At 40.9% G+C, this 228,915-nt stretch carries 212 protein-coding genes and 3 tRNA genes; 194 read left to right on the top strand and 21 right to left on the bottom strand.

Annotated elements, in window-relative coordinates; translation table 11 throughout:
- Positions 1–21: 21 nt before the first annotated feature.
- The 12 genes from G628_RS0111930 to G628_RS0111875 all read left to right on the top strand — a co-directional run bounded on the left by G628_RS0111930 (position 22) and on the right by G628_RS0111875 (position 7,069).
- Positions 22–93, top strand: a tRNA-Glu gene (locus G628_RS0111930).
- Between the two features lie 27 nt (positions 94–120).
- A tRNA-Cys gene (locus G628_RS0111925) sits at positions 121–191 on the top strand.
- Positions 192–269: 78 nt separating this feature from the next.
- Positions 270–1,178 carry a S1 RNA-binding domain-containing protein gene (locus G628_RS0111920; RefSeq protein WP_026668265.1) on the top strand — a complete coding sequence of 303 codons (909 nt, stop codon included), beginning with the start codon at positions 270–272 and terminating at the stop codon, positions 1,176–1,178.
- 28 nt (positions 1,179–1,206) lie between these two features.
- On the top strand, positions 1,207–1,923 hold the full coding sequence (locus tag G628_RS0111915; protein ID WP_026656497.1) for an NAD-dependent protein deacylase: 717 nt from the start codon (positions 1,207–1,209) through the stop codon (positions 1,921–1,923).
- Positions 1,923–2,096, top strand: a complete 174-nt coding sequence (locus G628_RS18585) for a DUF951 domain-containing protein (protein WP_074461860.1) — start codon at positions 1,923–1,925, stop codon at positions 2,094–2,096. The genes G628_RS0111915 and G628_RS18585 overlap by 1 nt, the downstream gene beginning before the upstream one ends.
- Positions 2,097–2,203: 107 nt before the next feature.
- Positions 2,204–2,491, top strand: coding sequence for a 30S ribosomal protein S6 (gene rpsF, locus G628_RS0111905; protein ID WP_026514351.1), 288 nt, complete (start codon positions 2,204–2,206; stop codon positions 2,489–2,491).
- 18 nt (positions 2,492–2,509) lie between these two features.
- A complete protein-coding gene (locus tag G628_RS0111900; protein ID WP_026656499.1) occupies positions 2,510–2,965 on the top strand; it encodes a single-stranded DNA-binding protein in 456 nt (151 codons plus the stop codon).
- Positions 2,966–2,984: 19 nt separating this feature from the next.
- Positions 2,985–3,248: a 30S ribosomal protein S18 gene (gene rpsR / locus G628_RS0111895; RefSeq protein ID WP_026489979.1), complete on the top strand. Its 264-nt coding sequence runs from the start codon at positions 2,985–2,987 to the stop codon at positions 3,246–3,248.
- Positions 3,249–3,414: 166 nt separating this feature from the next.
- Positions 3,415–4,302 carry an ABC transporter ATP-binding protein gene (locus G628_RS17345; RefSeq protein ID WP_196803760.1) on the top strand — a complete coding sequence of 296 codons (888 nt, stop codon included), beginning with the start codon at positions 3,415–3,417 and terminating at the stop codon, positions 4,300–4,302.
- A complete protein-coding gene (locus tag G628_RS0111885) occupies positions 4,268–5,065 on the top strand; it encodes an ABC transporter permease (protein ID WP_026668266.1) in 798 nt (265 codons plus the stop codon). The genes G628_RS17345 and G628_RS0111885 overlap by 35 nt, the downstream gene beginning before the upstream one ends.
- Positions 5,046–5,795, top strand: coding sequence for a LytR/AlgR family response regulator transcription factor (locus G628_RS0111880; RefSeq protein WP_026668267.1), 750 nt, complete (start codon positions 5,046–5,048; stop codon positions 5,793–5,795). The genes G628_RS0111885 and G628_RS0111880 overlap by 20 nt, the downstream gene beginning before the upstream one ends.
- Positions 5,792–7,069, top strand: a complete 1,278-nt coding sequence (locus G628_RS0111875) for a sensor histidine kinase (protein WP_026656502.1) — start codon at positions 5,792–5,794, stop codon at positions 7,067–7,069. Before G628_RS0111880 ends, G628_RS0111875 begins: the two co-directional genes overlap by 4 nt.
- A gap of 40 nt (positions 7,070–7,109) precedes the next feature.
- Here G628_RS0111875 and G628_RS0111870 read toward each other — a convergent pair whose 3' ends face one another.
- Positions 7,110–7,754, bottom strand: coding sequence for a DUF4867 family protein (locus tag G628_RS0111870; protein ID WP_026656510.1), 645 nt, complete (start codon positions 7,752–7,754; stop codon positions 7,110–7,112).
- 183 nt (positions 7,755–7,937) lie between these two features.
- On the opposite strand from G628_RS0111870, the gene G628_RS0111865 reads away from it, so the two are divergent.
- The 12 genes from G628_RS0111865 (at position 7,938) to dnaB (ending at position 20,638) form a co-directional block, all read left to right on the top strand.
- A complete protein-coding gene (locus G628_RS0111865; protein WP_027209231.1) occupies positions 7,938–8,579 on the top strand; it encodes an HAD-IA family hydrolase in 642 nt (213 codons plus the stop codon).
- Between the two features lie 68 nt (positions 8,580–8,647).
- Entirely contained in the window at positions 8,648–8,821 is a 174-nt protein-coding gene (locus tag G628_RS0111860; protein ID WP_027209230.1) for a hypothetical protein, read from the top strand.
- Between the two features lie 184 nt (positions 8,822–9,005).
- Positions 9,006–9,188 carry a hypothetical protein gene (locus G628_RS0111855; protein ID WP_242827226.1) on the top strand — a complete coding sequence of 61 codons (183 nt, stop codon included), beginning with the start codon at positions 9,006–9,008 and terminating at the stop codon, positions 9,186–9,188.
- A 3-nt stretch (positions 9,189–9,191) separates the two neighbouring features.
- Entirely contained in the window at positions 9,192–9,677 is a 486-nt protein-coding gene (locus G628_RS0111850) for a hypothetical protein (protein WP_027209229.1), read from the top strand.
- 239 nt (positions 9,678–9,916) lie between these two features.
- Positions 9,917–11,341, top strand: a complete 1,425-nt coding sequence (locus G628_RS0111845; protein ID WP_027209228.1) for an MBOAT family O-acyltransferase — start codon at positions 9,917–9,919, stop codon at positions 11,339–11,341.
- A 35-nt stretch (positions 11,342–11,376) separates the two neighbouring features.
- Positions 11,377–12,384: a hypothetical protein gene (locus G628_RS0111840; RefSeq protein WP_027209227.1), complete on the top strand. Its 1,008-nt coding sequence runs from the start codon at positions 11,377–11,379 to the stop codon at positions 12,382–12,384.
- Positions 12,385–12,400: 16 nt separating this feature from the next.
- The gene (locus tag G628_RS0111835) at positions 12,401–13,627 is read left to right on the top strand and encodes a M48 family metallopeptidase (protein WP_027209226.1); all 1,227 of its coding nucleotides are present in this window, start codon (positions 12,401–12,403) and stop codon (positions 13,625–13,627) included.
- A gap of 61 nt (positions 13,628–13,688) precedes the next feature.
- A complete protein-coding gene (locus tag G628_RS0111830) occupies positions 13,689–13,874 on the top strand; it encodes a hypothetical protein (protein ID WP_155833805.1) in 186 nt (61 codons plus the stop codon).
- A gap of 420 nt (positions 13,875–14,294) precedes the next feature.
- A complete protein-coding gene (locus G628_RS0111825; protein WP_027209225.1) occupies positions 14,295–16,661 on the top strand; it encodes a phosphoketolase in 2,367 nt (788 codons plus the stop codon).
- Positions 16,662–16,786: 125 nt separating this feature from the next.
- On the top strand, positions 16,787–18,844 hold the full coding sequence (locus G628_RS0111820) for a DHH family phosphoesterase (protein WP_026656521.1): 2,058 nt from the start codon (positions 16,787–16,789) through the stop codon (positions 18,842–18,844).
- Positions 18,845–19,291 (top strand): 50S ribosomal protein L9, encoded by a 447-nt coding sequence (gene rplI, locus G628_RS0111815; RefSeq protein WP_026656522.1) that lies wholly within the window; start codon positions 18,845–18,847, stop codon positions 19,289–19,291.
- 3 nt (positions 19,292–19,294) lie between these two features.
- The gene (gene dnaB / locus G628_RS0111810; protein ID WP_026656524.1) at positions 19,295–20,638 is read left to right on the top strand and encodes a replicative DNA helicase; all 1,344 of its coding nucleotides are present in this window, start codon (positions 19,295–19,297) and stop codon (positions 20,636–20,638) included.
- Between the two features lie 114 nt (positions 20,639–20,752).
- On the opposite strand, the gene G628_RS0111805 is transcribed toward dnaB, so the two are convergent.
- Positions 20,753–20,923: a DUF362 domain-containing protein gene (locus G628_RS0111805; RefSeq protein WP_026656525.1), complete on the bottom strand. Its 171-nt coding sequence runs from the start codon at positions 20,921–20,923 to the stop codon at positions 20,753–20,755.
- Between the two features lie 423 nt (positions 20,924–21,346).
- On the opposite strand from G628_RS0111805, the gene nifJ reads away from it, so the two are divergent.
- Positions 21,347–24,877 (top strand): pyruvate:ferredoxin (flavodoxin) oxidoreductase, encoded by a 3,531-nt coding sequence (gene nifJ / locus G628_RS0111800; RefSeq protein WP_027209224.1) that lies wholly within the window; start codon positions 21,347–21,349, stop codon positions 24,875–24,877.
- 78 nt (positions 24,878–24,955) lie between these two features.
- On the opposite strand, the gene G628_RS0111795 is transcribed toward nifJ, so the two are convergent.
- On the bottom strand, positions 24,956–25,753 hold the full coding sequence (locus G628_RS0111795; RefSeq protein WP_026656527.1) for an adaptor protein MecA: 798 nt from the start codon (positions 25,751–25,753) through the stop codon (positions 24,956–24,958).
- Between the two features lie 675 nt (positions 25,754–26,428).
- Here G628_RS0111795 and G628_RS0111790 point away from each other — a divergent pair.
- The 6 genes from G628_RS0111790 to G628_RS0111765 all read left to right on the top strand — a co-directional run bounded on the left by G628_RS0111790 (position 26,429) and on the right by G628_RS0111765 (position 32,187).
- A complete protein-coding gene (locus tag G628_RS0111790; protein WP_051199181.1) occupies positions 26,429–28,246 on the top strand; it encodes a glycosyl hydrolase family 18 protein in 1,818 nt (605 codons plus the stop codon).
- Between the two features lies 1 nt (position 28,247).
- Positions 28,248–29,306 (top strand): L-threonylcarbamoyladenylate synthase, encoded by a 1,059-nt coding sequence (locus tag G628_RS0111785; RefSeq protein WP_026656528.1) that lies wholly within the window; start codon positions 28,248–28,250, stop codon positions 29,304–29,306.
- Positions 29,307–29,393: 87 nt separating this feature from the next.
- Positions 29,394–29,822 carry a ribose 5-phosphate isomerase B gene (rpiB, locus tag G628_RS19005; RefSeq protein ID WP_026656529.1) on the top strand — a complete coding sequence of 143 codons (429 nt, stop codon included), beginning with the start codon at positions 29,394–29,396 and terminating at the stop codon, positions 29,820–29,822.
- Between the two features lie 33 nt (positions 29,823–29,855).
- Entirely contained in the window at positions 29,856–30,485 is a 630-nt protein-coding gene (gene upp, locus G628_RS19000; protein ID WP_026656531.1) for a uracil phosphoribosyltransferase, read from the top strand.
- A gap of 9 nt (positions 30,486–30,494) precedes the next feature.
- Positions 30,495–30,977, top strand: a complete 483-nt coding sequence (locus G628_RS0111770; RefSeq protein ID WP_026656532.1) for a deoxycytidylate deaminase — start codon at positions 30,495–30,497, stop codon at positions 30,975–30,977.
- 13 nt (positions 30,978–30,990) lie between these two features.
- Positions 30,991–32,187, top strand: coding sequence for a cell wall hydrolase (locus G628_RS0111765; protein WP_242827225.1), 1,197 nt, complete (start codon positions 30,991–30,993; stop codon positions 32,185–32,187).
- Here the strand turns inward: G628_RS0111765 and G628_RS17340 are convergent.
- Positions 32,181–32,687, bottom strand: coding sequence for a DUF402 domain-containing protein (locus tag G628_RS17340; protein WP_242827224.1), 507 nt, complete (start codon positions 32,685–32,687; stop codon positions 32,181–32,183). The two genes, G628_RS0111765 and G628_RS17340, sit on opposite strands and share 7 nt — an antisense overlap.
- A gap of 52 nt (positions 32,688–32,739) precedes the next feature.
- On the opposite strand from G628_RS17340, the gene G628_RS0111755 reads away from it, so the two are divergent.
- Positions 32,740–35,463: a hypothetical protein gene (locus G628_RS0111755; protein ID WP_027209222.1), complete on the top strand. Its 2,724-nt coding sequence runs from the start codon at positions 32,740–32,742 to the stop codon at positions 35,461–35,463.
- Between the two features lie 68 nt (positions 35,464–35,531).
- A complete protein-coding gene (locus G628_RS0111750; RefSeq protein WP_034500873.1) occupies positions 35,532–36,266 on the top strand; it encodes a DNA/RNA non-specific endonuclease in 735 nt (244 codons plus the stop codon).
- Positions 36,267–36,375: 109 nt separating this feature from the next.
- Here G628_RS0111750 and G628_RS0111745 read toward each other — a convergent pair whose 3' ends face one another.
- Entirely contained in the window at positions 36,376–37,005 is a 630-nt protein-coding gene (locus G628_RS0111745) for a lactate utilization protein (protein ID WP_027209220.1), read from the bottom strand.
- Positions 37,006–37,148: 143 nt separating this feature from the next.
- On the opposite strand from G628_RS0111745, the gene G628_RS0111740 reads away from it, so the two are divergent.
- On the top strand, positions 37,149–37,802 hold the full coding sequence (locus G628_RS0111740; RefSeq protein ID WP_026656539.1) for an HAD family hydrolase: 654 nt from the start codon (positions 37,149–37,151) through the stop codon (positions 37,800–37,802).
- 36 nt (positions 37,803–37,838) lie between these two features.
- Here the strand turns inward: G628_RS0111740 and G628_RS0111735 are convergent, their stop codons facing one another.
- The 4 genes from G628_RS0111735 to murC form a co-directional block, all read right to left on the bottom strand.
- A complete protein-coding gene (locus G628_RS0111735; protein ID WP_026656540.1) occupies positions 37,839–39,053 on the bottom strand; it encodes a ribose-phosphate pyrophosphokinase in 1,215 nt (404 codons plus the stop codon).
- Positions 39,053–40,036: an ATP-binding protein gene (locus tag G628_RS0111730; RefSeq protein ID WP_026656541.1), complete on the bottom strand. Its 984-nt coding sequence runs from the start codon at positions 40,034–40,036 to the stop codon at positions 39,053–39,055. Before G628_RS0111730 ends, G628_RS0111735 begins: the two co-directional genes overlap by 1 nt.
- Before the next feature lie 159 nt (positions 40,037–40,195).
- Complete coding sequence (locus G628_RS0111725) at positions 40,196–41,299, bottom strand: DnaD domain protein (protein WP_242827223.1); 1,104 nt, start codon at positions 41,297–41,299, stop codon at positions 40,196–40,198.
- Between the two features lie 275 nt (positions 41,300–41,574).
- A complete protein-coding gene (gene murC / locus G628_RS0111720) occupies positions 41,575–42,969 on the bottom strand; it encodes a UDP-N-acetylmuramate--L-alanine ligase (RefSeq protein WP_027209219.1) in 1,395 nt (464 codons plus the stop codon).
- 248 nt (positions 42,970–43,217) lie between these two features.
- Between murC and G628_RS0111715 the strand changes: the two genes are divergently transcribed.
- The 3 genes from G628_RS0111715 to spoVG are packed head-to-tail and all read left to right on the top strand — an operon-like array spanning position 43,218 to position 45,940.
- Positions 43,218–44,486 (top strand): glucose-1-phosphate adenylyltransferase, encoded by a 1,269-nt coding sequence (locus G628_RS0111715; protein ID WP_026656544.1) that lies wholly within the window; start codon positions 43,218–43,220, stop codon positions 44,484–44,486.
- Position 44,487: 1 nt separating this feature from the next.
- Positions 44,488–45,606, top strand: coding sequence for a glucose-1-phosphate adenylyltransferase subunit GlgD (glgD, locus tag G628_RS0111710; protein WP_026656545.1), 1,119 nt, complete (start codon positions 44,488–44,490; stop codon positions 45,604–45,606).
- A 55-nt stretch (positions 45,607–45,661) separates the two neighbouring features.
- A complete protein-coding gene (gene spoVG, locus G628_RS0111705) occupies positions 45,662–45,940 on the top strand; it encodes a septation regulator SpoVG (RefSeq protein ID WP_026514385.1) in 279 nt (92 codons plus the stop codon).
- 78 nt (positions 45,941–46,018) lie between these two features.
- Here spoVG and G628_RS0111700 read toward each other — a convergent pair whose 3' ends face one another.
- Positions 46,019–46,240 carry a hypothetical protein gene (locus G628_RS0111700; protein ID WP_207637989.1) on the bottom strand — a complete coding sequence of 74 codons (222 nt, stop codon included), beginning with the start codon at positions 46,238–46,240 and terminating at the stop codon, positions 46,019–46,021.
- Between the two features lie 260 nt (positions 46,241–46,500).
- Between G628_RS0111700 and G628_RS18250 the strand changes: the two genes are divergently transcribed.
- The 7 genes from G628_RS18250 (at position 46,501) to G628_RS18995 (ending at position 55,133) form a co-directional block, all read left to right on the top strand.
- Positions 46,501–47,613 (top strand): Ig-like domain-containing protein, encoded by a 1,113-nt coding sequence (locus G628_RS18250; RefSeq protein ID WP_051199179.1) that lies wholly within the window; start codon positions 46,501–46,503, stop codon positions 47,611–47,613.
- Between the two features lie 194 nt (positions 47,614–47,807).
- On the top strand, positions 47,808–48,377 hold the full coding sequence (pth, locus tag G628_RS0111690; protein ID WP_027209217.1) for an aminoacyl-tRNA hydrolase: 570 nt from the start codon (positions 47,808–47,810) through the stop codon (positions 48,375–48,377).
- The gene (gene mfd, locus G628_RS0111685) at positions 48,378–51,932 is read left to right on the top strand and encodes a transcription-repair coupling factor (RefSeq protein ID WP_027209216.1); all 3,555 of its coding nucleotides are present in this window, start codon (positions 48,378–48,380) and stop codon (positions 51,930–51,932) included. It begins immediately after the preceding gene.
- Between the two features lie 110 nt (positions 51,933–52,042).
- Complete coding sequence (locus G628_RS0111680) at positions 52,043–52,495, top strand: hypothetical protein (RefSeq protein WP_027209215.1); 453 nt, start codon at positions 52,043–52,045, stop codon at positions 52,493–52,495.
- Positions 52,496–52,616: 121 nt separating this feature from the next.
- A complete protein-coding gene (locus tag G628_RS0111675) occupies positions 52,617–53,807 on the top strand; it encodes a pyridoxal phosphate-dependent aminotransferase (RefSeq protein WP_026656557.1) in 1,191 nt (396 codons plus the stop codon).
- Positions 53,808–53,832: 25 nt separating this feature from the next.
- Positions 53,833–54,486, top strand: coding sequence for a phosphatase PAP2 family protein (locus G628_RS17330; protein ID WP_051199178.1), 654 nt, complete (start codon positions 53,833–53,835; stop codon positions 54,484–54,486).
- Positions 54,487–54,614: 128 nt separating this feature from the next.
- Positions 54,615–55,133, top strand: coding sequence for a DUF6465 family protein (locus G628_RS18995; protein ID WP_051199177.1), 519 nt, complete (start codon positions 54,615–54,617; stop codon positions 55,131–55,133).
- A 190-nt stretch (positions 55,134–55,323) separates the two neighbouring features.
- Here the strand turns inward: G628_RS18995 and G628_RS0111660 are convergent, their stop codons facing one another.
- Positions 55,324–56,121: a hypothetical protein gene (locus G628_RS0111660; RefSeq protein WP_027209214.1), complete on the bottom strand. Its 798-nt coding sequence runs from the start codon at positions 56,119–56,121 to the stop codon at positions 55,324–55,326.
- Between the two features lie 1,121 nt (positions 56,122–57,242).
- On the opposite strand from G628_RS0111660, the gene G628_RS0111655 reads away from it, so the two are divergent.
- The 13 genes from G628_RS0111655 (at position 57,243) to thiI (ending at position 70,477) form a co-directional block, all read left to right on the top strand.
- Positions 57,243–57,845: a hypothetical protein gene (locus G628_RS0111655; protein WP_027209213.1), complete on the top strand. Its 603-nt coding sequence runs from the start codon at positions 57,243–57,245 to the stop codon at positions 57,843–57,845.
- A gap of 24 nt (positions 57,846–57,869) precedes the next feature.
- The gene (locus tag G628_RS0111650; protein ID WP_026668292.1) at positions 57,870–58,100 is read left to right on the top strand and encodes a helix-turn-helix domain-containing protein; all 231 of its coding nucleotides are present in this window, start codon (positions 57,870–57,872) and stop codon (positions 58,098–58,100) included.
- 32 nt (positions 58,101–58,132) lie between these two features.
- Positions 58,133–59,026, top strand: coding sequence for an ABC transporter ATP-binding protein (locus G628_RS0111645; protein ID WP_242827222.1), 894 nt, complete (start codon positions 58,133–58,135; stop codon positions 59,024–59,026).
- Positions 59,011–59,736 (top strand): ABC transporter permease, encoded by a 726-nt coding sequence (locus G628_RS0111640; RefSeq protein ID WP_027209211.1) that lies wholly within the window; start codon positions 59,011–59,013, stop codon positions 59,734–59,736. Before G628_RS0111645 ends, G628_RS0111640 begins: the two co-directional genes overlap by 16 nt.
- An 8-nt stretch (positions 59,737–59,744) precedes the next feature.
- Positions 59,745–60,455, top strand: a complete 711-nt coding sequence (locus G628_RS0111635; RefSeq protein ID WP_027209210.1) for an ABC transporter permease — start codon at positions 59,745–59,747, stop codon at positions 60,453–60,455.
- A gap of 596 nt (positions 60,456–61,051) precedes the next feature.
- Positions 61,052–62,086 carry a heat-inducible transcriptional repressor HrcA gene (hrcA, locus tag G628_RS0111625; RefSeq protein WP_026656564.1) on the top strand — a complete coding sequence of 345 codons (1,035 nt, stop codon included), beginning with the start codon at positions 61,052–61,054 and terminating at the stop codon, positions 62,084–62,086.
- Positions 62,087–62,105: 19 nt separating this feature from the next.
- Positions 62,106–62,789: a nucleotide exchange factor GrpE gene (grpE, locus tag G628_RS0111620; protein ID WP_242827221.1), complete on the top strand. Its 684-nt coding sequence runs from the start codon at positions 62,106–62,108 to the stop codon at positions 62,787–62,789.
- Positions 62,790–62,870: 81 nt separating this feature from the next.
- Positions 62,871–64,751: a molecular chaperone DnaK gene (gene dnaK, locus G628_RS0111615; protein WP_027209208.1), complete on the top strand. Its 1,881-nt coding sequence runs from the start codon at positions 62,871–62,873 to the stop codon at positions 64,749–64,751.
- Between the two features lie 101 nt (positions 64,752–64,852).
- Entirely contained in the window at positions 64,853–66,034 is a 1,182-nt protein-coding gene (gene dnaJ, locus G628_RS0111610; RefSeq protein WP_026656566.1) for a molecular chaperone DnaJ, read from the top strand.
- Between the two features lie 266 nt (positions 66,035–66,300).
- Complete coding sequence (gene prmA / locus G628_RS0111605) at positions 66,301–67,338, top strand: 50S ribosomal protein L11 methyltransferase (RefSeq protein WP_027209207.1); 1,038 nt, start codon at positions 66,301–66,303, stop codon at positions 67,336–67,338.
- Positions 67,338–68,090, top strand: a complete 753-nt coding sequence (locus G628_RS0111600; protein WP_027209206.1) for an RsmE family RNA methyltransferase — start codon at positions 67,338–67,340, stop codon at positions 68,088–68,090. Before prmA ends, G628_RS0111600 begins: the two co-directional genes overlap by 1 nt.
- A gap of 3 nt (positions 68,091–68,093) precedes the next feature.
- Positions 68,094–69,251 (top strand): cysteine desulfurase family protein, encoded by a 1,158-nt coding sequence (locus G628_RS0111595; protein ID WP_026668301.1) that lies wholly within the window; start codon positions 68,094–68,096, stop codon positions 69,249–69,251.
- A 23-nt stretch (positions 69,252–69,274) separates the two neighbouring features.
- Complete coding sequence (gene thiI / locus G628_RS0111590; protein ID WP_026656570.1) at positions 69,275–70,477, top strand: tRNA uracil 4-sulfurtransferase ThiI; 1,203 nt, start codon at positions 69,275–69,277, stop codon at positions 70,475–70,477.
- A gap of 186 nt (positions 70,478–70,663) precedes the next feature.
- Here the strand turns inward: thiI and G628_RS0111585 are convergent, their stop codons facing one another.
- Positions 70,664–70,894 carry an HPr family phosphocarrier protein gene (locus G628_RS0111585; RefSeq protein WP_026656571.1) on the bottom strand — a complete coding sequence of 77 codons (231 nt, stop codon included), beginning with the start codon at positions 70,892–70,894 and terminating at the stop codon, positions 70,664–70,666.
- A gap of 54 nt (positions 70,895–70,948) precedes the next feature.
- Between G628_RS0111585 and mtaB the strand changes: the two genes are divergently transcribed.
- The 13 genes from mtaB (at position 70,949) to G628_RS0111520 (ending at position 82,806) form a co-directional block, all read left to right on the top strand.
- Positions 70,949–72,301, top strand: coding sequence for a tRNA (N(6)-L-threonylcarbamoyladenosine(37)-C(2))-methylthiotransferase MtaB (mtaB, locus tag G628_RS0111580; protein WP_027209205.1), 1,353 nt, complete (start codon positions 70,949–70,951; stop codon positions 72,299–72,301).
- Positions 72,302–72,408: 107 nt separating this feature from the next.
- Positions 72,409–72,684, top strand: a complete 276-nt coding sequence (locus tag G628_RS0111575; protein WP_026668302.1) for an IreB family regulatory phosphoprotein — start codon at positions 72,409–72,411, stop codon at positions 72,682–72,684.
- Positions 72,685–72,700: 16 nt separating this feature from the next.
- Positions 72,701–73,123, top strand: a complete 423-nt coding sequence (ruvX, locus tag G628_RS0111570) for a Holliday junction resolvase RuvX (protein ID WP_026656575.1) — start codon at positions 72,701–72,703, stop codon at positions 73,121–73,123.
- Between the two features lie 12 nt (positions 73,124–73,135).
- Positions 73,136–73,399, top strand: a complete 264-nt coding sequence (locus G628_RS0111565; RefSeq protein ID WP_026514412.1) for a DUF1292 domain-containing protein — start codon at positions 73,136–73,138, stop codon at positions 73,397–73,399.
- Between the two features lie 58 nt (positions 73,400–73,457).
- Positions 73,458–75,137, top strand: coding sequence for a ribonuclease J (locus tag G628_RS0111560; RefSeq protein ID WP_026656576.1), 1,680 nt, complete (start codon positions 73,458–73,460; stop codon positions 75,135–75,137).
- Positions 75,138–75,180: 43 nt separating this feature from the next.
- Positions 75,181–75,720, top strand: coding sequence for an endolytic transglycosylase MltG (locus G628_RS18240; RefSeq protein ID WP_051199176.1), 540 nt, complete (start codon positions 75,181–75,183; stop codon positions 75,718–75,720).
- Positions 75,713–76,354, top strand: a complete 642-nt coding sequence (locus tag G628_RS0111550) for an O-methyltransferase (protein WP_026656577.1) — start codon at positions 75,713–75,715, stop codon at positions 76,352–76,354. Before G628_RS18240 ends, G628_RS0111550 begins: the two co-directional genes overlap by 8 nt.
- Before the next feature lie 16 nt (positions 76,355–76,370).
- Positions 76,371–77,612 (top strand): peptidase U32 family protein, encoded by a 1,242-nt coding sequence (locus G628_RS0111545; RefSeq protein WP_026656578.1) that lies wholly within the window; start codon positions 76,371–76,373, stop codon positions 77,610–77,612.
- A 79-nt stretch (positions 77,613–77,691) separates the two neighbouring features.
- Complete coding sequence (locus G628_RS0111540) at positions 77,692–79,803, top strand: glutamine synthetase III (protein ID WP_026668304.1); 2,112 nt, start codon at positions 77,692–77,694, stop codon at positions 79,801–79,803.
- A gap of 140 nt (positions 79,804–79,943) precedes the next feature.
- Positions 79,944–80,016 (top strand) — tRNA-Gln (locus tag G628_RS0111535).
- A 163-nt stretch (positions 80,017–80,179) separates the two neighbouring features.
- Positions 80,180–80,908, top strand: a complete 729-nt coding sequence (locus tag G628_RS0111530) for an acyl-[acyl-carrier-protein] thioesterase (RefSeq protein ID WP_026656582.1) — start codon at positions 80,180–80,182, stop codon at positions 80,906–80,908.
- Between the two features lie 74 nt (positions 80,909–80,982).
- Complete coding sequence (locus G628_RS0111525) at positions 80,983–81,816, top strand: S1 RNA-binding domain-containing protein (protein ID WP_026656583.1); 834 nt, start codon at positions 80,983–80,985, stop codon at positions 81,814–81,816.
- Between the two features lie 9 nt (positions 81,817–81,825).
- Entirely contained in the window at positions 81,826–82,806 is a 981-nt protein-coding gene (locus G628_RS0111520; RefSeq protein ID WP_185750463.1) for a CPBP family intramembrane glutamic endopeptidase, read from the top strand.
- Positions 82,807–82,927: 121 nt separating this feature from the next.
- Here the strand turns inward: G628_RS0111520 and G628_RS0111515 are convergent, their stop codons facing one another.
- Positions 82,928–83,116, bottom strand: a complete 189-nt coding sequence (locus G628_RS0111515) for a YjfB family protein (RefSeq protein ID WP_026656585.1) — start codon at positions 83,114–83,116, stop codon at positions 82,928–82,930.
- 248 nt (positions 83,117–83,364) lie between these two features.
- Between G628_RS0111515 and G628_RS0111510 the strand changes: the two genes are divergently transcribed.
- The 28 genes from G628_RS0111510 to G628_RS0111375 all read left to right on the top strand — a co-directional run bounded on the left by G628_RS0111510 (position 83,365) and on the right by G628_RS0111375 (position 113,462).
- Positions 83,365–84,447 carry a PucR family transcriptional regulator gene (locus tag G628_RS0111510; RefSeq protein WP_026656586.1) on the top strand — a complete coding sequence of 361 codons (1,083 nt, stop codon included), beginning with the start codon at positions 83,365–83,367 and terminating at the stop codon, positions 84,445–84,447.
- Between the two features lie 60 nt (positions 84,448–84,507).
- Positions 84,508–85,248, top strand: a complete 741-nt coding sequence (ftsE, locus tag G628_RS0111505) for a cell division ATP-binding protein FtsE (RefSeq protein ID WP_051199175.1) — start codon at positions 84,508–84,510, stop codon at positions 85,246–85,248.
- The gene (gene ftsX / locus G628_RS0111500) at positions 85,238–86,134 is read left to right on the top strand and encodes a permease-like cell division protein FtsX (protein ID WP_026656589.1); all 897 of its coding nucleotides are present in this window, start codon (positions 85,238–85,240) and stop codon (positions 86,132–86,134) included. The genes ftsE and ftsX overlap by 11 nt, the downstream gene beginning before the upstream one ends.
- Positions 86,135–86,220: 86 nt before the next feature.
- Positions 86,221–87,387 carry a murein hydrolase activator EnvC family protein gene (locus G628_RS0111495; protein WP_051199174.1) on the top strand — a complete coding sequence of 389 codons (1,167 nt, stop codon included), beginning with the start codon at positions 86,221–86,223 and terminating at the stop codon, positions 87,385–87,387.
- A gap of 23 nt (positions 87,388–87,410) precedes the next feature.
- Positions 87,411–88,688 (top strand): S41 family peptidase, encoded by a 1,278-nt coding sequence (locus tag G628_RS0111490; RefSeq protein ID WP_026656590.1) that lies wholly within the window; start codon positions 87,411–87,413, stop codon positions 88,686–88,688.
- Between the two features lie 103 nt (positions 88,689–88,791).
- A complete protein-coding gene (locus G628_RS0111485; protein WP_027209204.1) occupies positions 88,792–89,580 on the top strand; it encodes a PP2C family protein-serine/threonine phosphatase in 789 nt (262 codons plus the stop codon).
- Positions 89,577–90,554 (top strand): serine/threonine protein kinase, encoded by a 978-nt coding sequence (locus G628_RS17310; protein WP_034500871.1) that lies wholly within the window; start codon positions 89,577–89,579, stop codon positions 90,552–90,554. Before G628_RS0111485 ends, G628_RS17310 begins: the two co-directional genes overlap by 4 nt.
- The gene (locus G628_RS0111475) at positions 90,551–90,787 is read left to right on the top strand and encodes a hypothetical protein (protein ID WP_026656593.1); all 237 of its coding nucleotides are present in this window, start codon (positions 90,551–90,553) and stop codon (positions 90,785–90,787) included. Before G628_RS17310 ends, G628_RS0111475 begins: the two co-directional genes overlap by 4 nt.
- 77 nt (positions 90,788–90,864) lie before the next feature.
- A complete protein-coding gene (locus tag G628_RS0111470) occupies positions 90,865–91,797 on the top strand; it encodes a glycosyltransferase family 2 protein (protein ID WP_027209203.1) in 933 nt (310 codons plus the stop codon).
- A 3-nt stretch (positions 91,798–91,800) separates the two neighbouring features.
- On the top strand, positions 91,801–92,937 hold the full coding sequence (locus G628_RS0111465) for an ATP-grasp domain-containing protein (protein WP_027209202.1): 1,137 nt from the start codon (positions 91,801–91,803) through the stop codon (positions 92,935–92,937).
- 128 nt (positions 92,938–93,065) lie between these two features.
- Entirely contained in the window at positions 93,066–95,057 is a 1,992-nt protein-coding gene (gene uvrB / locus G628_RS0111460) for an excinuclease ABC subunit UvrB (RefSeq protein WP_026656596.1), read from the top strand.
- A 46-nt stretch (positions 95,058–95,103) separates the two neighbouring features.
- Positions 95,104–97,980: an excinuclease ABC subunit UvrA gene (gene uvrA / locus G628_RS0111455; protein ID WP_051199183.1), complete on the top strand. Its 2,877-nt coding sequence runs from the start codon at positions 95,104–95,106 to the stop codon at positions 97,978–97,980.
- Positions 97,981–98,242: 262 nt separating this feature from the next.
- Positions 98,243–99,235, top strand: coding sequence for a rod shape-determining protein (locus tag G628_RS0111450; RefSeq protein ID WP_026656599.1), 993 nt, complete (start codon positions 98,243–98,245; stop codon positions 99,233–99,235).
- A 68-nt stretch (positions 99,236–99,303) separates the two neighbouring features.
- Entirely contained in the window at positions 99,304–100,134 is an 831-nt protein-coding gene (locus G628_RS0111445) for a flagellar hook-basal body protein (protein WP_026656600.1), read from the top strand.
- An 88-nt stretch (positions 100,135–100,222) separates the two neighbouring features.
- Positions 100,223–101,053 (top strand): flagellar hook-basal body protein, encoded by an 831-nt coding sequence (locus G628_RS0111440; protein WP_027209200.1) that lies wholly within the window; start codon positions 100,223–100,225, stop codon positions 101,051–101,053.
- Positions 101,054–101,069: 16 nt separating this feature from the next.
- Positions 101,070–101,480 carry a hypothetical protein gene (locus G628_RS17305; protein WP_051199173.1) on the top strand — a complete coding sequence of 137 codons (411 nt, stop codon included), beginning with the start codon at positions 101,070–101,072 and terminating at the stop codon, positions 101,478–101,480.
- 46 nt (positions 101,481–101,526) lie between these two features.
- On the top strand, positions 101,527–103,788 hold the full coding sequence (locus G628_RS0111430; protein WP_027209199.1) for an ATP-dependent RecD-like DNA helicase: 2,262 nt from the start codon (positions 101,527–101,529) through the stop codon (positions 103,786–103,788).
- Complete coding sequence (locus tag G628_RS0111425; RefSeq protein WP_051199172.1) at positions 103,772–104,539, top strand: ComF family protein; 768 nt, start codon at positions 103,772–103,774, stop codon at positions 104,537–104,539. The genes G628_RS0111430 and G628_RS0111425 overlap by 17 nt, the downstream gene beginning before the upstream one ends.
- A 19-nt stretch (positions 104,540–104,558) precedes the next feature.
- Complete coding sequence (locus G628_RS0111420) at positions 104,559–104,966, top strand: flagellar protein (RefSeq protein WP_026668320.1); 408 nt, start codon at positions 104,559–104,561, stop codon at positions 104,964–104,966.
- A 9-nt stretch (positions 104,967–104,975) separates the two neighbouring features.
- Entirely contained in the window at positions 104,976–105,371 is a 396-nt protein-coding gene (locus tag G628_RS0111415; RefSeq protein WP_026656605.1) for a hypothetical protein, read from the top strand.
- Between the two features lies 1 nt (position 105,372).
- Positions 105,373–106,314, top strand: a complete 942-nt coding sequence (locus tag G628_RS17300; RefSeq protein WP_034462151.1) for a hypothetical protein — start codon at positions 105,373–105,375, stop codon at positions 106,312–106,314.
- Between the two features lie 16 nt (positions 106,315–106,330).
- Positions 106,331–107,191: a diadenylate cyclase CdaA gene (cdaA, locus tag G628_RS0111405; protein WP_027209197.1), complete on the top strand. Its 861-nt coding sequence runs from the start codon at positions 106,331–106,333 to the stop codon at positions 107,189–107,191.
- A complete protein-coding gene (locus tag G628_RS0111400; RefSeq protein ID WP_026668322.1) occupies positions 107,188–108,513 on the top strand; it encodes a YbbR-like domain-containing protein in 1,326 nt (441 codons plus the stop codon). Before cdaA ends, G628_RS0111400 begins: the two co-directional genes overlap by 4 nt.
- A gap of 14 nt (positions 108,514–108,527) precedes the next feature.
- The gene (glmM, locus tag G628_RS0111395; protein WP_026656609.1) at positions 108,528–109,877 is read left to right on the top strand and encodes a phosphoglucosamine mutase; all 1,350 of its coding nucleotides are present in this window, start codon (positions 108,528–108,530) and stop codon (positions 109,875–109,877) included.
- On the top strand, positions 109,878–110,141 hold the full coding sequence (locus G628_RS0111390; RefSeq protein ID WP_026656610.1) for an HPr family phosphocarrier protein: 264 nt from the start codon (positions 109,878–109,880) through the stop codon (positions 110,139–110,141).
- Positions 110,142–110,268: 127 nt separating this feature from the next.
- Positions 110,269–111,144, top strand: coding sequence for a dTDP-4-dehydrorhamnose reductase (rfbD, locus tag G628_RS0111385; RefSeq protein ID WP_027209196.1), 876 nt, complete (start codon positions 110,269–110,271; stop codon positions 111,142–111,144).
- Positions 111,145–111,176: 32 nt separating this feature from the next.
- A complete protein-coding gene (locus G628_RS0111380) occupies positions 111,177–111,629 on the top strand; it encodes a divergent PAP2 family protein (protein ID WP_026656612.1) in 453 nt (150 codons plus the stop codon).
- A 30-nt stretch (positions 111,630–111,659) separates the two neighbouring features.
- Entirely contained in the window at positions 111,660–113,462 is a 1,803-nt protein-coding gene (locus G628_RS0111375) for an LIC_10190 family membrane protein (protein ID WP_027209195.1), read from the top strand.
- A 121-nt stretch (positions 113,463–113,583) separates the two neighbouring features.
- Here the strand turns inward: G628_RS0111375 and G628_RS0111370 are convergent, their stop codons facing one another.
- Both G628_RS0111370 and gmd read right to left on the bottom strand, forming a co-directional pair.
- Positions 113,584–114,525, bottom strand: coding sequence for a GDP-L-fucose synthase (locus G628_RS0111370; protein WP_334291141.1), 942 nt, complete (start codon positions 114,523–114,525; stop codon positions 113,584–113,586).
- A 24-nt stretch (positions 114,526–114,549) separates the two neighbouring features.
- Complete coding sequence (gmd, locus tag G628_RS17295; protein ID WP_051199171.1) at positions 114,550–115,641, bottom strand: GDP-mannose 4,6-dehydratase; 1,092 nt, start codon at positions 115,639–115,641, stop codon at positions 114,550–114,552.
- A gap of 181 nt (positions 115,642–115,822) precedes the next feature.
- Here gmd and G628_RS0111360 point away from each other — a divergent pair, with 181 nt between their 5' ends.
- The 12 genes from G628_RS0111360 to G628_RS0111305 all read left to right on the top strand — a co-directional run bounded on the left by G628_RS0111360 (position 115,823) and on the right by G628_RS0111305 (position 129,478).
- Positions 115,823–116,755, top strand: a complete 933-nt coding sequence (locus G628_RS0111360; protein WP_026656616.1) for a glycosyltransferase family 2 protein — start codon at positions 115,823–115,825, stop codon at positions 116,753–116,755.
- Positions 116,755–117,501 (top strand): glycosyltransferase family 2 protein, encoded by a 747-nt coding sequence (locus tag G628_RS0111355; protein WP_027209194.1) that lies wholly within the window; start codon positions 116,755–116,757, stop codon positions 117,499–117,501. The genes G628_RS0111360 and G628_RS0111355 overlap by 1 nt, the downstream gene beginning before the upstream one ends.
- Positions 117,502–117,516: 15 nt before the next feature.
- Positions 117,517–118,923: a sugar transferase gene (locus tag G628_RS0111350; protein WP_027209193.1), complete on the top strand. Its 1,407-nt coding sequence runs from the start codon at positions 117,517–117,519 to the stop codon at positions 118,921–118,923.
- 61 nt (positions 118,924–118,984) lie between these two features.
- On the top strand, positions 118,985–120,166 hold the full coding sequence (locus tag G628_RS0111345) for a hypothetical protein (RefSeq protein ID WP_027209192.1): 1,182 nt from the start codon (positions 118,985–118,987) through the stop codon (positions 120,164–120,166).
- 60 nt (positions 120,167–120,226) lie between these two features.
- On the top strand, positions 120,227–121,039 hold the full coding sequence (locus G628_RS0111340) for a glycosyltransferase family A protein (RefSeq protein ID WP_027209191.1): 813 nt from the start codon (positions 120,227–120,229) through the stop codon (positions 121,037–121,039).
- The gene (locus G628_RS0111335) at positions 121,036–122,214 is read left to right on the top strand and encodes an EpsG family protein (RefSeq protein ID WP_027209190.1); all 1,179 of its coding nucleotides are present in this window, start codon (positions 121,036–121,038) and stop codon (positions 122,212–122,214) included. The genes G628_RS0111340 and G628_RS0111335 overlap by 4 nt, the downstream gene beginning before the upstream one ends.
- Positions 122,215–122,228: 14 nt before the next feature.
- Positions 122,229–123,137 (top strand): glycosyltransferase, encoded by a 909-nt coding sequence (locus G628_RS0111330; RefSeq protein WP_027209189.1) that lies wholly within the window; start codon positions 122,229–122,231, stop codon positions 123,135–123,137.
- 2 nt (positions 123,138–123,139) lie between these two features.
- Positions 123,140–124,429, top strand: coding sequence for a glycosyltransferase family 4 protein (locus tag G628_RS0111325; RefSeq protein WP_027209188.1), 1,290 nt, complete (start codon positions 123,140–123,142; stop codon positions 124,427–124,429).
- Between the two features lie 11 nt (positions 124,430–124,440).
- Entirely contained in the window at positions 124,441–125,631 is a 1,191-nt protein-coding gene (locus tag G628_RS17290; protein WP_051199170.1) for a glycosyltransferase family 4 protein, read from the top strand.
- 7 nt (positions 125,632–125,638) lie between these two features.
- Positions 125,639–126,862, top strand: a complete 1,224-nt coding sequence (locus G628_RS0111315) for a hypothetical protein (protein ID WP_026656625.1) — start codon at positions 125,639–125,641, stop codon at positions 126,860–126,862.
- Positions 126,855–127,862 carry a glycosyltransferase family 2 protein gene (locus tag G628_RS0111310; RefSeq protein WP_027209187.1) on the top strand — a complete coding sequence of 336 codons (1,008 nt, stop codon included), beginning with the start codon at positions 126,855–126,857 and terminating at the stop codon, positions 127,860–127,862. Before G628_RS0111315 ends, G628_RS0111310 begins: the two co-directional genes overlap by 8 nt.
- Positions 127,863–127,867: 5 nt before the next feature.
- Positions 127,868–129,478 (top strand): hypothetical protein, encoded by a 1,611-nt coding sequence (locus tag G628_RS0111305; RefSeq protein ID WP_027209186.1) that lies wholly within the window; start codon positions 127,868–127,870, stop codon positions 129,476–129,478.
- Between the two features lie 101 nt (positions 129,479–129,579).
- Here the strand turns inward: G628_RS0111305 and G628_RS17285 are convergent, their stop codons facing one another.
- Both G628_RS17285 and G628_RS0111295 read right to left on the bottom strand, forming a co-directional pair.
- The gene (locus G628_RS17285; protein ID WP_034500867.1) at positions 129,580–131,118 is read right to left on the bottom strand and encodes a hypothetical protein; all 1,539 of its coding nucleotides are present in this window, start codon (positions 131,116–131,118) and stop codon (positions 129,580–129,582) included.
- A 267-nt stretch (positions 131,119–131,385) separates the two neighbouring features.
- The gene (locus tag G628_RS0111295) at positions 131,386–132,768 is read right to left on the bottom strand and encodes an MATE family efflux transporter (RefSeq protein WP_027209185.1); all 1,383 of its coding nucleotides are present in this window, start codon (positions 132,766–132,768) and stop codon (positions 131,386–131,388) included.
- A gap of 212 nt (positions 132,769–132,980) precedes the next feature.
- Between G628_RS0111295 and G628_RS0111290 the strand changes: the two genes are divergently transcribed.
- The 38 genes from G628_RS0111290 to G628_RS0111100 all read left to right on the top strand — a co-directional run bounded on the left by G628_RS0111290 (position 132,981) and on the right by G628_RS0111100 (position 180,915).
- Complete coding sequence (locus tag G628_RS0111290; protein ID WP_027209184.1) at positions 132,981–134,189, top strand: ATP-grasp domain-containing protein; 1,209 nt, start codon at positions 132,981–132,983, stop codon at positions 134,187–134,189.
- Entirely contained in the window at positions 134,186–136,108 is a 1,923-nt protein-coding gene (gene pseF / locus G628_RS19320; RefSeq protein ID WP_081670702.1) for a pseudaminic acid cytidylyltransferase, read from the top strand. The genes G628_RS0111290 and pseF overlap by 4 nt, the downstream gene beginning before the upstream one ends.
- Before the next feature lie 19 nt (positions 136,109–136,127).
- Positions 136,128–137,195, top strand: a complete 1,068-nt coding sequence (gene pseI / locus G628_RS0111275) for a pseudaminic acid synthase (protein ID WP_242827219.1) — start codon at positions 136,128–136,130, stop codon at positions 137,193–137,195.
- 38 nt (positions 137,196–137,233) lie between these two features.
- Positions 137,234–138,319 carry a UDP-2,4-diacetamido-2,4,6-trideoxy-beta-L-altropyranose hydrolase gene (gene pseG, locus G628_RS0111270; protein WP_027209182.1) on the top strand — a complete coding sequence of 362 codons (1,086 nt, stop codon included), beginning with the start codon at positions 137,234–137,236 and terminating at the stop codon, positions 138,317–138,319.
- A complete protein-coding gene (locus G628_RS0111265) occupies positions 138,316–139,374 on the top strand; it encodes a glycosyltransferase family 2 protein (RefSeq protein WP_027209181.1) in 1,059 nt (352 codons plus the stop codon). Before pseG ends, G628_RS0111265 begins: the two co-directional genes overlap by 4 nt.
- A 39-nt stretch (positions 139,375–139,413) precedes the next feature.
- Positions 139,414–140,490: a lipooligosaccharide sialyltransferase gene (locus G628_RS0111260; RefSeq protein WP_027209180.1), complete on the top strand. Its 1,077-nt coding sequence runs from the start codon at positions 139,414–139,416 to the stop codon at positions 140,488–140,490.
- Between the two features lie 73 nt (positions 140,491–140,563).
- A complete protein-coding gene (locus G628_RS0111255) occupies positions 140,564–142,330 on the top strand; it encodes an ABC transporter ATP-binding protein (RefSeq protein ID WP_026656639.1) in 1,767 nt (588 codons plus the stop codon).
- Positions 142,331–142,399: 69 nt separating this feature from the next.
- Entirely contained in the window at positions 142,400–143,578 is a 1,179-nt protein-coding gene (locus G628_RS0111250) for an acyltransferase (protein WP_026668043.1), read from the top strand.
- A complete protein-coding gene (locus G628_RS0111245) occupies positions 143,572–145,350 on the top strand; it encodes a hypothetical protein (protein WP_027209179.1) in 1,779 nt (592 codons plus the stop codon). The genes G628_RS0111250 and G628_RS0111245 overlap by 7 nt, the downstream gene beginning before the upstream one ends.
- A 1-nt stretch (position 145,351) precedes the next feature.
- A complete protein-coding gene (locus G628_RS0111240) occupies positions 145,352–145,849 on the top strand; it encodes a GtrA family protein (protein WP_051199169.1) in 498 nt (165 codons plus the stop codon).
- A 32-nt stretch (positions 145,850–145,881) separates the two neighbouring features.
- Positions 145,882–147,018: a dTDP-4-amino-4,6-dideoxygalactose transaminase gene (gene rffA / locus G628_RS0111235; RefSeq protein ID WP_026656644.1), complete on the top strand. Its 1,137-nt coding sequence runs from the start codon at positions 145,882–145,884 to the stop codon at positions 147,016–147,018.
- A gap of 18 nt (positions 147,019–147,036) precedes the next feature.
- On the top strand, positions 147,037–148,821 hold the full coding sequence (locus G628_RS0111230; protein WP_027209178.1) for a hypothetical protein: 1,785 nt from the start codon (positions 147,037–147,039) through the stop codon (positions 148,819–148,821).
- A 2-nt stretch (positions 148,822–148,823) separates the two neighbouring features.
- Positions 148,824–149,360 carry a GNAT family N-acetyltransferase gene (locus tag G628_RS17270; protein ID WP_051199168.1) on the top strand — a complete coding sequence of 179 codons (537 nt, stop codon included), beginning with the start codon at positions 148,824–148,826 and terminating at the stop codon, positions 149,358–149,360.
- A gap of 40 nt (positions 149,361–149,400) precedes the next feature.
- Complete coding sequence (locus G628_RS0111220; protein WP_026656646.1) at positions 149,401–150,351, top strand: glycosyltransferase; 951 nt, start codon at positions 149,401–149,403, stop codon at positions 150,349–150,351.
- Positions 150,338–152,002, top strand: coding sequence for a DUF6020 family protein (locus G628_RS0111215; RefSeq protein ID WP_027209177.1), 1,665 nt, complete (start codon positions 150,338–150,340; stop codon positions 152,000–152,002). Before G628_RS0111220 ends, G628_RS0111215 begins: the two co-directional genes overlap by 14 nt.
- Positions 152,003–152,081: 79 nt before the next feature.
- Positions 152,082–154,736 carry an O-antigen ligase family protein gene (locus G628_RS0111210; protein ID WP_027209176.1) on the top strand — a complete coding sequence of 885 codons (2,655 nt, stop codon included), beginning with the start codon at positions 152,082–152,084 and terminating at the stop codon, positions 154,734–154,736.
- A gap of 23 nt (positions 154,737–154,759) precedes the next feature.
- The gene (locus G628_RS0111205) at positions 154,760–156,706 is read left to right on the top strand and encodes a polysaccharide biosynthesis protein (RefSeq protein WP_027209175.1); all 1,947 of its coding nucleotides are present in this window, start codon (positions 154,760–154,762) and stop codon (positions 156,704–156,706) included.
- Complete coding sequence (locus G628_RS0111200) at positions 156,703–157,980, top strand: DegT/DnrJ/EryC1/StrS family aminotransferase (RefSeq protein WP_034462155.1); 1,278 nt, start codon at positions 156,703–156,705, stop codon at positions 157,978–157,980. Before G628_RS0111205 ends, G628_RS0111200 begins: the two co-directional genes overlap by 4 nt.
- Before the next feature lie 35 nt (positions 157,981–158,015).
- A complete protein-coding gene (locus G628_RS0111195) occupies positions 158,016–158,636 on the top strand; it encodes a sugar transferase (protein ID WP_278246551.1) in 621 nt (206 codons plus the stop codon).
- 1 nt (position 158,637) lies between these two features.
- Complete coding sequence (locus G628_RS0111190) at positions 158,638–159,633, top strand: ATP-grasp domain-containing protein (RefSeq protein ID WP_027209173.1); 996 nt, start codon at positions 158,638–158,640, stop codon at positions 159,631–159,633.
- A gap of 2 nt (positions 159,634–159,635) precedes the next feature.
- A complete protein-coding gene (locus G628_RS0111185) occupies positions 159,636–160,733 on the top strand; it encodes a glycosyltransferase family 4 protein (RefSeq protein WP_034500864.1) in 1,098 nt (365 codons plus the stop codon).
- Between the two features lie 126 nt (positions 160,734–160,859).
- Positions 160,860–162,176, top strand: a complete 1,317-nt coding sequence (locus G628_RS0111180) for a nucleotide sugar dehydrogenase (protein WP_027209171.1) — start codon at positions 160,860–160,862, stop codon at positions 162,174–162,176.
- A gap of 98 nt (positions 162,177–162,274) precedes the next feature.
- Complete coding sequence (locus G628_RS0111175; RefSeq protein ID WP_027209170.1) at positions 162,275–163,249, top strand: SDR family oxidoreductase; 975 nt, start codon at positions 162,275–162,277, stop codon at positions 163,247–163,249.
- Positions 163,246–163,995 carry a DUF2334 domain-containing protein gene (locus G628_RS0111170; RefSeq protein WP_027209169.1) on the top strand — a complete coding sequence of 250 codons (750 nt, stop codon included), beginning with the start codon at positions 163,246–163,248 and terminating at the stop codon, positions 163,993–163,995. Before G628_RS0111175 ends, G628_RS0111170 begins: the two co-directional genes overlap by 4 nt.
- Before the next feature lie 6 nt (positions 163,996–164,001).
- Positions 164,002–165,324, top strand: coding sequence for a glycosyltransferase (locus tag G628_RS0111165; protein ID WP_027209168.1), 1,323 nt, complete (start codon positions 164,002–164,004; stop codon positions 165,322–165,324).
- Positions 165,324–166,523, top strand: coding sequence for a glycosyltransferase (locus G628_RS0111160; RefSeq protein ID WP_027209167.1), 1,200 nt, complete (start codon positions 165,324–165,326; stop codon positions 166,521–166,523). Before G628_RS0111165 ends, G628_RS0111160 begins: the two co-directional genes overlap by 1 nt.
- Positions 166,523–167,458, top strand: coding sequence for a methionyl-tRNA formyltransferase (locus G628_RS0111155; RefSeq protein ID WP_026656660.1), 936 nt, complete (start codon positions 166,523–166,525; stop codon positions 167,456–167,458). The genes G628_RS0111160 and G628_RS0111155 overlap by 1 nt, the downstream gene beginning before the upstream one ends.
- A gap of 2 nt (positions 167,459–167,460) precedes the next feature.
- Positions 167,461–168,561 (top strand): glycosyltransferase, encoded by a 1,101-nt coding sequence (locus G628_RS0111150; RefSeq protein ID WP_026656661.1) that lies wholly within the window; start codon positions 167,461–167,463, stop codon positions 168,559–168,561.
- A 16-nt stretch (positions 168,562–168,577) separates the two neighbouring features.
- Positions 168,578–169,339 carry a hypothetical protein gene (locus G628_RS0111145; protein ID WP_027209166.1) on the top strand — a complete coding sequence of 254 codons (762 nt, stop codon included), beginning with the start codon at positions 168,578–168,580 and terminating at the stop codon, positions 169,337–169,339.
- Between the two features lie 9 nt (positions 169,340–169,348).
- Positions 169,349–171,292 carry an asparagine synthase (glutamine-hydrolyzing) gene (gene asnB / locus G628_RS0111140; protein ID WP_027209165.1) on the top strand — a complete coding sequence of 648 codons (1,944 nt, stop codon included), beginning with the start codon at positions 169,349–169,351 and terminating at the stop codon, positions 171,290–171,292.
- Positions 171,293–171,316: 24 nt separating this feature from the next.
- Positions 171,317–171,562: an acyl carrier protein gene (locus G628_RS0111135; RefSeq protein ID WP_026656664.1), complete on the top strand. Its 246-nt coding sequence runs from the start codon at positions 171,317–171,319 to the stop codon at positions 171,560–171,562.
- A 4-nt stretch (positions 171,563–171,566) separates the two neighbouring features.
- Complete coding sequence (locus G628_RS0111130; RefSeq protein ID WP_026656665.1) at positions 171,567–171,956, top strand: VOC family protein; 390 nt, start codon at positions 171,567–171,569, stop codon at positions 171,954–171,956.
- Positions 171,943–173,154, top strand: a complete 1,212-nt coding sequence (locus G628_RS0111125) for a glycosyltransferase (protein WP_027209164.1) — start codon at positions 171,943–171,945, stop codon at positions 173,152–173,154. The genes G628_RS0111130 and G628_RS0111125 overlap by 14 nt, the downstream gene beginning before the upstream one ends.
- Positions 173,155–173,171: 17 nt before the next feature.
- Entirely contained in the window at positions 173,172–174,977 is a 1,806-nt protein-coding gene (locus tag G628_RS0111120) for an HAD-IIIC family phosphatase (RefSeq protein ID WP_330365480.1), read from the top strand.
- Positions 174,965–176,854, top strand: a complete 1,890-nt coding sequence (gene asnB / locus G628_RS0111115; protein ID WP_027209162.1) for an asparagine synthase (glutamine-hydrolyzing) — start codon at positions 174,965–174,967, stop codon at positions 176,852–176,854. Before G628_RS0111120 ends, asnB (G628_RS0111115) begins: the two co-directional genes overlap by 13 nt.
- Before the next feature lie 111 nt (positions 176,855–176,965).
- The gene (locus tag G628_RS0111110) at positions 176,966–178,477 is read left to right on the top strand and encodes an MBOAT family O-acyltransferase (RefSeq protein ID WP_242827218.1); all 1,512 of its coding nucleotides are present in this window, start codon (positions 176,966–176,968) and stop codon (positions 178,475–178,477) included.
- A 78-nt stretch (positions 178,478–178,555) separates the two neighbouring features.
- Positions 178,556–179,770, top strand: a complete 1,215-nt coding sequence (locus G628_RS0111105) for a hypothetical protein (protein ID WP_027209160.1) — start codon at positions 178,556–178,558, stop codon at positions 179,768–179,770.
- Positions 179,767–180,915: a hypothetical protein gene (locus G628_RS0111100; protein WP_027209159.1), complete on the top strand. Its 1,149-nt coding sequence runs from the start codon at positions 179,767–179,769 to the stop codon at positions 180,913–180,915. The genes G628_RS0111105 and G628_RS0111100 overlap by 4 nt, the downstream gene beginning before the upstream one ends.
- Positions 180,916–180,933: 18 nt before the next feature.
- Here G628_RS0111100 and G628_RS18235 read toward each other — a convergent pair whose 3' ends face one another.
- On the bottom strand, positions 180,934–181,752 hold the full coding sequence (locus G628_RS18235; protein ID WP_027209158.1) for a hypothetical protein: 819 nt from the start codon (positions 181,750–181,752) through the stop codon (positions 180,934–180,936).
- 229 nt (positions 181,753–181,981) lie between these two features.
- Between G628_RS18235 and G628_RS0111090 the strand changes: the two genes are divergently transcribed.
- From G628_RS0111090 to G628_RS0110995, 20 genes are all read left to right on the top strand, one after another.
- Positions 181,982–183,328, top strand: a complete 1,347-nt coding sequence (locus G628_RS0111090; RefSeq protein ID WP_155833804.1) for a hypothetical protein — start codon at positions 181,982–181,984, stop codon at positions 183,326–183,328.
- A 326-nt stretch (positions 183,329–183,654) separates the two neighbouring features.
- A complete protein-coding gene (locus tag G628_RS0111085; protein ID WP_027209156.1) occupies positions 183,655–184,464 on the top strand; it encodes a hypothetical protein in 810 nt (269 codons plus the stop codon).
- Positions 184,451–185,239 carry a hypothetical protein gene (locus G628_RS18230; protein ID WP_051199166.1) on the top strand — a complete coding sequence of 263 codons (789 nt, stop codon included), beginning with the start codon at positions 184,451–184,453 and terminating at the stop codon, positions 185,237–185,239. Before G628_RS0111085 ends, G628_RS18230 begins: the two co-directional genes overlap by 14 nt.
- A 113-nt stretch (positions 185,240–185,352) precedes the next feature.
- Complete coding sequence (locus G628_RS0111075; protein WP_026656680.1) at positions 185,353–186,225, top strand: alpha-1,2-fucosyltransferase; 873 nt, start codon at positions 185,353–185,355, stop codon at positions 186,223–186,225.
- Between the two features lie 84 nt (positions 186,226–186,309).
- Positions 186,310–188,118, top strand: coding sequence for an ABC transporter ATP-binding protein (locus G628_RS0111070; RefSeq protein ID WP_027209155.1), 1,809 nt, complete (start codon positions 186,310–186,312; stop codon positions 188,116–188,118).
- 92 nt (positions 188,119–188,210) lie between these two features.
- Complete coding sequence (locus G628_RS0111065) at positions 188,211–189,254, top strand: alpha-1,2-fucosyltransferase (RefSeq protein WP_027209154.1); 1,044 nt, start codon at positions 188,211–188,213, stop codon at positions 189,252–189,254.
- Between the two features lie 93 nt (positions 189,255–189,347).
- Entirely contained in the window at positions 189,348–190,109 is a 762-nt protein-coding gene (locus tag G628_RS0111060; protein ID WP_242827217.1) for a DUF5672 family protein, read from the top strand.
- Complete coding sequence (locus G628_RS18225; RefSeq protein WP_027209153.1) at positions 190,106–191,146, top strand: glycosyltransferase family 2 protein; 1,041 nt, start codon at positions 190,106–190,108, stop codon at positions 191,144–191,146. Before G628_RS0111060 ends, G628_RS18225 begins: the two co-directional genes overlap by 4 nt.
- 3 nt (positions 191,147–191,149) lie before the next feature.
- Positions 191,150–192,103, top strand: coding sequence for a glycosyl transferase GT17 family protein (locus G628_RS0111050; protein ID WP_026656684.1), 954 nt, complete (start codon positions 191,150–191,152; stop codon positions 192,101–192,103).
- A gap of 5 nt (positions 192,104–192,108) precedes the next feature.
- Positions 192,109–193,293, top strand: a complete 1,185-nt coding sequence (locus G628_RS0111045; protein WP_026656685.1) for a hypothetical protein — start codon at positions 192,109–192,111, stop codon at positions 193,291–193,293.
- A complete protein-coding gene (locus G628_RS0111040) occupies positions 193,278–194,780 on the top strand; it encodes a DUF3329 domain-containing protein (RefSeq protein ID WP_026668088.1) in 1,503 nt (500 codons plus the stop codon). Before G628_RS0111045 ends, G628_RS0111040 begins: the two co-directional genes overlap by 16 nt.
- Positions 194,781–194,814: 34 nt before the next feature.
- Positions 194,815–195,807, top strand: a complete 993-nt coding sequence (locus G628_RS18220) for a glycosyltransferase (protein WP_027209152.1) — start codon at positions 194,815–194,817, stop codon at positions 195,805–195,807.
- A gap of 6 nt (positions 195,808–195,813) precedes the next feature.
- Entirely contained in the window at positions 195,814–197,022 is a 1,209-nt protein-coding gene (locus tag G628_RS17250) for a polysaccharide pyruvyl transferase family protein (RefSeq protein ID WP_051199165.1), read from the top strand.
- A complete protein-coding gene (locus G628_RS0111025) occupies positions 197,019–197,948 on the top strand; it encodes an alpha-1,2-fucosyltransferase (protein WP_026668086.1) in 930 nt (309 codons plus the stop codon). Before G628_RS17250 ends, G628_RS0111025 begins: the two co-directional genes overlap by 4 nt.
- On the top strand, positions 197,948–199,504 hold the full coding sequence (locus G628_RS0111020) for a lipopolysaccharide biosynthesis protein (RefSeq protein WP_027209151.1): 1,557 nt from the start codon (positions 197,948–197,950) through the stop codon (positions 199,502–199,504). The genes G628_RS0111025 and G628_RS0111020 overlap by 1 nt, the downstream gene beginning before the upstream one ends.
- A gap of 2 nt (positions 199,505–199,506) precedes the next feature.
- Positions 199,507–200,604, top strand: coding sequence for a glycoside hydrolase family 88 protein (locus tag G628_RS0111015; protein WP_027209150.1), 1,098 nt, complete (start codon positions 199,507–199,509; stop codon positions 200,602–200,604).
- 158 nt (positions 200,605–200,762) lie between these two features.
- Complete coding sequence (locus G628_RS0111010; protein ID WP_027209149.1) at positions 200,763–201,020, top strand: hypothetical protein; 258 nt, start codon at positions 200,763–200,765, stop codon at positions 201,018–201,020.
- Positions 201,021–201,229: 209 nt separating this feature from the next.
- Positions 201,230–201,382, top strand: coding sequence for a hypothetical protein (locus tag G628_RS18990; RefSeq protein ID WP_196803756.1), 153 nt, complete (start codon positions 201,230–201,232; stop codon positions 201,380–201,382).
- Between the two features lie 89 nt (positions 201,383–201,471).
- Positions 201,472–202,029 (top strand): rubrerythrin, encoded by a 558-nt coding sequence (gene rbr, locus G628_RS0111000; RefSeq protein ID WP_026668081.1) that lies wholly within the window; start codon positions 201,472–201,474, stop codon positions 202,027–202,029.
- A 276-nt stretch (positions 202,030–202,305) separates the two neighbouring features.
- A complete protein-coding gene (locus G628_RS0110995) occupies positions 202,306–202,758 on the top strand; it encodes an Hsp20/alpha crystallin family protein (RefSeq protein WP_242827216.1) in 453 nt (150 codons plus the stop codon).
- Between the two features lie 80 nt (positions 202,759–202,838).
- Here the strand turns inward: G628_RS0110995 and G628_RS0110990 are convergent, their stop codons facing one another.
- Both G628_RS0110990 and G628_RS0110985 read right to left on the bottom strand, forming a co-directional pair.
- Positions 202,839–203,315 (bottom strand): hypothetical protein, encoded by a 477-nt coding sequence (locus G628_RS0110990; RefSeq protein ID WP_027209147.1) that lies wholly within the window; start codon positions 203,313–203,315, stop codon positions 202,839–202,841.
- Entirely contained in the window at positions 203,312–203,524 is a 213-nt protein-coding gene (locus G628_RS0110985) for a helix-turn-helix transcriptional regulator (RefSeq protein WP_026656699.1), read from the bottom strand. Before G628_RS0110985 ends, G628_RS0110990 begins: the two co-directional genes overlap by 4 nt.
- Before the next feature lie 238 nt (positions 203,525–203,762).
- Between G628_RS0110985 and G628_RS17245 the strand changes: the two genes are divergently transcribed.
- The 3 genes from G628_RS17245 to G628_RS0110970 all read left to right on the top strand — a co-directional run bounded on the left by G628_RS17245 (position 203,763) and on the right by G628_RS0110970 (position 205,508).
- The gene (locus G628_RS17245; protein ID WP_034462158.1) at positions 203,763–203,963 is read left to right on the top strand and encodes a hypothetical protein; all 201 of its coding nucleotides are present in this window, start codon (positions 203,763–203,765) and stop codon (positions 203,961–203,963) included.
- Positions 203,947–204,804, top strand: coding sequence for a mechanosensitive ion channel family protein (locus tag G628_RS0110975; protein ID WP_081670699.1), 858 nt, complete (start codon positions 203,947–203,949; stop codon positions 204,802–204,804). The genes G628_RS17245 and G628_RS0110975 overlap by 17 nt, the downstream gene beginning before the upstream one ends.
- A gap of 68 nt (positions 204,805–204,872) precedes the next feature.
- Positions 204,873–205,508 carry a thymidine kinase gene (locus tag G628_RS0110970; RefSeq protein ID WP_034500861.1) on the top strand — a complete coding sequence of 212 codons (636 nt, stop codon included), beginning with the start codon at positions 204,873–204,875 and terminating at the stop codon, positions 205,506–205,508.
- A gap of 90 nt (positions 205,509–205,598) precedes the next feature.
- Here G628_RS0110970 and G628_RS18215 read toward each other — a convergent pair whose 3' ends face one another.
- Positions 205,599–206,678 (bottom strand): hypothetical protein, encoded by a 1,080-nt coding sequence (locus G628_RS18215; RefSeq protein WP_051199164.1) that lies wholly within the window; start codon positions 206,676–206,678, stop codon positions 205,599–205,601.
- Positions 206,679–207,067: 389 nt separating this feature from the next.
- Between G628_RS18215 and glnA the strand changes: the two genes are divergently transcribed.
- The 23 genes from glnA to G628_RS17215 form a co-directional block, all read left to right on the top strand.
- Positions 207,068–208,402 carry a type I glutamate--ammonia ligase gene (gene glnA / locus G628_RS0110960; protein ID WP_027209145.1) on the top strand — a complete coding sequence of 445 codons (1,335 nt, stop codon included), beginning with the start codon at positions 207,068–207,070 and terminating at the stop codon, positions 208,400–208,402.
- Between the two features lie 54 nt (positions 208,403–208,456).
- On the top strand, positions 208,457–209,011 hold the full coding sequence (locus G628_RS0110955; RefSeq protein WP_026656703.1) for an ANTAR domain-containing response regulator: 555 nt from the start codon (positions 208,457–208,459) through the stop codon (positions 209,009–209,011).
- A 225-nt stretch (positions 209,012–209,236) separates the two neighbouring features.
- The gene (gene flgM / locus G628_RS0110950; RefSeq protein WP_027209144.1) at positions 209,237–209,524 is read left to right on the top strand and encodes a flagellar biosynthesis anti-sigma factor FlgM; all 288 of its coding nucleotides are present in this window, start codon (positions 209,237–209,239) and stop codon (positions 209,522–209,524) included.
- A 32-nt stretch (positions 209,525–209,556) separates the two neighbouring features.
- On the top strand, positions 209,557–210,075 hold the full coding sequence (locus G628_RS0110945; protein WP_242827215.1) for a flagellar protein FlgN: 519 nt from the start codon (positions 209,557–209,559) through the stop codon (positions 210,073–210,075).
- A 133-nt stretch (positions 210,076–210,208) separates the two neighbouring features.
- Positions 210,209–211,867: a flagellar hook-associated protein FlgK gene (gene flgK, locus G628_RS0110940; protein WP_026667933.1), complete on the top strand. Its 1,659-nt coding sequence runs from the start codon at positions 210,209–210,211 to the stop codon at positions 211,865–211,867.
- A gap of 51 nt (positions 211,868–211,918) precedes the next feature.
- Positions 211,919–213,772 (top strand): flagellar hook-associated protein FlgK, encoded by a 1,854-nt coding sequence (locus G628_RS18210; protein WP_027209142.1) that lies wholly within the window; start codon positions 211,919–211,921, stop codon positions 213,770–213,772.
- 172 nt (positions 213,773–213,944) lie between these two features.
- Positions 213,945–216,056 carry a flagellin gene (locus tag G628_RS18205; RefSeq protein WP_051199163.1) on the top strand — a complete coding sequence of 704 codons (2,112 nt, stop codon included), beginning with the start codon at positions 213,945–213,947 and terminating at the stop codon, positions 216,054–216,056.
- Positions 216,057–216,170: 114 nt separating this feature from the next.
- A complete protein-coding gene (gene fliW, locus G628_RS0110925; protein ID WP_026656709.1) occupies positions 216,171–216,629 on the top strand; it encodes a flagellar assembly protein FliW in 459 nt (152 codons plus the stop codon).
- 24 nt (positions 216,630–216,653) lie between these two features.
- Positions 216,654–216,869, top strand: a complete 216-nt coding sequence (gene csrA / locus G628_RS0110920; protein ID WP_026656710.1) for a carbon storage regulator CsrA — start codon at positions 216,654–216,656, stop codon at positions 216,867–216,869.
- Positions 216,870–216,962: 93 nt separating this feature from the next.
- A complete protein-coding gene (locus G628_RS0110915; RefSeq protein WP_027209141.1) occupies positions 216,963–218,147 on the top strand; it encodes a CgeB family protein in 1,185 nt (394 codons plus the stop codon).
- A 189-nt stretch (positions 218,148–218,336) separates the two neighbouring features.
- Positions 218,337–218,810, top strand: coding sequence for a flagellar protein FlaG (locus tag G628_RS0110910; protein ID WP_026667935.1), 474 nt, complete (start codon positions 218,337–218,339; stop codon positions 218,808–218,810).
- A 79-nt stretch (positions 218,811–218,889) separates the two neighbouring features.
- A complete protein-coding gene (gene fliD, locus G628_RS0110905; protein WP_027209140.1) occupies positions 218,890–220,428 on the top strand; it encodes a flagellar filament capping protein FliD in 1,539 nt (512 codons plus the stop codon).
- Between the two features lie 71 nt (positions 220,429–220,499).
- The gene (gene fliS, locus G628_RS0110900) at positions 220,500–220,892 is read left to right on the top strand and encodes a flagellar export chaperone FliS (protein WP_034462578.1); all 393 of its coding nucleotides are present in this window, start codon (positions 220,500–220,502) and stop codon (positions 220,890–220,892) included.
- 3 nt (positions 220,893–220,895) lie between these two features.
- Positions 220,896–221,375: a flagellar export chaperone FlgN gene (gene flgN / locus G628_RS17225; protein ID WP_051199162.1), complete on the top strand. Its 480-nt coding sequence runs from the start codon at positions 220,896–220,898 to the stop codon at positions 221,373–221,375.
- Between the two features lie 277 nt (positions 221,376–221,652).
- A complete protein-coding gene (locus tag G628_RS0110890) occupies positions 221,653–222,483 on the top strand; it encodes a flagellin (RefSeq protein ID WP_026656716.1) in 831 nt (276 codons plus the stop codon).
- Positions 222,484–222,648: 165 nt separating this feature from the next.
- Entirely contained in the window at positions 222,649–223,272 is a 624-nt protein-coding gene (locus tag G628_RS0110885) for a flavin reductase family protein (protein WP_027209139.1), read from the top strand.
- Positions 223,273–223,521: 249 nt separating this feature from the next.
- The gene (locus G628_RS0110880; protein ID WP_027209138.1) at positions 223,522–225,384 is read left to right on the top strand and encodes an AAA family ATPase; all 1,863 of its coding nucleotides are present in this window, start codon (positions 223,522–223,524) and stop codon (positions 225,382–225,384) included.
- A gap of 71 nt (positions 225,385–225,455) precedes the next feature.
- Positions 225,456–225,716 (top strand): HNH endonuclease, encoded by a 261-nt coding sequence (locus tag G628_RS17220; protein ID WP_051199161.1) that lies wholly within the window; start codon positions 225,456–225,458, stop codon positions 225,714–225,716.
- 779 nt (positions 225,717–226,495) lie between these two features.
- On the top strand, positions 226,496–226,759 hold the full coding sequence (locus G628_RS0110865) for a type II toxin-antitoxin system RelB/DinJ family antitoxin (RefSeq protein ID WP_026656720.1): 264 nt from the start codon (positions 226,496–226,498) through the stop codon (positions 226,757–226,759).
- Positions 226,759–227,022: a Txe/YoeB family addiction module toxin gene (locus G628_RS0110860; protein WP_026656721.1), complete on the top strand. Its 264-nt coding sequence runs from the start codon at positions 226,759–226,761 to the stop codon at positions 227,020–227,022. Before G628_RS0110865 ends, G628_RS0110860 begins: the two co-directional genes overlap by 1 nt.
- Before the next feature lie 363 nt (positions 227,023–227,385).
- A complete protein-coding gene (locus G628_RS0110850) occupies positions 227,386–228,255 on the top strand; it encodes an Rpn family recombination-promoting nuclease/putative transposase (protein ID WP_026656722.1) in 870 nt (289 codons plus the stop codon).
- A gap of 40 nt (positions 228,256–228,295) precedes the next feature.
- The gene (locus G628_RS0110845; protein ID WP_242827214.1) at positions 228,296–228,607 is read left to right on the top strand and encodes a helix-turn-helix domain-containing protein; all 312 of its coding nucleotides are present in this window, start codon (positions 228,296–228,298) and stop codon (positions 228,605–228,607) included.
- A gap of 90 nt (positions 228,608–228,697) precedes the next feature.
- The coding region (locus G628_RS17215; protein ID WP_196803755.1) for an HNH endonuclease at positions 228,698–228,915 on the top strand (218 nt) is incomplete at its 3' end.

The raw sequence follows: 228,915 nt of genomic DNA, 5'->3' as shown, positions 1-228,915 counted from the left end.
TGTAACTACGGTCTGTAATATGGCTCCGTGGTCAAGCGGTCAAGACATCGCCCTTTCACGGCGGTAACACGAGTTCGATTCTCGTCGGAGTCACTAAGATTCATTATCAATTACATATTTGGTGACATAGCCAAGCGGTAAGGCATAGGTCTGCAACACCTTGAGCGGCGGTTCAAATCCGCCTGTCACCTCTAAAAACTGTGAGTATTAAATATTCACAGTTTTTTTGTGCTATAATCTTTTTATCTGATTTATTTGGAGGTTAGTTTATGGCAGAAGAAACGATGAAAGATTTTAGCAAGGAGATTGAGAGCTCCTTCAGAAAGATAAAGGAAGGAGATATAATTGACGGAACTGTTATCGGTGTAAATGATACAGAAGTAATTTTGGATATAAAATATTATACTCAGGGAATAATAAGGCTTGAGGAGCTTAGTGATGATCCCAAGTTTTCTATACATAGAGATATAAATGTCGGAGATGAAGTATCTGCTACTGTTATTTCAACAGACGACGGAGAAGGAAATATTCTTTTGTCCAAGAGAAGAGCAAATGAAGTTCTTGCATGGGATAAGCTTAATGCATTACTTGAATCCGGGGAGTATGTTGATGTTAAGATATCTGAAGCTGTTAAAGGCGGAGCAGTGGCTTTCCTTGAAGGAATAAGAGGATTTATTCCGGCATCTAAGCTTGATCTTTCTTTTGTGGAAGAAGACAAACTTGCTGATTATGTTGGAAAGACTGCTAAGGTTAGAGTAATTACTTCTGATGAAGAGAATGGAAAACTTGTTCTTTCAGCTAAAGATTATCTCAAAGAACAGGCTGATCTTAAGAGAAAAGAAATGGTCTCTAACGTAGAAGTTGGCCTTGTTACTGAGGGAACAGTTGAGAGTTTGCAGAATTACGGTGCATTTGTTGATTTGGGTAACGGTCTTAGCGGACTTGTTCATATTTCTCAGATTTGTAACAACAGAATTGCACATCCTTCAGCTGTTCTTAAAGTCGGACAGAAGGTAAAAGTCAAAGTTATTTCAATTAAAGACGGAAAGCTTAGTCTTAGTATGAAAGCGCTTGAAGATATAGCTGCGACTGAGATTACAGAAGAAAAGATTGAATATCCAAGTGACGGAGATGCAACAACATCTTTGGCTGCGCTTCTTAAGAAAGCAGGTTTTTGATCATACATAAATAATGAAGGGGGATAATATGGACGAAGCTGTAAAAGAGTTAAAAGAAATAGTTGACGGTTCGAATAATATTGTCTTTTTTGGTGGTGCGGGAGTATCGACAGAGAGCGGTGTTCCTGATTTCAGGAGCGAAGACGGTCTTTATCATCAGCAGTACAAGTACCCTCCGGAGCAGATTTTAAGTCATACATTTTATATGAGAATGCCTGAAGAGTTCTTTAGATTCTATAAGGATAAACTTCTCATTACTGGGGTTAAGCCCAATAAAGCGCATCTTAAGCTTGCCGAACTTGAAAAGCAAGGTAAACTCCGTGCTGTTATTACACAGAATATTGACGGCCTGCACCAGGCTGCCGGCAGTAAAGAAGTTCTTGAACTTCACGGAAGCGTACATAGAAATTATTGCGAAAAATGCGGTAAGTTCTATGATTTTGACTACATGGCCAATGCGGAAGGAGTTCCCGTATGCAGTTGTGGCGGCAGGATAAAGCCTGATGTGGTCTTGTATGAAGAAGGCCTTGATATGGGGATAATGCAGAAAGCTGTTGAGTATATCAGTAATGCTGATGTCCTTATAATTGGTGGAACTTCACTGGCTGTTTATCCGGCGGCAGGACTTATTGACTATTACAGGGGAAATAAGCTTGTTCTTATCAACAAGTCGGCTACACCGAGGGACAGACAGGCTGATCTGGTAGTACAGGGTGCAATAGGGGAGATTTTGGATCAGATTTAATGGATATTCAGGTTGGAAATATAATAAAACTTAAGAAACAACATCCTTGCGGTAGTTTTGAATGGGAAGTTTTGCGTGTAGGTGCGGACTTTCGAATCAAATGCCTTGGTTGCGGTCATCAGGTAATGATATCCAGGAAAACACTGGAAAAGAGCATTAAAGGGATACGATAAAATGCTTGCATTTGGAACATATATATGATAGCATATTATTCTGTGATAAATTCCTTGCTGCTTGACTGATACAAGTAGCCAGAGACCAAAAGGAGGTAACAAATAGCATGAACAAATACGAATTAGCCGTTGTTGTTAGTGCAAAGATCGAAGACGATGCCAGAACAGCAGTCATCGAGAAGGTTAAGAAGACTATCGAGAAGCATGGTGGTCAGATTACCAATATTGATGAGTGGGGAAAGAAGAAGCTTGCTTATGAAATCGAGAAGATGACAGAAGGCTTCTACTATTTCATCCAGTTCGATGGCGAAGCAACAACTCCTGCAGAGATTGAAGCTCGCATGCGTATTATGGACGGTGTCATCAGATATTTATGCGTTAAGAACGAGGCTTAAATAGAAGAGGACGAAAATATGAACAAAGTTATACTAATGGGACGTTTAACAAGAGACCCCGACGTAAGATATTCACAGGGCAATGAGCCTATGGCTGTAGCAAGATATACACTTGCTGTGGATAGAAGATTTGCAAGAAGAGATCAACAGGATGCTCAGACAGCTGATTTCATCGGTATCGTAGCTTTTGGAAGAGCCGGCGAGTTTGCTGAGAAATATCTTAAGAAGGGCACTAAGGTTATCGTAACAGGACGTATCCAGACAGGTAGTTATACCAATAAGGATGGCGTTAAGGTATACACAACTGATGTAGTTGCAGAGGATCAGGAATTCGCTGAATCCAAGAATGCAGCATCCTCCAACGGAGGATCATTTGGAGGCGTTGCTCCCCAAGGAGAGCCCGCACCTTCTGCAGCCGGCGACGGCTTCATGAATATTCCCGACGGAATTGACGAGGAGCTGCCGTTCAATTAATTGAAGGAGGAATATTATAATGGCTTTCACAAAGTCTGATAAATCCGATGCTCCTATGAGGAGAAAGGGCGGAATGCACAGAAGAAAGAAAGTTTGTGTATTTTGCGGAAAAGATAACGTAATTGATTATAAGGATACAGCTAAGCTTAAGAAGTTCGTTTCTGAGAGCGGCAAGATTCTTCCCAGAAGAATCACTGGAAACTGCGCTAAGCACCAGAGAGAGCTTACTTCAGCAATCAAGAGAGCAAGACACCTGGCTCTTATGCCATACGTAGCTGAGTAATCAGTATATAAGTAAATTATTGAAGACACTTTTTAGAAGAGATTCTAAGAAGTGTCTTTTTTTGCCATTTATTACTCGGTTCTATACCAAAAATTACAATACAGAATAAAAGCTGATTTCTAATGATAGTATTCTCATATAAATTTTCAGAGGTGAGAATATGTCTTTGTTAGAGATCAGAAATTTAAAGAAAGATTATGGCGGATTCAAAGCGCTCAAAGGTGTAAGTTTTAAAGTTAATGCAGGGGAGATAGTTGCTCTTTTAGGAAAAAACGGAGCAGGGAAAACTACTCTTTTAAACAGTATTGCAGGGAATGTTTTTCCTACAGGGGGAGATATAGTTTATAAAGGCGATACGCTACTTAAAGACAATTCAAGGCTTAATGAATTCGGAATACTGATTGAGCCTACTTTTATTCCCTATATGAATGCATATGAGAATTTGGATATATTAATCAAAACATTGGGGGGAAAAGTTCCGAAAGCAAAAATAGATAATCTGTTGAATGCGGTTGGATTAGAAAAGAAATCAAAAGAAAAGACAAAAGCATTTTCTTTTGGAATGAAACAAAGGTTGGGGCTGGCGCAAGCTCTTTTAAACAATCCGGAGTTTCTTATACTGGATGAACCGTTTGTGGGATTGGATCCAATAGGGAAAAATATATTTAAAAGAATCCTTCTGGAAAAAGCGCACGATGAAAAAGTGGGAATATTGTTTTCAAGTCACGACTTGGAAGATGTTGAGGAAATATGTGATCGGGTGGTCTTAATAGATAACGGTGAAAAGAAATTTGATGGCGTGATGGAATACAGCAAAAAATATGTTGTTCAATGTGACCGAGCTTTGAACCCGGAAGAAGTTGAAAAGTCAGGGGTAAAAGTTGATAAAGACAATATATTGATTGAACATGTCGAAGATTTAAAACAGGTTCTTGATAAACTTGATGAATTAAGTATTGACGTTTTGGATTTAGAAATAGAACGCAAATCTTTATATGATCTGTTTGAGGAGAATGGCTATGAAAATATCGATATTGCATATCATAAAAATTGAATTGTTAAAATTTTTAAAGCGTAATGATATCTTGGCGGTTGCTGTAATTGTAGCCATTGGATTTATTTATGCGATCGGTATGAGAAACGAAATGTATGAAGGAGTAAAAAATCAGAATGCTTTATTTTGGATAACATTGCAACTTGTAACAACAACAGTTCTTTTTATTGGCCCGGTTGTGACAGCTTTTTTGGGAACTCAAATGTTATCAGGTGAAATTGACAATAAAAGTATTTCTTTGTTCACTGTGAGAATAAGGAACAGGAGAAATTTGTTTATAGGTAAAAGCTTAGCGTTACAAGTTATTACTGCGGTTTTCTTTGTGATTACAATTATTGTAATGCTGGCTATTTATTTTGGAATCGCGAATAACGGCAGCATTTATACATCAGGAAAAATATTTGGAAATAATGTAGCAGATTTATTATGTCTTTTGCTTTTGATATATATGTATACGTTTTTCTTTATTCCACAGCTTGCATTGTGTATTGGGACAAGATATAAACCGATTATAACGATAGTGATTTCTTTTGTTGCATCTTTGGTTTGCAATCACGTGCTGACGTATTCATTTGTAAAATATATTAATCCGATGAATTATATTTATCAGTTATCAGAAGATGTTTTGGAGACTACAGAAGTGTTAAGTATCAGCAGTACAGGGAGGGGGAAATGTGTGCTGATTCAATTGCTTTTATGTATGCTATACTATGTAGTGTTTATGGTGCTTGGAACAAAATCATTTGAGGGTAGAGAATTCTGAGAGAAGCGGTGACTGGATGCAGATTGCAATATGTGATGACAACAAAGATAATCTCGCGTTAATGGAAGATGTTATTGAGAACATCAGAATCAGAGATGTTGAGGTCGATTGCTTTGAGACCGGTGAAAGTCTTTTAGATTATCTGAATAAAAATCCTAATGTATTCTACCAAATATACCTGCTTGATATAGAAATGCCCGGAGTTAATGGGCTTGAAGCTGCAAAGAAGATAAGGGCTATAGACCAAAGAGCTGTTATTATCTTCGTTACGGCATACTCGGATTATGTCTTTAGCTCGTTTGAAGTACAGCCGTTCAGATTTGTAAATAAGCCTATAGATACGCATAAGCTTGAAGATGTAATACAAGCAGCGGTAAATTATATTTATTCCAGTCAAAAATATATATTCATTTCTGTTGATAAAGCCAAAATACAGTTACGCTGTGAGAGCATAATGTATTTTGAGGGGAATAAGCGAAAAATAAATGTCTATACAACAGATGAAAACTATTCTTTTTATTCAAAAATGTCCGATCTTGAGAAAATGGTGGACAACAATTGGTTTGTAAGAATCCATGCTTCATACATTGTTAATATGGATTATGTTAAAGTTATTTATTCCGATGAGATTATTTTGAATAACGGCGTCAGGTTGCCTATCAGTAAGAAATACCACAAAAGTGTTAAACTAGAGCATATGAGATATTTGAAATGGAGAATTGGACTATGAATCATGCGAAGATTAACATCTTTCTCTATTTTCTTCTGAATTTATTTGATATTTGGATTGTCTTGCATTACTACGATAGGGTATTAGAGGCAATAAAGAAATATGATCTGATAAAAAAGGTGATGAGCGTTCTGTTCGTCATTTTATTTTCTGTTTTTATAAAATATGACCTTAAATATTGCAATCTTGTTTCGCTTTCTTTCTGGAGCTGCCTGTTTTTATGTGCATACAAAGGCGAAAAGAAAGTGAAATTTGCATATGCTACTGTACTCATAGTTTTTGCCGGATTTGCGCAAACGTTGATGTATTTAATTGAGGGTAGTTCTTTAAATTCCGGATATGTTCTATTTATTCCACATTTATGCTTTTATATTGTTGTTGAAATAGTGGCAAGGTATCAAACTATAAAAAACAGAAAAGTTGATATGCGTGTTCTGCTGAAGCTTTTATCGGTTCCGATCATTAGTTTCATTGCATTTACGTGCATTGCCATGCTAAGCGAAAGCCTGAGTATTAGCTCAAATCAAGAAAGGATACCCCTATTGGTACCATTAGCAGTTCTTGTCTTGTATGTGAATATTATGATCATTCATTTGTATGACTTGATCAGTGCATCCTATGAGGTTAGAAGACAGAACGAAGAGTATGAAAAGATAACCAATTGGCAGCGTTCGTATTATGAAGAGTTGTCTGAAAACCAAAAACTCATAAGAACAATAAAGCACGACATGCAGAATAATATGCAGTTGATTTCAGGCTTTTTGAAAGAAAAAAAGTATGACAAAGCGCAGAATCATTTACAGGAACTTATAGATGAACAATCTGCTATAAATAGTTTTGTTAACACCGGGAATGAAGCTATTGATACAGTTCTGAACATTAAATTTTCTGCAGCCGAACAAAACGGAATTACAGTCAAGAAAGATATAAATATCCCGGCCGGTTTACCAATCTCATATCATGATTGCATAAAAATATTTGGAAATCTTTTTGATAATTCAATCAATGCTTTGAAGAGCCTTGATTCAGGGGATAAGATATTAAGCTGTTTTATGTTCTATAGCGCGAATGCTCTGATTGTACAAGTTTCAAATCCGTACACAAAGAAAGATGATACATGTGATAAAGATGAATTTTTGCATGGACTTGGATTGGGTATAGTTAAGTCAGCTGTTGAAAGTTATGAGGGGACTTTCGAGATATGTGATGATGGGAAAAATTTTACTGTAAATATTGTTTTATATATAAATAACGCACATCGGCAAAAAGTCTAAAAATTGCCGATGTGCGTTAAATTATAATGGAATATTGATTTTATTTAAGATCTCCTGCGATGTCGATGTTCTCGCCTGTGATTCCAACCCATGCGCCGTTTGCTGCTTCAGAAGCTTCTGCGTGAGCAAGGAGCCACTTGTTTGTTGCTGTGAGCATGCGGTCTTCCTGATTGCGAGCTTCGAACTCAGGCTTGCCAACGTTGGTTCCCTTAGGAAGTCCTACAAGAACCTGGAATCCTGAATCTTTGCTTGCCTGGCAGGGAGCATAGTGAAGAGCTGTAGCGTATACTTCGATCATTGTGCCTGCAGGGCAAAGGAAAGCTTTAACCTTGCTTGAATCAATCTTGTAGTCTACGATTTCTTCTCTTTTAGCAAGTAAAAGAATGAAATCTGTTGAACCAAGGTTGATCTCTGATGAACGGTGATACTCAAGACAGTTGAGCTTGGTGTTGTGTCCGTTGCACCATCCGAACTGCATATCGGAACCGCCAAAGAGGCTGTTTGTAATTGATGTTGCTGCAGCGAGAGACTGAAGTGCAGGCTCCTCGGCAACATAGTCTGTTCCCTCGGGAACGGGAGTGCTTGACTTAAGAGCCTCCACGATTGCCTTCTTCTCTTCTTCATAACCCTCGATGATCCTACCGTAATTTGTGAATTCAGGATCGTTTACATTATATATTTTCATAACCTTCTCCTTTCAAGAATTATTGATAATAATAATCATATTGCTATTTTACAGAGAAATCTTATCATTTGGTAGCGATTTCTTTTCAAAAGTTGCTTTTGTTATCAGATAAGCGATAAATCTTTACTTTTAAAGTGCCTGTGTGCTAAAGTGTGTAAAAGGTTTAGACAGGGGAGGAATTGGATGAAGTATAAAAATCTATTATTTGATCTTGACGGAACACTGACTGATTCATCGGAAGGAATCACAAAAAGTGCATTATATACATTTGAAAAGATGCAGATAACTCCGCCGGAAGAAAGTGAGCTTTATACATTTATCGGACCTCCGCTCGGATACAGCTTCGTAAAACACGGAGTTGAGGAAAAAGACAAGGACAAGGCGGTAGCAATATACAGAGAGCGCTACAATTCGATCGGAAAGTTTGAAAATGCGCCGTACCGCGGAATGATAGATCTTTTAAAGAAATTTAAAGACGAAGGATATAAATTATATGTTGCCACATCGAAGCCTGAAAAGACGGCGATAGAAGTCCTCGATCATTTTGATATGACGGGATATTTTGATGAGATTGCGGGGGCAACTGTAGACGGCAGCAGAGAAAAGAAGGACGATGTAATAAGATACCTTCTTGATAAGATAGGAGAAGACGAGTCGGATACAGTGATGATCGGTGACACTAATTATGATGTCCTCGGAGCTGCGGAACTTGGAATCCCTTGTATTGCGGTGACGTGGGGATTTGGTGATATTGATGAGATGAAAAAATCCGGTGCAGTTGCAATTGTTAGCAGTATGGATGAACTATACGAGGCAGTGAGATAATGATAGCTGTTGGCGCGTTTTACTATGATAGAGAAATTTCATATCGAATTTGAAAGGAGATAAGCCAGATGGAAACATGGTTTTATGTAGTTGAAAGTATTGACGGCGATTATGCGAATCTTCGCAGAACTGATATCGAGTCGGATGATCTGAAGCTCGTTGCAAGAGCTCTTTTGCCCGATGGAATAGCGGAAGGAACTAAGCTTAAGTACGAACTTATGCAGTATTCGATAGTGGAGTGAGGATAAGTTGCTTTTAATTTGCAAAAAAAGAGAAATAGGAATGTATTTTTCGCCACAATGAATATATATTTTAATAGAAGGGCAGCATATAATATATTTATCAGCAAGCATTAGATGACAATTGCTTATGTTTGAAAGGATGGTGGAAAATATGTTGTCACTGCTTTTTATTATATTATTCTTTATGATCTTCGGAAGGATGATCGGATTTGCTTTTAAAGCAACTTGGGGAATCTTCAAGGTCGTAACATTTTTGGTATTCTTGCCGCTTATTTTGGTAGGACTGGTAGTTGGCGGACTTCTTTCCATTGCTTTCCCGATACTGCTTGTGGTTGGAGTTGTAAACTTGTTTATGAGACTGACGTAAAATATGGAAAAACTTTTGTATATTAACGGGATATCACCGTATTTGTATGCTCTTGCGGTTTTTTTTCGACCAAGTGAAGAATTGAAAAGTACATTTTTGACATGTTTATGTATTTTCCTGGCGCAGCTGATAGTTACTATTGTTATCGGCATTACATGCAAGGATAAGAAAAAACTGGCGCAGATCACTATGATAAACAAGTTTATACAGATACCGTATTTTGTAATGTTTTTCGTGTTCTCGGCTTTGTTTGTTTTCTTTGGAACATTCTTTTTTGGAATCGGAGTGTTATTTTTGCCGGTTTTTGTATTGATAGATTTGGGAGTATTCCTGAGTACATTGATACCTGAAGAACTTTGTACGCTGAAACTTATTATGCTAAGACGTATGTCGGGAATGAGAGCGTTAAGATATTTGGTTGGAAATGCGATTTACATTGTTGATATTATACTTTCGGTTAAAATATATGATGAATATAAGAAACTATGAGGTGGTTACTGACCGCCTCTTTTTCTTTGGAACAAAAATGGTCTATGAAAAAGAGATTGTTATTTTTTTAAAATGATACAGAAGAACCGCTAGATTAATGAAAATATAGCATTAGATGTAATATGGGCTTCCGTTTTTGCGATAACGGGAGCCTTTTTTCGTGAAAAAGTGCATGGATGACAGCATATTCGATAAATGGTAGAATAAAAAACACAAGTTAGTTGTTTGGAGGATTGTTTGTGGCATTTTCGTTGTACACTGCTGTCTTTTTGAGTATTGTGATAGCAGTTTTTTTTATGGTTCGAAAGGAAGCAAGACCGCTTGTGCTGCTTCTTTCGAGTATTTCGTATATATATCATCTTAATGAAAGAGCTGTAGTTGTGCTTTTGGTGACAACTGCTATTGTCTACGCTTTTGGATTACTGATTCAGTTTTTTAAAGATAAGAATAGAAACAGGGTAGCAGGTGCCTGTCTTTTTGCGTGCTTATTTCTTCTGGTTTTTTCATTGTCTTTTCTGAAGTTTTCATCCAGAATTCCGAGATTTTCAAATTTGATCATTCCGATTGGTTTTTCCTACTATGCGTTCCAGGCAATAGGATATATTGTTGATATTTACAACGGTAAGATACGTGCGGAAAAGAATATCATGTTCTTTGCGCTATATATGAGCTTTTTTCCTAAATTTGTAAGTGGACCCATAGAAAGAGAAGAAGATTTCGTGGCACAGGTAAAAGAGCTTAAAAGTGTCAGATTTCTGGATGAGCAAAGAATGTCCGAGGCTTTTGGATACATATTGTACGGATATTTTTTGAAACTTGTGGTCGCAGATAATCTGGGCGCTTTGGTGACTAAGTTGTTTAATGGTTACAGAGACAGTGGCAGTTTATGGCTTATGCTCGGATCGTTGTCGTACACCATGCAGATCTACTGTGACTTTGCGGGATATTCGGCGTTAGCTGTGGGAGTATCAAGGATTTTTGGAATCAATCTCGTTCAGAATTTTACGGCACCATATTTGGCTGTGAATATTTCAGATTTTTGGCGCAGGTGGCACAGATCTCTTAGTATGTGGCTTAGAGATTATGTTTATATTCCGCTTGGTGGAAACAGGAGAGGAGTGCTCAGACAGTGCATAAATGTGTCGATTGTTTTTATTTTATGTGGCATATGGCACGGGAATGGGCTTAATTTCCTGGTGTGGGGAATGCTTCACGGTATATATTCCGTCATTGATGTTTTGATCAGAAGGAAAAAGAATAGCGACAAGGATAAAAGCATTTTATCAGTAGTTAAGGGGCGCATTATTACCTTTTGCTGCGTTTCTTTTGCGTGGATATTTTTTGGAGCCAGTGGCCTTAAGACTGCCATTGAATACTGTATTGCCATGTTTACTGCGGGAAATGCGGGAACTACTTTTATCGCGCAGTACAATGAATTGTGTAAAGAGACGGCTCGAACAAATTTCTTATTGGTGTTCATTTTGATCGTTATATTGATGGATGTAATAAGCTATAAGAAAAATAAGCCATTTCCCGTTGTGCTGCAGGATTATGCCTGTGGTGTAAGGTATCTTATATATTATCTTATAATAATTGCAATTATAGTATTTGGCCTTTACGGACCGGGCTATAGCGCAAGTAATTTTATGTATATGAATTTTTGAGTTTTGTTGTGTATTGAAGTGGGGTAACGCATTATATGTTAAAAAAGAGGGCTTTACAGTTTTTTTTCATATGCCTGACAGTCTTTACTTTGTGGTATCTGGACGGCGTGTTTTGCATAAAATCGGAGCATGGGATAAATCAGGCAAGAGGGTTATATTATCAGCCCAGAAATACAATTGACGTGGTGATGATGGGCTCGAGTCATGTGCACTGCGATATAGATACGGGGCTTTTGTGGAATGAGTATGGTATAGCGTCGTACGATTACAGTGCTGCCGAGCAGCCGCTTTGGTGTACATATTATTATCTTAGAGAATTCTGTAAGTATCAGAAGCCGAAAGTTGTTGTACTTGACCTGTATTCTCCGGCAAGATTTAAGGACAATTATCAGTATACCTGGCTCAATCAGAATCTTAACGGAATGAGATTTTCATTTAATAAAATGGGGATGATCATTGACAGCGTTGAATCTCGCAAGATTAGCAGGATCTTTCCTGATTTTATAACATATCATGGAAGAGTTGATACACTTAAAGCGGAGGATTTTCTTTATCCGTTTACTGTAAGGAAGAAAATGCTGACTTTTAAAGGGTTTACGCCATATCTTAAGCGAGAGCCGCAAGAAGAGCCGGTCATTGATGAGACGGCAAGTGTAGGCGTGACCGTTAAGTCTGAGATATTCCTTACCAAGATTATTGAATATACGCTGGAAAATGATATCGAACTATTTCTTGTCGTGACTCCGTATATTACTTCTTCGGAGGATGAAAAAGTATATAATAGATTAGAAGAGATTGCCGAGTATTATGGAGTGCAGTTTAATAGTACAAATTATGACTACGGTGAGATCGGACTTGATTTTGAAAAAGATTTTAATGATGAATCACATTTAAATTACTGGGGAGCATATAAGTTTACCCATTATCTTGGCGAGGAACTTAAGAGGCGCTACGAGATTCCGGACAGAAGAGGCCAAAAGGGATACGAGTCGTGGCAAAGAAATTTTGAAGAGATTGCAGAGTATGTTAAAGAGAATACCTGACCCGGAGGAGTGAATAATGCTTAAGACAATAATTCTGATTTCTTTTTTCCTGAATAAGGGATTCGACGCAGTAATCAGATATCTTAATGATAAGCATCAGAAGGGAGAACTTCCCGAGAATGTAAGAGATGTTTATGATGAAAAAGAGTATGCGAACTGGAAAAACTACAAGGCAGAGAGCGGAAAACTATATACCATATGGAATATAGCCGATATAGTCTTTTTGGCGATTCTTTTGATATCAAATGCATATGCATGGGGATTTAAGGTACTTGAAGACTGCAATGTCTATGTACAGTATTTGATCTTTATATTCGTGCTTACGGCATTGTCTGAATTAATTGATGTGCCTTTTAAGTATTATGATACTTTCGTTATAGAAGAGAAGTACGGCCTTAATAAGTCTACGAAGAAGACATTTTTTGTTGATATGATAAAGAATATCCTCGTTGGAGGTATAATGTCATTCCTTATCATAGCGCTCACAATGTTTATATTTGAGGCCTTTGGCAATATGGCAATTTTGGTCGGCACTGTTGCAATGATGGTTATTATGCTTATTCTGAATTTGATAATAGTTCCGCTTATGAGAATTTATAACAAATTTACTCCGTTGGAGGATGGAGAATTAAAGAGTAAGCTCCTGACACTTTGCGAGAAATATGGAATGCGCGTCAGGAAAATCGTAGTGAGGGATGCAAGCAGAAGAACTACGACTTCGAATGCTTTCTGTGCAGGATTTGGAAAATTAAAGACCATATCTTTGGATGACAATCTTGTCAATAATTTTACCGATGATGAGATTGTTGCCGTATTTGCACATGAATTTGCGCATGCAAAATATAAGCATACCGTTAAGTCACTTCCGTTTTCTATGGTAAGAATACTGCTGGTATTTATAGCATTGTGGATTGTGCTAAATATTCCCGGTTTTTATACAGCGTTTGGTTTTGACGGAATCAATTATTTCTTCGCAGAGATATTGGTAACATTTATAACCTGGCCTGTTTCAAACGGACTCAATATAATATCCAACTATCTTTCGAGAAGGCATGAGTATCAGGCGGATGCTTTTGCGGCAAAAGAAGGTTATGGACATGACCTTGTTTCCTCGCTTAAGAGGCTTCATAAAGAGGCATTGTCGGATATCAATCCACATCCTGTAAAGGTTGTGCTGGATTATTCGCATCCAACGCTGTCGCAGAGAATTACAGCGATTGAGGGCGTTCAAAGCGGGGGCTGAATAATTAAGGTTTTTTGTTGACGTATACCATTGTGTGATCGGGGAAAGGATGGTGACGGTTATGTTTTTTGGAAAGAAAGATAAGGACGTGCGGATTACGGACAAACAGTACAAAGATCTTGTGGGTAACATGAGTAAGAGCGAACGCAAAGAGTTCGATCGTAAGCAGAAACAGCTTCAAAGAGAGAAGGATGATGACTGGCTTTTGGGAATGTTGTTTTTGACAGATGATTCTGATGATATCTAAATAATCGAAAATATAGAAGTGTTGAAAATAAACGTGGTTGCGATTTGCGCAATCACGTTTATTAAATATCTATAAAATAACGAAAAAACTCCCGAAAGTGTGATAAAATAAGGCGAATTCGTTACAGGGTTATATATAGCGGGAGCATTATTTGCGATTTCACGATTGCTATTTTATTAACGGAATGCATAACCATGCGGGTTACAAGGAACGGTAATGCGATATTTTTTTCACAATAGCAATAATTGATAAAGATTTAGCAATAATAATATAGTAAATGTTCTTCAAATAGCTTATCTTACAATAGAAATACCAACGACATGAGATTTTATAAAAGATATACAGAAGGTTGGGTATGGCACTTTGTATCGGCAATATATCATGTCGGTATGTAATTAATAATAAAGGGAGAGGAATAATATGAATCACATGGAAATTACTGATGAGTATTTAGGAAAAATGGACGCCTACTGGCGTGCAACTAATTATCTCGCAGCAGCACAGTTGTATCTTCTTGAGAACCCGCTTCTTCGTGAACCACTTAAGAAGGAGCATATCAAAAAGAAAATCGTAGGTCACTGGGGAACAGTACCCGGACAGAACTTTATCTATGTTCACCTTAACAGAGTAATCAACAAATATGATCAGGATATGATCCTTATTTCAGGTCCCGGTCACGGCGGAAACTTCTTCGTAGCCAATACATACCTTGAGGGATCATACAGTGAAGTATATCCTAACGTAAGCCGTGATATGGATGGCTTACAGAAACTTTGCAAGCAGTTCTCATTCCCCGGCGGTATCTCAAGCCACGTTGCTCCTGAGACTCCCGGTTCTATCCATGAGGGTGGTGAGCTTGGTTATTCTATCGCACACGCTTTTGGTGCAGTATTTGATAACCCTGATCTTATCGCTGCATGTGTAGTTGGTGACGGTGAAGCAGAGACAGGACCTCTTGCTACATCATGGCAGTCAAACAAATTCCTTAACCCCGTTTCTGATGGAGCAGTTCTTCCTATCCTTCATCTTAACGGATTTAAGATTTCTAATCCTACAATTCTTTCTCGCCTTTCACACGAGGAACTTGAGGCATTCTTCAAGGGTAACGGCTGGAAGCCTTACTTCGTTGAAGGAACAGATCCTAAGGAAATGCATCGTAAGATGGCTGAGACTCTTGATGTTGTTATGGATGAGATCAAGGCTATTCAGAAGAATGCAAGAACAACAGGTGATACAACAAGACCTGTATGGCCTATGATCGTTCTTCGTACTCCTAAGGGATGGACAGGACCTAAGTTCGTAGACGGAAACAAGATCGAGGGATCTTTCCAGGCACACCAGGTACCTGTAATGATGGATAAGCCTGAGCACCTTGATATCCTCAAGGAATGGCTCGAGAGCTACCATGCAGAGGAACTCTTTGATGAGAATGGACGTCTTATTCCTGAACTCGAGGAGCTCGCTCCTAAGGGAGACAGACGTATCGGTGCTAACCCTCATGCTAACGGTGGTAAGCTTCTTCACGACCTCAGACTTCCTGATTTCCGTGATTACGCTATCGATGTTCCCGCTCCCGGCACTGTTGAGAAGCAGGATATGATTGAGCTTGGCGGATATATCAGAGACGTATTCAAGCTTAACGATGAGCACAAGAACTTCCGTATCTTTGGACCTGACGAGACAATGTCTAACCGTCTTAACAAGGTATTCGAAGTTACTAACCGTGATTGGAACAACCCTATCGACAACGATACAGACCAGTTCCTTGCATCAGACGGACGTGTAATGGATTCAATGCTTTCAGAGCATATGTGTGAAGGATGGCTCGAGGGATACCTTCTTACAGGTAGACACGGATTCTTCGCTAGTTACGAAGCATTCATCCGTATTATAGATTCAATGGCAGCTCAGCATGCTAAGTGGCTTAAGGTTTGCAACGGTCTTTCATGGAGACAGCCTATTGCATCTCTTAACCTCCTTCTTACATCAAACGTATGGCAGCAGGATCACAACGGATTCACACACCAGGATCCCGGATTCCTTGACCATATCTCAAATAAGAAGGCAGACGTTGTAAGACTTTACCTTCCACCCGATGCTAACTGCTTGCTCTCAACAATGGATCACTGCTTGAAGAGCAAGAACTACGTAAATGCTATTGTAGCAAGTAAGCATCCCAGACCACAGTGGCTTACAATGGAGCAGGCTGTTAAGCACTGCACACAGGGTATCGGCATTTGGGATTGGGCTTCAACAGATACAGGAGAAGAGCCTGATATCGTACTTGCATGCTGCGGTGATACACCTACACTTGAGGCTCTTGCTGCAGTTGATATTCTCCACAGAGAGATGCCTGAAGTTAAGGTTCGTTTCGTAAACGTTGTTGACCTTATGAAGATGGAGCCTAAGAACAAGCATCCTCACGGACTTTCAGACGTAGAGTACGATACAATCTTTACAAAGGATAAGCCTATTGTATTTGCATTCCATGGATATCCGACTCTTATCCATGAGCTTACATATACAAGAACAAACAGAAACATCCACGTTTACGGATATCATGAAGAAGGAACAATCACAACTCCTTTCGACATGAGAGTTCAGAACAAGATTGACCGTTTCGACCTTGTAATCGCTATGCTTAACAACATGCCTCAGTTCGGCAACAAGGGCGCATTCCTCATCCAGAAGATGAGAGATAAGCTCGTTGAGCATAAGACATACATTCACGACATCGGCGTAGATATGCCTGAAGTTGCTGAGTGGAAGTGGACAGGTGTGAAGTAATCAATCACATTCTTCTGTGTATTTCAAATGATAATGGAGGCATCTGCGACGTATTGTCGCAGATGCCTTTTATGTTATAATAAAGATTGGAATGTCCAAAGAATTGCAGAAGAGGACCTAATAATATGGCTACTAAAAACAGAATTAAACTAAAAGGAAAATTAGTGACATATCTCAAAGTATTGGCATACTTGGGAGTACTGTTGCTTTTTGTAAATATTGCGGTATTTATTGTGGACGACTCTGCGGGTCTGATTCTTTTGATATTTACAGGATTTTATTTTGTTTCGGTCATGTACCTTAATTTCTACAACAAACCCATCATAATGAATGAGCTTATCAGCTTTGCGACACAGTATGGACAGATTCAGAAAAGGTTATTAAAAGACCTTGATCTTGCGCATGCCATTCTTGATGATTCGGGTAAGGTTGTTTGGGCAAATACAGCATTTGAAAAAGCGGTTCATATGGAGAAGGGACTTTATAAGAAAACTATCTTTTCCATTTTTCCGGGGGTTTCGGCGGATAAGTTTCCGGTTGATAATGAGGAAGTATCTTATAAGGTAGACTATGAGAGCAGCAACTTCACTATCAAGTTTAAGAGAATATCTCTTCATGAGATGGCGGTAAACAGTGACATAATAGATTCCAAGAGTTATGAGGGAAGCCTTATAGCCGTTTATCTGTATGATGAGACGGCACTCAGGCTCGCTATTCAGGAAGTTGATAATCAGTCGCTGGCAGCAGGACTTATCTACATAGATAACTATGAAGAGGCTTTGAACAGCGTAGAAGAGGTAAGAAGATCTCTTTTGACCGCTCTCATAGACAGAAAGATTAATAAATACATTGCATCAAGCAATGGAATATCCAAAAAGATAGAAAAAGACAAATATTTTGTTGTCATGCCTAAGAAGTCCTGCGAGACTCTTATCAAGCAACGATTTGATATTCTTGAAGACGTTAAGACAGTAAATATCGGAAATGAGATGGCTGTAACACTTAGTATCGGACTTGGCCTTGACGGTCTTTCATATGCGCAGAACTACGAGTTTGCGCGCAATGCCATAGACCTTGCTCTTGGTCGAGGTGGCGATCAGGCTGTTGTAAAGAGCGCGGACAGCACGTCTTATTACGGCGGAAAGAGCCAGACCATTGAAAAGAGTACTCGAGTTAAGGCGAGAGTTAAAGCTCACGCGCTTCGCGAGATTATTTCGGGAAAAGATACCGTTATCGTAATGGGACACAGAATGGGCGATGTGGACAGCTTTGGCGCATCTGTCGGTATTTACAGGATTGCAAGAACTCTGGAAAAGAAATGTCACATAGTTTTGAACGACGTGACAGCATCAATGCAGCCACTTGTTGACTTGTTTAAGAGTAATCCCGATTATGAAGACGATATGATAATCAACAATCAGCAGGCGATTGATATTGCCGGAAACAATACCGTTTTGGTAGTTGTTGATGTTAATAAACCGAGCATTACAGAGTGTCCGGAACTTTTGAGATTTTGTAAGACTATAGTTGTTCTCGATCATCACAGAGCGGGAACAGAAGTTATAGAGAATGCGACGCTTTCATATGTTGAGCCTTATGCATCATCTGCGTGTGAGATGGTTTCCGAGATTCTTCAGTACATCGGAGAGAACGTCAAGATTCACAACGAAGAGGCTGACAGCCTGTATTCGGGAATGATGGTAGATACCAATAACTTTATGAACAAGACGGGTGTCAGAACATTTGAAGCTGCTGCTTTTCTTAGAAGAAACGGAGCGGATGTTACAAGAGTAAGAAAACTGTTCCGTGAAGATGCAAATGAGTACAAGGCTAAGGCTGATGCAGTCAGTCAGGCAGAGATATATCGTGACAGATATGCTATCTCTGTTATGAAGAGCGATGATATACAGAGTCCTACAATAGTAGGCGCACAGGCAGCAAATGAGCTCCTTAACATCAAGGGTGTGAGAGCAAGTTTTGTATGCACTGATTATCAGAACAAAGTGTATGTAAGTGCCAGATCCATAGACGAAGTCAATGTTCAGGTCATTATGGAGAGACTCGGCGGCGGTGGCCATATGAGCTCTGCGGGATGCCAGATAGAAGGAATGCCGATAGAAGAGGCAGTTGATGTAGTTAAGGATGTAATTGATAAAATGATTGAAGAAGGAGAATTGTCATAAATGCAGGTTATATTACTTGAAGACGTAAAGAGTTTGGGTAAAAAAGGTGAGATCGTAAAAGTCAGCGATGGCTATGCAAAGAACTTTGTGATTCCCAAAAAACTCGGTGTAGAGGCTACACAGAAAAATCTTAACGAACTTAAGAATCAGCAGAAAAGAGATTCAATTTTGGCGCAGCAGCGTCTTGATGAAGCCAAAGCTTATGGCGAAAAGATAAGCAAAGAGACAGTACAGCTCACAATGAAAGCAGGAGAGGGCGGAAGAGTATTCGGATCCGTTTCCACAAAGGAAATAGTAACAGCTGCAAAAGCTCAGTTTGGATTTGATATTGATAAAAAGAAACTTCAGATGCCGGAACCTATAAAGTCATTTGGAACTTATGAGATTCCGGTCAAACTCCATCCTCAGGTTACTACTGTGTTAAAAGTGAGTGTAAAGGAACAATAAGAAATGGCAGAGGAAACTCTATTAAAGCGTGTCGCGCCCAACAGTCTGGAAGCAGAGCAATCTGTTGTCGGGGCGATGCTGATGGATAAAGAAGCAATAGAAATTGCGTCTGAGATTGTCAATCCGGACGATTTTTATAACAGACAGCTCGGGACGGTTTTTGAGACAATGGTAGAGCTCAACCGTGAAGGAAGTGCTGTCGATTTTGTCACGCTTCAAAACAGGCTCAGGGAAAAGAATGTTCCGCCGCAGGTCAGCAGTGCCGAATATATCGGAGAACTTGTTTCGGCGGTACCGACATCTGCGAATGTAAAGTATTATGCGCAGATTGTTGCGGATAAATCCACTCTCAGAAAATTGATCCGTGTAAGCGAAGAGACAATAAATACCTGTTATTCAAACTCTGAGAATATGGAAGGGATACTTAATGATGTTGAAAAGAGCGTCTTCCAGATCACACAGAAGAGAAATACAGGTGAGTTTGTTTCTATCGATCAGGTAGTAATGAACGCACTGAACCGTATCGAGCAGGCAAGTAAGATGAAAGGAAACGTTACAGGTCTTTCTACAGGTTTCCTTGATCTTGATTACAGCACAGCAGGATTTCAGCCTTCAGACCTGATACTTATCGCGGCCAGACCTTCAATGGGAAAAACCGCTTTTGTACTTAATATAGCAGAGCATATGGCTTTCCATGACAACAAATGTGTTGCGATATTCTCACTGGAAATGTCAAAGGAACAGCTTGTAAACAGACTACTTGCGATGGAGTCTCATGTTGATTCACAGCATATCAGAACAGGTAATATGTCTGATATGGACTGGGAGAATCTCATCGAAAGTGCAGATGTTGTAGGCTCTTCCAAACTCATTATTGATGATACTCCCGGTATCTCGATTCAGGAACTTCGTTCAAAGTGCAGAAAGTATAAGATGGATCATGGCCTTAATATAATCATGATTGATTACTTGCAGCTTATGACAGGAGGATCCGGAAGAGGCTCCGAATCGCGTCAGCAGGAAATATCGGATATTTCAAGATCTCTTAAAGCTCTTGCCAGAGAGCTTAATGTACCGGTTGTTGCGCTCTCTCAGCTTTCCCGTGCGGTCGAGCAAAGACCCGATCATAGGCCCATGCTTTCAGACCTTCGAGAATCCGGAGCTATCGAGCAGGACGCCGACATGGTAATGTTCATTTATAGAGATGATTACTATAACAAAGACACTGAGAAAAAAGGTGTTGCGGACATTATCATTGCAAAGCAGAGAAATGGCCCGATCGGAACGGTTGATCTTCTTTGGCTTCCCGAATTTACCAAGTTTGCGAACTTGGAGAAGGGGCATTGAGGCAGAAAAGATAGTGAGGCAAGCTCATAGGGCTAAAGCCAATCATTCGAAAATAAAAAAGAGCATTTATCCAAGTAACTTGGAAAATGCTCTTTATTATTTACTTGCTTGGCGTTAGCCCTGTGTGATAGCACCTACAGGACACTGAGCAGCACAAGATCCGCAGTCGATGCATGTATTTGCGTCGATAACGAACTGTGAGTCACCCTGTGAAATTGCAGAAACAGGACACTGAGCAGCGCATGAGCCACAGCTGATGCAGCCATCATTAATAACGTATGCCATAATAATCTCCTTCCATCATTAAATGCCATAAATAAAAGTAGTGTAGCAAAAAACGATTGGTATTTGCCATTACCAACCTTTGATACGTCTATATCATATAATAAGTAAAGCGTTTAAGCAATACAGTAAACGAAAACTTTTATCAATCAATAACGTTATATAATTAACAATTAACAGATAATAACGTTCGAAATGTACCGAAAACGAGTTTGTTAAAAAGTCGTCAAACCCTTGCTATCATTGACATCCAAGGTAATTTAATGATAGTATTGTTAATGGCAGAATACGAGTGAAAATTAGTCCGTCGCACTGTTTTCGGAGATGAAAGCTTGCTGACGGAATTTTTGCACTATTCCTTTTTTTTTAACACAATTTAATAAAAGTGCCAAAAATAATCCAAAATATAAGGTAGGAGGAAACAAAATGGCTAGAAACATGAAAACCATGGATGGCAACGAGGCAGCTGCATACGCTTCATATGCTTTTACAGAAGTTGCTGCCATGTACCCTATCACACCTTCATCTGTTATGCCTGAGCATGTAGATGAATGGGCAACAGCCGGAAAGAAAAATATTTTCGGTCGTACGGTTCAGATTACAGAAATGCAGTCTGAGGCCGGTGCAGCAGGAGCTGTGCACGGATCACTGGTAGTAGGTGCTCTTACATCTACATATACCGCATCTCAGGGACTTCTTCTTATGATTCCCGACATTTATAAGGTAGCAGGTGAAAGACTCCCCGGAGTATTCAACGTATCAGCACGATGTGTTGCTTCACATGCGCTCAACATTTTTGGTGATCATTCTGACGTTTATGCTTGCCGTCAGACAGGTGCCGCAATGCTCTGCGATTCAAGTGTACAGGAAGTTATGGACTTAACACCTGTTGCTTATTGTTCAGCTATCGAAGGACGCATTCCTTTCATTAATTTCTTTGACGGATTCCGTACATCGCACGAGATCCAGAAGATCGAAGTGTGGGATTACAAGGATCTTGACGAGATGGTAAATCACGAGGCAATTGATGCATTCAAGGCAAACGCTTTGAATCCCAATCATCCTTGCCAGATGGGCTCTGCTCAGAATCCCGACATTTTCTTCCAGACAAGAGAAGCTTGTAACACAGGCTATAATGAACTTCCTGACATCGTTCAGAAGTATATGGATAAAGTTAATGCTAAGATTGGTACAGACTATAAGCTCTTTAACTACTATGGAGATCCTAATGCAGAAGTAGTTATCGTTGCTATGGGTTCTGTAAACGATACAATCGAAGAGACAATCGATTACCTTGAGAAACAGGGCAAAAAAGTCGGCGTAGTAAAAGTCAGACTTTACAGACCTTTCTCAGCAAAAGCTCTTGTTGCAGCTATTCCTGATTCTGTTAAGAGAATTCAGGTTCTCGACAGAACTAAAGAGCCCGGATCATATCGCGAGCCTCTTGCTCTTGATGTTATCGCTGCTCTTAAGGGAACAAAATTCGAAAGCGTTCCGGTGTTCTGCGGACGTTACGGACTTGGTTCAAAAGATACAACACCTGCACAGATTGTTGCAGTATTTGAGAATACAGAAAAAGAAGAGTTCACGATCGGTATCGAAGATGACGTGACAAACCTTTCACTCAAGGTTGGTGCTCCTCTCGTTACAACTCCCGAGGGAACAACAAACTGTAAGTTCTGGGGACTTGGTGCTGACGGTACTGTTGGTGCAAACAAGAACTCTATCAAGATTATCGGTGACAACACTGACATGTATGCTCAGGCATACTTTGATTATGACTCTAAGAAGTCAGGTGGTGTTACAATGTCTCACCTTAGATTTGGTAAGACTCCTATCAAGTCAACATACCTTATCAAGAAGGCAGACTTCGTAGCGTGCCACAATCCTTCATATATCCGCAAGTTCAACATGGTTCAGGAAATTGTGGACGGAGGATCATTCCTTCTTAACTGCCCTTGGACAGTAGAACAGCTCGAGACTGAGATTCCCGGACAGGTTAAGAAGTTCATGTACGATCATAAGATCAACTTCTATATCATGAACGGTTCTAAGATCGGTGTTGAAGTTGGAATGGGACCTACAAGAATTAACACAATTCTTCAGTCGGCATTCTTCAACATTACAAAGATCATTCCTGAAGATGATGCAATTAAGTTCATGAAAGATGCAGCACAGAAGACATACGGTCGTAAGGGTGAAGATGTCGTTAAGAAGAACTGGGCAGCTATCGATGCCGGAGCAGATCCGAAGAACCTTATCAAGGTTGAGATTCCTGAGTCTTGGAAAGATGCTAAGGATGAAGGCCTTGACTTCAAGAAGGCTGAGGGAAGCAGAAAGGATGTTATCGACTTCGTTAATAATATCCAGACTAAGGTTAATGCTCAGGAAGGTAACAACCTTAAGGTTTCAGATTGTCTTCCTTACGTTGACGGTGCTACACCTTCAGGATCGGCTGCATACGAGAAGAGAGGCATCGCAGTTAATGTTCCTAAGTGGGATGCTACAAAGTGCGTAGAGTGTGGTTTCTGTTCACTTGTATGTCCTCACGCAGCAATCCGTACAGTTGCTCTTACAGACGACGAAGTTGCTAAGGCACCTGAAGGACTTCAGACTAAGGATGTTAATGGTGTACCCGGATACAAGTTCTCAATCGTTATTTCGGCTCTTGATTGCACAGGATGCGGATCTTGCGTAAATGTATGTCTTGGAAATAAGGCAGGCGAGACACTTAAGATGGGTGCTATCGCAGAGAATAAGGATGAGCAGAAGTACTTCGACTACGCTGTAACTCTTCCTGAGAAGAAAGATGTAGTTGAGAAGCTCAAAGCTACAACAATCAGAGGATCTCAGTTCAAGCAGCCTCTCCTTGAGTTCTCGGGAGCATGCGCAGGTTGTGGTGAGACACCTTATGTTAAACTTGTTACTCAGCTCTTTGGTGACAGAATGTACGTTGCAAATGCTACAGGATGTACATCAATCTGGGGTAACTCTTCACCTTCAACACCTTATACCGTAAATGCGGAAGGTCACGGACCTGCATGGGATAACTCATTGTTCGAGGATAACGCAGAGTTTGGTATGGGTATGGTACTTGCTCAGAACGCACTTCGTGATGCAATCAAAGAGCAGGTTGAGACTGTAGTAGCCGATGGCGGAAAAGCTAAGGATGCAGCTCAGAAGTGGCTTGATACATTCAGTAACGGTGCTGAGAATACAGCAGCTACAAATGAACTTATCGCAGCTCTTGAAGGCGACAATTCAGATGCAGCTAAATACATCAAGAAGAATAAAGACTTCGCAGCTAAGAAGTCACAGTGGATCTTCGGTGGTGACGGATGGGCATTCGATATCGGATTTGGTGGTCTCGACCACGTACTTGCTTCCGGTAAGGATGTAAACGTTCTCGTTGTTAACACTGAGGTTTACTCAAATACAGGCGGACAGTCATCTAAAGCTACTCCTACAGGTGCTGTTGCGCAGTTCGCTGCAGGTGGTAAAGAGATTAAGCAGAAGGATCTTGCTTCTATCGCTATGAGCTATGGATATGTTTACGTTGCTCAGATTGCTATGGGTGCTGATATGAACCAGACAATCAAGGCAATCTCAGAGGCTGAGGCATATCCGGGACCTTCACTTATCATCGCATATGCTCCTTGTATCAACCAGGGTCTTAAGGCCGGCATGAACAAGGTTATGGATGAAGAGAAGAAGGCTGTTGCTACAGGATATTGGGATATGTTCAGATTCAATCCTCAGGCAGACAAGAAGTTCACTCTTGATAGCAAACCTGCTACAGAAGACTTCCAGAGCTTCCTTGACGGAGAGGTAAGATACCTTTCACTTAAGCTCAAGAATCCTGAGAGAGCAGCAGAGCTCAATGCAAAAGCAGCTGAGCATGCTAAGGAGCACAGAGCATATCTTGAAAAACTTGTTTCTCTGTACGGAGATGAGTAATTCATAAGATAATAAGAAAGCCGGAGAAAATGAGAGATCATTTTCTCCGGCAATTTTATTTAGTAAAAAATTAGTCTGTCAAATTCTTGAAAGAGTCTGTACTGCGTTACCCTTTAAGACAATTGAGAAGTGCTCCGATAAATATTGTTCCTCGGCACTGCTTCCGATTTCGGCTGTTCCGTATTCTGTTAATAAGGAACAGATATTTTTGAAGAGATTATCTTCAAGATCACCCTGATGAAGGATCAGGTAAAACTTACCCTTTGTTTCATCTTTATATAATGTGTTTTCACCATTAAATTTTTTGCTTACAATAACCGCGAATTTGCTTGCTTCATGCAAAGAATCAAAGGAAAAAATCTGTATGCCTCTTCTGGTCGGTTGGCCTTTTTTTCTGACGCTTGAAGTCTTTTCCTTAAGTTTTTTTACATCTGATGAAGTGCTTCCTGCATTATAGTCCTGATACTCATTCAAGTTGCTGTGCTGCAGTCTTTTAAAGAGGGACGAAACGTCTGCTTCCTCATTTTCGTCGTAATCTGCTTCGCCATAATCCTCATATTCCTCATCATCTACGTCTTCTTCGTGAATAGAGGGGGCAAAATTGGAAAATCTTGTATCCAATTCCTCAGGATCATCTACTTTAGTGATTACAAGAACGATACATTCGGAATTGATCGGGATAGCCTCTATCATAAGCGGGGTATCTTCTGCATCAAAACCAAATGCAATATTTGCTTGCTGCATCATATCTTGGAAAAGTTCTTTTGCTTTGTCGGTACCATACGCAAGTTCTGTTATCTTAAGGTCGCGTTTCGCAAGGTCATCTCTGGTAAGCGTGCATCTAATCTGGTGATCGTTGACTTTTTCTATCTTCATGATGCGTTACCTCCTGACTTTGGAATACATAGATACTAATTTATTGAGTTTTCTATGTCAATAGATGTATCGACATATTTTAAAAATAAATTCGCATCTACATAAAATCTTAAGAAATTTCGACGGTAAATCTTAAGATTTATCTGTTATGATGGATTTTGTGAGATGCCTTTCGAGGATATAAATCCGGGAAGGAGGCGATTGAGGAATAATTTATCTACTAGTCTATGGTTCTGCGAATCTTCGCAGAATGTCTTACAGATAGTTTCAAAAATTAATCCCAAACAATTTTTACATCACAACAATCACAACAGATTGAGCATAAACAAAAGATATTGTTTACAATATCATTATACCATATATTTGCGCTGTATTTGAGCGTAGAGACAAGGGTTTGCGAAGTGGTATCTCATACATATTAATATACGTCAAATCATATTTGGAACGAAAAAATGGTTTAGCAGGGAATTGTCACAAAGTAAAGACCTTTTGGCTCTCGTTTCGGATAGAATGTCCCCAAAACAGCAATAAAAACATCAAATGAAATTTTTATAAAGAGGCACCCCGCCATAACATATACAATAAATAGTTAAATATATTGCTTTAGGGGACATTCATAATGACGTATAGTTAATAGTCTGTTATAATAGAGGGCGATTGTAAAGGAGCTAGATAATGACAAGAAGAAATACAAGACGAAGACCAAGCCCCAATTCCAGAAGGAGATCCGGGTCCGGATCAAGATCCAGAAGAGGATCTCGCAGAAGACCAAGAAGGAGATTCAATCCGGCGGTTTTTATAATCGCCCTTATTTTAATTTTAGGAGCAGTTTTCGTAGTTCAAAGTGGCGAAGATTTAGAGTCACTTGCTCATATGTTTTCATATAGTAATAAAAAAGCAGATCTCAAAGCCTATTTTGACATAAAGGGTAAAGATGATGTAGCGATCGTACTTGGTGATGAGTACATAGAGAAAAGAGCAAAGCTCTGGGACGGCGAGTATTACGTAGACCTTGAAGTTATTCGAAACAACATTAATCCTAAATTCTACTACAGTAAAGAAGACGGTACGCTGAAGTATACAACTCCGGATACCATCATTACATCGAATATAGGTGAGAATACCTGGACCGATTCAAAAGGCGGTTCGGGTGAAGAGAAGTTTGTTATTTCCAAAGAGGGAGATGATACCCTCTATGTTGCGCTTGATTATGTAAAACAATACAGTAATTTCGCATATGAAGCGTTTACTGAGCCCAATCACATTCAACTGACTGCGAAATGGGATGAACAGGCTGTTGCTACTATTGCAAGAAAGACTGACCTTAGAATAAAGGGCGGTCCTAAGAGTGATGTCATCAGAAAACTGAATAAAGGCGAGGATGTAGTACTTCTTGAAGAGTTTGAAAATTGGGTCAAGGTAAAGAGTGCCGATTCATTTATCGGTTATATTGAAAAAAAGAAACTTAAGGATCCCAGAAAGGTTACTCCTGATCCGGTTACAGACTATCAGGAGCCTGAATATACAAGAATTAAAAAGGATCAGTTGATAAATCTCGGATTCCATTGTATCGGATCTGAAGCCGGAAATGCGACACTTACGGATTGTCTTGCCAATACAAAGGGACTTAATGTAATTGCACCACAGTGGCTCTATATTGCAGAGGCCGATGGTACCGTAGGAAGTATCGGTTCTGCTGATTATGTCAAGCAAGCTCATGAAGCCGGAATGGATGTATGGGTAGTCTTTGATGACATGAGAAATAAGGAAAACTTTAAGCTTATGGACCTTCTTCCTTATGCAGAGAAGAGAGCTAAGATTATAAAGGAAGCTTTGGCTCAGGTTACTCTTTTGGGAGCGGATGGCTTAAACCTTGACTTTGAGAGTATTTTACAAGAAGAGAAATCTCAGCCGTTTATCGAGTTTGTAAGAGAAATGTCAATCGCGTGTAGATCACAGGGAATAGTTTTTTCTATAGATAACTATTATCCTATCTACAATAAGTTTATGAACATAAAAGAACAGGGGATAGTTGCCGATTATATCGTATTGATGGGATATGATGAGCATACGGACGGAAGTGCTGAGCCGGGACCTGTTGCGTCCATTGGCTTTGTTGAGCAGGGTATTGACCTGGTACTTCAGGATGTGGATCCTTCGAAGGTAATTAATGCAGTACCTTTCTATTGCCGTGCTTGGAAGGAAGGAGACGGAAAATATAACAGTGTTGTTCAGCATATGAATAATGTGCAGGATTTCCTTTCGACAAACGGAATATCTGTTTCATGGGATGAAGAAACAGGCCAGAATTACGGCGAAGGAACTTCAAAAGACGGCACTAATTATAAAATCTGGGTGGAAGATACCCAGTCTCTGGCAAAGAAGCTGGAAGCAATGAAAGCAAGAAATCTTGCAGGAGTCGCAGAGTGGGCAATCGGATTTGAAACAAGTGATGCCTGGGATGTAATCGCAAGTTATACAGAGGGACAGTAAGTTGGAAACTGAGCTGGTAGTAATAGATGAGAATAATATCAATGCCGAGGCTGAGAATGCGATAAGGCACGCCGGAGAGATCATTAAACGCGGCGGACTTGTGGCATTTCCGACTGAGACAGTATATGGTCTGGGCGGAGATGCCCTTAACCCCGAATCTTCAAAAAAGATATATGCGGCTAAGGGAAGACCATCTGACAATCCGCTTATAGTCCATGTTGCAGATATAAAAGATCTTGAACTTATAACAGAGGGAGTCTCGGAAGCGGCAAGAAAGCTTGCTGACGCGTATTGGCCTGGCCCTCTTACCATGATAATGAATAAAAGCGACAAGGTACCGCTTGAAACAACAGGTGGTCTTGGTACGGTGGCTATCAGAATGCCGAACAACAAGATCGCGCTTGAGCTTATTAAGGCTTCAGGCGGATATATTGCGGCACCGAGCGCAAATACGTCGGGACGTCCAAGTCCTACGGTTGCAAGATACTGTGTAGAAGACCTTGATGGCAAGATAGATATGATAATCGACGGCGGACAAGTAGGAATAGGACTTGAGTCTACGATCGTCGACCTTACATCTGATGTTCCAATGATCTTAAGACCGGGATATATAACTGCGGATATGATAGAGAAGGTACTTGGCAAGGTCAGCATAGATAAGACTATTATAGACAGTTCTTCGACACTTAAGCCCAAGGCGCCGGGAATGAAGTACAAACACTACGCACCAAAGGGAACTCTTACTATAGTAAGCGGACCTCAGGACAAGGTTGTCGAATATATAAACGGCGAGACCGATAAGGCAAAGAAAGAAGGCAAGAGGACCGGAGTAATAGGAACCGATTCAACGACTTCTTTATACAACGCTGATGCAGTAAAGAGCCTTGGAAAAAGAGAAGATGAAAATACAATAGCGCATGAACTTTTCAAGGCACTCAGAGAATTTGACGATGAAGGCGTAGATGTTATGTTTTCTGAATCATTTGATGACAGCGGAATAGGACAGGCAATTATGAACAGGCTCTTAAAAGCCGCAGGACATAATGTGGTATCCTTATAAAGGATTTGTATTATAATATGATATAGAGCCACGGGAACAGCCTATGATCGGGCAGTTCTCATATCATTACGAAAAGAGGAAACAGGCATGATAGCACTTGGAAGTGATCACGGCGGATTTGACCTTAAAGAGGTTGTAAAAGAGCATTTGCAGAAAAGAGGATTCGAGGTAAAGGATTTTGGTACTTATAACAAAGAATCCTGCGATTATCCCGAATTTGGAAGAGCGGCAGCAGAGGCTGTAGCGAGCGGAGAGTGCGAAAAAGGCATTGTAATCTGCACTACCGGAATTGGAATTTCGATTGTGGCAAATAAAGTCAAAGGCGTAAGATGTGCACTTTGCTCAGAGACAACATCAGCCAGACTTACAAGAGAACACAATGATGCTAATATGCTTGCAATGGGAGGCGGACTCGTAGGAGATCTGCTTGCTCTTGAGATAGTTGATACATTTCTTGATACGGAATTTTCTAATATGGAGAAACACAGTCGCAGAATTTCCAAAATTGAGGAATAACTTATGGGGGACTCTTTAAGCTAGGAGGACAGCATGGGAAAAGTAGTAATCATGGATCATCCTTTGATTCAGCATAAAATAGGTTATATCAGAAGAATTGATACGGGAACAAAAGACTTCAGACAGACAATAAGCGAGATTGCAATGCTTATCTGTTATGAAGCAACAAGAGAACTTCAGTTACACGATGTTGAGATTGAAACACCTATATGCAAGACAACCGTTAAGGAACTAAAGGGCAGGAAACTCTGCGTAGTTCCTATTTTGCGTGCAGGTCTTGGAATGGTGGACGGAATGCTTGCACTTATTCCTGCAGCTAAGGTTGGACATATCGGACTTTACAGAGATCCCGAGACACTTAAGCCTGTAGAGTATTATTGCAAGATGCCTGCAGATGTTTCAGAGAGAGAAATATTTGTGGTAGACCCTATGCTTGCTACAGGCGGATCTTCTGTTGCAGCTATAAATATGCTTAAAGAAAAGGGATGTAAACACATTCATTTCATGTGTATAATCGCAGCTCCCGAGGGACTTAAAGCGATGCAGGAAGCACATCCCGATGTAGACATATATGTAGGCTCTTTGGATGAAAAGTTAAATGAACACGGCTATATAGTTCCCGGACTCGGAGATGCAGGTGACAGAATTTTCGGAACCAAATAAGGAGCAGACATGAAGAGAGAAGACTATATATCATGGGATGAGTATTTCATGGGAGTTGCCAAGCTTGCGGCTATGAGGTCAAAAGATCCGAATACGCAGGTTGGCAGTTGCATAGTCAGTGAGGATAACAACATTCTTTCCATGGGGTACAACGGATTTCCCAAGGGGTGTTCGGATGAGGATTTTCCCTGGGAACGTGACGGAGAAGATGAACTTTCTACGAAGTATCCTTTCGTTACGCACAGTGAGCTTAACGCCATTTTGAACTACAGAGGCGGAAGCCTTGTCGGCGCTAAGATTTATGTATCTCTTTTCCCTTGTAATGAGTGCGCGAAAGCAATCATTCAGGCCGGGATAAAGACGGTTGTATATGACAGCGACAAATACGAATCTTCCGCAACAACGCGTGCTTCAAAGAAAATGTTTGATGCAGCGGGTGTAAGATATTATAAATATGAGCGAAGCGGAAGAGATATAAAAATTACTATTTGATCAAGAATGGTATATGAGAAAAGTCGGGGTTAGGGGTAAATCAACTAAAAAGTTCGGAATGCTCTTTTCTCTTATGGCATCGATAATGGCAGCTATCTTGCTGGGCCTGTCGATGTCTCCTATTTCGTATGCCACGGAATCTACCAAGAAACAGCTTCAGGATGCAAAAGACAGAAAAGCCCAATCAGAAAATGAATTAGATACCAAGAAAAAAGATATTGAAGAGATGAACGAGGAAAAGTCATCTTTGCAAGGTCAGCTTAATACGCTCAATACACAGCTTAGCGAAGTAAGTAACAATCTTGAACAGATTGAGGAACAGATAGGAAGCAAAGAAAATGAGATTGAGAATACGCTGGCAGAACTTGACGTTGCAAAGCAGGATCAGGAGAACCAGTATGTTTCCATGAAAAAGCGTATTCAGTTTATCTATGAGAAGCAGAACTTCATAGTAATGGAGATGGTTTTCGGCTTCAGTAATTTTTCGGATTTTCTCAATCAGAATCAGTATATTGAGCAGCTTACTTCTTATGACAGAAGGAAACTTACGGAATATATTCAGATAAAAGAGCTGATCGAGGAAAAAGAGGAAACTCTTGAGAGCGAGAAAGAGCAGCTTGATATGTATCATGCCAAACAACAGGCTGAACAAAGCAGAGTTGCGGGACTCGTGAGCCAGACTTCGGGAACAATTCAGCAGTATGCAAATGATATATCTGACGCGGAAGCAAAGGCTGAGGAGATTGAAACACAGATAAAAGCGCAGGAAGAAGATATAAAGCAGCTCGAAGCAAAACTTGCGGAAGAGATGCGACTTTCCAAATTGGCAGCGGCATCTACATGGAGAGATATTTCGGAAGTAACGTTTGCCGAAGGGGACAGGTATCTGCTTGCAAACCTCATATATTGTGAAGCAGGAGCAGAGCCTTACGAGGGAAAGGTCGCAGTAGGTGCGGTCGTGATAAACAGGGTGCTTAGTTCTGTTTATCCGGATACAGTTGTTGGTGTGATTTACCAGAATAGGCAGTTTTCGCCTGTTGCGAGCGGAAGACTTGCTCTTGCACTTGCTGAAGGGCGTGCTACCGCATCATGTTTTCAGGCAGCGGATGAGGCCATGAAAGGCTATTCGAATGTCGGAAACTGCGTATATTTCAGAACTCCTATTCCCGGTCTTTCGGGACGTAATATCGGAGGACATGTATTTTACTGATCTTGCCCGGATATGATTTCTTCTATGGGCGCTGTCAGTGAAGATATGCCATTTTCGTAGATTTCGTTAAGGAGTCTGTTCAGAGAGAGCAGGCTTTTTTTGAGCAAAGACTCGTTGATTAGTTTTTTTTCAAAAGCTTCGGATAATTCATCAAGATCGTCAATCTTCATCTTGCCGTCGGGAAAGATTATGACATCGGCAAGAAGATCGATCACGGTAAGTGTATTGGACTTTGTATCGCGGTCATAGGTTATGATGTCAAAGTACCAGCGCGAAAGAGTGTTGTCGGCTTTGAGAAATTTGCTGATTTTGTAGCCCTCTTTGAAGTAGTAGCAGGAATAGCCGTTGCATATATCAGATCTTTTTTTGAGAGCTTTCCATTTGGTGATCATGACAGAGTCGTCAAGCTTAAGAATCTCGTCATCCTTAAGTTCAACGCATTCATCCGGTATGAAACGTTTTCGATATAGAACAGGATAATTCATATTTTTCCTTTCCATATTGATGATTATATTATGAAAATATTACTATTATTAAATTTGAAAGTCAATTATGCGTGATAATACTATCAAAAAAACAACTATTAAAATTGCATATTTTTTCGGCATTCTGATCATTTCAATATTTGTGATCAGCAAGTTGTCTAACATCGATAAGGCTGATATGACCGCTAAGATGTCTCCGGCATCGCTTCCTGTCATAACCATGCGGAGCGGCGATAAAGAGGTTAATCCTCTTCACGGGTACCTGTCGGAGGTTAACGCCAACTATGTAAGGGGAACGGTTTGGCCGATAAATGCGGACCGTACCATGTCTTTTAAAATCAATACTTTCGGTCAGAAGATATCGAATGTGGGATTTGAGCTTAGAAATATCGGTAAAGACAATAGACTTATTGCCGATGAGGATCAGACTGAATTCAAAGAGCATGATAATACCATTGATTGTAAGATTCAGCTTGCGCCTGTTGCGGACCTTATTTTGGCCGGAAGAGAGTATATGCTTGTTATAAAGGTTGAGGTCAATAATGCTGTGGCAAAGTACTATACGAGGATTGTCTGGACGGAAGAAGATGAGACGAGATACAACATCGACAACGAGATAGACTTTATAACAGGCTTTTCTGAAGCTACGTTCGACAGGGAAAAAGCAAAAGCTGAATATGCGAAGTACCTTGAGACAGATAAAGATAAAGAGAAGAATGATACTTTTTCCAGAGTTAATCTGCACAGCAGCTTCGATCAAGTGACGTGGGGAACTCTTCTTGATAAGAGTACTGTGGATACCAAGAGCAAGAATAATAACGGTCTGGGAAAAGATAAGGATAAAGAAGAGGAAACGGTTGATGTCAGGATAACCGATCATACCAAACCTCAGATATATGTAAATGATATCCAGAGTGATGTCGGAACTTATAAGCTTCAGTACAGAGTGACCACTCAGGAAGGTAATGACAACAGATTATATAATGTCACGGAAGTTTATAGGGTAAAGTGGACAAAGAAGAGGCCGTTCATTTTGAATTTCGAAAGAAAAATGAACTGTATTTTTGATACGTCTTCTTATTCTGTCGGTAAGAATTCAATTACGCTGGGAATCTGTGAACCGGATTTTGAATTTAAGGAAAGCGGCGGAGTAAGCGAAGGTGGAAGTGTATTTGCATTTGTAAGTGAGAACAGGCTTTTTTCCTATAACAATGTAGATGGTCGTCTTGCATATATTTTTGGATTCTATGACAAAGAGAATGACGACATAAGAGCGAACTGGGATAACAACAAGGTAAAGATTCTTAATGTGGATGAAGACGGCGATGTGCGTTTTGTTGTTGCCGGATACATGAACAGAGGTATACATGAAGGAAGAGTCGGTATAGCGGTGTATAACTACAGTGCTTCATTAAATGCTGTTGAAGAGCAGGTATTTATTGAATGCGGACAGGCTGCGGAAATCCTTGAAGATTGCGTGGATACACTTGCTTATGTAAATGACAGTAACATACTTTATATAATGCTCGATCAGAATATCTATGAGGTTAATCTCACAGACAGAACTTATAATCTTGCCGTTGAAGATATAGGTGCAGGATCGTATAAGATTTCGGAATCAGAGGGAACAATTGCATGGCAGGGAGATGATCTGACCAGATTTGATGTAATGAATCTTGATACGAAAGTAAAAGAAGAGATAACAGCTGAAAATGGCGAAAAGGTAATCCTTATGGGATTTAGGGGTGAAGATTTTGTCTATGGATTCGTAAGGGCCGGAGATGTAGCTAAGGATCAGCTGGGCAATCCTTTATATCTGATGTATAGAATACAGGTTCATAATATGGCGGCACTGCAGGAAGGCAGCAAGCCTTTGGATGACAGGGAGGTGCCGAGTGAATACGGTTATGTAACGGGTATTAAGAAAATCGGTAAGCAGATTAATTTCTATTCCGTGAAAAAGAATGAAAACGGCGAATATGAGAGTACTGATGAACTTGGAATGGAGAATGATTATGTCTTCAAGTATACTCAGGAGGACAAAGAGGTCAGAAACAAAGTAACTCAGGTTGCGGTTGATGAGTATGAGAAGATTGTTCAGATCAGCACCAAAAATGAAATAAAGTCTAAGCAGATAAGAGTTCTTACACCTAATCAGATTTTGTTTGAAGAGAGCAGAAACGTTGAGGTGGAACTTAAACGAGATGCGGGAAAAAATCCTTTTTATTATGTATACGATATGAAAGGAAAGGCAAAAGTTTACACCGATTCTGCGAAGGCTGTTAAGGATGCTGAGCTTAAATTCGGAGCGGTTGTCGGAGATACCAATAATTATATTTGGAGAAAGGGCGACAGGCTTTCATATAACCGTATCGGTTCGCTTACAGAGAAGATAGAGAACTATGAGGGTATTACAACAAAGAATCCCACAGCGGTTTGTATCGATCTTATTTTGTATCACTATGGCGGAAGAAATGTGGATGTCGAATCTTCGCTTGCAAGCGGAAACAGTGTTGAAGATATTTTGAGGTCGCAGTTTACCGATGCAAATATAGTTAAGCTTGACGGATGTGCGCTTGATACAGTTTTGTACTACATAAGTAAGGGTCTTCCCGTAATGGCATTTTTGAATAATGATGATGCCGTAATGCTTCTTGGATATGACAATCAGAATATTGATTATCTGGATCCGAGAGCGGGAAGAATTCAGAAGCTTGGCATGACTGATGCGAAAGATTGGTTTGCTAAAAACGGAAATCATTTCATTTCTTATGTACCTAATGAAAAATAAGCAAAGTTTTCTGAAAAAACATACTTAGGACACAGGATTTTCACTTTAGTGTAGCAGAATAGCTTAATATGGCTAGGAAAAAGAAGAAAAAAACAAAACTGACTGCACACTACAAAAAAATCATGGCGTTGCTTTCACTACTTTGCGCGGTTTATTTTTCCGTTTTTTATCCGGAATTATTACCTGATACAAGTATTACAAGTAGTGTAAGCGCAGAAACTGATTATTCAGGAAACGCCTCTGTAGAGGTAAATGGTAATAAACCTACATTTACCGAGGATGAGATTGTTGATCAATCGTTTGAAAGATATGGTGAACAGGATGCTCTTGGAAGGTGTACAACAGCAGTCGCCTGTGTTGGACAGGATATTATGCCGACCGAGAAGCGCGAATCTATTGCAAGGATAAAGCCTACAGGCTGGAAGCAAAATAAGTATCCGGGAGTTGTAAAATCAAAGCCTCCGTACTTATATAACAGATGCCACCTTATCGGATTTCAGCTGACCGGAGAGAATGACAATGACAAGAACTTCGTGACGGGAACAAGATACTTGAACGTGGATGGGATGCTTCCGTATGAAAATATGGTTGCGTCATATGTAAAGGAGAGTGGTAATCACGTAATGTATCGCGTTACACCTGTATTTGAAGGCGATAACCTTTTATGCAGCGGAGTGAATATCGAGGCACTGTCTGTTGAGGACGGCGGAGCAGGAATATGCTTTAATGTGTTTTGCTATAATGTTCAGCCCGGAGTAGTGCTAAATTATGCCGACGGCAGCAACTGGCTTGAAGAAATTTAAGATAATACTGATTGAATCAGGGTTTTAGAATTATAAAGTATATAAAGAAGGAAGATATAATAAAAAAGTTGGAGAATACCTCCAACTTTTTTATTTCATATTACTAAGATCAGAATCCAAGATTGTCATTTACAAGGATAACGTGGATTCTCTCTGCATGTCTGGAAAAGCGTGTTACGAGGAACTGGCAACAAATTGTGTCAGGTGATTTGCAGTCCATGCATGAACCTGTTTTGCAGCATGGAGTGTTTAGCCCAAAGCGCTGAGCGTTTATAGGCGCTGCAACGTTTCTTGCTCTTTTAAGGGCGCTGTCAACGTCCGGGCATACTTTGTTCATGCCAACGATAAATACAACCTTTTTGGGACCCTGAGCGATTGCAGAGACACGGTTTGCGTTTCCGTCAATGTTGACAAGGACGCCGTCTTCCGTAATCGCATTTGCGCTTGAGAGAAAGACATCTGCATCGTAGGCAGCAAGCATGGCTGCGCGCTTATCTTCATATGCATCTCTGTCGATAAAGTTATAGTTGCCTTCTTTTAATGTCTGTACAAGACCAATCTCGTGAGCGCTCATTGCGCCGCCCATAGTTACGCTTGAACCGGTGGGAATCAGAACCATTGCGAGTTTAAGTGCTTCTTCTTTGGAAGATGCAAAATATCCACTCATATTTCTTGATTCAAGACCCTTTATCACTTTCTGTGCAAGCAGGGTATTTCTTTTCGTAATGTTTTCGTTTATTGCCATAGAAACCTCCTTAGTCGAATGATTAAGAAATCATATAGGTAATTATATTACAAAGTATTGTGGGATAGGAATATAAATAATACGAAGTCATGGTATTATAGGATAGTGGAAAAAGCAGATAGAGTGAGGGTATAGATTTGGATAAAAAAGCAGAAGCAGTGATCTTTGATCTCGACGGGACTTTGACTGATACGGAGAAGTATTATCAGATTGCGTGGCCAAAGGCACTTGCACATTTCGGATATACCATGGAAAAAGAGAAGGCGCTTGAACTTAGGTCTCTTGGGAGGCCTTTTGCACCTGCGAAATTCAAAGAGTGGTACGGCGAAGACTTTAACTATATGAAAGTAAGAGAGTACAGAAAAGGTCTTGTCGAAGAGATGATACGCGAGAGCGGAATACCACTTAAGTTTGGGGCAAAAGAGATACTTACCTGGCTTCGTGAAAACGGAATACTTACATGTATTGCCACAGCCAATGATTATGAGAGGACTGAGCGTTATCTTAAAAAGATAGGACTATTTGAATACTTTGATAAGATAATATGTGCAAACATGGTAGAAAAAGGAAAGCCCGCGCCTGATATATATGCATATGCGTGTGAGCAACTTGGACTTTCACCGGACAGAACATTTGCTGTTGAAGATTCACCAAATGGCGTGATGAGCGCATACCGCGCAGGTTGCAATGTTATCATGATTCCCGATCTGACGCAGCCTGATGAAGAATTGCAGAAGGTACTATATAAGAAGATTGATTCTTTGATCAATATAAAAGAACTGTTTAGTTGAGTGGATTCCATTCAACTAAACAGTTCGTATTTTTTATCAGATTTTTTTCTCTGCTTCAAGTGAAGCCTTAAGCTCGCCGCTGTTGTATCTTTCAATAATACTGTTGATTCTCTCAACAGGATTGAGAAGATCGCTGATAGAAGCGTCGTGGTTAAGAGTATCGATAAGGTAAGCAATATACTTACTCATATCACAGCTTATGTACCATTCACGAGAGAGAAGCTCAGGTGTCTGATAAATAAGGTTTGTTGTGAAGACTTTATCTATGATACCGTTCTTGTATGCTTCATCAAATACATCCAGTCCGCCTGTGAAAAGACCAAATGTTGAGAAAGCATAGATTCTTGCAGCTTTACGCTCTTTAAGAGCCTTGGCAACATCAAGAAGACTTTCGCCTGAGGAGATCATATCGTCGACAATGATAACAGATTTGCCTTCAACACTTGTTCCAAGGAACTCGTGAGAAACGATAGGATTTCTTCCGTTTACAACCTGTGTATAGTCACGACGCTTGTAGAACATTCCCACATCGAGACCGAGCACACTTGCAAGATAGATTGCACGGCTCATTCCGCCTTCATCCGGGCTTATTACCATCATGTTGTCTGAATCAATCTTGAGATCCCAGACATTTCTAAGAAGTGCTTTGATAAACTGATATGTTGTTCTAACGGTCTCAAAACCGTTAAGAGGAATAGCATTCTGTACTCTCGGATCGTGAGCATCAAATGTAATGATGTTGTCTACGCCCATGCTTACAAGTTCCTGAAGGGCAATAGCACAGTCCAAAGATTCTCTTGAATTTCTCTTATGCTGTCTTGATTCATAAAGGAAAGGCATGATAACGGTTATTCTTCTGGCTTTTCCTCCTACAGCAGCGATAATTCTCTTAAGATCCTGATAATGATCATCAGGAGACATGTGATTTTCTCTGCCAAACATTGAGTATGTCTGTGAATAGTTACAAACATCTACAAGAAGAAAGAGGTCATCTCCACGAACGGAAGTTTTAATAACACCTTTTGCTTCACCTGTTCCGAATCTCGGTACCTCTGCTTCAAGGATATAAGATGGTCTTTCATAACCTGTAAAGGCCAAGCTTCCTTTGTGTTCGTTTTCTCTTTCGGCTCTCCATTTTACGAGATAGTAATCAACCTTTTCAGCCAAGGTCTTAACACCTTTTAATGGAATGATTCCCAATGATCCAACGGGAATTGTTTCCAGATTACGTTTCTCTTCTTTTTTAGGCATTACTGAAAATCCTCACTTTCTTTTATGGCAATCTTTTTGATTTTCCTGATGTCAGGACCTGAGAGCTTTAGCAGTTTATAGTTGCTTGCAACTCTTGAAAAAATACGGTCCGAATATATAATCTGTACTTCTTCCAAAGACAGATTAGTGTTAATGATTGTTGACTTCTTGCGAAGATCTCGTTCATTTAAGCATGAAAAAAGCTCGGAAGACACGAAACTGTTTGTGCGCTCCGTACCGAGATCATCTATTATAAGAAGTTCACAGTTATAGATATCATCATATATTCCGCGAAGTTCTTGTTTGTTCTTGTAGTCAAATGAATTTTCTGCCAGAAGTTCAAACAAGCCCGATGAGCTGAAATATATCACGGAGTGTCCCTTTTTTAGCAGCTCATTGGCAACACAAGTAGACAGGAATGATTTGCCAACACCCACTGTACCATAAATGAAAAGATTTTGGTAGTCAGAGTTAAAAGAGTTTACAAAAAGTTCAGCGGTCTTTAGCGCACCGCGGAATCTCTGCAGATCGTCGCCCTGATAATATTTTTCATTTACAAGTTTAAAGTTGGCAGTCTTTGCCATTTCTTTGAGATTTGATCTGTCGTAGAGCTTTTCAATTATCTTTTGCTTGAAACAGTGACATTTTTCATTACCGATATAACCTGTATCTTTGCAATAAGGGCAGGAGTAGCCCATATCGAGATAATCATCGGAAAATCCGGATTCGGTAAGAAGCAATTTTTTTTGACGGGCGAGTTCTGCCAGTTGGTGCCTTAACACCGAGCGGTCAAGCCTTTCGCCTGAAAGAAGTCTTTTTCCGAAATCAACGCTTATGGTAGAGGATTTGTCCTCCAGTTCCCTGTATCCGGGGATGGTTTCGTAGACGGAGCGCTTTCGCTCCTCGAGTTCCTGTCTGTGAAGAGAGCGCATCTCTTCATAAGTGTGCATTATTTCATCGAATTGCGCGTTGGTCAATGCCATATGTTTATACCTTTCAAAATGCAAATCGCTACACTATTCGTTTCGCTTACATACTTATGCCCTGTACGTGTTTCAGGGAAGGCTTGTGCCGCCACCGAGCCAAAGTACAGGGCCGAGTATGTATGTACCCGTATCTGATTCCCCAATCAAATATGAGCATCAGTTGTCCAAAAGCTGCTTCTCAAGCTCAGCAAAATTATATGTATTTTGCTGGAACTGATTAAAGCGGTTCTGGACTCCGCTTGGGCGAATATATGATTCGTCGGAGCGGATTTTGGTATTAATGGATGCCACGGAAGCCTTCGATCTCTTTTTGCGGAGATCTTCAGTGAAGTCAGCATCAAGTCTGGCAATATCCTCCCTTGAAGAAACATTGTTGGCATGCCAGTTTCGAAGAATTGAGTCACAATATTTGAGACGATTCTTCTGTGTCGCCATAACAGTACGGTCGCAGGCTTCCATAATGATATCCATTGAAAAACCCAACTCCCTACGCCACGATTTAATGAAGTTTCCTTCTTTTTCCGTGGGACTATTTTCCATACCGAGTGCCTTCATGATCTCGATTATCTCGTGATCATGTTTGAAATTCTCCACGCGAGCCTGTTTTGGCGTTTTGATGCCTTGCTGAGTCCAGTTTATTGCGACTTTTTCCACATACCTGAAATCAGCCTTATGATTATCGACGCAATATTGCATCAGATAGTCCAAAAGATCATCAGAAAACTTAAGTTCATCCTTTATGTAGAACAGAGTCATAAGCTCTGTCGATGTAAGAGGTCTTTTAAAATACTGTTCTGCAGGGAACACGATATTCGCAGCGGAAGACTGTTTGAAAGCACTGAGTTCAGCAGCAGTATAGTTAGGTTTTGCCTTAATTGTGCTTTCGGGTTTGGAAGCGGGAACAGTTCTCATAATTGGTTCGCTCTTGCGTGGAGCGACCGGTTTCTGAGAAGTAATATCTTCCATATGTATTCCTATAAGTGTATCCGAGTTGTCGTATTCAAGACTGATAAGACCCTTTTTCTCCCAGTACTTGAGAGCACGCACTACGTCCTTCTCGGTATGGTTGAATTTATCTGCCAACGCAGAAACGCTTGTAGGCAGATTGGCCTTCATCATGCGCAACAAATAAAGGTAGATCTTTATCTGCGCATCGTTAGCATCCTGCATGTATTCATCTATAAAGATATTTGAAACACTGGTAGAATCCTCCCCCACCTTAGTACTGATAGTTACTCGCCCCATCATCTCTCTAATCACCTGCTTTACTTTTTCATCACATGTAGGATTATAGCATGGTAATTTTTAATATGATATGGGAAAAGTGACGAAGAGAAGCGGAATCTGAGCGTCTTGCAAAAAGTGGAAATCTTTGTGGATAATGTGGATAACGTGGATTATTATTAAAAAAATCTAAAAAAACAGCCAAACTCTCAAAAAGACCGGGAAAATAGGTCTTGTTGAAAAGTCTGACTGTTATCCACGAAGAATGTATTTTATAAATTGAACCAAAAAAGTGGAAAAGTGGAAAAGTATTACTTACCAAGTAGCTCGTTGCCGATTTTTACTACATCTCCGGCACCCATGGTTATCAACAAATCTCCTTTAGTGCAATTTTGCAAAAGAAATTTTTCGACTTCTGAAAAGCCATCTAAAGTAGGAAAATACGTGCAATCATGGCCGAGTCCAACAATCTTGTCACAGAGGGTACGTGAGCTGATGCCCAATGTATCTGTCTCTCTTGCGGCATAGATGTCAACAAGTACCACTTTATCGGCAAATGAAAGTGCTTCGGCAAATTCATCAAGAAGTGCCTTGGTTCTTGTATATGTGTGTGGCTGGAATACGCACCATATCTTGTTGTGTGGATAATTCTGCGCTGCAGTGAGCGTAGCCTTTATCTCTGTGGGATGGTGGGCGTAGTCATCAATGATGGTAACGCCGTGTATTTCTCCCTTGTGCTCGAAACGGCGGCTTGTGCCTCCGAATAATGAAAGAGCTTTTGTTGCCACATCGGAATCTATTCCGAGAATATTGCTTACAGCGATTGAAGCAAGCGCATTGTACACATTGTGAAGTCCCGGTACCGCGAGCTTGACATCAAGCACTTTTCCGCCGGGGATATGAGCCTTAAATGAAGGATTTCCGTGCTCATCATATTCTATATCAGAAGGATAGTAGTCAAAATCTTCTTTTGAACCGTATGTTATTATTTCACAGCCCAGTCCTTCTGTGATCGCGCCAACGTTCTCGATGTCACCGTTTATTACGAGTGTTCCGTCATCGGGAAGAAGATGTGCGAATTTGGAAAAAGAGTTTCTTATATCATCAAGATCCTTGAAGAAATCAAGGTGATCCGCATCTATATTGGAAATAACACTGATCTTAGGGAAGAAGCTGAGGAAACTGTTAGTGTACTCACAAGCTTCGGTAACAAAGAAATCAGATTTTCCTACGCGGATATTTCCGCCTATGTCGCTGAATACGCCACCGATTGAAAGTGTGGGATCTGTATCTGCTTCAAGAAGAATCTTTGAAAGCATTGAAGTAGTCGTAGTTTTCCCGTGAGTTCCGCTGATCGCGATGGGAATCTTGTACTCCTTCATTATCTGACCGAGAAGCTCGGCTCTTGTCAAAATGGGAATATTTGCTGCCTTTGCAGCCATGAACTCAGGATTGTCGGGATGGATGGCAGCTGTATGTACAACAACGTCAATAGGGCTCGCATCTGTGATATTCTGAGCACACTGACCGTACATAATGTTAACTCCAAGGTCGGAAAGAGCTTTTGTCATTGGGGATTCTTTTGAATCCGAACCTGAAACTTTGAATCCTTTCTCTATTAATATATGAGCAAGACCGCTCATTGAGATACCGCCTATCCCCATAAAATAAACGTGCGATGGCTTACTGAAATCAATTGTGTACATAAAAAACCCTCATTTCATAGAATACGTTTTATAACGTAATCTATATTGTAACACGATTTTTTACAAAGTCAAAAACGGAAACCTGATTAAGTGAAAATATATTCTATATTTAGAGTATTTATGTTTTTTAAATAATATGTTTATGATATACTCATATATAAGAGGTAACATTTTTTCTGTAATACAGGACAGTGAGTTTGGTGTATCAAAAACCGGCAGCTATAGCCGGATCCGCAACGAGGTGGAACATGATAAAAAAAGAGATGATCGCCATGCTGCTGGCGGGGGGCCAGGGAAGCAGATTAGGAGTGTTGACAGCAAAGATGGCAAAGCCGGCTGTCTCTTTTGGTGGAAAGTATCGAATAATCGATTTTCCGCTTAGTAACTGTATCAATTCTGGAGTGGACACTGTGGGTGTTCTTACACAGTATCGTCCGCTTAGGCTTAATTCTCACATTGGAATAGGTATACCGTGGGATCTTGATCGAAATTTCGGAGGAGTCACGGTTCTTCCTCCTTATGAAAAAAGCTCCAACAGTGAATGGTATACCGGTACTGCCAATGCTATTTACCAAAACTTTGAGTATATGGAAAATTATAATCCGGATTATGTACTGATCCTTTCGGGAGATCATATATATAAGATGGATTATGAGACTATGCTTGACTTTCACAAATCAAGCGGAGCGGATGTAACCATTGCGGTTATGCCGGTTCCGATGGAGGAAGCAAGCAGGTTCGGAATAATGATCGCAGATGAAAATAAGAAGATCGTGGATTTCGAGGAAAAACCTGAGCATCCAAGAAGCAATCTCGCATCAATGGGTATATACATTTTTTCCTGGGAAGCTTTAAAAGATTCTCTTATTAACAATAAGGATCAGTCGGGACTTGATTTTGGTAAGCATATTATTCCTTATTGCAAGGAACAGGGATTGTCATTATATGCATACGAGTTTGACGGCTATTGGAAAGATGTGGGAACTCTTACATCATACTGGCAGGCAAACATGGAGCTTATAGACATTGTCCCCGAATTCAACCTCTATGAGGAATACTGGAAGATTTACACTTCCAGCGGGGTTCAACCGCCTCAGTATCTGGGACCCGAAAGCGCCGTTGAGAGAAGTATCATCGGCGAAGGCTGTGAGATTTACGGAAAGGTGTACAGCTCAGTTATCAGCCCCGGAGTAAAGATCGGGAAAGGTACTGTGGTCAGCAATTCAATAATAATGAATGAGACCGTTATCGGTGAGGGTTGCAACATAGAAAAAGGAATCATCGCCGAGAAGGTTACTATAGGAAACAACGTAAGAATCGGAGCTTTTGAGGAAAAAGAAAACGACTCGAAGCCCAATATCTATTGTGAAGGTCTCTGCACTATCGGAGAGAAGTCGGTTATTCCCGACAATGTGACGATTGGAAAGAATACGGTTATCTCGGGTGTGACTGCTGAAAAGGATTACAGCGATGGTAAACTTGACAGCGGCAAGACACTAGATAAGGCGGGTGATTGATATGAGGGCGATTGGCATAATTTTAGCGGGCGGCAGCAGTAGCAGGATGCAGGAATTATCCCAGAAGAGAGCAGTTTGCGCAATGCCTGTGGCAGGTTTTTACAGAAGTATCGATTTTGCCCTGAGTAATATGACAAACTCTCATATTCAGACGGTTGCCGTATTTACTCAGTACAATGCGGGAAGCTTAAATGCACACTTGAGTTCATCCAAGTGGTGGGACTTTGGTAGAAAGCAGGGCGGCTTATATGTATTTACCCCGGCGGTAAAAGCATCCGGAAACTTATGGTACAGGGGAACGGCTGATGCGATTGCGCAGAATCTTGATTTCCTCAGAGCGTGCCATGAACCGTATGTGATCATTACTTCCGGTGACTGCGTTTACAAGATGGACTACGGAAAACTCCTCGAATACCATATACAGAAACAGGCCGATATAACGGTTGTGTGTAAGGATATGCCGGCAAACACGGATACCGAGAGATTCGGAACTGTGAGAATGAATGAAGAGAGCCGGATAGAGGAATTTGAAGAAAAGCCTGTAATATCGCGGTCGAATACGATATCCTGCGGAATATACGTGGTCAGACGAAGGCAACTCATTGAACTTATTGAGAAGGCTGATAAAGAAGGGCGATATGATTTTGTGCGTGACATTCTTGTCAGATACAAAGATATGAAGCGCATCTACGGATACAAGATAAAAGAGTACTGGAACAACATCGCTTCCGTTGAAGATTACTTCCGGACGAATATGGATTTCCTGAAAGCGGAGATAAGACAGTATTTCTTTAGAGAATATCCGGGAATCTACACGAAAGTCGTAGACCTTCCACCCGCCAAGTACAACGTAGGAGTTAATGTAAAAAACAGCATTATCTCCAGCGGATGCATCATAAACGGAACAATAGAAGATTCCGTAATATTTAAAGGTGCTTTTATAGGAAACAATTGTTACATTAAGAATGCTATCATCTTAAATGATGTTTACATCGGCGACAATACACATATTGAGAACTGTATCGTTGAAAGTCACGGCACGATCCAGGCAAACTCTTACTACAAGGAAGATGACGGCATTAAAATAGTTATTGAAAATAACGAAAGATACATGATCTAAGTAAACCATTACTGCAGACTTCATGAAATTTATTTGACCAAGAGGGGGTTATATGATGAAGATAACAGACGTCAGAGTAAGAAAAGTTACAAAACAAGGAAAAATGCGCGCAATCGTATCGGTTACATTTGAGAATGAATTTGTTGTTCATGACATCAAGGTAATCGAAGGCGAGAGAGGCTTGTTCATTGCAATGCCCAGCAAGAAGTCTACGGACGGCGAGTATCGTGACATCGCACATCCGATCAACTCAGATATGAGAAAGGTTCTTCAGGACACAATCCTGGAAGCTTATGATAAAGCAGCCGCAGAAGACAGCGAGGGGGAAGCGTGACATAACGGCTGAATAGAATATTGAGTAAAAATGAGGCTTGCGGATTGAATGACCATTCCGCAAGCCTTTCTATGTAAATTAAGCTTCATTCCCGTTGTTTAAACGCTGATTGTTCACGCACATTGCCGCACACGCCAACGGGCATGCACTTGTAATTCCGTATGCCCCCATAAATATAAGAGCAATATACATCAGTACCATAATTACAGCTATTACGAATCCGGCATATTCATAAACATCATCAATATGCTCTTCTTTGTCTGCTCTCTTAGCAACAAGTCTCCTTGCTGCTTTGTACATAGACCATAAACATACTGTAGCCAAAAAAATGTGTAGCGAGACAATCATCACGTTTCCCATAGTATTTCCCCAGCTCCTTATTTAATTTTTTGTAATAAACCTCTGTATGATATAATAACACATTTTGTTTTGATTTATTATTCAATTTACTTATTTTGTATATTTGTTCGTCAAAAATATGTTGAATTTTCGAAAATGCATGCTATTCTTAATATATTGTGCTTACAATAACGAAAAAATGTACATTGGAGGAAAAACGTATGAAAAAGAGTCATTCATTGTTTATTTGCTTTGCACTGTTTTTATTATCATTGGTATTGTGTTGTAAACCGATAAAGGCTGCCGAGCCGACAGTAATTAATCTTAGTGAGCTTAATGAGGGAGAAAAATTAGAAATTAAGGAAGATAGTGTTCTTAATCTTGATACTGACAAAAGTCTTTTTTATATTGGCATAAACGGTCATGAATTAACTATATCCGGAAACGGAACGCTTGAGCTAAGAGGTGTTAAGTTATTTGATTCAGGAAAAATGATCCTTAATAGCGGAACGATAAAATATAGTAGTTCGGTAGCTGGTGATATTAATCTTGAAGTAAATGGCGGCTCTATTATACTTCCAGAGAATATAGGAATATATTATAAGAATATCACAATTAATGGTGGCTATATTTCCGGACATCATATCAGTACTCATTTTGACAGTGATTCAAGTATTAGAATAAATGGTGGTCACTTGGAACTTAAGGATTATATTGATAGTCCCAATTTATACATCGATGACAACATGTTTGTTGTAGAACCTTGGAATAAAGCGCCTGAACAGCTGAGGTATCCTCTTGATAATTCTTTGTACATGGAAATAAGGGCAGAGATGCATGGCGTAAAATTGATACCTAAATCCGAAGTAAAGTTTTTGTCCGGAATTTCATTTAGCGAAAATTCATTTACACTCAATCAATATGAACACAAGCAACTTGCTGTGAATTTTTTTCCGGAGAATGCTTCGAACAAAAATATTACATGGAGTAGCAGCGATAGTGCTGTGGCGTTGGTTCATCCGGATGGATTTGTTAGTGCGTTCAAACCGGGGAGTGCTGTAATTACTGCAACATCAGAAGATGGGGCATTTACTGCTTCTTGTGAAATAACTGTTTCGGATCCAGGCAGTCCGGATGGATTGGTAATAGAGGTTTCAAGTCTATTGAATACACAGCCAAATCAAACAGATATCAATGTTACATATAAAGGTTATAAACTGAAAGCTGGAATTGATTTTGTCATAAAAATAGAAAACGATGAGAACACCGGCTTATCGACAACTAAAATCATAGGACTTGACGAATGCGTTCACAATATTGATAAAATAAGATAACTTATTAGAATCTAGGCTGCATCTGAGAAACAAAACTCCGGTGCAGCCTTATTTTCTGCGTTGATAGTTGGACTATAAGCAACTTTCAAAGTATACTTTGAATAGGCTTTATACATTGTAATATCAAGGGAGATGTAGTAGTGTTAGGGATAATAAAGAAATTTTTTTCAAAAAAAGAAGAGGATTTTGGCAATATGTATGTGATAGCGGGACTTGGAAATCCCGAAAAGAAGTATTTCGGAACAAGACACAATGTGGGCTTTGAGACAATAGACGCATTGTCGGATAAATATAATATAGGACTTACGGAGACGAAGTTTAAGGCAGTATATGGAAAAGGCAGAATCGGAGATCAGAAGGTTATTCTCGTAAAGCCCATTACCTATATGAACTTGAGTGGAGAAGCGATAAGACCTATCTGTGATTATTTCAAGGTCGATACCAAGTCGGAACTCATCGTGATCTCGGACGACGTTGAGCTCGATGTGGGCATGATCAGGGTTAGACCCAAGGGAAGTGCCGGCGGACATAACGGACTCAAGAACATAATTGCTCAGCTTGGACACGACGAGTTTAGCAGAGTTCGTGTCGGAGTTGGCAAGAAGCCCAAGGAATACGATATGGTGAACTGGGTTCTCGGCCATTTCGAGGGCGAGGATGCTACCGGAATCAAGGACGGAATAGGACGAGCTGTCGATGCGGTCTGCGAGATAATGGAGAACGGCGTTGACAGTGCCATGAACAAATTTAACGGTAAAAAATAAATGAGAGCGATAACAACTCCTTTAAACGAATTAAAAGAATTCGAAGAACTGAATAAATATCTCGAGAAGCCCTTTGCCTGTGCGGAAGTGACGGGATGCGTAGACTCCCAGAAACTCCATTTTATAAGCAGTCTTGGGGCTGACTTTAAGTACAGAATAATCGTAACTTACAGTGATCTTAGGGCAAAAGAGATCTTTGAGGATTACAAGTTTTATGACAAGAATGTCACTGTGTATCCCGCTAAAGACCTTATCTTTTACCAGGCCGATGTGCACAGTAACGAGATTGTAAGACAGAGAATACGCTGCATGAGAAGGCTTCTTGAGGGAAGACCCGTTACTGTTGTTACGACATTTTCAGCGCTTATGGCGCCTCAGATAAAACCTGAAGTTATAAAAGAAAACATTCTATCCATAGACAGGCACGTTCCGATTGATGAAACCGAGATCGCAAAGCGTCTTGTTACAATGGGATATGTCAGAAATTATCAGGTAGAGGGACCCGGCGAGTTTTCTGTAAGAGGAGACATCGTCGATGTTTTTGACCTCACGGAAGAAAATCCTTTCAGAATAGAGCTTTGGGGAGATGAGATCCAGTCAATCAGAAGCTTTGACATTATGTCGCAGAGATCGCTTGAAAAGCTTGAATCCATCGACATTTACCCGGCATCAGAGATCATCCTTGATGAGAAAAAGCTCAGAGAAGGAATGGACAGGGTTAACGAAGATACCGAGAAAGTCTGCAAAACACTTCGCGCTGAATTCAAGACGGAAGAAGCTCACAGGATAAAAAAACAGACGGAAGAATTAAATGAGCAGCTCTTTGAACTCCACTCAGTAGTCAATCTCGAGAGTTACATCCGTTATTTTTATGACGACACCGTCACTATTCAGGAGATGTTCCCGAAGGGAAAGAGCTGTATCTTTATCGATGAACCTCAAAGAGTTCAGGAACATGCAATGGCTGTCGAATCCGAATTCAGAGAGAGTATGACGCACAGAGCCGAGAAGGGATACGTGCTTCCGGCGCAGATGGATCTTTTGTATTCAATAGATAACTGCATATCAAGAATGGGAAATGGGCGAAGAGTGCTTGTTTCCGCTCTTGCTATGCCCAAATCGCAGAATCTCTTTTCACCGGAAAAGAGCTGGGACATAAGCGCAAGGAGTGTCGCACCCTATAATAACAGCTTCGATTCACTTGTAAGCGACCTTAAGAAATATGTGAAAAACGGCTACAGAGTTCTTATACTCTCGGGTTCCAGAACAAGGGCAAAGAGGATCGTTGAAGATTTAAGAGATAATCTCGTTACAGCTTTTTATAGCGAGGATCCGGGAAGAGTTCTGCGTCCCGGTGAGATAATGACGTACTACGGAAGGATTCTCAAGGGATTCGAGTATCCGGGAATCAAGTTTGCGGTAATTGCCGAGAGCGATATTTTTACCGAGCATACAAGGAAGAAGAAAAAGAGAAAATCTAAATACACCGGCGAGAAGATTTCCAATTTCGCAGATCTTAAGATTGGCGACTATGTGGTTCACGAAGAACACGGACTTGGAATATACAGGGGAATTGAGAAGGTTGAAACTGACAATGTTGTCAGAGATTATATAAAGGTTGAATACGGAGACGGCGGAAATCTTTATATCCTGGCGACGGGACTTGGAGTTATTCAAAAGTACGCATCAGGCGGAGAGGAAGGACACGGCCATAAGCCCAAGCTCAACAAACTCGGTACATTAGAGTGGACGCATACCAAGAATAAAGTCAGAGCGGCGGTTGAAGAAGTTGCACAGGATCTTGTCGAACTTTATGCGAAGAGGCGAGAGACCAAAGGCTATGAATTTAGTAAGGATACGGTTTGGCAGCAGGAGTTTGAGGACGCCTTTCCTTATCAGGAGACCGAAGATCAGCTAAGTGCCATTGAAGAGACCAAGAAAGATATGGAATCGCCTGTTATCATGGACAGGCTTGTCTGCGGTGACGTGGGATTCGGTAAAACTGAGATTGCGATACGTGCCGCATTTAAAGCTGTTCAGGACGGGAAGCAGGTTGCGGTTCTCGTTCCCACAACCATCCTTGCGCAGCAGCATTACAATACTTTTTGCGAACGAATGAGAGATTTTCCTGTGAGAGTCGATTTGATGTCCAGATTCAGGACGGCAAAAGAGCAGGCTAAGACCGTGACAGACCTTAAGAAAGGTCTTGTCGATATTGTTATCGGAACACACAGGCTTCTTTCGAAAGACGTTCAGTACAAGGATTTAGGTCTTCTTATCGTAGATGAGGAGCAGCGTTTTGGTGTTACACACAAGGAAAAGATAAAGACTATAAAAGAGAGCGTCGATGTTTTGACGCTCACCGCAACGCCAATCCCGCGAACGCTTCATATGTCGCTTGTCGGAATAAGAGAGATGTCTGTCCTTGAAGAAGCGCCCAATGACAGGCTTCCGATCCAAACCTACGTTATGGAATACAACGATGAGCTTGTGCGAGAAGCGATAGTAAGAGAGCTTGGAAGAGGCGGCCAGGTTTATTACGTGTACAACAGAGTAAACGACATAGCGGATGTTGCGGCAAGGATCCAGAAACTTGTACCCGAAGCGAACGTTGCTTTTGCGCACGGACAGATGAAAGAGTCAGAACTTGAGCGTATCATGTACGACTTCATCGACGGAACTGTCGACGTTCTTGTTTCTACGACCATCATCGAGACGGGGCTTGATATTTCTAATGTAAATACTATGATCATTCATGACTCGGACAAGATGGGACTTTCCCAGCTCTATCAGCTGAGGGGAAGGGTTGGACGTTCGAACCGCACGGCTTATGCATTCCTTATGTATAAGAGAGATAAGGTGTTAAAAGAGGTTGCGGAAAAGAGACTTTCTGCGATCAGAGAATTCACCGACCTCGGAAGCGGCTTTAAGATCGCCATGCGTGACCTTGAGATAAGGGGTGCAGGAAGCCTTTTGGGCAAAAAACAAAGCGGCCACATGCAGTCTGTCGGCTATGACCTCTACTGCAAGATGCTCGAAGAAGCTGTCCGTCACAAGAAGAACCCCGGCGAAAAAGATACAAGAGAAGACATCAACACTGTCATCGACCTTGATGTCAGCGCATATATTCCCGACAGCTATATCCTCAACGAAGAGCAGAAGCTTGAGATATACAAGAGAATCGCGAGCATAGAGAACCAGACGGAGAGCGACGATATGAGAGATGAGCTCGTCGACAGATTCGGAGAAGTTCCAAAGACTGCTCTTAATCTCCTCAGGATCTCACTTATAAGAACCGCCGCGCACAAGCTCTTTGTTCCCGAAATTAAAGGCGGCGACGGCAAGATAGAGATAAAGGTAACTCCAAACGCCAAGATAAAAGGCGGGAAGATCCCCGGACTCCTCGCAAGATACGAGGGCAAGATGAGCTTCCATGCTGCCGGAAACCCTGTGTTTATCTATAAGTACAAGAAGGATAAGAACAGCGAGAAGGCGGAAGATATGCTGCTGAAGGATACGGAAGAGATATTGGCAGCGATGGAAGAACTACTATAAAGCAGAACCGGGTGTTTGACTAAGAATATATTCCGGTGTCATATGATATAATTGAAACGGTGACAATGTATTTATAAACGATAATCGGATTGAGAGGAGCTATATCAAATATGGTTGCTGAAATTAATGAGATTATATGTAGCTTTATACCGGGAGTAGTGTTTATCATTGTTGGAGTGTGTCTTGAGAGGCATATTTATACTAAGATCGGCGCGAACGGAATCAATGTTCCTTCAGCAAAGAGAAATATGGTTAAGTGGATGTATGCGCAGGCAATCGGACCTAAGCTCATCATAAAATGCGGAATAATGGTACTTATTTTTACAGTTTTAGTTGACATTGGTGCGCCTTTTTTCAGCTCTATTCGTGACATGGGTTCACACATATGGTGGATTGCCATGGGTGGATGCATATGTGTTATAGATAATAAAGTAGCCGCTTTTTCACCTGAATGGCTCTCAAAAGATAAAGAGAAAGAAAAAAATTGGGTAGATACAGCTGTTGAATTTGCAAGGAAAAGGCAGTATAAGGAGCTGTATGAATTTGCGACGTCAACAAAATGAATAATCTAGATTTTGCAAGATTTTAGATGCTAATATTAAGAGGAGTTTCAAATGATGAAGCTCCTTTTTTGTGGTATACTGAGATACAAAGTTTTTACTTAATACTTAAGGAGACGAGGTTATGATTAACGAGACATATAAATCAATGCTTGGCGCAAAGTCAGTAATTAGAGAGCTTTCGGAGTACGCTACCGCGAGGGGGAAAGAAATCGGATACGAGAACGTTTTTGATTTCAGCTTGGGAAATCCTTCGGTTGCGGTTCCTCAGGAATTTACAGATGAGATGATTAGGCTTCTTCAGACGGAAGATACCATGACACTTCACGGATATACTCCAAGTCTCGGTAATCCTTTGTATAAAGAAAAGATTGCGCAGTCTTTGAATAAAAGATTCGGAATGAACTACGGACCTGAGCACATCTTCCCTACAACAGGGGCAGCAGGTGCTATCTCACATGCGATAAGAGCTATCACAAAGCCGGGAGACAAGGCGCTTGCATTTGCACCATTTTTCCCCGAGTACAATCCGTACATAACAGGTGCGGGAGTTGAGCTTGAAGTTGTTCCCGCAGACACTGAGACTTTCCAGATCAACTTCGATAAATTTGAAGAGATGTTTACAGCTGACGTTGCGGCAGTTCTCGTGAACACACCCAACAACCCTTCAGGTGTTGCATATTCAACAGAGACACTTACAAGACTTGCCGAGATTCTTACAGCTAAGTCAAAAGAGTTCGGACATACGGTATATCTTTTGTCCGATGAACCATACAGAGAGATTGTATTCAAGGGCGCTGACGCTCCATATGTATCAAAGTTCTACGATCACACTTTGAGCTGCTATTCATTCTCCAAATCTCTTTCTCTTCCCGGAGAAAGAATCGGATACGTTGCGGTTAATCCTAAGTGCGAAGGCGCAGAATTTATCGTTCCCATGTGCGGACAGATCTCAAGAGGAACGGGACATAACTGTCCTCCTTCAATTATCCAGCAGGCTGTTGCAAAGGTGTGCGACATGACGGCAGATCTTTCCGTTTATGAGACAAACATGAACATTATCTATGATACTTTGGTTGAGCTTGGATTTACGGTTGTAAAACCCGGCGGAACTTTCTATATAATGCCTAAGGCGCTTGAAGAGAGCTCTATCGAATTCTGCAAAAAAGCTAAAGAGTACGATCTTATCTTCGTACCCACAGACGGTTTTGGGGCACCGGGCTTTTTCAGAATGGCTTATTGCATAGAGACGGAGAAAGTTGAGAGGGCAATGGAGAGACTTCGTAAGTTCGTAAACGAAGTATATAAGAAATAAGTTTTGACTATATGGAGGAGGTGCCATGAAAAAAAGAGGCTACGGGAAGACAATATTATTGTTTATTATTTCGATTATATATACGGTGCTTGTGACTTTTGTTGACAAGCAGGCTATTGGTCCGGAGGGCACCAGTGTTGGTTTTTCCGCGATCAACAAGGTGGTTCTCGACCTTATCTCTTACAATCCCATGTGGGATAAGATAACCGACCTGATGCTGATGATCGCTATTCTTACAGCGGTATATTTTGCGGCAACAGGTTTTCTTCAGCTTGTAAAAGAAAAAAGAACTCTTGCCGAGATTGATAAAGATATTCTTATAATGGGATTTTTGTATGTGATACTTGTTATCATGTATGTGCTTTTTGATAAAGTCCCTTTCAACTACAGACCGGTTCTTTTACCCGACGAAGTTGAACTTGAGGCGTCATTCCCGTCAACACATGTGCTTATGATCTGCACAATCATGGGAACAGCTATCGCTGCATGGAGAGAAAGATTTTATGATGACGAAAATCTTGTGACAGTTCTTAAAGTCTTCGCCTGTGCGGTAATGTTCATAGGTGTTGTCGGAAGAGTGTTGGCAGGTGTGCATTGGTTCAGTGACATATGCGCGGGATTGCTTTTTTCAGCCACTTTGATATCGGCATATGAAGCTACACTAGATAAATTGGGATGATATAAAGGGCAATTATCTGTAGATGCTTTGACAATGCAGTTTATTGGTGGTAAACTTTATTTCGTAATCACTTTATTGTTTTAACGAGTTTCATGGATCATTTGCGATTTTGAGGAGGATAACGAAAAATGGCAGAGATTAAGAAGGCGGAAGCAGTTGTAAAACCTGTTGCAACTATCAAGAACCCTACTTTTATTACAGAAGTTAAAACACCGGAAGTAAAGACTACAACTGCCGAGACAAAGAAAGCACCGGCAAAGAAGGCTACTGCAAAGAAGACTACAACCAAGAAAGCAACAGCCAAGAAGACAACTACCAAGAAAGCTGCTAGTACAGCTAAGAAGGCAACAGCTACAAAGACTGCTGCAAAGAAAACTACTACAAAGAAGGCTACTGCTAAGAAAACAACTGCAAAGAAGACTACAACAAGAAAAGCAGCTACAAAGCCTAATGTAATGATCGAGATTCAGTATTCATACAAGCACATCTCGAACGAAGAGCTTGTTCAGAAATCTTTGGATAACTATCAGTACGACCTTAAGGGCGATCCTTCAAAGGTTAAGAAGCTCAGCATCTACGTTAAGCCTCAGGAAGATAAGGCTTACTATGTAGTTGATGACAAGATTTCAGGTGACATCGATATCTGATGAGAAGTGCATGACGGCTGTCATCAGCCTGTGAGAAAAGAAATAGAGGAGCAATGATCGGAGTAATCCGGTTGTTGCTTCTTTTTTTTATCATAGGAAATTTAGCTTTAGCGGCGAAATCTTGCTTACATCTTTGATGCTCTCTGTTATGCGGGGATGGAGCTTATCGAAGCGAGTATGAGTTAAAGGTTTATTGCAAAAATTCTTTAATCATATTTTGGATTATATTTGAGCTTATAGCATTTTGAGAGGTTTCAAATGTCATAATCATGTTTTTGCCTGGGAAGAATCCGTTTTGATTGTACGCTTGGATCTTAGCTATATTTTTGTTGGAGTAAGCAATATTATCCATCATTCCGAAATGTTCCCATACTATCTCTTTTCTCTTATTTATATTAAGGCATGTAAAATCCGGGTATACTGTTCCTATCCCTTTCAGATATAAAGGATATTCATAGCGATAAGGAACACCACATTGTTCTAATGTATTGGCTATGATAAGTTCAGATTTGGAACGTACTTTAATACCCTTACCTGAGTAAAATTCAAAATCCTTCATGAATTCTGAGCTTTCGTAGGAAACAGATTCCCACTTTTTTACAAATATTTCTTCTGTATCAATAATAGGTGATACGAGTAGTTGTCTGGCCTTTGACATATGTGTATAGACGTTGTTGATTTCGGAAATATCATACGCTTTTAGAAATTTATCAAGTTCTTTTTTTAGATTGTTAAGCTTAGTTGAAACAGCATGCTCATATTTTTGTTGCGCAACGTTCCTGAGAATATTGAGTTCGTCGGCTTTTGCATATGTTCGTTTTCCTGAAACTCTGTCAACCCAATAATACTGATCATAACCGTTACTCTTGCTGACAACAATTCCTCGATCGGGTATATTCTTCAGTTTAAGTAGGTTTTTGTTGGATTTTGAGATGAGCTCGTCAAGTTCCTTTAGTTGTGCTTTCATATCTTCTTTTAAATCTTGCATAGTACCACCATTATTCTTTTTTTTTCATGTAAACACTGGTTATAAATTGGAAAATGCGACGATGAAATTATTGCCGCGTTGAAATATTAGAATCGGTTTGATGAAAACCGAAGAAGACTATAACTCGAAACATGACCTTATGTCAATATGGTTTGTTCATTTAAAAATATTTTTTATTCTTTTGTTTTACGTTTTTATTTTACGTCTGCTGAATGTGCAATCTGTTCATCTTGCGTTCGTTTTTAAGAGTATAGCCTAGTGCTGATGTCACCAAATAAGCCGACTTTATTACTTGTCTAAATTGTCATCTACGTTGTTGTCGTCAATAGCCGTACCGCCCGGTACGGCTCATTCCTCCGCCTAGCAGAATGACAATTTCTTCTTCGTAAAAAGGTCGAAGTATTTGATGACAGCAGCACTAGGAGATCTTTACGCGAGACGAATGGCAGAACTGAGCTTGTACACGTAGAGATAAGCGATTGTAGGAAAGGCTTTACGGGCATAGAATCCCGTAATTGACATGTACACGTAAGAATAAGCGAATAAGGGAGTGGTTCTACGGGTATAGAATCCGGAAATTAATTTATACACGTAGAAACAAATGGATGTGAGATGGATTTTACGGGTATAAAGTGTGTAAGAGAATCTGAGTAACGGAGGGGCGAAAGAGCCTATTTGTATCACAAAGCTTTTTCTTCGAAGATAAAGATATAACAAGCTTTGTAATTGAATTGCAAGATATAGCCTTTTTGCCACTCTTGCTGCTTTTTACGATAAAAAATAAAACAAACAAGATAAATATTTAATGTTTATCATTAAAAAGTTATTGACAGGTATAAAACGGGATGCTATATTATACTCATGAACAGGAAATAACCGGACGCGGTGATGGAAAGTTCATAAATTCTCGAGAAAATTCAATCAAGATAATTTGAAGTTAGATACAAACGTGAACGCACATGAAGTTGCCAAAAGAGGTTAAAGAAAAAAGTTGCTTTCACAAACGAAATAAGAAAATAAATAAGAACAAACAACAAGAATGAAAAACGGCCATGCGCCGGAATAAGACAACAAATAATAATTGAGCGCGAACATAGGGATTCGCAGATGGGAGAATAAAAATGAGAGAACAGGAAATTAAACTTGCTAATGTAAAGAAGAGCTGCAGTACAACCGGAAAAGTTGCAAAAGTACTTGGAATTCTTATGGCTGTGATTGCTGTAGTGATGCTTGTTGGCGGTATAGTGATGCTTGCCTGTAAGAACAATATCAATAGTAGTATAAAAACTGAAGAAGTGAGCGGAAAAGTAGTAGCACATGTATTCAGTGAGAACGGAACTGAACTCTTTAGTCTTGAGCAGGTTGAAGATATGGGAAAACATGGCATCTTAGGAATGTTTAACGTTGTGGGAATTCTTATGTATAAGGGTATGGCTGCGGAAGCACTTGCGGTAACTTTCTTTTCTACAGCTGTTACAATTGCTATCCTTGCCGGAATCTTCATCATAATAATGAAAGTATTTAAGCTCATTGAAAATAGTGATTCACCTTTTAGCGGAGATGTTATGAAGAAACTCAAGACAGCATTTATCATAATTACTGTTTACACATTCTTTGCAGTAGGTCTCGGAGCTGCAGCTCTTGCAGGAGTTGTATTCTGGAGCATATATTGCATCCTTGATTACGGTTATGTTCTTCAGAAAGAATCCGATGAAACTTTATAATTCCGGAAATGTGAGGTAATTGATATGGGTAAAATTATACTTAGATTAGACCGCGTCATGGCTGACAGAAAAATGTCTCTGAACGAACTGTCTGCAAAAGTTGGCGTATCAAATGTAAATCTATCCAAGATAAAAACAGGAAAGATCAGTGCTATCAGATTTTCAACACTCGAAGCAATATGTGAAACTTTAAACTGCCAGCCGGGAGACATACTTGAGTATGATCCCGACGCGGCATCGGATGACAGTGAATAAAAAGGAAAAATATGGAAATCACTATAGAGAACTTGACTAAAAGATTTGGAGATCAAATTGCGGTAAATAATTTGTCTCTTAAGATTCCGGAAGGTAAGATATATGGTTTCATAGGTGCAAACGGTGCCGGTAAAACAACGACCATGAAGATGATGGTTGGACTTTTAAAGCCTGATTTAGGCATCGTCAGATACAACGGAAAAGAAATGAAACATCTGGATAGCAGTATAATGCAGGATGTAGGCGTGTTTATCAGTAAGCCCAATTACTATCCCAATCTGACGGCAAGAGAAAATCTTGCATATCTTCAACGAATACTTGGGAAAACTGTTGAAGAAGCAGACAGGGTTCTTAAGCTTGTGGGACTTGACGGCGTGGGCAACAAAAAGGTTTCTAAGTTTTCTTTTGGAATGAAGCAAAGACTTGGGCTTGCCATTGCCTTTCTGAATAATCCCAAGGTACTTATTCTTGATGAGCCGACTAACGGGCTCGACCCCAAAGGAATATTTGAGATTAGAGAGATGCTGGGAGAGTTGGCGCATCAAAGCGGATGTACGATTTTTATTTCCAGTCATAACATTGCCGAGATTGAGAAGCTTTCAGACAGAATTTGTATCATCGACAGAGGAAAAAAGATATTTGAAGGAAGCATTGAAGAACTCTATGAAACTGAAGGACTGGAATATTGTATAAGGACAAATGATTCTGAAAAAGCAGCGGAGCTTTTTGGCAAGATTGGACTGACATATGTAAGAAAAAATGATGCATTCTTTATGGAGATGGCAAAAGAAAAAATACCTGCATTGTTAAAACTTCTTATTGATGCAAATGTTGAAGTATATGAGGTGTCGCCAAACAACAGCCTTGAAAACATATATCTGGCGCTTACCGGAAAAGAAAGAGGTGGCGTATGCAGTGTCTTATAAGAGAAGAAATAAAAAAGATACAGGCTGACAAGTGCGTACCATATGTGATAACCGGCTTTGCGGTGTTATGTAACTTGATGGTAGCGGTCTTATGCAAGTTTGATGTGACTAACGAGGATGTACTTGCATTATACGGAAAAAACGGAGTGAATCTATATTTTTTCATCGGTATAAATACGCTTGTTGGGCTCTTTTGCGCGATGTTTGTCGGATACATGATTTTGACAAAAGAATATATAAATGATACTTGGGATCTTCTGATGATAAAACTGTTTGACGGCAAGAAACTTGTTGTAGCCAAATTCATCGTATTTATGCTGTATCAGAGCATCTACATACTTTTTTCTATTGTTTTATACATTCCGATTTCAAAGCTCTTAATTCGCGCAGATATAGATTTCAGAATGCTTGGAAGTGTTCTGATCATAGTTTTTTTCATAAATGCATTCTGTTATATACTTCAATACTGTATTCAACTATATGTCAAAAATTTCCCCATAGCTGTTGTGTCAGGACTTCTGCTTATCTACATCCTCGGATCGATCAGAAAAATCGTGCATATTGCAAATTACATTGGGGCAGTTGCCGGAACGTACGCATTTGAATCCGGAAATGTATATAATGTAAAGTTCCTTGCTACAGCTGCATTGCTGAATGTTGCAATCGGCGCTACTTTTGTATATATAAGCGGGAAAAAGTTCTACTCATAGGAGGGAACATGGATTATTTAAGATTTGAACTAAGAAAAATTAAAGGTTCCGGGATACTCGTAATCGGAGCTGTTCTGACAATCCTGTCTGTTTTGTTTCAGGGATATTTGGGGCTCATGGTAAAAGAAGTAACATGCGATATCATACATGTTACTGCGATGGATCTTTTTTCGACCCTTATTTTCCCTATATTTATATCAGTTGTGGTTTCGGAGAGCTTCTCTATAGAAGAGACAAATTGTGGAATCGCAAATTCTTATTTCACTAATATTTCAATAAATAAGATCTATACGATGAAACTTTTGACTGTCAGACTTATAAATCTTTTTTATTTCATATTGGCAACTGCGATAACCATGATATTTGTTGCCCTAAAAGGCGGAAATCCTTTGCTTACTCTGCTAAAAGAGTGGAAGTGGCTCGCTCTCTCGGTGCTGACTATTTTTTCACTGATAAATATCGTTGGCTTGATAATAATATTGTTCAAAAGCCGCCTCTGCTCAATGCTGATATCAGTCATAGCGACCATCTTTGCCAGCATCCTTAACCCGCTGGGAATTTCCTGGCTCAACCCTTGGTATGGTTTCGAACACGCTCTTTTTTACAGGGGACTTAGCCACCTTGCCATAACCTACATGATAACCCTTTTTGTATTAAGTGAATTTCTTATAAAAAAGAAAATCCAAGTAATTCCCAACCTTCTGGAAAGCATGGTCTAATCATTATTTCAAATTATGTCGTTCAGGAATCTATACATTCTTGAACATGAAGTTCAAGAATGCATCAACCAAGCCAATTAAAATCGACTTCGTCGATGGGGCTTGGTTGACTCTTGAATCACTTTTTCACGAAATCTGCAGCAAGTGCGGATTTCTGTAGTTTCATCTAAGATATCATATACTATAAAGAAGCACTTTATTTAGTAGTGGTTTTCCATAACCAGCCGGGACTTGAAGGCATATGTTCGAAAATGTGCAGATCTCGGACGAGCAAGATGATTTTCAAATTTTCCAAGAAACGGGAATGCCGACTTCTCTGAGCAACGTCGAAAGGAGGCATTCCCGTTTCTTGGAAAATTATGAAAATCACTGCGCAGCCGAACACAAGCATTTTTGAACATATGCCTTCAAGTCCCAGCGTCATGTAAGCCACCACTTTATATACTTTTTAGAAAAGGTATGTTGACATTAATGGTCCGGAGTGATAATTTATGATACAGAAGATGTTAGCACTCAAGCCAAGTGAGTGCTAACACATAAGAAAACAGTTACCGTCCAATGAATTTAACCGGTGAATACATAGGAAGGTGGACACTTTGGAATTAGACGAGAGAAAAAGAAAAATACTTCATGCGATAGTCAGAAATTACCTTGAGACAGGCGAACCTGTAGGAAGCCGTACAATTTCCAAGTATACGGATCTTAATCTTAGTTCAGCTACTATAAGAAATGAGATGGCGGACCTCGAAGAGATGGGGCTTATCATCCAGCCGCATACATCGGCGGGACGTATTCCTTCAGATCAGGGTTACCGCGTCTATGTAGATGAGATGCTTCGAGACAAAGAGCAGGAAGTAGAGAACATGAAAGAGATGCTTCTCGATAAAGAAGAGAAGCTTGAGACACTTCTTAAGAAGGTTGCCAAGACACTGGCTGTTGATACCAACTATGCGACAATGATCTCGGCGCCTCAGATCAGGAAGAACAAACTTAAATTCATACAGATATCCAAGGTTGATGAAGAACATCTTCTTGCAACCATAGTAATAGAGGGCAATGTCATCAAGAACAAGATTATAAACGTCGAGGAAATGCTTGATGACGCCACGATGTTGAAACTCAACATTTTGCTTAATACCAGACTGGACGGACTTGCGGTTGAAGATATTAACCTCGGACTTATAGCGGCGGTTAAGCAGGAAGCCGGAATACACAGTGAGATCATAGGAAACGTCATTGATGCTGCGGCAGAGTCAATCACGGCGGATGACGATCTTCAGATATATACAAGCGGAACGATGAACATCTTCAAGTATCCGGAACTTACGGACAGTGCCAAAGCGAGTGAGCTGATAAGCACGTTTGAGGATGCCAAAGATCTTAACAGTATCGTTGAGAACACGCTCTCTGCTGATGAAGAAGAGACAGGCATTCAGGTCTATATCGGAAACGAAACTCCGGTTCAGGCGATGAAGGATTGCAGCGTTGTTACCGCAACATACGAACTTGGTGACGGAATGAAAGGTACCGTCGGAATAATCGGCCCTAAGCGAATGGACTACGACAAAGTTATTTCGACACTTAAGAATATGAGATACGCTCTTGACGAACTTTATAGGAAAAAGAGCTAGATGAGGAGGCAAAGTTAAATTGAGCAGTACAGATAAGAAAAAAGTTCACGATAAACCTACAAAGGAAGTGAACGAACAGGAGAAGGAAGTTCTCGAAGAAATCATTGAAGAGCTTGAAGAGGAAGCTAAAGAGAAGAAGGAAGAAGCTGCCAAAGAGGAAGCCGAGGCCGAGGATAAAGAAGCTTCCGAGGAGAATAACGAAGAGACTTCCGAAGAAGAGACTGACGATAAGAAAAAAGGTCTTTTCAACAAAAAAGAGAAAAAGGATCCTCTTAAGGAAAAGATAGATGAACTCAATGACAGACTTATCAGACAGGTCGCAGAGTTTGATAACTTCAGAAAGAGAACCGACAAAGAGAAAGCTCAGATGTTTGAGCAGGGGCAGGGAAGTATCTTAGAGAAACTTCTTCCTGTGATAGATAATTTTGAGCGAGGACTTCAGGCGGTTCCCGAAGATGAGAAAGACGGAGCCTTTGCAGACGGTATGAACAAGATCTATAAACAGCTTATGAAGCAGATGGAAGATCTTGGAGTAACCCCGATTGAAGCTGTGGGAAAAGAATTCGATCCCAACTTCCACAACGCGGTTATGCAGGTGGAAAGCGAGGAATATGAATCCGGAATTGTTGCACAGGAACTTCAAAAGGGATATATGTTCCACGACACCGTGCTCAGACACAGCATGGTTGGTGTTACCCAGTGAGTGGTATAGAAAAAAACAAATCAATATCACTGTATATCAATACGTAAATAATTCAATTTTTATAACGGAGGAAAAGTAGAAATGAGTAAAATTATCGGTATCGACTTAGGTACAACAAATAGCTGCGTAGCAGTTATGGAAGGCGGAAAGCCTACTGTTATCGCTAATGCAGAGGGAGCCAGAACAACACCTTCAATCGTTGCTTTCACAAAGAATGGCGAGAGAATAGTTGGTGAACCCGCTAAGCGTCAGGCAGTTACAAATGCAGACAATACAATCTCTTCAATCAAGAGAGATATGGGTACAGACAACGGTCGTACCATTGATGGAAAAAAGTACTCTCCTCAGCAGATTTCAGCTATGATCCTTCAGAAGCTCAAAGCTGATGCAGAGCAGTACCTCGGCGAAAAAGTTTCAGAAGCTGTAATCACAGTTCCCGCATATTTCAATGACGCACAGCGTCAGGCTACAAAGGACGCAGGTAAGATCGCAGGTCTTGAGGTTAAGAGAATCATCAACGAGCCTACAGCAGCTGCACTTGCATACGGACTTGATAACGAGAAAGAGCAGAAGATTATGGTTTATGACCTTGGTGGTGGTACATTCGACGTATCAATCATCGAGATCGGTGACGGTGTCATCGAAGTTCTTTCTACAAACGGTGATACACACCTTGGTGGTGATGACTTCGACCAGGCTATCATCAACTGGATGGTTCAGGACTTCAAGAGCAAAGAGGGTGTTGACCTTTCAGGCGATAAGATGGCTATGCAGAGACTTAAAGAAGCTGCAGAGAAGGCAAAGAAAGAGCTTTCTTCATCAACAACAACAAATATCAACCTTCCTTTCATTTCAGCAGGCGCTGATGGCCCTAAGCACTTCGATGTAGATCTTACAAGAGCTAAATTTGAAGAGCTTATCCACGACCTTGTTGAGAGAACAGCGATCCCTGTTCAGAACGCTATGAAAGATGCAGGTCTTACAAATTCAGATATCGGAAAAGTTCTCCTTGTAGGTGGATCAACTCGTGTTCCTTGCGTAGTTGAGAAAGTTAAGCAGCTTACAGGCCAGGAGCCTTCAAAGAACCTTAACCCTGATGAGTGCGTAGCTATCGGTGCTTCTATCCAGGGTGGTAAGCTCGCAGGAGATGCAGGCGCAGGCGATATCCTTCTTCTTGACGTAACACCTCTTTCACTTTCAATCGAGACAATGGGTGGTGTTGCTACAAGACTTATCGAGCGTAACACAACTATTCCTACAAAGAAGAGCCAGGTATTCTCAACAGCAGCTGATAACCAGACAGCCGTTGACATCAACGTTCTTCAGGGTGAGAGACAGTTCGCTAAGGACAATAAGTCACTCGGACAGTTCAGACTTGACGGAATCCCTCCGGCAATGAGAGGAGTTCCTCAGATCGAGGTAACATTCGATATCGATGCAAACGGTATCGTTAACGTATCTGCTAAGGATCTTGGAACAGGAAAAGAGCAGCACATCACAATTACAGCAGGATCAAACATGTCTGATGAGGACATCGATAAGGCTGTTAAGGAGGCTCAGGAATATGAAGCACAGGATAAGAAGCGTAAAGAAGGAATTGATGCGCGTAACGATGCTGATTCATTTGTATTCCAGACTGAGAAAGCTCTTCAGGAAGTTGGCGACAAGATAGATGCATCTCAGAAGCAGGTAGTTGAGGATGACATCAAGACTCTTAAGGAAACACTTGATAGCACAAAGGATAAAGAACTTTCAGACAGCGAGATCGATGCTCTTAAGAGCCAGAAAGAGAAGCTTATGACTGATGCTCAGGCACTCTTTGCTAAGATGTATGAAGGTGCTCAGGCAGCAGGTGCAGGCCCTGATATGGGTGCAGCAGGCGCAGGCCCTGACATGAGCGGAGCTTCAAATGCAGCTGATAACAACGACAACGTTGTTGACGGCGACTACAGAGAAGTATAATAAGTTTTACGATAAAGTTTCTGATAGCCAGACGAATATTCGCCTGGCTATTCGGAGCATTTCGAAACAGAGAGAAAATTTGATGATATTTGAGGAGTGTTATGGCAGAGCAAAAGCGTGACTACTATGAGGTTCTCGGAGTAAGTAAGAGTGCCTCGGATGATGAGATTAAAAAAGCATATCGTGTACTTGCTAAAAAATATCATCCTGATATGAATCCCGGAGACTCAGCTGCGGCAGAGAAGTTCAAAGAAGCTTCGGAAGCGTATGCTGTACTTAGTGATCCTGAGAAAAAGAGACAGTACGATCAGTTCGGTCATGCTGCATTCGAAGGGGGATCCGGCGGATTCGGAGGATTTGATTTTAACGGTGCTGACTTTGGAGATATTTTCGGAGACATATTCGGCGATTTCTTCGGGGGCGGAAGGTCACGTGGCGGCGCAAGAAGCGGCCCTTCCAAGGGCGCCAATCTGCGTGCCAGTGTAAGGATCACTTTCCTTGAGGCTGTATTTGGCTGCGAGAAAGAGCTTGAACTTACAATAAAAGATCCCTGCCCGACATGTCACGGAACAGGTGCTAAGCCCGGAACTACAGCGCAAACATGCCCTAAGTGCGGAGGAAAAGGCCAGATCGTATATACTCAGCAGTCTTTCTTTGGCACGGTAAGAAATGTTCAGACATGTCCTGAGTGCGGCGGAACAGGTAAGGTTATCAAGGATAAGTGTACAGATTGCCACGGAACAGGATATATCGCAAGCAGAAAGAAAATTCAGGTTACAATTCCTGCAGGTATAGATAACGGACAGAGCGTAAGAATCCGTGATAAGGGTGAACCCGGAGTAAACGGCGGACCGAGAGGAGATCTTCTTGTTGAAGTTATCATCTCAGATCATCCTATATTCCAGAGAGAGGGATATGACATCTATTCTATGGTTCCTGTATCATTTGCGGTTGCAACTCTCGGAGGAACGGTTCTTATCGATACCGTTGACGGTAAGGTTGCGTATGACGTTAAGGCAGGAACTCAGACAGATACAAGAGTCAGACTTCGCGGAAAAGGTGTTCCTTCACTCAGAGATAAGACAATTCGCGGTGATCACTATGTAACACTTGTTGTTCAGGTTCCCGAGAAAATCTCGAAAGAAGCGAAAGACATTCTTAAGAAATTTGATGAGCTCACAGGTGATTCTCTTACAGCGGCCGAGCGCATGATGGATTCCAAGGACAAGGATCCCGGAAATGACGGCCCCGGTGGTAAGAAGAAGAAATCATTCTGGAAATAAATTTTCCTTATGTTTTAAAGTATGGTATACTTCCGTAGTTAGAAATAGCTACGGAAGTTTTTGTGATATAGGAGTCATAAGTCGGAAATGCGTGCATGCTTGCATGAGTAGCATTTCGACTTTATGACCCGAACAGAAATGAGGAAATAGCAATTTACGAAGTAAATTAGCGTTTTCCGAATTTCTGTAGAATTGCGAGAATGGCGTATGCCATGAAGCAATTCGTATATCACAAAATATTTACAATTATATATAGGTGAAAAAATATGAAATGGATGCGTTTTAGAGTTCGTACAAACGAAGAGGCAGAAGATATCATAATCAGTTACCTTGAAGACATTGGTCTTGAAGGCGCGCAGATAGAGGATAACGCACCTTTGACTGCATCTGATAAAGAGCAGATGTTTATTGACGCGCCGGAACTTGAGCCTGATGAAAAAGAAACAGGTATAGAAGAGGGAATCGCTTATCTCAATTTCTTTTTGGAAATCGATGATAATGACATGCTTACGGTTGAGTATCCCGATGATAACGGCGAGTACGTAAAGGTTAAGAAAACTCCCGATGAGATGCTTGAAAAGATAAAGGAAAAGCTTGCTGAACTCAGAGCTTTTACAGATATCGGTGACGGAACAATATCGGTTGATGTTACGGAAGACATTGACTGGATCAACAATTGGAAACAGTACTTTCATAAGTTTTATATAGACGATGTTCTCATTATTCCTTCATGGGAGAAAGAAACGGATGAGGACAAAGAGAAGGCAGAGATGGTTCTTCATATCGATCCCGGAACAGCTTTCGGAACAGGAATGCACGAGACGACCCAGCTTTGTATCAGAATGTTGAGGAAATACGTGACTCCCGAGACCGAACTTCTCGATGTCGGAACGGGAAGCGGAGTGCTTTCAATTCTTTCTCTTATGTTCGGTGCCAGGCATGCTGTCGGAACAGATCTTGATAAATGCGCAGTTCCCGCGGTAAAAGAGAATATGGAGAATAACAACATCAGTCCCGATAAGTTCGAGATGATGATTGGAAATATCATAGATGATAAAGAGATACAGGATAAAGTCGGCTATGATAAGTATGACATCGTTGTTGCGAATATACTGGCAAATGTACTTGTTCCTCTGACTCCCGTTATATTGAATCAGCTTAAGAGCGGCGGAATATATATTACATCGGGAATCATCAATACCAAAGAGGAAGAAGTAAAAAAAGCACATCTTGATGCGGGTCTTGAGATACTTGAGATTCATCATCAGGGAGACTGGGTTTCTATCACATCGAGGAAAAACTGATGTATCATTTTTTTGTTGAAAGCGCGCAGGTGAGCCCCGATCTTAAACGCGTGGATATGGTCGGATCCGATTACAATCACATCGCCAATGTCCTTAGGATGAAAGTGGGTGAGCAGTTTTCCGTAAGTATCAAAGAGGAAAACGACGGCCGCGAGCTCTTTTACGAGATTGAAGAAATAAATAAGACAAGCGTTGTGGGAAAGCTTTGCTTTGTTGAGGAAGTGGGGAATGAACTTCCGTCAAAGATCTATCTTTTCCAGGGGCTTCCTAAGGTCGACAAAATGGAGCTCATCATTCAGAAGGCTGTTGAACTCGGAGCTTTTGAGATTATACCTATGTCTACAAAAAGGTGTATAGTAAAGCTTGATGCAAAAAAAGCTGAGTCAAAAGTTAAGAGATGGCAGGCAATCGCGGAAGCGGCAGCCAAGCAGAGTAAGAGAGCGGTCATTCCCGCTGTAAAAGAACCGATGACAATGAAGCAGGCAATAGAGTATGCAAAAGAACTCGATGTAAAGCTCATACCCTATGAACTTGCAGAGCATATAGATGAAACCAAAAAGATAATCGAGGGTATTAAGCCCGGTGAAAACATTGCTGTATTTATCGGACCTGAGGGCGGATTTTCCGAAGAGGAAGTGGCAATTGCAAAAGAAAACGGTGTTCTTCCGATAACTTTGGGAAAAAGAATTCTTAGGACAGAGACAGCAGGTTTTACGATTATTTCATGGCTTATGTATCATTTAGAAGGATGAGAAATGGAAGCATATTTGGATAACTCGGCTACAACAAGGGCGTTTGATGAAGTTGCGGATCTTGTAGCCAAGGTAATGAAAGAAGAATACGGAAATCCCTCAAGTGTCCATCACATGGGACTTGTTTCGGGAGAGAGACTTGCTCAGGCGAGGGAAACTATTGCGGCAACGCTTAAAGTTGACAGCAATGAGATAGTTTTTACATCAGGCGGAACAGAGTCTGATAACTTTGCGATAATAGGTGCCGCGAGAGCCAATAAATGGCGCGGAAAGCACATCATCACAACATCAATCGAGCATCCTGCGGTACTTGTAACAATGGAGTACCTTCAGAAAGAGGGATTTGAGATAACTTATCTTCCTGTAGATCACGAAGGAAAGGTAAGCCTTGATGATCTTAAGGCTGCAATAAGGGAAGACACAATTCTTGTGTCTATGATGTTTGTAAATAACGAGATCGGAACGATTGAACCGGTTGCGGAAGCGGGAGAGCTTATTAAAGCTATAAACAAAGATATTGTTTTTCATGTTGATGCGGTTCAGGCATATGGAAAGGTTCAGATTCGTCCCAGAGCAATGAATATAGATCTGATGTCTGTGAGCGGTCACAAGATACACGGACCAAAGGGCGTAGGATTTTTATACATCAAAAAAGGAACCAAGATCGTGCCTATATGCTACGGCGGCGGTCAGCAAAAGGGCATGAGATCGGGAACTGAGAATGTGCCGGGAATTGCAGGACTTGCCCTTGCGGCAAAGATGTGCCATGATGATTTCAAAAATCGAATCGAGAAGTTATATGAACTTAAGAAGTATCTCATAGATTCGCTCAATGAGAGAATCACGGATATAAAGATAAACGGACCTTCCTGTGGAGATGGGGCGCCGCACATTGTGAGCCTTTCAATAAAAGGTCTTGCGGCTGAGACGGTTCTAAATATGCTTAGCAGTAAGAAAATATATGTATCTGCGGGAAGCGCATGCTCATCAAATAATCCGCATGTGTCAGATACACTTGTTGCGGTCGGAGTAGAACGAGAACTTCTTGAATCTACGATAAGAATAAGCATGTCTCTTATGACAACCAAGGAGGAAATTGATTTCTTTCTTGATACACTTTGCTCGCAGGTTGAGAATATGCGAATGTTTTATAGACATTGATGTCCTAAGAAAGAGGAAAAGATATGCAGTATCATGCTTTTGTAATTAAATACGCCGAGATCGGCGTTAAGGGAAAAAACAGATATATCTTTGAGGAAGCTCTCGTTAAGCAGATTAAGAGAGTTCTTTCAAAGTGTGACGGTGAGTTTGAGGTTTCAAGAGTTGCGGGAAGAATGTACATTGAGGCCAAGGACTTTGATTTCGATGAGACAGTCGGACAGCTTAAGACTGTATTTGGCGTTACGGGAATCTGTCCGGCGGTTTCGATTGAAAGAGACGGCGAGAACAATCTTCCCGATGTTGACGGAGTTGCGAAGGCTGTAATAGATTTTGTCGACGGAGTTTATCCTGTAAAAAACAAGACATTTAAAGTTAAAGTAAGAAGAGTTGATAAGAGTTATCCCATGGACTCTATGGAACTTGCCGCAGAACTCGGTGCAAGGATCCTTGATGCGTACAGCGAGATGAAGGTTGACGTGCATAATCCCGATATTCTTATCAATGTAGAGCTCAGAGAGAAGCTCAACATCTTTTCTGAAGTTATCCCGGGACCAGGAGGAATGCCGATTGGAACCGCAGGAAAGGCAATGCTTCTTTTGTCGGGAGGAATTGACTCACCTGTAGCAGGATATATGATCGCAAAAAGAGGTGTTGATATTGAGGCTGTTTATTTCAACGCTCCTCCTTATACAAGTGAGAAGGCTAAGCAGAAAGTTATCGATCTTGCAGGCGTTATCGCAAAGTACACAGGCAGAGTAAAGCTTCATGTCATCAACTTTACAGATATACAGATGTATATTTACAAGCAGTGTCCTCATGATGAACTTACTATTATCATGAGAAGATATATGATGAGAATCGCCGATACACTTGCTCAGAACTCAGGATGCATGGGACTTGTAACAGGTGAGAGTATAGGACAGGTTGCTTCACAGACTATGCAGAGTCTTATGTGCACGGGAGAAGTTGTTACCGATATTCCTGTTTACAGACCTCTTATTGCTTTTGATAAGCAGGATATTGTGGATATCTCATACAAGATTGACGCTTATGAGACATCTATTCTTCCATACGAGGATTGCTGCACGATCTTTGTTGCTAAGCATCCCGTTACAAAGCCAAGGGCTGATATTATCAGAAAACATGAAGAGAATCTCAGTGAAAAGATTGATGAACTCGTGAAGACTGCTCTTGAGACAGATGAAGTTATTGTGATTGAGAAGTAAGTGAAGTGCGTAAGGGAGATGTAATAATGAGGTTCTGATCTCGGCATAAATGCCTCAACAGAACTAAGTTCGATTACAGAAATCATAGATTTCTTATCTCACTTATCGCTAAGTGCTCTGCGCAAAAAAAGGTCATCCCATAAGGGATGACCTGAATAATCTTTTTTGGGGATCTGATGTTTTTTATCAGATCAAATAAGGTTTTAAGATATCGAGAACTTCGTCTGCACCGTCCTCAGCGTGGATATTAAGGTCGATCGGCTTAGAAAGGTCGAGTGAAAAAATACCCATAATAGACTTAGCATCGATAACATATCTTCCCGAAACGAGATCGAAGTCATAATCAAACTTTGTGATGTCGTTTACGAAGGATTTTACCTTGTCGATTGAATTAAGTGAAATCTTAACGGTCTTCATTGCGCAAATACCTCCTTCTTTTCTTTATAGTAAACGTAGAAAGTGTAAAAGTCAATGCAAAAAAACATCAGAAACCTAAAGATTGCATTGCATAATCTTGGGTGCAAAGTAAATAACTATGAAATGGATGTTATGGCCCAGAAAATCAAGGAAGCGGGCGGCATAATCGTGCCTTTTGGAGAGAAGGCTGACATCTATATTATCAATACATGTACGGTCACAAATATCGCCGACAGAAAGTCCAGGCAGATGCTTCATAAGGCAAAAAAAGAGAACCCCGATTCTGTTGTCGTGGCGGTCGGATGTTATGTTGAGACAGGTATTGAAGGTGTCAAAAAAGATGAATGCATAGACCTTGCGGTCGGTAATAACAAGAAGTCAGAGATAGTCGAGATCCTTGATGAATTTTTGGAGATCAAGAACGAGACTGATGACAAGACTCTTGGCGGAACATCCATAATAGATATAAATAAAACTTCCGAATATGAAGACATGACTCTAAGCGAACTTCCCGGAAGAACAAGGGCGTATATTAAGATTCAGGACGGATGCAATCAGTTCTGTACTTACTGTGTTATTCCATATGCAAGAGGAAGAATACGCAGCAGAGATATGGAAGAGATTCTTTCCGAGATAAAGGGACTTGTACAGAAGGGCTGCAAAGAAGTGGTTCTTACCGGAATCCACATAAGTTCATACGGAGTTGATAAAGGACAATCGGCTGTAATAGATCTTGTGGAAAAGATAAATGATATCGAAGGACTTGAGAGAGTAAGATTAAGCTCTTTGGAGCCGAGGATCATAACAAAAGAAAATGCCAAAAGACTTGGCGCACTTAATAAGCTCTGTCCTCATTTCCATCTTTCGCTTCAGAGCGGATCTGATTCTGTTCTTAAGAGAATGAACAGGCATTATACGGCAGCAGATTTTAAGAACGGAGTGGAGTATCTTCGAGAAGTTTTCGGGGATCCTGCGATAACAACCGATATTATTGTCGGCTTTCCGGGCGAGACAGAGGAAGAATTTGAAGAGTGCAGAAAATTTGTTGAAGACATTAACTTCTACGAAATACATGTCTTTAAGTATTCGCCGAGAAAAGGCACGGTTGCTGCCGGAATGAAGGAACAGCTCACTGACAGGCAGAAGAGTGAGAGAAGTGATGTACTTCTGGATCTTACAAAAGCACAGTCAAAGAGCTACCGAGAAGGGTTCATTGGCAAAGAACTTTCGGTTCTCTGGGAAGATACCGAAGAGATAAATAAGATTACATATGTTATCGGTCATACTGACAGGTATGTCAGAGTTGCGGTTCCCGAGAGCGAAGCAAACGCTTATGGTGCGATAAGCGGTGAGATTTCCAAGGTGATTCCGAGAAGATTTCTGAATACCGATACATTGCTTATTTGAATACAGTAGTGTAATATTAAGATATATAGTGAAATATCAGAATTTAAGCGGCCGGTTTATGGCAGCTTCAAAATATAAAATTTTTTATGATGAATGGAGATAAAAATATGGCAGAACAGAATTTGGGTAACACTCAGTTTTTTAAAGTCGAAGCTGATCCTGATACGGGTGTTAAAAAAGTTCTTTCGGTTGTTTATGATGCCCTGCTTGAGAAAGGATACAATCCGGTTAATCAGATCGTAGGTTACATTATGTCAGGCGATCCGACTTATATTACAAGCCACAAGGGAGCAAGAAGCCTTATTATGAAGGTTGAGCGTGATGAACTTGTGGAAGAGATGCTTACAGAGTATATCAAGAGCAACGAGTGGGCAAGAAAATAATAAGAGAGTAGTATCAATGCGAATAATGGGTCTTGATTACGGATCTCGAACTGTAGGGGTGGCTTTGAGTGATGAGCTGCTTCTTACTGCGCAGGGAAAAGAAATAATCCGTAGGAAAGAAGAAAACAAACTTAGAAGAACACTGGCACGCATAGAAGAACTCATAACCACTTACGGCGTAGAGAAGATAGTTTTGGGCCTCCCCGTCAATATGGATATGACGCCTTCTGAGCGTTCGCAGTTGTGCCTTGAATTCAAGGATAGAATAGAAAGACGTACCGATGTCCCCGTGATAATGTGGGATGAAAGACTTACAACAGTAGCAGCCGATGAGATTATGGACGAACTCGGAATAAAAGGTCGTGAAAGAAAAGAGTATGTCGATATGATCGCTGCGCAAGTTATCCTTCAGGATTATCTGGATAACAGAAAAGAATAATGGTGATTAATTTTGGAAAAGATTATATTTAGTCCCGACGGTGGTGAAGCTGTAGAGTTTTATTGCCTCGAGCAGACAGTGATAGGTGCAAAGACTTATTTACTTGTCACAGATGAAGAAGATGGTGACGGAGAGGCGCTGATTTTGCGCGACGACTCCGATATAAAAGATGAAGAAGCGGTTTATGTTATTGTAGACGACGACTTGGAACTGGATGCAGTTGCAGGTGTATTTCGTAAGCTGCTTTCTGAGGATGGCATAGATCTCGATATTTAACGGGCAAAAGGTTAATATCCGGTTCTACGCATCCGCCATAGAAGTGGAGGAATAATTATTGAGCAAGAAAAAAACTGAAAACGAGTCCAAACTGCAGATCATACCTTTGGGTGGTCTTGAGCAGATTGGAATGAATATCACTGCCTTCAGATATGAAGACAGTATTATTGTAGTGGATTGCGGTCTGTCTTTCCCTGATGACGATATGTTGGGAATCGACCTTGTAATCCCCGATGTTACTTTTTTACAGGAGAACATCGATAAGGTGAAGGGCTTTGTGATCACTCACGGCCACGAAGATCACATCGGAGCGCTTCCTTACATTTTGCATGAGCTTAATGTCCCTGTGTATGCGACAAGGCTTACAATGGGAATTATCGAGCACAAGCTCGAGGAGCATAATTTACTTAAGAGCACCAGAAGAAAAGTTGTAAAATTCGGACAGTCTATCAATCTCGGCCAGTTTAGAGTCGAGTTCATCAGAACAAATCATTCTATTGTAGATGCAGCGGCGCTTGCAATCTATTCGCCTGCTGGAACCGTGGTTCATACCGGAGATTTCAAGGTTGATTACACACCCGTCTTTGGAGATCCGATCGATCTTCAGAGATTTGCTGAGATTGGTAAAAAGGGCGTTTTGGCAATCATGTGCGATTCCACAAATGCTGAGAGACCGGGATTTACTGCTTCTGAGAAGACTGTCGGAAGAGCTTTTGACAATCTTTTTGAAGAACATGAGAATTCAAGAATAATTATCGCAACATTCGCATCCAACGTTGACAGAGTTCAGCAGATCATAAATACAGCACACAAGTGCGGAAGAAAAGTTGTTATTGAAGGCCGAAGCATGGTCAGCATTATTGATATTGCCCAGAGACTTGAGTGTCTTCAGATTCCGGATGACACGCTTGTCGATATCGATAATATCAAGAACTATCCTGACAACAAGACAGTTATCATTACAACCGGAAGTCAGGGAGAGAGTATGGCTGCCCTCAGCAGAATGGCAAGCGGACAGCACAGAAAGATTTCTATCGGTGCCGGAGATACGGTTATTTTCTCATCTCATCCGATTCCGGGAAATGAGAAAGCTGTAACAAATATAATCAATGAACTTCAGATGAAGGGCGCTGATGTAATTTTCCAGGATGTACATGTTTCCGGACACGCGTGTCAGGAAGATATAAAGCTTATCTATACGCTTGTTAAGCCTAAGTATTCTATCCCTGTTCACGGTGAATACAGGCATCTTATCGCACAGAGAAAGATTGCAAAAGAACTTGGAATACCAAAAGAAAATATCTTCATATTGCATTCAGGTGATATACTTGAACTTGATGAAAATAGTGCTAAAGTAAAAGGAAAGGTTTCTGCGGGAGCAATTCTTGTTGACGGACTTGGTGTCGGAGACGTTGGAAATGTTGTCCTCAGAGACAGACAGCACCTTGCCGAGGATGGTATAGTAATAGTAGTATTCGGACTTGATAAGGCTAGCGGCCAGCTTGTTTCCGGACCGAGTATTGTTTCAAGAGGATTTGTATATGTAAGGGAGTCGGACAAGCTGATCGACGATGCAACGGATCTTGTTTTGGACGAAGTTACCGAAGCTCTTGAAAAGGGAGTGACTGACTGGGGCAAGCTTAAGAATATTGTTAAAGAAGTCCTCAGCGATTACATATGGAAGAAGACAAAGAGAAGACCCATGATAATGCCGATAATCATGGACACAAATTTCTGATACGAACGGGTTATTTGTCGTATCACTTAAGGGGAATAGCTATATGAATTCAAGAAAACTGGGATATGGAATTTTTGATTCCACAACAAAGATTGTTTTTGTAGTTGTAGTAGCGCTTATCATAATTGGAGGCGCAAAGACAGCTTATTACTACGGTTATCATCTTTTTAATCAGACAGCAGTGTATGACGGAGACGGTGACGGAGAAACAGTCAGCGTTACCATTGAAGACGGAGACGATGCCGGCGCTATAGCAGAGAAGCTTGCTGATGCAGGTCTTATAAAAGATAAGAGACTCTTTAAGATGCAGGAGAAGTTTTCTGATTGTAAAGGAAAAGAAAAAGCCGGTACATATGAGCTTAATACTAAGATGACTCCCGAAGATATGCTCAAGACAATGTCAGGCCTTGTACTTAGCGAGGATGGCAAGACATGGGTAGAAGCTACAACTGATTCGTCTTCAGGCGGAAACAAGGCATTGGAGGAAGAGGAAGATCTTGCTCCTGAGGAAGAGGAAGAGCCTGTAGAAACAGAAGGCGAAGATACCGAAGAAAGCGAAGGAGAAGAGAAAGAGAGTGATTGATCAGGATAGGATGACAGCGTTTATCAATTCGCTGGACAGAGGTAACACTCCATTTCTTGATGAACTAGAAAGAGAAGCGAAGGCCGGCGATGTCCCCATTATAAGGAAGGACACGCAGGCACTTCTTAAGTTCCTGATGGCGCAGGCAAGACCCGAGAATATTCTTGAGGTCGGCTGCGCTGTTGGCTTTTCGGCACTTTTGATGGCGGAATATTCGGGTAAAGACACCAAGATAACCACCATAGAGAAATACGAGAAAAGAATTCCCGTAGCAAAAGAGAATTTCAAAAAATACGATTCTAACAATAAAATCACACTTTTGGAGGGTGATGCGACTGAGATCTTAAAAACGCTTTCCCAAGGGTATGATTTTATTTTTATGGATGCGGCTAAAGCGCAATATATAAATTTTTTACCCGAGTGTCTGAGGATACTTAATAAGGGAGGTCTGCTCGTTTCTGATAATGTGCTTCAGGACGGCGATGTTATAGAATCAAGATTTGCCGTTACGAGAAGAGACCGCACCATTCATGCAAGAATGAGAGAGTATCTGTATGAACTGAAACACAATGATGCATTAAACACGGTTATTTTGACAGTTGGCGACGGTATGGCACTGTCTGTAAAGTTGTAAAGGTATGGAGATTAGAATGAAAAAACCGGAATTACTTATTCCCGCAAGCAGTTTGGAAGTACTTAAAACTGCGGTAATATTTGGAGCGGACGCCGTTTATATCGGCGGCGATGCCTTTGGGCTCAGAGCTAAGGCTAAGAATTTCAGCCCCGAGGAGATGAAAGAAGGAATAGAGTTTGCACATGAACACGGTGTAAAAGTTCATGTCACCGTGAATATTTTGGCACATAACTACGATCTTGACGGCGTTGACAAATACCTTCATGAGTTAAAAGAACTTAAGCCCGATGCGCTTATAATCGCGGATCCGGGTATATTTATGAAGGCAAGAAAAATCTGTCCCGAGATAGATATTCACGTTTCAACTCAGGCTAACAACACAAACTACGAGACATACAATTTCTGGTATGATCTTGGCGCGAAGAGAGTTGTTGCGGCAAGAGAGCTTTCGCTTAATGAGATAAAAGAGATCAAGGAGAGGATTCCTGAGGATCTTGAGATGGAGTGCTTCATTCACGGGGCTATGTGCATTTCATATTCGGGAAGATGTCTTTTGTCCAACTATTTCACAGGAAGAGATGCCAATCACGGAGCTTGCACGCATCCTTGCAGATGGAAGTATGCCGTTGTTGAGGAAAAAAGACCGGGCGAGTACCTTCCGGTATATGAGAATGACAGAGGTACTTACATCTTTAACTCCAAAGATCTGTGCATGATAGAGCATATACCTGAGCTTGTAAATGCGGGCGTTGACAGTTGCAAGATTGAGGGAAGAATGAAAACCGCTCTATATGTTGCGACTGTTGCAAGAACATACAGAAAAGCAATAGATGATTTCTTTGAATCCGAAGAGAAGTACAGGGAGAACATGCCCTGGTACAAGGAGCAGATTTCTAAGTGCACATACAGACAATTTACGACAGGCTTTTATTTCGGAAAGCCCAGCGATGAGACGCAGATCTATGATGTCAATACATATGTAAATGAGTACATCTACCTTGGAATCGTGAATGAAATCGATAACAGGGGTTATGCTAAGATTGAGCAGAGAAACAAGTTCTCTGTCGGAGATGAGATTGAGATCATGAAGCCTGACGGAACCGATGTAAAAGTTACGGTGAAGGCGATGTACAACGAGGATGGAGAGAGCGTGGAATCCTGCCCTCATCCCAAGCAGGTTTTGTATGTGGAACTTTCTGAGGCTGCGGAGAAATATGACATACTCAGAGTCCCTTCAAAAGAAAATGAGAAAAAATAATAATATTTTGGTAGTAGTTTTTGAAAAGTTGATGTAAACTTTTAAACAGTTAAATTTTGCAGTATAGAAAGGGGCACTGATGAGCAATAGGGTGAACGTAGAAGAGATATTCGGACAGAACGTTTTTACTCTTGCAAAGATGAGAGAAAGACTTCCAAAGAATGTTTACAAAGAGGTTGTTAGCGTTACGGAGCATGGCGGAGAATTATCAAAAGAATCTGCCGATGTTGTCGCAAATGCTATGAAAGAGTGGGCTGTTGAGAACGGAGCAACACATTTTACGCACTGGTTCCAGCCACTTACAGGTATTACAGCCGAGAAACATGATTCATTTGTAGGAAGCGCTGATAAAGACGGAAGGATGCTTACTTCTTTTTCAGGAAAAGAGCTGATAAAGGGTGAGCCTGATGCTTCATCTTTCCCATCAGGTGGACTCAGAGCCACATTTGAGGCAAGAGGATATACAACATGGGATATCACTTCACCTGCATTCCTTAAGGAATCCGGAGCAGGCGTTACACTTTGCATTCCCACTGCCTTTTGCTCATATACAGGAGATGCGCTTGATAAGAAGACTCCACTCCTTAGATCGATGGAGGCAATTAACAAGCAGGCACTCAGAATAGTAAGGCTTTTCGGTAATACTACAGCCACAAAAGTTAATGTATCCGTAGGACCGGAACAGGAATATTTCCTTGTTGACTGGGATAAAGCAATGAAGAGAGAGGATCTTCTTTTCACAGGAAGAACTCTTTTCGGTGCTATGCCTCCCAAGGGACAGGAGATGGAAGATCATTACTTCGGAGTTATCAGAGAAAGAGTCGGTGAGTTCATGAACGATCTCAACGTTGAGCTCTGGAAACTAGGAGTTCCCGATAAAACACAGCACAACGAGGTTGCTCCCGGACAGCATGAACTTGCACCCGTCTATGAGACAGCCAATATCGCTGTAGATCACAATCAGATCATTATGGAGACCATGAAACGTGTTGCTGAGCATCATCACATGAGATGCCTTCTTCACGAGAAGCCTTTTGCCGGTGTTAACGGTTCAGGTAAGCATGATAACTGGTCTCTTTGCACAGATGACGGTGTAAACCTTCTCGATCCCGGTGATACACCCAATAAAAACGTACAGTTCCTTTTTGTACTTGCATGTATCTTAAAGGCTGTTGATACACACGCAGATCTTCTCAGACAGAGCGCTTCAGACGTAGGAAATGATCACAGACTCGGTGCTGACGAGGCTCCTCCGGCTATTATTTCCGTATTCCTCGGAGAGCAGCTTGAGGACGTTGTAAGACAGCTTATTGAGACAGGTGTTGCAAAGTCCAGCAAAAAGGGCGGCAAGCTTAAGACCGGTGTTTCAACACTTCCTCAGTTTGAGAAAGATGCTACAGACAGAAACCGTACATCTCCTTTTGCATTTACAGGAAATAAATTCGAATTCAGAATGGTTGGATCTTCTGATTCTATGGCAAGTTCCAACACTACACTTAATACAATCGTTGCGGAGACATTCTGTGAAGCTGCCGATATCCTCGAGAAGGCTGAAGATTTCGATATGGCAGTACATGACCTTATCAAGGAATATCTCACAGATCACCAGAGGATCATCTTCAACGGTGACGGATATTCTGACGAGTGGGTAAAAGAAGCTGAGAGACGCGGACTTCCAAATATCAAGTCCACGATTGAAGCAGCAGATACACTCACGACAGAGAAAGCTATCGATCTCTTCAACAGATTCGGCGTTTATACAAAGACAGAGCTTGAATCAAGAAGAGAGATCATATTTGAATCATATGCTAAGACAATCAACATCGAAGCACTTACAATGATCGATATGGCTTCGAAGCAGATCATTCCTGCTGTTATGAAGTATGCCGGAAGAGTTGCGACAGATGTTAATCAGATCAAGGCAGCAGGTGTTGATGCATCTGTTGAAGTTGCCGAGCTCAAGGAAATCCAGGAGCAGCTTGGCAAGATGAAAGATGCTCTCGACAAGCTTAAGGCAAGCGAAGAGAAAGCACGCAAGATCAAAGATCAGCGCGAACTTGCTTTCTTCTACAAGGATAAGGTTCTTCCTATCATGGAAGCTCTCAGAACTCCTGCCGATAAGCTCGAGATGCTCGTAGATAAGAAAGACTGGCCTATTCCTACATACGCAGATCTTTTGTTTGAAGGTTGATTGAGCAAAAAAATAGGGTGCTAAAAGTTATTTTTTGCACCCTATTTTTTATAATTTGTATTTTTTGAAAAAACTTAAAATAAATTTTGAAAAAGTACTTGCATTTTTATGATACCTCACGTATAATCATTTCTTGTCGGTGGGCTATCGCCAAGCGGTAAGGCAACGGACTCTGACTCCGTCATTACGTAGGTTCGAATCCTACTAGCCCAGCTATATTGATAAAGCGAGATTGGAGACAATCTCGCTTTAATTTTTATATTCAGGTCATACGGAGTATTCTGCATGATATATAATTTGTTACATGTTGTAGAATGTCAAAAAGGTTTGTCTTCCGTGAATACAAGCTGTTTGACGACTATAGAAGGAGAAATGCATGTATACATTCAATTCAAGGATAAGATACAGCGAAATAGACAGAAGCGGAGAGCTTACGCTTGAGTCACTAATAGATTATTTTCAGGATTGCTCCACGTTTCAGACACAGGACGGACCGGCATCAATGGAATATCTTAGGGATAAGGGAATTGTCTGGGTTCTTTCGTCATGGCAGATCGTTGTGAACAGATATCCCAAGCTGTGCGAGGATGTTGTTATCGGAACTGTTCCGTATGAACTCAGAGGTGCTATCGGCTATAGAAATTTCTTCATGGATACAAAGGATGGAGAGAGACTTGCGGTCGCCAATTCAATCTGGACCCTTGTAGACATAGAAAAAGGCTTTCCAAGTAGGATAACAGATGAAATTTTAAAAGCGTATCCGCTTGAGCCTAAACTTGATATGAAGTATGAAGACAGAAAGATTGAGATTTCCGAAGAAGATGAAAGATTCTGGGGAGAAGAGATACAGGTAAAGCAGCACAACCTTGATACCAACAATCACGTAAATAACGGACAGTACGTAAGAATCGCCATGGACTGTCTCCCTAAGCGTGATCTTAAGATTGTTGCCATGCGCGCCGAGTACAAAAAACAGTCAAGGCTTGGAGATGTTCTTTGCCCTGTTGTTATTATGAGTAAAAAAGATGATAATGATAAGTATATAGTAAGTCTTAACGGAGAAGACGGAAAACCTGTATGCGTAGTTGAGCTTATTACTGCTTGATACGGTAATATAAATATATAACATGATAATGCAGAACTGATTACTGCAGATACTAAGAGGACGGAGGAACCTAAATGATCAAACTTGGAGAAAAACAGGAACTTGAAGTAATAAAGAAAGTTGATTTCGGTGTATACCTTGCGGAGGAGAGCGGAAGTGACGAAAAAGTTCTTTTGCCCGGAAAACAGGTACCCGAGGGATGCGATATCGGAAGCAGATTGGAAGTGTTTATATACAAGGATTCCGATGACAGACTAATCGCAACGACTAAGACACCCAAGATAATGCTTGGCGACGTACGAATGCTCAAGGTAAAAGAGACGAGTAAGATCGGAGCGTTTATGGACTGGGGACTTGAAAAAGACGTCCTTCTTCCATTCAAGGAGCAGACAAGGAAAGTCAGAGCGGGCGAAGAAGTTCTTTGCGCAATGTATATTGATAAGAGTAGCAGACTTTGTGTTACTATGAATGTATACAATTATCTTTTGGATAAGAGCCCTTATTCCAAAGATGATAAGGTTATGGGAACGGTTTATGAATTAAGTGACAATTTTGGGGCATTTGTTGCGGTTGACGATATTTATTCGGGGCTTATTCCAAAGAAGGAATTATATGGCAATATTGAGATTGGAAGCAGCGTAAATGCCAGAGTTGTATCTGTCAGGGAAGACGGAAGGCTTAACTTAAGCGTTAGAGAAAAAGCATATCTTCAGATGGATGCCGATGCAGAAAAGCTTCTTGATATGCTTGAAAAGGGTGGCGGAAAGATTCCTTTTAACGACAAAGCAGCACCTGAGCTTATTCGTGATAAGACCGGTATGAGTAAGAATGAGTTCAAAAGAGCTGTCGGTAGACTTCTCAAAGAAGGCAAGATTGAGATTAAACCGGATTCAATTGTGAGGAAATAAAATATGGGTATGGATTACAAAAAAGCGAACATTGCGTTCTTTTTCATGGTATTGTCAACGTTCGTGATTATGATTTACATTTCTTTTTGGCAGGCGTTTACGGGAAAAAACCTGTCGCTCCCGATAAATAATGCACTTTGCGAGTTGATGATACTTATTCCGTCTGTTGCGGTCATATTCTATAGCGGTGAGGGGCTGCTGTCGGTCATACCGCTCAAGAAGGTAAAGATCAGCACGGCATTATTGTCGGTACTCTATGTGATTACGTTGTTCCCACTTGTTGGTTTGGTAAACGCAATATCCATGATGTTTGTGGATAACGCAGTTGCTTCTATAAGCGATCAGATGGTTGAATACCCGATGGTGCTTATGGTTGCTTCAATAGGCTTATTTGGACCGTTTGTTGAGGAAATCATATTCAGGGGAGTTATATTCCAGAGTTACAGAAGAACGGGCAGGGTGCTTGCATCAATGATCCTTTCGGCAGTGCTCTTTGGAATGATGCATCTTAACTTTAACCAGTTTGCATACGGAGCCGTAATGGGATTTATGTTCTGTCTCATGGTTGAAGCGACAGGCAGTGTCATCCCGTCGTTTATAGCGCATGCGGTGTTTAATTCCTATGAAGTAATGACAATATATTTTGCGTTAGATAGTAGTGAGGAAGTAGCGAATGCCGAAACTTTGGCGGATAAGCTTCCCGAAGGCGTGATGCAGGCGCTCATGCTTATATTCCTGTTAGTATTTTCGATCATATTTACCGCGCTTGCTATTTTAATAGTTAAAAAGATGGCGAAGATTGAGGGTAGACAGGATTATATCGACAAATTGAGATTTTGGAAGAAAAAAGAGGAGCCTGACATCATGAATATGACAGGGATTCAGGTTGAGGAAAAGAAGCAGTCTCTTTTCACTGTTCCTCTTGTAATTGTAATGATCTTATCAATAAGCTTTATGATCTACAGCGCTGTTGCTTTGCAGGGCGTTTGATGTATAAATCCGGGGGAGCCGGTCCGATTGGTGGTTTTCCGGCATAATTCTCAAAAAGAAAAAATAAGAAATAAAAATGCCCGTAGCTTAATGCCACGGGCAAGTTTTCTGATGGCGTATTTCAAAGACTTATATCGATGTTTGAACCGATATTGGGGTTAACGGAAGTTTCCGATACAGATTCGATACCTGCGATCATATTCTGTCCGGCTGCTTCCATAGTGTCCAGATTTTTGGATAGCATTGCTACGCCTACATCTGTGAGTATGCGATTTTGAGATAAAGCCATCGATAAGGAAGGTATGTCCATATAGCACCTCCTGTTTTTGTGTATAAAACACTTTTTCTTATTTTGTATATCGATAATATTACATCAAAAACTTAGCATTATTTCAAATAATATGATACCAAAAAGGGGATTCTTTTTTGGTAATATTGACGAGCAAAACAAAAAAATGTACAAAAAATGGCATGTAAAAGGTAGATTTTATTGTACATATATATTAAAATGGCTATGTATATTATTCAGCGGCCGAAAGGTTGCGGAAAGAGTGGCAAATGATTTCAAATCAAATTCTCCAAAACACAATTGACGGACTTAAGAACATAGCACACGTTGAGTTATATGTTCTGGACATTGATGGCAAGGAAGTTGCGGCTACATCACAGGAAATTGGTAATGTTGCGGCTGTTGCCAGAGATTTTGTGAAATCTCCGGCAGATTCACAGGAGATACAGGGATATCAGTATTTTAAGATATATGACGAGCAGCAGCTTGAATATATTCTGATCTGTACGGGAACCGGCGAGAACATCTATATGCTGGGCAAGATGATCGCGTACCAGATCCAGAGTCTGCTTATCGCGTACAAAGAGCGTTTTGACAAGGATAACTTTATCAAGAATCTTTTGCTTGATAACCTTCTTCTTGTTGACATATACAGTAGGGCAAAGAAGCTTCATATTCAGTCGGATGCGAAGAGAATAGCTATGATTGTTGAGACATCAAGCGGAAGAGACAGCAATGCTCTTGAGCTTGCCAGAACTCACTTCGGAAATGCAAATGATTTCGTTACTGAAGTAGACGAGGACAATATCATCATAGTTAAGGATGTGAACGATTACGCTAAGCCGTCGGATATTTCGAAGATTGCGGAAGAGATGATCGCAACTCTTACTAAGGACGGACTTACAGGCGTCAGGATCGCATACGGAACAGTGGTAGGCGAGATCAAAGAGGTAAGTAGATCGTACAAGGAAGCGAAGATGGCACTGGATGTCGGCAAGATCTTCTTTGACGAAAGAAAGGTTATCTGCTACAGCGAACTTGGAATCGGAAGACTTATCTATCAGCTTCCCATTCCGCTATGTAAGATGTTTATCAAAGAAATCTTTGGCGGAAGAAATCCTGATGATTTCGATCAGGAGACACTCACAACAATTGATAAGTTCTTTGAGAACAGCCTTAATGTATCAGAGACTTCAAGACAGCTTTTCATTCACAGAAACACACTCGTGTACAGACTTGATAAGCTGCAGAAGAGTACGGGGCTTGATCTTAGGGTGTTTGACGATGCGATTACATTTAAGATCGCTCTTATGGTTGTCAGATACATGAAATACATGGACAGAATTTCATAATCCTATTTTGAACGGTAGGAAGAATCTTTTTTATATAAACACAAATTTCGGGGAGATGCTATGGAAAAAGGATTTAGAAAGACGAAATCGGGTAGGCAGATACCCGAAGGCGAGGTTATTACCCTCGACCATGTGACGAAGTCGTATTCATCGGGTGCACCGGCACTTAACGACGTCACTCTTCACATTAAAAAAGGCGAGTTTGTATTCATCGTAGGAGATAGCGGATCCGGTAAATCTACGCTCATTAAGCTTCTTTTGAGAGAACTTGTTCCTACAAACGGTGAAATTACGGTTTTGGGTTATAACCTGAATAAGATTAAGCACAGTAAGATTCCAAAGTTTAGGCGTAATCTCGGAATAGTGTTCCAGGATTTCAGACTTCTTAAGGATAGAAATGTATACGAAAATGTAGCATTCGCCCAGAGAATTGTCCAGACATCCACCAGGGAAATAAAGAGAAATGTTCCTTCTATACTTGCGACAGTCAATCTTGCGGGTAAGTATAAGAGCAAGATAAATCAGTTGTCCGGAGGAGAGCAGCAGAGAGTTGCTCTCGCAAGAGCGCTTATCAACAAGCCAACGATTCTTTTGGCCGATGAGCCGACCGGAAATCTTGACCCCAATAATTCATGGGAAATAATGAAGCTTATGGAAAAGATCAATGAAAGCGGCACAACTGTTATTGTTGTTACACACAACAGAGAAATAGTAAATGCCATGAAGAAGCGAGTTATAACCATGAAAAAGGGTGTTATCATAGAAGACGAGGAAGAAGGTACATACATCGATGAGGATTAATAGTTTCTTTTATACCATTGGACAGGGATTTAAGAACTTAGGTAGAAATAAATGGTATACCCTTGCTTCTATTGCAACAATAGGCGCATGTCTATTCCTGTTCGGTCTGGTTTTTTCAATAATCAACAACATTCAATATTTTGTTCATACGGCAGAGGAAGGCGTCTCTGTTACTGTTTTCTTTAACGAAGGAGTAAATGAAGATCAGATTCTTGCAGTAAAATCAGATCTTGAGAAACGTCCGGAAGTAAGAGAGATCAATTATATAGATCCCGAAGCTGCATGGGAAGATTTCAAGAAGGATTATATCGGTGAGTATACAGACGGATTTACCGAGAACCCTCTTGCAGATTCCGCCAGCCTTGAGATTTATCTTAATGATGTTTCAATGCAGGCAGCATTGGTTACATACATAGAGAGCCTTGATGTTGTCAGAACAGTCAACAGATCTGAGATCACCGCTGATACACTTAGCGGACTCAACAAGCTTATGGCGTATGTTTCTATGGGAATTATAGTAATTCTCTTGCTTGTTTCGATTTTCCTTATCAGCAATACGGTAACTATGGGTATTGCTGTCAGAAAAGACGAGATAAACATTATGAAATATATCGGAGCGACGGATTTCTTTGTAAGAGCACCTTTCGTGGTAGAGGGCATCATTATCGGAATTATCGGTTCGCTCATACCATTACTGATTCTCTATTATGTATACGGTAGCGCAATTGATTATGTTCACACCCAGTTTGCAATGCTTTCAAATATTTTGCCGTTCCTGCCTGTTGAGAAGATATATAACGAACTCGTTCCCATATCTATGGCAATAGGAATCGGAATAGGCTTTTTGGGTAGCTTTACAACAGTCAGAAAACATTTGCATGTGTGATCAGGTTATTAGAAGGAAGATCAGATAAGTTGAACAGATTACAAAAAGGCACGCTTAAAGGGATATTTCGAGTGCTGGCTTGTTTCATGATCATGGTATTTACTTTTGAAGCCAATGGTATTATAGTGTCGGCAGAGGTCACGGAAGAAAGTATTAAAGCCAAAAAAGATCAGATCAAAAAGCAGAAAGAACAGCGAGATAGCCTGAATACAGCTAAGACCGATCTTGAAAAGTTAAAACAAGGGCTTGAAAAAGATAAGTCGGATCTAAAAAAATATATCTCAGAACTTGATGCTTCCTTGACAGAGATACAGAAGAAGATAGATGCTCTTAACGATACTATCGGGCAAAAAGAGGCTGAGATCAAGAAGACGGGTGAAGACTTAGAAGAAGCGGAACGCACTCAGGAAGCTCAATATGATGCCATGAAGAAGCGAATAAAGTTCATGTATGAGCGTGGAGATAAGCTTTACTTTGAACTTTTTGCGGGCACGGGAAGTTTTTCCGATATGCTCAATAAGGCTGAGTATATTGAGATGATCGCTTCTTATGACAGAAAAAAGCTCAACGAATATGTGGCGACTACTGAGCTTATAGCGCTCAATAAACAGGCTCTTGAGGAAGAAAAAGAAACTCTCGATCTGGCAAAGTCAAATAAAGAGGAAGAAGAAGGCAAAATGCAAACTCTTATTGACGCCAAGGGAGTTGAGCTCAATAATGTATCGACGGATATTAAGAGCAAAGAGGCTGCTATCGCTGAGTATGAGGCGGAGATAAAGGCTGAGAACGCAACGATTGCTGCTCTTGAAAAAGAGGTAGCTGCGGATGAGGCCGCATTAAACAGCAGACATAAATACGACGGCGGAATGTTTACATTTCCTTGTCCGAATTATTCCAGAGTATCCGATGAATTTGGAATGAGAATCCATCCAACACTTGGAATACAAAAGATGCATAATGGTGTGGATTTTGCAGCACCTGCAGGATCGGCCATTTTGGCGGCCTATGCCGGAACGGTGGTTGCCGCCGACTACAACGGGACAATGGGTAATTATATAATGATCAATCATGGAGACGGTCTTTATACAATCTACATGCATTGTTCTGCACTATATGTTTCCAAGGGACAGGATGTCACAGCCGGAACCAGGATTGCTGCAGTTGGTTCGACCGGAAGATCGACAGGTAACCATCTTCATTTCGGAGTAAGACTTAACGGAGCGTATGTTAGTCCATGGAATTATCTAAAATAAAAGCGGACAGGAGATAAAGAACATTGGAAAACGAAAATATCGAGAACAATGAACTGGCCAAAGAGCCGGTAAGTAATGAAACGGAAGCGGATAAGAAGCTTAAAAGAAGGTTTATAAGCGGAATCCTCATCGGAGCACTTTGCGCACTTTTTGTTTTTTCAGCAGGTGCTATCATGTTTATTTTGACAACGGGAGTTCGTTCCGGTGGTCAGAACGAAAACGGAGTTCTTAACAGTGAAACGATCAAAAAGGTTAAGATGCTTGAGAATCTCGTTGATACCAATTACTATAAGGACGATGTGGATAAGGCTACTGAAGCCGAGGGAATATACAAGGGTCTTATAGAATCTTTGGGAGATCCCTATTCTGTTTATTACACGGCGGACGAACTTGAAGAGCTCAAGGCTGTGACTAAGGGCGTTTATTACGGAATCGGCGCATATGTCGGAATGGATCAGGAAAAAAATGTGCCTGTAATAACGGGCGTTATGGAAGGAAGCCCTGCTGCTGACGCAGGTCTCATGGAAGGCGATATCATCGCTGAAGTCGACAAAGAAAGTATACAGGGGCTTACCCTTGATGAAGTTGTTGCCAAGATTAAGGGCGAAAAAGGAACTTCCGTACATCTCACTCTGGTAAGAGACGGATCTGTTGAGAATGTTGAAGTCGATGTTATCAGAAATGAGATACAGGTTCCGACAGTTACGACCGAACTTCTTAAAGACGGAATCGGATATCTTAAGATCTCAGAGTTTGATGAGATCACAACGGATCAGTTCACTGAGGGACTTGCAGAGCTTCGTGCAAGCGGTATCAAGGGACTTATGATCGACCTTAGAAGTAATCCCGGAGGAAACCTCGTTACTGTTTGCGATATAGCAAGACAGCTCCTTCCTAAGGGCAATATCGTATATACTGTGGACAGAGAAGGTCATCAGCAGAATTATACCTGCGACGGAACACGTCAGATAGACATTCCGGTTGTTGTTCTCATTAACCAGTACTCAGCAAGTGCTTCAGAAATACTTGCAGGTGCAATTAAGGATTACGGAATCGGTAAGCTTGTAGGTGTTAAGTCTTTCGGAAAAGGAATCGTTCAGAGTGTATTCGATCTTAATGACGGAACTGCCGTTAAACTTACTGTAAGTGATTACTATACTCCCAACGGCTACAACATCCATGGAATAGGAATCGAACCGGATGTTGAGGTTGAACTTGATATTGAGAAGGCTCAGAGAGACAAGATTGACAATCAGAAAGAGAAGGCAATCGAAGTCATGAAGGAGCTTATTGACAAATAAAAAAATAAATAGTATTATCTGAACCTGTGCTAAATCTTTGGCACAGGTTTTTATTTTCTTACTCATTTCGAGTAGTATTTCCATTTTTGAAAGCAGGGAAGTTATGAAAGTCAAAGCGTGTATTTATACCGATGCGGGTAGAAAACGTAAGGTAAACCAGGATTCTGTGCTGGTGAAAGTTGCAAATTCAGAGAAACTTGGAAGAATCTCTTTTGTCGCGGTATGTGACGGAATGGGAGGTCTGCCGAAGGGGGAGGTTGCAAGCTGTAAAGTGGTCAGGTCGCTTGAAAACTGGTTCCATGAGGAGTTGTCTCTTATGCAGGACCTTGAGGCGGACAGACTGTGGGATGTGATAGAAGTATCGTGGCGAAGACTTATTGCAAGGATTGGTGGAGAATTAAGAAGATATGCGAAGCACAGGAAGATCAACCTTGGAACGACGCTGACAGCTCTTTTGCAGATAGGCGACAGATACATGATCATGAATATCGGAGATTCCAGAATATATGCTGTTTCAAAGGGGGATGTAATAAAGCTTACGAAAGATCACAGCGTTTTGCAGAAAAAACTGGATGAAGGAAAAATTACGGAGAAAGAAGCGTTAAATGACAGGGAAAAGAGCGTGCTCCTAAGATGTCTTGGTTCAATGAAAACTCCCGAACCCGATATAACACGAGGAACTTTTAAAAATGATTCTACCGTGATAGCGTGTTCGGACGGATTCTGGAGAACAATGGAAAAGACTGAGCTTTACAGTATGCTTTGCCCGCAGATGTGCGTTACATCGGAGGATATGCTGGATGCATGTAAAAAGCTTGTAAAGACAGCATACGACAGAAATGAAACGGACAATATATCTGTTGCGGCGCTTTGTATGGAGCTTGGTGCATGAAAGATATAAAAAGATACAGGATAATAAAGAAAATCGGAGAGGGCGGAACAAGCGCAGTCTTTGCGGCACGTGATATGCGTACCGGCAAAAAGGTGACGGTAAAAGCTCTTAAGAAGGAGAGTTTCAAGGCAAAGTCGTCTTTGGAAGATGAGGCGTTAATGTTAAAGAGGTTCAATTATCCGGGAATACAGAAACTTGTAGATTATGAAGAAGGATTTATGGTCATGCAGTATATCGCGGGAAACAGCCTTTCGGAGAAACTTCGGATGAACGGAGTTTTTTCCGAGAAAGAGACCGTTGGAATCGCTATTGAGCTTATCAGGATACTTAAGTATCTTCACGGATTGCGGGAACCAGTAATATACAGGGACCTTAAGCCTGCGAATATCATTATCGGCAAGGACGGAAAGGTGCATCTGATAGATTTCGGAGCGGCGAGGATCTATAGAAAAGGCGAAAAGTCCGACACATCTTATCTTGGAACCGTGGGATTTGCGGCGCCCGAACAGTACGGGACTCTGGGCCAAACAGATCCAAAAACGGATATATATTGCTTTGGGATGACTCTTTTGCAGATGACAACGGGGATAGATATCAAGAACGAAGCGGCACTTGAAAACTTTAAGCTAAACGGAGCGCCGGGACTTTCAGGCGATTTCGTGAAGATAATAAATAAATGCATAAAGCCAGGGCGCGATGACAGGTTCAGATCCTGCGGAGAGATAGAGAAAGCTCTTTTGGACAGTATTGTGAAAAGAAAACGTGACATTGTTGTCAGATATATAAAGAGAGGCGTCGCAGTAGCGGTCGTTGCTGCGACAATGTCGGGAGTAATCTTGTACGCGGAACCTGTCATGAATTACGTTGGGAGCGATGCAAAAGAGCGCGTGCCCGCATTTAATGGACGATTATATAATGCAAAAGAGAGAATAGCTGAATTTATTGATAAAGAATTTTTTCAGGAGGGGAAATGATTATTTTTTTATACACATTCGGAGTGATCTTTATAGGAATCATGATGATACTGGGACTTGCAAGTCTGCTTACGAAAGGCGGTGCAAAGCCTGAAATACCTGAGGGAGATGCGACTGCCGCAATGTGCACGACGCAGCTCCTGGATCATATCGATACAAAGAGGAATACTTTTTGCGATGATTTCGTGATTGAACAGGATATGGTCTATACATATGATTCGTTTAATCTTTGATTGTAATATGATAAAATATCCTATGTTGGTTTCATATTTATAACTATGAAATTCAAAAAGAAAACACGAGGATATTTATGGATATTTCAGTAGTTATCCCTGTATACGGATGCAGGGAGGCGGTACCCGAACTATATAAGAGGCTTGTTGCAACGCTTGAAGATGCAGGAAAATCCTTTGAGATAATCATGGTGGACGACCATTGCCCACAGAAATCGTGGGAAGAGATCGAGAAGCTCTGCGTTAAGGATAAGCGCGTTGTGGGAATAAAACTTTCAAGGAACTTTGGACAGATGCGTGCGATAACCGCAGGTCTTGAGAAGTCGACAGGAGATCTTGTTTCTGTAATGGACTGCGATCTTCAGGACAGACCTGAGTTTTTGCCACTGTTTTTGGACAAGATAGAGGAAGGTTACGATATTGTATATTCCAAGCGAAAAGAAAGAAAGGATACCTTTATTGTAAAAGCTTTATCAAGATCTTTTTACGCTGTATATAATAAGCTCTCAGACATGAAGTACGACTTCGAGGTGGGTAATTACAGTGTTGCCAAAAGAAAAGTCGTAGATTCTTTTCTTAAGATGAAAGAGCAGACCAGAGATTACATCATGTTCCTCATGTGGCTTGGCTATAATGACACAACCATCGAGCTTGAGTCGGATGAAAGATTTGCGGGAAAGTCGTCATATACTTTCAGCAAAAAAGTTAATCTTGCGATCAGCCTTATTACCGCGCAGTCCAACAAGCCGCTGTTTATGGCGGTTAAGTTGGGATTTGCACTTTCATGTGCGGCATTTATATTTTTGATCTATCTTGTTATCAGAAATTACGCTGTGAGAGATCTGGATATAGGCTGGCCTTCGGTCATTGCATCGATATATATGATGGGCGGACTTATGCTGAGCGCCTTGGGAATAGTCGGGATATACATCGGAAATATCTTTTCCGAGAGTAAAGGAAGACCTATTTATATTATTGACAAAATGCTTAACCGACACGAAGAGGAGTAGTATATGAAAAAACTGGCGATCATCGGCGCTTCATATCTTCAGAATCCGCTGATTTTAAAGGCAAAAGAAATGGGACTTGAAACTCATGTGTTCGCATGGGGCGTTGGAGATGTAGGCGAAGCTACGGCCGATTTCTTTTATCCGATAAGTATTGTTGAAAAAGAGGCTATCTGTGAGAAGTGCAAAGAGATAGGAATTGACGGAATATGCAGTATTGCATCCGATCTTGCGATGCTCACTGTAAACTATGTTGCAGATAAGATGGGGCTTTCGGGCAATTCGCTTTCATGCACGTACAAGTCGACCAATAAGTTTGCAATGAGAAATGCCCTTACGGAAAAGAATATTCCGTGCCCTAAATACGTTTTGGCTGATGACTCGGTCAATGTTGATGAGCTTGGATTTGAATATCCGATAATCGTAAAGCCCACGGACAGATCCGGAAGCAGAGCTGTTACAAAGCTTAAGTCAAAGTCTGGAATCATGGCTGCGATAGCATCTGCAAGAGATGTGAGCTTTGAGAAGACCGCGATCATCGAGGAATTCGTTGAGGGAAAAGAGTACAGTGTTGAGTGTATCTCATACAACGGGAAACATACACTTCTTGCCGTGACCGAGAAGTTCACAACGGGAAGCCCGAATTTCATCGAGACCGGACACTTTGAACCTGCACCTGTAGATGAAAAGACTTATGAGAACATCAGAAACGTCATATATGGCGCACTTGATGCGCTTGAGATAGAGAACGGCGCGTCACATTCCGAGATTCTTATCCGCGAAGACGGCGTTATAAAGATTGTCGAAATTGGCGGGAGAATGGGCGGCGACTGCATCGGAAGTTCACTTGTGCAGCTGACTACCGGCATTGATTTTGTCAAAGCAGTCATCGATGTGGCTCTTGGAAACGTGCCCGACCTCACTTCCGGTAAGAAGCACATCGCAGCGGGAATCAAGTTTGTTTTCTGCCGGGAAGATGCCGATTATTGTCAGGAGATTTGTTCAAAATATCAGGATCTTGTTATTGAGAGTAGTGTTGAAGAGATTACCGACAGAAAAGTTGTGGACAGCTCTTCCAGATTTGGATATTTCATTGTTGCGGGCGATGATGCGAAGCTGGTTCGGGATATTGTGGCGAAGTGAATATTGCGAACATGTGTTCAAGTTTTTATAGACGCGTGAATTCTGAAATGATATACTGTAACAGCGGTATATCATTTCTTTTTTGTTTGATAGAAGATACTTATCAAATTATCGAGGGGAACTGAGATATGGATTTCAAATTACACTCTGAGTTTAAGCCCACAGGAGACCAGCCCCAAGCAATAGAGGAGTTGGTTAAGGGGTTTAAGGAAGGCAATCAATTTCAGACTTTACTTGGTGTTACGGGATCGGGTAAGACGTTCACTATGGCAAATGTCATAGCGGCGCTAAATAAACCCACGCTGATCATCAGCCACAATAAAACTCTTGCAGGCCAGCTCTATGGCGAGATGAAGGAGTTTTTTCCCGAAAACGCAGTTGAGTATTTTGTATCCTACTACGATTACTATCAGCCTGAAGCGTATGTTCCTCAGACAGATACATATATTGCAAAAGACTCGTCGATAAATGATGAGATTGATAAGCTCAGGCTTTCGGCAACGGCGTCACTTTCGGAGAGGAAGGATGTTATCGTTGTTGCCAGCGTATCTTGTATATACGGACTTGGAAGCCCTGATGAATTTAAGGGAATGTCAATTTCACTTCGCCCGGGAATGCAGAAGGATAGAGACAAGACGATAGAAGAGCTTGTTGCGATACAGTATACGAGAAACGATCTTGAGCTCGGAAGATGCAATTTCAGGGTAAGAGGCGATACGATAGAGGTTTTTCCTGCTAATGCGGATGATTATCTGATAAGGATAGAGTTCTTTGGCGATGAGATAGACAGGATTACTGAGATTGAACCTGTCACAGCTAAGGTAAGAAGCGAGCTTTCGCACGTTATGATCTATCCTGCTTCACACTATGTTGTTCCTCAGGAGAAGATCAACATGGCGTGCGTTGAAATTGAGAAAGAGCTTGAGGAACAGATCAAGTTCTTTAAGGGAGAGGACAGACTTATTGAAGCCCAGAGAATCTCTGAGCGAACCAATTTTGATATAGAGATGCTTAAGGAGACGGGCTTTTGCTCGGGAATTGAGAACTATTCAAGACACCTTAACTTTATGGCACCTGGTGAACCGCCGCTTACTCTTTTGGACTTCTTTGACAGAGATTTCCTGATAATCGTTGATGAGTCGCATATGACGATTCCGCAGGTCGGTGCCATGTATCACGGAGACAGGAGCAGGAAACTTACGCTTGTTGATTATGGATTCAGGCTTCCGTCTGCGCTTGATAACAGACCGCTAAATTTTGAGGAGTTCGAATCGCACATTGACCAGATGCTCTTTTGCTCCGCTACTCCGGGAAAATATGAGGAAGAGCATGAACTTCTAAGAACCGAGCAGGTAATAAGGCCTACGGGACTTCTCGATCCCGAGATTTCCGTACGCCCTGTTGAGGGACAGATTGACGATCTCATAGGTGAGATTCGTACAGAGATAGATAAGAAGAATAAGGTTCTTGTGACTACGCTCACCAAGAGAATGGCTGAGGATCTGACGGAGTACCTTGCAGAGTCGGGAATAAGGGTAAAATACCTTCATTCCGATATCGATACGCTTGAAAGAGCTGAGATAATCAGAGATATGCGTCTTGATGTCTTTGATGTTCTTGTCGGAATCAACCTTTTGAGAGAGGGACTTGATATTCCTGAAATATCACTTGTTGCGATAATCGATGCGGACAAAGAGGGATTTCTTCGTTCGGAGACGTCGCTTATTCAGACAATCGGACGTGCTGCGCGTAATGCGGAAGGACACGTTATCATGTACGCCGATAATATGACGGAGTCGATGCAGAAAGCTATCGATGAAACGGCGAGAAGACGTAAGATACAGGAAGAATACAATAAGGAACACGGAATAACTCCGCAGACAATAAAGAAGGCGGTAAGAGAGCTTATCGCAGTTACCAAGGCTATCGCCAAGGAAGAAGTTAAGTTTGAAAAAGATCCTGAGGCAATGGATAAGGATGAACTTGAGAAACTTATCGGACAGGTTCAGAAGAAGATGAAACGTGCGGCCACAGAGCTTGACTTTGAAACGGCGGCGACACTCAGAGACCAAATGATTGAACTCAAGAAAATATATAATGATCTGACGGAAGGTAAATAACCTGAGATAGGTGACAGGAGATAAATATATGCCGGATAACAGTAGAATGACAAAAAAGAATACGACAGCAAAGAGAATTCTTCCCACGGATATTCATGATTACATCAGAGTCCGCGGTGCAGATGAACATAATCTTAAGCATGTGAGTGTTAAGATCCCGAGGGAGACTCTGACAGTTTTTACGGGACTGTCGGGATCGGGTAAGTCTTCACTTGCTTTTGATACTATTTTTGCGGAAGGTCAAAGAAGGTACATGGAGTCGCTTTCATCTTACGCAAGAATGTTTCTGGGACAGATGGATAAGCCTAATGTCGAGAGAATCGAAGGACTTTCTCCTACAATCTCGATTGACCAGAAGTCCACTAACAAGAATCCCAGATCGACTGTGGGAACGGTTACCGAGATATACGATCATTTCAGATTGTTGTATGCAAGAATAGGTATACCGCACTGTCCGAACTGCGGAAGAGAGATAAGAAGACAGACGGTTGATGAGATGTGCGACCAGATTATGGCTCTCGGTGACGGAACCAAGCTCCAGCTTCTTGCACCTGTTGTAAGAGGCAAAAAAGGTGAGCATGCCAAGACTCTGGACAGGGCAAAAAGAGCGGGTTATGTCAGAGTAAGAATTGACGGAAGTCAGTATGAGCTTTCTGAAGAAATCAAGCTTGATAAGAACATCAAGCATAACATAGAAGTAATAGTTGACAGAATTGTCATAAGAGATGACAACGAGAATCTAAGGAAGAGACTTGCCGATTCAATAGAGAGTGCCCTGCAGCTTGCGGAGGGACTTCTTACTGTTGATGTGGTGGATGGAAAAGAGCTTAATTTCAGCCAGAATTTTGCCTGCCCCGATTGCGGGATCAGTATTCCCGAGATTGAACCCAGAAGTTTTTCGTTCAATAATCCTTTCGGAGCCTGCCCTGACTGTGCGGGACTTGGATATAAGATGGAGTTTGACGAAGATCTCATGATCCCCGACAAGACTCTTTCAATAAATGACGGATGTATCGTTGTTATGGGATGGCAGTCTGCAAATAAGGAGGGAAGTTTTAGTAATGCGACTTTGAAAGCGCTTGCCAAAGCTTATAAATTCAGCCTTGATACTCCTTTCTGCGATCTTCCCGAGAAGGTAAGACATATGCTCATACACGGAGCTGACAAGACTGTCAATGTTCACTACAAGGGTTCAAGAGGTGAGGGTGATTACCCGATTCTTTTTGACGGACTTATCAAGAATGTTGAACAGAGATACAGAGAGACTTTTTCTGAGACGGCGAAGGCTGAATATCAGGAGTTTATGAGAATCACGCCCTGTCAGCTTTGCGGCGGACAGAGGCTTAAGAAGGAATCACTGGCGGTTACCATAGACGATAAGAATATCTATGAGATCACATCAATGTCGGTTGATGAACTTCAGAACTACCTTGAAAATCTCAAACTTAGTGAGCATCAGGAACTTGTCGGTGCACAGGTTCTGAAAGAAATCAGGGCGAGAGTGGGATTTCTTGTGGATGTAGGATTGGGTTACCTTTCGCTTTCGAGAGCCGCGGGAACACTTTCAGGCGGCGAGGCACAGAGAATAAGACTTGCTACACAGATCGGTTCGGGTCTTTGCGGAGTATGCTATATCCTTGATGAGCCGAGTATCGGACTTCATCAGAGGGATAACGATAAGCTTCTTAATACGCTTAAGAATCTCAGAGACCTTGGAAATACTCTTATTGTAGTAGAACATGATGAAGATACTATGAGAGAGGCTGATTATATCGTCGATGTGGGACCGGGAGCGGGCTCAAGAGGCGGTAAGATCGTTGCTACGGGAACTGCCGAAGATATCATGAAAGTTGAGGAGTCGATAACCGGCCAGTATCTGGCAGGCAAACTTAAGATCGACGTTCCGGAAGTCAGAAGAGAGCCGAAGGGATGGCTTAAGGTGCTAGGTGCGAGTGAGAATAACTTAAGAAATATAGATATTGATGTTCCGCTTGGCGTACTTACCATAGTTACGGGAGTTTCGGGCTCCGGAAAGAGCTCTTTTGTCAATGAGATACTCTACAAGCATCTTGCGAGAGATCTTAACAGGGCTAGATGTATACCCGGAAAACACAAGGGAATTGAAGGGCTTGAGCAGGTTGATAAGGTCATTGCTATAGATCAGTCGCCTATCGGAAGAACTCCGAGATCAAACCCTGCGACATATACGGGCGTGTTTGATATGATAAGGGATCTTTTTGCAGGTACCCCCGATGCGAAAGCAAGAGGATACAAGAAGGGAAGGTTCTCGTTTAACGTTAAAGGCGGAAGATGTGAAGCCTGCGGCGGTGACGGAATTATCAAGATTGAAATGCATTTCCTTCCGGATGTATATGTTCCGTGTGAGGTCTGCGGAGGAAAACGTTATAACCACGAAACTCTTGAAGTCAGATATAAAGGAAAGAATATTTATGATGTCCTTGATATGACGGTTGAAGAGGCGCTTACTTTCTTTGAGAATGTTAAGACGATTAAGAGAAAGATACAGACTCTTTACGATGTGGGACTTGGATATGTTAAGCTTGGACAGCCCAGTACAGAGCTTTCAGGTGGTGAGGCGCAGAGAATAAAGCTTGCGACGGAGCTTAGTAAGGTGGGAACGGGCAAGACAGTCTATATTCTTGATGAGCCTACGACGGGACTTCATTTTGCCGATGTTCAGAAGCTTGTGAAGATAATGCATGAGCTGGTAGAACAGGGAAATACGGTTGTTGTTATCGAGCATAATCTGGATGTCATCAAAACAGGAGATTACATCATAGATATGGGACCCGAGGGCGGTTCGGGCGGCGGAACGGTTGTTGCGTGCGGCACGCCGGAAGAAGTTGCTAAGTGTAAGAAGTCATATACCGGAGCATACATAAAAAAGATGTTGAAAAAATAATGATTAGTTTTAGTATGGTATTTCACGAAATGCGCGTAATTTAGGTGTTTTCAAAACTCTTTTTTGAGCACATGGCTAAAATACTTAAGATTTTAACAGGATACTTAAGTTTTGATAGGAAATGTCCGATATTAATAGAGGTAGCCCCTTTTAAATCTTTATAAGATGGTTTATAATGGCAATGTATTATTAACATTTTTTATTATCCGCACTTATGCGCTAAAATAAATGACACACAGTTTTGAAAGGGGTACCTTAAATTATGCAGTATGCAGACATCGGAATTGATTTAGGAACGGCATCTGTTCTCGTTTACATAAGAGGCAAGGGAGTAGTTCTTAAGGAACCTTCTGTAGTAGCTTATGACAGAGACACAGAGGAAATCAAGGCAATCGGTGAGGATGCGAGGCTTATGCTTGGCCGTACACCCGGTAATATTGTTGCCGTAAGACCTCTGAGACAGGGAGTTATCTCTAACTACAAAATCACTGAGCAGATGATGAGATACTTCATTAAGAAGGCTATCGGAAGGAAAATTCATAGAAAACCTTTTATCGCTGTATGTGTTCCCAGTGGAGCTACGGAAGTAGAGAAGAAAGCCGTAGAAGATGCTACAAGACTTTGCGGTGCGAGAGATGTTAAGACTATCGAGGAACCTATTGCAGCAGCGATCGGAGCAGGAATTGATATTACAAAGCCTTGCGGAAACATGATCGTTGATATAGGTGGAGGTACATCTGATATTGCAGTTATCTCACTCGGCGGAACGGTTGTAAGCACATCCGTTAAGGTCGCAGGAGATGATTTTGATGAGGCAATTGTTCGTTACATGAGAAAGAAGCACAATCTTCTTATCGGTGACAGAACTGCCGAAGATATAAAGATTAAAATTGGTTCAGCTTATCCGAGACCGGAAGATGATTTCCTGGATGTAAGAGGACGTAACCTTGTTACAGGTCTTCCCAAAACTGTAAGAGTATCTTCTGAAGAGACAGAAGAGGCACTCAGAGAGCCTACATCTCAGATCATCGAGGCTATTCACAGCGTTCTTGAGAATACACCTCCGGAACTTGCAGCGGATATTGCTGACAGAGGAATAGTTCTTACAGGTGGCGGAGCACTTCTTCGCGGACTTGAGGATCTTATCTATTCCAAGACCGGAATCAATACTATGACAGCAGAGGATCCTATGACAGCGGTTGCCATCGGAACCGGCCGTTATGTAGAGTTTATTGTAGGTTATCATCAGGATTGATGATCTGCGATAATATATATCAAGGATTGAACTATAAAGAATAACCAGGACGGTATGAGGGAAAGAGAATGGTAAAAGGTCTTTATACTGCTTACACAGGAATGATCAACGAGCAGCACAGAATGGATGTGCTGACCAACAATCTTGCCAATGCCAACACAAACGGTTTTAAGAAGGAAGGCACAACATCACAGTCTTTCAGTGATCAGCTTGCGCTTAAAATTAAAGATTATACTGATGCCCCGTTCACTGCGCGTGGACTGGGCATTATTAATCCCGGTGTAAAGATTGGCGAAGGCTATGTTGATTGGTCCGAAGGTCCCATGAAAGAGACCGGAAACAAATATGACATGGCTATCGGCGGATATGGTTTCTTTGGAATCGAATATACGAACAAGGCTAAGAATATTGAGAGAGATCTTCCGAATCAGACCAATATAATGTATACCAGAGACGGTAACTTTACGGTTACAGCTGAGGGAGAGCTTGTTACTCAGGACGGGGACTTTGTTCTTTCACAGGACGGAGGACATATTGAACTTGATCCGTCACTCCCCGTAGAAGTCAGCATGAACGGTAATATCGTGCAGGACGGTGAGGTTGTTGCCCAGATTGGAATATTTGATTTTGAGAAGACAACATATCCTGACGGACGTATCTCATATGACAATCTTGAGCACTACGGAGAAAATATGTATATTCCCGTAAACGGAGCCAATCCTATAGAGGGAACGGGACGTGTTTACTCGGGATTTTTGGAGCAGTCAAATGTTTCTGTTGTTGATGAGATGGTAAACATGATCGCGGTTCAGAGAAACTACGATACAAACCAGAGAATGATCACAACAATCGATGATACACTTGATATTGCTGCAAATCAGCTTGGCAGACTTTCATAATTTTTTGATCGATTAAAAAATTTATACTTTTTTTATAAAGTATCACGGCCTTTGTGTCGATACATACCAAAGAGAGGGAGGTATGTCTATGGTTAGAAGTTTATGGTCAGCGGCAACAGGAATGAATGCCCAGCAGACAAACGTAGATACTATATCGAACAACCTTGCAAACGTTAATACAGTCGGATATAAAGCTCAGGGAGCACAGTTTAAGTCTCTTTTGTATCAGGAGCTTCAGACAGTTACAACTACAGCAAACGGCGAGCCTAAGCCAACCAATTCACAGGTAGGTCTTGGTACCCGTACATCTTCAATAAATCAGTTCTTTAAACAGGGATCTTTGCAGAACAACGAAAATCCTGCAGCTCTTGCTATAAGCGGTGACGGTTTCTTCGCTTACACAGCAGCTGACGGAGAGACTGTTCAGTATACCAGAAACGGTAATTTCACATGGGCTCTTCAGGAGACGGGCGGAACAACTCTTGAGCTTACAACAGCTGAAGGTAATCCGGTTCTTGGAATTGACGGCAATCCTATCGTGGTTGACGGAAATGCCTTAGCGAGCAGAATTGAGATTGGCGGAGACGGTAAGATCTATTATCCCGATGATGAGAGCGTTCCTCAGGCAATCGGACCTCAGATTGGCCTTTGGCAGTTCCGTAACAGGGAAGGCCTTGAGAGAGTGGGCGGAGCAGCTTGGCAGGAGACTGTAGCAAGCGGAGAACCTATTCTTGAAGCTGAGGCAGCCGGAGAGGTTAAGCTTAGCACAATTGAACAGGGATATCTTGAAGGCTCCAACGTTAATGTTGCAACAGAGATGGTAAATCTTATCGTTGCACAGAGAGCTTACGAGATGAACTCAACAGCAATCCAGACGACAGACGAAATGATGCAGACTGCAAATGGTCTTAAGAGATAATTGATGGAGAATAGCCATGGCAGGATTTGATATCAGTGGTATAAATGCAACGGGCATAACTGAATATGCGATGCGTGAGAGTAAGAATGCCTCTACAGAAGCTCTTAAAAATAAGCTCGAGCAGACAAACGAGAAGTCTTCCGATGACGAACTTTGGGCTGCATGTAAAGGCTTCGAGTCGTATTTCTTAGAGCAGATATTTAAGGAGATGCAGAAGTCTGTAGATGCTCTTAAACCTGAAAAGTCAGATAATTCAACATCTACTCTGGTTGATTTTTTCAAAGATCAGACACTTCAGGACGTATGTGCTACATCTGTTGATAAGCAGAGCAACGGATTTGCTCAGATGCTCTATGAGAATCTCAAGAGAAATTATGACATTCCGGAGGCTACGACTGAGAATAATACAGAGGGATCCAATTCTTAAGAAATCTTAAGAATCGGATCCTTTTTCTTATGCTATACTATTCACTATGGAAAAAGAAAACGTTAAGGGATATATTGAGCATTTTATTTACAGAAATGCGGAAAATGGATATTCGGTGGCTAATATTGTCACGGAAGATGATGAAATCACCTGCATAGGGAATTTCAAGGATGCGGATGTCGGAGATACTTTGGAGATGGAGGGAGTGTATGTTGAACACCCTGTCTACGGCCATCAGCTCAAAGTGGATTCTTATAAGATAGTTGTACCTGACGACGCGGTCTCAATGCAGAGATATCTTGGATCCGGAGCGATAAAGGGAATAGGAGAAGCCCTTGCCGCAAGGATCGTCAAAAAATTCGGGTCGGATACATTCAGAATAATAGAAGATGAGCCTGAAAGACTTGCTGAGATCAAGGGAATCAGCGAGAAGAAGGCAATTGATATATCTATCCAGATGGCGGATAAAAGAGAGATGCGCGATGCAATGATCTTTTTGCAGCAGTATGGAATAACAAATGCTATGGCAGTTAAGATATACAACAGGTACGGAACTCAGATTTACGGGATTATTAAAGAAAATCCGTACAAGCTTGCGGATGACATAGCCGGAATTGGATTTAAAATAGCAGACGATATTGCTGAAAAAGTTGGCATTTGCGTAGATTCAGAGTATAGGATCAGGAGCGGTATCATGTACACTCTTTTACAGGGGACGATGGATGGAAATACTTATCTTCCTATGAAAGAGCTTGCATATAAGACATCGCTTCTTTTGCAGAATAGTCCGGAGGATGTAATTGATACGGATGACATAATGACGCAGATCCAAAACCTTATCATGGACCAAAAACTTGTGTGTAAGGGTGAAGACAATGTGTACGCATCGTCTTATTTCTATGAGGAACAGGGATGTGCGGCTATGCTGCACGGTCTTAATATATCGGAAAAGATCGGCCCTCAGGAAGAGGAGCTTTATAAAAAACGCATCTTGGAAATTGAGCACAAAAAGGGAATCGAGCTCGACGACCTTCAGAGAGATGCGGTCATAAAGAGTATTGCAAACGGAGTGGTAATAATAACCGGAGGACCCGGAACAGGTAAGACCACTACTATTAATACAATAATAAACTACTATGCTTCGGAAGGACTTGATATCATGCTTGCAGCACCCACAGGACGCGCAGCTAAGCGTATGACTGAGGCTACAGGGTACGAAGCAAAGACGATTCACAGGCTTCTCGAAGTTACAGGTCAGGTCGAGGATGATGACGAGAGGCGTCAGGGCGTAAAGTTTGAGAGGAACAGAGATAATCCGCTTGAAACGGATGCGCTTATAATCGATGAGATGTCCATGGTTGACACACATCTCTTTAACGCGCTTCTAAGGGCGCTTGTGCCCGGAGTTCACCTGATACTTGTTGGTGACAGTTCACAGCTTCCGAGCGTAGGACCGGGACAGGTTCTCGGGGATCTGATATCAAGCGGCAAGTTTCCTACGATCTTTCTTAAGAAGATATTCAGACAGGCGGAAGAAAGTGACATTGTAATGAACGCTCACAGAATCCACAGAGGAGAGAAGCCTGTTCTGGATAATAAGAGTAAGGATTTCTTTTTCTTGGAGAGAAATGACGCTGATGTCATATATAAGCATATGATCCAGCTCATAAGGGATAAACTTCCCGGATATGTCAAAGCTTCGCCATATGACATTCAGGTTCTTACGCCGATGAAAAAAGGTCCGCTCGGTGCGATACAGCTTAACCTCGTTCTTCAGAAATATCTGAATCCGCCTGATTCTTCCAAGAAAGAGCATGCATACGGTGACCTCATCATAAGAGAGGGCGACAAAGTAATGCAGATAAGGAATAATTATCAGGCTAAGTGGGAAGTTGTCGGCAAATATAATATTCCTGTCGATTCCGGAATGGGCGTGTACAACGGAGATATGGGAATTGTCAAAGAAATAAATGAATATTCTCAGGATATCGTAGTGGAATTTGACGAACACAGAAGAGTAAGGTATCCTTTTTCCGAGCTTGATGAAATAGAACTGTCTTATGCAATAACGATACACAAGTCCCAGGGCAGTGAGTATCCGGCGGTCATTTTGCCTATTCTCGGCGGACCCAGGATGCTTCTTAACAGGAACCTTCTCTATACGGCTGTTACAAGAGCCAGGAGCACGGTCTGCGTCCTCGGAAGCAGTAAGACGCTCTGCGAAATGACGGAAAATGAAGAGCAGCTTAAGAGATATACGGGACTTGCGGATAGGATAAAAGAAATATTTGATGCAGACAGTAACTAAAGAAATAAAAGACATATTTTGTGTGGTAAAAGAAATTGTATACCCCGGAAGATGTCCTGTATGCGACGGAATATTAAATACTTTTGAGATTAGAAACGGCAGGATAAAAAGAGGGCGTCTTATTCATGAAGACTGCATAAAAAAGATCAAGTTTGTAAAAGCTCCGACATGCATAAAATGCGGAAAAGGACTTACGGGTGCGGATGCTGACAGAGAGTATTGCGATGACTGCGCAAAAATGAAGCATGCGTACGACAGAGGCTTTTCTCTTTTTCAATATAGGAGTGTTTCCGGATCTGTTTACAGATTCAAGTATATGGGAAGGCAGGAATATGCGGATTTTTATGCAAGGGCAACCCAAAAGGCTCTTGGGAAGAAGCTTTCTGGTCTTGGCATAGATCTGATAGTGCCTGTTCCCATGTACGCGCGCAAAGAGGCAGAGAGAGGATACAACCAGGCTGAGGCCTATGCAAGGAAAGTGTCTGAAATGCTTGATATACCAATGAAAGCAGACCTCATACAAAGAACCAGAAACACTTTGCCCATGAAGAATCTGGATGTCCGCGGGCGGCGCAATAATTTGAAAAAGGCTTTTAATATACAACGAAATGATGTAAAATTTAAGTGCATACTTATTATCGATGACATCTACACAACGGGAAGTACCATTGATGAGATTGCCCGTTTGTTAAGATTGGCCGGAGCTGAAAAAGTTTATTTTTTAACACTCGCAATCGGGCAAACTACATAGTCTAGCGGAGGTTATGTATATGAACTTACGAAATTGTTCCAGATGTGGCAAAATGTTCAATCATATCGGTGGCCCTACGATATGCGATCAGTGTAAGAAGGCTATTGAAGAGGATTTCCAGAAGGTTAAGCAGTACATCCAGGATAATCCCAGCGCCAGTCTCAGGCAGATCGCAGACGATAATGAGGTTTCCTCTAAGCAGATTCAGCAGTGGATACGTGAAGAGAGGCTTATGTTTTCAGAACACTCACCAATTCAGCTTCAATGCGAGAATTGTGGAGCGTCAATTTTAACAGGAAGATTCTGTGCTAAATGTAAGACATCAATGGCAAACAATCTGGCGACCAGCTTCTCAAAGCCTAAACAGGTTATGCAGGAGCAGATTAAGAAAGACAACAAAGCCGGAATGCGTTTCCTGGATACTTAAGGAGCAAAGATGTTAAATGAAGAGAAAGTCATTTTGATGACCAAGATGGCTGCATTTATTGATCGTGAAGGAAAAAATAATGACGCGATAAACTCTTATTTTAAGAGTGATTACGTGGCTTTTAATGTTATAAAGTCGCTTATTAGTGCAACGATTGTTTTCGCAGTATTTATCGCTGCATATGTTTTATACGATTTTGAAAAAGTGTTATCTGATGTATATAATACGGAAAATCTTATTGCAACCGGCAGGAGGTGGCTAATATACTACCTCCTGCTTGTTGGCGTGTATTCGCTTGCTTCATATATAATATATTCTTATCGCTATTCCAGAATGCGAAGGAGTATGAGAGCATATTATGAAAATTTAAAGAAACTGGCAAGAATGTACGAAAAGGAACAGTGACATGACTTCATTATTGGAATTAAAGATTTATATCAAAAAATTTTATATTAAAAACGAGGTTTACATTAGCTACGCGTGGAAATTCCTTTTGGCACTTATCACAATCTGCATAATAAACAGCAAATTGGGATATATGGACAGCCTTAAGAATTTTGTGATAGTTCTGATGGCATCGCTGCTGTGTTCTATTCTCACGCCTAATTGCATAGTATTTATCGCGGCGTTATTTATCACGGGACATCTTTTTGAATTGTCTTCGGAATGTGCACTTTTCGCACTTATAGTGTTTGTGCTTATGTTCCTGTTGTATTTCAGGTTTTCGCCTAAAGATACACTTGCGGTTCTTTTGACCCCGCTGTTTTTCTTTATGCATATACCGTATGTGATGCCTTTGGCTATGGGACTTTTGGGTGGACCTACATCAATGGTATCCGTATCATTCGGACTTATCATTTCATATATGCTTGCGTTCTTCTCCAAGAACTCACAGTCTTTCGGAAGTGAGGGTGTGGAGGAAGCTGCAAATGCATTCCAGTCTGTAATAACAGGATTGTTGGGTGATAAAGCAATGCTCGTTTCGATAGTTGCATTTTCAATAACTATCGCTATTGTATACGCTATCCGCAGATCTTCTGTTGATAAATCATGGAAGATTGCAATTATTGCCGGAGCAGTTTCACTTATTATGTGTACTATGATCGGAGATCTTATCTATGATACACAGATGTCGCTCGGCGGAGTTGTTGTCGGAACAATTATTTCCGCACTTCTTATGTTTGTGGTTGAGTTTTTTGCATTCAATCTGGACTACAGCAGGACTGAGAAAGTTCAGTTTGAAGATGATGAATATTATTATTATGTAAAGGCGGTACCAAAGGTTACAGTTTCTACGCCGGAAAGGAAGGTTAAGAAGATCAACCGTGCAATGGATCAGCACAGGTGATTTTTAAAGGATTGATATGGAAACAGTTCAGCAGTTTTTTGATCTTGAAGCGTTTCGTATACCTTCCGTGAGACCTACTGATATTCTGGAGATACTTATTATCGCGTTTCTGGTTTATCATGTTTTGTTGTGGGCAAAAAACTCCAGACTTTGGTCAATGCTTAAAGGCGTAATAGTCATTATTGCATTCATCTTGTTTGCGGAATTTTTCCAGATGAATACAATATTGTGGATTGTTGGAAATTTCTTTAACGTTATCATCATAGTAGTAGTTATTATATTGCAACCTGAGCTTCGAAGAGCGTTGGAAGAACTTGGAAGAAAAAACTTCTTCTCCAATGCATTTTTCTTCGGAGATATGAAGTTTCAGGAGCGTTTTTCTGATAAGACACTTAATGAGATTGTAAGGGCCTGTGTCGAAATGTCAAAAGTTCGTACGGGAGCACTTATTGTTATTCAGCAGGATTTTTCACTTGCTGAATTTGAGAGAACGGGTATAGCTGTTGACGGAATTGTTACGAGTCAGCTTCTTATAAATATTTTTGAACATAACACACCTCTTCATGACGGTGCTGTAATAATACGCGGAGACAGAGTTGTATCCGCAACATGTTACCTTCCTTTGTCAGACAACATGGGAATTGGTAAAGAACTTGGAACCAGACACCGTGCTAGTATCGGTGTATCTGAAGTGACTGATTCACTTACTATCATTGTTTCTGAGGAAACAGGAAAGATAAGCGTTGCATATGAAGGCGAACTCGATAAATCTGTTGACAGTGACAGACTAAGAGACAGGCTTAAGGTTTTGCAGAACAAGCATGCGGAAGAAACGCATATTAAGCACTTTGCCAGAAAGGCCAGGGTGAAGAGATGAAGAAGATCATGTCAAATTTTGGGCTTAAGCTTGCTTCGCTGGTATTTGCTGGTGTTATATGGTTGTCTGTGACAAATAATCAGGACCCTCAGATTTCAAGGCAGATCAGAGATGTTCAGGTCAAGATTGTCGATAACAGTAACTATTTAAAGAATAATAATCTTGTCGGATGGGCAGTGGATTCATCAGATCTTAGCCAGAGCGTAAAGGTCAAAGGAAAGAAATCTATAGTTGATACATTGACCAACAATGATATAAAACTGGTAGCGGATTTAAAAAATTTGCCTGTTCAAGGTACCGACAGCACAGTAAGAGCAATACCTATTGAAGCGGTGGTAGAGAACAACAACGGTACTGATATCGTAGATATAGAATTAAGCAACGATAAGTTGGAGTACAACGTTGAAAAGAAGATAAGCAAGACGCTTGAACTCAAGCCTGTTCAGATCGGACATCCCGATGATAAATATATTGTCGGTGATAAAGCAATTGAGCTTGATCAGGTTAAGATAGAAGGCCCCGAATCGGTGGTCAACAATGTTACGAAAGCAACAGCGGAGATAGATGTAGCGGGACTTACACGTACAATGAACGTAACCGCCAATATCGTACTTCGTGATAAGAATGATGAAGTTGTCGAGACAAATGATGTTGATGCTTCACGTGTAAAGATCATAAATAATAATGGAAAACCCACTGTAAGGGCGGAAGTTGAGATACTTGAAGGTAAATTTGTGCCGATCAGGTGTGTTGTATCGGGAGAACCCGCAGACGGTTATGCGGTTACCGGAACAGTGAGCACGCCTGATAAGGTTCAGATAGCAGGTGATTCAAAAGTTATATCTAAGATAAAAGAGATCACGATAAACGACTCTGAGCTTGATATAGCGGGTAGGACACAGGATCTTAACTATACCGTGGAACTTGATAAATATCTTCCCGACGGCGTTCGTTTCGGAGAGGATTCAAAAGCAAAAGCAACGGTAGTGGTAAGTATCGGTAAGCTATCATCCAAAAACTTTGCGGTTGATATAAAGAATATTGGTGTTGAGAACCCTGTTCAGGGATATGATATTAAAGTTGATACCAATGAATATGATTCCGTAGCGCTTACTCTTCTTGGTTTGGATTCTGCGCTTGCGGCTGTTGATGAGAATGCTTTGAAAGGTTCCGTTGACGCTACGCAGTTAGTCAAAGAAAACGGCACAGAAACACTGAGAGACGGTGTTTACAGTGCAAAAGTTAAATGGAACAACCTTCCTGAAGGAGTTAAAGCATCGGACGACGTTGAAGTATACGTTCGTGTTAATAAAACTAATTAAATGAGGTTATTACGATGGGCAGATTATTTGGAACAGATGGTGTAAGAGGCGTAGCAAATGATGAGTTGACACCGCTTCTTGCAATGCAGCTTGGACAGGCAGGAGCCTATGTTCTTTCAAAAGAAGTTAACCACAGACCAACCATAATGGTGGGATGTGATACAAGATTATCGGGAGATATGCTTGCAAGTGCACTTATGGCAGGTGCATGTTCTGTAGGTGCAGATGTAGTAAATGTAGGAGTTATCCCTACTCCCGCCGTTGCATATCTTACAAGAAAATACAGAGTTGATGCCGGTGTAGTTATTTCGGCTTCACATAATCCGATGGAATTTAATGGGATAAAGTTTTTTGATGCAAATGGTTATAAGCTTCCTGATGAACTTGAGGATGAGATTGAGGCACTTATAAAGAACAATATGGAAGGCGTTAAGATGCCTACAGGTGCCGGAGTCGGCAAAATCAAGAACAGAAGTGATGCAAAAGAAGAATATATAAATCACAATCTTAGAGCAGTTGATATCAGCCTTGCAGGAATGAAAATCGTAATGGACTGCGCAGAGGGTGCTTCGTATTATACTTCTGTTGAGGCAATAAGACAGTTAGGCGCAGAAGTTGTAGTGATTCACAACAATCCCGACGGAACCAACATTAATGCGGGATGCGGTTCAACTCATATGGAAGAGCTTATGGGAAGAGTTGTTACCGAGAAGGCAAATATCGGACTTGCTTTCGACGGAGATGCTGACAGATTCCTCGCTGTTGATGAAAAAGGTAAGATGGTCGACGGTGACGAGATAATGGCTATTATCGGTAAGTTTATGAAGGATAACGGTAAACTTGCCAAGAATACAATCGTTGCCACTGTAATGAGTAACCTTGGATTCTTTAAGATGGCAGAGAGAGAAGGCATCCAGGTGGATAAGACTAAGGTCGGTGACCGCTATGTGCTTGAGCATATGAAAGAAATCGGTGCGAACCTTGGTGGAGAGCAGTCGGGACATATCATTTTCCTTGATGACAATACTACCGGAGACGGTCTGTTGTCGGCTTTGCATCTTCTTGAAGTTATGGTAGTTACAGGCAAACCGCTTTCAGAGCTTTCGCAGGTCATGGAAGTAATGCCTCAGGCATTGGTAAACGCGCATGTTCCTACACACAAGAAAGATGCGTTCATGGAATATCCGGAGATTGCAAGTGCTATAGCAGAACTTGAAAAAGAATTTGCGGGAGACGGAAGAGTGCTTATAAGACCTTCGGGAACAGAACCGCTTGTAAGAGTAATGATCGAAGGTAAGGAGCAGACTAAGATTGATGAAGAAGCTAAAAAGCTTGCGAAGTTGATCGAGGAGGTTATGTTATAAATGGTTAGTAAGAAGGTAGTCATTACAAACCCTACAGGTTTGCACTTGAGACCTGCGGGAAATCTTTGTAAAGTGGCTATGAATTTTAAATCACATATAACTTTTTCGTACGGTGACAATGTTGCCAATGCAAAAAGTGTTTTGAGTGTTCTCGGCGCTTGCGTTAAATGCGGCGACGAACTTGAGTTTAATTGTGAAGGCCCCGATGAAGAAGAAGCCATGAGTGCAATGGTTGAAGCAATCGAGGGAGGACTTGGCGAATAAGCCGTACATGTGATAATATATGTCACATGCGCAGATTGACAAGAATATAAGGCGGACGGCAGTTATGCCGTCCGTTTGCTAAGTTAACTACAAGATTAATATATACAGGAAGTAAAAGGGAGTAGCGATGGATAAGATAATTGTTACGGGATGTAATGGACAGCTTGGAAGAGCGATAAATAAGGAACTTGGAGCAACAGGAAAATATGAGATCGTAAATACCGATGTGTTTGAGGGAGAGGGAATTATTCCTTTGGACATTACAAATGTTGATTCCGTAATTAAGCTTGTTAAGGAAGTTAAGCCCAAGGCAGTGATAAATTGCGCTGCGTATACCGCAGTAGATAAGCAGGAGAGCGATGTTGACCTCTCATACAAGATTAATGCCATTGGACCAAGAAATCTGTCTATAGCATCAACAGAGGTTGGTGCAAAGCTTGTACATGTGTCTACCGACTATGTATTTGCGGGAAATGCAACAAAACCATACACAGAGTTTGATGCCACAGGCCCTGTGAGTGTTTATGGTAAGACAAAACTTGCCGGAGAAGAGTTTGTAAAGCAGTTTGCGAAAAACTACTTTATTATCAGAACCGCATGGCTTTACGGAGACGGCAAGAACTTTGTAAAGACAATGCTTAAACTGTCTGAGAATCACGACGAGATAAGCGTTGTAAACGATCAGCTTGGTAATCCTACAAGCACGACTGAGCTTGCAAAAGCTATTCATTATCTTATGAATACGGAGAACTACGGAATTTTCCACGGAACATGTGAAGGTGATACAAACTGGGCTGATTTCACAGAAGAAATTTTCAGAATTGCAGGAAAGAAAACTAAGGTCAATCATGTGACCACAGCGGAATATCAGGCAAAGAATCCTCAGTCCGCCCCCAGGCCGGCATACAGCATTTTGGAGAATTATATGTTGAAACTTACAACAGACTTCATGTTTGCAGACTGGCACGATGCAATTGAGCAGTACCTTAAGGAACTTTTGTAATAATAGTAAAATTAAGCAAAATAGAGGTTTGAATGCAGTTTTGGAATGACATACTGGGTAACAAAGTATTGGTTGCTGCTTGTAGCGGATGGTTTGTTGCACAGGTACTTAAAACAATATTATATGTGATTGTAAATAAGAGCTTTAATCCCGAGAGACTTATGGGTGATGGAGGAATGCCCAGTTCACATTCCGCGACGGTCATGGCAGTCGTTTCATCAACATGCGTGTTGTACGGAGCAAGTTCATTTGAATTTGCTATTTCGGCAGTTCTTGCGCTTATCGTAATGCATGATGCAATGGGAGTAAGATGGGAGACAGGCATTCAGGCTAAGGTGATTAACAATATGATGGATTGGTTCCTTCAGCTTGATAAGGATATACCTGTAGAAGAGAAGCTCAAGGAGTTTGTCGGACATACTCCTATGCAGGTTCTCTTTGGAGCTTTACTTGGAACATTGATAGGCTATTTGATGACTATTTGATTATCTAATGGATCGGGGGCTAGTTGCAGCATGTTATCAGTTGTTCTTATTTGGTTGTATGTCATTGTAACAACATACCTGATAGGATATGGTTTCATAAATATTATGCTGCCTTTTTCAAAGCGTGGTAAAGCTATGCAAAAAGGCGGTGAAAAAGCCTACCGATTTCATTCTCACACCGGCTACATAATGAGCGGTGTCTTGATTTCAACAGTTTATGCACAGATCTGGAGTATATTTGACAAAGTCGAGTTGAATTGTCATGTTTTTCTAATGTTCTTCGCTTGTATCTTTGGTGTTGTTTACAGGGATAAAATGAGTGAAGAACTCAGGATGCTTCTTCGAATTATCCGTTCATACAAAAGCAGAATACTTTACCTGGTCGTTTTCTTTTTGATGGCTTACGGAACTTCAAGCGGAATCATGCATTATGATTCCGACCTTTATCATGCGCAGGCTATTAAGTGGATAGAAGAGTACGGAGTGGTAAAAGGACTTGGAAATCTTCATGTAAGACTTGCATATAACAGTGCTGCGTTTCCGCTTTCTGCGCTCTTTAGCATGAAATTTCTGCAACTTGACCGGTCTTATCATGTTATGGCCGGATTCTTTGCTCTTGTCCTTGCGTGGGAATGTGTTGAGTTAAAGAGCATTATACGGAGAGGAAATATCATAATATCCGATTTTGCAAGACTTGCTGCGATCTATTATCTTTTTGGAATATTTGATGAGATGGTCGCGCCTGCATCAGACTACTTTGTTGCAACGCTGGTATTTTATATAGTGATCAAATGGCTTGACCTGTATGTGCGACACGAGCATTCATATGTGCCGTATATCTTCCTGACCTTTTTAAGCGTCTATGCAACAACTATAAAGCTGGTAGCGGCTCCGCTTATGCTGGTGGCTACCATTCCGATATACAGACTTTTGAGCAACAGGACAAAACACAAACTTCAGGTGTTCTATTCATCAATTCTGGGGGCATTTATCATTGCTGTTCCGTTTTTTGTGAGAAATGTGATCATATCGGGATGGCTGATGTATCCTGTGACTGCAATAGATCTATTTGACGTTGACTGGAAGATTCCAAAGGGCGTTGCGGAATATGACGCGCTTGAGATAAAGACATTCGGAAGAGGCTTTTCGGATGTGCCGAATCATGTGCATATGTCATTTACAGAGTGGTTTCCGAAGTGGTTTTCGGATCTTTCATCCTTTAATAAAATGGTCATTATTCTGGATGTTGTGGCTATTTTTATATATGTACTTCTTTCAGTCCACTATATTCTGGTGGATGCCAGGGAAGGAGCACTTGGTGATAAAAAAATCACCGGAAAAATATTTGATATCAAAATGCGAAGCATGCTTAGGACAGGTGACTTTTTCGCTATCGGCGGAACAATGATAACGTGCTTCCTTTTCTGGATGGCAAGTGCTCCGCTTATAAGATACGGTATTGTATTCGCGCTACTTACAGCTGTAGTCATTCTGGGAAGAGTAGTTATCCTTATCATAAATAAATTCGATAAGCGCAAAAAAGAAGTCTTTTTCAAGAGCTTCACCGCCGTAGTGCTTTTATGGATTACATTCAAAGGTGTTAATCTCGTCGCTGAAGCAGAAAAAAGATTTAATCCTTTGTATCTTTTAAAACAACAGGACTACGGAGTGTACGAAGTTAAACCCTACGAAGTAAACGGAGTCACATTCTATTATCCGACAGAAGGCGACCGCGTAGGCTACGAGCCATTCCCGTCCTCCCCTGAAAACCTCACAGGAAAGCTGGAATTCAGAGGAGACAGAATAGAAGACGGATTCAAAAAAGCAAATTAAGCATCGAGAAAAAATAAGAATTATGGTAAGCTGAATGCCCGGCTATAGAATAGCCACAGGTACATTTATCCGAATATGGGAGCATTCGGATAAATGTACCTGTGGCCTGTCACGGCGAGCATCAGCGCTCTGCGCGCATAGGATTTTCAAGGAAATCTTTGTAGGCAAGCTTGATACCGTCATCAAGCTCAGTTTTGTAGGTCCAGCCAAGTGCTTTTGCTTTTGATACGTCAAGGAGCTTTCTGGGAGTTCCGTTCGGCTTCGAAGGATCCCATCTGATCTCGCCTGTGTAGCCGATGATCGAAGCAACTTTCTCTGTGAGCTCTTTTATCGTGAGCTCTTTTCCTGTACCTGCATTGACAGTCTCATCGCCGCTGTAGTTATTCATAAGGAATACACAGAGGTTTGCAAGATCGTCTACGTATAAGAACTCTCTCAAAGGACTTCCGTCGCCCCAGCATGTAACGTAGGGGAGATTCTGTTCCTTTGCCTCATGGAATCTTCTGATAAGTGCCGGAAGAACATGAGAGTGAGTGGGATGGTAGTTGTCATTAGGTCCGTAAAGGTTTGTGGGCATTACGGAAATATAATCGGTTCCATACTGCTTGTTAAGGTACTCACAGTACTTAAGTCCGGATATCTTAGCAAGAGCATATGCTTCATTTGTTTTCTCAAGAGAAGATGTCAGAAGGCAATCCTCTTTCATCGGCTGAGGAGCCATTCTGGGATATATGCAGGATGATCCGAGGAATTCAAGCTTTCTACATCCGTTCTTCCATGCTGCGTGTATAACGTTCATCTCAAGGATCATGTTCTCATACATGAAATCAGCGAGAGCTTCGGAGTTACCCATGATTCCGCCAACTTTGGCAGCTGCAAGGAAAACGTAGTCGGGCTGTTCTTCTTCGAAAAATTTCTCAACAGCATCCTGTCTTGTAAGATCAAGCTCTTTGTGGGTTCTTGTAACTATATTGAAATAGCCCTGGTTTTTGAGCTCTCTGACAATTGCGGAACCAACCATTCCTCTGTGTCCCGCAACATATATTTTGTCATTTTTCTCCATCATGTTATTCGCCTCTTTCTTTGATTACTTATCAATACCTTTTTCAAGAAACTCTGCGAGATTAAATTCAACATGCTCGTTGGCTCTTTCAACCGCAACTTTGGCCATATCGTGTTCAACCATGATCTTAACGAGCTCTTCAAAAGATGTTGTCTGAGGATTCCAGTGGAGTTTTTCTTTTGCTTTAGTGGGATCGCCCCAGAGATTAACAACGTCTGTAGGTCTGTAGAAATCGGGTGATACTTCAACAAGTACCTTGCCTGTTGCTTTGTCATAACCCTTTTCTTCAGCGCCTTCGCCCTTAAATTCAAGCTCGATTCCTGCATAGTGGAAAGCAAGCTGTGCAAATTCACGGACTGAGTGCTGTACACCTGTTGCGATAACAAAATCTTCGGGTTTGTCATTCTGAAGAATGAGCCACATACATTCTACGTAATCTTTTGCGTAGCCCCAGTCACGAAGGCTTGAGAGATTACCGAGATAGAGCTTGTCCTGTTTACCCTGAGCGATACGTGATGCGGAAAGAGTGATCTTACGTGTAACGAAGGTCTCTCCGCGGCGCTCTGATTCGTGATTAAAGAGGATTCCCGAGCAGCAGAACATATTGTAAGCTTCTCTGTACTCTTTTACGATCCAGTAGCCGTAAAGCTTGGCAACAGCGTATGGACTGTATGGATGGAAAGGAGTGTTCTCATTCTGGGGAACTTCTTCAACCTTTCCGTATAATTCTGAAGTTGATGCCTGATATATTCTACATGTATCTGCAAGACCACACTGACGTACAGCTTCAAGAACTCTTAATACGCCGGTAGCGTCAACATCTGCCGTAAACTCAGGCGAATCAAAAGATACCTGCACATGTGACTGTGCTGCGAGATTGTATATCTCGTCAGGTTTTACTTTAGAAACAACGCCAAGGATACTCATTGAATCTCCGAGATCTCCGTAGTGAAGATGGAAGTGAGGCTTTCCTTCAAGATGCGCGATTCTTTCACGAAAATCTACAGAAGATCTTCTGATGACTCCGTGCACATCATATCCTTTCTCCAAAAGAAATTCTGCAAGGTAAGAACCGTCCTGTCCTGTTATACCTGTAATAAGTGCTGTTTTACCCATGTGTACTCCTAAATTTTATGATAAATTCTTCTTATTAAGTGTTTATTTTATCATAGTTTATCACTTTTTAACATGGGACATCAAATTTTTGTTCGTTGAAAGACAGGCGCTTTAAGTGTAGAATATTGAATAGGACTGCGCATTTATACATTTTTAAGACAGGACGATTTGGAGAAAAATTATGAAACTTTTGAGCGTTATAGTTCCTTGTTATAACGAGCAGGAAAACATACAGGATTTTTACGACGAACTAATGAAGAACGAAGCTTTTTTCAAAGAGCGGGATGTCGATATTGAGCTTGTCTATGTAAATGACGGTTCGACGGATAAGACTGTAGATATGGTAAAAGAGCTCAATAATAAGGACAAACGTGTTAAGCTTGTCAGCTTTTCAAGGAATTTTGGAAAAGAGGCGGCTATATATGCGGGACTTGAAAAGACGGCGGGAGACTACGTTGTTATAATGGACTGCGATCTTCAGGATCCGCCGGCGCTTCTGCCTGAAATGTATAAGGCTGTTGAGGAAGAAGGATATGACAGCGTGGCTACAAGGAGGGTAAACAGAAAAGGTGAGCCTCCAATCAGATCATTTTTTGCAAGGATGTTCTATAAGATGATAAACAGAATGTCCAAGACTGAGATTGTTGACGGTGCAAGAGATTATAGATTTATGACAAGGCAGTTTGTTGACGCGGTGCTGTCTGTTAAGGAATACAATCGTTTTTCCAAGGGAATATTCGGATGGGTAGGCTTTAAGAATAAGTGGATTGAGTTTGAAAATGTGGAGAGAAGAAAGGGTGAGACTAAGTGGTCTTTCTGGAAGCTCTTTATATATGCGGTTGACGGAATAATGGCGTTTTCAACGATACCGCTTTCGTTTGCGGCATTTACGGGATTGTTTTTCTGTTTGTTTTCTTTTGTCTTCATAATATTTACGATATGGAGAAAGTTGGCATTTGGCGATGAAACAAACGGATGGCCTTCGCTTGTGTGTATAATCTCACTTATAAGCGGAATACAGCTTTTTTGCATAGGAATTGTAGGTCAGTATCTTTCCAAGACCTATACCGAGGTGAAAAAGCGTCCTTTATATATAGTTAAAGAGGAAATTTAATGGTAAGTATAGTAGTACCCGTATACAATGCGGCGAGATATATCAGGAAAACTATCGACATGGTATGTGAGCAGACCTACAAAGACTGGGAACTCATCCTTGTCGATGACGCATCGTCGGACAAAAGCGCGGAGATCATATCCGATATAATAGAATCAAGCGGAAAGAGAATAAGACTTATCAGAAAAGAGAGAAACGCCGGAGCTGCAGAAGCCCGTAACACGGGAATTGATGCATCGGCGGGAAGATATATCGCATTCCTGGATGCGGATGATGTCTGGATGCCGGATAAGCTTGAAAAGCAGATAGCATTCATGGAGAAAACAGGAGCGGCATTTGCTTTTCATTCATATGAGTTTGGCGACGGACTTGCAAGACCTACGGGAAAAATAGTTCATGTTCCCGATACAATGAATTTCAGACAGGCACTTTCAAGAACGGTTATATTTACAACTACTGTCATGTTCGATACGGAAAAGATCGACATGGAGATCATACATATGCCGGATGTTCCGAGTGAGGACACAGCCACATGGTGGAGAATACTTAAGAGTGGAATAGTCGGTTACGGACTTGATGAGAATCTTGCAATATACAGAAGACCGCCGAAGTCACTTTCATCAAATAAGCTTGTTGCAATGGAGAGAATCTGGTTCCTTTACAGGAATATAGCTAATCTGTCGGTTTTGGAGTCATTATTTTATTTTGGAGGATGGGCGCTGCGAGCAACGCTGAGAAGGCTTTAAGTGTCTGTGGATTATATGAAACACATTGAATCTGTAAAAAGAATTATGGTTTTACTGTTGGGGGGTATAGGACTTGCCATGCAGACTGCTGTGTATGCGTGGTTTTGGTTTGCTACTTATTATCCGATTCTGAGCTCTAAAAGAGTGAGTAAAGATGGATGGGATTTTGGTCCCGGTATTAAATATGCTTTTTGGGGGCATGTTGTAACCCTGGCGCTTTATTTCATATTGCTTTTGTTCTTTTCTAATGCCTATGGCGGTCTTAAGATAGGCTATCTTAAGCCTATGGATGTTTTTTTGTCTCAGATTTTTGCATTATTCATAGTTAATTTTATTACATATTGTCAGTATTTGTTTGTAAGGAACTGGTTAATAGATCCGATTCCTTTGGTTGCGGTATTTTTAATACAGCTGTTTATTTCTTTTGCATGGGCACACATAACAAACTATATCTACATGTCGATATTCCCGCCGAGAAAACTCCTTCTCATAAATGGAGAATATGCGGCTGATGACATCATTGCGAAATTCAATACAAGAAAAGATAAATACAGGATCATCAAGAAGATGAACATTTCTGAGGGCATAGAAAAGATATATAAAGAATGCCTTGAAGATTATGACGGAGTTATTATCTGGGATGTTCCAAATCAGTATAGAAACGGGATTGTTAAATTCTGCTATGGGAATAACAAGAGAATCTATGTCATGCCAAAGATAACAGACGTTCTTCTTAAAGGCTCGACACAGCTTCATCTTTTTGACTCTCCGGTTTTCCTTTTAAGAGACTATTCAATTAAAGTGGAGCAGAGATTTATAAAGAGAATCATGGATATTGTGCTTGCTCTTGTACTTATAGTTCTCAGCTCACCTTTTATGCTTATCACCGCTATTGCTGTAAAAATGTATGACGGAGGCCCCGTTCTGTATAAGCAGGTTAGATGCACGATAAACAGACGTGAGTTTAAGATAATGAAATTCAGAAGTATGCGTGTCGATGCTGAGAAAGACGGTGTTGCAAGACTTGCTTCCAAGAATGACTCAAGAATAACTCCCGTTGGAAGTTTTATCAGAAAATGCAGATTGGATGAGCTTCCGCAGTTATTTAATATTTTAAAAGGTGACATGTCATTTATCGGCCCCAGACCTGAGAGACCTGAGATCATTAAGCAGTATCTTGAGGATATGCCTGAGTTTGCCTTTAGGACAAGGGTAAAAGCGGGACTTGCAGGTTATGCGCAGATTTACGGCAAATATAATACCACGCCTTATGACAAGCTTAAGCTTGATCTTACTTATATAGAGAATTATTCTATCTGGCTTGATATTAAGCTGCTTCTTCTTACCGCAAAGATCATGTTCACGCCGGACAGTACCGAAGGTATTGAGGATGATCAGACAACAGCTATGAAGAACTCATAATGCGCAGAGAAACTGCGGATTACAGGGCAGATTGTGTAACTGCATACGGAGACAAAAATACATGGACACAAAAAAAGTTAAGTATACAGATGAAAGCTTGAATCTTAGGAGTTTTTACCTGAGGTTACTAAAAAAAATATGGATTCTTCCCGTTGCCGCGCTTATCGGCGCGATCCTTGCCGGAGGAATCTATTATCTTGTGACGGTAACTTTCGGACCTGAGAGAAGATACGAGGCACAGGCAAGATTCTATCTGACTTACTCAGATGATGCGTATATTCGAAATGCTGAGGGTGAGAGAGTTCTTGACTGGTATAACGGAGCTACATGGACCAATTTTATTTTTAACGACCACGATTTCCTTCTTGAACTTGTTAAGACTATGAAAGAAGAGGGAGTGGATATATCGCAGGAAAGGATGAAAGTCCTTGAAGCCGCCGGCGGACCGGATATATCCAATCAGTTACGGGCTTTGGAAGAAGTCGGAGTTGATGTGATAAAGGATGAGTCCAAGATCAATGTAAAAGGAGACATAATCTCAAATGAGCGTTTTCTCCTTGTTACGATCAATGAGACCGATAAAGAACTCGTGGAAAAGCTGACGGATGCATTTATCAAAAGTCTTGAAAGCTATCCGACTTACAATGCGTCAAAGGCCTTTGAATCTATAGTATGTACATCAAAAAGTGATGTTTATCTTGAGAAGACTGATAACAGGATTGTGGTAGCGATTATATTTGGAGCAATTCTTGCGGCTGTTTTGGCTTTTTTGGCAATTCTTTTGATTGATGCCGTTGATGAAGCAATCTACGTACCCGAAGAATGCGAGAAAAGATACGGCATAAGAGTGCTTGGAACCGTATTTCGGGGAAATGAAGCATGTGACCTGTTAAGAGGAGAGCTTGCCAAACTTTACGATAAATATGTTGCAGATAAAGAGAATATAGTTTTGATCTCATCCGATGCGGCGAATGATGCATCTTTTTCCGAGAAAGACCTTGAATCGCTTAAGAAGACTCTCGGAAGTGATTATGATGATAAGTTATCCAAGATAAAAGCAATTTCGGCTTCGGATATAGGGGCAGCAGAAGGCGCAATACTCGCGGTTCCCTATGGAAAGAAAAATGCGGCAATGACTGAGCATTTGATTTCACAGCTAAAAAAGATTGAATGCCCGGTGCTCGGAATTGTATTTACACGTGCGGATCTTAAATTTATTAAGAGATACTACGGAATCAAATGATGAAGGTGGCAAAAAGTAAATTTTGACACCGTATGATATATGAATTAAGCGAAAGAGACTATGTCAGGAAGATTGCAGATATTGGTGTCATCCGTTAATAAGGATGTGCACGAGCTCCCGGATAAAATGAATATTGAGACGGATGCAGTAATAGTAAATCAGCTTGTTGGAACCAAAGGGGAATCAAAAGATGAGACCTTCGAAGCGGGAACAAAGATGATACGCGCATTTATAAGATGTGAAAAAGGTGTAGGACTTTCGAGAAATACCGCTTTATCCAAGGCTGACAGCGAACTGATCCATTTTGGCGATGATGATATTATCTATGACAAGGGCTATTCGGATAAGATCGTAAAAGAGTTCGACGATCACCCTGAGGCCGACATGATTCTTTTTAACGTAAAGGCTCAGGAGGGCAGAGAAACATATTGGAATGTCGATTTTGCTCCCGTTACATGGAAAAATTACGGTAGATATCCCGCGTACGCGATCGCTGCAAGGAGGGAGAAACTCTTTGATAGCGGGGTAAAGTATTCTCTTTTATTCGGAGGCGGAGCGCCTTACATGAACGGAGAGGACAGCCTTTTTTTACATGATTGTTTAAAAGCGGGACTTAAGATATACAGGACTACTGTGGTTCTCGGTCATGAAGAAGCGGGTGAGTCCACCTGGTTTAAGGGATATACGGATAAGTTTTTTTATGACAGAGGTGTCTTGTATGCGTTTTTGTACGGAAGCCTCGCTGATATTCTCGGTTTTAGATTTCTTTTCAAATATAGAAAAGAAATGTGTGCGGAGAAGGGATTGTTTAAGTGTTTCAGGCTTCTTTCCGACGGCATCGGAAAGGGAAGGGAACTTAAGAAGGCAAAATGATAGTATATTTTACATTGACGGTAGCTGTGCTTGCACTGCTTCTTTTGGTAAAAAAGAATACCGTATCCGAATGTGCGGGCTGCGGACGTATCGGATTTCACAGAGGTATGACAAGGCAGGATGCCATAAATGCCATCGTACTTGCGGCTATATTTCTGGGGCTGTCTGCGGTATCGGCGCTTCGTTTGAATGTCGGAAACGACTACGCAACGTATGTTGAGCACATGCATCTTATCAACTCAAAATCGGACGGATGGATTCCGAAAGTTCCGGAAGAAGAGGGGTTTAAAGCCTTAACATATGTTATTTATAAGCTCTGCGGATTTGAGAACTATGTTTTGGTATTTGCCATATTTGCTTTTCTTACAGTTCTTTTTTTTATGAAAGGGATATGGAGACAGAGCAAGTGGTTTGAATTGTCATTTGCAATGTTTATGCTCCTTGGCTTTTATTTTCAGTCATTAAGTACCGTTCGTTATTATTTTGGGCTGGGTATAGCCTTGCTTTCAATAGAATATCTGGTGAAAAAAGATTACCCGAGATTTGTTCTAATGATCCTTGTGGGAGCTCTTTTTCACAAATCACTTCTGATAATCTTGGTGCTATATCCGATCGCGGTGATAAACTGGAAGAAATGGATGTATGCTTTGGGAGCTGCTTTAGGAGCTTCGTGTTTCTTTTTAAGGCCTATCTATGCAAAGATTGCGGTTAAAATCTATTCGGACTATCAGGGAACGGCAACTTATGACAGGATGATAGCCGGCCCTATACATTACAGTTATATCAGCATTGCAAGGTGTGCACTTATCCTTGCGGCATCGATCTACTTGTACAAGGATGAGATAAAAGGTAACAGGGAGAACATTTTCTTTTTCCACTGCAACGTAATGTCACTTGCGCTTTATGTATTTGCGGCATTTTTGACGGATGAGGTGATCTCAAGAATATCTTATTATCTTACGATAACACATGTATTGTTTGTACCGGCGCTTCTGCTTGGTATCAAGGATCCTAAGAAAAGAAAAATCTGTACGTCGTTGGTACTTCTTGGATGCCTTATGTATTTTGTGATATTTATGAAGAGGATAGCGCCTGCGAACGGAACGAGAATACTTCCGTATACGACCATAATGTTTGATGATATGCCACCGATTCTTTCTGAGACAGGGTATTAAAGAGTATGAATGAAATGAAAAAAACTTTTTTTAATATAATAGTGGTTTCATATAACGCCGGAGACAAGCTCATCGATACGATCGAGAGCGTCAGAAGGCAGAGTTATACAGGGTATCGCATCCTTGTCAAGGATGGAATGTCCACGGACGGTTCGATAGAGAAATTAAAGGCTAAGTACGATATCGGCAAAGACCTGATTCTTGTCGAAAGCTGTGATTCCGGGATCTATCATGCGATGAATATTGCTGCATCTTATCTTGAGGAAAAGATAATAAACCAGCGCGCGATTGATCAGGATGCGGAGAATACCGACAAAGTTAAGCTTCTTAGAGCGGGTGAAGAACCTGCCTATATTTTCTTTTTGAACTGCGGAGATACGTTCAGGGACGAGAACGTTCTCAGGGATGTACATGATGCGATCGTAGACAGAAATTCCAAAGAGGGCACGACTCTTCCTGCGATTTACTATGGTGATATATTTGACTGCTCGACAGGTAACAGGATTCATTCAAACCCCAAGATTGACGATCATGCATGTTACAGGAATCTGCCTTCTCATCAGGCTTGTTTCTATGATGAGAGGCTTGTATATAACAATCCTTTTGAGCTCAGGTACAAGGTTAGAGCGGATTATGAGCAGTTCCTTAGGTGCTATTACAGAGACAAAGCAAGCACTTTCTACATTCCGCGCATAGTTGCCGATTATGAAGGCGGAGGTTTCTCAGATCAGAACAAGAAGCTTTCCGAAGAGGAGAGAAAAGAGATCATAAAGCTCTATCTCACAGGTGCGCAGATAAGGAAGTACGACCTTATAAGAGTGCTCACTCTTTCTAAGTTAAGGACTGCCATTGCGGAGAATAAAATTACAGCCGGTATATATAATAAGATAAAAAGTGCAGTATACAGGCTTAAGGAGAAATAAATTTGAAAATATTATGGGTCTGTAATATCATGCTCCCTGCCTATGCCAAGGCGCATGGAATTGAATACTCGGTCAGGGAAGGATGGCTTACAGGCTGCCTTGACAGGCTTCAAAAAGAAAAAAGCACGACAGCCGGGGGAAAGATAACTCTCGGTATTGCATTTCCTTCGGAAGGACCTGTGTCCGAGGGAAAAGAAATTGTTGATGAAATTACATATTACGGATTTAATGAGGATCTTACACATCCTGAAAACTATGATGAGAGTCTGGAAACAAGATTTAAGCAGATAATTGAAGATTTTGAGCCGGACATGATACATGTTTTCGGAACCGAGTTTCCGCATGCTCTTGCAGCGCTTAGAGCTTTTGGAAGACCGGAGAGAAGTCTTGTAGGGATACAGGGCGTATGTACGGAGATCGCCAAAGCTTATATGGCGGGGCTTCCAAAGAAAGTACAGGAGTCCACAACTTTCAGAGACAGACTGAAAGAGGATTCGCTTATTCAGCAGCAGGAGAAATTCAAGTTAAGAGCCGAAAATGAGAAGGAAATTCTTTTGCTCACAGGAAATGTGACGGGAAGAACAACGTTTGACAAAGAGGCTTCTTACAGTATCAATCCCGGTGCTGAGTATTTTGCTATGAATGAGACCATGAGACCTTGTTTTTATTCGGGTAAATGGGAAGAGAGGAAAGCTATTCCTCACAGCATTTTTCTTTCTCAGGGCGATTATCCGCTTAAGGGATTTCACTTTTTGCTTGAGGCAATGCCGCTCATACTGAAGAAATATCCCGATGCGCATGTGTATGTTGCGGGAAATAACATAATCGGCAGAGGTAAGAGCAAGTATCCGTACTTTATGCGTGCAAGCGCTTACGGCAAATATCTTAAGAGACTTATCGCGATGAACAGGCTCAGAAAGAAAGTTACGATGGTCGGTACATTGTCGGATGTCGAAATGAAGAACCGCTTTTTGAAGAGCAGCGTGTTTGTGTGTGCTTCTGTTGTTGAGAATTCGCCCAATTCCGTCGGAGAAGCGATGCTTCTGGGAGTTCCTGTCGTTGCGGCCAACGCCGGCGGTATTCCGGATATGATCACGGATGGAATGGACGGCGTTATATTTGATAATATGGACTACAAGAAACTTGCGGAAGCAATTTTGCAGATGTGGGATGAGCCGGTTATTGCAGCCGTTTACGGAGACAATGCAAGTAAGCGCGCCGCTAAGATCCACAACGCCGATACCAATTACAAGAGACTTCTTGAAATCTACGATGCAATTTGCAGAAAATAAGGGAGAGATCTGTGGTAATAACATTTGTATCAAACTACATAAATCATCATCAGATTCCCTTTTGCGATGCTATGAGCAGCCTGTTTGAGGATGTTGAGTTTCACTTTGTCCAGGCGATGCCCATGGAGGAAAAGAGAATCACCATGGGATGGGCTGTGAATCCAAAGGACTATCCGTATGTTTCCCTTTTCTACGAGGATAAAAAATACTGCGAAGATCTTATTCTTAACAGTGATGTGGTGATCTTTGGATGGACGGAAGGAATCACGTCAGAGCTTGAGAGAAGGAGACTTGCGTCAGGTAAGCTTTCTTTTCGTGTAAGTGAGAGAATCTACAGAGGAAGCAGGATAAAGTGGCTTACTCCGAGAGGTCTTTTGAAAAAGTATGACGAGCATATAAGATACCGTAAAAAGCCTGTGTACCTTTTGTGCGCAGGAGCTTATGTTTCTGCGGACTTTAAGCTTATTCATGCATATCCTCGTAAGATGCTGAAGTGGGGATATTATCCGGATGTAAAAGACAGAAGTTTCAAAGTGAGCGAGACTGACAATAAGATAAGGCTTTGCTGGGCGGGAAGATTTATAAAACTAAAACATCCCGAGTTTGCGATTGAACTATGCAAAGAGCTGGAGAAATTCGGATATGACTACGAGCTTAAAATGATAGGCGACGGATATATGAGAGCAGAGCTTGAAAAAGCCGTTTCAGATGCAGGGCTCTCAGCGAATGTCAGCTTTCAGGGAAATCTCAAACCTGAAGAAGTGACAACACATATGAAAGATTCGGATATTTTTCTTTTCACAAGTAACTATCTGGAAGGATGGGGAGCTGTTGTGAATGAAGCCATGCAATGCGGATGCGCCGTCGTTGCTTCAAAAGAGGCGGGATCCGTACCGTTTCTTATAAAGGACGGAGAAAACGGGCTTACTTACAAGAATGGCGATTGCGATGAGTTTAAGAAAAAGGTATTGTCTTTATTTCAAGAAAAGTATAAAATTTTGCAGTTCGCGAAAAATGGATATGATACTATAGAAAAGGTCTGGAATGCAAAAAATGCATCTATGGAATTTGTCAGATTTTGCAGAGAGTATATTGACGGAGCTGTTCCGCGACCTGCAGATATCGGACCTATGAGTAAAGCGGAAATTATAAAACCTGAGAGCATCCTTCGTGCAATGGCCGAAGGGGATTGCCTGGAATGAGGAAAACATGAGATTTATTGATGACTTTTTTACAACAGAAATAAAAATATTTAAGCATAAAATTCCCATCTTTGACATGCTGTTTTTTACCATACTGTCATGTTTGGGGGTTTATTTCAGATTGTCACTTTTTGGTATAAGGTCAGGTGACTATGTGAAGGCATTTGCGGACTGGATGAGAGAGTGCCACGCTGCCGGCGGATTTGCTTATCTTGGTATAAAGCCCGGTGTGTCTGAGGCAAGTACATTTGACTACAACTGTCTTTTTCAGTATGTAATAGTTATTCTTCACTATATCGGCGGCAGTATTCCTGATATATATCTTGTAAAGAGCGTTCCGGTGTTGTTTGACTTTATCTGCGCGATCACTGTTTTCAGGATTGTATATCATATTACCGACAAGAATCTCACTAAAGCAATGATGTCTTACGGTGTTATGATGTTTCTTCCGACAGCTGTACTTAACAGCGCTGCCTGGGCACAGAACGATTCAATCTATACAGCGTTTGTTCTTCTTTCACTCCTTCATTTTATGAAGAGAAATGATAACAGAGCCTTTATTTATATGGCATTTGCTTACAGTTTTAAACAACAGGCGATATTCTTTGTGCCTTTTATTGTCCTTATGTGGTTAAAAAATAAGGTCAAGATCAGATACGTTTTATGGATCCCCGTTGTACATGTACTTGCGATGGTTCCTGCTGCAATTGCGGGAAGAAGCTGGGGAGACCTTCTTGGTACATACGGAAGGCAGGTTCAGATGTTCTCAAGGCTTACAATGAACTATCCAAGCATCTATACGATTGTTTCAGGAGACTTAAGCAGTGCGGGAAGGAAAATTCTGATTTCCGCGGGAACTATGGCAACAGTAATAATCATGGGAGTACTTGCTTATTACGTTTACAAAAAGAACTTTGAAGTGACCGGAAAATACATGGTAACTCTTGTCGTGTTTACTGCAGAGATATGCTGCTTCTGCCTTCCTGCAATGCATGAGAGATACGGTTATATTCCTGAAGTTGTTGCGGTTATTTATGCAATCCTGAGTATTAAGCGTGTTCCTGTATGCGTGGCGCTGCAGGTGATAACAATGATTACTTATACAAGATATCTGTTTGGTTCGACAGTCCTTACACTTTGGCCGTTGTCGATCGCAATGCTTGTAGTGATCATGGTTGTAGGATACGATCTCTATCTTCAGATGAGAGAGCCGGAGGTTACCAGTGGCTGAGTCTTTACCAAAGATAACGGTTGTTATACCTGCATATAATATTGAAAAGCTTCTTGAGAAGTGTGTGGATTCCGTTGCGGAGCAGGATTATCCCAAGGATAAATTTGAGATAATAGTTGTGGATGACGGTTCAACGGATTCCACTGGTGCGCTTTGTGATGAACTTGCTTCAAAGTATGAGAACGTGACTGCTCTTCACAAGGAAAACGGCGGATCAAGCAGCGCAAGAAATCTGGGACTTAAGCATGCGAGCGGAGACTATATCGGTTTTGTCGACAGTGATGATTATGTCGATTCCAGCATGTACAGAGAACTTGCAGAGGCTGCAGTAAAATATGACGCAGATATGGTGCAGATTTCAAGAGATGAGATCTCGGAAGACGGTAAGAGACTTCCCGATGTTGTTATCCCACCTTCCGAAGTGACTGAGTTTTCACCTGAAGAACAGCTCAAAAAACTCTTGCTTCACACGGGTGATGCCTCTTTTTGCACCAAGATAACAAGGAGAAGTGTCTTTTCCGAAGGACTTAAATTTCCTGAAGGCGAGCTTAATGAAGACTTCAGGCTTATGATAGATGTGCTTCCAAAGGTGAACAAGCTTATCGTTCTTCCCGAGCAGTACTATCATGTGTTCTACAGACTCGGAAGTAATTCGAGAAAAAAAGCGGAAGACAAAGATTATTTTCCTTCCGTATTTACAGATATAGTGCGCAACGCAGACGTAGCACTTGATATTGTAAAAGAAAATTATAAGAATCTCATACCTATTGCTGAGAGATTCGGTTATTATCAAAGGCTTGATTATCTCTTGCATATTCCCGTAAGTAAGATGACAAGCGATAATTTATTCTATATTGGTGTTGTAAAAAATATCAGAAAGAATATACTTGGTATTATTACTAATAAGTATTTGACCGGAAAAAATAAGGCTTACCTGTGCATACTTGCACCTGCACCGCGTTTGGTGCGCAGCCTTCATGCAGCATTAAGAGGACTTTGAGGTTTATGAAAAAAAGCATAGTATATATAATTTTGATCGTATCTGTTCTTTTCAGTGTTTTTTATGGCTTTCAGAAGTCGGGCTTCCATGAAGATGAGTATTATACATATTTTTCATCGAACAGAAGTCAGGGACTTTATCAGCCGGACAGAGAGTGGCAGGACAAGCAGACTATCTTTGATGAGTTTAGTGTAAAGCCGGGGGAAGGCTTTAATTACGGACTCGTTAAACTTGTTCAGTCATGGGACGTTCATCCTCCGATATATTATTTCATTTTTCATACCGTGTGTTCAATGGTCCCTTCCACATTTACCAAGTGGACGGGACTTATTACCAATTTAATTGCGTTTGTTATTTCTTTCTTGGCGTTGTTTGCTCTGATGAAGAGGCTTCGCCTTCCATATTATGTGATGCTGTTCGTACTTGGCTTTTGGGGGCTCAACCCTCAGACTGTTTCGTGTAACATGCTTATCAGGATGTATGCATGGCTCACGGCGGCAGTATTCATCTGTGCATATCTGCATGTTAGATTCATTCAGGAATATGATTCGTATAAAGATGATCTGAAAAACTTCTGTGTTAAACTGTTGCTTCCTATCGCAGTGGTTTCATACATTGGAGTTCTGATTCAGTATTTCTATATATTCTTTTTTGGTTGCATAGGCTTTGCCCTTGCAGTGTGGATGTTCTTTAGGAAAAAAGATTTCAGAAATACCGTTGCGTATGTTGTGGGATGTGGTCTTAGTATGGTGCTTGCGGTTATCACATATCCCGCTATGCTTCATCACCTTCTTGGAGGTTACAGAGGGACAGGAGCAACGGGAAGTATGTTTGATGTAAAGAACACATTCATGCGTCTTTCGTTCTTTACAGGACTTTTGAACGACTTTGTTTTCGGCGGAGGGCTTACAGTTCTTGCGATAATGCTTGCGGTGGGAGTTGCGTATCTTGTTGCAACCCGCAAGGAACGTTTTGATAAAATACGTTTTGATATAAGTGCTGAAGTGGCTATTCTTACGGCCGGAACGGCAGGGTATTTCTTCCTTACGACTAAGGCGGCTCTTTTGGTGGGAAGTGCTTCAAACAGATACGAGATGCCTATATACGGACTTATAATCTTACTTGTGATGTGGGCTCTTTACTATGTTGCTGAGAAGATTGGTAAAGACAGGGTATGCGTTCCCATCGTAACGATTGTTATGCTTGCGTTTCTTATAAAAGGCCATGTTACGGGCAATAATGTTCTCTTTTTATACAAAGAGGACGTGGATAAAATAAATTATGCCCGGGCGAATAGCGGCGAAGTTGCGGTTGTAATGTTCAATCCCGCAACGCCTCACAATGTATGGCGGCTTACAGATGAACTTTTGCAGTATGACAGAGTTTTTTACATGAATGAGGAAAATCTTGATCCGCTTACAGAGCAGGGTGTCGTGAACGCAGACAAGATCGTACTCTATGTTGCGGATGATGATTTTAAGAATGATGCGATCTGCAATCTTGTTAATAGCTGCAAAAATCTTGATTCTATAAAAGAAGTTGATTCGGAAGATATGTGGACAACTTGTGAGATAAGCGGTGTAGAAGAGCATAGTTTTGATAAACCGAAAGAATAATATGAAAAAGTAAAATAAAGGTACCCTCAAAAGTTTGTTGAGGGTACCTTTTCTGCTATAGAGAAACGCTCTAATTATTGTTTGGTCACTGTACTGTATTCTTACAGTCCAAGTTCTGTAATTTTGGAAAGTATTGTGTCGTAGTCCATGCTACCTTCAAGCTTCTCCCAGTGTGTATCTGCCAATATTCTATTGGCATCTTCCTCTGTAAGTCCTGAATGTGACAGCGCCATATAATTATTCTTTCCGCTAGTTGATCTGCGAAAACTCTCGCCCATATTCGCTTCTCGACGCGGAGCATCTGCATCTCCTGAAGGTACTACTTCAGCTACTTTAGGCCAGAACGGTAAGAAGTTATACGAACAATCACAAATAATCGTTTCTTCTCCGGCATAGTGATCAATGTATGCAAGGCAGTTGTTGGTGTTCTCAAGGAATCTGTTTTCATAAGGTAAGTAGCAATATGATGTTGTTCCATATCCCTGAGAGCTTACACCATAACGCCAATCTGAAATCATGGTAATAAGTTTTCCGTTTTCAAAAGTATACAAAGAAACAGATTTTCCCGGATTGTCTACAACAAGTTCGGGTGTCTGATCTTTGGTTAAATAAAGAAGAGCATATTTGGCGTTGCTGTTTGCATCATGCGATTTTTTTGCAACTTCGGCAAATGCTTTTCCGCAGCTTCCAAACTTCTCCTCGTTGTGAGCTGTCTGCTTATTCTCTGTTGGTGCAGCAGGCTGGGGAGTTGCTGTAGTTGAAGCAGTAGTTGCAGCGGGCTGAGGAGTTGCCTCGGTTGAAGCAGCTGTTGCAGCCGCAGTCTCTGCAGATTTTGCCTTCTCAGCATTTTTTGATGCCTTATTTTTTGCTTCCACATTTGCTGTGTTATCAATTTCATACCATATTACGGTATTGCTTTTTGCGTTTAAATAGAAGCAGACAGAGAATTTATCAAACTGATATTTGTAGTAATACTCTTTACCTGTCTGACCTGTATAATTGTTCTTTTCAGAAGGCTTTCCGTATGCGGCTTCAATCTCGTCTTTTGTATTGCCAACTCCGATATTACGAGATGTTGTAACACCTTTCTTAGAAACATCAATTCCAAGAGGAAGTTCTTTTCCGTCGCAAAGGTAAGTTGAATATTCAATACCGGAAGCTTCATAAGTATAAAAAAATTCAATTGGCGAAGCGGTTATTTTTTTGTCATAAGCTCCAAGATCTGCAAGTGTCTTTGATGAATCATTGAATACAGAAAGAGCTTTGCCGTTATACAGAACCTCGTGATCGGCTTGTTTTACGGGAGTAGCCTCTGCAGATTTATCGGTTGAAGCAACTGCTGAAGCGGCAGTTTTGTTGTCAGAAGTTGCAGTTGTAGCAGCATCACTTGATGTAGCGGTAGTCGCAGCGGCCTGCGAGTCTGATGATGCAGATGTTGCAGCTTCGTCAACCGATGAAGCAACAGAAGATGCTTCTACAGCAGCGACCATTTCTGATTTCGCAATCTCTCTTTTTTCCTCCTCGGTCATTTCCATTTCACTGCTTCCTTCGGAAGCACTCGTTTCTGCTCCACTACAGCCTACAATCGAGAGTGCCATAGAAGATGCAATAAGTATTGCCAGAGCCTGTTTTTTCTTCATGTCATTTTCCTTTCTCTGTGAACTCTTAGAAATACATTGTTTACATGTACTAATACAATGGTAACACGAAAATTTGAATTTTCTGTGTATTCACAATTAATTATGTCCCGGCTTTTTATGTAGTGGATGTAGATAGCTCATTCGGAAGCGCTTCAAACAGAACCGGATATCATAAACGCAGACAAGATCATCCTGTACGTTGCCGACAGTGACCTCAAAGAAGCCGCCATCAACAACCTAACCGACAGCTGCACAAAGGTCCAAAACCTATGCCATTAACCTTTTGTTATCGCACCAGTACCAAACATACAATAGGATTGCCCTTAGAATATTATCTGAAATCATGCATATCCATGCGATCTCTATTCCATATCCAAGGATATGCACAAAAACAAATACTCCAAGCACTCTTACAAACCATTGTGTAAAGCCGGATACTAACAGCGGAATCTTGGTTTTCCCGATTCCGTTAAATACATTCTGCAATACTATAGAGATTCCAAACATAGGCTCATTGATCGCGACAATTCGTAATAGCCTCGGAGCTTTCGTCAATGCAATTTTATCTTCTGTGAAAAAGGCTATTATATCATCTGCACACAACAATAGAATTGAGGTTGCCATCAACATGATGATCACTATAATTCCACAAACAAGATGGGTCTGCTTGTTTAGCTTTTTTATATCACCTTCTCCTCGCACATTTCCCGAGAGAGAGGCTACTGCGCTTGCCATTCCCACCGCCGGAATGAAAAAAGCCGATTCTGCCGTAAATGCGATTGAATGAGCGGCGTATATCGCCGTTCCGAGCGGGACAATCATGGCGGTAAAGATTACTCTTCCAAAGCTTGTCACAACTGACGTCAAAAATGCCGGAAGACCCACAAAGACGTATTTTCTTACAATATCTTTTCCCTCAGTCTGCAAAAGACTTTCTAAGATTCCGGTCATTCCCTTTACCGAGGTATCCATATGACGTTCATTTAGAACAACCATCAGTATTCCGCCAATCAAGGTTGCAATGGCCGTGCCGTAAGCTGCACCTATAACGCCGAGATTACATCTTCTTATATTCACTTCAATTCCAAAGAGATTAAATGCTTTGTCCGGATATATCAAAAACCAGTTCAGTATCACGTTAAGAATATTCATAAATCCATTTACCAGAAGTGGTGTCTTCATGTCCTTATCAGCTTTTCTGATACTTCCTGCAGTTACATTGAAAGAGAAGAAAACTCCCATGGACGAACATATGGAAAAATACATAGAGGCAGGCTTTCTGATAATTTCATCCGCCCCTAGGAGAGTTGGCAGATACGGACTTATCAGAAGTGGAAATGCAGTTGTGCATACGCCCATAATAAGCGCCAAAAAATAAGCGTGTAACGTTGCATTTTTTAGATGCTTCCGATTACCCGCACCGATTTCTCTTGCCATATAGGCTAAAACACCCACGCCCAGTGCATTGACTCCTGCCTTAATAAGGAAGGTCACTTCATTGGTGATTCCAATAGTTGCCGACGCTTCTATTCCCAGTTTTCCAACCATTATAAAGTCAGCATAATTCACAAGAGCCTGAAATGAATATTCAATTATAGCCGGTATTATCAGAAGTATAATCTCTTTAATCAGTTTCCTGTTCCCTGTCATAAATAAGCCATTCTGTGTTTTTACTAAATATTAACATCCGGCTACCAAATGTAAATCAATAAAAACTTATAGCCTGATATAAAGAAATCCGATTGCAAGCGCATACCCCCTATGTATGTCACCTCACTTTTTTGACCTTTGCTCCGCCATATATTATAATCAATACGTCTAAATATGCGCGATTTAGCACCTTTTGAAGGAGGCGTAAACATATGACAGCAGCAGTTATAGGAGCAAGCTCCGAATCAATTTATGTGATAAATAAGGCAAAAGAGCTGGGCCTTAAAGTGATAGCTCTTGACGGAAACCCGGAAGCACCTGGTCTTAAAGCGGCCGATGCTTCCTTTGTTGTAGATATAAGAGATCCGCAGAAGGTCTTTGAGATATTGGATAGGGATGGAAATAAGCCTGACGTGGTTCTGCCTGTTCCAATCGGTAGATATCTGACTACGACAGGTGCCGTTAATGATAAATATAATCTTTGCGGTGTTTCTTATGATGCGGCAAATGTATGCACGGATAAGTACGAGTTTCATAAGATACTCGCGGAAGAAGGTCTTAGAAATGCAGAACTTTACCTGATTCCGGCAGGAGAAGAAAATACCGATATTGATGAGATCAACACGATTTATCCCGTGATAGTAAAACCCAGATTTGGATCGGGAAGCCGCGGAGTAGAGATGTTCAATACTCCACAGGAACTTAAAGAGAAATTCCTTTCAGGTCAGCCCTACGATGAAGATTATTGCGTTGAGACCTGTGTTCAAGGAACCGAGTACGGCGTGGACGGAGTTTTTGTGGACGGCGAGTTTAAACTCATTCTTCTTAGGGGAAAAAAGAATACCCCGCCCCCGTACAGGGAGTGCGTCGGATATTATTCCGTAATCGAAACCGATAAAAACGCAGAATTTTTCAGAAAGACAAAAGAGCTAATTGCAAAAGCGGGAGAAGCGATAGGCTTTAAGAGCAATATCATTCACGCGGACATAATCAAGGACAATGACGGAAATCCCTTTATAATTGAAATTTCTGCAAGACCTTCGGGACATAATCTTCATAACCTCTTCACTCCACTTGCAAGCGGCGTTGATGAAGTTACGGAGTTTATTAAATATGCAGTTCCCGCGCTTGATAAATCATATTCTTTTGAGCCTGATGTGGAAAAGAACATGCTTATCAGATATTTTGATTTTGAAAATGTGAGAGTGAATAAGGTTCCCGATGAGAAGGAACTTTTCAAAAAATATCCGTTAAAGGCTTGGAATTGCAATCTGAAGAAAGGCATGTACCTTGGAAAAGTGACAAACGGCGCTTCGGTTATGGGAAGAGGATATTTTTGCATTGAAGCGGATTCGCCATTTGAACTTGACGGATATGCAGATGCAATACTTAGTGAATTTGAGCTGGAGGATAACAGATGAGCTCTGTTGCGATAATTACCGCAAGAGGCGGAAGCAAAAGAATACCGGGCAAGAATATAAAGAATTTTTGCGGAAAGCCAATAATTGCTTATTCAATAAGCGCTGCGATAGAGAGTGGTGCATTTGATACGGTAATGGTGTCTACGGATGATGAGAAGATAGCTGAGATAGCGAAGGCAGCAGGTGCCGAGATTCCTTTTTTCAGATCTGACGAAACAGCAGGTGACTATGCGACAACCGATCAGGTTATAGCGGAAGTACTTAATACATATAAGGAAAACGGAAAGAACTTTGATAAGTTCTGTTGCATATATCCAACGGCTCCATTCATAACGGCTGATAGGCTAAAAGAAGCGATGGTTAAGCTTGATGAGCATGAGTCGGTAACGCCTGTTTGCCTGTTTTCATATCCTCCGCAGAGAGGTTTTGTTGTGGAAAACGGCAGACTTGTGCGGAGATATCCTGAATTTGCCACGGTGAGATCTCAGGATCTTGAGAAACTTTATCATGACAGCGGCCAGTTCTATGCTTGCAGAACTGATGCTTTTTTTAGAGACGGAACAACAGATGTGGACGATATGGTTCCGATCGTTCTTGATGAGGACGAAGTTCAGGATATAGATACTCCTAAGGATTGGGAGATAGCTGAGGAGAAGTTTAAGAGGCTTTGCGCCGAGGGAAAAAGAAGTCTGACGGCAAAGGATTCTTTTTCCAAATTTGATGATACGGCTCTCAAAACTCCGTATTACAGAGTTGACGAGAGTAAACTAGATGCGGATATTGAATTGCTGAAAGGCGCTTTGAAGAAGGGATGGAATAATTACATCTGTTCTTTTTCCGTAAAAACCAATTCACTTCCCTGGCTCCTTAAGCACTTTAAGGATAACGGCTTTTATGCGGAAGTGGTATCAAAGGAAGAGTATGAACTTTCAAAAAGGCTTGGATATAGACCAAATCAGGTGATATTTAACGGACCGATCAAGGATAGAAGCGCATTTGAAGAAGTGCTCCTGGGCGGCGGAATAGTTAATCTTGATTCAAACTATGAACCTGAGTGGGTAAAAGAGATCGCTGCGGCAAATAAGGACAAGAAGCTCAAAGTTGGGCTTAGAGTAAACTACGACCTTCAGAAGCTGATACCGGATGAGGTTTTGGCAGATGAAGAGGGCAGCAGGTTCGGATATTGCTACGAAAACGGCGCGCTTAAGAACGTGATAGAAAAGCTTAAGGAAAACGCAAATGTTGAGATAGTGGGGCTTCATCTTCATTCATCGACAAAGTCCAGAACAATCAATGCATTCAAAGCACTAGCAAGAGTGGCAGTGATAGTAGCAGATGAGTATAATCTCAATCTTGAATATGTCGATATGGGCGGCGGCTACTACGGCGGAGTAAAGGGAAAGCCTGACTTTAGAGACTATGTTCCGGCAATTGCGGAAGTTCTTTCGGAAAAATTTGATGTGAGCAAGACAAAGCTTATTATGGAGCCCGGAGTTTCTATGGTTTCATCGAGCTTTGATTTTGTGACAAGTGTTATTGATACTAAGAAAGTCAGAGAGCACACATATGTAGTGATCGACGGAAGCAGAGTAAACTTAAATCCTCAGGTCACAAGAAGGGTGTATCCTCACAGACTTGAATATAAGAATGATGAGAACAGAGAAGTTATCTCTACGCAGATGATATGCGGCGCTACCTGTATGGAATATGACAGATTGTTCCCCGCAGAGAATGAGCGTAAGCTTGAGCCGGGGGACAGGGTAGTCTTTACAAATGCAGGCGGATACACGATTTGCCTGACTCCTCTGTTCATACATTATTTTCCGGCTGTCTATGTAAAGAAAAAGGACGGAAGTCTTTTTGTTGCAAGAGAGCCTTGGACAAATGATGAGTACATGGCAAAAAACAGATTTGAGTAATTTTTGGAGGACATAGGATATGTCTATGTTTGAACTTAATCAGAGAATCAGTCTTGCAGGTCATTATATCGGTGCAAACGATCCTGTATATATTATTGCTGAGATGTCAGCCAATCATCTGCAGGATTTTAACAGGGCAATCGAGATAATCTATGCTGCAAAAGAGGCAGGTGTTGATGCCATAAAGCTGCAGACTTACACGGCTGATACGATAACAATCGATTCTGACAAGAGCTATTTTCAGATTACGGGCGGAACTATCTGGGACGGTACAACTCTTCATAAGCTTTATGAGGAAGCATACACCCCTTGGGACTGGCAGCCAAAGCTCTGCGAAGAGGCAAAAAAGCTGGGACTTGATTGCTTTTCATCCCCTTTTGACAGCACGGCTGTTGATTTCATGGAAGAGATGGATATGCCCGCATACAAGATCGCTTCTTATGAGATAACGGATATTCCGCTTATCAGGCAGTGCGCATCAAAGAAAAAGCCGATGATCATCGCTACTGGAGTGGCAAGGGAGAGCGACATAAGGCTTGCAATAGAGGCGTGTCTTGCAGAGGGAAATAAGGATGTAATTCTTTTGAAATGCACATCCGCTTATCCAACGCCATATGAAGATGTAAATCTTAATATGATACCGACGCTTGCACAGGAATACGGCTGTGTTATGGGACTTTCCGATCATACTATGGGAAGCGCGGTTGCGGTAGCTTCTGTTGCGCTCGGTGCAAGAATGATAGAAAAGCATCTCACACTAAAGAGAAGTGACGGAGGTCCTGACGGAGCTTTTTCAATGGAACCGCAGGAGTTTGCGGAGCTTGTAAAGAATGTGAGAATGGTTGAAAAAGCTCTTGGAAGCAAAGAATATAAGCTTACTCCCGTTCAGGAAACAGAGCGAGAGGGAGCAAGATCTCTTTTTGTTGTAGAAGATATCAAGCAGGGAGAAGTTCTCACTTCTAAGAATATAAGGTCGATACGTCCGGGCAACGGACTTCCTCCGATAGAATATGACAATATTGTCGGAAAGAGAGCTTCGCATGACCTGTACAGAGGCGAACCGCTTAAGTACGAAGATTTTAACTAAGGATATGAACTGTTTATGTTTAATGCCGGGAGGACAGAATGGGAAAAAAAGTCTGGATCAAGGCAAACGGTAACGGAATAATAGCGACAGGACATATACGCAGGTGTATGACAATCGCAAAAGAGCTGTCGGATCTTGGGGCAGATGTGGAGTTTATCTTATCTGACGAAAGCAGCGCGGATCTTTTAAAGACCTTGTCTGAGGAGGACGGAGTTTTCTACAATGCAACGATACTTCACTCTGTTTTTTCGGATCCACTAACGGATTTTCCTGTAATGGACGAGATGCTCAGAGATGAGAAGCCGGATTTTTTCCTGATAGATTCATATTTTATGACAGAAGAGTATTTTAATCTTCTGAACGAGTCTATAAAAGAGAACAGTCCAAGCACGAAGACCGGCTATATTGACGATCTTTGCAAGTTTGACTATCCGGTTGACATGGTTGTCAATTACGATCTGATCTTTGATGAGAACATGTACAGTGCACCTGTAAAACTTCTGGGTGGAGAATATGCACCCTTGAGAAAACAGTTTTCAGACATTGATTACAATGTAAAAGATATTGCGGGAAGAGCATTTCTTTCTACGGGAGGAACAGATCCTTATCGCGTTATCGGAACTATGCTTAAGAGTGTTTATGAAGAGCGGGAAGTTGGCAGTAATGTGCCGTGTTTTAAATCGGAGATTTCGTGTGATGTTATAGTGGGAGCTCTTTTTGAAGACGATTACAAAGAGGAATTAAAAGAACTTGCCGGTAAACATTCGGAGATTACGCTTCATGAATGTGTGACGGATATGTCGGAAATTATGGAAAAAGCTGATTTTGCTGTAACTGCAGGTGGGACAACGCTTTACGAGTTGTGTGCGATCGGCGTTCCGACAGTAGTGTTCAGTATGGCAGACAATCAGATGGAATTTGTAAAAGGCTTTGACAAAGTCGGAGCGGCCAAATACGCGGGAGATGTGCGTGAGGATGACAAGGTGCTGCGCAAGATTGTGACCTGGGGCGTTGCGTCAGTGGATAATAAAGCTTTTAGACAGAAGATGAGTGACTCGGCCCGAAGCATAGTCGGAAGAGACGGGGCCAAAAAGATAGCTGAGGCAATTTTGGAGCTTACATGAAAAAACTGAGTATAATAGTGCCTGTTTACAACATGGCAGCTGACGGAAAACTTGATTATTGTTTAAAGAGTCTTGTGGCACAGACGCTTGAGCCCAAGGACTTTGAAATTATAGCGGTCGATGACTGCTCGACGGATAATTCTTATGATATACTTCTTGATTACAGCAAGAAGTATCCGGAGAATTTCATTGCCATAAGGTCCGAAGTTAATCACCATCAGGGCGGAGCCAAGAATATCGGACTTGCCGTTGCAAAGGGCGAGTGGCTTGGATTTATAGATGCCGATGACTGGATTGTTCCCGATTACTACGAAAGGCTTATTAAGAAGGCCGAAGAGACGGGAGCTGACATGGTCGGATGCGACTATTGTTTTGTGGATAAACATACCTTCGAAGTCGGAAAGGTAGTCCACAACAACAATTTTTCCCAAACGGGCATTATGGATAAGCAGCGCTACAAGAATCTTCTCATAGAGACCGGAAGTCTTGTTGTGAAGGTTTATAAGAGAGAAATAATAGTCGGCGATTATGTTCCGGGAACAAAAGAAAAACTTGATATCTTCCCCGAAGATATTTTTTACGAGGACAATGCGGTAAGTAATACCTGGATGATAAGGTCCAAGCATTTCGAATATATTGAAGAGCCGCTTTATTTTTATTATCAGCATAATGCTTCAACGGTTCACAGCATTTCCGAGAAGAACCTCGAAGACCGAATGACCGCCGGAAGACAGATACTTACAGAAGCTAAGGAAAACGGCTACTTTGAAGACTATAAAGATGAGATTGAGTTTCAATATACTGTGTTATTTTATGTGAACACACTTTTTTCCGTAATGCCCAGGAAATCAGGGGTTAAGAACAGTTATGGATTTGCAAAGAAGCTTGCGAAAGAGATGAAAGAGACTTTCCCCGGTTTTCAGGATAATGCATATTATATTGAGAAAGTTCACGCGGAAGAAAAGAAGCTTATTAAAATGCAGATGAAGTCACACCTTCTGTTTTATATTTATTACAGATTGCTGTGGTTTTACAGAGATCTAAGGAAACACTGATCTAAACGGGGGGGCCGTTAAGAAACGGAAGATAAGAAGATGCACGATAGAATTTATGTCTGTCACACTTTTTACCATGTGTATGTGGCATGCTTAAAAGAATTGTATATTGCTGACGGCAAAAAGGCTTCGCTTGTTCTTTCAAAGATGTCGAATAAATTTGGCGGCATGATAGAGAGAGCGAAGAAAAGCGATATCTTTGAAGAGGTTTTTGAGTATGATGAGAAGGAAGATTCTTTTTTCCCTGAGCTCAAAGAGCTTAAGACCGATTCCGGAAATATCGTGTCAAACATGATAAAGAGAATAAAGTTTTGCAGAAAGTTCGGAAAACTTCAGGAACAGTACATTCCCGTTGATTTTAAGAAATATAAGGATATCTATGTATTCTGCGATTCCGATCCGATAGGATATTATCTTAACTACAAGAAGATACGATATCACGCCGTTGAGGACGGACTCGACTGCATCAGATATTATGATACGGCTCGTTATGATAACAGAGGTCATTTTAAGATCAAAGCATTTATCGCATCTCTGGGACTTATTCATATCCAGAACGGCTACGGAAGATATTGCATAGACATGGAAGTTAATAACATATCGGTGCTTCCTTACCCTTGTAAAAAATATGTCGAACTTCCGAGGAAGATGCTCACGGACAGACTTACTTCGCAGGAAAAAGAGAAGATGCTGGAACTCTTTGTCGATGATATTAAGGGACTTAGGGATAAGCTCTTTAAGGAAAAAGACGGAAAGACACTTCTTGTTTTGTCAGAGCCTCTGTGCGATCTGGAGACCAGAGAGCGTATATTCAGAGACATTATTGACGCCTATGGTAATATAGATGGAAGGGATGCTGTGGTAATGATAAAACAGCACCCGAGAGATTACCTAGATTATACAAAGGCATTTCCCGATGCAATCGTGCTTGACGGATCTTTCCCTATGGAGATGCTTAACTTTATAGAGGGGCTCTCATTCGACAGACTTGTGTCTGTATATACTGTTGTTGATTCGATTAATTTTGTAAAAGAAAAGCATTATCTCGGCGATGATTTTATGGACAAGTACGAAGAGCCCGAGATACACAGACAGAACGAAGCGATAACAGATTGAAACATGACTTTTTAGAAGTCTTTTGTTCAAAAAAGTCATAACGTAAATAAATCGGAAGGATTTAATTGATTTTATGCGTAAGATTTATAAGAAACTGATGCTCTTGCTCGATGCAAGACAGAAAAAGCAGATGGTCGGCATTGTTTTTATGATGCTTATCGGAGGAATACTTGAAGCATTAGGAATTGCTCTTATCGCTCCCATCATGGAAATTTTGATAAGGCCTGATCTTATAGATAAGAGTGAGAAACTCTCATATGTATATTATACGGTTTTTAATCTTGGCGGAGCTGAGGATGGCCCCAGAGTGTTTGTTGCAATCATAATGGTGATCATGATAATTGTTTTTGTTGTAAAGAACATTTTTCTTTTCTTTATGAACAAAGTTCAACTTAAGTTCGTATACACAAATCAGTTTGCAACTTCAAGAAGAATGATGATCAATTTTATGCAGCGTCCTTACGAGTACTATTTAAATGCAGATACCAGTGTTATCCAGAGAAACATAACGTCTGATGTAAATAATATGTACGGGCTTATTCTGAGTTCTTTGCAGCTTATAAGTGAGATTATTGTTTTTGCTTGTCTTGTTATTATGCTTTTGACTCAGGATGCTGTAATGACCGTTTCTATAGCATCGCTTCTTGTGGTTGTGCTTCTTGTTATCAAGTATGTTATCAAGCCTGTTATGACAAAAGCGGGAGAAGAAAATCAGGATTATTACAGCGGGCTGTATAAGTGGATTGATGAATCCGTCACAGGAATAAAAGAGATAAAGATTGCCAATAAAGAAAACTATTTTATTAACGGATATGCAAATTGTGGCGCAGGATATGTCAATGCGGTTCAGAAGTACAATCTTTACAATTCAACGCCCAGACTTTTGATTGAGACTATTGCTATTGCGGGAATGCTTGGATATATGTTGTTTGCAATGGCTTGCGGAACAAATGATGCAACATTGTTTGCTCAGTTTTCTGTTCTTGGTCTGGCCGCAGCTCGTCTCCTTCCAAGTGCCAACAGAATAAACAATTACCTCACAAGTATTGCTTACTTTGAGCCGTTCCTCATGAACGTAAGCGACAATCTTCAGGAGGAGATTAACGACAGCTCTATTTCATACAACAGCGAAGATTACAGGAAGAAGCTTGAGACCAAGAAGCTTCCCGTTAATAAGACCATTTCACTTAAGGATATCACTTATAAATATCCGGGTGCTGACAGATATGTGCTTAATCATGCGGACATGGAAGTTCCTGTAGGAAAGTCCGTAGGTATCGTTGGTACATCAGGTGCGGGCAAGACTACGATTGTAGACGTTATGCTCGGTCTTCTTAAGACAGAGAGCGGACATATCTATGCCGACGGTGTTGATGTAATGGAGAACTACAGCGGATGGCTCAAGAATATCGGCTATATTCCGCAGACAATCTTTATGATAGATTCAACAATAAGAAAGAATGTTGCTTTCGGCTATGCCGATGAAGATATTGACGATGCCAAAGTTTGGCAGGCGCTTAAAGAAGCGTCACTCGATGAATATGTTAAATCTCTTCCCGAAGGTCTTGATACCAAGATCGGTGAGAGAGGAATTCGTCTTTCAGGCGGACAGAGACAGAGAATTGGTATCGCGAGAGCTCTTTTCGAAGATCCGGAGGTACTTGTTCTTGATGAAGCAACTTCAGCTCTTGATAATGAGACTGAGGCAGCTATCATGGATTCAATAAACAAGCTCCATGGAAGAAAAACACTTGTTATTATCGCGCACAGACTTCAGACAATCGAGAAGTGCGATATGGTTTACAGCATTAAAGATGGCAAAGCTGTCGCAGACAGATAAAGGCAAATTAGCAATCGACAGGAGCAGTAATATGACCGGTTTGACTATGGAAATATAAACGGAGGTGCAATGGACAGTCAGAGTATTACGAAAAAAAAGAGGGATGCGAATATCGAACTTCTCAGAATCGTAGCAATGCTTATGATCATAACTCTCCATTTTAATAATCAGTCAAAAGCACTGCTTGAACTTGGAGAGCCTGCTTCTAGTGTGCAGATTTTTGCAACGATACTTGAAGCCATTGCCATCACGGGGGTTAATGTCTATGTGCTTATCAGTGGATACTATCTGTCTTCTTCGAAGGTGAAATTCAGTAAGATATTACTCCTTATTTTGCAGGTTTATTTCTATACACTTCTTATTTCAGGCGCAATGATGTTTGTCGGAGCATATTCTGTTAAGCCTGAAGATAAGCTTGACAGAGCTTTGAGATATCTTTTCCCGATATCTAGCGAGCATTACTGGTTTGTGACGGCGTATGTGATCATGTATGTGCTGGCGCCTGTTATGAATGCAGCGGTAAATACTCTTAAGAGAAAACAGCTTAAGACAGTCATAATAGGACTTCTTACGTGGTTCTGTTTTATCAAGAGCATTGTTCCCGCAAAGTTTGGCACTGACAGAATGGGATATGACTTCGGATGGTTCATTTGCCTGTACCTTATCGCGGCATATATCAGAAAATATAATGTTGTCCTTTTTCGCGATGCAAAGAGAAGTGCGCTCGTTTATCTTGTATCGGTTATTGTTATAGCTGCGATCGGCTTTATTTTTTATAAGATCAATTTTGATACGACTACAAGAATTTATTCTGAGGAAATAGGCGATTATATATATAAAGGCAAATTCCAATATTATGCGGGAGTTCCTTGCCACTACAATTTCTTTTTTGCCCTTACCGGAGCACTTGGACTGTTTTCAGTCTTTAGATTTATGCGGTTAAAAGAAAATCTTTTTGCCGAGGTGATCAGGATAATAGCGCCATATACTCTTGGCGTGTATCTTCTTCACATGCACTTTGAGATTGCGGACAGATGGGTTGAGTGGATAGAGCAGATTATCGGAGAGACTCCGCTTGATAATGTTCTTACATTCTTTATTCATCTGGTTATTTCTGTTCTTATGGTGTTCTTCGCGGGAATCTTTGTGGACTGGATCAGAAAATATATTTTCAATTTCATCGGAAGAGTGCTTGGTGATACAGGTTTATTCAGACTGATAAAACGTGTGGATGATGACTTATGTTAAATGATATCAGAAGCTATTTTATGAAATTAAAGGGATTTAGGCAGCCGCTGGAAAGATATTTCTTTCCGGTGGTATTGTTGTTATATCCCTTTTTTGGTATAACCAGGGGACTTGATATTGTTGATACCACGTACAACCTGGGAAATTATGAGTTTATGAGAAGTGTTGATCCGATGTGGCTCTTTTCAACATTTCTTTCAAATCTTGTCGGAAGTATCATCATGAAATTTCCGGGCGCCGGAACCATGCTTGGATTTTCTGTCTATTGCACTTTCATAATCAGTGCGATGGCGCTTGTGTCATACTATTTGCTTCAGAGGTGGATGCCGGGATGGATGATATTTGTCGGGGAACTCATCGCTGAAAGCCTTTGCTGGGCGCCGAGAGTGATCCTGTACCATTATCTCCCGTATCTTATGGTGACGCTGGGGACTCTTTTTCTTCTCCTTGGTATTTTTTCAAAAGAAAGACAGAACATTTTGCTGTTTGCGGCAGGAGCGTGTCTTGGTCTTAATATATTGATGCGCTTTCCGGCTATTCTTGACTGCATGCTCATTTTGATCCTGTGGTTCAACTCGTTTATTTCAAAAGAGAAGTTTGCTGATGCCGCGAAAAAGACAGGCGTTTGTATTGCGGGCTATGCTGCGGGTTTTGGAGTGCCGCTGCTTCTTATTTCGCTGATATACGGCTTTGATACATATCCAAATGCGATAGGTAAGCTTTTTGCCATGACCGGCGAAGCTACCGATTACTCGTCGGGTGGAATGCTTGCGGATATTTTTGAGGCATATACGCATACACTTGGAAACATGCTCATAATGATCCCGTGCCTTATCGCAGGCATCATCATGTTTCGTGTGGCAAAAGAGAAATATATATTACTTAAAAAAGCTTTATACGTGGCAGGGCTTCTTTTACTTGCTGTGTACTATGTAAAAAAAGATGTATTCTCAAGAAACTATTATTACTATGAATCAATGTTCCAGGCGGCAATGATGCTTTTGATAATAATCGTTATCGTTACGATCGCGGGAGCATGTGGATTTCTTAAGGGTGGGAATGAAGAAAGAACGCTTTCGTGTGCGGCTCTTATGTTGATAATTATTCTGCCGATCGGAAGTAATAATCGAACAATGCCGCTTGTAAACTGCCTTTTCCTCGTTGCGCCGATTGGATTGTGGATAATACAAAGATTTATGCAGAGGTTTGTGGATAATGAGTGGAATTTTGCATGGCAGGCGATGATAACGGGAGTTATTGTTGTGCTTCTGGTGCAGGGAGCGATTTTCCATGCAAGATTTTCTTTTGCAGATCATAATGAGGCTACACCCGAATTAAATCTGGACACTAAGGTTACTGATATTTCCAAAGCAAACGGACTTGTGACAACAAAGGATAATTACAATTCGCTTTCTGAACTAAAGACCTGTCTTGAAGATAATGGGCTTATACAGGGTAAGGCATTACTCTTTGGCAATGTTCCGGGGCTTTCGTATATTTTTGATATGGAACCTGCTATAGATACGACCTGGCCTGACCTTGACAGCTATTCAATCAACAGTTTCAGAGACTCGCTTGATAAGCTTATTGCGTCAGATGATCCGAAGCCTGCTGTGATAGTGGGAAAGCTTGACGATGTCATGCTTGATAATCCCAATATTAAAGCCAAAAACGAGATGTTATTGGACTATATCGAAAAACATGATTATAATATAATCTTCGAGAGTGAGAATTTCGTAGTATATTCTGCTCAGAATGAAAGTGAGGAATAAAATGGACGGTTTTAATGAATCTGCATTGGGAAAGTGGCTTGAGGGACATAAGCTTCTTTATCAGATATTCAAATTTGGAATAGTAGGAGTTGTGTGCTTTTTTATTGATTATCTTGTAGGGCTTATTGCAATGAACATTATTGTTGCAATATTCGGTAAGGACAGCTTCGAGGTGGCATCTCTTATCGGATCTGCACTTGGCTTTATAGTATCTGTTATTGCAAATTATGTTCTAAGCTTTAAGTTTGTATTTGAAAGAAAAGAAGATCTTGACAGAAAAGCAGAATTTGTAGCTTTTGTCATTCTTTCTCTTATCGGCATGGGAATAAACAGTGCTATCATCTATCTCGGAGTAAGCTACTTCTACAAAAATATTGCATGGCTGAACGCACATGTGGGACATAATCTTATGTATACCATATCAAAGATTTTTGCCACTGCAATTGTAATGGTTTATAATTTCATAACAAGAAAAATCTTTCTTGAAAAGAAGGATTAAGGACAAGGACTGGGGAAAGAAGGTTACATGCTATGCGTATAAATTTCAATGTGCCCCCTTATACGGGCAAAGAATTCGAATATATAAAAGAGTGCGTTGAAGCACAGAAGATCTGCGGAGACGGTAAGTACACAGAGCTCGATAATGAGTGGATTGAGAAAAAGACGGGCGTTTCAAAAGCACTTCTTACCACATCATGCACACATGCAACCGAGATGGCTGCAATTCTTGCGGGAATAAAAGAGGGCGATGAAGTTATCATGCCTTCTTACACATTTGTTTCAACTGCAAATGCATTTGTTCTTAGAGGAGCTAAGGTCGTATTCGTTGATATCAGGCCCGATACCATGAATATTGATGAGAAGCTTATCGAGCAGGCAATAACACCTAAGACAAGAGCCATCGTACCTGTGCATTACGCGGGTGTCGGATGTGAGATGGATACCATCATGGATATCGCTAAGAGACACAACCTTCTTGTTATTGAAGATGCTGCCCAGGGCGTAATGTCTACATACAAGGGAAAAGCACTTGGCGCAATCGGTGATTTCGGTAACTACAGTTTCCATGAGACTAAAAATTACAGCATGGGCGAAGGCGGAGCACTTCTTTTAAGAGATGAGAAGTATGTTGACGATGCCATCATCATCAGAGAGAAAGGAACAAACCGTACTCTCTACAAGCTTGGTAAAGTTGACAAATACAGCTGGATAATGCCCGGATCATCATTCCTTCCGAGTGACATGAACGCTGCATATCTTTATGCGCAGCTCAACATGGCGGATGAGATCAACAACGACAGATTAAAGAGCTGGAACAGATATTATGAGGAACTTACACCCCTTGCAGAAAAAGGGCTTATAGAGCTTCCTTATATTCCGGAAGAGTGTGTTCATAATGCGCACATGTTCTATATTAAGTGTAAAGATTTTGAAGAGAGAAAGGGACTTATCGGATATCTTATGTCCAACGATATACTTCCCGCTTCTCATTATGTTCCTCTTCATTCCTCAAAAGCAGGAGTTAAGTACAGTGTATTTAGTGGAGAGGACAAATATACAACCAAGGAGAGTGAGAGACTTCTCCGCCTTCCCATGTACTACAAATTATCAGAAAACGATCAGGAAGAAGTTATTGCAAGGGTTAAGGAGTATTACAAATTTAACTGATAAAAAACGGAGCCCGGTATGAAAAAAACTAAAAATACACCCAATTTTATAATTTCTTTGGTTTTGATACTTATTGCAGTTCTTTTCATGGGATTTATCGGAGATTACTATTTTGATCTAAATGATGATGTTCTGATGAAGGACATGCTTTCGGGAGCATATACGGGTGCTCCCGAAGCTCACAATATACAAATGCTGTATCCGATAAGCGCTTTTATCTCGATGTTCTACAGAGTGGTAAGAGGCTTTGACTGGTATGGCATTTTTTTGTGCATTTGTCAGTATATGTGCGTGTTTCTTATCTCCTACAAAGCGCTTCAGGTATGCCCGAAACTTAAGCATAAGATCCTGGTGACGTTGTTTGTGCTGTTTTTCTCAATTGGAGTGATAGGCGCACATTTTCTTTTTGTTCAATATACATTTACATGCGGCCTTTTGTCTGCGACTGCGGCATTTCTTATTTTTACGCATGAAAAAGAAGTTGATAAAAACTTTGGCATTGCTTTCTGGCTTATTCTGACAGCGTTTCTTTTAAGGTCTGAAATGCTTCTTTTAACGCTTCCCATGGTATGTGTGGCCATCTTTATAAGATGGATGCTGAATATGAACAAAGAAGAGTTTTTGGACTGCCTTAAGCTGTTTGGCGTTATCGTTGCGGCACTTGCGGTTGCAATGGGCATACATAAATTTGCGTTTTCGTTGCCCGAGTGGAAGGAATATAACGACATTTTTGATGCAAGAACGCAATTGTATGATTTTCAGTACGTTCCTGAATATGAGGCAAATAAGGAGTTTTACGACAGTATTGGCATTGATAAGAGTGAGTATGAGCTGATCACGTTTGAAAACTATAATATTGGTTTGGACGATGAGATAGATGCAAAGGTATTAAACGAAGTTGCGGAGTATGCAGATAAGTTAAGATCCGATGAGGAGCCTTTTGCTCAGCGATTGAAGGCTGCATTTTCCAAGTATATATACGGACTTCATAATTTCAGTATGCCGCAGAGCTATGAGATGGATTCGGAGAATTATTGTCCTTGGAATCTGATAGTGATAATACTTTACCTCGGAGTTCTTATTTCCTACATGTTTCCAAGACAGGACAGCAGCAAAAAGGAAACTCTCCGCGTGATCGGTGCGCTTGTGCTGTTGTTTATGTGCAGGACAACTCTGTGGATTTATATCATAATGGGACGCAGAGTGCCTATAAGGATCACACACCCGCTTTATCTTATAGAGATACTGGTGCTGTTTGCGATTCTCTTAAGACGTGCGGGTAAGAGCAGCGTTTTGCCGTACAAGATAGTATTCGTAATTATGATGATTTCTCTTTTATTTGTTCCCAATCAGAAAAAGGTGATCGATTCGGAACTTCATGCAAGGGAGCTTATGCGAAAGCACTATGATGCGCTTTATGACTACTTTGCCGAAAATAGTGACAATTTTTATTTTATTGATGTGTATACATCCATTTCATGCGAAAATGATATGGAAGAAGGCGAGGCTACATTTTCGGAGAAGCTTTTTGACAGAGTTAATAATGACTACGCAAACCATGATTTGATGGGAGGATGGGGAGTAAAGAGTCCTCTTACGGTGAAGAAGCTTTCAAGAGCCGGCTACAGCGATATGCAGTCGGGACTTTTGGCACAAAATGCATATATGGTCCAGACACAGTCGGATGAAGACGGAATTGACTGGATAATTGATTATTACAGAGATAAAGGCATAGAGGTTACGGTTGACCGCGAGACAATTATAGATGATGCTTTTGCAATATACTCGGTCAGGGAGAAATAATTATGGAAAGAGGAACACAGGGCTTTGTAATCCGCGGAGAAAAGGTATCTCTAAGAAAGATTACCTTGGAAGACACAGATCTTATCGTAAAGTGGAGAAATAACGAGAGAGTCAGGAATAATTTCGTTTTCAAAGAAGTGTTTACAAAAGAACTGCATGAAAACTGGTTTAAGACAAAGATTATGACGGGACTTGTTGAGCAGTTTATTATCTGTGAGAACGATAATGACAACAAACCCGTTGGAAGCGTGTACTTTAGGGATATCGACAAGGAAGAAAAATCTGCGGAATATGGCATATTTATCGGTGAGGATGACGCGATAAGCAAAGGCTACGGCAATGAGACCGCGGTTCTTGCGCTTACGTATGCCAAAGAGACCATAGGACTTAAAAAAGTTTTCCTTAAGGCATTTGCCTATAATGAAGTTGCAATAAAGAGCTATTCAAATGCGGGATTTGTAAAGACAAAAGATCTTGCGCAGGTTGAGTGCAGTGACGGTCAAAAAAGTGATATGATACTTATGGAAAAAATGTTATAAACAGCGTTTTCACACATAAGTCGAAAGGTTTTAGATAAGAATGCAGAAGAAATCAGTAAGTTTCATAATCCCTTGCTACAGATCTGAGAATACTCTTAGTGAGGTTGTGGATGAAATTGTAGATACAATGAAGGATTCCGACGAGTATATCTATGAGATCGTGCTTGTAAATGACGGATCTCCCGACAATACATGGGGAAAGATAGGTGAGATTGCAAAGAAGCATTCCGACATTGTTACGGGAATAAATTTTGCCAAGAATTTCGGACAGCATGCTGCTCTTATGGCGGGACTCAACGCTTCTCAGGGCGATTATGTAATATGCCTTGACGATGACGGTCAGACTCCCGCAAGTGAAGTATTTAAGCTCCTTAATGCGCTCAGAGACGGCGCTGATGCCGTATATGCGAGATATGCGCACAAACAGCACAACAGCTTCAGAAATTTCGGAACGGCAATGAATGAGTGGATGGCGGAAGTTATGCTTGGAAAGCCAAAGGATCTCTTTGTGTCCAGCTATTTCGGAGTAAGAAGATTTGTTGTTAATGAGATGATAAAGTATGACAGCTCTTTTCCCTATGTTATCGGACTTGTGCTTAGGACGACAAGCAATGTTGTAAACGTTGACGTTAATCACAGAAAAAGAGAAGTCGGACAGAGCGGATATAATCTGGGAAAGCTCTTTATGCTGTGGATAAACGGGTTCACGGCGTTTAGTATTAAACCTTTGAGACTTGCGACTATGGTTGGATTTATTTTGTCCGTACTTGGATTTTTGTTCGGTATTTATACGATTATTTTGAAATTTGTTTATCCGTATGCATCAAATTATAAAGGATACTATGCTCTTATGTCCGCGTTAGTGTTTATCGGTGGAATGATACTTTTCATGCTCGGCATGGTCGGAGAGTATGTCGGAAGGACATATATTGCACAGAACAAGAATCCTCAGTATGTAATTCGAGAGACAACACGTGATGATAAAGAGTAATATGGGGCCTGAAAATAATAATCAAAAACAGAACTTAACAGCCTGGCTTATGTCAGGCTTATTTGGCATTTTATCGGGTATTTTTCTGGTGTTCGGATATCAGCTTGAAAAATATGATAATGTGAACTTTAAAGATGCCGGAACTTATGCTCTTATTTTGTGTTTTGCGTTCATTCTTACAATAGATGTATATTACGTCTGGAACAATTATGACGGGGCAAGGCAGGGGAAAAAACTCTTTGGCTTTGTGACTATTAGTGGCAAAACAGAGCCGGATGAGGATAAGAATTTCATGTTTAAGAGCTGGGCAGCCATGGTAGCTCTTAATACTATCGTCATTCTTGCTGAGTTTCCGGGGTTTTTTGTCTATGATGCGCAGGATGAACTTAATGAAGTCCTTACCAGAACATTTTCGACGCATCATCCTCTTTTGCACGTGCTTCTTCTTGGTGGCACGATAGCGGTCTTTCATAAACTCACAGGCAGTTGGAACGGCGGAATATTTATTTATACATTTTTTCAGATGCTCGTGATCACGCTTATCCTTTCGTATGTCATGGATCATCTGAGGAAAAAAGGAATCGGAAAGCGTTCGCTTATAGCATGGACGCTGTACTACGGAGTGTTTCCGGTTATTGTTATGTACAATCTTTGCTCAAGTAAAGACGGGCTTTTTACTGCATTTTTGTTATATGTGACATTGTCACTTATAAAACTTGTTGAGAACAGGGAAGCCTTTTTAAAGAGCAGATTTTCTGTTATAAGCTTTGTCATCGCGGCTGTTCTCATGCCGCTCTTTAGGCACAACGGATTTTATGCTTATCTTGTGTTTTTACCTTTTGCATTTATATATTTCAGAAAAGAGCTTGCGAAGCGGTTGGCGCTTGTTCTGACCGTGCCGGTAGTGGCATATCTTGTGATAAATACTGCTCTCGGAGCAGCTTTTTCCTCAAAAGGAACCGATCATCAGGAGATGCTTACGGTACCTATAATGCAGATGGCAAGGGTGTATACCTATGAAAAAGATTCGATGTCACCTGAAGATATCGATACGCTCAAGGCCTATATACCGGAAGAAAATCTTGCAAATTATACGCCACGCGTGTCAGATCTTGTGAAGTATGGGTTTAACAACGAATTATATGAAAAAAACAGCGGAGATTTCTGGAAGCTCTGGGCAAAGCTTGGTGCGGGACATCCGGCTGCATATCTGAATTCATGGTTTCTGACTTCTTATGGATACTGGTATCCGCCGGCACTTATCAACGTATATAAGGGAACATCGGTATTTACTTTTACATACACCGACAGTTCGTACTTTGGCTACGAAGTTGAGCAGCCGGGAAAGCGGAACAGCTATATTCCTGCGATAGACAAGCTATACAGATATATATCCATCGGAACATTCCATAAGGATGCACCGGTATTGGCACTGCTGTTTTCACCCGGATTTTGCATGTTAATATACCTTTTTGTTATGTTGTATCGCTTATCAAAAGGAAAGTTTGGCAGAGTCCTTCCGTTTTTACCGTTAATACTGACATGGATGACGGTTCTTTTGGGACCTACATATCTTGTCAGGTACGTGGCAATATTGTGGTATGCATTGCCACTGTTATTTGCACCTTTAAATGATGTCTCACAGGCATAGTCTGTTTGATTAAGGGGGGCAGGTATGATAATATTTAACTTGGCTTAGTGCCTAACAAAAGAGGGAAAAACATACTTGTATGAGAAAGATAATAGATAGAAAAACAGCGTATAGAGCGGTAGTGCTTCTTATTGCCTTGGTAGCAGTTTTGAGTATCTGGCCGGGACGCCTTTGGACGGAGGTTATGGAGACTTCCGCCGGTGGAAACAGGATAGAAGAAGACAAGGCCGTAAATGTTGAATGTTTTTATTCACAGAAATTTGTCGCAAGATATAACAGATTAAGTTCTGTGGATATATACATCTCCAAAGTGGAGAAGGGAAGATACTTTGACGTTACCGTTTGTGACCTTGGCGGAAGGGAACTTATAAAGACTCTGGTAGATACCGGAGATAAGGTAATTCCGGGCTATGTCAGGGCGACACTTGAATATAATGTTGAAGTTGGAAAAGAGTATATCCTATATGTAAGGGGCTGCAGATCTAAGGTTGATATCAACTTTGAGACTGTACCTGATAATCCGGAATATGTAGGAAGCATGTACGAACACTGTTTTTTCAGCGAAGGAAGTAGTATCACAGAGGTTCCCGGAATGCACATTGCGGCGGGATATAACTACAGAATTCCAATGTCAAAGAAAAGTTCGCTTGCCGTTATTGCGGTTATAGCAGCGATCACTGCGCTTTTGTACGGGCTTATCGGACTGTATTTTTCAAAGCGCCCCGGAAGAAACAGTATCATAACTGTAGAGAGATGCGTAAAATTTGTAGCAAATCCAATTGCCACAGTGTTCTATCTTGCACTTATGATAATGGTCTTTCCGCTTAAGGTGTTTGACACCAGGGCAGTGGACATTGTCTTTTATGAAATAGGACTTATCGTGGCAGCGGGAATAACTTTCTATGCCATTAACCATAAAGTTGTAAAAAGTGAAGTGGGTATTTCATTTATTGACGGAATAGATGCCGGAAATAGGGTGAGATACTTTCTTGTGATGTTTTCTATGGCAATAGGAATGTGGTACTCATGTTGTTGCATGAACGACGATTATGACACATTCAGGCATCTTTCCGAGAGAAAAATGGCAATTTCGTTCATTGTAATGATGCTTCTTACATTGTCAGCCAAAGAGGCGTTTAATGCACTCAATCTTGTGTGGCTTATTGCTTCGGGGATAGGCGGAGTTTATTACTACAAACAGAATCTTTTCCCCGAAACGGAACCTGATTTTGTTGAAAAAAATACTGCTATAAAATACGCCGTGATAATCTTCATGTTAGGCGGCATATTGGCCATAAATCTTATTAAACTTTTTGCAGGTTACATTCATGAGAAGCTTAATAAGAATATTCGTGTCAGTGAAGAACGTGCAAGCATTTCACGTTTCGGCATTTTTGTATACGTTTTCTTTGTTGTACTCATAGTTATGAGAAACGGCAGCTGGTGGGGAGTTGCACTTGCGGCGACATTCTCATGCCTGTATTTAAGAGGACTTGTATGGAAGGGAAGAAAAGACTGGCTGAGCATACTTTCGGGCGGTCTTATGCTTAACTTTGGTATTTCTTTTGTTTACTGCCTTATGTTCAGATGCTTTGCGGGATATGTAAGCGGAAGATACGGCTTTTTGTTCCATACGCAGACGGTAACAGCCGAATATCTGACGGTTATGGGAGCGGTAGCGGCAGTTCTTTTGGCTGTAAAGATTGTTGCCCTTCCTAAGAACTATGGAGTGAAAGATTTTATAAAAACAGCGTGGAAAGAGCTTATACTGTTCGGACTGATCTCGGTTTACGCGATCTTCACCGTTTCAAGAACAGCTTATGTTTCTCTTTTCATTTGTGCTTTTTGCGTGCTTATGTGCTACAAAAAGAGATTTGGCAAAATATTGATCGCTATGATCGTTTCGGTAGTTGTTTGCTTTTCTCCGGTATTTACGCTTCAGAGGATTATTCCTGCAATGGTTGGAAATCCTGTGCTTATGATAAATGATGACACGGATCCTTTTGTCAGAGGCGGAGCTGCCTGGGGAAGTCCCAACTACATGTGCGTGGAGAGATTTGCCAACCTCTTTGCGAGCAAGATTCTTGGGCTTGATGTGGGTACATATGATTATCCGCATGATATATATAATTACGATCCCGAGACGGGCAAACCATATTTGGATGAATACGGAGATCCCGTTGATGACATTGAAGAGAATGAATCATTTGGAATGTCTGCACCTGAGACTGACAATATGCTTGCTTCGACGCAGTTTACAAATGCAGAGGCAATGATGCTTCTTACAGCGACAGACGGTGATGAGAATGAAGCGGAAGATGCGGAGTCCGAAGAAGTAAGCACTCTGCTTGATAAGCTTGATAGTATTTCCAATAACAGGATTACTATATATAGAACATATTTAAAAGAAATGAACCTGACGGGACATGCGGAACAGCCTATACTACCTGATGGTATGGTTGCATATCATGCGCACAATACATATCTTCAGGTTGCGTATGACAGGGGAGTTCCTGCAGGAATAATGTTTGTGATGTTTGTATTTGGAAGCATTGTTTTTGGATTTAAGTTCTTTAATAAAAATAAAGAAAAACAGCCCCTTGCACTTGTTCCTTTTGTAATTGCAATCGGATTCATGGTTGCCGGAATGAGTGAATCGGTATTTGAATTCAGCTATCCGATGACACCGGCACTTATGCTTTCAATCTTTCCTTTGATGCAGAATAACAAATGATATCTTAACAACAGAGAATGGCTATGGAAAAGAAGAAAAAAGAACCTTTTAATTATCAAAAATTGTATAGGCGTGCGGTACTTGTTATTTACGATGTGATAAGTATAATCCTGGTGAGCTTTATACCTGTACTTATGAGATACGATCTTGATCTCGATCAGGTTGAAGAACACTTCTTGACAACTACGATTACTTATTTGCCTATAAATATTATCGTAACCCTTATTGTGTTTTATGTTTTTAAGCTCTATGACAGCTTATGGGCATATGCCGGAGAAAGAGAACTGCAGAACCTTGTAATGGGATGTGCCGTTTCAAGCGGTATCACGGCAGTTGGACTTCAGTTTTTCAAAGTTCCGGGACATCAGGCTGAGCCAAAGACCTATTATTTCCTCTATCTGGTTTTGCTCATTGCACTGATCTTTGCAAGCAGATTTTCTTACAGATTTTTGCGAAGTGCCAAGCACCATGCGGAGAAGAACAAAAATGCCAAAGCAATAATGGTAATAGGAGCGGGTGAAGCTGCCAATATTATCATTAAAGATATTATCAAGAGCAATTACAACACAATGTCCATCAAATGTATCATCGATGATGATTCCGACAAGTGGGGCAGATATATTCAGGGAATCAGGGTTGTCGGCGGAAGAGACAGGATTGTAGAATGCGCGGATCTGTATGATATTGATGAGATCATTGTTGCCATTCCTTCTGTTTCAAGACAGGAACTTAAGAAGATACTTGATATCTGTAAAAATACACATTGTAAGATGCGTGCGCTTCCCGGAATGTACCAGCTTTTAAGCGGCGAGGTTAACGTATCGAGACTTCGCGATGTTGAAGTAGAAGACCTTCTGGGAAGAGATCCAATTGCGGTCGATATTGACTCCATCGCAGGTTATGTCAGCGGAAAGACCGTTATGGTAACAGGTGGCGGCGGATCTATCGGATCGGAGCTCTGTAGACAGGTTGCCGGACATAAGCCCAAGAGACTTATAATTGTAGATATTTACGAGAATAATGCCTATGACATTCAGCAGGAGCTCAAGACAAAATATCCCGATCTTGACCTTGTTGTTCTCATTGCGTCAGTAAGAAATACACTCAGGATCAATATGATATTCGAAAAGTATAAGCCTGAGATCGTATACCATGCAGCTGCACACAAGCACGTGCCTCTTATGGAGGACAGTCCGAATGAAGCTATCAAGAATAATGTATTCGGAACCTGGAAGACAGCTATGGCAGCAGCTATGAACGGCACCGAGAAGTTTGTTATGATCTCAACCGATAAGGCTGTAAATCCCACGAACGTAATGGGTGCAAGTAAGAGAATCTGCGAGATGATCGTTCAGACGATGAATAAGCACTACGATACGGAATTCGTGGCGGTCAGATTTGGTAATGTACTTGGTTCAAACGGTTCTGTTATCCCGCTCTTTAAGAAACAGATTGCGGCAGGCGGACCCGTTACGGTTACAGACCCTAATATCATCAGATACTTTATGACAATTTCAGAGGCGGTTTCCCTCGTGCTTCAGGCAGGAGCATTTGCAAAGGGCGGCGAGATATTCGTACTTGATATGGGTGAACCCGTAAAGATACTCGATCTTGCAGAGAACCTCATAAAACTTTCCGGATACAAGGTCGGAGAGGATATCAGAATTGAATTTACGGGACTTCGCCCGGGTGAGAAACTCTACGAAGAGATGCTCATGGATGAAGAAGGACTTCAGGATACAGAAAATAAGATGATCCATATCGGAAAGCCTATTGAGCTTGATGAGATGAAGTTTTTCTCGGGGCTCGAGCGACTTAATGTTGCGGCAAAAGAGGAATCACCTGAGATAAGAACTCTCGTAAAAGAGATAGTTACAACATACCATCCCGCCAATAACGAAGCGGACAGTACGGAAGAACACAAAGAAATGCTTAAAAAGCTAGCTGAAAAAATCAATACGGAGGAATGATCGTGGAAATTAGACCCTTTCAGAAAAAAATCTGGCTTTCATCCCCGACAATGCACGGTGATGAGATCAAGTACGTGCAGGAGGCATATGACACCAACTGGATGTCAACCGTCGGAGCGAATATAAACGAGGCTGAAAAACTTATATGTGAAAAGATCGGATGCAAGGAGGCTGTTGCACTTTCATCGGGAACAGCTGCGCTTCATCTTGCGATAAAACTTGCAGGTGAAAGACTTTACGGTCAGCCTAAGATCGGACACGGAACACTTGAGGGAAAGAAAGTATTTTGTTCCGATCTTACTTTCGATGCTACAGTAAATCCCATTGCTTATGAGGGCGGTGAAGCTGTATTTATCGATACGGAAGAAGATACATGGAATATGGATCCCGAATCACTGGAAAGAGCTTTTGAGACATATCCCGATGTAAGACTTGTAGTCGTTGCACATCTTTACGGAACACCCGGAAAGATAGACGGAATCCAGAGAATCTGCCGTGCGCACAATGCACTTATAGTTGAGGATGCGGCTGAATCTCTCGGCGCAACATACAAGGGAAAGCAGACGGGACTTTTTGGTGATTACAGCATTCTCTCTTTTAACGGAAACAAGATCATAACCGGTTCTGCGGGAGGGATGTTCCTTACAAACAGTACAGAAGATGCTCACAAGGTGCGTAAGTGGTCCACTCAGGCAAGAGAGGATGCACCCTGGTATCAGCATGAGGAACTTGGCTACAACTACAGAATGAGCAACGTTATTGCCGGAGTTGTAAGGGGACAGATTCCTTATCTTGAAGAGCATGTCGCTCAGAAAAAAGAAATCTATATGCGTTACAAAGAAGGCCTCAAGGGACTTCCCGTAAAGATGAATCCTTACGATAAGAAGAACAGTGAGCCGAATTTCTGGCTTTCATGCATGATTATAGATGAGGATGTAATGTGCAGACAGGTTCGCGGAGAAAAAGAAGTTCTCTACAATCCCGAGCCCGGAAAGACATGTCCCACAGAGATCCTTAGTGCTATCGCTGAGAATAACGCAGAGGGACGTCCTATCTGGAAGCCGATGCATATGCAGCCTATCTACAGGTCAAACGCATTTATCACAAAGCACGGAAACGGAAGAGCCCGCAGCAATGCTTACATTGAAGAGGAAGGCTTTAAGGATGTCGGAGCCGATATCTTTAACAGAGGCTTATGCCTTCCAAGTGACATCAAGATGACAAAAGAGCAGCAGGATATGATCATTGAGATCATAAGAAGATGCTTTGACTAATAATGCTTTGGACACGGCATATTTCGGAGTGACGAATGATTTATTCAAAATTTATTAAGAGATTGATAGATATAATACTGTCTTTACTGGTACTCATACCTTTTTGCTGGTTGTACCTTATACTTGCGATACTCGTAAGAGTTAAGCTCGGAAGTCCTGTTATTTTCAGACAGCCGAGGCCCGGCAAGGACGGAGAAGTTTTTAACCTTTACAAATTCAGGACAATGACTGATGCAAAGGATGAAAACGGAAATCTTCTTCCCGATGAAGACAGACTTCCCGAGTTTGGTAAAAAGCTCAGAGCGACCAGCCTTGATGAACTTCCTGAGTTTTTCAACATTTTAAAGGGTGACATGAGTTTCATAGGCCCCAGGCCCCTTCTTGTCAAATACCTTCCCCTCTATAACGAGGAACAGAGGCACAGACATGATGTAAGACCGGGACTTACGGGATGGGCACAGGTTAACGGAAGGAATCTTCTCAGCTGGGAAGACAGATTTGAGAAAGATGTATATTACGCAAGAAATATATCATTCCTTTTCGATCTCAAGATTTTTTTCATGACCATCGCTGTAGTATTTAAGCACGATGACATAAACAGTGCCACAGATGCCACAATGGAGGCATTTACAGGTACAAAACCAAAGGAGCAGTAAAATGAATATTTTATTTTGCAGTGTCGGAAGACGCTGTGAACTTTTAAAAGATTTTAGAAAAACGCTTGGGGACAAGGTTCATATGGTTGTTACGGATAACAGCGTATATGCGCCGGCTCCCGCTTTTGCGGATGTTTGCTATAGAGTTCCGCTTATAACGGCGCCTGAGTACATCCCGACAATTCTTGATATTTGCAAGAAAGAAAAGATTGATGCGGTAACGACACTTATCGACCCTGAGATCGCAATTCTTTCGGCTCACAGAAAAGAGTTTGAGGAACTCGGTGTTGAAGTGCTTGCTCCATATGAGGAAACTGCAAAGCTTTGCTTTGATAAATTTGAGATGTACAAGTACCTCATGGAAAAAGGAATCAACACGGTAAAGACTTACGGCTGTTTCGATGATTTCGACAAGGATTACAAAGAAGGCAAGATAAATCTTCCTGTCTTCGTTAAGCCGAGAACCGGAAGCGGAAGCGTAGGAGCACGCAAGGTTGATACATATGAACTTCTTAAGGAAGTTACCGAGAAAGATCCGGGGCTTATTATTCAGGAGCTTATGACGGGAAAAGATATGGATGCAGATATCTATGTCGATACAATAAGCCACAAGCCCGTTGCGGTTTTCTCCAAGAAAAAAATCTCTACTACGATCGGTGGAGCAAACAAGACAATATCATTCAAGGATGAGAAACTCTTTGAATTTGCACAGAAAGCGCTTGAGGTATTTAAGTTCAACGGACCTCTCGATATGGATCTCTTTTACCAGAACGGTGAGTATTATCTTTCTGAGATCAATCCGAGATTCGGAGGAGCTTATCTTCATGCCTACGGCGCGGGAGTTGATTTCCCGTCATTCATTTACAGAAATGTTGTTGAGAAAAAAGAAAACGCTCAGCAGATCGGGCAGTATGACGAGAACGTCGTTATGATGATGTATGACAGTGTTGTCATAGATACATTGGATAACCTTGAGGATCGAATGAGAGAAATCTGATAATGACAATTTTGATTTTGGCGAACTATGCAAACGGTCTTTATCTTTTTAGAAAAGAACTGCTTGAGTCCTTTAAAAATGCGGGACACAAGGTGATAGTTTCCGTTCCTTTCGATGAGAATGTGCACAAGCTTACGGATATGAACGTGGAACTTGTGGACACTCATCTTGAAAGACACGGGATGAATCCGCTAAAAGACCTCAAATTGTTTGCAAGTTACATGAAAATAATGAAGAAGACAAGACCTGACGCGGTTCTTACATATACGATAAAGCCCAATATTTACGGGGCATCCGCGGCAAAATTCTTGAGAATCCCTTATATCTGCAACGTTACCGGACTCGGTACTGCGATAGAAGGCGGCGGGATGCTCAGTAAGATTCTTGTGAAGATGTATTCTTTTTCAATGAACAGGGCGGTAAAGGTCTTTTTTCAGAATAAGAGAAACCTTGAATTCATGCAGAATAAAGGTGTTGCAAAAAAGAATGCGGCTCTTTTGCCCGGATCCGGAGTAAATCTTACGGATCATCCTTTCAGGGAATATCCTTCGGAGGAAGACGGTATACGTTTTCTTGCGGTCATAAGGATAATGAAAGATAAGGGAATTGAGGAGTATCTTAAGGCTGCGGAAGAGATAACTTCCGCAAATGATAAAGTCTTTTTTGATCTTGTCGGAGAATACGAAGAGGACGAGAGGGAAAAGTATGAGCCTATGATACGGGCGCTTGAAGAAAAAGGCGTGGTAAAGTATCATGGGCATCTGGACAGCGTAGAACCTGTAATGGCTAACAGCCATGTTATAGTACATCCTTCATACCATGAGGGACTTTCAAATGTGCTTCTCGAAGCGGGAGCGTGCGGAAGACCTGTTCTTGCAACCGATGTAAACGGATGTAAAGAAACATTTGAAGAAGGTGTGACGGGAATAGGCTTTAAGCCGGGAAATGCTTCGGCACTTTCGGATGCTATACATAAAATACTTGCATTTTCCGAGAATGACAGGAAAAGCATGGGGCAAAAAGCCAGATTGTTTATTGAGAAAAATTATGACAGAAAAATTGTCATTTCAACTTATGAGCAAACGCTTAAAGAACTGTAAAAATGTGATTTTTACAGATGTTTGACAGGCGTAGTATAATAAATGTGTTCTTGAATTTTTTATTTAAGAATCTATAATTATGTAAAAAACTTTAACATTGAAATGTTAATGATTTGGAGGATTCAAATGGGTTTGTATGAGAAACTTCTCGCCGGAGAAGAAAAACTGTCATTGGTTGGACTTGGTTATGTAGGTATGCCTATTGCTGTGGCATATGCTAAGAAGATAAAGGTAGTGGGATACGATTTTAACGCTGCCAAGGTTGAACTTTATAAGAAGGGAATCGACCCTACAAGAGAAGTCGGCGATGAAGCTATTAAGAATACAAGTGTTGAATTTACAGCAGATCCCGAGAAACTTCGTGAGTGTAAGTTCCATGTAGTTGCGGTTCCTACACCTGTAAATGACGATCACACACCCGATCTTTCACCTGTAGAGGGAGCAAGCCACACACTCGGTAAGTACCTCACAAAGGGAAGTATCGTAGTATATGAGTCAACAGTATATCCCGGAGTAACAGAGGATATCTGTGTTCCTATTCTTGAGCAGGAGTCCGGACTTAAGTGCGGTGTTGATTTCAAGGTAGGATATTCACCTGAGCGTATCAACCCCGGTGACAAGGTTCACAGACTTGATACCATTACAAAGATTGTTTCAGGTATGGATGAAGAGACTCTTGAGGAAGTTGCAAACGTATACAGTCTTGTTGCACTTGCCGGAGTTTATAAGGCACAGTCTATCAAAGTTGCCGAGGCTGCAAAGGTTATCGAGAACAGCCAGAGAGATATCAATATTGCATTTATGAACGAGCTTTCAATGATCTTCCACAAGATGGATATCGATACAAAGAGCGTTCTTGAGGCTGCCGGAACAAAGTGGAATTTCCTTAAATTCTTCCCCGGCCTTGTAGGTGGTCACTGCATCGGTGTAGACCCTTACTACCTCACATACAAAGCAGAAGAACTCGGTTATCATTCACAGATCATTCTTTCGGGAAGAAGAATCAATGATGACATGGGTAAATATATCGCAGAGTCTTGCGTAAAGAACCTTATCGCAAACGACATCGCGGTTAAGAATGCGAAGGTTGCCATTCTTGGATTTACTTTCAAGGAGAACTGCCCTGATACACGTAATACCAAGATCATCGACATTTACAACGAGCTTGGCGAGTACGGAATCACTCCGGTAGTGGTTGATCCCGAAGCTGATGCCGACGAGGCTAAGAGACTTTACGGTATCGATTTTGATTCATTGGATGCCGTTAAGGATATGGATGCGGTTATCGTTGCTGTTGCTCACAAGGAATTCGAGAGCTACAAGCCTGCAGATATCGCAAAATTCTTCAATGCAAAACATAAGACAAAGGTGTTCATGGATCTTAAGGGAATCTATGATATGAGCGAATATAAAGCTCCAGAGTATGATTATTGGAGACTTTGAGCACTTAGCGAGGTTCTTACGAGCTTAGTGCGAAAGTCGTTCCGACGAGCGAAGCGAGAGCGGAACCTCCTTATTATTTGAAAAGAGGACTTTTTTAAATGAGTTTTAAAGAGCTTAAATTTGACGACGACAGTTTATTTTTGGTAACCGGAGGCGCAGGCTTCATCGGTTCCAACATTTGCGAAGCACTTCTTGATATGGGTTACAAGGTAAGATGTCTTGATAATCTTTCAACAGGACATATTGAGAATATTCAGCCTTTAATGGAAAACAAGAATTTCACCTTCATCGAGGACGATATCAGAGACCTTGATGCATGTATGAAAGCAACTGAAGGTGTTACATATGTTTTGAACGAAGCTGCATGGGGAAGCGTTCCCAGAAGCATCGAGATGCCTCTTCTTTACGAGGAGATCAATATCAGAGGAACACTTAACATGATGGAAGCATCAAGACAGAACGGAGTTAAGAAGTTTGTATATGCTTCAAGCTCATCTGTTTACGGAGATTCAACAATTCTTCCCAAGAAAGAAGGACAGGAAGGAAATGTTCTTTCTCCTTATGCACTTACAAAGAAAGTAGATGAAGAGTACGGAAAACTCTATAAGAAGCTTTACGGACTTGATACATACGGACTTCGTTATTTCAACGTATTCGGAAGAAGACAGGATCCCAACGGCGCATATGCTGCAGTTATTCCCAAGTTCCTTAAGCAGCTTATGAACGGTGAGACTCCTACTATCAACGGCGACGGTAAGCAGTCACGTGACTTTACTTATGTTGATAATGTAATTGAAGGTAATTTAAGAGCTTGTCTTGCATCATCAGAGGCAGCAGGAGAGGCTTACAATATCGGAGCAGGCGGAAGAGAGTATCTTATCGATGTATATCATCACCTCACAGATGCGCTCGGTCTTGATGTAGAGCCTAACTACGGACCTGCAAGAAAAGGTGATATCAGAGATTCAAACGCTGATATTTCAAAAGCAAGACAGAACCTTGGCTACGATCCTTCTTACGATTTCAAGGCAGGAATTGAACTTGCCATCAACTGGTATAAAGAGAATCTATGAAAATAGTAATTCGAATGGACGACATAACTCCTGCAATGGATTGGGAGAAATTTGACAGATTTAAAGGAATACTCGATAAGCATGGAATCAAGCCGCTTATCGGGGTTATTCCCGATTGTAAAGATGAGAAGGTCAATGTTTTCGAACCCCAGGAAGATTTCTGGAAGATGGTAAAAGACCTTCAGGATTCGGGCTGGGCAGTTGCAATGCACGGCTTTAATCATGTCTACACCACCAAGGAAGCAGGAGTTTTTCCCATCGGAGGAAAGTCTGAGTTTGCAGGCCTTCCCTATTACAAGCAGGATGAAATGATCATGATGGGAAGTCGTATTCTGAGGGAAAATAAGATAATGACGGATGTTTTTATGGCACCCTCACATTCGTTTGACAGGAATACGATAAAAGCTCTTAAGAAAAATGGTTTTTTCAAGATTACGGACGGCTTTGGGAAAGCGCCGTATAAGCGGTCGGGACTTATTTTTTACCCGATTTCGATAAGCAGAGCGAAGACTCTTTCCGATAAGCGGGACGGAATAACCACTTTCGTATATCATACCAATACAATGGATGAAAAAGAGTTTGAAGAATTAGACAATCTGCTTAATACAGCACAGGTTGTGTCGTATTCCGAACTTATGGAAATGAAAGCTACAGAGCAGGGAATACTTAGGTTTATTCTAGAGTATATTTTAGCTAAGGCCAAATACACTGTTGTTAATCTGAAGAAAAGCAGAAACATAAAGTGAGGAGTTATGGAAGATAACTATGGACAGATAAGAGTCTTACATGTCTTAGGGGGACTTGGAGTAGGCGGAGCTGAATGTCGCATAATGGATTTATATCGTAATATGAATAGGGACAGGGTCCAGTTTGATTTCCTTGTCCATTATTCGCCTGATAAGACAGGGAAAAAGAGTCCGACTTCTGATGAACTGATGGCAGTTCGAGAGCCGGACTATTTTGATAATACGGTATATTCATTGGGCGGAAGAATATTCTGTCTTCCAAAATTTGTGGGAACCAATTTGCTTGATTACAAAGCTGCGATCAAGAAATTTTTTAATGAGCACCGCGATGAGTGGAAAGTTGTGCAGGGGCACATGACGAGTACCGCGGCTATCTACCTTCCGATCGCAAAGAAAGCCGGGATTCCCATCCTCGTTGCGCACGCAAGGAGTGCGGGAGTTGATAAGGGCGTGAAAGGCGTTGCTACAAACTTTTTGAGAACTCCGCTTCGCAAAGAAGGAATTACCGATTATAACTTTGCCTGTTCGAAAGAGGCAGGGATAGCGGTATTTGGGAATACACTTATGGAGAAGGGGAAAGTAAAGATCATCCCCAATGCCATTGACTTAAAGAACTTTGCCTACGATGAAGAAAAAAGAAATAAGATAAGAAAAGAACTCGGCGTGTCCAACGCTGTTGTTATAGGACACGTAGGTAGCTTTAGATATGCCAAGAACCACGAGTTTTTGCTTCAGGTCTTTTTCGGTATTTGTAAGATGCTTGAAAATGATGCGGATAACAAATACTGCATGCTTCACGGTATTCGCATGAAACTTCTGATGCTTGGCACGGGACCTTTAATGGATGATATGAAGAAGCTCGCGGACAGGCTTGGGATATATGACAAATGTATCTTTGCGGGAAATAAGAGTAATGCTGCAGATTATTATCAGGCGATGGATTATTTCTGCTTCCCTTCAAGATATGAGGGACTTCCCGGAAGTGTTATAGAGGCGCAGGCAGCGGGGCTTCAGTGCGTTGTGTCAGATTTCGTGACACCTGAAGTTGACGTGACGGAACTTGTTACCATGATGAGCATCAATGACGATCCAAAGAAATGGTCAAAGAAAATACTTGATGACCTTATCCTTGACGACAATGATTCCGACGATGAGGCAGATGCCGGATATGAGTCACTTGTAGCCACAGGTAACAGTGCAGGCGGCTGCTCATTGGGAGACCGAGAAGGAACATCCGATTATATTTTGAATAAATTAAGAGATGCCGGATTTGACGTGAAGTTACAGGCAAAACAGATGGCATATTTTTATGAAAGAGGAAATTTTTAATGGCAGATAAAAAGAAAAATCTAATGCTCATGGTGCCCATGCTTCATCAGGGCGGATTTGAGCGTGTTTGCATAAAGACTGCAAGATTGATGCAGGAGTATTACAACGTATACATACTTATATTCAGCTCCAAAGATATCAACTTTGACGTAACGGGACTTGAAGTGATCGATATTGATGTGCCGGCTAAGAAGGGCACGATAAATAAAGTATTCAATGTAATAAAGAGAGTCATCAAGACAAGAAAAATCAAGAAACAGCTTGGAATCGACATTGCCTACAGTTTCGGAAGTACAGCGAATTATGTAAATGTTCTTTCAAAGGGAAAAGAAAGAGTGCTTACCGGACTTCGTTGTCAGACTGATATGGAAAGTCCAAAGAAGATAAAGATGTTCTGCAACGGATCAGATCAGGTTCTTTCCTGTTCAAAAGAGATCGTAAGGCAGCTTCTTCGCGACTTTAATTATAATAAAAGTACTTACATCTACAACCCACTTGATGTTGAGGATGTAAAGGCAAAGGGCAGTGAAGAGATAGCGGATATGCCTTTTAAGGGAGAAGATGTAAAGACCATATCCTGTATGGTGAGAAACGATTACATAAAGGGTGTATGGCATCTTGTAAAAGCTTTTTCACTTGTTTATAAAAAGCATCCCGAGGCAAGACTTATAGTTCTTGGCGCGGGAAATTGGTCAGAGTACGAAAAGCTCTCTGAACAGCTTGGAGTTAAAGGGAAAGCTTGTTTCCCCGGAGTTAAAAAGAATCCTTTTTCTTACGTATCTTCTTCAGATATTTACGTGTGCAGTTCTAATCATGAGGGATTCCCCAATGCGGTACTTGAAGCAATGGCGCTCGGAAAACCTGTTATTTCTGCAGACTGTAAGACGGGACCCAGAGAGATTCTTTTAAGCGAAGATGAGTACGAGCAGCTTATTAAGGAGATACCAAACGGAGACAGCACAAAGGAAGCGATTGAAGGAACATACGGAATCCTTGTTCCCGATCTTGGCGAGAAGGTGGATATGGATCCTGCAAACATAACAGATGGTGAGAAACTCCTTGCGGAAAAGATAATAAGTCTTTTGGATGATGAGGACAAAGCTTCAAGGTATGCGGAAAAAGCCTATGAGAGAGCGATGTTCTACGCGCCCGAAAAGTACAAAGAAAGTATACATGAGATTTTCAAGAGGTATGAATAATGCATTATAAAGTTGTAGTCTTCGGTGTAAAAGATACATCCGAGAACATAATAGATTTCATAGAAAAAGAACTTTGCAAGGTTGACCTTGTAATGACCATTGCACCCAAGGTTCTTGAACATAATCAGGTTTCAGGATTCAAGGGACTCAGCTTCCTGACAGAGAAGTATGGAATTCCAGTTTTCGAAGCAGAGAGCTATTTCCTTAACGATGAAAAGACAAAGAAGTTCATTGAGGAAAATACTTTTGACCTCGGAATCGTAATGGGATGGCAGAGACTTATTCCCAAGGAAGTTCTTGATGCATTTAAGAGCGGAATATACGGTTTCCACGGAAATTGTGGATATCTTCCCTTCGGAAGAGGAAGATCACCCCTTAACTGGTCGGTTATTCTCGGAGATACAAGATTTAATCTCAATCTTTTCAGATATGATGAGCATGCGGACAGTCCGAATGTATTTGCAACGGAGATGTTCCAGATAAATGAGCACGACGATATCAGAACGGCTCAGTACAAGAATATGATCTGTTCCAAGAATCTTATCAGAAAGCTTGTCACAACATATATGGAAAAAGGTGAGATTCCCATTCACACCGATTCAAAAGACTATGATTCATGGTACAATAAACGTACGGCCAAAGACGGAAAGATAGATTTCAAAGACAGAACAAGAAATATCTATAATCTTATAAGGGGCGTTGCGGCACCTTTCCCCGGAGCATTCTGCTATGCGGGATCCGAGGATGAGAAGAATAAGGTTACTGTCTGGGAAGCACATCCTTTTGATGAGATGATAGATTTTTCCGGATTTGCTCCCGGTGAGATTGTGGATATGTTCGACGGAAAGCCGATTGTCCGCACAGTTGACGGATCCATAAGAATAGACAGATATGAATCTGAAGCAGAATTAAAAGTAGGAACGGTACTTTTGTAATTATGAAAACAATAGCATTTCACTTGAACTGCCTTGTACAGGGCGGTGCCGAGCGCGTGGTATCAAACCTCGCCAATCAATTTGCCAAGGAAGGCTATAAAGTGTATGTCGCCACTGAGTGGGTGGATGAAAATGAGTTTGCTCTTGATGAGAGAGTCACAAGAGTGCACGTAGGTCTTCGTGAAGGCGATGAGAAAAAGAACAGGATAACAAAGTTCTTTTTACGTGTGAAATATCTCAAAGAATTTGTGAAAAATTATCATCCGGATGTACTTATAGCATTTGCGCAGAGAGCCAATTACAGAGCGCTCATGGCAGCAGGCAAAAGTGACGTGCCTGTCGTAATATCCATAAGGACAGACCCGGTTGGACATTATGATGCGTTTTCTGATAAAGTACAGATAAAGTGGTTGTTCCCGAGGGCAGCAGGTTGTGTATTTCAGACAACCGGACAGAAAGAGTTTTTTAAGCCATACCTTCAGGATAATTCAGCCATTATATTAAATCCGATAAATCCCAAGTATTTTGGCCTTAAGAAGCCTGAGAGCAGAGATAAGTCCGTGGTCCACCACGCAAGGCTTGTAGACTTCAAAAATCAGCCTATGCTCTGTGAAGCTTTTATAAAGGTGCATGAAAAGCACCCAGATTATGTGCTTAAGATCTATGGTCCCGATTCTTTTGACGGGACAAAAGAGATCCTTGATAAGATTATTGCGGATAACCACGCGGAAGACTACATTCTTCTCATGGGCGGAAGCGATGAGCTCGAAAAGGAAATACCAAAGGGCGCGGTTTACGCCTTTTCATCGGATTGGGAAGGGCTTCCGAATTCGCTTCTTGAAGCAATGGCGATGGGAATGCCCTGTGTTGCAACGGATTGTCCGTGCGGCGGTCCAAGAACCGTTATAAGAGACGGTGAGAACGGACTTCTTGTTCCGATAAAGGATCCTGACGCGCTTGCCGAGGGTATATGTAAGCTTATCGAGGACAGAGAACTTGCGGAGCGCCTTGGAGATGAAGCTTCCAAGATAGAACAGATTGCTAATTCCGAAGCTGTATTTGTGCAGTGGAGAGATTATTTAGAGAAGATTATTAGAAAATAACAGGAGAATAAGGGTAATGTTTTCATTTGATGATTACAGAGAGATTGTCCGTGCCATTAAAGCTACGGGCCGTTATGCCACATATGAAGAAGCACTTGATAAAGACAGCTTTGTCATTATGAGACACGACGTTGAGTATTCGGTTGAGAGAGCGCATGCTCTTGCCAAGGTTGAAGAGAGTATGGACTTCAGGTCTACATTCTTTTTCCAGTGGACAAATAATTCATATAATATCCTGTCCAGAAAAAACAGGGATATTCTTTCCGATATGCATGAGAGAGGCCAGCATATAGGTCTTCACTTTGCATTAAACGGAATGACAGATATGAGAGTTATACGAGAGAGGATTAAGCAGGAAATCGATATGCTCAGCAATATGCTCGGCTTTGAGATCAACTCTTTTTCCATTCACAGACCGTCACCCGACGTTCTTGCGGAGAATATCAAGATTTCAGGAATTATCAACGCATATCAGGATGACTTTTTTACATTTGATCCCAAGGCAACACCCGAGTCGGAGCTTGATGTAAAGTATCTGTCGGATGCAAACCATGTTTGGAGATACGGCTATCCCGATGAAGAAACAATAAATAAATATGATAAGGTTCAGATTCTGACACATCCTTTTGCATGGACAAAGAAGGGATATGACAATCTTGAGAACTATAAGACACTTGTTAATGAGAAATATGTCGAGCTTATCGATTCTATTGATAATGAGTGCAAGGATTTCGGTGCTCTTCGCGATAACTTCGAAAAACTACCTGTGGAGCTGTAAATATAAATAATGTGCGGAATTTGCGGATATATTTCAAAAAAGAGAATAACTGAAGAACAACTGAGGATCATGAATGATACCATGTATCACAGAGGGCCCGATGACAGCGGTGTTGAGATCTATTCAGGAGCAGATGATTATGTCATAGGCTTTGCTCAGAGACGTCTTTCAATCCTGGATCTGTCTCCTTTGGGACATCAGCCGATGCACTCCGAGAACGGCAGAATATCTGTTGTCTATAACGGAGAGATATTCAACTACCGTGAACTCAAGGAAGAACTCTCTGACTATGAGTTTAAGTCGAATTGTGATACGGAAGTTATAATCGCTGCGTACCTCAAGTGGGGAATAGATATGGTGGATCACATCCACGGAATGTTTGCGATTGCAATATATGACAGAGAGACATCCGATGTTTATCTTATAAGAGACAGAATAGGTAAGAAGCCGCTTTTTTACTGGTTTGACGGAGAAAACATTGTTTTTGCTTCAGAGCTTAAGCCTATTATGAAGTGCCCCGGATTTAAGCCGGAGATAAGAAAACAGGTTATTTCAAGATTTCTTCTTCAGCAGTATATTGCTGCTCCCGATACTATCTTTACCGATGTGTATAAGCTTGAGGCAGGTTCATATCTTAAGTTTAGCGCAGGTAAGATCACCAAGAAGAAGTATTGGGATATAAAAGAAGTATATAAAGAGATGTCAAAAAATCCCGTAAGAAGCTATGCGGAAGCAAAGGAAGGACTGAAAGAGAGACTTAAGAAGTCCGTTGCATCCAGAATGATAGCCGATGTTCCTCTCGGAACTTTCTTGTCGGGCGGATATGATTCATCTCTTATAACGGCAATTGCCCAGGAACATTCAGACAGGCCCGTAAAGACATTCTGCATAGGTTTTGATGTTCCCAGATATAATGAAGCGGAGTATGCCAAGGAAATCGCAAAACACCTTGGAACCGATCACACAGAGCTCTATATTTCGGAAAAAGAGATGTTCGAGCTTGTAAGTAGTATTCCGCAGTACTACGACGAACCTTTTGCGGATAACTCAGAGATTCCTTCGATGCTTGTAAGTAAACTTGCAAAGCAGGATGTCACCGTAGCTCTTTCGGGTGACGGAGGAGATGAGTTTTTCTGCGGATATAATGTATATGATAACGTGAGAACAGCGCAGCTTCTTGATATTCCGGGAGCTATTGTACACAGTCTTTCGCGTATTAAGAGCGGAGACGGAACGCTCCTTGATAAGATGCCGTTCAGGGTTAAGGTTGTTGCAAACAACAGAGATCCCGAAACCAAGACACAGCTTGTATCAGAAGGATATGTAAGAGCTTCGCATGCCTTTATATCAGGCAATGAGGACATGGATATCCCGATGAGTGCGGCTCAGTATCTTGCGACGGATTACAATGTCGGAAGCAATATGCAGCCTGTTCTGTATCCTGTGGAGAGCCTTTACGGAGTAAATAATTTCCAGATAAGAAGAATGCTTCTTGATATGGATACATACCTTCCCGAGGATATTCTGGTTAAGATGGACAGGGCGTCCATGAAATATTCGCTTGAAGCAAGATGTCCTATCATGGATACGGAGGTTATGGAGTATTCGTTCAGGATACCTCACAGATTCAAGTATAATAGGGGCGATAAGAAGCATATCTTAAAAGATATTGCTTATGACTATATACCTAAAGAGCTTTTGGAAAGACCAAAGACAGGTTTCGGCGTGCCTATGGATGAATGGCTTCGCGGACCTTTAAGAGAGCAGCTTCTTGATTACAGCAGCACATCTTTCCTTAGCAAACAGGATATTTTTGATGTAAACTATGTTTCAAACTTTATAAACGATTATGTTGTAAAAGGAGACGGAGGCCCCGCAACGGGAGCTAACTACAGCAAGATTGCGTGGTCATTCTATATATTCCAGCAGTGGTATAATTTCCACATGATCTGACAGAAGTGAAAAGAGGAGAAATAAATGACAAGAGAAGAAGTATTTGAGAAATTAAACGAAGTGTTCAGAGATGTTTTCGAAGATGACGACATCACCGTTGAAGATGCTACAACGGCAGCAGACGTAGACGGATGGGATTCACTTGAGCACATCAATCTTATAAATGCCATTGAGCAGGAGTTTGATATCAAATTCAACATGGGACAGATCGTATCCATGAAAAATGTAGGTGAGATGGCAGACATTATCATCAGCAAATTACAGGGATAATAAGATGAAAATACATCATGTAGGATACCTTGCCAAGAGCATAGACAAGACGGAAAAGAAATTTTTTGAGCTTGGTTATGAAGTTGAACAGGCCACCAAGTACGATGAGATAAGGGATATTAAGATCGAGTTTCTGAAAAACGGAGATTACAGAGTTGAGCTCATTGAGCCCATGGGAGAGAATTCCCCGATGTATCCGCTTTTGAAGCGCTTTAAGAATACCCCTTATCATTTTTGCTATGAAGTGGAAGATATGGACAAGGCTGTAAAAGAGCTTGAGAGCAAACACTACACCGTCATACATGAGCCTACTATCGCGCCTTGTATAGACGGCAAGAAAGTTGCCTTTTTGAATAATATCAGTATGGGGATAATCGAACTTGTCGAATTCTGAGAATAAAAAACATATCGCCATGTATATAGGTTCGCTCGAAAAGGGCGGAGCGGAGAGAGTAATGTCTAATCTTGCCGATTATTTTTTTGAGCAGGGTTATAAAGTTACTCTCGTTACTACATATCTGGCGGCAAATGAATATGAAGTAAAACATGCAGCATGGAAGCGTGTTCCCGCGGGGGCACCCAATGCAGTCCATGTCGCAGATCTTGATGAAAACCCTGTGTGGGTTGACCTTGAAGGCGGAGAAAAGGGCGGTATCAGAAGAGTCTTTTCCGCACTTCTTAAAGAAGAACAGGCAGGCAGAGCGGCAAATCTAAAGAACAGATACGAGAAACTCCGTAATATCTGGAAAGACCTTAAACCCGATCTGGTACTGAGTTTCCTTGGAAAAAACAACATAATGGCTCTTTCAACCGCTACAAGAGAGGGAATAAAAGTTGTTGTATCTGTGCGTGCAGATCCCGATATGGAGTACGGCAGCAGAGGGCTAAAAGCGGGTATGCTTGCAACTTTCGGAAAAGCGGCAGGCGTTGTTGTCCAGTCTAAAGGCGCAAAAGTCAAATTTCCCAAATATATTCAAAAGAAATGTATAATACTTCCAAACTCGCTCAATCCTTCTTTTATCAGGAAACGCTATATCGGCGACCGTGAGAAGAAGATTGTGATGGTTGCAAGGATTAACAGTAATAAAAATCAGGAAATGGTAATGAGGGCGTTTAAAGACGCAGCAGGCGAAGCTTTTCCCGATTATTCACTTGTTTTTTACGGAGACGGTCCGGACAGCATTAAGCTTCAGAGGCTTGCATCCGAACTTGGGATAAGAAAAAGAGTTGAGTTTAAGGGAAATGTAAGCAATGTGGCGGAGCATATCGAGAAGGCTGCGCTTTTCATACTTGCATCCAATCATGAAGGTATGCCGAATTCTCTTATTGAGGCGATGTCACTGGGACTTCCCTGTATATCGACGGATTGTCCCTGCGGCGGACCGAGAGACCTAATTGATGACGGTGTAAACGGACTTCTTGTTCCCGTTGGAGACAAAGATGCTATGGCACGTGCCATTACAAAGGTACTGTCAGATAAGGAACTATCTGAGAAGCTCGGAGCAGAGGCTACCAAGATTCAGGAAATATGCAGTCCCGATGTTACCAATGCCAAGTGGAAAAAGTATTTTGATAAGATAATGGAAGGATAATAGAGGATAAGTTTTTTATGATGAAAGAACTGGAATATCCATTTGACAACAGTTACATAATGAAAAAGTCCAAGTCGATAAAGAAGGCTCTTCTTGCTGACGGTTCGGACAGGATAAAGAAAAAGATAGCGGTGCTCGGAGGCTCCACAACTCACGATATCATTAGGATTCTGGAGCTCTTTTTGCTTAACTATGATATAGAGCCTGTTTTCTATGAATCTGAGTACGGACAGTACTGGCAGGATGCCATGTTTCCTTCGGATGAGTTAAAAGAGTTTGCTCCTGACATTATCTTTATCCACACAAGTAACAGGAATATTATCGAATATCCTACTATGGATGACAGCGAGGCAGCGGTACAGGATAAGCTTGATAATACATTCAGGCACTTTGAGACGATGTGGCACAATCTGCATGAACTCTATCATTGTCCGATTATCCAGAATAATTTTGAGGCGCCTTTTTACAGGCTTATGGGAAACAGGGACGGATATGACATTCACGGAAGGCTTTCTTTTATCAACAGGCTTAATCTCATGTTTTCCGAGTATGCAGGAAAGGCTTCGGGAGATGAAGGAAGCTTTTTTATAAATGATATAAATTATCTTTCAACCTGCTACGGACTTGATGCGTGGTCAGATCCTCTTGCATGGCATATGTACAAGTATGCGCTCTGCATTCAGGCTATACCTACGCTCAGTTTTAATGTGGCAAATATAATCAAGTCGATTTACGGAAAGAACAAGAAGGGACTTGTTCTTGACCTCGACAATACACTGTGGGGCGGCGTTGTAGGCGACGACGGTCCGGACGGAATCGAGATAGGACAGGAGACCAGTTTAGGTCAGGTTTATCTTGAATTCCAGAATTATATCAAAGCTCAGAAGGAGCTTGGTATCGTTCTTGCGGTTGATTCCAAGAACGATGAAGAGAATGCACTTGCGGGGCTTAATCATCCCGACGGAGCGCTTAAACCCGATGATTTTGTATTCATAAAGGCAAACTGGGAACCCAAGAGTGAGAATATGAAGGCGATTGCTTCAGAGCTCAATGTGCTTCCGGAATCACTTGTCTTTGTGGATGACAATCCGGCTGAGAGAGCGATTGTTACGGGACAGATTCCTAAGGTGAATGCGCCTGAGATCGATACTCCCGAGCACTATATAAGAATTCTCGATCACTCGGGATTTTTTGAGACAACATCCATTTCTGAGGATGACAGGAAAAGAAATGAGATGTACATGGCAAACAGGAAGAGGACAGAGCTTCAGGAGAGCTTCAAGGATTACAGCGAGTACCTTAAGTCTCTTGAGATGAAGGCTGTCATAGCTCCTTTTGAAAAGATGTACATTCCAAGGATTGCCCAGCTTACAAACAAGAGCAATCAGTTTAATCTTACAACAAAGAGATATACTCCCGATGATATCGAGAAGACTGCAAATGACAGCAGCAACATCACACTTTACGGTCGTCTCGAGGATAAATTCGGAGATAACGGAATAGTTTCGCTTGTGATAGGCAAGCAGGATGGCGACGAACTTCATATCGATCTCTGGCTTATGAGCTGTAGAGTTTTAAAAAGAGATATGGAATTTGCCATGATGGATGAACTTGCAAAGAAAGCGGGTGAAAGGGGAATAAAGACCGTTTACGGATACTATTATCCCACAGCCAAGAATAAGATGGTCAAGGACTTCTATTCTTTACAGGGATTTGAACTTGTGAAAGAAGATGAAGAGGGGAATAAGACCTACAAGCTTGATCTTGATGGATATACAAATAAAAACAATGTTATAGACGTGGAGACAGTATGTGCGGAATAGCAGGACTTATCGGGTATAGAGGCGACCTTAAAGGAAACATCAAAAAGATGAATGACAGGATGCTTCACAGAGGTCCCGACGATGAAGGAATTTACATAAGTGATGATGAGAAAGTGGCGCTTGGACATAGGCGCCTTTCTATTGTGGACTTATCCAAAAAGGGCGCTCAGCCCATGATGTCACATTCCGGACGAAAAGTTATCGCATATAACGGCGAGATCTACAATGCATCCGTGGTAAAAGACAAGCTTATCGCGGAGGGGAAAGTTGCTGAATTTAACGGAACTTCCGATACTGAAATTCTTATAGAATCGATAGATGCTTACGGCATGGAAGAAACTTTGAAAATGTGCAAAGGAATGTTCGGAATTGCCGTCTATGATATGGACAAAAACACCGTCACTTTTGCAAGAGACAGAGTCGGAGAAAAGCCTTTGTACTACGGAAACGTTGGCGGAGCTTTTGCATTTGCTTCGGATATCGGCTGTCTTCGCGTGATAGAAGGCTTTGATAATGAGATAAACACAGAGGTTCTCGATATTTATTTTACAGAAGGATATATTCCTGCGCCCTATACGATTTACAAGGGCATCTATAAGCTAGAAGCGGGATGTATCATGACTGTAAATGTCGACGATCTTTCTTATGAGACAAAGAGCTATTTTTCAATGACGGAAACTGCCGTAAAAGGGCAGAGCAATCTTTTTAAAGGTAGCAAGGAAGAGGCGGCGGAAGAACTTGAGAGACTTCTTAAAGAGTCTATAAAAGGACAGATGGTTGCCGATGTTCCGCTTGGAGCTTTTTTGTCAGCGGGAATAGACAGCAGCACGATCGTTGCGCTCATGCAGTCCGTTGCTCCCGGCAAGGTAAGAACATTTACCGTCGGAATGGAAGATAAGAAGTTCAACGAGGCCGAGCAGGCAGGCGAGATAGCAAGGCATCTGGGAACAATCCATACCGAGGAATATATAACAGAGAAGGATGCAAAAGAAGTAATTCCGCAGCTTTCCTTTATGTTTGGTGAGCCTTTTGCGGATTCTTCACAGATTCCGACATATCTTGTTAGTAAGATGACAAGAAAGCACGTTACCGTATCGCTTTCGGGCGACGGCGGAGATGAGCTTTTTGCGGGATACAGATCCTATGAGTCTGTTGAAAGAGTGTGGGGGAAGGTTGGAAAACTTCCGTACTTTATAAGAAAACCCGCATCAATCCTTATGCTTAACAGCCCATATTCAAAGAGCGAAGCCGGAATGGCTAAGTCTATGTACATGGGAGCAAAAGGCCCCGGGGATGTTCACAGGCTTGAGCATGAGGGTGATCCTATTGTAAAAAAGATTGCGCTTAAGAACGGTGCAAAATCTCTTTCATACAAATATACCGAGATGGATACGAATCTTCTTGCAGATCCGTGTCACAATGCGATGCTTATGGATATGCTTGTTTATCATCCCGATGACATTCTTGTCAAAGTCGACAGGACGGCAATGGCGGTCTCTCTTGAAACGAGAGTTCCGATGCTTGACAGGGATATACTTGAATTTGCGTGGAGCCTTCCAAGGAATTACTTAAGGGAAGGGAATGTCGGAAAGCAGGTTCTTCGAAACGTGCTCTATAAGTACGTTCCCAAGGAGATGGTCAACAGGCCGAAAAAAGGTTTTTCGATTCCGATAGACAAATGGCTCCTTGATGATAAAATAAGGCAGTGGGCAGAAGCTCTTCTTGATAAAGATAAGATAAGGCAGCAGGGTATACTTGATCCCGATGTTGTAGAGAAAATCTGGACCGACTTCACACAGCGCGGAATTTACAGGATACAGATATGGTATATCCTTATGTTCCAGCAGTGGTATGAGAAAGAGTATATGATCAAGTAATAAAAGAATTATATTTAGTGGCAGGCGCCTGTTTTATAAGAAGGATGCGTGTTATATGAAAGATTTTTTATGGGTATAACTTCGTTTTATTTTCTGTGCTTTTTTGCACTTGTGTTAATTGCATATTATACGATTCCTCTTTTGTTCAAAAAAAGAGGTCAGTGGGTGGTGCTTTTATTTGCGAGCATCATCTTCTATTTGTTTTCCGTAAATGGGAACTATGTGCAGATTGTATTTCCGCTTGCAGCCTCGTTTACGACATGGGGGCTTTTAAAGCTTTTGGCCGGGACAGAAGAAAAAGAGCTTCTAAAAAGAAGGCTGATTCTTGTTGCGGAGCTTGTTGTTCTTCTTGGAATACTTATCGTGTTTAAGTTCTATAAGTTCATAACAGGTGGCGGTATTAAACCTCCTACGGGACTTTCATTCTATACTTTTATTCTTTTGGGATACTTTATTGAAGTTTATAACGGCATCGGAGTAAGAAGGGACAGCCTTCTTGAGACAACTCTCATCGGTGTGTTCTTTCCGCTTGTGGTTCAGGGACCTATTATAAAAACCCGTGAACACAGTGGGCAGTTGTTTGAATATCACAAAGCTGATTTTAAGAATCTTACATTCGGAGCGCAGAGAATGCTCTGGGGCTTCTTTAAGATGCTTGTTATCTCGCAGAGACTTCGCACTGTTGTTGATAAGATTTACGCCATTGATGCAGAGTACACGGGAGCATATATCTGGCTGGGTACTGTGTGTTTTGCTTTTGAGTTATATACGAATTTTTCGGGTGGAATAGATATTGTGATCGGTTTGTCCGAGATGCTTGGAATCATTCTTCCAGAAAACTTTACGACTCCTTTCTTTGCTAAGAACATAAGCGAGTATTGGAGAAGGTGGCACGCTACGCTCGGAATCTGGATGAAGGACAATGTCTTTTACCCGCTTCTTCGTACCAAGATGATAATGGGACTTGGAAAAACGCTTAAGAAAGTCTTTGGTAAAAAGAAAGGTAAGCAGCTCACTACTTACGTTGCAATGTTCATCTTATGGTTTTCTGTAGGTTTATGGCACGGAGGAGAGGCAACTTTTGTTATCGGTTCAGGTCTTTTGCACTGGGCATATATCGTGCTCGGAGAAGTGACACTTCCGTTCTTTACATGGATTTTTGAAAAGAAGATGCACATCAATCTGCAGAGTAAATTTGCAAACGGATTCAGGGTTGTGAGAACATTTTTCTTTGTATGCATCGGAGATCTGTTCTTTAGATCAAAGAGTATTCCGCATGCGCTTGGATTGCTTAAAAGAAGCGTGAGTACGTTTAATCCGCAGATCTTTGTTGATGGAAGTTTGCTTAATCTCGGACTAAGCATTTACGAGTGGGGAGTGCTGCTTGTATCACTTGCGGTGCTCATTACGGTTTCAACTATTCAGTACAGAATGGAGCTATCGCGTGACGGTAAGATCACAGGCAGCAGATTTGAAGGATATTCAAACTTAAGGGAGTATATTGCGTCCAAGAAGCTTGTGGTCAGATGGATTGTGTATTTTGCACTGTTTTTCACAGTACTTTTACTTGCCGAGTACGGACCGGGATTTAATCCTGCGGATTCGATATATGATGACTTCTAAGTTTTAATAGTGCGGTTTGCATGCAATTAAGGGAAGTATTATAGGTTGTTGGTTTATAAGGATTTCAGATAAAAAACTATGAGTAAGAAACAGATATTTAAGATAATAATTTTCATAGTGGCGGTTATGTGGCTTATCCCTCATATCACTTACTGTATCAGAACCCCCAGTGATGCGAAGGATAGGTTTGTCGGTTTTTATGCGGAAAAAAAGAATACGATAGATGCTGTTATTATCGGTTCAAGTCCTGTTCCTTATTGTATTGCTACACCAAGAATCTACGGGGATATGGGGATAACCATGTATCCGCTTTCTACAAATATGCAAAGACCTGTTGCAGCAAAGTATCTTGTGGAAGAGGCTCTTAAGACGCAGGATCCGGATCTTTTTATCTTTGAGATGAAGATGTGGCAGGCAGAGGATGAGCAACTTATAAATGCAGATAAAGATAAGCACATGGGTCACACAAGGGAAGTTACGGATAACATGAAGTATTCTCTTAACAGGATTCGCGCCATAAATGCGATGGTAGATGAAGATTATGCAGATGATGCAGAAGATTCTGAGAATGATGAAGATGATGCAGAGAATGCTGAGAGTGACGATGATGGCAAAGTTAATGAGGATATGAAACGCATTAACTTTTACTTTGATATTTTTAAGTATCATTCAAATTGGAAGACGCTTGTAATGTGGAGCCAGCTACGTACGTTTTTTTATGAGTATCCTGATGATCTGAAAGGTTTTACGTCTTCTGATGAGGTTGGACCTGCGGAAAAAGAGAATTGCCATAATGCTACGGATGTAGTGAAGATGCCTGCTGAGCAGGAAGAATATTTGGCGGATCTTATTTCATGTCTTAATAAGCATAATAAGGATGCGCTCTTTATTATCACTCCGTTTACCGTAAGCGAAGAGGAGCAAAAGAAAATCAATTACATCAGGGATTATGTGACAGAGAGAGGCTACAATTTCCTTGATATGAATCAGCATCTAGATGAGATTGGCTTTGATGAGGCTACCGATTACAAAGACGGCGGAACTCATACAAATATTGTCGGCGCCGATAAGGTGACCGTGTGGTTTGAAGATTACCTGTCAGAGAACTATGTTAAGACAGGCAAACTTGGCAAACATGACAGAAGACACGGCCGCAATTACAATTCCTGGAAGAAGTCTTATGACCTCTGGATGGAAGAACTCTCTCTCGGTGAAGATAAGATTCGTGAGAGAATTGCGAACGGAGATTATTGGAAATCGGAAGTAAATGACGAGAATGAAGAGGCAGAATGAAGGTAGGAAAAATATTTTTAGTAATGTTGTGTTTATTACTGACAGCATGCGGTGATAATAAAGAACCAGTTTCAGGTGATATTTGCAGTGACGTATCGATCGAGGAGGCAACAAATACATATAAGGCTGTACGAACGAACTTGGATAATCCAATTGCTCCGTCTTGCAGTGAAAAAGAAGATGACGAGAGGTATAGATCATTTTTTGAAAAAGAATTTGTAGATACGGCTTCAAATTTATGGGGGCGACTATGGATGCCGAGTTTTCTTTTTACTTATGTAGATTTTGATAAAAATGGTTCTGATGAGCTTGTTATTGGAGATGGTGAGGGAATCTATTTTGTTATTACCGAAGTTAATGGAAAATATAATAAATCAGGTTCCTACGGGTGGCTTCAAAATTATGGACCGTTGCCTTCCAAACATGTAGGAAACGGATATTTTATTACAATGGCCGATGGTGGAAGTTTCACAGAACTGACTCATTATGAGCCGGCAATAAATGATATGGGAATCATTGCATATCTTAATGGGAATTATAAATCGAACAGAGGTAGTTGTTGGGATCTTTATATTCTAAAAGAAGGCGGTGTTCCTAATATTCATAAAATTAATGATTACGAAGATTGTTATGGTAATCCAAATTATATGCATTCATCACTGGATTATAGCGATTATGATTATGACGTTGACTTTAACTTTAAATATTTTAAAGGAGAGGGCGGTCTGGTAATGAATGAGCTTGGACTTAAGTATGCGGATCTCGTAAAGTCACATGATGGAGAAAATTGGCTAGAGGAACTCACATGGCGATCTGTTGGTGAAATGGTATTTATGAACAGTAAAATTTATTCTACGAAGAATATCTCGTCGGAAATGTCACATCTTTTAAGTGATGTGACAATGACGGTTTGTATTTATATCAATGAAAATGAAAATATTGATACAATAGAGGATTATATTAATTCTTATGGTTATGATAGAGATGGCTTTATAGGAATGATTCAGGACAGAGTCATGTTTGAAGATAAATATGTCAGATATAACGGGAAAATATCGCATAATCAAATTATAACCGATGATGGTTCATCCATGCCCTGTGATGAATTCTATGAACTTGTGAGGGACGTGCTCAAAAACAGCTAAAAAGAAAATGGTATTAAATCAGTATTCACTTAGAGCAGTAATAAATTCTTCTTTGTTACAACCGTCGCAAAATGAAGATATAGCTGCTTTTTCGTCATATATTTTGTTCAGTTTTTCATAATATGTTTTTTCATCGACTTCTACATCGTCTATGGCATAGTGAAAATCAAGAAATTTTCCTGCTTCGTCATCCCAACTGCCAAAATCATGTGTATAGTTGCTGCCTGAAAAAATACATTTCCATTTTCCTTCCGAAAGGGAATAAACTATATCATAATATTGTCCTTGGCACCCATTCGAATTACATAGAAGTCCTTTTTTTTCAATATACGAAAAACCCAACCTAAGCGTATGAAGTATGTTTACTTCTCCATGATGAAATGAAACAATCAGACATCCTTCTGCTTCACAATAACCCTCAATAGCAAGTTCGGGAATATCATCGTCATCTACATAAATGAGACTATAACGCGGGAAATCTGGGGCGGTTTCAATGTATGCTTTATACCCTTCTTGCCATGAAGAAAACCCTTTTCCAAATATCCACTGATTCTCGAGGGAGCCATCGCCATCGCAATAATATTCTTCCGGATTCTCAAGAATCTCAGAATATGAATCCTCGTATGAATCAGTGACAACACTTACGTTTTTGACTGCATCATCGGAAGAAGAGGTGTTATCAGCGCCGGAAATACCAATGGATGCGATATCTTCATCGTGCGTAGAAGTAGAGCCGGCATCAGTGGATATGTCGTTTGCTATATCGGTTTTTGTATTTTGGCATCCTGCAAGCAAAGCTGTTATGCAGATCAGTATTATAAATGCTTTCTTCTTCATAAAAAAATCTCCTAAATGGGAATCAATTTAGTATCCGGCTTATGCATTGTTTACAGTCTTCCTGTCGGTGCGCGCGCCCCCATTAAATCGCATTATACAGTATAACTCATTTGTAGGACTTATTTTGATGATGCAGGGGTAAATCACAAAGAATTCACAATGGCCTTGCAGACTAAAATGTATAATAAAAGCCGTGAAGATTTGTACTATGAAGGATATTTGGAATCAAATGCAGAAAAAGAAAATAATAACAATAATTTCAATAATATTACTTGTGTTGGGATGCAGTTACATAGCATCAAGTAATATACTCTCGAAAAAAAGCGACAAAGAAATTACGTTGTCAAAGGCAGAGCTAAAGAGATTTACAGAAGCGTTTAATACAGATGAGTACAAGGGTTTCCTCGAGAAAACTTTTAACAAACAAGATGAAACTGATTCTTTTTATTCTGAACATTTAGCAAGTTTAAAAAACACATATACATGCACAGCGGGAAAGAGAAAAGGAGATCATTATGTACTGAGATTTCAGGTGAACTCTGATTCAGACAAGCATTATGGACTTTTTGCCGACAGAGTCATTTCTTTTACTAAATCGGATGAAGAGTTTCTCATGGAATCTAATGCTATTCAATGGGATGATCATTGTGATAAAGAGCATTGCTATGAGGTAAAATTGTCACGCGTTCAATTTAACGAGCCGATTAAACTTATCACGTATCCTGCGGAATTAGACGGCAGAGTATCTATTATTCTCACAAAAAATAACCGTTTTCTTACAGAACTGAAGATGAGCTGTGAAAAATCATCGTGGAAAGAAACTCATTTAATAAAAATTATTGACGTTGGTTTTTTTGATTTTGATGAGGATGGGGTAAAAGATATTATTATTATCGCGGACAGCGAATTCGGAAAACAGGTTCTTCTTTACAGTACAGGATCTCTTTCTACGTTCATACAGCGTAATGAAGATTCTTTTGAGCCTGAATGGATAATCGATGAAAATACAATGTCTAAAATTGGAGGAGACTTTACTGTTGAAAGCATGAAGAATATCTTTTCCGGTATAGATGGTGTATACAGTAGCTATGAAGAGTGCTACACGGCAATTGCCAAAAAGTATTATTTTGACATCGATTGGAATTATTGGAAATATAATCTTATATATGCTGACGATGATGATATTCCGGAACTGGTAGTTGATCATCCCGGCTTTTTTATGTCTCTTTATACGTATGAAAACGGTCATGCCAGGTGTTTAATGAATCATTGGGGATATGGTATGGGAGGGAATCCGGGATACCAATATGCCCCTGGGAAGGGTATATATCATGCAGAAGATGGCAGTATGTCAGGTTCATATGAGGAATATATGTCAAAACGAGCCAAGGGCGAATTGGTACCGGATTATGAAATTGAAGATGCGGAGAAGTATCATAATTGTACTGAGAAAGAAATGACCGATGAAGAGATTATCGCAGAAGTGAATAAAATCAAGAAATATAGATTTGAGCAAATTGAAGGAACTATGAGATTTGAAGAACTTATGGGTTCACTAAATGGAGCTGAAGATTGAGACGTATAAAGGAGCATTTGGAAGAAGCTTTTGATCGGTGATGCAAAACAGTGTGGTGGGATTTATAAGAGAATAGTCTTCTCCGCTTAAAATAGAATAGGCATTATGCCCTGTTGTCGGCATTGAATGGCTGTTGAAAAGCCGCCGACTGAATAATGATATCAGATAAATCTTAAGAAATACCGTCGAAATTTCTTAAGATTTTATGTATATGGTAGATTTTTGTGTGGGGTTAAACACGAAAATTCTATTTGACGCACGTCAAATAGAATTTTATAATATAGAAAAATATTTGACGCACGTCAAATAAAAACAAAGGATGTAATATGGCAAAGGTAATAAGAGAAACTCAGGATCTTACATATCTAAATTGGTCGCATGTGCGGAATTCTTCCGGAACAGCAGGGACTTATCTGAAATCGAGTTCGATCATAGGCGGTCACAAGAAGTATTATAAGCTTTCTAACTTTGATTTGGAAAAGGGGATAGTGGGACATGAGTGTATAAATGAAATAATAGTGGATAGACTTCTTGATATTCTTGGAGTGGAACATCTTGAGTATGAACTGATAAATGCTGATATTGAGATTGATGGAAATATATACAACACGTATCTTTGTGCATCATATGATTTCAAAGAGCGTGGAGAGAGTAAGGCTTCGCTTGATGATTTCTACAGACTTAATGCGCAGCCCGGAGAATCACATTATGATTTCTGCATTAGGATGGGATGGAGAGAGTATATCGAGAATATGCTGGTAATTGATTATCTTATCCTTAATCGAGACAGACATGGAGCTAACATCGAAGTGCTGAGAAATGCAAGAGCGCATACCGTTAGGGTTGCGCCTCTGTTCGATCATGGATTGTCTCTGTTATGTTCTTGTTCGTCGGATGACGATGCAAAAAAATTTGACATAATGGGAGATAAACAATGCAATAATTTCATAGGCAGCAGATCAACTTTTGAGAATCTGTCTCTTTTATCCACCAAAGGAAAAACGCTGAAAGGAATACTTGAGGCTAAGCATAAAGAAGAGATATTCAAGGATCTGGAGGGAGTGTTGTCAGACTTTTTTATTGATACTATTTGGAATATGATCTATGGAAGGTACAAGGTTTATGAAAATCTATGATATCTATGATGAAGATAATAGTCTTGATATAGGCGTTTTACTGTACCATGAAAAGAGCAAGTCGTTTATGATTGAGCTTAGAAGCGAACTTGATGAGTGGACAGCGCCGCTTCTTTTTGCGAGTTTTGTAAAAAAAGAAATCTATACAATTCCAAGGGAAGCGAGTTTGATGTGGGTGAGAGAACGTGTTATTCCCATAGGAAGGCAGAATATAGGCAATATACTGTCTACTCACAAGCTGAAAGAGTATGATGAAATGAAATTTTTGGAATTGGCGCAAGGACGGTGTTCACAGGATGGACTGTGCATACGGAAGATAGATGAGCTCCCTGAATTTGTTGCGGAGAGGGATGCGCATAATCTGGTTGATTGTACAGCGCTTGCAGGAGATTTTTTGCTGTGCTTTTTTAAAGATAAAACAGTAAAAAAAATATCCCTTTCAGACATTTCGGATTTACGGGGAGTAAATAAGGTGATCGCAAGCAGAGACCTTTATGAGTCATGTAGCCTCGGTTGGGGTGGTTATTATGTTACGTTCAACGATTCCATAGATATTCCTTCATGGCTTCTTTATGAGAAAGGGCGTATGATTGATATTTCCTATGAGGATTTTATTACCTTTATAGGAAAAAATATTGTCGATACGACCAAGGCATGTGAGCTGCTTGAGTGTACAAGGCAGAATCTTTCGTATCTGGTTAAGCAGCATAACATAGAGCCTGTTATGACCGGAGTTAATGGGAATCTCTATCTTAAAAGTCAAATCACCGGATGACCGCAAATGTCAGGACATTCATAGATGTTTGAGTATATATACATTCTGGGTTATAATGATGTAGTGTATGCGATAAAATAGATGCTATACGGGGAACTTCATTCGGAGGGTGTATGATTATCATTCAACTTAAGGGCGGTCTGGGTAACCAGATGTTCCAATATGCGCTGTATATAGCGCTGAAAAACAGAGGCAAGACCGTAAAGATTGATGATGAAACGGGATTTGTAAATGACAAGCTAAGGACTCCGGTTCTTGCCGGATATGGGATTGATTATGATAAGGCCACTAAGGAAGAAGTTGTTGCTCTTACGGATTCCAAGATGGATATCATAAGCCGTATCAGAAGGAAACTTACAGGCAGGAAAACATTCAGGATAGATGAAGTGTCCGGAAGATTCGATCCTAAGATACTTGAGCTTGAAAATGCCTATCTTGTCGGATATTGGCAGAGTGATAAATATTTCTCGCAGGAGAGTGATATCAGGGATATCAGACATGCTTTTGAGAAGAGACCTCAGGAACTTATGAGCGATGCTGTGAGCTGGTCAGTGCTTCAGCAGATAGAATGTTGTGAGTCTGTCAGCCTTCATGTGAGAAGAACCGATTATATAGATGCGCAGCATAAGCATGTTCACAATCTGTGTTCGGAAAAATATTACAAAGATGCGGTAAACAAGATACTGCAGGAGTATCCCGACGCTGTATTTTTTATCTTTACCGACGACAAAGAGTGGTGTAAAGAGCACTTCAAGGGACCCAATTTCAATGTTGTTGAACTTGAAGAGGGCGAAGGAACTGATATAGCCGAGATGATGCTTATGAGCAGATGCAAGCACCATATTATAGCGAACAGTTCATTCAGCTGGTGGGCTGCATGGCTTAATGATGCACCTGACAAGCTGGTACTTGCTCCTTCCAAGTGGATAAACAACAAAGATATGGATGATGTCTATACGGACAGAATGACAAAGATTGCGATCTGAGCAATGCGGAATTAAATGATACGGAGCAATCTACATATCATTCAGGAAAAATACAAAAGAGGGATATAAGAAAACGTACAGATTATGAGTAATACCGATAATAAAAAAGTCAGTTTATTTTCAAAACTCAGATATATATTTGATAGAAAGCAGAAGGGACAGTTGGTAATATTGGCTGTCCTTATACTCTTTGGTGGTATTTTTGAAACATTTAGTATTTCAATGATGATTCCTGTTATGGCAGGCATTATCAATCAGGATAAGCTCCAAAGTGCCATTAAGGATAACAAAGTTCTAAGAATTATTGCAGAAAGTCTTAATCTCGGTACGGGATCCGAACTGGCTGCTAAATTGACGGTTTGTCTGATTGTTTTGTTCCTGGTAAAAAATGCATATCAGATATTTCTTATCTACAGGCAGAATACCTTTATCACAAGAGCAAGAAACGACATGATAAGCAGAGTCATGAGGGAATTTTTGAACAGACCTTATGAGGATTATCTCGGTGCAGATATTCCGACTGTTTTTAGAATTACAGACAGTGATATACCAAGAACATTTACGCTTATGTTATCGCTTTTATCGCTTTCTACGGAATTGGTCGTTTCCATGGGACTTGGAATGGTGCTTATTATAACCGATCCGATCTTGACGGTTATATGCGTGTTTGTTTTTGTTGCATTAACTCTTTTTAATACCAAAGTTTTAAAGCCTAAGCTTAATAAGACGGGAAAAGAGAATCAGGAAACCCAGTCAAGGATTGCAAAGTGGAGACTGCAGGCAATATATGGTCTTAAAGATGTTAAAGTTCTGAACAGACAGGATTTCTTTATAAGAAATTATTATGAGTCCGGTAAAGTCGGTGCGGATCTGGCAAGGGATTACTCCGTACTTAATAATATGCCGAGAACTCTTATAGAGACCGTGTTTGTAGCTGTTGTCCTCTTGTATGTTCTCTTTTTTAAGTTGAATTCAAACGGTGTACAAAATGCAGGCGATGTTGATAAATTGATAATCGCGCTCGGACTTGTTGCTACAAGGCTTATGCCTGCTGTTAACAGGATAAATACTTATATTGCCGAGATTGCCTACAACCAGTACAGCCTTGATTTTGTATATAACAATCTTACCGATTCAATGAAGATGGATAAGGCCATGAGAGCGGAGAGAGCTGCAATCGCAGGTCCCGAGCTTCATTTGGAAAAAGAGATTGAGATAAAAGATATCACTTTTGCTTATCCGGACGCTGAGACAAATATATTTACCGGAGCAAATATGGTTATTCCTAAGGGAAAATCAGTCGGTATCATAGGACCTTCGGGTGCCGGTAAATCAACTGTTGTGGATATTATCCTCGGTCTTTTGCATGTGCAGAGCGGTGAGATTCTCTGCGACGGAAGCAATATATTCAGTAATTACGATTCATGGCTTGCGCAGATAGGTTATATTCCTCAGACAATCTACATGGTTGATGAGTCTATAAGAGAGAACATTGCATTCGGTATAGATGCAGACAAGATTGATGAGGACAGAATCTGGGAAGTTATGGAAGAAGCCCAGCTTGCTGACTTTGTTAAGAGCCTTCCGGAAGGACTTGACACGAAGATTGGTGACAGAGGTGTGAGACTTTCAGGCGGACAGAGACAGCGTATAGGAATTGCGAGAGCTCTATATCATAATCCCGAGATACTAGTGTTTGATGAGGCTACAAGTGCTCTTGATAATGAGACAGAGGCAGCAGTTATGGAGGCTGTCAACAGCTTCCACGGCAAGAAGACAATGATCATCATAGCTCACAGGCTCAATACTATTGAGAACTGTGACATAATCTATGAGGTCAAGGACGAGAAGATCACACAGACTACTCTCGAGGGCAGAAACGTTATTCACTGACGCTGTGCAGGGATGTGCGGTTTACAGAACGGCGAATATTCGCTTTGCAATACCGCCCTCGAAATGCTTTCTTCTCAGAAGGAAAAGATAATATGATCGGAACAGAATTTATAAAAGGATATGGACTTGGAAATCAGCTCTTTTTCTATGTTGTGACAAGGTGCATGGCTGAGGAAAAAGGTGTGGATTTCGGTTTCATTAATCCCGGACAGGTCGGAAACGTTTTTCACTCCAACAAGGGAATGTATTTTATGGACATTGACCTTGGAACTGAGATACCGCCTGAGGACAGGGATAAATACACAATCTTTAACGAGCAGGACGATCGCCTTTACATGGGCAATTCAAGGCACGACATGAGTAACGGGTGTTACATAAGCGGTGCGGACAAAAGACTTTTTGAGATTGAGGACAATACTCTTATCTACGGAAATCTCCAAGATGAGAGCTATTTTGAAAAATACAGAGACAAGATAAAGGACTGGCTTAAGGTTAAGCCCGAGGCTGAGTCATATGAATATACAAGCGACGATCTCTGCATCATCAACATAAGAGGCGGCGAGTATACAAATCATCCCGAGCTCTATCTTGACAGAAAATACTTTTTAAATGCGATAAAGCATATGAAGAAGATAAATCCAGATATGAAATTCATGGTGGTAACTGAGGATGAGGAAGCTGCAAGAAAGGTGCTTCCGGAGTACGAATGCCATCATTTCGATATGGGAAAAGATTATGTTACTTTGAAGAATGCGAGATATCTGATCTTGTCGAATTCATCTTTTTCCATAATGCCGGTGCTTTCAAGTACGGAACTTAAGTATGCTATAGCGCCAAAATATTGGGCTAGACATAATATCTCAGACGGCTTCTGGTCCTCTGAGCAGAATATATACAGTTTTCTTCATTATCAGGACAAAAAAGGCCGTATATTTGAGGCTGACGAGTGCCGAAGAGAACTTGAAGAATATAAAAAGAGATCGAGACTCTATGCGCGAAGAAATATAAGGCCCGGCAAGATAAGGCTCTTTTGCCAGATAATCAGAAGGAAGAGCCTGTACGGTGTCTTTTACCTGAAGAAAATCGTAAGGAGCTTAGAGAAAAGAGTCGGAATAATCAAGAGATTCAGTTATTGAATTAACCGGATCATAAATAACTTTGTTGCATCATTATATGTGTCAATAAGCAGGTTAAAAGAAATGATCGCGGTAAATAAACAGAGGAACAAAATGGGAAAAAAGATTAAGCTCCCTCAGGTTACGCTCTGCGCAATGACGAGTGTCAACGTCTATGAGACTGTGCAGGCGCTTAAATACAGCATGAGGGAAATCGAGTTTGGTGACGTTGTTCTGGTATCGGATAAAAAGCCTTTTTATCTGCCAAAGAATATCAGATTCAGCTATACTTCAAAGCTCGACAGTATCGATAAATTCAATTACAAAATGGTCTATGAACTTAAAGACCATATAAATACAGATTTTGTGCTGCTTGTTCATGCGGACGGATTTGTTATTCATCCCGAGAACTGGAATGATGAGTTTCTTGAGTACGACTACATCGGCTCTCCCTGGCCGCTTCCCAAGAATGATTACGCTTACAGGGACAGCAAGGGCACGATATGCAGAGTCGGAAACAGCGTGTCCATAAGGTCTAAGAGACTTTTGGAGTTTCCTTCCAAGTACAACCTTAAGTGGGAGAGGGTTGACGACGGATTTTACAACGAAGATATTTTTATCTGCTGTCATTCCAAGAATGCAATGGAAGAAAAGGGCTTTAAGTGGGCGCCTTTTGAACTTGCACTTACATTCGGAAGAGAGCATCCGCTATCTGAGAATAAGGGCATAGAGCCGTTTGTCTTCCACAAGTGGTGGGGAGAAAATGCGGATTATCCCAGATTTTACAGCCCGAAGAAGCGCTTTAAGATGGCTGTCAGACCGTTCCTGTTTTGGAGAAAGACCAAAAAGTGGAAAGAGGAGCATAACATTACATGATCTTTTCAATCATAGTTCCCGTGTGCAACGGTGAGAAGTATATCCGCGAGGCGGTTGATTCTGCGCTTGCACAAAAAGTAAATAGCGAGGATATGTTTGAGATCATTCTTTCCGAGAACGGTTCGAGTGACAAAACTCCTGCGATATGCGATGAATATGCCGCTGCGAGCGATAATGTTTCCGTCATCCACAAAGGAAAGATAGGGCTTTATCAGGCAAGGCAGGAGGGAATAAAGGTCAGCAAAGGCGACTATATTCTTGCACTCGATGCGGATGATAAGCTTGTTCCGGGAATGTTGTCAAAGCTCGCAGGTCTTATCAGGGATTATGAGAAAAAAGGAAATGCTCCCGAGCTGATTTTTTTCAATGCGACAGAGCTTGACGGCGATAATACAAGGCTTAAAGATTTTTCTTTTACAAGTGGAAAAATCTACAGCGGAGATGAGAAGCGTGCTTTTAAAGAGCTTGTACTAAAGGGTGATTACCTGAATGCCATGTGGATAAAGTGTATTCACAAGAGTATTGCGCTTATAGATGTTGAGAGAATCGGGCTTAACTACGGCGAAGATCTTCTGCAGACCGCGGAGTATGTCGACAGAGCCGACGGGATAGCCTACATAGATGAGATTCTTTATTATTACAGAAGAAACGAGCAGAGTCTGACTGCGAGTTATAACAAAGCTTTTCTTGATAACCAGAAGATCGTTTGGGGAGAAATCGACAGAATGGGCGATAAATGGGGGCTTACAGATCTCTTTGATGTTCTTGATAAGAGAAAATCCCTTACCTGTGCCATTGCGGTGGCAAAGATTGTTTACTCAGGATTGTCCTATGGGCAGAAGAAGAGAAAGCTTTCGGAATTGTTTTCAGATGATTTTTACAAAAAGTATTTTGAGACGGATCTTCCGTGCTTTGCGCCCGAAGAGGACATATACGTTCACGGTCTTATGACTGTAAACGGCGGAAAAAATCTGTACAGAGAAGCTTTTGTCAGTACTGTTAAGACTGCGATCAAGAGGATTGTAGGTAGGAGATAACAGATGGTTTATGATTTAATACCATTTTTCAACGAACTTGATATATTAAAGCTAAGGCTCGGAATTCTCGATAAGTACGTGGATAAATTCATTATTGAAGAAGCTACGGTGACTTTTTCGGGAGAGCCCAAGGAACTTTGTTTTGATAAGAACAGAGAGCTTTTTAAGGATTATCTTCACAAGATAGTTTATATAACGGTTGATGATACACCTATGGATATCTCAACGCATGAAAGAGATTATTATCAAAAGAACTGCTTAAAGCGCGGACTTGAAGAAGTGGGCGCGACGGCAGACGATGTGCTTATCTTCGGAGATGTCGATGAGATTCCGAATCCGTCCGTTCTTGAGAACATCATTGCTAATTTTGACAAGAACAAGGTTTATCATCTGGCTCAGAGAAACTTCTATGTATACATGAACATGGAAGAGAAGTCGGGAAAGCTTTTGTCCATAACGGGAGAGTTTCCTGAGATAGCTGAAAAAGACAGAAAGTGGCTAGGAACCAAGATCACGTCACTTGATAATATACCTAAAGAAGGCATTGTAAGGCTTCGTGATATCATTCCCGTAACGGACGAAAGGTCTGTGCGAGTTGCGAACGGCGGCTGGCATTTTGGATATATGGGCGGCTACAAAGAGACCAATCCCGCAAAGAGGATAGGAATCAAGGTTAAGGCTGCAGCACATCAGGAGCACAATGACAAAGAGGTTCTTGCGGAGACCATGGATCACTTGGTTCTCGGACAGGATATTTTCGGCAGAGCAGCGAAGTTTGAAAGAGGCGAGGTAGACGAGACTTATCCCGCATATCTTCTTGAGCATATGGATGAATACAGGCATCTTGTAATGCCTAAGATCACAGCCGTATCAAAGCTTTACCACTACTTGGATATTACGGCGGGAAGATTTATGAGAAAAGCTTTTCGCAAGATAAAAAGAATTCTTAGCAGGTAGATAACATGAACTTTTTAAGTGAAGAAAAAAGGGCTAAACTTAGTGAAGTTTTATTTTACGTTGCGCTCAGCATTGAGCTTGGTATAATGCTGTTGGAAAAGACTGTAATTCCTTTGCATGATTGCCAGAGTTATGTGTATCGTGTGACCTTTCTTTTGACGCTTATTGTTGTGCTTTTAATGAAGCATGACAAAAAAGAATGGATAGTAATAGGTGCGGTATGCTTGTTTACTTTTGTGAGTTACAGGATTTCAGGTAAGAATGACCTGCTTAGATATGCAGTATTTATGATGGCTGCAAGAGATATCGACCTTAAGAAGGCTATGAAGTATATTTTTTACGTATCGGTAGCAGGGTATGCATTGATAGCACTTTTATCCGTTGTCGGGAAACTGGGAGTTGTTGCACCACCTCCGAGAGATTACGGACGAGGCGACATAGAAGTGCGTTATGAGTTTGGATTTGGTCATGCCAATACATTCTATGGCAGTGTTTATGCATTTGTGTTACTTTGGATGTGGATTTACGGCGAAGCTGCTTCGTTAAGGGAGTGGCTGCTTGTATTTGCTCTCAACTTTATGGCAAGCGTGGTTTCGGCAACCAGGACAGGAATGCTTGTAAGCGTTTTGACATTCGGTGTGGGATTTTTGGCAAGATTTTATAAGAAGATCAAAGAGTGCAAGATTGTTTATGTACTTACGGCGCTTGTGACACCGGTCTTTTGTGTGGCTTTTTCTGTTTGGTCGGCTGTTGTAAGTAAGGTGCCAAGGTATGAGTTTGAGCACAAACATTATGATCTGATCGAATGGATTGACGATAAGCTTAATAACAGAATACACGATCTGTACAGGGAAACTGAGAAACATGCAGGTTCAATATGGACTTGGAAGCTCTTTTCCGATGGCAATAGCGAAGAGACCTTTGACATGGGCTGGGTAAGGATTTTTTACTGGTACGGGATAATCCCGGCTATTGTTATCTCGGCGCTTATTGTTCTGATCATATATATTTGTTATAAGAAAAAAGATGTTTGGACTTTGATCGTAATTTTATCGCTTTCAATCTATACGGTTGTGGAAGCGACATTTGTATCGGAGTATATAGGCAGGTTGTTCATACTCCCTGTAATAGGAGTTTATCTCGGGGAGTTTGTAAATAGAAAAAAGGATGGAGAATGTCTGAGAAGTTAAGAAAAAAGATTTTTTATATATTGATGGCTGTAGCTTTTTTGTCAGTGCTTATCTATGCGTTTCTGACTCCTAATATGTCGGATGATCTTGTTTATTGGGATCGCGACGATTACGGAACGAAACTGGCAAATAGTTTCTTTGATCTGTTTAAGCTTGAATACATGCATTATCTGGATCATAGCGGACGAAACGTTGCTCATTTTATACTCAGAATTTTTTTGTTCATGAGAACAAAGTGGGTGTTCAATGTAGTTTCTGCGCTTGTATTTATGATTCAGACACTTCTTATATATGCGAATGTTGATATGAAGAAGAAGTATGACATCAGAGTATATGCGCTTGTAATAAGCTTTTTGTGGATATTCGATCCTGCGATCAGTAACACGGTATTCTGGGAGGACGGAGCGTGTAATTACCTCTTCACAACGACGATAATCCTCGGTTTCATCACATATTTCAGGAAATGTATGAATCTTGAAAAAAAGAGTACGCCCGGAGTGATCGTCTCGGTTACTGTATTGGGAATTCTTGCCGGCTGGTGTAATGAGAATACATCGGGCGGAGCTATATTGTTTATATTGATGATTCTCTTTCTTAAGTGGAGAGAGAAGAGGAGCCTTTCCTTTGTTAAGCCGTGGATGATCTGCGGACTTGCCGGAAGCATTGCCTCATTTATGTTAATGTTTTTGAATCCCGCAAATTTCTCAAGAGCGGAAGACGGAGCTTCAAAAGAAGCACATACGGGTCTTTTGGGAATTATGGCAAGATTTCTTAAGATGATCGTGAATATAAAGGAACATTATATTGTTATTACACTTATGTTTGTGGCTTTGATCATCATCATTCGCAGTATATGTGCTTCTGAAGAAAAATATAAAGAAGTTACAGCGTATATGAGACTCATGGCTTTTATAGCGCTTGCTTCGGCAGTTGTTCTTATTCTGGTGCCTGATGAACCGCAGCTTAGAGCTTACTATGGTGCGAGCATCTTCTTTATGATTGCGGTGTTAAACGGTATTGCTGTTATGATGAATATGACCGATCTGACCGTATCTGCTGAGAATGATAAGCTTGAGAAACTACTTCAGGGATTATACACTTCAGTGATCGCTGCTGTCGGAATCTGGCTTTCGTTTACTTATATCACGCAGGGTGCGTTTGTTGCGCGAGTTTATAGGGAATATAGTGAGAGATATCTTTATCTTGAGGAGCAGGCGAAGGCAGGAGAAACTGATGTAGTAGTTCCGATACTCAGACCGCAGTGGAAATGCAAATATACCGAGATGGCATATGATTCCGACATTGCTCTCGGTGATGGCGTTATCGATCTTGAAACCGGTGAAAAGCGCGGTTACAATTCAAATTATTATACATATGCATGCCACTTTAGACTTGACAGCATTACAGGAGTTGAAAGGGATGGCTGGACGGATTATCCTGAATATTCTATGTGGGATTTAATATCGCACACCATAATGAAAAAGTAAAGATAGTTTTACCCGCAGTACCATGGAGAAAGTTTTGAACACAGAAATACTTGTTAGCATCATAATCCCCATATATCAGGCAGAAGGCACGCTCAGAGAGTGCGTCTTGTCTTGTGTTACCCAGAAAGGGATTGAAATTGGTGATTACGAGATTATTCTTGTGGATGACGGCTCCAAGGACGACAGCGCAAAGATTGCAGATGAACTTGCCGAAGAATACGGGCAGGATAAGATAAAGGTCAAGCACATAAAGAACAGAGGCGTTTCGGGAGCAAGAAATATCGGGCTTGAGATGGCAACGGGAAAATATGTGTATTTTGTTGACGCAGATGATACAATATCTGAGTATTGCATCGCAAATATGCTAAAATACGTTGATGAAAACACTGTTTTGGCGGATGGATGCAAGAACCTTGATTCGCCTTATGTGTTAAGCGGTTATCAGTACATTGAAAACTATACTCTTGAGAGTAACACTCATGTATGGGGAAAGCTCTTTTTACGTGAAAGACTTTCCGAGGCACACATTCATTTTAAAGATGGGCTCACTATCGGAGAAGACCTGCTTTTTTTACTTGATGTGGCACTTTCCGAAGGAAAGAAAAAAGGCGTAAAGGTCGTTCCTGTGGAAGCTGATGATTACAGATATACAGATAACGAGAACGGAGCCATGAAAACCGCTTTTAAAGAAAGTTTTCTGGATCAGCTTACATGTTGGGAAATTGCTGAGGATAAGCTTAAAGAAGTTCATGAGTATATTTCGGTTTATTCTTTTGTAAAAGTTGCTGTTTCGCAGATACTTACGGCACTTCTTGTTATCGGAAAGGTATCTGTCATTCCTGAGAATGAGAGGGATAATGACCTTGCAAGGGAAGCGGTTAATGCCGCGGGCGACAGAATCAGGTACGCTTTGAAGACAAGAGGTGCATTTGCCGCATTGTCTTTTGGCCACAAGATAAAAGTTATTTTGTTCAAGATTAGTCCTAAATTTTATTTGAGTCTATATGCAAAATATAAGGACAGGTGAATATATATGAATATTGATTTTAACAGACCGATAATTTTATATATGCACGCAGGTTCGGGGAACCATGGTTGTGAGGCGATAGCCAATACTACAGTTAAGTATATTGCCGAGCAGAGAGAGAAGACCGGGGCTGAGGAGGATCTTCCGCTTTTTGTTGTAACCAACAGCTGCGCGGAGGACAGAAAATATTCACTTGGAATTCTTGAAAAAAAGGGACTTTGTACTATTGTTGAAGAAAGACATATAGACAGACACTTTATTCCTCATGTAATCTACTATTTGTGGAGACTGGTCACAAGGGATAAGCAGTCTTTTTTGAGATACAGATATAAGGACGCGTTTAAAGAGTTTGACAACGCTGTCGGAAAAGCCAATAAAGGGAAAGGTGCAAAACCGCTTGCCATTTCTATAGGCGGAGATAATTATTGTTATAAGAGCCTGGTTCCCGATCTTATATTGGCGCACAAGGTTTTTATTAAAAGAGGATTTGAGACGATACTTTGGGGATGCTCTATTGAGCCAAAATCCCTTAAGGATAATAAGCTTGTTAAGGATCTGAAGGCTTATGACATGATCTATGCAAGAGAGTCCATTACTTACGATGCGCTTGTTAAAGCAGGTTTTGATAAGGATAAGCTTATTTTTGAAAAAGATCCGGCATTCAGGCTTGATACAGCGAAGGTTCCCGGAATCAACGGTTTTCTTCCGGGCAATACGGTCGGAATAAACTTAAGCCCGATGGTTCGTAATCTTGAAAAAACACCGGGTATTACTATGAAGAACTACAGTAATTTTATTGAGTTTATTCTTAGGAATACTCATCAGAACATCGCGCTTATTCCGCATGTTGTGTGGAAAAACAATGATGACAGGAAGCCGCTTAAAGAGCTTTACGATATACATAAGTACACGGGCAGAGTTGTTATGCTGGATGATATGCCCGCTGAGAAGCTGAAAGGCTATATATCAAAGTGCAGTTTTTTTGTCGGAGCAAGAACTCACAGTACAATTGCGGCTTACAGTAGTAATGTTCCCACACTTGTTATAGGATATTCGGTAAAGAGTAAGGGAATTGCAAAAGATCTTTTTGGAACATACAAGGACTATGTCCTTCCCGTTCAGAAACTGGCAAGCGAAAACGCGCTTGTTGACGCATATATGCGTATTATGGAAAAGCAAAATACAGAAGCAGAGGCACAAGGAGGAATACAATGATCATAATTCAGATTGCGGGCGGTTTGGGAAACCAAATGCAGCAATATGCGCTATATAGAAAACTCCTCAGTCTCGGAAAAGAAGTTAAGCTGGATATTTCCTGGTTCAGTGAAGAAGTACAGAAGAAGATGCTTGCTCCCAGAGAGTTTGAGCTTCCTCTTTTTAAAGATCTTCCTTTTGAAGTCTGCACCGATGAAGAGAGAGACAGATTTTTAAAGCAGAATCTTTTTTCAGCGATCAAAGGGAAAATAACCAAGAAACTTGGACTTACTGCATCTTCAAATCCAAATGTGTTTGTTGAGACTAAGATGTATCACCCCGAGATATTTGAGTTTGAAGATAAGTATATTACAGGTTATTTCTTATGTCAGAAATACTATGAAGATATTATGGATGAACTCAGGGAACTCTTTGTATTCCCTCCTCACAGAGATTCGGATCTCGCAATGAGAAACAGGATCATCTCTGAGAAGATGGAAAGATTTCCTTCTGTCAGTGTACATTTGAGAAGGGGAGATTATCTCGATCCGGCAAATGTAAATATTCTCGGAAATATTGCTTCTGATGATTACTACAAGAATGCGATGGATTATTTTTTGAAAAAAGATCCTGAGACGCATTTCTATATCTTTACAAGCGATCACGATTACGCGAGAGAGCACTATGGCGATATCTCCAGATATACGATCGTTGAATGGAACAACGGCAAAGACAGCATACAGGATCTCATGCTCATGAGCCACTGCAGAGGCAATATCTGCGCCAATTCCACATTCAGCTTCTGGGGCGCAAGACTCAACAAGAGACCGGATCACGAGGTCATCAGGACATACAAGATGAGGAACAATCAGCCGATAGATCCTGATACCATGCATGACTATTGGAAGGGCTGGATTCTCATGGACAATAAAGGAAACATAGTATAATGGGAAGAGTTCAGGCGGCGAAGAAGAATATTTTATTCGGGTACGTAGGGCAAGTTGTGTCTTTGATCATGACCTATGTTTTACGTACCATTTTCATCATGAAAATCGGCAAAGAGATGCTTGGTGTAAACAGTTTATATGCCAATGTTTTGCAGCTACTTAATATGGCTGATATGGGCATAGGAACTGCTCTTAATTTCAGTCTCTACGGACCTGTTGCCAGAGGTGAAAAAGAAAAGATCAAGTCCTACATGCAGTTATATAAAAAAGCATATAATTATATAGCTTTTGCTGTGTGTGCTATTGGACTTATTCTGGTCCCATTTCTCAAATATCTGATAAATCTTCCGGAAGATTTTGAAGTTGCACAGAGAGATCTTATACTTTATTATCTGATATTTCTTTTTAATACGGTGAGTACGTATTTTGTTGCATATAAGTATAGTCTTGCAAATGCAGAGCAAAAAAATTATGTTCAGACAAATGTAATTACGTTCACAAAAATAATAACTGTATTCTTTCAGATTATTGTGGTTCTTGTTACCGGCAATTTCTATCTTTATCTTATTACAGATGCGGTAATACAGTTGATACAAAAGATATTTGTCTCAAAGTATCTTGATAATATGTATCCATATCTTAAGGAAAAGAATATCGAGAAACTGTCTAAGGATGAAGAGGGCGAAGTTTGGACCAAAACAAAGGCACTTGTGTTTCACAGAGTCGGAGATGCGTTCAGACTTCAAACGGATCAGCTTATCATTTCACCATTGCTTGGAACAGTTATGTCGGGTGTGGTGGACAATTATAATCAGATAATTGTTCAGACTTCTAATTTTGTAAATATCATTTTCAATTCCGTAATATCCAGCTTTGGTAATTTGATAGCAACAGAAGATAAGTCAAAACAGTACAGTATGTTCAAGGTTTATAGATTTTTTGCTTCGTGGGTTTATGGATTTTCTGCTACCGGATTTATGCTTCTTATTTCTCCGCTTGTAAACATATGGCTTATCAAGGGGGGAAAAGTGGCTCCTGAAGAAATAGGCGAGTGGATTCTTCCCGGAGTTGCTGTTTTTCTGATTCTTACAGATTACTATTTTAAGGGTGAGAGAATAGTTCTTTCAAATTATAAGACGGCGGCAGGCGTATTTGAACAGGATAAGTATCTTGCTTTGATTCAGGGAATCGTCAACTTGATATTGTCGATTTGGCTTGTTCAGACGCCGCTTGGTATTTCGGGTATATACGTAGGAACAGTGGTGTCAGGTCTTATTGCCAATATGACTAAGCCTGTTATTATTTACAGAGCATGTTTTGGTATGAGCGCTGTTAACTATTATATTGATTCGTTTAAGTATCTGGCATCAATGGCAGTTGTAATGGGGATATGTTATTTTATCAGGCAACTTGTAATGCCTGAGCCTACGATACTTGGATTTGCAGCAATGGTAGTTATTATTACCGTTGTATTTAACGGAGTATATTTTCTTTTATACGGAAGAAGTGAAGAATTCAGATATCTTTGTGGAAAACTCAAGGCCAGAAAGGCGTAATTGTGGACAACTCTGCATATTATGAAGTGGTCGGAAAGACCGTAGAACAGCTTAATAATATTATGAATGTCAGCCTTTCGGACAGGGTGAAAGATGCTGTAAAAAAGGCACTTGGCAGAAGCGTGCGGACAAAAGATCCGTTCTTTTGGCATGCGGGGATGCTTATGGTAGGGCTTGTTTCGGCGCTTGAGTGTCTCGATAAAGATGAAGACGCTAAGGAAATTAGCGATAAGATCAAGGCTTCTCTTGAAAGCCATGTGGATCTGTGGCTTAGGAAGACGGGCGGTAAAGTAAGCTTTGTAGATGATGCGCTTGCGGGATTTGCGCTTATTAAGGCTTATGAGATAACAGGAAATGAGAAATATAAGAAAGCGGCAGACGCAGTCAGTTCGTATTTGAAGAATGCGGGAAGAGATGCGGAAGGCGCGATTCTTTATAACTCCGGAAGAAGCGGAAATATCTTTGCCGACGGAATCGGGCAGGTTTCCATGTTTATGGCGGCTTGTGGTGATAAGGCATTTGACAGCAACGAGCAGCTGAGACTTTTTTTAAAAAACGGAATGGACGAAGTGAGCGGACTTTGCTATCACGGCTATGAACTAAGGAAAGATGCCGACGTTAACGGAACTTCTAAGAATTGTTATGTTTCTGAGAAAAAAGGAATTCTTTGCTGGGGAAGAGCGTTTGGCTGGCTTATCATGGGTGCGAGTGTAAATGCTTCTTTGGGCAAAGCAAATGAAGAGTCCCTGAAATATTTTACAGATATGTGCGAGGCGGCACTAAAGTATCAGAGAAAAGACGGTGGCTGGAGCTGGCAGATGCAGGCTGTTGATGGACATATAGATCTGTCTGCAACAGGTATGATAGCATATGCACTTGGTTATGCGCTTAATAATGATGTTTTTGGTGAAGATGATATATCAGGCAGAATCAGTGAGGCGTTAAAGAAAGCAAAAGATTGTATATATGCCCACACCGAAAGCGGGATTGTGACTGATTCGCTGAGCTCGTGTGATGACTTTGCGGTGCATTATCAGACCTACGGAAATAATCCATGGGGACAGGGGGCGGCATTGGCAGCGCTTTCAGTAATACATTAAATAGAAAAAAATTAGAGGAAATGCCGGTTGATTCAGCATTTCTTCTTTTTTTGCATAAAATTTTGCTATTGTATTAAGAAAAATATGATGGTATACTTCATGTAGTAATCAAAACTACATCAGATGATTTTGTAATCGAGATACGTGGGAGGTATAATATGAATACCAAGGAATTAAAGAAGTTTTTTAAGGAGCATCTTGTTCCTTCGAAATTATATAAGGTTGGCGGACATCACAAGAATCGCGTTTGTCTTGCTAAGACAGAAAACGGATGGGAAGTTTTCTTTCAGGATAAAAAGGAGAGAATCGGGGTTATAAACTTCCCTGACGAGGCTTCAGCTTGTGACAAGATGAAGGAAGAGCTTCGCAAGATGATGGAGCAGCTTTATGGAGTGACATGGGCTCCGGCCAGATAATTAAAGTAATATGGATTAGTTCGTATATCGTTGGATGTCAAAATGTACTTTTGGCATCCATTTTTCATTTGATAGGAAATCCTTATCAAATAAAAATGTAAAAAGGGTGAAATGTTATGAAAAAGACTATGGTTTTATGGAGTGCGATTGCGATTTAGGCAATCATGCATGTTGTTTTGGGTTCATTTGGAATTATGTCATTAACGAATATGAAAAGTGGAGGATTCGTTATTGCCGCATATATAATCGCAACAGATCAGGTTATAAAGAACGTTGTGGATATGATACCCGGAGAGTCATTTATGGATATGTTCGCAGGGGGCTTAAGAAATAAATTATTTTTATATAAAATTACGAAATAAGCTTTTTTGAGATACAATCTCTATGTTAAAATACGATTACAGGTTGGATATGAGTATTTATACAAAAAAATGGAAAAGGAGATTAAAATATGGCAAATTTAGAACCCAGAACAAACGAACTTAAAGGAACAGAGACAGAAAAGAATTTGCTTGCTGCATTTGCAGGTGAGTCTCAGGCAAGGAATAAATATACATATTTTGCTTCAAAGGCAAAAAAAGACGGCTATGTTCAGATCAGTAAGATCTTTGAAGAGACAGCCAATAACGAGAAAGAGCATGCTAAGCTCTGGTACAAGATTCTTTCAGGAATCGGTTCAACTGTAGAAAATCTTAAAGAAGCAGCAGAAGGTGAATCTTACGAGTGGCAGGAGATGTATCCTTCTTTTGCAGCAAAAGCTCGTGAAGAAGGTTTCAACGATATTGCATACCTTTTTGACAGAGTTGCTGAAATTGAGAAAGAGCATGAGCAGAGATACAAAAAACTTCTTGAGAACATCGAGAAAGAGCTTGTATTCTCATCAGAAGGCGATTCTATCTGGATCTGCTCAAATTGCGGTCATATTGTAGTAGGACCTAAGGCTCCCGAGATGTGTCCTGTTTGCAATCATCCTAAGAGCTATTTTGAGAAGAAGGCAGAGAATTATTGATATAGAGCTGATTGGCTTATATTTATAATGACAGGTCAAAAGAGCTTTCGCAGAGATTTAGACAGTCTTTGTGAAGGCTCTTTTTCTGTTGTTGTTATGAATTAATAATTTTTTTATAAATAGGGTATTGATTTCTTGTTCTATTTGTTCTATAACATACTTGAAAAGAAAATTAGCAGCCAAGAGATGAGAGTGCTAATACATCGTCGCGAGGTTGCGCAAACTACTACAACAAAAAATTTATATAAAAAGGAGTGATGACTTATGTTGATGCCTATGTTATGGAGTAACAATAATTTGTTTGACGAGATGGATGACTTCTTTGGTGGCAGATTATTCGGTGACCTGTATGATTCCGGACTTATTGAGAAGAACTTCGAGCCGGCATCAGGTCTTATGAAGACTGACGTCATCGAGAAAGATAACAGTTATCAGCTTGAAGCCGAGCTTCCGGGATTTAACAAGGAAGATATCAATATCGACCTTAAGAACGAAGTGCTTACCATCAGTGCTACACATAATGAGAACAAGGATGAGAAGAATGAGAACGGCAAGTACATCCGTCGTGAGAGAAGAAGCTCTTCGTACCAGAGATCCTTCCGTACACCGGGACTTAAACCTGAAGATATCATAGCTCAGTACAAGAACGGTGTTCTTACGGTCAACATCCCCAAGAAGGAAGCTATTCCAGAGAAAGAGGAGGCTGTGAAGATCGAGGTTAAGGATTGATTATAAGAAGTAATAAATATCCCGGCATTCTATGATTCAAATAGAATGCCGGGATATTTTATGGAGTGCGAACAACTATTTTATTCGCCTGAATAAGTTCTTGTATAGTAAATTGAGCATGATTTCTTTGTGATAAAAAGAATAGTTAATGCAGCTAAAAATGCGATTGTAGCTTCGAAGCTTATGAAGCTTACAATAAGCGCAAGGATCAGAAGAACAATTGCGGTAAATTCAACTGCGGATTTGCCGGATAATGATTCAATCTGACATAAACGTTCATCGTTGAGCTCATTGTAGATTCTAATAAGCTTTTTTTCATCTTTAAGAGCATTTATATATTTAGAAATATGATAAACGCATACTATTTCTATGGCGATAACCATTCCGACCACAAAACCCTGCATAAAATCAGCATGCCCTGATTTTGCGTAAAGCGAAGCTATAGATGGTCTTTGGGAAATAATGAGTAAAGCGCTACTTAAAAATGCCACTAATGCATATGCAGTGATTTTTTTCTTTATTGATGCTTTGATTCTTTCTTTTCCGGTGTTAGTCATAAGTTTTCATCCTCCAAGCTGCTGAAATCAAATACTTCTTCAATTGTCATGTTAAAATGGTGCGCTATCTTATATGCCAGTCCCAATGAAGCAGTGTATTTGCCAACTTCAATGGAAGTAATTGTCTGTCTGGTTGTTCCGACAATGTCGGCAAGTTCTGATTGTGATAGCTTATTTGCTTTTCGCAATTCTTTTATTTTGTTCTTCATTGATACCTCATTACTTTTTGCCAAGCTCGCTTTGCATATTTAGCATAGTCTACTTTGCATAAAATGTCAAGCATACTTTGCAAAAAACTTTCTCATGAGTAAAATCGGTACTTATGACTTAATGAAGGCAAGCATGTTCGAAATCACGATTTTTCCATGATATTCTTTAAATTCGGCTATGAATGATTTACAATGCTTATAGTAATTTGCTAAGAAAAAAGAAAGAGACGAATAATAAATGGAAAAAGAATTTGAATATGAAGGATATACAGGTACCGTTAATTACGACAAAAACTGCGATTACTATACAGGTGAAGTTGTAATCGACGGAAAAACCTATACATATGAAGGTGACACTCTTGAAGAACTGCGAGAGGACTTTGAAGACATTATCGATTCTATGATCGCATTTGAGGAGATGGATGATGAAGATGCTTGAGTCTGTTTTAGAGTTTGTTGGGCAGGGGAAAGAAGACGAGTTTAAATGGGTGATGGAAATACTTGAATACGGTTCAAAGTATGTTTTGCCGATCCTATGCGCTTATGTCATAAATCTTTTACTCAATAAATATATCAGTAAGGAAAGACTTCGCGGTAAAATTCATCTTATTTTTTTGAGAGGTATTATAACTACGGTCATATGGGGACTTGCTCTAACAACTGTTATTGGAAATGTGCCGGCATTTTCCAAGATCTGGAGAGGTGTCGCTACATCATCCGCACTTATTGCCGCTGTCCTCGGTCTTGCAGCCCAGTCAACACTTGCCAATGTATTTGCAGGTATTGCGATTTCGGCATCGAGATCCAGACCCTTTGATGTCGGAGACAGAATCAAGATTGACTCTATCGATCCCGGTTATGTTGAGAACATCACGTTGAGACACACGGTTATCAAGACTTATCAGAACGAGATTATTTACATTCCCAATTCTACAGTTGGTTCGGCGACTATCATCAATTACACTCAGGAAGAATCGTTTTCTTTTCCGATAGTGATTTCTGTGGCGTATGGAACGGATATGCAGAAGGCTATGGATATCATGGCTGACGTTATTGTTGAGCATCCGGTGCATCATGGAGGAAGACCGACGGTTTTGTGTAAGAGCTGCGATGATAGCGGCGTCACATTAAGGGCACTCGTTGAGACGGAAGATTTCAAGGATAACCCGAAGGCATGCTCTGACTGTCTTGTAGAGATAATGAAGAGATTTGCAAAAGCGGGAATCGAGATTCCTTACAACAAACTTGTTCTTATCAACTCAAATGAGAAACAAAACTGATGTGCATAAAAGCTGAAAAAGCGTGATACAAAGGCATAGCGCAACTATACATAGACACGGGAGAAGGTATGGGAAAGTTATATTTCAGATACGGGGCAATGGGGAGCTCAAAGACAGCCAATGCGCTGATGGTGCAGTACAACTACATCGAGAAGGGGCAAAAATGTATTTTGCTAAAGCCTAAGACCGATGACAGGGACGGAGAAAAAATCGTCAAGTCCAGAATGGGGCTTAGCGCTGAGGCGACATTTGTAGAAGAATTCATTGATGAAGTAAAAAATGAGTGGTTTACGGGAAAGTCGGAAGGCTGGAAAGAGCTTGACTGTGTGATTGTGGATGAAGCCCAGTTCCTTACGGAAGAGCAGGTCGATATTCTTGCGGAAGTTGTGGACAGATATGATCTTCCTGTTATCTGCTACGGACTTCGTACCGATTTTACAAGTCATCTTTTCCCGGGCTCGAAGAGACTCATGGAAATAGCAAACTACATAGAGGAAGTTCCGACCGTGTGCTGGTGCGGACGTCGCGCACACTTCAATGCGAGAGTCAGTGACGGCAAGATCGTCCGAACAGGCGAGCAGGTTATGGTAGGAGGAAATGAATCCTACGTATCACTTTGCAGACGCCACTTCCTAAGCGGAGAAGTGGACGGAAAGAGAGAACGAGATGTGCACACTTCGGATAATGGTGCACTTCAATCGTGAGTAGGATTATAGAGAAGAAAATTATAAAAAATCCATGACCTAACCGGAAGAGATTTCGCAAATAGGTCATGGACTCTTTTTTCTCAAATTTTATGAAATGGAACGATTTTCTATGTCAGCATCGTGAGTCGCCATATCAATCTGCTGGACGACTCCCACGCCTCCGCTTTCTTTTAGGAATACACCGCTTGCGCGCAGCTTTGCAGCTGTGTTAAAAGAACTGTCCCGTAAGCTGTAGTCTGTTACGGCACTTCCAAGATAAATTGCACCGACATCGGCTTCTTTTAACGAAAGAAGCGTATCGGTACCGTCTTCGTTACGAATCCAGACTTTGAGAGCGTTGTATACATCGTCGTTTTCATCAATCCAACCGTTTCCGTCATGATCATATGCGGCCAGGTCTTTGAAGCCGTTTCCACTTTTTGTGCCGAAAAGTTCCGAGCCGTCGTTTATATGCCCGTCGCCATTTTTATCAAGGGCAAGGAAACCTGTACCTTTTGACAGATTCGAAATTTTATCCTCTTTTCCGTCGCAGTTAATGTCAAAGAAGAAGGTCTGATCGCTTATTGATGTTACTTCGCTGCCGACATTGATCGTAAGCGGATCCAGGAAGTTTTTGGGGCTTGCGATGCTTATGCCGGATTCGTGTACAAACCTTGATGACATGGAGAATTTAACTCCAAAATCAATACTTCGGCCGTCTTCTGTAAGAGCGGTTCCCGTGCCTTCAAAGGATACAGCCTCTTCTTCAAAATGGCTCTCGGTCACGGTCGTTACGGACATAAATCCGCCGGCTCCGATCATTCCCGACATATTATCTAATGATTGACCGAAGCTTTCACTCATATCATCGCCGCCAAGAATCCTCATGAAGCGGAGAATCCGTTCGAGAAGTGAAGTCCTTATGGCCATCAGCTGATCTTCAAGAGAGCCGGTTGTTGTGTTCAGGCTTCTCGTCATTGAAGGCTTCAGCGAGTTGTAGTTTTCACTTCCCAAGGCAAATTCGCCGGTGGATGTCGAGAAATCATCAGATGTAACTTTCTGTCTCTGAGATTCAAGGCTGTCGCTGAAACTTCCGCGTGGAACAGTGCTTATTGACACACTCACAGAATGCCCTTCGCTGTACGACGAACTCGACATCAGGTTTACGTTACTTTGTGCAATTTTCATGGTTCTTTCCCTCCGTTTGTTAGCCTGAAGGTTCATGCTTTTTGCGCAAAAAAAGTGAACCTCCAAAGCTGAAGATTAACAATCCTCCTTGAAGATCCATGCTTTCCGTAGCTCAATATGCCGCGTGCCGTTATTGCACCGGCGCGTGGATATTTCACAATATATATCGGTAAGGACGCAGGCTTATATTAGGGAATTCGTACAAATATATATTAAAATTAAGATAACAGGCAGATATCGGATGCGATAGTTTTGGTTCAAAATAATCGATTGACACATCAAACCAAAGAATATTAATATATAGGAAGTAAATGTGAACGGCAAGGGCGCCTTTAACACGAGCAGGAGAGCTCGCTGTTTGAGGTGCCCTTTTTATAATGGAGGACAATATGAGCAAATATACCAAAGAAGACATTTTCCGTATCGTTGAGGAAGAGGACGTAGCTTTTATAAGGCTTCAGTTCTGTGATATCTTCGGAATTCCCAAAAACATCGCCATTGCTGCAAGTCAGCTTGAATGCGCGCTTAATAACGAGTGCATGTTTGATGGCGTATCGGTTGAAGGATTTGTCAGAAGTGACGAGAGTGATATGTACTTATATCCCGATCTTGACAGCTTTGAGATATATCCATGGAGACCGCAGGCGGGCAAGGTTGCGAGGATGTTCTGCAATGTCTATACGGTTGACGGAAAACCTTTCATGGGAGATTCACGAAATGTTCTTCATGAAGTGGTAAAAAAAGCTGAGAAAATGGGGCTTAACTTTAAACTCAATCCTGAGCCGGAATTCTTCTTATTTGATTATGACGATGAGGGAAGACCGACCAACAAGACACATGAAAAAGGCGGATATTTCGACGTTGCTCCCGCAGATCAGGGTGAGAACGTAAGAAGAGACATCATCCTTAACCTGGAAGAACTTGGTTTTGATATCTCATCTTCGCATCATGAGATTGCGCCGGCACAGCATGAAATCGACTTTAGAGAAGAGGATGCAGAGCGAACAGCAGATATGATCATGACTTTCAGAATGGCAGTTAAGACAATCGCCAAGAAACATGGTCTTTATGCTACCTTTATGCCCAAGCCTACAGAGGGAATCAGCGGATCGGGCATGCATATAAATATCATTGCGAATGACAAGAACGGCAATAACATATTTGTAGATGACAACGGTGGGCTTTCGGATACAGCCAAATACTTTATTGCAGGAGTTCTCAGCCATGTTAAGGCAATGACACTTGTTACCAATCCTATCGTCAATTCATATAAGAGACTTGTTCCGGGATACGATGCTCCCGTCAATATCTCATGGTCTTCTTCGGGCGCCAACAGAAGCGCTCTTATCAGAATACCTTCAAAGCGCGGACAGGATACAAGAATCGAGCTCAGAAATCCCGATTCTACATGTAATCCTTACCTTGCGATCGCGCTTATTCTCGCAGCGGGTATGGATGGTATAGAAAAGAAGATGACTCCTCCCGAGGAACTTGGTGATAATCTCAAGAACGCGACCTATGACGATCTCAGAGAGAGCGGACTTGAGACACTTCCTATGACACTCGGTGAAGCCATTGACGCTTATCAGGATGATGAATTTGTAAAAGAAGTTCTCGGCAATTCCATATTTAATAAAATGCTTGATGCAAAACGCAAAGAGTGGAAAGATTTCCGCACATGCGTAACCCAGTGGGAGATTGGAAGATACCTCAACATCTTCTGATAATAGATTTTGGGTTCGTAAAAATATTAATTTATGGAAACTTGAGGCTTATTTGTGAATATTATTATTGTGTTTGCGAAATCGGAAGATGCGCAAAATTTCAAAAGCATATTAAGCCGTGGCGGATATGACGGAATGGTTACCTGCACTTCGGGAGCGCAGGCTCTTTCTGCTATGGAAGATTTGGGGAGCGGAGTCGTTATCAGTGGCTACCGCTTAAGTGACATGCTCTATTCGGAGCTTGCCGTTGATCTTCCCAAGTTCTTTCAGATGCTGATGATAGCATCGCCTGACAAGGCTCCACTTGATAATTGCGGAGATAAACTGGTATATCTGCCGACTCCGCTCAAGAAGTCGGATCTTTTTTCCACCCTTGAACTCATGCTTGAGGGCGTTACAAGAAGTAGAAAAAAGGCAAAAGAGAAGGCAAAGAAAGAGGGCAGGTCCGATGAGGACAAGAAGATAATAAATCAGGCAAAAGAGATTCTGATGGACAGGCACCATATGACAGAGCCGGAAGCGCACAGATACCTCCAGAAGTGCGCAATGGACTCGGGAACCAATCTAAAAGAGACGGCGGAGATGGTTATTTCGCTCTCGGCAATTTAATTGAAGTTTTTTGATCTTTTTTATAAAATTAATCTAAAGTTTTGTGTAATAATGTCCGATAAAGATAATGTAGGGTGAAAAAGGGTGCATACCTTGGGCGTTTGAGCCATAACTTACAAAAGTATCCGGGGGAGAATAATTTCGTACTCAGAACTAAAGTTATGGAAACTTCTTCCGATAAATGTAGTAAGAAGTACAAAATGCTCCAAGGAAGGAGGAAAAGATATGCGTATAGAAGCGTACAATCAAGTTCAGCAGATCTATTCAAACAACAAAGTTAACAAGACTCAGCAGGCTAAGAAGACAAATGATGTAAGAGATACAGTTTCGTTTTCTTCTATAGGAAAAGATATTCAGGTTGCTAAGCAGGCTGTTAAGGCTACTCCTGATGTCAGAGAAGATCTGGTTGCTTCGCTTAAGGCTGCTGTAAAGAATGGCACTTATGATGTAAGCGGAGAAGCATTTGCTGACAAATTACTCGCTAAATTTGAAGAAGCAAATGGCTTGTTATAATTAAATACAAATAATCCAGGAGGATGATTCCGGTGGCAAGCTTAATGGAGAATCTGGTCGACGTGCTCGACCGGGAGTGTACAATGTACGAAAATTTACTGGGGTTATCTAGCCAAAAGACTTCCGTCATAATAGAAGGAAATCTTGAGGCACTTGCGAAAATCACGGATGAGGAGCAGTGCGTAATAGGTAATATCCAGTCTCTTGAGAAAAAACGCGAAGAGGCAATGAAAGATATTGCAAACGTACTAAACAAGGATGTTAATTCATTGAAACTGACCGATCTGATCGAAGTATTGGAAAAAAGACCTGTCGATCAGAAAAACCTGGCAGTGCAACGCGATAGGCTCGTTGGTGTTGCAGGAGATGTCAGACGTGTAAACGGACAGAATCAGGAGCTGCTGCGCAGTTCACTTGAGATGGTCCAATTCGAGATGAATATCATCCAGGCCTCAAAAAGAGCTCCTGAAACAGCAAATTATTCAAGAGCTTTAGGCACTACAGGTGAATGTCTTGGTTACACATCGGGCGGGTTTGATGCAAAGCAGTAATGTATCACATGAGCATGAAAGTGGTACAGATGCATGTAGATAACCCCCTTTGGTAACTAAATGAAAAACTGTAGTGTCTTTTTTGTGCAAAAAAATGCATTAAAAGACCTATAAAGATCAGGAGGAAAGATATATGTCCCTCATGGCGAACTTATATGTCGGCACATCAGGGTTGCAGACATCGCAGAACGCACTTAATACAACTGCACACAATATGGCAAACCTTGATACCGAAGGATATACAAGACAGCAGATATCACAGGGAACAAGGGCATATCAGACTCTTGAGAAGAGAAATGAATGTATTGCCTGGAAGCAGATAGGAACAGGCGTTGAATATAATAATTGTAAGCAGGTAAGGGATGTTTTCCTTGACAAAGCTTACAGAAAAGAATCGGGAAGATACTCATATTACGATATTTCTCAGAAAGCTCTTGAAGAGATAGAAGATCAGCTTCAGGAGATGAACGGAACAGAGTTCAGTGAATCTTTAAATAATCTGTGGACATCCGTGCAGGAACTTGCCAAGGATCCTACATCAGCGGTTACGCAGAGTGCGCTTGTGACGAGGGCAAATGAGTTTCTGACAAAAGCAAAGAGCGTGTATGACGGCTTTGTTTCATATCAGGACAACCTGGATGCCTCTGTTTCCGACATAGTTAAAAATATAAATGATATTGGCGATAAGATTAGGGCTTTAAATGAAGAGATTGTAAATATTGAATCCGGAAGAGAAGAAAAGGCAAATGACCTTAGAGATACAAGAAACAATCTTCTCGATAAACTCGGTCAATATGGAAAAATAGATTATTCGGAAGACATTTTCGGTAATGTATCGGTTCTTTTTGAAGGATCGAGTTTCATAACCACCGATCATGTAAATCATATAGGAATCGATGTTAAGCTCGAGAGCAGCGTGGGATATGCCACACCTTATTGGGAGTATGCTGCGGTCAAGGAATATGACAGAGAGGGAAAAGAAATTGTTACTTCAATCGAGGGAGCACATCTTTTTGACCTGACTCAGCCGGTTTCTACAGCCACAGATACCGATATAGGTAAGCTCAAAGCGGTTCTTCTTGCAAGAGGAGACCACCATGCGTCTTATCACGACATTGTAGAGAGCACAGATTATTATAAAAGCAATATTTCACAGTCGGTCATTATGAATGTAGAAGCGGAATTCGATCAGCTGATACACAATGTTATGACTGCGATCAATAAAGTCATGGAAGATGCGGAGAGCAATCCTGCGACTATGGACAATTCACTCGGAAGAGCGTCGGATTACACGATGTTCATAGTATCAAACGAAGAAGATGCATTGGCCTACAAGATAGATGACAAGCATCCTGCAGGAAGTATAAAGACAGGATTTACTATAAAGAATGCACAGGTTAATCCGATTCTTTTGACGGATCCCACGACATTCACATACAGAACAGTTGAGGGAAACGAAGATACAGCAACTGTTACGGCTTTAAAAGAAGCTTTTACAAAATCGGATTATACTTTAAATCCAAATGTTTATACAAGAAATGACATCCTGTCGTATTACAACAGCCTTGTTTCACAGATAGCCAACACGGGAGATAAGCTTAAAAGCGTTGCGGAAGCTCAGGAGCAGACCGTTTCATCTATATCTGCCGCAAGAGAGCAGATCGTCGGCGTATCAAGTGATGAGGAACTTGAATTTATGATCCAGTTCCAGAACGCATACAACGCATCAAGCAGATACATAAACGTAGTAAGTGAGATGCTTGAACACCTGGTATCAACACTTGGATCGTGACTTTGACGGTAATTTTGGCACACATGGTAAATATGTCGGAGGGAAGAGATTATGACATCGACATTTTTTGGACTTAATATTGCAGCATCCGGACTAAGAGCCGCAAATGCAGCACTTAACACAACAGCAAACAACATATCTAATGTAAATACCGATGGATACAGCAGGCAGAAGGTTAAACAGGAAGCTTCAGATGCTATCAGGGTATTTGCAAAGTATGGCTGTGCCGGTGCAGGTGTTGATACTATAGCGATTGAAAGAATCCGCGACAGTTTCTATGACGTTAAGTTCAGAAATAACGAACAGCTCCTTGGAAATGTGAGCCAGAAGAACTATTACAACAAGCTTATCGAGCAGTACCTTGATGACAACGGAACGACCGGCTTCTCATCTCTTTTTACCAAGATGAGTGCTTCACTTCAGTCGGTAATGACTGCAGCGGGAACGACAGAGTCAAAGAGTACATTTATATCACAAATGCAGAGTATCACCGAGTACTTTAACAATGCATATAATAACCTTCAGGGTGCACAGGCTGACGTAAACGCTGAGATCAAACTCTGTGCTGACAGAATCACATCGATAGCTCAGGAAGTTGCTTCCATCAACAAGCAGATCAACGTAATCGAGATGACGGGAACGACCGCAAACGAACTCAGGGATAAAAGAGATGTTCTTATAGACGATCTTTCCAAATTGGTATCGGTAGAAGTAAAAGAAACAGCTATCGTCGATGATACACAGCCTGACAGAGAAACGGGCGCAACACGTTACCAGGTCTGGGTTGCCGGCGGATATGAACTCGTTGATACTTACGAATTCAGACAGATGGTCTGTGTTTCGAGACCGTCGGACGGATCTACGAACCAGAATGATATTGACGGACTTTATGATATTAAGTGGGGAAGTGCAAGCTATAAGGATGGAGACAACATAGCGGAACTTTCTGATTTTGCAATTGATTCAATGCTTATCGGCGGAGAGCTTCAGGGACTTCTTGCGGTAAGAGACGGAAATAACGGCCATTACTTCAACGGAGACTGCACGGTTGTTGACGGCGAGTCGCGTCCCGTCAAGGTGACCGTAAAAGTTACCGACAAGAACCTTATGGATATGACTAAGTGCACGCTTCCCATTGAGGGCGCGATTCATATCGGAGATCAGGATTACAGATACGACAGTTGGGAATATGACGGAAAAGATACATATACATTTACAATAGACGGTGACACGCTAAAGAGCATGCCTGAAGCGCACAGAAAAGTGTCTGTTGGCAAATTTAACGACTATCAGGGAATTCCTTATTATCTCTCTCAGATGAATGAGTGGATAAGACAGTTTTCATCGGCTGTAAATGGGATAATGACCACGGGTTATCCTTCAGATTCCGATGAGAAACCCGGACAATTCCTTCTTACCGGAGGAATCGATATGAATTCGGCAGCACAGTATTCATACGATCAGCTTACGGAAAAATCTGAGAATAAGGGATATTACATGCTTCGCGGAGGCAATTTTGAGGTGAATGGTGTTCTCCTTAAGGATGCAAACAGACTTGCGACAAGAGCCGACGTTACTGAGGGTGAATCAGAATTTGGAAACCTCACGAAATTAAGAGATATGTTCAACACGGCAAAGATATTCAGGGGAGCCACATCAGGAGAGTTCCTTACAAAAGTTCTTGCCGATGTAGCGCTCAACACCAGCAATTCGGGAACTCTTGAAAAAACCTACACTGCTCTCGAAACGACTATCGATAATCAGAGAAATTCCGATTCCGGAGTAGATGAAGACGAGGAAGCAGCAAACCTCGTTAAGTTCCAGAATGCCTACAATCTCTCGTCTAAGATGATACAGACGCTTACAGAGATCTATGACAGACTGATACTCCAGACAGGAGTTTAAGAATAATAAAAAAGCTAAAGCAGGCCGGCTTTAGCTTTTTTTCATTAATAGATATTAAGAAATGCGGTGTGCCTGCCGATATTCATAGTGAACTAATATACAAAGTGAGATGCTGCACGGATGCGCATTGTTTTTGACTAAGGATGGTCTTCATACGGAGGTCTTTTTTACCATGCGTATTACGAATAAGATAATGCAGAATAATTCACTTTATAATATCAATAACAACAAGATCACTGAGGATCAGCTCAACACCATGCTTGCAACCGAAAAGAAGATAACAAGACCCTCAGATGATCCTGTTATCGCTATAAGAGCATTGCGCCTTCGAAGCAATGTTACTCAGCTTTCACAATATTATGAGAAGAATGCAAAAGATGCCGAAAGCTGGCTCGATGTAACAGCAGATGCTTTGTCTACGGTTACTTCGGTACTTACCGATGCTGTTAAACAGGCAACAAAGGGAGCTAACAAGGATCTTACGGTAGACGATCTTGATACGATTGTTGCGCAGATGGAGGCTCTTTCAAAAGAATACTATGCAACAGGTAATGTGGACTATGCCGGAAGATATATCTTTACAGGGTATAGAACAGATACATCGCTTACTTTTTCTACAACTACAACTGCTGATTACACAGGCATAAATGATGAGTTTAACGCTACAGACGTTTCAACTTCAAGCAGAGTGGCGGGAATGAGCAAGCTTGAGTCCACAAATCTTTTGGCACAGAGTACAGAGGCTGTCGTAGAGGAGAGTAATATTGTTGAGTATAATGTCGGTAAGATAAGACTTTCCTACGATAACCTGAATTACAGAAGCGGTGACAATGATTTCTCGGCACCTTCACTTAAGTGGAGAGAGAATCTCAAGCAGCCCGCAACAAGTTCGGTAAACGGAAATGCAGAGCTTATAAAGCTTACATATACAACAGCACTTGGGGCAACTCATCATGTATCGCTTCCGACGCTTGACGGACTTGAAAAAGGTGAATCATATACGGTCACAAGTGAAGGTATTGTTTATAACGTCACAAGTAACGCCGATGGATCTCATAACATAAAGGCAACTGAAGGCGTCACTGAATATGAGTTTGTTGTAGACAAGAACGGAGTTTATGATACATCTCATCAGAGCTCCAATATCGAATCAGGTACTGCTTCGACAGAGACGGTTCAGAAGACAACACTTACATTTACAAATGAACAGGGTGAAAGAGTCAGCTTTAAGCTTCCTTTGGTTGATGCAATTGGCCAGACTTACAACATGAAACTTGAATATGACGGAAGGATTGCAACTGCGGTAATTAACAGTGACGGCACATATACTGTTACTGACGGAAGCGTCACAAATAATGTCGACAGAACAGTCACAAGAAACATAATCAATGTTACAGCAAACGGAAGTGTGTATTCGTCATATAAAGAGACAACACTTGAGATACCTTCATCAAACATAATCTACACAACTACAAGCGAAGAAGATATTGATGAGGTTTACAAGACAATCGACTCTACACCTACCGGTTCAGTGGCATATTTGAATGCGGCTACGGGAGAAGTTCTTTTGAATAAAGAGCTGTCCGATAAGCTTGCAACACTGCCCAAACTTATCAACGCCAATGCGATCAATGTTGTCTATGATAAAAAAGAGTGGGACAGCGGAGACATAAGACCTCAGAACCTCTTCAACTGTACATATACCGATGACAATGGTAAGAAAATACTTTATAATAAAGGATCGGCAGCCCATGACATCGCTTATGACGTGGGATTCGCACAGTCGGTTGTTGTCAATACCACAGCAGATGCGGTTTTCACAACAGGTGTAAAAAGAGATATCGACGATCTTTCAAATATGCTCGGAACACTCAAACAGATAAAGGCCACAATTAAGACACTTGAAGAAAAGTTGTCCGGTGCAGCCAAAGAATCTGCTGAATGGAATAAGATAGACGCAGAGCTTTCAGCAGCTCAAAAGGCATATAACTATCAGAGAGAGGGTATTCAGAAAGAGTTTGAGCACAAGATAACATCTCTCCAGGGAGCTCTCGATACCGCAAATATAGCCGTTACCGACAACGGAACAAGATCTAAGCGACTTGACCTTGTAAATTCAAGACTTATGACACAGACAACGACATTCCAGTCACTTCAGTCTGAGAACGAGGATATCGATCTTGCAACTACGGTCACACAGCTTACATCCGCACAGGTGACATATGAGGCGAGCCTTATGGCGACAGGTAAGATCAGCCAGACATCGCTTATGAATTATATTTGATGAAGAATTTCTTATATCATCAAGATTATAATAAGTATGGTAATTGTACGTTTTTACGTATATAATTAAATAGTGATAAATAACATTTTTTATCAGGATTATGGAGGTTACAGCATGAAATTAAACACTAGAATCTTTGGAGAGGTTGAGATTGAAGATAGTAAGATCATTTCTTTTCCAAATGGAATAATCGGTTTTCCTGATCTTAAGAGATTCACACTTATGCACGATGAGGAGCAGGGAACAAACACTATTAAGTGGTTGCAGTCAGTAGAGGAACCCGGATTTGCAATGCCCGTTATGGATCCGCTCTTTGTTTGCCCGGATTATCAGCCTATGGTAGATAAGGAAGCTGTAGCTGACATCGGAGATCTGCAGGATGAGGATATGCTCGTGCTTGTAACGGTTACTGTTCCGCATGATCTTAAGCAGATGACAGTAAACCTTAAGGGACCCTTTATCATCAATACAAAAGAGATGAAGGCTTCTCAGACAATCATTGATAATGAGGAATATCCTGTTAAGTTCCCTATTTATGAGATTTTGCAGAATAACAAAGCAGCTAAAGCTTAATCATACTATAGGGAGGGAAAGGATATGTTAGCATTATCAAGAAAAAAGAACGAAGCTATCGTTATTAATAACAATATAGAGATTACAGTACTTGATATCAGAGGAGACCAGATCAAGATCGGAATCGCGGCTCCCAAGGATATCCCGATTTATAGAAAAGAAGTATATATCCAGATTCAGAATGAGAATAAAGAAGCAACAGATGTATCCGGAATCGAGGAACTCAAGAAATTGCTTTGATCAAAGTGAATTTGCAGCGGCTGCTACCGGAAATGGGGCAGCCGTTAGTTTTTGCATAATACTTTTTATACATGGTACACAACGAGGGACGGAATGCGAATACTATACTACTACTGGGATGAATTTAACGGCGAAGACTGCATGGACGCCATGAAGAGACTGGGGCACGAGGTTGATGTGATAAAGTTCAAGCTAAGTGGCTATGAACTTACAGATGAAGATGATGCTAAATTCAGAGCTCTTTTGACCAAGGAAGAAGAGGGCAAAAGATATTACGACATAGTCTACAGCTTTTGCTATTATCCGAGCATTTCCGATGCCTGCCAGAAGTACGATACGCCGTACGTGTCGTGGGTATTTGACTGTCCGCATTATACGCTTGATTCACATACCATAAAAAATCCTGTGAACAGAGTCTGTGTTTTTGACAGGGGGACCTATGATGAGATGAGAGCCAAGGGAATAGAGACCGTTAAGTACTCGCCTCTTGGTGTTAATGAGAAGAGGCTTTTGGGGTTCTGTAAGGAGCTTGATGCTGAAACGGGCGGAAGTATAGTATATCTGCATGATGTATGTTTTTTGGGAAATCTCTACGACAATGAATTTAACTTTTACGATCAGGTGGAATATCTTCCGCCAAGTCTTAAAGTGTATATAGATACGGTCATAACTCTTCAGGAGAAGATATACGGACACGATCTTTTTACCGATGAAAAGGCAATAACGCCTGAGCACATAAAGAGGCTTCGCGAGTATATAAAGTTCGAAGATACGGGGAATTATGATCTTGACTATGACAGAATTGTTCGTGATATGTTGCGAAAAAAGGTCACGGTCAACGAAAGAAGACATATTCTCGAAAGAATGGGCGAGCAATTCGATACCGTTTTGTATACAATGCCTGATGCAAAGCCCATTGAAGGAGTCAGCAATCTGGGAGTTGCGGATTATTCAACCAAAATGCCGATGGTATTCAGGAGAAGCAAAGTTAACCTCAATATTACGCTGAGGTCCATCATCTCGGGGGTTCCGCTTCGTGTACTCGATGTTCTTGCGGCAGGGGGATTTCTTATCACAACTTACCAGAAAGAGATAGATGAGTTCTTTGAGAATGGAAAAGAGCTTGTGATCGCGCATACGCCTGAAGAGATGCTTGAACTTACTGCATATTATCTTGAACATGAGGATGAGAGGAAAGCTATCGCGGAAAACGGGCAGAAAAAGGTGTTTGAGGAATTTGCTTATACGAAATTACTGCCGAAGATACTGGAAATATGATCGTTACGGACCGAAAGTCTTAAAATTTTCTAAAATTTACGATTTTCTTTTCCATATTACTAAAGAATAAAGCACTTCGGCCGATATAATCAGTAAGAAAAACTATGTTTATAACGGAACGAGTTTGTGACGCACGTAAATGTTGATATATACAGGTGATTCCTGATTCTGACATGGAGGTATAGGATTATGGGAATGGATGGAATTAACGGATTTGGCCCGCTTATTCAGCAGGTACAGCCACAGGTAAAAACACAGGTAAATAATCAGAGCCAGGCTCAGAGCGAAGTTGCGGATTATGAAGCAAATGCGGCAGCTCAGAACATGGATCTTACGGTTGAGGCAGCAGACAATACTGCAGGCTCCAAAAACGAGTCATCTGCTCAAAATTTTGCAAGCAATCAGAGCAAGAGAGCTGAGACAGAGGAGCAGATACAGGCTGATAACGCCAAGATCAAGAAGGCAATCTCTGAGATGACCAAGAAGGTTCAGTCCAACGCTGAAGCTGTTTTTGGAATTCATGAGAAGACCAACAGAGTGACTATCAAGATGGTGGACAAGGAAACAAAGAAGGTTATAAAAGAGTTTCCGCCGGATGAGACACTTGATATGATCGCCAAGGTTTGGGAAATCGCGGGAATCTTGGTTGACGAGAAGAGGTAACATAGTAAGTCGTACAAAACGGCTCTATCAGGAAAAGGATTTCCGATTACATCTCACGGATTGAGAAAGGAGAAACATTATGCCTATCAGAATTACAGGAATGAACTCAGGTCTTGATACAGAGAGCATTATCACAGCTCTTACGCAGAAAAAGAAAGATAAGGTTGATACTTATACCGGAGAGCAGAAGAAGCTTACCTGGAAGCAGGATACTTTAAAAGCGCTTAATAAGAAGGTTACCGATTTTTATAACGGTACTTTGACCAGCATGAAGTTTTCGGCTGCTTACTCAAAGAAGGTTACAACTGCTTCAAATGCAAATGCTGTAACAATCGTAACAGGCGAAAGTGCAATGAACGCTACTCAGACACTTGATGTTACGAGTCTTGCAAAGGCTGCATATCTGACAGGCGAGAAGGTTCAGGTTGGCAATAAGAATGCGGCTAAGACAACTACTATGACTGAACTTGGTATTTTTTCCGAGGACAGTGATGAATCTGCAACTCAGACACTTAAGTTTAAAATAGGCGGAGATTCTGAGGATAATATTGAAGTTACAATCGGAAAGAATGATACTATAGAGAGTGTTCTCAGTAAGCTCAAAAGTGCAGATTCTTCCAAGACACATACAAAGCTTGACTTCAACTACGACGAAGGAAACGGAAGATTTTATGTAGCATCAAAAGAGATGGGCGAAGCTGCTTCTTTTAAAGTTACCGAAGGTGATGCGATGTCCAGGCTGGGCTTTGTTAATAACGGAAAGAATTATATCGAGGGAAGCAGGGCTCATATAGTTCTTAACGGAGAAGATTATTATTCCGATTCAAATACTTTTGAGATCAACGGACTTACAATTACCGTTAATGAGGAAGCTAAGGGAATAACTCTTTCGACAAAACAGGATACAAGCGGTATTTTCGACAACATCAAGAAGTTGCTCAAAGAGTACAACGATCTTATGAAGGAGTTTGCTACTCTTTATAATGCAGATAAAGCCAAGAAGTACAAAATGCTTACCGATGATCAGAAAGATGCAATGTCTGATAAAGAGGTTGAGGAATGGGAGAAGAAGATCAAAGACGGAATCCTCAGCGGCGATGAGACAATCGGTAATGTAAAAGATGCACTTAAAGATATTATGAGTAAGGCTTTTGAAGTAACATCAAAGGATGGAGTGACAAGTAAGATCACTCTTGCAACATTTGGTATTGCAACGGGAAGCTACTTTGCAACAGATGAGAATGAGAGAGATGTGCTTCACATAGACGGTGACAAAGATGACTCTGCAAGCAGCGGAAATCCGGACCTTCTAAGTGCAGCAATATCAACAGATCCCGACATGGTTCAGAGCTTTTTTATGCAGTTGTCGAATGCTCTTTCAGATAAGCTCTTTAATCTTATGAGGGGTACGGAATACAGCAGTGCGTTTACAATTTATGAAGATAAGCTGATGGCTTCACAGTACAGTGCTTATACGACCAAGATCTCAGATGCACAGAAAGCACTTGAGGCTGCACAGGATAAGTACTACAAGAAGTTCTCTACTATGGAGACGGCTCTTTCAAAGATAAACAGCAGCAGTTCTTCTCTGGCAGGCTTCTTTGGTGGAGGACAGTAATGGCATAAAATGAAGACTTATGATTATACGGATATTTTTTTACAGAATGCGAGGGAACACATATGCCGGTAATGACAACTCAACAGAAAGCTTATGCTCAGTATAAAAATAATAAGGTAATGGGTGCAAGCGGCCCGGAACTTACACTTATGCTCTATGACGGGGCAATAAAGTTTCTCAATATCGCGGATTATGCGATTGAGAATAACGATGTGCCAAAGGCACATGAAAACATTATGAAGACGGAACGCATCATAGATTATCTCAGAAGCACTCTTGATATGAAGTATGCTGTTGCACAGGACTTTGAAAATATGTATTCTTATATAGGAAGAAGACTTGTCGAAGCAAATATGAGCAAAGACAGAGAGATAGTCGCTGAGGTCAATAAGCATATGCATGCCATCAGGGACAACTGGGTAGAAGTCATGAAGGCGAACAACATCGCCGTTAAGGAGGCATAAAAGATGTTATCTTCAAGTATGGATATGCTGGAAGAAAGTCTTATTAAGAAGATCGACATTATGTCAAAGATTGAGGAAGAGAATGAGAAACAAAAAGAAATTCTCTCCGATCCCGATAATGTTGATGAAACCGCATTTGACGGTACTGTTGATAAAAAGGGTGAACTTATCGATAAACTTATTTCTCTTGATGATGGTTTCCAGACTCTTTTTGACAGGGTAAAAGAAGAAGTTAATGCCAATAAAGATGAGTTCGCAGACCAGATACGCCGCATGCAGGATCTTATTCGTGATATCACTGCAAGGAGCGCATCGATTGAAGCTGCGGAACATCGAAACAAAAGGCTTGCCGAGAAATATTTTGACGCGGCACGTCGCAAGATGAATACCAGTAAGCAGTCATCCGCTGCGGCATTTAATTACTACAGGACCATGAATAACTTCAAGGAGATTCCACCACAGTTTTTGGATAAGAAAAACTGATTTTTGTATAAGACCGTTACAAAGAGGTCGCTGCCATATATCGGCAAGCGATCTCTTTTACTTTAGCAAAAAATCGAAAAAAGTAGAAAAAAATTCATTATTGTATGTTTTTTTGAAAAAAATAAAAAAAAGGGTTAAGTAAACGAAATCACAGCCGATAATAATAGTGTAAAACAAAAAAACAAGCAGCCATGGAAGGGAGTCCGCGTAAGCTGCACAATATTAAAAGGATGAAAAAGGCAGCAGGGAAGCGGCCCCGTTCATGGAGGATTATAATATGGTAGTACAGCACAATGTCACAGCGATGAACTCAAACAGACAGCTTGGAATTACAACAGATGTACAGGCTAAGTCAAGTGAGAAACTCTCATCAGGTTACAGAATCAACAGAGCAGCAGATGATGCAGCAGGACTTGCAATTTCTGAGAAGATGAGACGTCAGGTAAGAGGTCTTACACAGGCTTCCGCAAATGCACAGGATGGTATCTCAGCAGTACAGACAGCTGAAGGTGCGCTCAACGAAGTACATGATATGCTTCAGAGAATGAACGAACTTGCAGTTAAGGCAGCTAACGATACTCTTCAGACATCAGATCGTGAGTACATTCAGCGAGAGGTTAATGCTCTCAGAGATGAGATTAACAGAACCGGAACAGCTACCGAATTCAATAATACTAAACTTTTGGACGGATCATTTAAGAATAAGAGTATTCAGGTTGGTTCAGAGGCTGATCCCGATAACCAGATTGCAATCAATATTGAAAAACTTACTGCTTCAGGTCTTAAGATCGACGGAGCAAAGATTAATGTTACAGGAACAAGCGGCGTAAACGCTAAGGACTCAATTCATAAGATTAAAGAAGCACTTGAGAAGATTTCAAGCCAGAGAGCTGACCTCGGTGCTATTCAGAACAGACTTGAGCACACAATCAGAAACCTTGATAACGTCGTTGAGAACACACAGGCAGCTGAGTCACAGATTCGTGATACGGATATGGCTGAGGAGATGGTTAGATATTCTAACAACAATATCCTTGCTCAGGCAGGTCAGTCAATGCTTGCTCAGGCTAACCAGACAAATCAGGGTGTTCTCTCACTCCTTCAGTAAGATAAATATTAGAAAACATAACCCACTAATATATAAGGTCGCTCCGGATGAAGAATCCGGGGCGATCTTTGCTTTTAATATTATTGTGTTTAAAAAGGTATGCTAAAATAATTATTACAGGTAGGCAGCACTGAATGTTTCTATTGGAAGAAAGGAGAATCTTCTATGAACACTAAGGCAATGTATAAGTTATCTTATGGCTTGTTTGTATGTACGGTGGTTAGCGGCGATAAAAAGAACGGTTGCGTCACTAACACCGCGGTCCAGGTTGCGTCGGATCCCAACAGGATTTCAATCGCGATCAACAAGGCAAATCTCACTCATGACATGCTGAAAGAAGCAGGAAAGTGCAATATCTCTGTTATCAGCAACGATGCGGGTTTTGAGCTTTTCAAACAATTTGGATTCCAGAGCGGAAGAGATGTGGATAAGTTTGCATCATTTAGTGATTATAAGCTTGCTGATAACGGTATTCCTTATATAACAAAAGGGACTAATGCATACTTTTCTCTGAATGTGGAAAAAGAAGTCGACCTTGGTTCACATACGCTGTTCATCTGTGAACCTGTATTTATGGACGTTCTTGCAGATACACCTTCCTGTACTTATGAATATTACCAGAATAATATCAAGCCAAAGCCTCAGCCGGTTGGAGAGACTCCGAAAGGTGAGACAATATGGAGATGCACAATATGCGGATTTGAGTATGTCGGCGAAGATATGCCCGATGACTATATCTGTCCGATCTGTAAGCATCCGAAGGATGATTTTGAGAAGATAATAAGATAAAAACAACAGCGCAATGTTTGTCGTGTTCAAACGTTGCGCTGTTATTATTTTATTTGACGCGCGTCAAATATAACATGCTCTTTTGGAAAGGAGATATATTTTTAATTATAATAATTAAAAATATATTTATTTCGGAAGGAATTATAATGTAGGGTTAGTGATGATAATTTGCGGCAATATGTCAATTTGTTTTGATATCTTGCCGCAAATTATATATAATAGTATCAGAAAAATATACGGAGATAGCATATGAAAACATGTAAAGAAATTGCAACTGAATGGAATATTGCTGAGCGTACCGTTGTGAACCTATGTAATTCAGGCAAGATTAGAGGAGCATATAAAGATGGAAAAAAATGGCTTATTCCCGATGATGCAGTACAACCTGCAGATGGACGCGTATCAACCGGTAAATATATAAAAAGCAATAATAACGCCATTAAAAAACCTCTTCCGATAGGTATATCCGATTATGTTCGAGCACAGTCGGAATATTACTATGTGGACAAGACACTGTTGATCAAAGAATTCTTAGATAACAAACCGCTTGTATCATTATTTACAAGACCAAGAAGATTTGGCAAGACGCTCAATATGGATATGCTAAGAGTATTTTTTGAAATCTCGAAAGAAGATACCTCTATTTATTTCAAAGATAAAGATATCTGGAAATGTGGTGCAGAGTATATTAAACACCAAGGTAAATATCCTGTCATATTTCTGACATTTAAAGATGTAAAATTTGATTCATGGAATGCGACACTATCAAAAATTTCCGGACTTCTTCAGGCAGAGTATAATCGCCACTCGGAACTTGAAAATAGCCTGAAATTAGCCGGATTTGAAAGAGAGTATTATAAAAGAATACTGAACGGCTCTTTAGACGAAGTCGAACTTTCGTCAGCACTTGAAAATCTTTCAAGAATGTTGTACCTGCACTATGGCATTAATCCAATAATAATAATTGATGAGTATGATACGCCTATTCAGGAAGGATATTCTAAAAACTTCTACGATGAGATTATTGGCTTTATGCGGAATTTCTTTTCCGGGGCCTTTAAGGATAATAAATATCTGTCATACGGCTTTTTGACGGGTATCTTGAGAATAGCTCAAGAGAGTATATTTAGTGGGCTTAATAACCTGACTGTTAATTCTGTACTGGATAAAGAATACGATGGATATTTTGGTTTTACTTATCCTGAAGTACACAAAATTATGACATACTATGGATGTACAGACAAAGAGTCCGAACTCAAATCCTGGTATGATGGTTATTATTTTGGAGAAAAAGAAATTTATAATCCGTGGTCTGTTATAAACTATATTGCCAAAGGTTGTACGCCTCAGGCTTATTGGGTTAATACCGGAAAAAACGAAATTCTGGAAGGTATTATGAATATTGCGTCAGAAGATATCAATGAACGGTTGTTTTCCCTTATTCAGGGTGAAACTGTTATCGCAAAGATTGATCAATCCACCGTTTACAGATTTCTTACCGACGATCCTTCTAATATATATAGCATTTTATTAGTTGCAGGTTATTTGAAAACAACTAACAAACATTTACAAGACGACGGAAGCTACCTTTGTGAAGTGTCGATTCCCAATAAAGAAATAGCTGCTGTGTATAAAAGTGAGATACTGACTTACCTGATTGGTACAGGAGCAATTCAAAAAACGACAGCAAACATGATTGCTGAGAGCTTGTATTCAAATGATATTGGGAAATTACAAAAAGCTGTCAGCAACTATATGACTAAGTCTGTAAGTTTCTATGATGCCGGTGCTGAAGGGTTCTATCACGGTTTGATTCTTGGACTTATAGCTTTGATGGACAATCAATATAAAATTAACTCCAACCGCGAATCGGGGGATGGAAGATATGATGTAAGTCTCTTCCCTAAAGACGGCAAGCACGCCGGAATAATTATAGAATTAAAATGGGGAAAAAACCTTGATGAAAAGGCACTTTCAAAGCTTGCCGACGAAGCTCTTGAACAGATTCAATCCAAGCGCTATGCTCATGAAATGCTTGAGGAGGGTGTGAAAGAAATTATTAGATTCGGCATGGCTTTTTCTGGGAAAAAGGTTGTTATAAAAACATCATAATTAAAGCTATGATGAAAAAGGTATATAACTGATATGACAATATTGTCACATATAACATGCGGAGAAAACATATGAGGGGACAGAAGCAAAAAAAGCGAAACATAAAACGCATAATCCATGCAAAGACCGGTGGTGTCTGCGCTAAGTGTGGCAAGATACTTCTGCTCGAAAAGACAACCATCGACCACCTCATTCCCAAGTACAGAGGAGGAACGGATGAGATTAGCAATTTGATTCCTATGTGCAAGCATTGTAACAAGCAGAAGGGATCGAGAATTGTAAAAAGAGATGAAGTGCCGTATCTTGATCCATTTTATAGTATAGGAAGATAGAAATAAAACTTGTTTGTACAATCTGAACAAACAAGTTAATATTTTCCTTTTTTCTTAATTATTTTTTTTAGCCGAAGATTGTTGTCAAAAATGCTATCATCTATTCCGTTAATATCTAACAAACTATTAATGCACCATTCCGGGGCTTGAGTGTGAAATGAGAAATATACATTGTTCATCTGCTTATACGTAAATATATCCAGGATGAATTTTGTGGATATTTCTCTTGTATATGATATATATCGATACATATACCCAATCCAGAATAATGCACTTTTTGAATATTTTATTTTTCCATAATCAGTATCACCAAATTGCTCAATAATACTTGTAATTCCTTCGCTTACATCCAATGACAGTAATGCGGGATTATTGGAATCTTAAAAACATATATGTTCAAGATGTACAAACAAGTTTGTGATTATTAGGCAAGATCAATTGACAGAGGGAAGTCCATATAGTAACTACACAGAGAATGGAAAGATAAGAAGCCAGGAACGTGACATTTACATGCAGAAAGCCTAGTGAATGGTATGCGATAGATGCTTTGACAGAAAGCGGACAACTTATAAAAGCATTTAATTCAATGGATAAAGCTCAGCAATCTAGATTGCTTGGGTATGCAGAGGCGTTGACTAAAAAGGAATAGAAAAAGGCATTGAATGGATATGTATCTTTTGAATAATTCTTAATAAATAATAAAAAGTAAAGAAAAACGATTGCAAATTTCTTTATCATGATATAATTTAGGTATAGATATAGTGAAAGGGGTGATATAATTGGCACAGGCAGTGAATGTTAATTTTAAATTGGACCCGGATGTAAAAAAGAGTATGGAAAGAGCTTGCGCAGATATGGGATTGTCTATGAGCGCAGCATTTACCATTTTTGCAAAAAAAGTTGGACGAGAAAGAAGGATACCGTTCGAAGTATCTGCTGATCCATTTTACAGTAGTGAGAATATGGCAGAATTAAAAAAGCGTATAGATGATATAGAGGCAGGCCGTAATATCCATGAACATGATTTGATTGAGGTGGATTAATGCGGAAAATATGGCATGATAGAGCATGGGAGGAATATATTGAGTGGCAGAGTAAGGATAAGAAGACACTCAAGAGAATTAACCGCCTTTTACAAGAAATAGACCGTAATGGCTATCTTTGCATTGGCAAACCGGAGCCACTGTCCGGCGATTGGGCAGGATTTTGGAGCGTTAGGATCGATGAAAAAAATCGAATCGTTTTTCGAATAGTTGACGACATAATTGAGATAGTTCAATGTGGAACACATTACGGCGATAAATAATGTAGAACAGATATCATAATATAACTGAATATACGTAAATTGTTTCCCGCGGAACCCGCATATTTGCCAGCTCTGCGGGTTTTTTGCCTCCAACCGCGAAGGAATCTAACCTCCCAATCAAATATAAAATAATTATAAATTCAAACGCAATACTACAAATATCTCTAACACTTTTTCCGATATGTAAATTAGTAAGTCCTCTACTGGCGTGAAAGAGAAGACCTATCACAGGGGATGTTACGAAAAACATTGTATAATCAGAATACTTTATATGACGAAATATGTTAGCCATATTGACATATTTTTCTTTTATGATTAAAATCCGTATAGTAGTATTTATATATAAAGGCGGTTTTGAAAGAAATGGGTACAAAAGATATTACAGAGAAAGCACTTGAGGACTATAATGATGTGTTTGCAGACATTGTAAATGTCCTACTTTTTAATGGAGAGGAGGTTGTTAGGCAAGATCAATTGACAGAGGGAAGTCCATATAGTAACTACACAGAGAATGGAAAGATAAGAAGCCAGGAACGTGATATTTACAAGTATTGGAAGCATAATCGATTAAGATTGGCAGCAATCGGCTTTGAAAATGAAACTAAGGAAGAAGAGGACATGCCGCTTAGGGTTATGAACTATGATGCAGCAGGTTACAGAGCTCAGATAAACAATGGAAATGATGGACGTTACCCTGTTGTATCACTTGTGCTATACTATGGTTACAAAAAGAAATGGAGTAAGGCAAAAACTCTATATGACAGATTGGAAGTGCCGGATAAGTTAAAAGAATATGTTTTTGATTATGGCATGAATTTATTTGAGATAGCATATCTTGAGGATTCAGTTGTAGATAAATTTCAGAGTGATTTTAAGTTCGTGGCAGATTATTTTGTTCAGATGCGTAAGACAGGAAAGTATATTGCGCCGAATGAGAAGATAGTTCATGTTCAGGAGATGCTCAGTTTAATGAGCGCATTGACAGATGATAGCAGATTTACAGATGTTTATGATGATATAAAAGGAAAGGAGCGGGTTAGTATGTGTACTGTTCTTGATGAGATTGAAACACGAGGAATAGAGAAAGGAATAGAGAAAGGAATAGAGAAAGGCAGGGATAATACTCTGATAGCTTTGGTACATGACGGTTTGTTGAGTGTCGAAATTGCGGCCGATAGGGCAGGGGTATCAATTGATGATTTTAAAGCTATGATGAAAAAGGTATATAATTGATATGACAATAAGAGATCGCATATTTGATAAGCTGCAGGAAATGAAGATAACACAGAAAGAATTTGCTAAGCGTACGGGAATAGCGGAGAGCACGATAAGCGACTGGCGTAAGAAGAATACCAATCCTACAGCAGAGAAAATTATGATCATATGCAAAGTGCTGGATGTTACACCCGAGTGGCTTTTGTCCGGAATTGAAACGCATGGTGATAGGGGAAAGCCCAGTGAATGGTATGCGATTGATGCTTTGACAGAAAGCGGACAACTTATAAAAGCATTCAATTCAATGGATAAAGCTCAGCAATCGAGATTGCTTGGGTATGCAGAGGCATTGGTTAAAATGCGTGATTGATGATGATAATTTACGGCAAGATATCAATTCGTTTTGATATCTTGCCGTAAAATGTATAATATTGGCACATATAACATATGGAGAAAACATATGAGGGGACAGAAGCAAAAAAAGCGAAACATAAAACATATAATCTTTGAAAAGACCGGTGGTGTCTGCGCGAAATGTGGCAAGCCGCTTCCGCTCGAAAAGACTACCATCGACCACCTCATCCCCAAGTACAGAGGAGGAACGGATGAGATTAGCAATTTGATTCCTATGTGCAAGCATTGTAACAAGCAGAAGGGATCGAGAATTGTAAAAAGAGA

Origin of the sequence: Butyrivibrio hungatei NK4A153 (assembly GCF_000424465.1) — a bacterium.
Classification (GTDB): domain Bacteria; phylum Bacillota; class Clostridia; order Lachnospirales; family Lachnospiraceae; genus Butyrivibrio; species Butyrivibrio hungatei_A.
Note: the sequence above shows the minus strand (reverse complement) of the source record. Positions and strands in the feature narration are given on the sequence as shown.

Bases quoted from the DNA above. Each gene is read 5' to 3' on its own strand.
- asnB (WP_027209162.1), top strand. From the start codon at position 174,965: ATGTGCGGAATAGCAGGACTTATCGGGTATAGAGGCGACCTTAAAGGA.
- G628_RS0111860 (WP_027209230.1), top strand. From the start codon at position 8,648: ATGGAAACATGGTTTTATGTAGTTGAAAGTATTGACGGCGATTATGCG.
- G628_RS0111835 (WP_027209226.1), top strand. From the start codon at position 12,401: ATGCTTAAGACAATAATTCTGATTTCTTTTTTCCTGAATAAGGGATTC.
- G628_RS0111230 (WP_027209178.1), top strand. From the start codon at position 147,037: ATGAAAAAAACTAAAAATACACCCAATTTTATAATTTCTTTGGTTTTG.
- G628_RS0111195 (WP_278246551.1), top strand. From the start codon at position 158,016: ATGATTTATTCAAAATTTATTAAGAGATTGATAGATATAATACTGTCT.
- G628_RS17305 (WP_051199173.1), top strand. From the start codon at position 101,070: ATGGCAGGATTTGATATCAGTGGTATAAATGCAACGGGCATAACTGAA.
- G628_RS17310 (WP_034500871.1), top strand. From the start codon at position 89,577: ATGAAAGATATAAAAAGATACAGGATAATAAAGAAAATCGGAGAGGGC.
- G628_RS18585 (WP_074461860.1), top strand. From the start codon at position 1,923: ATGGATATTCAGGTTGGAAATATAATAAAACTTAAGAAACAACATCCT.
- G628_RS0111165 (WP_027209168.1), top strand. From the start codon at position 164,002: ATGGAAGATAACTATGGACAGATAAGAGTCTTACATGTCTTAGGGGGA.
- uvrA (WP_051199183.1), top strand. From the start codon at position 95,104: ATGACAAAAAAGAATACGACAGCAAAGAGAATTCTTCCCACGGATATT.
- mtaB (WP_027209205.1), top strand. From the start codon at position 70,949: ATGCAAAAAAACATCAGAAACCTAAAGATTGCATTGCATAATCTTGGG.
- G628_RS0111170 (WP_027209169.1), top strand. From the start codon at position 163,246: ATGAAAATAGTAATTCGAATGGACGACATAACTCCTGCAATGGATTGG.
- G628_RS0111155 (WP_026656660.1), top strand. From the start codon at position 166,523: ATGCATTATAAAGTTGTAGTCTTCGGTGTAAAAGATACATCCGAGAAC.
- G628_RS17285 (WP_034500867.1), bottom strand. From the start codon at position 131,118: ATGAAGAAAAAACAGGCTCTGGCAATACTTATTGCATCTTCTATGGCA.
- G628_RS0111525 (WP_026656583.1), top strand. From the start codon at position 80,983: ATGATCAAACTTGGAGAAAAACAGGAACTTGAAGTAATAAAGAAAGTT.
- G628_RS0110880 (WP_027209138.1), top strand. From the start codon at position 223,522: ATGAAAACATGTAAAGAAATTGCAACTGAATGGAATATTGCTGAGCGT.
- cdaA (WP_027209197.1), top strand. From the start codon at position 106,331: ATGGAAACAGTTCAGCAGTTTTTTGATCTTGAAGCGTTTCGTATACCT.
- G628_RS0111585 (WP_026656571.1), bottom strand. From the start codon at position 70,894: ATGAAGACCGTTAAGATTTCACTTAATTCAATCGACAAGGTAAAATCC.
- G628_RS0111380 (WP_026656612.1), top strand. From the start codon at position 111,177: ATGCAGTTTTGGAATGACATACTGGGTAACAAAGTATTGGTTGCTGCT.
- G628_RS0111425 (WP_051199172.1), top strand. From the start codon at position 103,772: ATGCAGACAGTAACTAAAGAAATAAAAGACATATTTTGTGTGGTAAAA.
- G628_RS0111830 (WP_155833805.1), top strand. From the start codon at position 13,689: ATGTTTTTTGGAAAGAAAGATAAGGACGTGCGGATTACGGACAAACAG.
- dnaK (WP_027209208.1), top strand. From the start codon at position 62,871: ATGAGTAAAATTATCGGTATCGACTTAGGTACAACAAATAGCTGCGTA.
- G628_RS0111205 (WP_027209175.1), top strand. From the start codon at position 154,760: ATGGAAAAGAAGAAAAAAGAACCTTTTAATTATCAAAAATTGTATAGG.
- flgN (WP_051199162.1), top strand. From the start codon at position 220,896: ATGTTATCTTCAAGTATGGATATGCTGGAAGAAAGTCTTATTAAGAAG.
- G628_RS0111640 (WP_027209211.1), top strand. From the start codon at position 59,011: ATGCAGTGTCTTATAAGAGAAGAAATAAAAAAGATACAGGCTGACAAG.
- G628_RS0111575 (WP_026668302.1), top strand. From the start codon at position 72,409: ATGGCAGAACAGAATTTGGGTAACACTCAGTTTTTTAAAGTCGAAGCT.
- fliW (WP_026656709.1), top strand. From the start codon at position 216,171: ATGAAATTAAACACTAGAATCTTTGGAGAGGTTGAGATTGAAGATAGT.
- G628_RS0110885 (WP_027209139.1), top strand. From the start codon at position 222,649: ATGAACACTAAGGCAATGTATAAGTTATCTTATGGCTTGTTTGTATGT.
- G628_RS0110860 (WP_026656721.1), top strand. From the start codon at position 226,759: ATGCGGAAAATATGGCATGATAGAGCATGGGAGGAATATATTGAGTGG.
- G628_RS0111330 (WP_027209189.1), top strand. From the start codon at position 122,229: ATGAAAAAAACTTTTTTTAATATAATAGTGGTTTCATATAACGCCGGA.
- glgD (WP_026656545.1), top strand. From the start codon at position 44,488: ATGAGGGCGATTGGCATAATTTTAGCGGGCGGCAGCAGTAGCAGGATG.
- G628_RS0111885 (WP_026668266.1), top strand. From the start codon at position 4,268: ATGAAAATATCGATATTGCATATCATAAAAATTGAATTGTTAAAATTT.
- G628_RS0111065 (WP_027209154.1), top strand. From the start codon at position 188,211: ATGATCGGAACAGAATTTATAAAAGGATATGGACTTGGAAATCAGCTC.
- G628_RS0111735 (WP_026656540.1), bottom strand. From the start codon at position 39,053: ATGCCTAAAAAAGAAGAGAAACGTAATCTGGAAACAATTCCCGTTGGA.
- G628_RS0111520 (WP_185750463.1), top strand. From the start codon at position 81,826: ATGGATTACAAAAAAGCGAACATTGCGTTCTTTTTCATGGTATTGTCA.
- G628_RS0111315 (WP_026656625.1), top strand. From the start codon at position 125,639: ATGAGATTTATTGATGACTTTTTTACAACAGAAATAAAAATATTTAAG.
- G628_RS0111700 (WP_207637989.1), bottom strand. From the start codon at position 46,240: ATGTACAAAGCAGCAAGGAGACTTGTTGCTAAGAGAGCAGACAAAGAA.
- nifJ (WP_027209224.1), top strand. From the start codon at position 21,347: ATGGCTAGAAACATGAAAACCATGGATGGCAACGAGGCAGCTGCATAC.
- G628_RS0111545 (WP_026656578.1), top strand. From the start codon at position 76,371: ATGAAAAAACCGGAATTACTTATTCCCGCAAGCAGTTTGGAAGTACTT.
- pseI (WP_242827219.1), top strand. From the start codon at position 136,128: ATGTCTATGTTTGAACTTAATCAGAGAATCAGTCTTGCAGGTCATTAT.
- G628_RS0111350 (WP_027209193.1), top strand. From the start codon at position 117,517: ATGAAACACATTGAATCTGTAAAAAGAATTATGGTTTTACTGTTGGGG.
- csrA (WP_026656710.1), top strand. From the start codon at position 216,654: ATGTTAGCATTATCAAGAAAAAAGAACGAAGCTATCGTTATTAATAAC.
- G628_RS0111370 (WP_334291141.1), bottom strand. From the start codon at position 114,525: ATGGAGAAAAATGACAAAATATATGTTGCGGGACACAGAGGAATGGTT.
- G628_RS0111190 (WP_027209173.1), top strand. From the start codon at position 158,638: ATGAATATTTTATTTTGCAGTGTCGGAAGACGCTGTGAACTTTTAAAA.
- ftsX (WP_026656589.1), top strand. From the start codon at position 85,238: ATGAGGATTAATAGTTTCTTTTATACCATTGGACAGGGATTTAAGAAC.
- G628_RS0111010 (WP_027209149.1), top strand. From the start codon at position 200,763: ATGAATACCAAGGAATTAAAGAAGTTTTTTAAGGAGCATCTTGTTCCT.
- G628_RS18210 (WP_027209142.1), top strand. From the start codon at position 211,919: ATGACATCGACATTTTTTGGACTTAATATTGCAGCATCCGGACTAAGA.
- G628_RS0111375 (WP_027209195.1), top strand. From the start codon at position 111,660: ATGTTATCAGTTGTTCTTATTTGGTTGTATGTCATTGTAACAACATAC.
- G628_RS0111655 (WP_027209213.1), top strand. From the start codon at position 57,243: ATGAGAGAACAGGAAATTAAACTTGCTAATGTAAAGAAGAGCTGCAGT.
- pth (WP_027209217.1), top strand. From the start codon at position 47,808: ATGTATGTGATAGCGGGACTTGGAAATCCCGAAAAGAAGTATTTCGGA.
- G628_RS18205 (WP_051199163.1), top strand. From the start codon at position 213,945: ATGCGTATTACGAATAAGATAATGCAGAATAATTCACTTTATAATATC.
- upp (WP_026656531.1), top strand. From the start codon at position 29,856: ATGGGAAAAGTAGTAATCATGGATCATCCTTTGATTCAGCATAAAATA.
- G628_RS17340 (WP_242827224.1), bottom strand. From the start codon at position 32,687: ATGGAAAGGAAAAATATGAATTATCCTGTTCTATATCGAAAACGTTTC.
- G628_RS0111185 (WP_034500864.1), top strand. From the start codon at position 159,636: ATGACAATTTTGATTTTGGCGAACTATGCAAACGGTCTTTATCTTTTT.
- G628_RS0110890 (WP_026656716.1), top strand. From the start codon at position 221,653: ATGGTAGTACAGCACAATGTCACAGCGATGAACTCAAACAGACAGCTT.
- G628_RS0111145 (WP_027209166.1), top strand. From the start codon at position 168,578: ATGTTTTCATTTGATGATTACAGAGAGATTGTCCGTGCCATTAAAGCT.
- G628_RS18990 (WP_196803756.1), top strand. From the start codon at position 201,230: ATGAAAAGTGGAGGATTCGTTATTGCCGCATATATAATCGCAACAGAT.
- G628_RS0111440 (WP_027209200.1), top strand. From the start codon at position 100,223: ATGGTTAGAAGTTTATGGTCAGCGGCAACAGGAATGAATGCCCAGCAG.
- G628_RS0111475 (WP_026656593.1), top strand. From the start codon at position 90,551: ATGATTATTTTTTTATACACATTCGGAGTGATCTTTATAGGAATCATG.
- G628_RS0111650 (WP_026668292.1), top strand. From the start codon at position 57,870: ATGGGTAAAATTATACTTAGATTAGACCGCGTCATGGCTGACAGAAAA.
- G628_RS0111750 (WP_034500873.1), top strand. From the start codon at position 35,532: ATGGCTAGGAAAAAGAAGAAAAAAACAAAACTGACTGCACACTACAAA.
- G628_RS0111430 (WP_027209199.1), top strand. From the start codon at position 101,527: ATGGAAAAAGAAAACGTTAAGGGATATATTGAGCATTTTATTTACAGA.
- G628_RS18230 (WP_051199166.1), top strand. From the start codon at position 184,451: ATGAAAATCTATGATATCTATGATGAAGATAATAGTCTTGATATAGGC.
- spoVG (WP_026514385.1), top strand. From the start codon at position 45,662: ATGAAGATAACAGACGTCAGAGTAAGAAAAGTTACAAAACAAGGAAAA.
- uvrB (WP_026656596.1), top strand. From the start codon at position 93,066: ATGGATTTCAAATTACACTCTGAGTTTAAGCCCACAGGAGACCAGCCC.
- G628_RS0111865 (WP_027209231.1), top strand. From the start codon at position 7,938: ATGAAGTATAAAAATCTATTATTTGATCTTGACGGAACACTGACTGAT.
- G628_RS0111680 (WP_027209215.1), top strand. From the start codon at position 52,043: ATGGTTGCTGAAATTAATGAGATTATATGTAGCTTTATACCGGGAGTA.
- G628_RS0111340 (WP_027209191.1), top strand. From the start codon at position 120,227: ATGTCAGGAAGATTGCAGATATTGGTGTCATCCGTTAATAAGGATGTG.
- G628_RS0110975 (WP_081670699.1), top strand. From the start codon at position 203,947: ATGATGAAGATGCTTGAGTCTGTTTTAGAGTTTGTTGGGCAGGGGAAA.
- G628_RS0111160 (WP_027209167.1), top strand. From the start codon at position 165,324: ATGGCAGATAAAAAGAAAAATCTAATGCTCATGGTGCCCATGCTTCAT.
- flgM (WP_027209144.1), top strand. From the start codon at position 209,237: ATGCGTATAGAAGCGTACAATCAAGTTCAGCAGATCTATTCAAACAAC.
- G628_RS0111020 (WP_027209151.1), top strand. From the start codon at position 197,948: ATGGGAAGAGTTCAGGCGGCGAAGAAGAATATTTTATTCGGGTACGTA.
- gmd (WP_051199171.1), bottom strand. From the start codon at position 115,641: ATGGGTAAAACAGCACTTATTACAGGTATAACAGGACAGGACGGTTCT.
- G628_RS0111510 (WP_026656586.1), top strand. From the start codon at position 83,365: ATGATTTCAAATCAAATTCTCCAAAACACAATTGACGGACTTAAGAAC.
- G628_RS0110915 (WP_027209141.1), top strand. From the start codon at position 216,963: ATGCGAATACTATACTACTACTGGGATGAATTTAACGGCGAAGACTGC.
- G628_RS0111600 (WP_027209206.1), top strand. From the start codon at position 67,338: ATGTATCATTTTTTTGTTGAAAGCGCGCAGGTGAGCCCCGATCTTAAA.
- G628_RS0111530 (WP_026656582.1), top strand. From the start codon at position 80,180: ATGTATACATTCAATTCAAGGATAAGATACAGCGAAATAGACAGAAGC.
- G628_RS0111400 (WP_026668322.1), top strand. From the start codon at position 107,188: ATGAAGAAGATCATGTCAAATTTTGGGCTTAAGCTTGCTTCGCTGGTA.
- G628_RS0110845 (WP_242827214.1), top strand. From the start codon at position 228,296: ATGAAGATAACACAGAAAGAATTTGCTAAGCGTACGGGAATAGCGGAG.
- mfd (WP_027209216.1), top strand. From the start codon at position 48,378: ATGAGAGCGATAACAACTCCTTTAAACGAATTAAAAGAATTCGAAGAA.
- G628_RS0111290 (WP_027209184.1), top strand. From the start codon at position 132,981: ATGACAGCAGCAGTTATAGGAGCAAGCTCCGAATCAATTTATGTGATA.
- G628_RS0111770 (WP_026656532.1), top strand. From the start codon at position 30,495: ATGAAGAGAGAAGACTATATATCATGGGATGAGTATTTCATGGGAGTT.
- G628_RS0111515 (WP_026656585.1), bottom strand. From the start codon at position 83,116: ATGGACATACCTTCCTTATCGATGGCTTTATCTCAAAATCGCATACTC.
- G628_RS0111215 (WP_027209177.1), top strand. From the start codon at position 150,338: ATGATAAAGAGTAATATGGGGCCTGAAAATAATAATCAAAAACAGAAC.
- G628_RS0111915 (WP_026656497.1), top strand. From the start codon at position 1,207: ATGGACGAAGCTGTAAAAGAGTTAAAAGAAATAGTTGACGGTTCGAAT.
- G628_RS0111105 (WP_027209160.1), top strand. From the start codon at position 178,556: ATGAGTAAGAAACAGATATTTAAGATAATAATTTTCATAGTGGCGGTT.
- G628_RS0111540 (WP_026668304.1), top strand. From the start codon at position 77,692: ATGAGCAATAGGGTGAACGTAGAAGAGATATTCGGACAGAACGTTTTT.
- G628_RS18225 (WP_027209153.1), top strand. From the start codon at position 190,106: ATGATCTTTTCAATCATAGTTCCCGTGTGCAACGGTGAGAAGTATATC.
- G628_RS0111415 (WP_026656605.1), top strand. From the start codon at position 104,976: ATGTTAAATGAAGAGAAAGTCATTTTGATGACCAAGATGGCTGCATTT.
- G628_RS0111250 (WP_026668043.1), top strand. From the start codon at position 142,400: ATGGACAGTCAGAGTATTACGAAAAAAAAGAGGGATGCGAATATCGAA.
- glnA (WP_027209145.1), top strand. From the start codon at position 207,068: ATGAGCAAATATACCAAAGAAGACATTTTCCGTATCGTTGAGGAAGAG.
- pseG (WP_027209182.1), top strand. From the start codon at position 137,234: ATGGGAAAAAAAGTCTGGATCAAGGCAAACGGTAACGGAATAATAGCG.
- dnaB (WP_026656524.1), top strand. From the start codon at position 19,295: ATGGCAGAGGAAACTCTATTAAAGCGTGTCGCGCCCAACAGTCTGGAA.
- G628_RS0111360 (WP_026656616.1), top strand. From the start codon at position 115,823: ATGAAACTTTTGAGCGTTATAGTTCCTTGTTATAACGAGCAGGAAAAC.
- G628_RS0111240 (WP_051199169.1), top strand. From the start codon at position 145,352: ATGGACGGTTTTAATGAATCTGCATTGGGAAAGTGGCTTGAGGGACAT.
- rffA (WP_026656644.1), top strand. From the start codon at position 145,882: ATGCGTATAAATTTCAATGTGCCCCCTTATACGGGCAAAGAATTCGAA.
- G628_RS0111825 (WP_027209225.1), top strand. From the start codon at position 14,295: ATGAATCACATGGAAATTACTGATGAGTATTTAGGAAAAATGGACGCC.
- G628_RS17245 (WP_034462158.1), top strand. From the start codon at position 203,763: ATGGAAAAAGAATTTGAATATGAAGGATATACAGGTACCGTTAATTAC.
- G628_RS0111900 (WP_026656499.1), top strand. From the start codon at position 2,510: ATGAACAAAGTTATACTAATGGGACGTTTAACAAGAGACCCCGACGTA.
- G628_RS18995 (WP_051199177.1), top strand. From the start codon at position 54,615: ATGGCAGAGATTAAGAAGGCGGAAGCAGTTGTAAAACCTGTTGCAACT.
- G628_RS0111840 (WP_027209227.1), top strand. From the start codon at position 11,377: ATGTTAAAAAAGAGGGCTTTACAGTTTTTTTTCATATGCCTGACAGTC.
- G628_RS17300 (WP_034462151.1), top strand. From the start codon at position 105,373: ATGACTTCATTATTGGAATTAAAGATTTATATCAAAAAATTTTATATT.
- G628_RS0111450 (WP_026656599.1), top strand. From the start codon at position 98,243: ATGCAGTATGCAGACATCGGAATTGATTTAGGAACGGCATCTGTTCTC.
- G628_RS0111485 (WP_027209204.1), top strand. From the start codon at position 88,792: ATGAAAGTCAAAGCGTGTATTTATACCGATGCGGGTAGAAAACGTAAG.
- G628_RS0111220 (WP_026656646.1), top strand. From the start codon at position 149,401: ATGCAGAAGAAATCAGTAAGTTTCATAATCCCTTGCTACAGATCTGAG.
- G628_RS0111045 (WP_026656685.1), top strand. From the start codon at position 192,109: ATGAACTTTTTAAGTGAAGAAAAAAGGGCTAAACTTAGTGAAGTTTTA.
- G628_RS18250 (WP_051199179.1), top strand. From the start codon at position 46,501: ATGAAAAAGAGTCATTCATTGTTTATTTGCTTTGCACTGTTTTTATTA.
- G628_RS0111120 (WP_330365480.1), top strand. From the start codon at position 173,172: ATGATGAAAGAACTGGAATATCCATTTGACAACAGTTACATAATGAAA.
- G628_RS0110850 (WP_026656722.1), top strand. From the start codon at position 227,386: ATGGGTACAAAAGATATTACAGAGAAAGCACTTGAGGACTATAATGAT.
- G628_RS0111660 (WP_027209214.1), bottom strand. From the start codon at position 56,121: ATGCAAGATTTAAAAGAAGATATGAAAGCACAACTAAAGGAACTTGAC.
- ftsE (WP_051199175.1), top strand. From the start codon at position 84,508: ATGGAAAAAGGATTTAGAAAGACGAAATCGGGTAGGCAGATACCCGAA.
- asnB (WP_027209165.1), top strand. From the start codon at position 169,349: ATGTGCGGAATTTGCGGATATATTTCAAAAAAGAGAATAACTGAAGAA.
- G628_RS18240 (WP_051199176.1), top strand. From the start codon at position 75,181: ATGAATTCAAGAAAACTGGGATATGGAATTTTTGATTCCACAACAAAG.
- thiI (WP_026656570.1), top strand. From the start codon at position 69,275: ATGCAGTATCATGCTTTTGTAATTAAATACGCCGAGATCGGCGTTAAG.
- G628_RS0111295 (WP_027209185.1), bottom strand. From the start codon at position 132,768: ATGACAGGGAACAGGAAACTGATTAAAGAGATTATACTTCTGATAATA.
- pseF (WP_081670702.1), top strand. From the start codon at position 134,186: ATGAGCTCTGTTGCGATAATTACCGCAAGAGGCGGAAGCAAAAGAATA.
- G628_RS0111070 (WP_027209155.1), top strand. From the start codon at position 186,310: ATGAGTAATACCGATAATAAAAAAGTCAGTTTATTTTCAAAACTCAGA.
- glmM (WP_026656609.1), top strand. From the start codon at position 108,528: ATGGGCAGATTATTTGGAACAGATGGTGTAAGAGGCGTAGCAAATGAT.
- G628_RS0111765 (WP_242827225.1), top strand. From the start codon at position 30,991: ATGAGAAAAGTCGGGGTTAGGGGTAAATCAACTAAAAAGTTCGGAATG.
- G628_RS0111820 (WP_026656521.1), top strand. From the start codon at position 16,787: ATGGCTACTAAAAACAGAATTAAACTAAAAGGAAAATTAGTGACATAT.
- G628_RS0111200 (WP_034462155.1), top strand. From the start codon at position 156,703: ATGATCGTGGAAATTAGACCCTTTCAGAAAAAAATCTGGCTTTCATCC.
- G628_RS0111100 (WP_027209159.1), top strand. From the start codon at position 179,767: ATGAAGGTAGGAAAAATATTTTTAGTAATGTTGTGTTTATTACTGACA.
- murC (WP_027209219.1), bottom strand. From the start codon at position 42,969: ATGTACACAATTGATTTCAGTAAGCCATCGCACGTTTATTTTATGGGG.
- G628_RS0111495 (WP_051199174.1), top strand. From the start codon at position 86,221: ATGATCATGGTATTTACTTTTGAAGCCAATGGTATTATAGTGTCGGCA.
- G628_RS0111715 (WP_026656544.1), top strand. From the start codon at position 43,218: ATGATAAAAAAAGAGATGATCGCCATGCTGCTGGCGGGGGGCCAGGGA.
- rbr (WP_026668081.1), top strand. From the start codon at position 201,472: ATGGCAAATTTAGAACCCAGAACAAACGAACTTAAAGGAACAGAGACA.
- G628_RS0111855 (WP_242827226.1), top strand. From the start codon at position 9,006: ATGATCTTCGGAAGGATGATCGGATTTGCTTTTAAAGCAACTTGGGGA.
- G628_RS0111390 (WP_026656610.1), top strand. From the start codon at position 109,878: ATGGTTAGTAAGAAGGTAGTCATTACAAACCCTACAGGTTTGCACTTG.
- dnaJ (WP_026656566.1), top strand. From the start codon at position 64,853: ATGGCAGAGCAAAAGCGTGACTACTATGAGGTTCTCGGAGTAAGTAAG.
- G628_RS0110910 (WP_026667935.1), top strand. From the start codon at position 218,337: ATGGGAATGGATGGAATTAACGGATTTGGCCCGCTTATTCAGCAGGTA.
- G628_RS0111090 (WP_155833804.1), top strand. From the start codon at position 181,982: ATGCAGAAAAAGAAAATAATAACAATAATTTCAATAATATTACTTGTG.
- G628_RS0110985 (WP_026656699.1), bottom strand. From the start codon at position 203,524: ATGAAGAACAAAATAAAAGAATTGCGAAAAGCAAATAAGCTATCACAA.
- G628_RS0111060 (WP_242827217.1), top strand. From the start codon at position 189,348: ATGGGAAAAAAGATTAAGCTCCCTCAGGTTACGCTCTGCGCAATGACG.
- G628_RS17270 (WP_051199168.1), top strand. From the start codon at position 148,824: ATGGAAAGAGGAACACAGGGCTTTGTAATCCGCGGAGAAAAGGTATCT.
- G628_RS0111040 (WP_026668088.1), top strand. From the start codon at position 193,278: ATGTCTGAGAAGTTAAGAAAAAAGATTTTTTATATATTGATGGCTGTA.
- G628_RS0111130 (WP_026656665.1), top strand. From the start codon at position 171,567: ATGAAAATACATCATGTAGGATACCTTGCCAAGAGCATAGACAAGACG.
- G628_RS0111420 (WP_026668320.1), top strand. From the start codon at position 104,559: ATGAACTTACGAAATTGTTCCAGATGTGGCAAAATGTTCAATCATATC.
- G628_RS0111790 (WP_051199181.1), top strand. From the start codon at position 26,429: ATGACAAGAAGAAATACAAGACGAAGACCAAGCCCCAATTCCAGAAGG.
- G628_RS0111150 (WP_026656661.1), top strand. From the start codon at position 167,461: ATGAAAACAATAGCATTTCACTTGAACTGCCTTGTACAGGGCGGTGCC.
- G628_RS0111470 (WP_027209203.1), top strand. From the start codon at position 90,865: ATGGATATTTCAGTAGTTATCCCTGTATACGGATGCAGGGAGGCGGTA.
- G628_RS18215 (WP_051199164.1), bottom strand. From the start codon at position 206,678: ATGAAAATTGCACAAAGTAACGTAAACCTGATGTCGAGTTCGTCGTAC.
- G628_RS0111210 (WP_027209176.1), top strand. From the start codon at position 152,082: ATGAGAAAGATAATAGATAGAAAAACAGCGTATAGAGCGGTAGTGCTT.
- G628_RS0111180 (WP_027209171.1), top strand. From the start codon at position 160,860: ATGGGTTTGTATGAGAAACTTCTCGCCGGAGAAGAAAAACTGTCATTG.
- flgK (WP_026667933.1), top strand. From the start codon at position 210,209: ATGTCCCTCATGGCGAACTTATATGTCGGCACATCAGGGTTGCAGACA.
- G628_RS0111135 (WP_026656664.1), top strand. From the start codon at position 171,317: ATGACAAGAGAAGAAGTATTTGAGAAATTAAACGAAGTGTTCAGAGAT.
- G628_RS0111075 (WP_026656680.1), top strand. From the start codon at position 185,353: ATGATTATCATTCAACTTAAGGGCGGTCTGGGTAACCAGATGTTCCAA.
- prmA (WP_027209207.1), top strand. From the start codon at position 66,301: ATGAAATGGATGCGTTTTAGAGTTCGTACAAACGAAGAGGCAGAAGAT.
- G628_RS0111850 (WP_027209229.1), top strand. From the start codon at position 9,192: ATGGAAAAACTTTTGTATATTAACGGGATATCACCGTATTTGTATGCT.
- G628_RS0110970 (WP_034500861.1), top strand. From the start codon at position 204,873: ATGGGAAAGTTATATTTCAGATACGGGGCAATGGGGAGCTCAAAGACA.
- G628_RS0111445 (WP_026656600.1), top strand. From the start codon at position 99,304: ATGGTAAAAGGTCTTTATACTGCTTACACAGGAATGATCAACGAGCAG.
- G628_RS0111755 (WP_027209222.1), top strand. From the start codon at position 32,740: ATGCGTGATAATACTATCAAAAAAACAACTATTAAAATTGCATATTTT.
- G628_RS0111795 (WP_026656527.1), bottom strand. From the start codon at position 25,753: ATGAAGATAGAAAAAGTCAACGATCACCAGATTAGATGCACGCTTACC.
- G628_RS0110990 (WP_027209147.1), bottom strand. From the start codon at position 203,315: ATGACTAACACCGGAAAAGAAAGAATCAAAGCATCAATAAAGAAAAAA.
- G628_RS0111675 (WP_026656557.1), top strand. From the start codon at position 52,617: ATGATTAACGAGACATATAAATCAATGCTTGGCGCAAAGTCAGTAATT.
- G628_RS0111025 (WP_026668086.1), top strand. From the start codon at position 197,019: ATGATCATAATTCAGATTGCGGGCGGTTTGGGAAACCAAATGCAGCAA.
- G628_RS0111870 (WP_026656510.1), bottom strand. From the start codon at position 7,754: ATGAAAATATATAATGTAAACGATCCTGAATTCACAAATTACGGTAGG.
- G628_RS0111805 (WP_026656525.1), bottom strand. From the start codon at position 20,923: ATGGCATACGTTATTAATGATGGCTGCATCAGCTGTGGCTCATGCGCT.
- G628_RS0111730 (WP_026656541.1), bottom strand. From the start codon at position 40,036: ATGGCATTGACCAACGCGCAATTCGATGAAATAATGCACACTTATGAA.
- G628_RS18235 (WP_027209158.1), bottom strand. From the start codon at position 181,752: ATGAAGAAGAAAGCATTTATAATACTGATCTGCATAACAGCTTTGCTT.
- G628_RS0111345 (WP_027209192.1), top strand. From the start codon at position 118,985: ATGGACACAAAAAAAGTTAAGTATACAGATGAAAGCTTGAATCTTAGG.
- G628_RS17330 (WP_051199178.1), top strand. From the start codon at position 53,833: ATGAAAAAAAGAGGCTACGGGAAGACAATATTATTGTTTATTATTTCG.
- fliD (WP_027209140.1), top strand. From the start codon at position 218,890: ATGCCTATCAGAATTACAGGAATGAACTCAGGTCTTGATACAGAGAGC.
- rpiB (WP_026656529.1), top strand. From the start codon at position 29,394: ATGATAGCACTTGGAAGTGATCACGGCGGATTTGACCTTAAAGAGGTT.
- fliS (WP_034462578.1), top strand. From the start codon at position 220,500: ATGACAACTCAACAGAAAGCTTATGCTCAGTATAAAAATAATAAGGTA.
- G628_RS0110995 (WP_242827216.1), top strand. From the start codon at position 202,306: ATGTTATGGAGTAACAATAATTTGTTTGACGAGATGGATGACTTCTTT.
- G628_RS0111465 (WP_027209202.1), top strand. From the start codon at position 91,801: ATGAAAAAACTGGCGATCATCGGCGCTTCATATCTTCAGAATCCGCTG.
- G628_RS0111245 (WP_027209179.1), top strand. From the start codon at position 143,572: ATGTTAAATGATATCAGAAGCTATTTTATGAAATTAAAGGGATTTAGG.
- G628_RS0111265 (WP_027209181.1), top strand. From the start codon at position 138,316: ATGAAAAAACTGAGTATAATAGTGCCTGTTTACAACATGGCAGCTGAC.
- G628_RS0111175 (WP_027209170.1), top strand. From the start codon at position 162,275: ATGAGTTTTAAAGAGCTTAAATTTGACGACGACAGTTTATTTTTGGTA.
- G628_RS0111920 (WP_026668265.1), top strand. From the start codon at position 270: ATGGCAGAAGAAACGATGAAAGATTTTAGCAAGGAGATTGAGAGCTCC.
- G628_RS0111335 (WP_027209190.1), top strand. From the start codon at position 121,036: ATGATAGTATATTTTACATTGACGGTAGCTGTGCTTGCACTGCTTCTT.
- rpsF (WP_026514351.1), top strand. From the start codon at position 2,204: ATGAACAAATACGAATTAGCCGTTGTTGTTAGTGCAAAGATCGAAGAC.
- G628_RS0111050 (WP_026656684.1), top strand. From the start codon at position 191,150: ATGGTTTATGATTTAATACCATTTTTCAACGAACTTGATATATTAAAG.
- rpsR (WP_026489979.1), top strand. From the start codon at position 2,985: ATGGCTTTCACAAAGTCTGATAAATCCGATGCTCCTATGAGGAGAAAG.
- G628_RS0111255 (WP_026656639.1), top strand. From the start codon at position 140,564: ATGCGTAAGATTTATAAGAAACTGATGCTCTTGCTCGATGCAAGACAG.
- rplI (WP_026656522.1), top strand. From the start codon at position 18,845: ATGCAGGTTATATTACTTGAAGACGTAAAGAGTTTGGGTAAAAAAGGT.
- ruvX (WP_026656575.1), top strand. From the start codon at position 72,701: ATGCGAATAATGGGTCTTGATTACGGATCTCGAACTGTAGGGGTGGCT.
- G628_RS0111595 (WP_026668301.1), top strand. From the start codon at position 68,094: ATGGAAGCATATTTGGATAACTCGGCTACAACAAGGGCGTTTGATGAA.
- rfbD (WP_027209196.1), top strand. From the start codon at position 110,269: ATGGATAAGATAATTGTTACGGGATGTAATGGACAGCTTGGAAGAGCG.
- G628_RS0111085 (WP_027209156.1), top strand. From the start codon at position 183,655: ATGGCAAAGGTAATAAGAGAAACTCAGGATCTTACATATCTAAATTGG.
- G628_RS0111355 (WP_027209194.1), top strand. From the start codon at position 116,755: ATGGTAAGTATAGTAGTACCCGTATACAATGCGGCGAGATATATCAGG.
- G628_RS17220 (WP_051199161.1), top strand. From the start codon at position 225,456: ATGAGGGGACAGAAGCAAAAAAAGCGAAACATAAAACGCATAATCCAT.
- G628_RS0111260 (WP_027209180.1), top strand. From the start codon at position 139,414: ATGCACGATAGAATTTATGTCTGTCACACTTTTTACCATGTGTATGTG.
- G628_RS0111635 (WP_027209210.1), top strand. From the start codon at position 59,745: ATGGATTATTTAAGATTTGAACTAAGAAAAATTAAAGGTTCCGGGATA.
- G628_RS0111305 (WP_027209186.1), top strand. From the start codon at position 127,868: ATGAAAAAAAGCATAGTATATATAATTTTGATCGTATCTGTTCTTTTC.
- G628_RS0111875 (WP_026656502.1), top strand. From the start codon at position 5,792: ATGAATCATGCGAAGATTAACATCTTTCTCTATTTTCTTCTGAATTTA.
- G628_RS17250 (WP_051199165.1), top strand. From the start codon at position 195,814: ATGAATATTGATTTTAACAGACCGATAATTTTATATATGCACGCAGGT.